The sequence below is a fragment of the Brachybacterium sp. AOP24-D1-21 genome (assembly GCF_052378665.1).
Lineage (GTDB): Bacteria > Actinomycetota > Actinomycetes > Actinomycetales > Dermabacteraceae > Brachybacterium.
Genome location: NZ_JBQSXX010000002.1, coordinates 573,702 through 798,699, shown reverse-complemented (window position 1 = coordinate 798,699; position 224,998 = coordinate 573,702). Strand labels below are relative to the sequence as shown.

At 69.5% G+C, this 224,998-nt stretch carries 200 protein-coding genes, 4 tRNA genes and 5 pseudogenes (2 of these 209 only partly in view); 76 read left to right on the top strand and 133 right to left on the bottom strand.

Annotated features, from left to right (window positions below):
• On the top strand, positions 1–7 hold the 3' portion of the coding sequence (locus ACT3UF_RS18305) for an LLM class flavin-dependent oxidoreductase (RefSeq protein ID WP_441442943.1). 1,097 nt of this gene lie to the left of the window's left edge; only the last 7 of its 1,104 coding nucleotides appear in the window; its start codon lies off the left edge, out of view; it ends in the stop codon at positions 5–7.
• Between the two features lie 83 nt (positions 8–90).
• Here the strand turns inward: ACT3UF_RS18305 and ACT3UF_RS18300 are convergent, their stop codons facing one another.
• Positions 91–1,482 carry a glycine--tRNA ligase gene (locus tag ACT3UF_RS18300; RefSeq protein WP_444501889.1) on the bottom strand — a complete coding sequence of 464 codons (1,392 nt, stop codon included), beginning with the start codon at positions 1,480–1,482 and terminating at the stop codon, positions 91–93.
• A 137-nt stretch (positions 1,483–1,619) separates the two neighbouring features.
• On the opposite strand from ACT3UF_RS18300, the gene ACT3UF_RS18295 reads away from it, so the two are divergent.
• Genes ACT3UF_RS18295 through ACT3UF_RS18275 form a run of 5 tightly spaced genes read left to right on the top strand, consistent with a single transcriptional unit; the run spans position 1,620 to position 5,494 of the window.
• Positions 1,620–2,624 (top strand): metal ABC transporter substrate-binding protein, encoded by a 1,005-nt coding sequence (locus tag ACT3UF_RS18295; protein WP_441442941.1) that lies wholly within the window; start codon positions 1,620–1,622, stop codon positions 2,622–2,624.
• Positions 2,621–3,463 (top strand): metal ABC transporter ATP-binding protein, encoded by an 843-nt coding sequence (locus tag ACT3UF_RS18290; RefSeq protein WP_441442940.1) that lies wholly within the window; start codon positions 2,621–2,623, stop codon positions 3,461–3,463. Before ACT3UF_RS18295 ends, ACT3UF_RS18290 begins: the two co-directional genes overlap by 4 nt.
• Positions 3,460–4,383 (top strand): metal ABC transporter permease, encoded by a 924-nt coding sequence (locus ACT3UF_RS18285; protein WP_441442939.1) that lies wholly within the window; start codon positions 3,460–3,462, stop codon positions 4,381–4,383. Before ACT3UF_RS18290 ends, ACT3UF_RS18285 begins: the two co-directional genes overlap by 4 nt.
• A gap of 35 nt (positions 4,384–4,418) precedes the next feature.
• Positions 4,419–4,889: a Fur family transcriptional regulator gene (locus ACT3UF_RS18280; protein ID WP_441442938.1), complete on the top strand. Its 471-nt coding sequence runs from the start codon at positions 4,419–4,421 to the stop codon at positions 4,887–4,889.
• Entirely contained in the window at positions 4,886–5,494 is a 609-nt protein-coding gene (locus tag ACT3UF_RS18275) for a DedA family protein (RefSeq protein ID WP_441442937.1), read from the top strand. The genes ACT3UF_RS18280 and ACT3UF_RS18275 overlap by 4 nt, the downstream gene beginning before the upstream one ends.
• Before the next feature lie 26 nt (positions 5,495–5,520).
• Here the strand turns inward: ACT3UF_RS18275 and ACT3UF_RS18270 are convergent, their stop codons facing one another.
• Both ACT3UF_RS18270 and recO read right to left on the bottom strand, forming a co-directional pair.
• Entirely contained in the window at positions 5,521–6,327 is an 807-nt protein-coding gene (locus ACT3UF_RS18270; protein WP_441442936.1) for an isoprenyl transferase, read from the bottom strand.
• 47 nt (positions 6,328–6,374) lie between these two features.
• Positions 6,375–7,109 carry a DNA repair protein RecO gene (recO, locus tag ACT3UF_RS18265; protein ID WP_444501890.1) on the bottom strand — a complete coding sequence of 245 codons (735 nt, stop codon included), beginning with the start codon at positions 7,107–7,109 and terminating at the stop codon, positions 6,375–6,377.
• 227 nt (positions 7,110–7,336) lie between these two features.
• On the opposite strand from recO, the gene ACT3UF_RS18260 reads away from it, so the two are divergent.
• Positions 7,337–8,053 carry an EcsC family protein gene (locus ACT3UF_RS18260; RefSeq protein WP_444501891.1) on the top strand — a complete coding sequence of 239 codons (717 nt, stop codon included), beginning with the start codon at positions 7,337–7,339 and terminating at the stop codon, positions 8,051–8,053.
• Entirely contained in the window at positions 8,053–8,640 is a 588-nt protein-coding gene (thpR, locus tag ACT3UF_RS18255; protein ID WP_444501892.1) for an RNA 2',3'-cyclic phosphodiesterase, read from the top strand. The genes ACT3UF_RS18260 and thpR overlap by 1 nt, the downstream gene beginning before the upstream one ends.
• Before the next feature lie 57 nt (positions 8,641–8,697).
• On the opposite strand, the gene ACT3UF_RS18250 is transcribed toward thpR, so the two are convergent.
• The 3 genes from ACT3UF_RS18250 to ACT3UF_RS18240 all read right to left on the bottom strand — a co-directional run bounded on the left by ACT3UF_RS18250 (position 8,698) and on the right by ACT3UF_RS18240 (position 12,884).
• On the bottom strand, positions 8,698–9,465 hold the full coding sequence (locus tag ACT3UF_RS18250) for a methyltransferase domain-containing protein (protein WP_444598978.1): 768 nt from the start codon (positions 9,463–9,465) through the stop codon (positions 8,698–8,700).
• A 118-nt stretch (positions 9,466–9,583) separates the two neighbouring features.
• Positions 9,584–11,857, bottom strand: a complete 2,274-nt coding sequence (locus ACT3UF_RS18245; protein ID WP_444501894.1) for a M28 family peptidase — start codon at positions 11,855–11,857, stop codon at positions 9,584–9,586.
• Positions 11,858–11,939: 82 nt separating this feature from the next.
• The gene (locus ACT3UF_RS18240; protein WP_444598979.1) at positions 11,940–12,884 is read right to left on the bottom strand and encodes a LysR family transcriptional regulator; all 945 of its coding nucleotides are present in this window, start codon (positions 12,882–12,884) and stop codon (positions 11,940–11,942) included.
• A gap of 73 nt (positions 12,885–12,957) precedes the next feature.
• On the opposite strand from ACT3UF_RS18240, the gene ACT3UF_RS18235 reads away from it, so the two are divergent.
• Positions 12,958–14,043: an EamA family transporter gene (locus tag ACT3UF_RS18235; protein WP_444598980.1), complete on the top strand. Its 1,086-nt coding sequence runs from the start codon at positions 12,958–12,960 to the stop codon at positions 14,041–14,043.
• 298 nt (positions 14,044–14,341) lie between these two features.
• Here the strand turns inward: ACT3UF_RS18235 and leuA are convergent, their stop codons facing one another.
• From leuA to ACT3UF_RS18205, 6 genes are all read right to left on the bottom strand, one after another.
• Positions 14,342–16,051, bottom strand: coding sequence for a 2-isopropylmalate synthase (gene leuA / locus ACT3UF_RS18230; protein ID WP_444501911.1), 1,710 nt, complete (start codon positions 16,049–16,051; stop codon positions 14,342–14,344).
• A gap of 330 nt (positions 16,052–16,381) precedes the next feature.
• Positions 16,382–17,392, bottom strand: a complete 1,011-nt coding sequence (gene era / locus ACT3UF_RS18225) for a GTPase Era (protein ID WP_444501897.1) — start codon at positions 17,390–17,392, stop codon at positions 16,382–16,384.
• A complete protein-coding gene (locus ACT3UF_RS18220) occupies positions 17,382–18,716 on the bottom strand; it encodes a hemolysin family protein (protein ID WP_444501898.1) in 1,335 nt (444 codons plus the stop codon). The genes era and ACT3UF_RS18220 overlap by 11 nt, the downstream gene beginning before the upstream one ends.
• 46 nt (positions 18,717–18,762) lie before the next feature.
• A complete protein-coding gene (gene ybeY, locus ACT3UF_RS18215; RefSeq protein ID WP_441442928.1) occupies positions 18,763–19,224 on the bottom strand; it encodes an rRNA maturation RNase YbeY in 462 nt (153 codons plus the stop codon).
• Between the two features lie 2 nt (positions 19,225–19,226).
• A complete protein-coding gene (locus ACT3UF_RS18210) occupies positions 19,227–20,273 on the bottom strand; it encodes a PhoH family protein (protein ID WP_444501899.1) in 1,047 nt (348 codons plus the stop codon).
• Complete coding sequence (locus tag ACT3UF_RS18205; protein WP_441442926.1) at positions 20,270–20,644, bottom strand: histidine triad nucleotide-binding protein; 375 nt, start codon at positions 20,642–20,644, stop codon at positions 20,270–20,272. The genes ACT3UF_RS18210 and ACT3UF_RS18205 overlap by 4 nt, the downstream gene beginning before the upstream one ends.
• 77 nt (positions 20,645–20,721) lie before the next feature.
• Between ACT3UF_RS18205 and ACT3UF_RS18200 the strand changes: the two genes are divergently transcribed.
• The gene (locus tag ACT3UF_RS18200; protein WP_441442925.1) at positions 20,722–21,264 is read left to right on the top strand and encodes an NADPH-dependent FMN reductase; all 543 of its coding nucleotides are present in this window, start codon (positions 20,722–20,724) and stop codon (positions 21,262–21,264) included.
• A 387-nt stretch (positions 21,265–21,651) separates the two neighbouring features.
• On the opposite strand, the gene ACT3UF_RS18195 is transcribed toward ACT3UF_RS18200, so the two are convergent.
• Positions 21,652–23,163: a GMC family oxidoreductase gene (locus ACT3UF_RS18195; protein WP_444501900.1), complete on the bottom strand. Its 1,512-nt coding sequence runs from the start codon at positions 23,161–23,163 to the stop codon at positions 21,652–21,654.
• 275 nt (positions 23,164–23,438) lie between these two features.
• Here ACT3UF_RS18195 and ACT3UF_RS18190 point away from each other — a divergent pair, with 275 nt between their 5' ends.
• Positions 23,439–24,167, top strand: coding sequence for a TetR/AcrR family transcriptional regulator (locus ACT3UF_RS18190; RefSeq protein WP_441442922.1), 729 nt, complete (start codon positions 23,439–23,441; stop codon positions 24,165–24,167).
• A gap of 4 nt (positions 24,168–24,171) precedes the next feature.
• Here the strand turns inward: ACT3UF_RS18190 and ACT3UF_RS18185 are convergent, their stop codons facing one another.
• The 3 genes from ACT3UF_RS18185 to hrcA form a co-directional block, all read right to left on the bottom strand.
• On the bottom strand, positions 24,172–24,960 hold the full coding sequence (locus tag ACT3UF_RS18185) for a 16S rRNA (uracil(1498)-N(3))-methyltransferase (protein WP_441442921.1): 789 nt from the start codon (positions 24,958–24,960) through the stop codon (positions 24,172–24,174).
• Positions 24,961–24,980: 20 nt separating this feature from the next.
• Positions 24,981–26,105 carry a molecular chaperone DnaJ gene (gene dnaJ, locus ACT3UF_RS18180; RefSeq protein ID WP_441442920.1) on the bottom strand — a complete coding sequence of 375 codons (1,125 nt, stop codon included), beginning with the start codon at positions 26,103–26,105 and terminating at the stop codon, positions 24,981–24,983.
• Positions 26,106–26,210: 105 nt separating this feature from the next.
• On the bottom strand, positions 26,211–27,221 hold the full coding sequence (gene hrcA, locus ACT3UF_RS18175) for a heat-inducible transcriptional repressor HrcA (RefSeq protein ID WP_441442919.1): 1,011 nt from the start codon (positions 27,219–27,221) through the stop codon (positions 26,211–26,213).
• 125 nt (positions 27,222–27,346) lie between these two features.
• Between hrcA and ACT3UF_RS18170 the strand changes: the two genes are divergently transcribed.
• Together ACT3UF_RS18170 and ACT3UF_RS18165 are read left to right on the top strand one after the other, a co-directional pair.
• A complete protein-coding gene (locus tag ACT3UF_RS18170; RefSeq protein ID WP_441442918.1) occupies positions 27,347–28,225 on the top strand; it encodes a DUF3097 domain-containing protein in 879 nt (292 codons plus the stop codon).
• A gap of 122 nt (positions 28,226–28,347) precedes the next feature.
• The gene (locus tag ACT3UF_RS18165) at positions 28,348–29,049 is read left to right on the top strand and encodes a DUF4870 domain-containing protein (protein WP_441442917.1); all 702 of its coding nucleotides are present in this window, start codon (positions 28,348–28,350) and stop codon (positions 29,047–29,049) included.
• A gap of 75 nt (positions 29,050–29,124) precedes the next feature.
• Here ACT3UF_RS18165 and ACT3UF_RS18160 read toward each other — a convergent pair whose 3' ends face one another.
• The 6 genes from ACT3UF_RS18160 to ACT3UF_RS18135 all read right to left on the bottom strand — a co-directional run bounded on the left by ACT3UF_RS18160 (position 29,125) and on the right by ACT3UF_RS18135 (position 35,967).
• Positions 29,125–29,505 (bottom strand): iron chaperone, encoded by a 381-nt coding sequence (locus ACT3UF_RS18160; RefSeq protein WP_441442916.1) that lies wholly within the window; start codon positions 29,503–29,505, stop codon positions 29,125–29,127.
• Positions 29,506–29,530: 25 nt separating this feature from the next.
• Entirely contained in the window at positions 29,531–30,679 is a 1,149-nt protein-coding gene (hemW, locus tag ACT3UF_RS18155; RefSeq protein ID WP_441442915.1) for a radical SAM family heme chaperone HemW, read from the bottom strand.
• Entirely contained in the window at positions 30,676–31,395 is a 720-nt protein-coding gene (locus ACT3UF_RS18150; RefSeq protein ID WP_442332756.1) for an MOSC domain-containing protein, read from the bottom strand. The genes hemW and ACT3UF_RS18150 overlap by 4 nt, the downstream gene beginning before the upstream one ends.
• Positions 31,392–33,317 carry a translation elongation factor 4 gene (lepA, locus tag ACT3UF_RS18145; RefSeq protein ID WP_442332755.1) on the bottom strand — a complete coding sequence of 642 codons (1,926 nt, stop codon included), beginning with the start codon at positions 33,315–33,317 and terminating at the stop codon, positions 31,392–31,394. Before lepA ends, ACT3UF_RS18150 begins: the two co-directional genes overlap by 4 nt.
• Before the next feature lie 87 nt (positions 33,318–33,404).
• Positions 33,405–34,322 carry an alpha-E domain-containing protein gene (locus ACT3UF_RS18140; RefSeq protein ID WP_442332754.1) on the bottom strand — a complete coding sequence of 306 codons (918 nt, stop codon included), beginning with the start codon at positions 34,320–34,322 and terminating at the stop codon, positions 33,405–33,407.
• Positions 34,309–35,967, bottom strand: coding sequence for a circularly permuted type 2 ATP-grasp protein (locus tag ACT3UF_RS18135; protein WP_442332753.1), 1,659 nt, complete (start codon positions 35,965–35,967; stop codon positions 34,309–34,311). Before ACT3UF_RS18135 ends, ACT3UF_RS18140 begins: the two co-directional genes overlap by 14 nt.
• Positions 35,968–36,031: 64 nt before the next feature.
• Here ACT3UF_RS18135 and ACT3UF_RS18130 point away from each other — a divergent pair, with 64 nt between their 5' ends.
• Positions 36,032–36,664, top strand: a complete 633-nt coding sequence (locus ACT3UF_RS18130) for a type II toxin-antitoxin system PemK/MazF family toxin (RefSeq protein WP_442332493.1) — start codon at positions 36,032–36,034, stop codon at positions 36,662–36,664.
• Between the two features lie 270 nt (positions 36,665–36,934).
• On the top strand, positions 36,935–37,201 hold the full coding sequence (gene rpsT / locus ACT3UF_RS18125; RefSeq protein WP_444501901.1) for a 30S ribosomal protein S20: 267 nt from the start codon (positions 36,935–36,937) through the stop codon (positions 37,199–37,201).
• A gap of 94 nt (positions 37,202–37,295) precedes the next feature.
• On the opposite strand, the gene holA is transcribed toward rpsT, so the two are convergent.
• The 3 genes from holA to ACT3UF_RS18110 are packed head-to-tail and all read right to left on the bottom strand — an operon-like array spanning position 37,296 to position 41,503.
• Complete coding sequence (holA, locus tag ACT3UF_RS18120; protein WP_442332491.1) at positions 37,296–38,282, bottom strand: DNA polymerase III subunit delta; 987 nt, start codon at positions 38,280–38,282, stop codon at positions 37,296–37,298.
• A 36-nt stretch (positions 38,283–38,318) separates the two neighbouring features.
• Positions 38,319–40,682, bottom strand: coding sequence for a ComEC/Rec2 family competence protein (locus ACT3UF_RS18115; protein WP_442332490.1), 2,364 nt, complete (start codon positions 40,680–40,682; stop codon positions 38,319–38,321).
• Positions 40,679–41,503 (bottom strand): helix-hairpin-helix domain-containing protein, encoded by an 825-nt coding sequence (locus tag ACT3UF_RS18110; protein WP_442332489.1) that lies wholly within the window; start codon positions 41,501–41,503, stop codon positions 40,679–40,681. The genes ACT3UF_RS18115 and ACT3UF_RS18110 overlap by 4 nt, the downstream gene beginning before the upstream one ends.
• Positions 41,504–41,846: 343 nt before the next feature.
• Here ACT3UF_RS18110 and ACT3UF_RS18105 point away from each other — a divergent pair, with 343 nt between their 5' ends.
• The 3 genes from ACT3UF_RS18105 (at position 41,847) to ACT3UF_RS18095 (ending at position 44,938) form a co-directional block, all read left to right on the top strand.
• Positions 41,847–42,902, top strand: a complete 1,056-nt coding sequence (locus tag ACT3UF_RS18105) for a TRAP transporter substrate-binding protein (RefSeq protein ID WP_442332488.1) — start codon at positions 41,847–41,849, stop codon at positions 42,900–42,902.
• A gap of 69 nt (positions 42,903–42,971) precedes the next feature.
• A complete protein-coding gene (locus tag ACT3UF_RS18100) occupies positions 42,972–43,616 on the top strand; it encodes a TRAP transporter small permease (RefSeq protein ID WP_442332487.1) in 645 nt (214 codons plus the stop codon).
• Positions 43,617–43,618: 2 nt separating this feature from the next.
• On the top strand, positions 43,619–44,938 hold the full coding sequence (locus ACT3UF_RS18095; RefSeq protein WP_442332486.1) for a TRAP transporter large permease: 1,320 nt from the start codon (positions 43,619–43,621) through the stop codon (positions 44,936–44,938).
• 85 nt (positions 44,939–45,023) lie between these two features.
• Here ACT3UF_RS18095 and ACT3UF_RS18090 read toward each other — a convergent pair whose 3' ends face one another.
• From ACT3UF_RS18090 to ACT3UF_RS18070, 5 genes are all read right to left on the bottom strand, one after another.
• Positions 45,024–45,710, bottom strand: a complete 687-nt coding sequence (locus ACT3UF_RS18090) for a vitamin K epoxide reductase family protein (RefSeq protein ID WP_442332485.1) — start codon at positions 45,708–45,710, stop codon at positions 45,024–45,026.
• Between the two features lie 53 nt (positions 45,711–45,763).
• Positions 45,764–46,756, bottom strand: coding sequence for an NAD-dependent epimerase/dehydratase family protein (locus ACT3UF_RS18085; RefSeq protein WP_444501902.1), 993 nt, complete (start codon positions 46,754–46,756; stop codon positions 45,764–45,766).
• Positions 46,753–49,386 (bottom strand): alpha/beta fold hydrolase, encoded by a 2,634-nt coding sequence (locus tag ACT3UF_RS18080; RefSeq protein WP_444501912.1) that lies wholly within the window; start codon positions 49,384–49,386, stop codon positions 46,753–46,755. Before ACT3UF_RS18080 ends, ACT3UF_RS18085 begins: the two co-directional genes overlap by 4 nt.
• A 53-nt stretch (positions 49,387–49,439) precedes the next feature.
• Positions 49,440–50,471, bottom strand: coding sequence for a 3-oxoacyl-ACP synthase III (locus ACT3UF_RS18075; protein WP_442332483.1), 1,032 nt, complete (start codon positions 50,469–50,471; stop codon positions 49,440–49,442).
• 77 nt (positions 50,472–50,548) lie between these two features.
• Positions 50,549–51,523: a sugar phosphate isomerase/epimerase family protein gene (locus ACT3UF_RS18070; RefSeq protein ID WP_441442903.1), complete on the bottom strand. Its 975-nt coding sequence runs from the start codon at positions 51,521–51,523 to the stop codon at positions 50,549–50,551.
• Positions 51,524–51,589: 66 nt separating this feature from the next.
• On the opposite strand from ACT3UF_RS18070, the gene ACT3UF_RS18065 reads away from it, so the two are divergent.
• On the top strand, positions 51,590–52,822 hold the full coding sequence (locus ACT3UF_RS18065) for a GNAT family N-acetyltransferase (protein WP_441442902.1): 1,233 nt from the start codon (positions 51,590–51,592) through the stop codon (positions 52,820–52,822).
• A 28-nt stretch (positions 52,823–52,850) separates the two neighbouring features.
• On the top strand, positions 52,851–53,459 hold the full coding sequence (locus ACT3UF_RS18060; RefSeq protein ID WP_441442901.1) for a thymidine kinase: 609 nt from the start codon (positions 52,851–52,853) through the stop codon (positions 53,457–53,459).
• Between the two features lie 43 nt (positions 53,460–53,502).
• Here ACT3UF_RS18060 and ACT3UF_RS18055 read toward each other — a convergent pair whose 3' ends face one another.
• Positions 53,503–53,871, bottom strand: a complete 369-nt coding sequence (locus ACT3UF_RS18055; protein ID WP_442332816.1) for a hypothetical protein — start codon at positions 53,869–53,871, stop codon at positions 53,503–53,505.
• A 264-nt stretch (positions 53,872–54,135) separates the two neighbouring features.
• Here ACT3UF_RS18055 and ACT3UF_RS18050 point away from each other — a divergent pair, with 264 nt between their 5' ends.
• A complete protein-coding gene (locus ACT3UF_RS18050; RefSeq protein WP_441442899.1) occupies positions 54,136–57,603 on the top strand; it encodes a bifunctional proline dehydrogenase/L-glutamate gamma-semialdehyde dehydrogenase in 3,468 nt (1,155 codons plus the stop codon).
• A 149-nt stretch (positions 57,604–57,752) separates the two neighbouring features.
• Here the strand turns inward: ACT3UF_RS18050 and ACT3UF_RS18045 are convergent, their stop codons facing one another.
• The 3 genes from ACT3UF_RS18045 to ACT3UF_RS18035 all read right to left on the bottom strand — a co-directional run bounded on the left by ACT3UF_RS18045 (position 57,753) and on the right by ACT3UF_RS18035 (position 61,965).
• Positions 57,753–58,670: a hypothetical protein gene (locus tag ACT3UF_RS18045; RefSeq protein WP_441442898.1), complete on the bottom strand. Its 918-nt coding sequence runs from the start codon at positions 58,668–58,670 to the stop codon at positions 57,753–57,755.
• A gap of 331 nt (positions 58,671–59,001) precedes the next feature.
• Complete coding sequence (locus tag ACT3UF_RS18040; protein WP_441442897.1) at positions 59,002–60,390, bottom strand: UTP--glucose-1-phosphate uridylyltransferase; 1,389 nt, start codon at positions 60,388–60,390, stop codon at positions 59,002–59,004.
• Positions 60,391–60,450: 60 nt separating this feature from the next.
• Complete coding sequence (locus ACT3UF_RS18035) at positions 60,451–61,965, bottom strand: ATP-binding cassette domain-containing protein (RefSeq protein ID WP_441442896.1); 1,515 nt, start codon at positions 61,963–61,965, stop codon at positions 60,451–60,453.
• Between the two features lie 542 nt (positions 61,966–62,507).
• Here ACT3UF_RS18035 and metG point away from each other — a divergent pair.
• From metG to ACT3UF_RS18015, 4 genes and pseudogenes are all read left to right on the top strand, one after another.
• Positions 62,508–64,307 (top strand): methionine--tRNA ligase, encoded by a 1,800-nt coding sequence (metG, locus tag ACT3UF_RS18030; protein WP_441442895.1) that lies wholly within the window; start codon positions 62,508–62,510, stop codon positions 64,305–64,307.
• Between the two features lie 77 nt (positions 64,308–64,384).
• Positions 64,385–64,510: pseudogene (locus tag ACT3UF_RS18025) on the top strand (hypothetical protein); the annotation flags it as partial.
• A gap of 103 nt (positions 64,511–64,613) precedes the next feature.
• The gene (locus ACT3UF_RS18020) at positions 64,614–64,760 is read left to right on the top strand and encodes a hypothetical protein (protein WP_441442894.1); all 147 of its coding nucleotides are present in this window, start codon (positions 64,614–64,616) and stop codon (positions 64,758–64,760) included.
• A 70-nt stretch (positions 64,761–64,830) separates the two neighbouring features.
• A complete protein-coding gene (locus ACT3UF_RS18015) occupies positions 64,831–66,294 on the top strand; it encodes a sugar porter family MFS transporter (RefSeq protein ID WP_441442893.1) in 1,464 nt (487 codons plus the stop codon).
• A 13-nt stretch (positions 66,295–66,307) separates the two neighbouring features.
• Here the strand turns inward: ACT3UF_RS18015 and ACT3UF_RS18010 are convergent, their stop codons facing one another.
• The 6 genes from ACT3UF_RS18010 to ACT3UF_RS17985 all read right to left on the bottom strand — a co-directional run bounded on the left by ACT3UF_RS18010 (position 66,308) and on the right by ACT3UF_RS17985 (position 73,102).
• The gene (locus ACT3UF_RS18010; RefSeq protein ID WP_441442892.1) at positions 66,308–68,176 is read right to left on the bottom strand and encodes a transketolase; all 1,869 of its coding nucleotides are present in this window, start codon (positions 68,174–68,176) and stop codon (positions 66,308–66,310) included.
• Positions 68,177–68,297: 121 nt separating this feature from the next.
• Complete coding sequence (locus ACT3UF_RS18005) at positions 68,298–69,029, bottom strand: PIG-L deacetylase family protein (RefSeq protein WP_441442891.1); 732 nt, start codon at positions 69,027–69,029, stop codon at positions 68,298–68,300.
• 10 nt (positions 69,030–69,039) lie between these two features.
• The gene (locus tag ACT3UF_RS18000; RefSeq protein ID WP_441442890.1) at positions 69,040–70,149 is read right to left on the bottom strand and encodes an FAD-dependent oxidoreductase; all 1,110 of its coding nucleotides are present in this window, start codon (positions 70,147–70,149) and stop codon (positions 69,040–69,042) included.
• A gap of 50 nt (positions 70,150–70,199) precedes the next feature.
• Positions 70,200–71,504 (bottom strand): O-acetylhomoserine aminocarboxypropyltransferase/cysteine synthase family protein, encoded by a 1,305-nt coding sequence (locus ACT3UF_RS17995; protein ID WP_441442889.1) that lies wholly within the window; start codon positions 71,502–71,504, stop codon positions 70,200–70,202.
• Positions 71,505–71,572: 68 nt separating this feature from the next.
• On the bottom strand, positions 71,573–72,226 hold the full coding sequence (locus ACT3UF_RS17990; RefSeq protein WP_441442888.1) for a DNA-3-methyladenine glycosylase I: 654 nt from the start codon (positions 72,224–72,226) through the stop codon (positions 71,573–71,575).
• 15 nt (positions 72,227–72,241) lie between these two features.
• Positions 72,242–73,102 (bottom strand): siderophore-interacting protein, encoded by an 861-nt coding sequence (locus tag ACT3UF_RS17985; protein WP_441442887.1) that lies wholly within the window; start codon positions 73,100–73,102, stop codon positions 72,242–72,244.
• Positions 73,103–73,177: 75 nt separating this feature from the next.
• Here ACT3UF_RS17985 and ACT3UF_RS17980 point away from each other — a divergent pair, with 75 nt between their 5' ends.
• Entirely contained in the window at positions 73,178–74,701 is a 1,524-nt protein-coding gene (locus ACT3UF_RS17980) for a phytoene desaturase family protein (RefSeq protein ID WP_444501906.1), read from the top strand.
• Between the two features lie 62 nt (positions 74,702–74,763).
• A complete protein-coding gene (locus ACT3UF_RS17975; RefSeq protein ID WP_442332437.1) occupies positions 74,764–76,254 on the top strand; it encodes a peptide MFS transporter in 1,491 nt (496 codons plus the stop codon).
• 10 nt (positions 76,255–76,264) lie between these two features.
• Here ACT3UF_RS17975 and ACT3UF_RS17970 read toward each other — a convergent pair whose 3' ends face one another.
• From ACT3UF_RS17970 to ACT3UF_RS17955, 4 genes are read right to left on the bottom strand one after another with little or no spacing between them, the layout of a single operon-like run.
• Complete coding sequence (locus ACT3UF_RS17970; RefSeq protein ID WP_442332436.1) at positions 76,265–76,444, bottom strand: hypothetical protein; 180 nt, start codon at positions 76,442–76,444, stop codon at positions 76,265–76,267.
• Complete coding sequence (locus ACT3UF_RS17965; RefSeq protein WP_442332435.1) at positions 76,441–76,656, bottom strand: hypothetical protein; 216 nt, start codon at positions 76,654–76,656, stop codon at positions 76,441–76,443. The genes ACT3UF_RS17970 and ACT3UF_RS17965 overlap by 4 nt, the downstream gene beginning before the upstream one ends.
• A 53-nt stretch (positions 76,657–76,709) precedes the next feature.
• Positions 76,710–78,005 (bottom strand): hypothetical protein, encoded by a 1,296-nt coding sequence (locus ACT3UF_RS17960; protein WP_441442882.1) that lies wholly within the window; start codon positions 78,003–78,005, stop codon positions 76,710–76,712.
• A 43-nt stretch (positions 78,006–78,048) separates the two neighbouring features.
• Positions 78,049–78,807: a hypothetical protein gene (locus ACT3UF_RS17955; RefSeq protein ID WP_441442881.1), complete on the bottom strand. Its 759-nt coding sequence runs from the start codon at positions 78,805–78,807 to the stop codon at positions 78,049–78,051.
• A 201-nt stretch (positions 78,808–79,008) separates the two neighbouring features.
• Here ACT3UF_RS17955 and ACT3UF_RS17950 point away from each other — a divergent pair, with 201 nt between their 5' ends.
• Both ACT3UF_RS17950 and ACT3UF_RS17945 read left to right on the top strand, forming a co-directional pair.
• Entirely contained in the window at positions 79,009–79,536 is a 528-nt protein-coding gene (locus tag ACT3UF_RS17950; RefSeq protein WP_441442880.1) for an HNH endonuclease, read from the top strand.
• A gap of 86 nt (positions 79,537–79,622) precedes the next feature.
• Positions 79,623–81,158 (top strand): UDP-N-acetylglucosamine 1-carboxyvinyltransferase, encoded by a 1,536-nt coding sequence (locus tag ACT3UF_RS17945; protein WP_441442879.1) that lies wholly within the window; start codon positions 79,623–79,625, stop codon positions 81,156–81,158.
• 54 nt (positions 81,159–81,212) lie between these two features.
• Here ACT3UF_RS17945 and ACT3UF_RS17940 read toward each other — a convergent pair whose 3' ends face one another.
• Positions 81,213–82,937, bottom strand: coding sequence for an HNH endonuclease signature motif containing protein (locus ACT3UF_RS17940; RefSeq protein ID WP_444608457.1), 1,725 nt, complete (start codon positions 82,935–82,937; stop codon positions 81,213–81,215).
• A gap of 449 nt (positions 82,938–83,386) precedes the next feature.
• Here ACT3UF_RS17940 and ACT3UF_RS17935 point away from each other — a divergent pair, with 449 nt between their 5' ends.
• On the top strand, positions 83,387–84,673 hold the full coding sequence (locus ACT3UF_RS17935) for an ISL3 family transposase (protein ID WP_444608456.1): 1,287 nt from the start codon (positions 83,387–83,389) through the stop codon (positions 84,671–84,673).
• 486 nt (positions 84,674–85,159) lie between these two features.
• Here the strand turns inward: ACT3UF_RS17935 and ACT3UF_RS17930 are convergent, their stop codons facing one another.
• From ACT3UF_RS17930 to ACT3UF_RS17910, 5 genes are read right to left on the bottom strand one after another with little or no spacing between them, the layout of a single operon-like run.
• Positions 85,160–87,073: an FAD/NAD(P)-binding protein gene (locus ACT3UF_RS17930; protein WP_442332343.1), complete on the bottom strand. Its 1,914-nt coding sequence runs from the start codon at positions 87,071–87,073 to the stop codon at positions 85,160–85,162.
• Positions 87,070–87,942 carry an ABC transporter ATP-binding protein gene (locus ACT3UF_RS17925; RefSeq protein ID WP_441444559.1) on the bottom strand — a complete coding sequence of 291 codons (873 nt, stop codon included), beginning with the start codon at positions 87,940–87,942 and terminating at the stop codon, positions 87,070–87,072. Before ACT3UF_RS17925 ends, ACT3UF_RS17930 begins: the two co-directional genes overlap by 4 nt.
• Positions 87,939–89,039, bottom strand: coding sequence for a FecCD family ABC transporter permease (locus tag ACT3UF_RS17920; protein WP_441444560.1), 1,101 nt, complete (start codon positions 89,037–89,039; stop codon positions 87,939–87,941). Before ACT3UF_RS17920 ends, ACT3UF_RS17925 begins: the two co-directional genes overlap by 4 nt.
• Positions 89,036–90,106, bottom strand: coding sequence for an ABC transporter substrate-binding protein (locus tag ACT3UF_RS17915; protein WP_441444561.1), 1,071 nt, complete (start codon positions 90,104–90,106; stop codon positions 89,036–89,038). The genes ACT3UF_RS17920 and ACT3UF_RS17915 overlap by 4 nt, the downstream gene beginning before the upstream one ends.
• Positions 90,107–90,124: 18 nt before the next feature.
• Complete coding sequence (locus ACT3UF_RS17910) at positions 90,125–91,321, bottom strand: peroxidase-related enzyme (protein ID WP_442332342.1); 1,197 nt, start codon at positions 91,319–91,321, stop codon at positions 90,125–90,127.
• A gap of 184 nt (positions 91,322–91,505) precedes the next feature.
• Between ACT3UF_RS17910 and ACT3UF_RS17905 the strand changes: the two genes are divergently transcribed.
• The 7 genes from ACT3UF_RS17905 (at position 91,506) to ACT3UF_RS17875 (ending at position 99,950) form a co-directional block, all read left to right on the top strand.
• Positions 91,506–92,540, top strand: a complete 1,035-nt coding sequence (locus ACT3UF_RS17905; protein ID WP_441444563.1) for a LacI family DNA-binding transcriptional regulator — start codon at positions 91,506–91,508, stop codon at positions 92,538–92,540.
• Positions 92,537–93,553, top strand: a complete 1,017-nt coding sequence (locus ACT3UF_RS17900; protein WP_444608455.1) for a LacI family DNA-binding transcriptional regulator — start codon at positions 92,537–92,539, stop codon at positions 93,551–93,553. Before ACT3UF_RS17905 ends, ACT3UF_RS17900 begins: the two co-directional genes overlap by 4 nt.
• 139 nt (positions 93,554–93,692) lie before the next feature.
• Positions 93,693–95,627: a glycoside hydrolase family 127 protein gene (locus ACT3UF_RS17895; protein ID WP_442332340.1), complete on the top strand. Its 1,935-nt coding sequence runs from the start codon at positions 93,693–93,695 to the stop codon at positions 95,625–95,627.
• A gap of 51 nt (positions 95,628–95,678) precedes the next feature.
• Positions 95,679–97,310: an ABC transporter substrate-binding protein gene (locus tag ACT3UF_RS17890; RefSeq protein ID WP_442332339.1), complete on the top strand. Its 1,632-nt coding sequence runs from the start codon at positions 95,679–95,681 to the stop codon at positions 97,308–97,310.
• Positions 97,307–98,314 (top strand): ABC transporter permease, encoded by a 1,008-nt coding sequence (locus ACT3UF_RS17885; protein ID WP_441444567.1) that lies wholly within the window; start codon positions 97,307–97,309, stop codon positions 98,312–98,314. The genes ACT3UF_RS17890 and ACT3UF_RS17885 overlap by 4 nt, the downstream gene beginning before the upstream one ends.
• 8 nt (positions 98,315–98,322) lie before the next feature.
• Entirely contained in the window at positions 98,323–99,276 is a 954-nt protein-coding gene (locus ACT3UF_RS17880) for a carbohydrate ABC transporter permease (RefSeq protein ID WP_441444568.1), read from the top strand.
• Positions 99,273–99,950 (top strand): YesL family protein, encoded by a 678-nt coding sequence (locus ACT3UF_RS17875; protein ID WP_444608454.1) that lies wholly within the window; start codon positions 99,273–99,275, stop codon positions 99,948–99,950. Before ACT3UF_RS17880 ends, ACT3UF_RS17875 begins: the two co-directional genes overlap by 4 nt.
• On the opposite strand, the gene ACT3UF_RS17870 is transcribed toward ACT3UF_RS17875, so the two are convergent.
• Genes ACT3UF_RS17870 through ACT3UF_RS17860 form a run of 3 tightly spaced genes read right to left on the bottom strand, consistent with a single transcriptional unit; the run spans position 99,951 to position 102,920 of the window.
• Positions 99,951–100,952, bottom strand: a complete 1,002-nt coding sequence (locus tag ACT3UF_RS17870; protein ID WP_444608453.1) for a LacI family DNA-binding transcriptional regulator — start codon at positions 100,950–100,952, stop codon at positions 99,951–99,953.
• A 25-nt stretch (positions 100,953–100,977) separates the two neighbouring features.
• Entirely contained in the window at positions 100,978–102,123 is a 1,146-nt protein-coding gene (locus tag ACT3UF_RS17865; protein ID WP_444599426.1) for a Gfo/Idh/MocA family protein, read from the bottom strand.
• Positions 102,120–102,920 (bottom strand): ThuA domain-containing protein, encoded by an 801-nt coding sequence (locus ACT3UF_RS17860; RefSeq protein WP_441444571.1) that lies wholly within the window; start codon positions 102,918–102,920, stop codon positions 102,120–102,122. The genes ACT3UF_RS17865 and ACT3UF_RS17860 overlap by 4 nt, the downstream gene beginning before the upstream one ends.
• A 333-nt stretch (positions 102,921–103,253) precedes the next feature.
• Between ACT3UF_RS17860 and ACT3UF_RS17855 the strand changes: the two genes are divergently transcribed.
• A complete protein-coding gene (locus tag ACT3UF_RS17855; protein WP_441444572.1) occupies positions 103,254–104,783 on the top strand; it encodes a DUF1846 domain-containing protein in 1,530 nt (509 codons plus the stop codon).
• 13 nt (positions 104,784–104,796) lie between these two features.
• On the opposite strand, the gene ACT3UF_RS17850 is transcribed toward ACT3UF_RS17855, so the two are convergent.
• Together ACT3UF_RS17850 and ACT3UF_RS17845 are read right to left on the bottom strand one after the other, a co-directional pair.
• Positions 104,797–105,549 (bottom strand): ZIP family metal transporter, encoded by a 753-nt coding sequence (locus ACT3UF_RS17850; protein WP_444599427.1) that lies wholly within the window; start codon positions 105,547–105,549, stop codon positions 104,797–104,799.
• 83 nt (positions 105,550–105,632) lie between these two features.
• Positions 105,633–106,202 (bottom strand): DapH/DapD/GlmU-related protein, encoded by a 570-nt coding sequence (locus ACT3UF_RS17845; RefSeq protein WP_441444574.1) that lies wholly within the window; start codon positions 106,200–106,202, stop codon positions 105,633–105,635.
• Between the two features lie 117 nt (positions 106,203–106,319).
• Here ACT3UF_RS17845 and ACT3UF_RS17840 point away from each other — a divergent pair, with 117 nt between their 5' ends.
• The 3 genes from ACT3UF_RS17840 to ACT3UF_RS17830 all read left to right on the top strand — a co-directional run bounded on the left by ACT3UF_RS17840 (position 106,320) and on the right by ACT3UF_RS17830 (position 109,345).
• A complete protein-coding gene (locus ACT3UF_RS17840) occupies positions 106,320–107,072 on the top strand; it encodes an alpha/beta hydrolase (protein WP_441444575.1) in 753 nt (250 codons plus the stop codon).
• 152 nt (positions 107,073–107,224) lie between these two features.
• Positions 107,225–107,611, top strand: a complete 387-nt coding sequence (locus tag ACT3UF_RS17835; protein WP_441444576.1) for a hypothetical protein — start codon at positions 107,225–107,227, stop codon at positions 107,609–107,611.
• 84 nt (positions 107,612–107,695) lie between these two features.
• Positions 107,696–109,345, top strand: coding sequence for an NERD domain-containing protein (locus tag ACT3UF_RS17830; RefSeq protein WP_441444577.1), 1,650 nt, complete (start codon positions 107,696–107,698; stop codon positions 109,343–109,345).
• On the opposite strand, the gene ACT3UF_RS17825 is transcribed toward ACT3UF_RS17830, so the two are convergent.
• Positions 109,285–110,046: a hypothetical protein gene (locus ACT3UF_RS17825; RefSeq protein WP_441444578.1), complete on the bottom strand. Its 762-nt coding sequence runs from the start codon at positions 110,044–110,046 to the stop codon at positions 109,285–109,287. The genes ACT3UF_RS17830 and ACT3UF_RS17825 overlap by 61 nt on opposite strands.
• A 256-nt stretch (positions 110,047–110,302) precedes the next feature.
• Here ACT3UF_RS17825 and ACT3UF_RS17820 point away from each other — a divergent pair, with 256 nt between their 5' ends.
• From ACT3UF_RS17820 to ACT3UF_RS17795, 6 genes are all read left to right on the top strand, one after another.
• Positions 110,303–111,322, top strand: a complete 1,020-nt coding sequence (locus ACT3UF_RS17820; RefSeq protein ID WP_441444579.1) for a LacI family DNA-binding transcriptional regulator — start codon at positions 110,303–110,305, stop codon at positions 111,320–111,322.
• 3 nt (positions 111,323–111,325) lie between these two features.
• Positions 111,326–112,321 carry an ABC transporter permease gene (locus ACT3UF_RS17815; RefSeq protein ID WP_441444580.1) on the top strand — a complete coding sequence of 332 codons (996 nt, stop codon included), beginning with the start codon at positions 111,326–111,328 and terminating at the stop codon, positions 112,319–112,321.
• A 5-nt stretch (positions 112,322–112,326) separates the two neighbouring features.
• Positions 112,327–113,277: a carbohydrate ABC transporter permease gene (locus ACT3UF_RS17810; protein ID WP_444502259.1), complete on the top strand. Its 951-nt coding sequence runs from the start codon at positions 112,327–112,329 to the stop codon at positions 113,275–113,277.
• A 92-nt stretch (positions 113,278–113,369) separates the two neighbouring features.
• Positions 113,370–114,980, top strand: a complete 1,611-nt coding sequence (locus ACT3UF_RS17805; protein WP_441444582.1) for an extracellular solute-binding protein — start codon at positions 113,370–113,372, stop codon at positions 114,978–114,980.
• Positions 114,981–115,041: 61 nt separating this feature from the next.
• Positions 115,042–116,472, top strand: coding sequence for a GH32 C-terminal domain-containing protein (locus ACT3UF_RS17800; RefSeq protein ID WP_441444583.1), 1,431 nt, complete (start codon positions 115,042–115,044; stop codon positions 116,470–116,472).
• Positions 116,469–117,461 carry a carbohydrate kinase family protein gene (locus ACT3UF_RS17795; RefSeq protein ID WP_441444584.1) on the top strand — a complete coding sequence of 331 codons (993 nt, stop codon included), beginning with the start codon at positions 116,469–116,471 and terminating at the stop codon, positions 117,459–117,461. Before ACT3UF_RS17800 ends, ACT3UF_RS17795 begins: the two co-directional genes overlap by 4 nt.
• On the opposite strand, the gene ACT3UF_RS17790 is transcribed toward ACT3UF_RS17795, so the two are convergent.
• The gene (locus tag ACT3UF_RS17790) at positions 117,392–118,774 is read right to left on the bottom strand and encodes a short-chain fatty acid transporter (RefSeq protein WP_444608452.1); all 1,383 of its coding nucleotides are present in this window, start codon (positions 118,772–118,774) and stop codon (positions 117,392–117,394) included. The two genes, ACT3UF_RS17795 and ACT3UF_RS17790, sit on opposite strands and share 70 nt — an antisense overlap.
• 139 nt (positions 118,775–118,913) lie before the next feature.
• Complete coding sequence (locus ACT3UF_RS17785) at positions 118,914–119,435, bottom strand: CorA family divalent cation transporter (protein WP_442332682.1); 522 nt, start codon at positions 119,433–119,435, stop codon at positions 118,914–118,916.
• 117 nt (positions 119,436–119,552) lie between these two features.
• On the opposite strand from ACT3UF_RS17785, the gene ACT3UF_RS17780 reads away from it, so the two are divergent.
• From ACT3UF_RS17780 to ACT3UF_RS17770, 3 genes are all read left to right on the top strand, one after another.
• Positions 119,553–119,954 (top strand): hypothetical protein, encoded by a 402-nt coding sequence (locus tag ACT3UF_RS17780; RefSeq protein WP_441444586.1) that lies wholly within the window; start codon positions 119,553–119,555, stop codon positions 119,952–119,954.
• 107 nt (positions 119,955–120,061) lie between these two features.
• Complete coding sequence (gene recQ, locus ACT3UF_RS17775; RefSeq protein WP_442332683.1) at positions 120,062–121,957, top strand: DNA helicase RecQ; 1,896 nt, start codon at positions 120,062–120,064, stop codon at positions 121,955–121,957.
• A gap of 84 nt (positions 121,958–122,041) precedes the next feature.
• On the top strand, positions 122,042–122,710 hold the full coding sequence (locus tag ACT3UF_RS17770) for a (deoxy)nucleoside triphosphate pyrophosphohydrolase (protein WP_444608451.1): 669 nt from the start codon (positions 122,042–122,044) through the stop codon (positions 122,708–122,710).
• A gap of 41 nt (positions 122,711–122,751) precedes the next feature.
• On the opposite strand, the gene ACT3UF_RS17765 is transcribed toward ACT3UF_RS17770, so the two are convergent.
• The 5 genes from ACT3UF_RS17765 to ACT3UF_RS17745 form a co-directional block, all read right to left on the bottom strand.
• Entirely contained in the window at positions 122,752–124,449 is a 1,698-nt protein-coding gene (locus ACT3UF_RS17765) for an ABC transporter ATP-binding protein (protein WP_444592338.1), read from the bottom strand.
• A complete protein-coding gene (locus ACT3UF_RS17760; protein WP_444592337.1) occupies positions 124,446–125,489 on the bottom strand; it encodes an ABC transporter permease in 1,044 nt (347 codons plus the stop codon). Before ACT3UF_RS17760 ends, ACT3UF_RS17765 begins: the two co-directional genes overlap by 4 nt.
• Positions 125,490–125,507: 18 nt before the next feature.
• Complete coding sequence (locus tag ACT3UF_RS17755) at positions 125,508–126,593, bottom strand: ABC transporter permease (RefSeq protein WP_444592336.1); 1,086 nt, start codon at positions 126,591–126,593, stop codon at positions 125,508–125,510.
• On the bottom strand, positions 126,590–128,239 hold the full coding sequence (locus ACT3UF_RS17750; RefSeq protein WP_444592335.1) for an ABC transporter substrate-binding protein: 1,650 nt from the start codon (positions 128,237–128,239) through the stop codon (positions 126,590–126,592). The genes ACT3UF_RS17755 and ACT3UF_RS17750 overlap by 4 nt, the downstream gene beginning before the upstream one ends.
• A gap of 182 nt (positions 128,240–128,421) precedes the next feature.
• Positions 128,422–129,384, bottom strand: a complete 963-nt coding sequence (locus tag ACT3UF_RS17745) for a squalene cyclase (protein ID WP_442332186.1) — start codon at positions 129,382–129,384, stop codon at positions 128,422–128,424.
• Between the two features lie 61 nt (positions 129,385–129,445).
• Here ACT3UF_RS17745 and ACT3UF_RS17740 point away from each other — a divergent pair, with 61 nt between their 5' ends.
• Complete coding sequence (locus ACT3UF_RS17740) at positions 129,446–130,612, top strand: benzoate/H(+) symporter BenE family transporter (protein WP_442332185.1); 1,167 nt, start codon at positions 129,446–129,448, stop codon at positions 130,610–130,612.
• 12 nt (positions 130,613–130,624) lie between these two features.
• Here the strand turns inward: ACT3UF_RS17740 and ACT3UF_RS17735 are convergent, their stop codons facing one another.
• From ACT3UF_RS17735 to ACT3UF_RS17720, 4 genes are all read right to left on the bottom strand, one after another.
• Complete coding sequence (locus tag ACT3UF_RS17735) at positions 130,625–130,999, bottom strand: DoxX family protein (protein WP_345079460.1); 375 nt, start codon at positions 130,997–130,999, stop codon at positions 130,625–130,627.
• Positions 131,000–131,079: 80 nt separating this feature from the next.
• Entirely contained in the window at positions 131,080–132,117 is a 1,038-nt protein-coding gene (locus ACT3UF_RS17730) for an NYN domain-containing protein (protein ID WP_442332184.1), read from the bottom strand.
• A gap of 38 nt (positions 132,118–132,155) precedes the next feature.
• Positions 132,156–132,506 carry a cupin domain-containing protein gene (locus ACT3UF_RS17725; RefSeq protein WP_442332183.1) on the bottom strand — a complete coding sequence of 117 codons (351 nt, stop codon included), beginning with the start codon at positions 132,504–132,506 and terminating at the stop codon, positions 132,156–132,158.
• A gap of 9 nt (positions 132,507–132,515) precedes the next feature.
• Positions 132,516–133,424, bottom strand: coding sequence for a LysR substrate-binding domain-containing protein (locus ACT3UF_RS17720; RefSeq protein ID WP_345079451.1), 909 nt, complete (start codon positions 133,422–133,424; stop codon positions 132,516–132,518).
• 71 nt (positions 133,425–133,495) lie between these two features.
• Between ACT3UF_RS17720 and ACT3UF_RS17715 the strand changes: the two genes are divergently transcribed.
• From ACT3UF_RS17715 to ACT3UF_RS17690, 6 genes are read left to right on the top strand one after another with little or no spacing between them, the layout of a single operon-like run.
• Positions 133,496–134,509 carry a YeiH family protein gene (locus ACT3UF_RS17715; RefSeq protein ID WP_442332182.1) on the top strand — a complete coding sequence of 338 codons (1,014 nt, stop codon included), beginning with the start codon at positions 133,496–133,498 and terminating at the stop codon, positions 134,507–134,509.
• 40 nt (positions 134,510–134,549) lie between these two features.
• A complete protein-coding gene (locus tag ACT3UF_RS17710; protein ID WP_442332181.1) occupies positions 134,550–134,942 on the top strand; it encodes a TOBE domain-containing protein in 393 nt (130 codons plus the stop codon).
• Complete coding sequence (gene modA / locus ACT3UF_RS17705) at positions 134,939–135,712, top strand: molybdate ABC transporter substrate-binding protein (RefSeq protein WP_444599430.1); 774 nt, start codon at positions 134,939–134,941, stop codon at positions 135,710–135,712. The genes ACT3UF_RS17710 and modA overlap by 4 nt, the downstream gene beginning before the upstream one ends.
• Positions 135,709–136,479, top strand: coding sequence for an ABC transporter permease (locus ACT3UF_RS17700; RefSeq protein ID WP_442332179.1), 771 nt, complete (start codon positions 135,709–135,711; stop codon positions 136,477–136,479). Before modA ends, ACT3UF_RS17700 begins: the two co-directional genes overlap by 4 nt.
• On the top strand, positions 136,476–137,486 hold the full coding sequence (locus ACT3UF_RS17695) for a sulfate/molybdate ABC transporter ATP-binding protein (RefSeq protein WP_442332178.1): 1,011 nt from the start codon (positions 136,476–136,478) through the stop codon (positions 137,484–137,486). The genes ACT3UF_RS17700 and ACT3UF_RS17695 overlap by 4 nt, the downstream gene beginning before the upstream one ends.
• Positions 137,483–138,130, top strand: coding sequence for an endonuclease III domain-containing protein (locus ACT3UF_RS17690; RefSeq protein ID WP_442332177.1), 648 nt, complete (start codon positions 137,483–137,485; stop codon positions 138,128–138,130). The genes ACT3UF_RS17695 and ACT3UF_RS17690 overlap by 4 nt, the downstream gene beginning before the upstream one ends.
• Here ACT3UF_RS17690 and ACT3UF_RS17685 read toward each other — a convergent pair.
• The 4 genes from ACT3UF_RS17685 to ACT3UF_RS17670 all read right to left on the bottom strand — a co-directional run bounded on the left by ACT3UF_RS17685 (position 138,082) and on the right by ACT3UF_RS17670 (position 142,431).
• Positions 138,082–139,116 (bottom strand): LacI family DNA-binding transcriptional regulator, encoded by a 1,035-nt coding sequence (locus tag ACT3UF_RS17685; RefSeq protein ID WP_444502262.1) that lies wholly within the window; start codon positions 139,114–139,116, stop codon positions 138,082–138,084. The genes ACT3UF_RS17690 and ACT3UF_RS17685 overlap by 49 nt on opposite strands.
• A gap of 14 nt (positions 139,117–139,130) precedes the next feature.
• Positions 139,131–140,039 carry a carbohydrate ABC transporter permease gene (locus ACT3UF_RS17680; protein WP_441444608.1) on the bottom strand — a complete coding sequence of 303 codons (909 nt, stop codon included), beginning with the start codon at positions 140,037–140,039 and terminating at the stop codon, positions 139,131–139,133.
• Positions 140,040–140,051: 12 nt separating this feature from the next.
• Complete coding sequence (locus ACT3UF_RS17675) at positions 140,052–141,074, bottom strand: carbohydrate ABC transporter permease (protein WP_441444609.1); 1,023 nt, start codon at positions 141,072–141,074, stop codon at positions 140,052–140,054.
• Between the two features lie 85 nt (positions 141,075–141,159).
• Positions 141,160–142,431, bottom strand: a complete 1,272-nt coding sequence (locus ACT3UF_RS17670) for an ABC transporter substrate-binding protein (protein WP_444599431.1) — start codon at positions 142,429–142,431, stop codon at positions 141,160–141,162.
• Between the two features lie 255 nt (positions 142,432–142,686).
• Between ACT3UF_RS17670 and ACT3UF_RS17665 the strand changes: the two genes are divergently transcribed.
• The gene (locus ACT3UF_RS17665) at positions 142,687–143,703 is read left to right on the top strand and encodes an NAD(P)H-dependent flavin oxidoreductase (RefSeq protein ID WP_444599432.1); all 1,017 of its coding nucleotides are present in this window, start codon (positions 142,687–142,689) and stop codon (positions 143,701–143,703) included.
• 118 nt (positions 143,704–143,821) lie between these two features.
• Here the strand turns inward: ACT3UF_RS17665 and ACT3UF_RS17660 are convergent.
• The 12 genes from ACT3UF_RS17660 to ACT3UF_RS17605 all read right to left on the bottom strand — a co-directional run bounded on the left by ACT3UF_RS17660 (position 143,822) and on the right by ACT3UF_RS17605 (position 154,397).
• Positions 143,822–143,894: transfer RNA gene (locus ACT3UF_RS17660), tRNA-Ala, on the bottom strand.
• Positions 143,895–143,945: 51 nt separating this feature from the next.
• Positions 143,946–144,578: a histidine phosphatase family protein gene (locus tag ACT3UF_RS17655; RefSeq protein ID WP_441444612.1), complete on the bottom strand. Its 633-nt coding sequence runs from the start codon at positions 144,576–144,578 to the stop codon at positions 143,946–143,948.
• Positions 144,575–144,952 (bottom strand): ribosome silencing factor, encoded by a 378-nt coding sequence (rsfS, locus tag ACT3UF_RS17650; RefSeq protein ID WP_441444613.1) that lies wholly within the window; start codon positions 144,950–144,952, stop codon positions 144,575–144,577. Before rsfS ends, ACT3UF_RS17655 begins: the two co-directional genes overlap by 4 nt.
• Positions 144,949–145,548, bottom strand: coding sequence for a hypothetical protein (locus tag ACT3UF_RS17645; protein ID WP_444592334.1), 600 nt, complete (start codon positions 145,546–145,548; stop codon positions 144,949–144,951). Before ACT3UF_RS17645 ends, rsfS begins: the two co-directional genes overlap by 4 nt.
• Entirely contained in the window at positions 145,545–146,120 is a 576-nt protein-coding gene (gene nadD / locus ACT3UF_RS17640) for a nicotinate-nucleotide adenylyltransferase (RefSeq protein ID WP_442332188.1), read from the bottom strand. Before nadD ends, ACT3UF_RS17645 begins: the two co-directional genes overlap by 4 nt.
• A 34-nt stretch (positions 146,121–146,154) precedes the next feature.
• A complete protein-coding gene (locus ACT3UF_RS17635) occupies positions 146,155–146,337 on the bottom strand; it encodes a hypothetical protein (protein ID WP_441445483.1) in 183 nt (60 codons plus the stop codon).
• Between the two features lie 88 nt (positions 146,338–146,425).
• Positions 146,426–147,706, bottom strand: a complete 1,281-nt coding sequence (locus ACT3UF_RS17630) for a glutamate-5-semialdehyde dehydrogenase (RefSeq protein ID WP_442332173.1) — start codon at positions 147,704–147,706, stop codon at positions 146,426–146,428.
• 77 nt (positions 147,707–147,783) lie between these two features.
• Positions 147,784–148,929: a glutamate 5-kinase gene (gene proB / locus ACT3UF_RS17625; protein ID WP_442332172.1), complete on the bottom strand. Its 1,146-nt coding sequence runs from the start codon at positions 148,927–148,929 to the stop codon at positions 147,784–147,786.
• Entirely contained in the window at positions 148,926–150,458 is a 1,533-nt protein-coding gene (obgE, locus tag ACT3UF_RS17620; protein WP_441445486.1) for a GTPase ObgE, read from the bottom strand. The genes proB and obgE overlap by 4 nt, the downstream gene beginning before the upstream one ends.
• Before the next feature lie 99 nt (positions 150,459–150,557).
• On the bottom strand, positions 150,558–150,812 hold the full coding sequence (rpmA, locus tag ACT3UF_RS17615) for a 50S ribosomal protein L27 (RefSeq protein WP_299303813.1): 255 nt from the start codon (positions 150,810–150,812) through the stop codon (positions 150,558–150,560).
• Positions 150,813–150,845: 33 nt separating this feature from the next.
• A complete protein-coding gene (rplU, locus tag ACT3UF_RS17610; protein WP_089063991.1) occupies positions 150,846–151,154 on the bottom strand; it encodes a 50S ribosomal protein L21 in 309 nt (102 codons plus the stop codon).
• Between the two features lie 252 nt (positions 151,155–151,406).
• On the bottom strand, positions 151,407–154,397 hold the full coding sequence (locus tag ACT3UF_RS17605; protein ID WP_441445487.1) for an Rne/Rng family ribonuclease: 2,991 nt from the start codon (positions 154,395–154,397) through the stop codon (positions 151,407–151,409).
• Positions 154,398–154,777: 380 nt separating this feature from the next.
• Here ACT3UF_RS17605 and ACT3UF_RS17600 point away from each other — a divergent pair, with 380 nt between their 5' ends.
• The 5 genes from ACT3UF_RS17600 to ACT3UF_RS17580 are packed head-to-tail and all read left to right on the top strand — an operon-like array spanning position 154,778 to position 162,054.
• Positions 154,778–156,334, top strand: a complete 1,557-nt coding sequence (locus ACT3UF_RS17600; protein ID WP_441445488.1) for a cytochrome ubiquinol oxidase subunit I — start codon at positions 154,778–154,780, stop codon at positions 156,332–156,334.
• Positions 156,335–156,353: 19 nt separating this feature from the next.
• A complete protein-coding gene (gene cydB, locus ACT3UF_RS17595; RefSeq protein ID WP_441445489.1) occupies positions 156,354–157,436 on the top strand; it encodes a cytochrome d ubiquinol oxidase subunit II in 1,083 nt (360 codons plus the stop codon).
• Positions 157,437–157,448: 12 nt separating this feature from the next.
• Entirely contained in the window at positions 157,449–159,161 is a 1,713-nt protein-coding gene (gene cydD / locus ACT3UF_RS17590; RefSeq protein ID WP_441445490.1) for a thiol reductant ABC exporter subunit CydD, read from the top strand.
• Positions 159,158–160,885, top strand: a complete 1,728-nt coding sequence (cydC, locus tag ACT3UF_RS17585; protein WP_441445491.1) for a thiol reductant ABC exporter subunit CydC — start codon at positions 159,158–159,160, stop codon at positions 160,883–160,885. Before cydD ends, cydC begins: the two co-directional genes overlap by 4 nt.
• A complete protein-coding gene (locus tag ACT3UF_RS17580; protein WP_442332643.1) occupies positions 160,882–162,054 on the top strand; it encodes a sensor histidine kinase in 1,173 nt (390 codons plus the stop codon). Before cydC ends, ACT3UF_RS17580 begins: the two co-directional genes overlap by 4 nt.
• A 20-nt stretch (positions 162,055–162,074) precedes the next feature.
• Here the strand turns inward: ACT3UF_RS17580 and ACT3UF_RS17575 are convergent, their stop codons facing one another.
• The 8 genes from ACT3UF_RS17575 to ACT3UF_RS17540 all read right to left on the bottom strand — a co-directional run bounded on the left by ACT3UF_RS17575 (position 162,075) and on the right by ACT3UF_RS17540 (position 167,938).
• On the bottom strand, positions 162,075–162,728 hold the full coding sequence (locus ACT3UF_RS17575) for a response regulator transcription factor (RefSeq protein ID WP_441445493.1): 654 nt from the start codon (positions 162,726–162,728) through the stop codon (positions 162,075–162,077).
• Positions 162,729–162,871: 143 nt separating this feature from the next.
• A complete protein-coding gene (locus tag ACT3UF_RS17570) occupies positions 162,872–163,750 on the bottom strand; it encodes an alpha/beta hydrolase (protein ID WP_441445494.1) in 879 nt (292 codons plus the stop codon).
• Positions 163,751–163,836: 86 nt separating this feature from the next.
• A complete protein-coding gene (gene mutM, locus ACT3UF_RS17565; protein ID WP_442332644.1) occupies positions 163,837–164,790 on the bottom strand; it encodes a bifunctional DNA-formamidopyrimidine glycosylase/DNA-(apurinic or apyrimidinic site) lyase in 954 nt (317 codons plus the stop codon).
• 15 nt (positions 164,791–164,805) lie between these two features.
• Complete coding sequence (rnc, locus tag ACT3UF_RS17560) at positions 164,806–165,558, bottom strand: ribonuclease III (protein WP_442332645.1); 753 nt, start codon at positions 165,556–165,558, stop codon at positions 164,806–164,808.
• Positions 165,558–166,130, bottom strand: coding sequence for a YceD family protein (locus ACT3UF_RS17555; RefSeq protein ID WP_441445497.1), 573 nt, complete (start codon positions 166,128–166,130; stop codon positions 165,558–165,560). The genes rnc and ACT3UF_RS17555 overlap by 1 nt, the downstream gene beginning before the upstream one ends.
• Before the next feature lie 33 nt (positions 166,131–166,163).
• Complete coding sequence (gene coaD, locus ACT3UF_RS17550) at positions 166,164–166,655, bottom strand: pantetheine-phosphate adenylyltransferase (RefSeq protein WP_442332646.1); 492 nt, start codon at positions 166,653–166,655, stop codon at positions 166,164–166,166.
• A gap of 50 nt (positions 166,656–166,705) precedes the next feature.
• Positions 166,706–167,086 (bottom strand): DUF3224 domain-containing protein, encoded by a 381-nt coding sequence (locus tag ACT3UF_RS17545; RefSeq protein ID WP_442332647.1) that lies wholly within the window; start codon positions 167,084–167,086, stop codon positions 166,706–166,708.
• A 3-nt stretch (positions 167,087–167,089) separates the two neighbouring features.
• Entirely contained in the window at positions 167,090–167,938 is an 849-nt protein-coding gene (locus tag ACT3UF_RS17540) for a DUF6597 domain-containing transcriptional factor (protein WP_444599433.1), read from the bottom strand.
• Positions 167,939–168,112: 174 nt separating this feature from the next.
• On the opposite strand from ACT3UF_RS17540, the gene ACT3UF_RS17535 reads away from it, so the two are divergent.
• Positions 168,113–168,487: a VOC family protein gene (locus tag ACT3UF_RS17535; RefSeq protein ID WP_444502269.1), complete on the top strand. Its 375-nt coding sequence runs from the start codon at positions 168,113–168,115 to the stop codon at positions 168,485–168,487.
• A 22-nt stretch (positions 168,488–168,509) separates the two neighbouring features.
• Here ACT3UF_RS17535 and ACT3UF_RS17530 read toward each other — a convergent pair whose 3' ends face one another.
• From ACT3UF_RS17530 to ACT3UF_RS17515, 4 genes are all read right to left on the bottom strand, one after another.
• Complete coding sequence (locus ACT3UF_RS17530) at positions 168,510–169,091, bottom strand: GNAT family N-acetyltransferase (protein WP_444502270.1); 582 nt, start codon at positions 169,089–169,091, stop codon at positions 168,510–168,512.
• A gap of 21 nt (positions 169,092–169,112) precedes the next feature.
• Complete coding sequence (locus tag ACT3UF_RS17525) at positions 169,113–170,696, bottom strand: HNH endonuclease signature motif containing protein (protein ID WP_444502271.1); 1,584 nt, start codon at positions 170,694–170,696, stop codon at positions 169,113–169,115.
• 445 nt (positions 170,697–171,141) lie between these two features.
• Positions 171,142–171,720 carry a 16S rRNA (guanine(966)-N(2))-methyltransferase RsmD gene (gene rsmD, locus ACT3UF_RS17520; RefSeq protein WP_441445504.1) on the bottom strand — a complete coding sequence of 193 codons (579 nt, stop codon included), beginning with the start codon at positions 171,718–171,720 and terminating at the stop codon, positions 171,142–171,144.
• Between the two features lies 1 nt (position 171,721).
• Complete coding sequence (locus ACT3UF_RS17515) at positions 171,722–173,935, bottom strand: ATP-dependent DNA helicase RecG (RefSeq protein ID WP_442332102.1); 2,214 nt, start codon at positions 173,933–173,935, stop codon at positions 171,722–171,724.
• 273 nt (positions 173,936–174,208) lie between these two features.
• Here ACT3UF_RS17515 and rpmB point away from each other — a divergent pair, with 273 nt between their 5' ends.
• Together rpmB and ACT3UF_RS17505 are read left to right on the top strand one after the other, a co-directional pair.
• On the top strand, positions 174,209–174,406 hold the full coding sequence (rpmB, locus tag ACT3UF_RS17510) for a 50S ribosomal protein L28 (RefSeq protein WP_441445506.1): 198 nt from the start codon (positions 174,209–174,211) through the stop codon (positions 174,404–174,406).
• 99 nt (positions 174,407–174,505) lie between these two features.
• Positions 174,506–175,249, top strand: coding sequence for a Type 1 glutamine amidotransferase-like domain-containing protein (locus ACT3UF_RS17505; protein WP_442332103.1), 744 nt, complete (start codon positions 174,506–174,508; stop codon positions 175,247–175,249).
• Between the two features lie 3 nt (positions 175,250–175,252).
• On the opposite strand, the gene ACT3UF_RS17500 is transcribed toward ACT3UF_RS17505, so the two are convergent.
• The 3 genes from ACT3UF_RS17500 to thiL form a co-directional block, all read right to left on the bottom strand.
• Entirely contained in the window at positions 175,253–176,245 is a 993-nt protein-coding gene (locus ACT3UF_RS17500; RefSeq protein WP_444608450.1) for a GNAT family N-acetyltransferase, read from the bottom strand.
• Positions 176,242–177,318 carry an NAD(P)-dependent alcohol dehydrogenase gene (locus tag ACT3UF_RS17495; protein ID WP_442332104.1) on the bottom strand — a complete coding sequence of 359 codons (1,077 nt, stop codon included), beginning with the start codon at positions 177,316–177,318 and terminating at the stop codon, positions 176,242–176,244. The genes ACT3UF_RS17500 and ACT3UF_RS17495 overlap by 4 nt, the downstream gene beginning before the upstream one ends.
• A gap of 63 nt (positions 177,319–177,381) precedes the next feature.
• On the bottom strand, positions 177,382–178,449 hold the full coding sequence (gene thiL, locus ACT3UF_RS17490; protein ID WP_442332105.1) for a thiamine-phosphate kinase: 1,068 nt from the start codon (positions 178,447–178,449) through the stop codon (positions 177,382–177,384).
• A 33-nt stretch (positions 178,450–178,482) separates the two neighbouring features.
• Between thiL and ACT3UF_RS17485 the strand changes: the two genes are divergently transcribed.
• Positions 178,483–178,980, top strand: a complete 498-nt coding sequence (locus ACT3UF_RS17485; protein WP_444592509.1) for a DUF3515 family protein — start codon at positions 178,483–178,485, stop codon at positions 178,978–178,980.
• 31 nt (positions 178,981–179,011) lie between these two features.
• Here the strand turns inward: ACT3UF_RS17485 and ACT3UF_RS17480 are convergent, their stop codons facing one another.
• The 7 genes from ACT3UF_RS17480 to leuC all read right to left on the bottom strand — a co-directional run bounded on the left by ACT3UF_RS17480 (position 179,012) and on the right by leuC (position 186,043).
• Positions 179,012–180,127 carry a D-alanine--D-alanine ligase family protein gene (locus tag ACT3UF_RS17480; RefSeq protein WP_441445512.1) on the bottom strand — a complete coding sequence of 372 codons (1,116 nt, stop codon included), beginning with the start codon at positions 180,125–180,127 and terminating at the stop codon, positions 179,012–179,014.
• A 23-nt stretch (positions 180,128–180,150) separates the two neighbouring features.
• A complete protein-coding gene (locus tag ACT3UF_RS17475) occupies positions 180,151–181,149 on the bottom strand; it encodes an NAD(P)H-dependent glycerol-3-phosphate dehydrogenase (protein ID WP_441445513.1) in 999 nt (332 codons plus the stop codon).
• On the bottom strand, positions 181,146–181,952 hold the full coding sequence (locus ACT3UF_RS17470) for a lysophospholipid acyltransferase family protein (RefSeq protein ID WP_442332107.1): 807 nt from the start codon (positions 181,950–181,952) through the stop codon (positions 181,146–181,148). Before ACT3UF_RS17470 ends, ACT3UF_RS17475 begins: the two co-directional genes overlap by 4 nt.
• Entirely contained in the window at positions 181,949–182,530 is a 582-nt protein-coding gene (locus ACT3UF_RS17465) for a hypothetical protein (protein WP_441445515.1), read from the bottom strand. Before ACT3UF_RS17465 ends, ACT3UF_RS17470 begins: the two co-directional genes overlap by 4 nt.
• Positions 182,530–183,849, bottom strand: a complete 1,320-nt coding sequence (gene murA, locus ACT3UF_RS17460; RefSeq protein WP_441445516.1) for a UDP-N-acetylglucosamine 1-carboxyvinyltransferase — start codon at positions 183,847–183,849, stop codon at positions 182,530–182,532. The genes ACT3UF_RS17465 and murA overlap by 1 nt, the downstream gene beginning before the upstream one ends.
• Before the next feature lie 125 nt (positions 183,850–183,974).
• A complete protein-coding gene (leuD, locus tag ACT3UF_RS17455; protein ID WP_441445517.1) occupies positions 183,975–184,589 on the bottom strand; it encodes a 3-isopropylmalate dehydratase small subunit in 615 nt (204 codons plus the stop codon).
• A 14-nt stretch (positions 184,590–184,603) separates the two neighbouring features.
• The gene (gene leuC, locus ACT3UF_RS17450) at positions 184,604–186,043 is read right to left on the bottom strand and encodes a 3-isopropylmalate dehydratase large subunit (protein ID WP_441445518.1); all 1,440 of its coding nucleotides are present in this window, start codon (positions 186,041–186,043) and stop codon (positions 184,604–184,606) included.
• Positions 186,044–186,184: 141 nt separating this feature from the next.
• On the opposite strand from leuC, the gene ACT3UF_RS17445 reads away from it, so the two are divergent.
• Positions 186,185–186,919 carry an IclR family transcriptional regulator gene (locus ACT3UF_RS17445; RefSeq protein WP_444592510.1) on the top strand — a complete coding sequence of 245 codons (735 nt, stop codon included), beginning with the start codon at positions 186,185–186,187 and terminating at the stop codon, positions 186,917–186,919.
• A 37-nt stretch (positions 186,920–186,956) separates the two neighbouring features.
• On the opposite strand, the gene ACT3UF_RS17440 is transcribed toward ACT3UF_RS17445, so the two are convergent.
• The 7 genes from ACT3UF_RS17440 to ACT3UF_RS17410 form a co-directional block, all read right to left on the bottom strand.
• The gene (locus ACT3UF_RS17440; RefSeq protein ID WP_444592511.1) at positions 186,957–187,775 is read right to left on the bottom strand and encodes a universal stress protein; all 819 of its coding nucleotides are present in this window, start codon (positions 187,773–187,775) and stop codon (positions 186,957–186,959) included.
• A gap of 81 nt (positions 187,776–187,856) precedes the next feature.
• Positions 187,857–187,929: transfer RNA gene (locus ACT3UF_RS17435), tRNA-Glu, on the bottom strand.
• Positions 187,930–187,956: 27 nt separating this feature from the next.
• Positions 187,957–188,029: transfer RNA gene (locus ACT3UF_RS17430), tRNA-Glu, on the bottom strand.
• Positions 188,030–188,062: 33 nt separating this feature from the next.
• A tRNA-Gln gene (locus ACT3UF_RS17425) sits at positions 188,063–188,134 on the bottom strand.
• A gap of 181 nt (positions 188,135–188,315) precedes the next feature.
• Positions 188,316–189,863, bottom strand: a complete 1,548-nt coding sequence (gltX, locus tag ACT3UF_RS17420) for a glutamate--tRNA ligase (RefSeq protein ID WP_444592512.1) — start codon at positions 189,861–189,863, stop codon at positions 188,316–188,318.
• Between the two features lie 50 nt (positions 189,864–189,913).
• Positions 189,914–190,699 (bottom strand): fumarylacetoacetate hydrolase family protein, encoded by a 786-nt coding sequence (locus tag ACT3UF_RS17415; protein ID WP_441445970.1) that lies wholly within the window; start codon positions 190,697–190,699, stop codon positions 189,914–189,916.
• Between the two features lie 34 nt (positions 190,700–190,733).
• Entirely contained in the window at positions 190,734–190,874 is a 141-nt protein-coding gene (locus ACT3UF_RS17410) for a hypothetical protein (protein ID WP_441445971.1), read from the bottom strand.
• 115 nt (positions 190,875–190,989) lie between these two features.
• On the opposite strand from ACT3UF_RS17410, the gene ACT3UF_RS17405 reads away from it, so the two are divergent.
• Together ACT3UF_RS17405 and ACT3UF_RS17400 are read left to right on the top strand one after the other, a co-directional pair.
• The gene (locus ACT3UF_RS17405) at positions 190,990–192,087 is read left to right on the top strand and encodes an Atu2307/SP_0267 family LLM class monooxygenase (RefSeq protein WP_444592513.1); all 1,098 of its coding nucleotides are present in this window, start codon (positions 190,990–190,992) and stop codon (positions 192,085–192,087) included.
• Between the two features lie 182 nt (positions 192,088–192,269).
• Positions 192,270–193,145 (top strand): hypothetical protein, encoded by an 876-nt coding sequence (locus ACT3UF_RS17400; protein ID WP_444592514.1) that lies wholly within the window; start codon positions 192,270–192,272, stop codon positions 193,143–193,145.
• 9 nt (positions 193,146–193,154) lie between these two features.
• Here the strand turns inward: ACT3UF_RS17400 and ACT3UF_RS17395 are convergent, their stop codons facing one another.
• A complete protein-coding gene (locus tag ACT3UF_RS17395; protein ID WP_441445974.1) occupies positions 193,155–194,096 on the bottom strand; it encodes a hypothetical protein in 942 nt (313 codons plus the stop codon).
• A gap of 123 nt (positions 194,097–194,219) precedes the next feature.
• Here ACT3UF_RS17395 and ACT3UF_RS17390 point away from each other — a divergent pair, with 123 nt between their 5' ends.
• Together ACT3UF_RS17390 and ACT3UF_RS17385 are read left to right on the top strand one after the other, a co-directional pair.
• A complete protein-coding gene (locus tag ACT3UF_RS17390) occupies positions 194,220–194,747 on the top strand; it encodes a PH domain-containing protein (RefSeq protein ID WP_441445975.1) in 528 nt (175 codons plus the stop codon).
• 105 nt (positions 194,748–194,852) lie between these two features.
• Positions 194,853–195,479: a hypothetical protein gene (locus ACT3UF_RS17385; RefSeq protein ID WP_442332109.1), complete on the top strand. Its 627-nt coding sequence runs from the start codon at positions 194,853–194,855 to the stop codon at positions 195,477–195,479.
• Here the strand turns inward: ACT3UF_RS17385 and ACT3UF_RS17380 are convergent.
• Positions 195,418–195,960, bottom strand: a complete 543-nt coding sequence (locus tag ACT3UF_RS17380; protein ID WP_441445977.1) for a DUF2199 domain-containing protein — start codon at positions 195,958–195,960, stop codon at positions 195,418–195,420. The two genes, ACT3UF_RS17385 and ACT3UF_RS17380, sit on opposite strands and share 62 nt — an antisense overlap.
• 174 nt (positions 195,961–196,134) lie before the next feature.
• Here ACT3UF_RS17380 and ACT3UF_RS17375 point away from each other — a divergent pair, with 174 nt between their 5' ends.
• Both ACT3UF_RS17375 and ACT3UF_RS17370 read left to right on the top strand, forming a co-directional pair.
• Positions 196,135–197,088 (top strand): 3-methyladenine DNA glycosylase, encoded by a 954-nt coding sequence (locus ACT3UF_RS17375; RefSeq protein ID WP_441445978.1) that lies wholly within the window; start codon positions 196,135–196,137, stop codon positions 197,086–197,088.
• A 73-nt stretch (positions 197,089–197,161) separates the two neighbouring features.
• Complete coding sequence (locus ACT3UF_RS17370) at positions 197,162–199,723, top strand: DEAD/DEAH box helicase (RefSeq protein ID WP_444592515.1); 2,562 nt, start codon at positions 197,162–197,164, stop codon at positions 199,721–199,723.
• A gap of 143 nt (positions 199,724–199,866) precedes the next feature.
• On the opposite strand, the gene ACT3UF_RS17365 is transcribed toward ACT3UF_RS17370, so the two are convergent.
• The 13 genes and pseudogenes from ACT3UF_RS17365 to ACT3UF_RS17305 form a co-directional block, all read right to left on the bottom strand.
• Positions 199,867–200,157, bottom strand: a complete 291-nt coding sequence (locus ACT3UF_RS17365) for a hypothetical protein (RefSeq protein WP_444592516.1) — start codon at positions 200,155–200,157, stop codon at positions 199,867–199,869.
• 141 nt (positions 200,158–200,298) lie between these two features.
• The gene (locus tag ACT3UF_RS17360; RefSeq protein WP_441445981.1) at positions 200,299–200,571 is read right to left on the bottom strand and encodes a DUF6457 domain-containing protein; all 273 of its coding nucleotides are present in this window, start codon (positions 200,569–200,571) and stop codon (positions 200,299–200,301) included.
• The gene (gene narI, locus ACT3UF_RS17355; RefSeq protein ID WP_441445982.1) at positions 200,571–201,302 is read right to left on the bottom strand and encodes a respiratory nitrate reductase subunit gamma; all 732 of its coding nucleotides are present in this window, start codon (positions 201,300–201,302) and stop codon (positions 200,571–200,573) included. Before narI ends, ACT3UF_RS17360 begins: the two co-directional genes overlap by 1 nt.
• On the bottom strand, positions 201,299–202,120 hold the full coding sequence (gene narJ, locus ACT3UF_RS17350; protein ID WP_441445983.1) for a nitrate reductase molybdenum cofactor assembly chaperone: 822 nt from the start codon (positions 202,118–202,120) through the stop codon (positions 201,299–201,301). Before narJ ends, narI begins: the two co-directional genes overlap by 4 nt.
• A complete protein-coding gene (narH, locus tag ACT3UF_RS17345; protein WP_441445984.1) occupies positions 202,120–203,754 on the bottom strand; it encodes a nitrate reductase subunit beta in 1,635 nt (544 codons plus the stop codon). Before narH ends, narJ begins: the two co-directional genes overlap by 1 nt.
• 34 nt (positions 203,755–203,788) lie before the next feature.
• On the bottom strand, positions 203,789–207,544 hold the full coding sequence (locus ACT3UF_RS17340) for a nitrate reductase subunit alpha (protein WP_441445985.1): 3,756 nt from the start codon (positions 207,542–207,544) through the stop codon (positions 203,789–203,791).
• 71 nt (positions 207,545–207,615) lie between these two features.
• Positions 207,616–208,848 carry a nitrate/nitrite transporter gene (locus ACT3UF_RS17335; protein ID WP_444601074.1) on the bottom strand — a complete coding sequence of 411 codons (1,233 nt, stop codon included), beginning with the start codon at positions 208,846–208,848 and terminating at the stop codon, positions 207,616–207,618.
• 248 nt (positions 208,849–209,096) lie between these two features.
• Positions 209,097–209,624, bottom strand: coding sequence for a glycine cleavage system protein R (locus ACT3UF_RS17330; protein WP_442332907.1), 528 nt, complete (start codon positions 209,622–209,624; stop codon positions 209,097–209,099).
• A gap of 47 nt (positions 209,625–209,671) precedes the next feature.
• Positions 209,672–211,297: a citramalate synthase gene (gene cimA, locus ACT3UF_RS17325; protein ID WP_444599861.1), complete on the bottom strand. Its 1,626-nt coding sequence runs from the start codon at positions 211,295–211,297 to the stop codon at positions 209,672–209,674.
• Positions 211,298–211,304: 7 nt separating this feature from the next.
• Positions 211,305–212,396, bottom strand: coding sequence for a branched-chain amino acid aminotransferase (locus ACT3UF_RS17320; protein ID WP_441446256.1), 1,092 nt, complete (start codon positions 212,394–212,396; stop codon positions 211,305–211,307).
• Between the two features lie 50 nt (positions 212,397–212,446).
• On the bottom strand, positions 212,447–213,526 hold the full coding sequence (locus ACT3UF_RS17315; protein WP_441446255.1) for a 3-isopropylmalate dehydrogenase: 1,080 nt from the start codon (positions 213,524–213,526) through the stop codon (positions 212,447–212,449).
• A gap of 28 nt (positions 213,527–213,554) precedes the next feature.
• Complete coding sequence (serA, locus tag ACT3UF_RS17310; protein ID WP_441446254.1) at positions 213,555–215,162, bottom strand: phosphoglycerate dehydrogenase; 1,608 nt, start codon at positions 215,160–215,162, stop codon at positions 213,555–213,557.
• Positions 215,163–215,279: 117 nt separating this feature from the next.
• Positions 215,280–215,561, bottom strand: a pseudogene (locus ACT3UF_RS17305) (transposase); the annotation flags it as partial.
• Between the two features lie 115 nt (positions 215,562–215,676).
• On the opposite strand from ACT3UF_RS17305, the gene ACT3UF_RS17300 reads away from it, so the two are divergent.
• The gene (locus ACT3UF_RS17300; RefSeq protein ID WP_073884858.1) at positions 215,677–216,963 is read left to right on the top strand and encodes an ISL3 family transposase; all 1,287 of its coding nucleotides are present in this window, start codon (positions 215,677–215,679) and stop codon (positions 216,961–216,963) included.
• Between the two features lie 45 nt (positions 216,964–217,008).
• Here ACT3UF_RS17300 and ACT3UF_RS17295 read toward each other — a convergent pair.
• The 4 genes and pseudogenes from ACT3UF_RS17295 to ACT3UF_RS17280 form a co-directional block, all read right to left on the bottom strand.
• Positions 217,009–218,019, bottom strand: a pseudogene (locus ACT3UF_RS17295) (ISL3 family transposase); the annotation flags it as partial.
• 246 nt (positions 218,020–218,265) lie between these two features.
• Entirely contained in the window at positions 218,266–220,227 is a 1,962-nt protein-coding gene (locus tag ACT3UF_RS17290) for a CDP-glycerol glycerophosphotransferase family protein (RefSeq protein ID WP_444608470.1), read from the bottom strand.
• 285 nt (positions 220,228–220,512) lie between these two features.
• Positions 220,513–220,995 (bottom strand): annotated as a pseudogene (locus tag ACT3UF_RS17285) (glycosyltransferase family 2 protein); the annotation flags it as partial.
• Positions 220,996–221,018: 23 nt separating this feature from the next.
• Positions 221,019–221,216: a hypothetical protein gene (locus ACT3UF_RS17280; protein WP_444608469.1), complete on the bottom strand. Its 198-nt coding sequence runs from the start codon at positions 221,214–221,216 to the stop codon at positions 221,019–221,021.
• A 236-nt stretch (positions 221,217–221,452) separates the two neighbouring features.
• Between ACT3UF_RS17280 and ACT3UF_RS17275 the strand changes: the two genes are divergently transcribed.
• Positions 221,453–222,739 (top strand): ISL3 family transposase, encoded by a 1,287-nt coding sequence (locus tag ACT3UF_RS17275; RefSeq protein ID WP_444607968.1) that lies wholly within the window; start codon positions 221,453–221,455, stop codon positions 222,737–222,739.
• On the opposite strand, the gene ACT3UF_RS17270 is transcribed toward ACT3UF_RS17275, so the two are convergent.
• Positions 222,691–224,022: a Stealth CR1 domain-containing protein gene (locus ACT3UF_RS17270; protein ID WP_444608449.1), complete on the bottom strand. Its 1,332-nt coding sequence runs from the start codon at positions 224,020–224,022 to the stop codon at positions 222,691–222,693. The genes ACT3UF_RS17275 and ACT3UF_RS17270 overlap by 49 nt on opposite strands.
• Before the next feature lie 402 nt (positions 224,023–224,424).
• Positions 224,425–224,998: pseudogene (gene ilvC / locus ACT3UF_RS17265) on the bottom strand (ketol-acid reductoisomerase) (its annotated part continues 131 nt past the right edge of the window); the annotation flags it as partial.

Genomic DNA, 224,998 nt, shown 5'->3' with positions numbered 1-224,998 from the left:
GCTCTGACCCCGGCCGGACTGCCTGACCTGCACGGGCCCGCGCCTGCGCCCCGGGATTCCGGAGCGCAGGCGACTCGTCGGCGGCTGTTCTCAGACGCCGAGCAGGCGCGTGGCGAGGTAGGCCTCGACCTGGTCCAGTGCCACCCGCTCCTGTGCCATCGTGTCGCGCTCGCGGATGGTGACGGACTGGTCCTCGGCGGTCTCGAAGTCCACCGTGATGCAGAACGGGGTGCCGATCTCGTCCTGACGGCGGTAGCGACGACCGATGGCCTGGGTGACGTCCATCTCGACATTCCAGTGCTTGCGCAGCTGGTCGGCGAGCTGCGTGGCCCGGGGGACGAGGTCCTCGCTCTTGGACAGCGGGAGCACCGCGACCTTGACCGGGGCCAGGCGCGGGTCGAGCTTGAGCACGGTGCGCTTGTCGACGCCGCCCTTGGCGTTGGGTGCCTCGTCCTCGCTGTAGGCGTCCACCAGGAAGGCCATCATGGCGCGGGTGAGGCCGAAGGAGGGCTCGATGACGTACGGCGTGTAGCGCTCGTTCGCCGCCTGATCGAAGTACTGCATCTTCGTGCCGGAGCCGTCGGTGTGGGCGCCGAGGTCGAAGTCGGTGCGGTTGGCGATGCCCATCAGCTCGCCCCACTCGCTGCCCTGGAAGCCGAAGCGGTATTCGAGATCGATGGTGCCGGCGCTGTAGTGGGCACGCTCATCCTCGGGCACGTCGAAGCGGCGCAGGTTCTCCGCGTCGATGCCCAGATCGATGAACCAGTCCCAGCAGGCCTCGACCCAGTCCTTGAACTGCTGATCGGCCTCCGCCGGCGGAGTGAAGTACTCGATCTCCATCTGCTCGAACTCGCGGGTGCGGAAGATGAAGTTGCCGGGGGTGATCTCGTTGCGGAACGCCTTGCCGACCTGACCGATGCCGAAGGGCGGCTTCTGTCGGGTGGCCGTGACCACGTTGAGGAAGTTCACGAAGATTCCCTGCGCAGTCTCGGGGCGCAGGTAGAACAGGCCCGCCTCGTTGTCGACGGCGCCGAGGAAGGTCTTCACCAGGCCTGAGAACTGCTGCGGCTCGGTGAACTCGCCGCGGGTGCCGCAGTTGGGGCAGGCGATCTCCGCCATGCCGCCCTCCGGGGCGCGGCCCTTCTTCTCCTCGAAGGCCTCCAGGAGGTGGTCCTCACGGAACCGGTTGTGGCAGCTCTTGCACTCCACCAGCGGGTCGGTGAAGGTCTCGACGTGGCCGGAGGCCTCCCAGACCTGCCTGGGCAGGATGATCGAGGAGTCCAGACCCACCATGTCGCCGCGGGACTGGACGAAGGTGCGCCACCACTGCCGCTTGATGTTCTCCTTGAGCTCCACGCCCAGGGGTCCGTAGTCCCAGGCGGAGCGGGTTCCGCCGTAGATCTCACCGGCCGGGAACACGAAGCCGCGCTTCTTGGCGAGTGCGATGACGTTGTCCAGCGTGCTGGCGGGGGCCTTGGCCACGGGGATACTCCTGGTGACGGTGTGGGTCGGAACCGCCCCAGCATAGTCACCTCCCGCACTGTGACGGTCCCCACGCGAGGGGACCTGAGCGGCCGATCCACTTGCACACCGCCGGAACGGTGGTGAGAATGATTGTCATGTCGCTTCCGTCCCGCCCCACCCGGCGCTCCCTGTTCACCGCTGCCGGCCTCACCGTCGGCACCGCCCTCCTCGCGGCGTGCGGGGGCGAGAGCGGTGCGGCCGACGGGAAGCTGTCGGTGGTGACCTCGGCGTATCCCCTGGCATACCTGGTCTCCAGGATCGGCGGGGAGCACGTCGCGCTGGAGGACCTCTCCTCGCCGGGAGCTGACGCGCACGGCCTGGAGCTCTCGGTCAAGCAGGTCATGGCCATCGAGAAGGCCGACCTGGTGCTCCAGATCCCCGGCTTCCAGAATGCGGTGGACGACGCCATCGCCTCCCATGGCGAGGGCAACGTGCTCGACGTCTCCACCGCCATCAGCCTGCTGCCCGTCGGCGCCGAAGGCTCCCATGAGGAGCACGCCGAGGCGGACCACGAGGGCGAGACCGAGGAGGAGCACGCCGAGCACGCCTCCGATGGCGGCGGCTCCCACGACGGTCATGACCATGGCCCGAACGATCCCCACTTCTGGCACGACCCGCTGCGCATGGCCGATCTCGCAGACGCCATCGCCGCTCGCCTGGGTGAGCACTCCCCGGAGAGCACGCAGTCCTTCACCGACGCGGCAAGCACCCTCCGGACCGAGCTCGAGGAGCTCGACGCCGAGCTCGTGGAGTCCTTCGGTGCAGTGAGCGGCGAGAGGCCCTTCATCACCAGCCATGCCGCGTATGCCTACCTTGCCGAGCGCTATGCGCTGCACCAGATCGGCATCTCTGGTGTCGATCCCGAGACCGAGCCGTCCCCGCAGCGCCTGCTCGCGCTCGAGGGAGTCGTCGAGGACGAAGGCGTGAGCACGATCTTCTTCGAATCCTCCGCCTCCCCCAAGGTCGCCCAGACCCTCGCGAAGAACTTGGGCATCGAGAGCGCCGAGCTCGACAATCTCGAGACCCAGCAGTCGGAGGACGCGGATTATCCTCAGGTCATGCGAGACAACTGCACTGCCCTGGTCGCGAGCTGGACGTGAGCGGCGACATCACCTCTGCCGCCGGTCCCGTCGCCCGCCCCGCCGCCGGCCGGGCCATCGACGCAGTCAGCGACGCTTCTATCGACACCGTGCCCGTCGTCGAGGTCACTGCGGCCTCCGTCAGCCGAGGTGGGCAGCGCGTGCTCCACGACGTAGACCTCCGCATCGTCCCCGGTGAGCTGGTGGCCCTGCTGGGCGCCAACGGCTCCGGCAAGTCGACTCTCCTGCGCGCGGCGGTGGGGATCCTGCCGCTCGATTCCGGCAGCGCGCGGCTGTTCGGAGAGCCGGTCCATCGCAGCCTCGCCCACGACCGTCTCGGCTACGTGCCGCAGGACTCCGCAGAGGCGGGGTCCATCCCCGCGACCGCTCAGGAGACTGTCGCCAGCGGCCTGCTGGGTGCTCGGTCGTGGTGGCCCAGCCGCCGTGACCCCCGGGTCCTGAAGGCCCTCGAGCAGGTCGGGATGTCGGATCTTGCCGCTCGTCCCATCACCCGGATGTCCGGCGGGCAGCGGCGTCGCGTGATGATCGCCCGCGCCCTGGTGCGCGACCCTGACCTGCTGGTGCTCGACGAGCCGTTCTCCGGGGTCGACCTGCCCACCCAGGACCTCATCTCCCAGCTCTTCCGCGAGCTGTCCGCCACCGGCACCTCGATCCTGGTGGTCCTTCACGAGACCGGTCCGCTGACCGGAGACATCCATCGCGCCGTCGTACTCGACCACGGCCATGTGGTGCACGACGGACCCGTCGAGGACCGCCCGCGCCTCCATCCCGGGCACGGCCATCCCGAGGATGCCGCCCCGATCGATCAGTGCCTCGGCCAGGAGATGAACCCCCTGTGATCTCGCCCCTCGACATCCTCACCTCCGACCTGCTGCGCTACCCGCTGATCATCGCGGTGCTCATTGGGCTCACCGCCCCCGTGGTCGGCACCTACCTGGTCCAGAAGCGGCTGTCCCTGCTCGGCGACGGGCTCGGTCACGTCGCCCTCACCGGCGTGGCCGTCGGCTGGCTGGTGGGTGCCTGGCTCACCGCCTCCCCCGCGGACCTGCTGGCGATCCCCGGCGCCCTGGCGGCCTCGGTGATCGGCGCCGTGCTGATCGAATACGTCCGGGAGGTCAGCCACACCAGCCGCGACGTGGCGCTGGCGATCCTGTTCTACGGCGGCATCGCCGGTGGCGTGGTGATCATCCAGCTCGCCGGAGGCACCTCCCAGAACCTGATGGGCTATCTCTTCGGCTCCCTGTCCACCGTCACCGCACCGGACACCGTGATCGCGCTGGTGCTCGCGGTGCTGGTGCTGGCGATCGGGGTGGGGCTCTCCGGGCTGCTCGCCGCGGTCACGGCGGATGAGGAATTCGCGCGTGCCTCCGGACTGCCGGTGCGCGTGGTGAACGTGCTGATCGCGGTGATGGCCGCGCTGACCGTCACCCTCTCGATGCGGATCGTCGGCGCTCTGATGGTCTCCGCGCTGATGATCGTCCCCGTCGCCGCCGCCCAGCATCTGGTGGTCGGCTTCGCCCGGACCATGCGCACCGCGATGGTGATCGCCGTGCTCTGCTCTTTGGGCGGACTGCTGATCACCGTGTACGTGGATCTGCCGCCGGGCGGCGTGATCGTGCTGCTGACCATCGCCGCCTACATCCTCGGCCTGCTGTTCCGGGCGCTGCGGCCCGTACGGCCGATCTCTGCGCTCGGCGGTCCCGGCCCGGGGCGGGCTGATGCCCTGCCCCTCGCCGCACGTGCAACGCCCCACGACTGATAGAAGTCCTGGTCGCCGTGGAGGAGAATGTCGGTATGCAACGGAACACCCGCCAGCGGACCGCGATCCTCGAGACGCTCTCGCGGCAGGACGACTTCCGCAGCGCCCAGCAGATCCATGAGCAGATGAGGGCCGACGGGGAGACCGTGGGCCTGGCCACCGTGTACCGGAATCTCCAGGTCCTCTCCCGCTCCGGTCGGCTCGACGTGCTGGTGGCCGGCGACGGCGAATCGCTGTACCGCCAGTGCGAGGACACCGGGCACCACCATCACCTGGTGTGCCGGGAGTGCGGCCGCACCGTCGAGTTCCTGGCCCCGAAGCTCGAGAATGCGATGACCGCGATCGCCCACGAGCACGGCTTCACCGATGTGGACCACACGCTCGAGGTGTTCGGCCTCTGCGGGGACCATGCAGAGCAGGCCGCCGAGCCTGACGAGGACCTCGACGAGGACACAGACGAGGACGACGTCGACGACGGAGACGAAGCAGAGGACGCCGCACGATGATGGAGTGGGTCGGGAACCTGCCGCTGCTGCCTGCAGTGGCATTCCTGTACGTCGTGATCTGGTGCCGCGCCGGCGCCACCTATCTGCTGGGGCGCGGCGCCCGCAGAGCCGCAGACCGGGGGCGCATCGCCGCGTTCCTCAACTCTCCGAGCGTGCGGCGCGCCACCGAGCTGATCAACCGGTGGGGAGCGCCGGTGGTGGCGCTCAGCTTCCTCACGATCGGGTTCCAGACCGCCGCCAACGCGGCCGCCGGACTCACCGGCATGCCGGCCAAGCGGTATCTGCCCGCTCTCGCGATCGGAGGGCTCGCCTGGGCCGTCATCTACGCGACCGTGGGCCTGGTGGCGTTCATGGCCTGGTTCGAACTGTTCCTGCTCTCCCCCTGGGCCGCCGTCGCGGCGCTGGGGATCCTCGTGCTGCTGGTCTGGGTCCTGCTGCGGCATCGGCGTCGCACCGGCGGCGTGATGGCACCGGCCCCGGGCACCGCGGAGAGCGCAGAGGATGCCGGATCGGCGCTCGGCGCCTCTCAGCACGGCGCCACAGAGCACGGCGCCTCGGCGCACGCTCGCAGCACCGAGCGCGAAGACCATCCCGTCGAGGGCTGATCGGTCCGTCGAGTCAGTCCGTCGAGTCAGTCCGTCGGGGGCTGATCCGGAGCGTCGATCGCGCCCCCGTAGCGGCGGTCCCGCCGCGCGTAGTCAGTGATCGCCCGCCAGAGCACCCGACGGTCGACATCCGGCCACAGCTCGGGCACGAAGACCAGCTCGGCGTAGGCAGCCTGCCAGAGCAGGAAGTTCGAGGTGCGCTGCTCTCCGCTGGTGCGCAGGAACAGGTCGACGTCCGGCATATCGGGATCGTCCAGGTGGCGTGCGAAGCTCTTGGCCGTGATGCCCCTGGCGCTGAGGCGGCCGGCGCGGGCCTCCTCCGCGATCTCCCGGACCGCGTCGATGATCTCGGCCCGCCCGCCGTAGTTCACACACATGTAGAGCGTCATGCGGGTGTTCTCGCGGGTGAGCTGCTCGGCCTCGCGCAGCTCCTTGATCACGCTCCCCCACAGTCGCTGCTCGCGACCGATCCATACGATCCGCACCCCCCAGGAGTTCAGGGTGTCGCGCTGGCGGCGCAGCACGGAGCGGGAGAAGCCCATCAGGAAGCGCACCTCCTCCGGGGAGCGCTTCCAGTTCTCCGTGGAGAAGGCGTAGGCGCTCAGATGGGTCACGCCGATCTGCAGGGCCCCGGCGACCACGTCCAGCAGTGCGGCCTCCCCCGCCTCGTGCCCTGCGGTGCGGGGCAGGCCCTGCTGGTTCGCCCAGCGCCCGTTGCCATCCATGACCACCGCGACATGGGCGGGGATGGTGGGGGCGGGCAGCTGCGGGGGCCGTGCACCGCTGGGGTGCTCGAACGGCTCCTGGTACCCGTGACGGGCGGCACCGGGCATGAGGTCCTCCTGGATCGGTCGCAGGGCTGCGGGGATCGAGCGCGTGCTCAGCGCTCTACGTAGTGCAGGGAGCGCACGGAGCGTTCGAGGTGCCAGGTCACCGTGTCGGTGATAAGACGGCCCGCCTCCTGCATGACGGACTCCTCGCTCTGGAGCACATTCTCCCAGTCTCCGGCGAGCAGGAAGATCAGCTGCTCGATCGTGGACTGGCGCACCGCGATCGCTCCCGGTTTCCGGCAGGGTGTGCAGACCAGACCGCCGGCGCGGATGTCATAGGCGTGATGGGGTCCCTCCGCACCGCATGAGGCACAGACCCTCAGCTCCGGCGCCCAGCCCGAGACGGCGAGGGTGCGCAGCAGGAAGGAGTCCAGCACCAGCGGCGGCGCGAGCCGGCCCTCGCCCATCGCCCGCAGGGCCCCGACCAGCATCAGGAAGCCCCGCTGGTGGGGATCGACCATCTCGTCGGTGAGCCGGTCCGTGGTCTCGAGCATCGCGCTGGCAGCGGTGAAGCGCCCGTAATCAGCGCTGATGCCCACGGCGAAGGCGTCGATCGTGACCACCTGGGTGACCGTGTGCAGGCTCTTGCCGACGTGCAGCTGCACGTCGACCAGGTTGAACGGCTCCAGCCGGGCACCGAAGCGGCTGCCCGTGCGGCGCACGCCCTTGGCGACCGCCCGCACCTTGCCGTGGCGCCGGGTGAGCAGCGTGATGATGCGATCGGCCTCACCCAGGGGGTGGGTGCGCAGGACGATCGCATCGTCACGGTAGAGCTTCTGCTGCATGGTCCTTGGAGCCTACGACCACGGGGACTCCCGGCACCGCAGGCGGGCACGGTGTCGAGCGGGAGGTCGCTCACCCCGCTGGTTTCCGCGTCGCAGGCTCCCGCGCTGCTGATTCGCGCCCCACCGAGCGGTCAGGCGCGTCGGTCCACGCCCCGGCGCACGGCATGATGGGAACCATCGACCGCCGCACTGCCGCTTGCGCGGTGCACGACGAGGAAGGAGGCGCCATGGGGATCTTCTCGATGCTGCGCCATGACAAGTCGGCCAGGAGCACCGCGCGTGAGGCGATGAAGGAGGCCCGGCGCGGCGACCAGTCACCGCAGGGTGGGGCTCTCGAACGCGTGGTGACGATGATCCGCGACATCGGCCTGGACGGGAAGCTCGCCTATCCCTCGGCCGCGGACACCGCCCGCCGCGCCCAGCGCGGGCGCGGGAAGCGCCGCCCGAAGGTGGCGGTGCGCCGCATCGTGCGCCGGCATCGCTGGGGCGTGACCGCAGGCGGTTTCGTCACCGGTCTCGGCGGGTTCCTCACCCTGCCCATCCTGCTGCCCACGAACGTGGTCGAGTTCTATGTCCAGGCCACCCACATGGTGGGGGCGATCGCGGCAGTGCGCGGCTATGACCTCGAGGATGAGGAGGTCCGGGTGCGAGTGCTCGCAGCTCTGCTCGGCGAGGAGTCCGGGGACGTGCTGAAGAACGTGGGCCTCGGCCCGATCGCCGGGGTCGCCACGCGCGGCCTCGCCAAGCGCCTGCCGACGACCCCGCAGTCGGAGCTCGCCGGCGCCATCGGCGGCCGCCTGCTGCGACGCTTCGGACTGCGTTCCGCACGCCTGTTCGGCAAGGCGATCCCAGGGCTCGGTGCTGTGCTCGGCGCGCTCGCCGACCGCTCCCAGCTGAACAAGATCGCGTCCGCCGCACAGAAGAGCTTCCCGCCGGTGGTCTGATGCGGGTCTTCGTCGCCCTCCGCCCCTCCTCGACCGCGCTCGAGCATCTGGACTCAGCGCTCGAGGAGATGCGTGCGCGCGCGGGCCGTGCGCTGCGCTGGGTGGACCCCGCCCAGCGCCACCTGACGCTCGCGTTCCGGGCAGACCTGCCGGGTGGCGCGCTCGAGCACACGGTCGACGAGCTCGCGCGGACCGCTGCCCGGCATCGGCCGATGCCGCTCCAGCTGAGCGGTGCAGGGGTGTTCAGCGCCCGCACGCTGTGGATCGGCGTGGGCGGTGCCACCGAAGCATTGGGCGCTCTGCTGGGCGAGGAGCTGCTCGAGGCTGAGGGCCGCGAGCGGCGGCGAGCTCACCTGACCGTCGCCCGAGTCTCGGCCCGCTCTCCTCGACCGCGCCGGCGTCGCCGTGGCGAGGAACCGCCGCTGGATCCGACGCAGCTGTTGCTCGCGGAGGTGGTCCGGGCACTGTCCGTCTATCGAGGGCCGACGTGGGAGGCGACGGAGCTGGAGCTGCTCGAGTCGCGGCTGGGACAGGGCCGCTCGGGCGGTCCCCACCACGCGGTGCTGGCCACGATTCCGCTGGGCTGAGGGCTTCGGTCAGTCCGAGCGCCAGTCAGTCCGGGCGCCGATCAGTCCGGACGCCGATCAGTCCGGGCGCCGGCCCACGGCGAAGATCCGACGGAACGGGAGCACGACTCCACGGCCCGTATCGGGATAGGCCTCGCGCAGCACCGCCTTGAACGCGGTGGCGAACTGCTCGCGGAGCGGGCCAGGCAGCGCCTGCAGCGTCGGCCGGGCCCCCGTGCCGCTGACCCATTCGAACACCGGGTCCTGCCCATGCAGCACATGCAGGTAAGTGGTCTCCCACGCATCGACCTCGAGCCCGAGCCGCTGCAGGGCGCCGAGATAGGTCGCGGCGTCGTGGGAGGCGGGCGAGGCGATGCCCTGCAGGTGACCTGCATAGGGCTCCTCCGCAGCGAGTTCCCGGCGCAGGGCATGGCTGGGCTCCTCGAAGTTCCCGGGGACCTGCATCGCGAACCAGCCGCCCGGGGCGAGCAGGTCCACCAGACGGGGCAGGAGCTCGAGATGGCCGGGGACCCATTGCAGCGCGGCGTTGGTGATCAGCACATCGAGGGGTGCGGCGGGCGACCAGTCGCGCAGATCCCCCAGCTTCGCGACCAGACCGGGGATTGTCCGGGCGCGGACGATCATCTCCGGGCTCGAGTCCACGGCGATCACCTCGGCCTTCGGCCAGCGCTCGGCCAGGAGCGCCGTCTGGGTGCCGGGTCCGGCGCCGAGATCCGCGACCCGCTGCGGGTCTTCGGCGCCGATCCGGGCGGTGAGCTCGAGGAAGGGGCGAGCGCGCTCGCCCCCGAACCGCAGGTACTGCTCCGGACTCCAGGTGTGCGCCATCTGCTGCCTCTCGTCCGGGGTCTCTCCTCCAGGAATTATCTTGACGTCAAGGTATATCGCCAGGGAGCCGAGAGCAAGGGCATCGCAGACCCCCGTTCAGTTCAGCGAGGGACGGCGATCAGCGCGGGACGGCGACGCTCACCTCCATCCGCGGCTGCACGAGGGAGACGTCATCGCCCGGCGCGACCCAGCCGGCGGCGAGTGTCGGATCGTAGCTCGTCTCGCGCAGCATCAGCTGCGATTCAGGGGGCACGGTCGCGGTGATGCGCACCGTCTGGCCGGCACGGACGCCGTGGATCATGACCCGCTCGAGCCCTTCGTCGGACTCCACCGCCACCCCGTCCACGGCGACGTCGGTGAGCAGACCATCGCTCGCCTCGAGGGTGAGCTCAGATGCATCTCTCTGGGCGTCGATCGAGATCTCCTGCGGTCCCTCCGCGGCGCCTTGCACGCTCACGACCGGCGCGGCGACGTCCGAGGTCGCCGCTGTCCCGTCGAGCTCCCGACCCCAGTTCGTGCTGCCGGAGACCTCCCAGGTGGTCGCGCCGCTGGCCCCGTCCACATGCGCGATGACCCGCTCCTGCGTCGGCTCCGGCGCGGCGAGGGTCCAGGCGGTCCCACCGATCACGAGCCCGATCGCGAGGACCGCGGGCAGCACCGGGATGAGGAGACGGTGAGGCCGACGGGCCGGGCGGGCACCGGGATCGACGCGCGCACGGCGCTGCCGGTCCCCGGCGCGACCGCGGGAGCTGGCGAGGGAGCTGGCACGGGAGCTGCCGAGCAGCAGCGGGCCTGCGGCGCCGAGCCCGATCAGCGCCGTGCCGGCCAAGCCTCCGGCGGCGGAAGCGATCCCGAACTCGGCCAGCGCGGAGAGCTGGGTGCCGAGCATCCATGCCGTCGGCAGCACGGCGAGCACCCGCACCACCAGAGCGGGCATCGGCGGCAGCAGCGCAGCGCCCAGCGCGCCGACCGCTGCGATCGCGGCGGGCAGGATCATCGAGCTGCCGAGCGTGGGCGAGTACACCCCGAGCACCGCGAGCAGGGCCGTGACGATGAACGCCGCGCCGAGCAGCGCGGCCGTGCGCGAGATCAGCAGCCGGACCACCACCCAGCCGGCCGCCACCACCGCAGCGGCGGCGAACATCTCCGCGAGCAGGAAGAGCTCGGCCCGCACGGGTTCGCCCATGGTCTGGGAGAGCATCTCGGGAGTCGCAGCAGCGGTGGCCTTCCACAGCGCGTACGCGGCGAGCACCCCGCCGACGAGGGCCAGCATCCCCACCACCGCACCCACTGCGGCACCGGGGAGGGTCACCTCCGCGCGATAACGCCGCACCAGCAGCGTGACGAGCACGGCCAACGGCGCCAGCAGCCCGAGCACGGTCATCACCAGGGGCGGCACCTGCACCACTCCCCACGGAGCAGTGGTCTGCACCGGATGCTCGTCCGCACGTGCCTGGAGCGCAGCGAGATCACGGCCACCGAGATCGCGGGTCAGGGCCAGGGTCAGCTCGCCGTAATGCTGGAGGGTGCCGGCGTCGAGATGCGCGGCATCGTCCTGCGCGGAGTGGTACGCCCAGGACTCATCGATGATCGCCATGTCCATCCCCCACCAGCCCGCATCCCGGTAGGAGCTGAAGTCGGTGTAGTTGGGGATGATGCCGAACAGGGCATCGGTGAAGGACTCGAACTCGGGGCTCGGCGCCGAGCCGATCACGGCGTGCATCGGCCCGCTCGCCCGGGTCACCAGCGGCCGGCCGGAGATGCCGCGCGCCTCATGGTTCAGCACCACCACCGGCGCGGTGAGCTCCTGGCCCGGACCTGCCAGGTACGCGTCCGAGCCCAGCAGGCCCCGCTCCTCACCGTCGACCAGCAGGATCACGAGGTCGTTACGCAGCGCCTCCGGGCCCAGTGCCCGGGCCGTCTCGAGGATCACCGCGAGGCCCACCCCGGCGTCGGCCGCGCCGGGCGCGCCGGGGACCGAGTCGAGGTGGGAGGCGAGTACGACCGTGCCGGTGGGATCGATGCCGGGCCGGGTGGCGACGAGATTGCGGACGTATCCTGCCGAGGCCTCGCCCTCTCCGGTGCGCGTCCCGATCCCCTCCTGGGTCTCTATCTCGAAGCCGAGTGCGCTCAACTGGTCAGCGAGCTCCTGATGGGCGCTGTCGTTCTCGGCCGAGCCGAGGGGCCGAGGCACGGCGACCACGGGCGCGACGGACGCCGCCGCGCGTTCGGCGCTGAAGGCGTCCTCGGGTGCCGCAGCATCGCGCGGCGCGGTCACGCCTCGAAAGGCGAAGCCCGCGACCACCGCGCCCAGCAGCACCAGCAGCAGCACGGCGGCGTGCCACCGAGGGCTCGGGGCTGGAACGGTGCCGTCATCCTGAGGAGTCGTCATGGGAACGTTCTACCCCGTCGGGGCCGACGCTTCGTCCCCCGCGCGGAGGAGTTGCACGATCGTGTCGCAGCAGAGCACATGGTCAGCGCTGGAAGCTCTCCAGCCCGTCGAGACCGGAGAGGGTCCCGGCCGCCTCGAGCAGCGCCGCGCGGAAGGCGAGCAGCGAGGGATGCCCGGCCGCGCCCGCCCGTGCCGCGGTGTACAGCGAACGGTGCGGGTCGCCCGGCAGACGCACCACCCGCGTGCCCCCGAGGTGCTCGGAGGCGATGATCCCGGGGACGAAGGCGACCGCGTGCCCGGTGCGCACCAGGTGCACCTGCAGCAGCGGGTCAGGGGTGGTGAAGCGGACCCGCGGCTCGAGCCCTGCCTGGCGCAGGTACGTCCGGGCCCAGATCCCGGTACGGCTGCCCGAAGGGTCCAGCGCCCAGGGCGCCTCGCTCAGCGCCGCGAGGGTGTGAGCCTCGGCCCAGGGTCCGGAGTCCGGCAGCACCAGCAGGAGCGGATCGCTCAGCACCGCCTCGCGGTCGGTGCCGCGGCGCACCAGCTGCTGCCCTCCGGGGTAGTCCTCGCCGAGGATCACGTCGAAGCGGTGCGCGAGCAGCCCGTCATAGGCCGCCTCGACCTCCTGCTGCGCCATCTCCAGATGGAGATCCGGGTGCTGCTGGGCGAGCACGCTCACGGCCGCGGGGGCGAGCGCGATCATCGGGGTCTGGAAGGACGCCACGCGCAGCAGTCCGCTGGCCTCTCCCTGCGCGAGCGCGAGCTCGGCCTCCGCTGTCTCCAGGAGGCTCAGCATCTCCGCTGCGCGACGAGCCAGCTGCACCCCGGCATCGGTGAGCACGACCCGGCGACCCACCTGCTGGAAGAGGGCGGTCTTCGTCTCCCGTTCCAGGTGGGAGAGCTGCTGGGAGACGGCCGACGGGGACATCGAGTGAGCTCCGGCGACCGCCGTCATCGTCTCCAGCCTGCGCAGTTCGTGCAACAGGAACAGTCGGTGCAGGTTCAGCACTGAGCCCCCTTCAATCATGAAGTTCTGCTTCACGATACAGGTCGGAAACATTCGCTGGACCTGGCGGGATAGGAGTGTGCACAGTGGAGGCGTGAGAACCTCGTCCACCCCCGCTCCGGCCTCCTCGTCCGCCGCCGCACCGACCCCGTCGGGTCCCTCCCGCGGGGTGCCGCTGACGCCGGTGCTGTTCATCCTCGGCTCCTGCTTCTCCCTGCAGTTCGGCGCGGCGCTCGCGACCCAGCTGTTCCCTGCGATCGGCTCCTGGGGCACCACCGCGCTGCGTCTCGGCATCGCGGCGATCATCCTGCTCGTGATCGTCCGACCGAAAGTGCACCGCTTCACCCGCCAGCAGTGGATCGCGGTGATCATCTTCGGCGTGGTGATCGGCGGGATGAACGGTGCCTTCTACGCCTCGATCGAACGGATCCCGCTCGGCACAGCCGTCGCGATCGAGTTCCTCGGTCCATTGACCGTGGCAGCGGTGCTCTCCACCCGCCGCACCGATCTGCTCTGGGTGCTGCTGGCCCTCGGCGGGGTGGGGCTGTTCGGCGTGGAATCCTTCACCGGCGCGGCCTCCCTGGACCTGATCGGCGTGCTCTTCGCCCTCGTCGCCGCCGTGTTCTGGGGCCTGTATGTGCTCTCCAGCGCGAAGGTGGGGCAGCTCGTGCCCGGGCAGGACGGCCTCGCCGTCGCGATGGCGGTCGGTGCACTCGCCATCCTGCCGCTCGGCGCAGAGGGCGCCGTCGCAGGAGTGATGGACCTGCGCCTGCTCACCCTCGCCGCGGGCACCGCGCTGCTCGCCTCGGTGCTGCCGTACACCCTCGAGCTCACGGCACTGAGGCGACTGCCCCGGCACGTCTTCGGGATCATGCTGAGCCTCGAACCGGTGGTCGCCCTGCTCGCCGGCGTGCTGCTGATCGGACAGGACGCGACGCCGCTGCGGATCACCGCGGCAGTGCTCGTGGTCGCCGCGAGCGCCGGAGTCACCCTCACCGCGCGAAGCACCCCGGCGGATCAGCCGCAGCCCGCCGACGAGGCGCCCGGCTGGGATCTGCCCACGCCCACCCACGCGACCGTCACCGGCGAGATGCCGATGCTCACCGAGGAGGAGCTGCGGGAGTACGAGGTCTCGGGAGATCCCGGGGCCGACGCCACCGGCACGCGGCAGCGCGGCTGAGCTCCGCCCGTCGCGGGCCCTGGCGAGCGGTCCCGAGCCCCGCCGGACTGGCCCTCAGCCGGACAACGAGCCCGCCACGCGGCGAAAGGTACCACTCAGCTGGAACCTTTTCTCGCCTGGCCGGGTGCGGCTAGCAGGCCTGAGCCCCCACCAGGGCGAAGAGCAGCCACGCCGCAAAAGGTGCCAGAAAGCTGACATCTTTCGCGACGTGGCGGGGAGCGCAACGCGAGGTCGCACCCGCAGCAGCACGCAGCGCGCGGGGCCGCGAGACCGCGCGGCCGCGGCGCGGACCGGAATCTCAAGCCCGTGCGCGGTACGCCCGGTTCAGAGCCGAGGTGATCGCCTCGAGGGAGGCGCGGGTGATCGAGCCGTCGATGCCGACGCCCCAGAAGATCCGGTCGCCGATCTCGCACTCGATGTAGGAGGCGGCCAGCGAGTCGTCACCTTCAGTGAGTGCGTGCTCGGCATAGTCGAGGATGCGCACGTCGATCTTCCGCTCGGCGAGGGCCTTGACGAAGCCGTCCAGCGGGCCGTTGCCGATGCCGGTGACCTGGTGCTCCTCGCCGTCGACCACGAGCGTGGCGGTGATGCGGTCCGAGCCCTCGCCGGTGGACTCCTGGTGCACGTCGCGGAAGCCGTAGTGGCCCCACTGGCGCGACTCGTCGCGGGAGGGCAGGTACTCGTCGGTGAAGGCATCCCAGAGCTGCTCGGGGCTGACCTCGCCGCCGTCGGAGTCGGTGCGCTCCTGGACGATGCCGGAGAATTCGATCTGCAGACGGCGCGGCAGGTCCAGGCCGTGCTCGGTGCGCAGCAGATAGGCCATCCCGCCCTTGCCGGACTGCGAGTTCACGCGGATCACCGCTTCATAGGAGCGGCCCACGTCCATCGGGTCGATCGGCAGGTACGGGACCCGCCACACCAGATCATCGACATCCTTGCCGGCCTTCTCGGCGTCGACCTCCATGCGCTCCAGGCCTTTCTTGATGGCGTCCTGGTGGGAGCCGGAGAAGGCGGTGAACACGAGGTCGCCGCCGTAGGGGCTGCGCTCGGGCACCGGCATCTGGTTGCAGTGCTCGACGGTGCGGCGCACCTCGCCGAGGTCGGAGAAGTCGATCTGCGGATCGATGCCCTGGCTGAACAGGTTCAGGCCCAGGGTCACCAGGTCCACGTTGCCGGTGCGCTCACCATTGCCGAAGAGGCAGCCCTCGATGCGGTCCGCGCCGGCCAGGTAGCCGAGCTCTGCGGCGGCGACACCGGTGCCGCGGTCGTTGTGGGGGTGCAGGGAGAGCACGAGCGAGTCGCGGCGGTCCAGGTTCCGGTGCATCCACTCGATCGAGTCTGCGTAGACGTTCGGGGTGGCCATCTCCACCGTCGCCGGCAGGTTGACGATCATCTTGTCCTGGGGCGTGGGCTGGAAGACCTCGATCACGGCGTTACATACGCGCAGCGCGTACTCGAGCTCGGTGCCGGTGTAGGACTCCGGGGAGTACTGGTAGGTGACCTGGGTGTCCGGGATGGTCTCCTCGTACTTCTTGCACAGCAGCGCACCCTGCACGGCGATGTCGAGGACAGCGTCCTCGTCGGCGCGGAAGACCACGTCGCGCTGGACCACGGAGGTGGAGTTGTAAAGGTGAACCACCGCGCGCTTCGCCCCGGCGATCGCCTGGTAGGTGCGCTCGATGAGGTGCTCGCGGGACTGGGTGAGGACCTGGATCGAGACGTCCTCGGGGATGCGGTCCTCCTCGATGAGGCTGCGCACGAAGTCGAAGTCGGTCTTCGAGGCAGAGGGGAAGCCGACCTCGATCTCCTTGTAGCCCATCTGGACCAGCAGCTCGAACATCCGCAGCTTGCGCTCGGCGTTCATCGGGTCGATGAGGGCCTGGTTGCCGTCGCGCAGGTCCACCGCGCACCAGCGAGGCGCGCGCGAGATGCGACGGGCGGGCCAGGTGCGGTCCGGCAGCTCGACCTGGATCTGCTCATGGAAGGGCAGGTACTTGTGGGTCGGCATGCCCGACGGCTGCTGGGGTGCGTCGCCGGTGGGGCCGACGACGGGGGCCGACGGGTCGCCCTCTGCCGCGACGGGAGCGACGGTGCCGCGTGCGGCGGGGGTGGAGGTGATCGTGGAGTCAGTCATCTGGAGGTCCTTCTCGCTGGGGTACCGGTCGCCGGACAGCACGTCAGCCGCGGCGGGTTCCCGGCGGTTCAGGACCCGTCGCGGCGGCGAAGCAGAAGCAGCGATCCACGCATGAGCCTCACGTTAGCACCGTCTGACCGGCGGTTCGGGACCTCTCACCATGCGAACACCGGGCAGCGATGACGGTCCCGGTTCCAGCTGGCGTCAGAACCCGAGGCGGCCCAGCTGCTTGGGGTCGCGCTGCCACTCCTTGGCGACCTTGACCCGGAGGTCCAGGTGCACCTTGCGGCCGATCAGGTGGTTGATCTCGGCGCGGGCCTGGGAGCCGACCTCCTTCAGGCGGGAGCCACCCTTGCCGATGATGATCCCCTTCTGGCTGTCACGCTCGACGAACAGGGACGCTCGGACCACGAGACGTCCGGTGCCGGGTTCGACCGGGGTGAAGGCATCGCCGTCGGGATCCACCTCGACGACCTCTTCGATGACCACCGCGATCGAGTGCGGGAGCTCGTCGCGGACACCCTCGAGGGCGGCCTCGCGGATCAGCTCGGAGATGCGATCATCGCGGGACTCCTCGGTGAGCTGGTCATCCGGGTAGAGCTGCGGCCCCTCGGGGAGCTGGCGGGTGATCACCTCGAGCAGCACGTCGATCTGGTCTCCCTTGACGGCGGAGATCGGCACGATCTCGTCGAAATCCATCATCTGGTCCACGGCCATGAGGTGCTCGGCCAGACGGTCCCGGGTCACCAGGTCCGTCTTGGTGACGACGGCGACGACCCGCGGGCCGCGCCGACCAGTGCGGAGCTCGACCAGATCCTCGCAGATGAAGCGGTCACCAGGGCCGATCTTCTGATCTGCGGGCAGGCAGAAGCCCACCACATCCACCTCGCTGAGGGTCTCACGGACCAGGTCGTTCAGCCGCTCGCCCAGCAGGGTGCGAGGGCGGTGCACACCGGGGGTGTCCACCAGGATGATCTGGGCGTCGTCGCGGGTGACGATGCCGCGGATCGCGCGGCGGGTCGTCTGCGGCTTGCTCGAGGTGATCGCGACCTTCTCGCCCACCAGCGCATTGGTCAGCGTGGACTTCCCGACGTTGGGCCGGCCCACCAGGGCGACGAAACCGGAGCGGTGCGTGGGCCCTGCGGTCGGTGCGGCTGCGGGATCCGCGGCGGAGCCCTCGGCGATATCGGGGCTCGGGTCCTGGTCAGCGGTCATGGTCGTCCTCCTGGTCGGTGTCATGGTGGTCCTCGTCCTGCGGGGCTCGGCGCACCAGCACGGTGGAGAGCCGCTTGCGTCGGCCCGCGGTCCTCTCCCCCTCGAGCTCGAGCCCGAGCGCGATGGCCTGGGAGCCGGGGATCGGCACCCGCCCGGTCGCCTTGGCCAGCAGGCCGCCCACGCTGTCGATGTCATCGTCGTCGAGCTCGAGGTCGAACAGATCCCCGACCTCCGAGAGGCCGGCCCGGGCGGGGACCCGGTAGCGGCCCTCGCCGAGGTCCTGGATCTCGGGCTCGGCACGGTCGTGCTCATCGGCGATCTCGCCCACGATCTCCTCGAGGATGTCCTCGATGGTCACGATGCCTGCCACGCCTCCGTACTCGTCGACCAGCACCGTGATGTGCACATGGCTGGTCTGCATCTGCGCGAGCACCTCGTCGGCCGCGACGAACTCCGGGGCGAAGCGCGCCGCGCGCATGATCTCGTGCACCGGCCGCTCGGGGCTCGCGTCCCAGGGTGAGTGGATCGCCCGCATCACGTCCTTGACGTACAGCATTCCGCGGAGATCATCGACGCTGTCGCCGATCACCGGGATGCGGGAGTAGCCGGAGCGCACGAACAGCCGCATCGCCGTCTCGGCGCTCGAGTCCGCGCTGAGCGTGACCATGTCGGGCCGCGGCACCATCAGCTCGCGCACCATGGTCTCGCGCAGGTCGAAGACGCCCTGGATCATGTCCCGCTCGCCGTCGCGCACGTGCTCGTCCTCGAGCGCACGATCGACGTTCTTGCGCGCCTTCTCGACGCCGTCCTCGGGCGTCTCCGCTCCGCCCGAACGGGCCGCGAGTGAGGCGCCGACGCTCGTCAGCGCCCCGGCGGGGACCCATAGCAGCCCCCGCACCAGGGTGACCAGCCAGCGGTTGGAGATCAGCACGGACTCAGGGCGGCTGCGACCGATGGTCCGCGGTGAGATCGCGAGCACGATCAGCACCAGCAGTCCGGCGACGACCACGGTCGCGATCCCGGGCAGCAACAGGCCCGGGTGGCCCAGGTGGTCGCGGACGGCCACGGTCACCCCGGCCACGGAGGCGACCATCACCGTCTCGGCGAGCATCCGGCCCAGCGACACCGAGGCCAGGGTACGAGCGGCGTCCTCCCGGTGGGCGAGCACCCGCGCACGCACGGACTCGGGACGGGAGGACAGCGCCTTCTCCAGCACGCCGCGGGAGACGGACAGCTGGGCCGCATCGACCGCCGTGAGCATGGCGGCCACCACCCCGGAGGCGACGATCAGCGGGATCAGGACGAACAGGGCGAGGGTCAGCATAGGACGGACCCGGGCCTAGGTTTCGGCAGAGTCATGGGCCGGGCGGTCAGCGCGCGGGCCGTGAGGCGAGGAAGGTGAGCAGGAGCTTGCGCTGGAGGTCGAACATCACGGTGCGCTCATCCTCCTCCATGTGGTCGTAGCCCAGCAGGTGCAGGATCGAGTGCACGGTCAGCAGCAGCATCTCCTCGACAGCGCTGTGGCCGGCCTCGGCAGCCTGCTTGGTGGCGACCGACGGGCATAGCACCACGTCTCCCAGCAGCCCCTCGGGCGCCGGGTGCTCGGGGCTGCCGGGGATGAGCTCGTCCATCGGGAAGCTCATCACGTCGGTGGGGCCGGGCAGATCCAGCCACTGCACGTGGAGCTTCTCCATCGCGTCCTCGTCGACGAACAGGATCGACATCTCGGTGGCCGGATGCAGGTGCATCGCCTCGAACACGAAGCGGGAGAGGTCGACGAACTCGCGCTCATCCACGACCGCCGTGGTCTCGTTGCGGATCTCGATGGTCATGCTCAGTTCCCCTTGTGGGTTCGGTGGCGGGGGTCTCGGGTGCCCCCGGGTTGGATCTCCCAGCGCCCGTAGGCTTCGACGATCTCGCTGACCAGGCTGTGGCGCACGACGTCCCGCGAGGACAGGCGGCAGAAGGAGATGTCCTCGATGCCCGAGAGCACCTGTTCGACGACCTTCAGCCCGCTCTTCTGGCCGCCCGGAAGGTCGACCTGGGTGACATCGCCGGTGATGACCATGGTGGAGTTGAAGCCGAGCCTGGTCAGGAACATCTTCATCTGCTCAGGCGTGGTGTTCTGGGCCTCGTCGAGGATGATGAAGGCATCGTTCAGAGTGCGGCCGCGCATATAGGCAAGCGGTGCGACCTCGATGGTGCCGGCGCTCATCAGGCGCGGGATCGATTCCGGGTCCAGCATGTCGTGCAGAGCGTCGTAGAGCGGGCGCAGGTATGGGTCGATCTTCTCGTTCAGGCTCCCGGGCAGGAAGCCCAGCCGCTCCCCCGCCTCGACGGCGGGCCGGGTGAGGATGATGCGGTCCACCTGCTTGCTGAGCAGCTTCTGCACCGCCATCGCGACGGCGAGGTAGGTCTTGCCGGTGCCGGCAGGGCCGATCCCGAAGGTGATGGTCGAGGATTCGATCGCCTCGATGTAGGTCTTCTGGCCCATCGTCTTGGGCCGGATGGTGCGGCCGCGTGAGGAGAGGATCGTGCGGGAGAGGACCTGCTCGAGCTTCTTCCCGCTGGCGCGCTCATCGCCGTAGAGGTTCGCGGCGCGCTGCACCGCCTCGGCGGTGACCGCCTGCCCGGTGCCGGCCAGGTCGATGATCGAGCGCATGATCTGCTCGCCCCGACGCAGCGCCTCTTCCGTGCCGCGCAGCGTCACCTGGTGCCCGCGCACGTGCACATCGGTGTCGGGGATCGCGTCCTCGAGGGCCGCCAATGCCTGATCGTTCTCCCCGAGCACCTGGAAGGGGCTCAGGTGATCGGGGATCGCCAGCTTCCGCTCACGCACCTCGGGAGGGCGTCCGGGGGCCGGGTCGAGGGCGTCTGTCACAGTTCTCCTTCTGCGAGCTTCCCGCCCGCCAGGACGTGCGCATGCACGTGGAAGACGGTCTGGCCGGCGCTCGCACCGGTGTTGAAGATGAGTCGGAAGTCGCCATCGCCCTGCTCCGCGGCCACCTGCGCAGCAACCTGCGCGGTGTGGGCGAGCAGCGCCGGATCCTCGACGAGCTCGGTCACATCGCGACGATGCTCCCGCGGCACCACCAGCACATGCACCGGGGCCTGCGGATGCAGATCCTTGAAGGCGATCACCTGATCGTCCTCATGGACCCGCTCGGAGGGGATCTCGCCGGCGACGATCCTGCAGAAGATGCAGTCCGGATCATGACGCTGCGTGACGTGCTCGGTGAGGCTGTTTCCCATGCCCCGGAGTCTACGGGAGCGAGGAAGGCCACCTCTGTTTGAGGAACGCCTCAGATCTATGAGAAGTTTTAATCACTATGACAAAACTTGGAATCATCGTCGCCAGTGCTCGCCCGAACCGTGTGGGGGACCACGTCGCCCGCTGGGTCCGCGACGCCGCTCCCGCCGGGGTCGTCGTGGACCTGATCGACCTGCGCGAGGTCGCGCTGCCTGCCTTCGACGGCACGAGCAGCCCCAAGGCCGGCCTGCCCAAGGAGACGGACCACTCCCGCTCCTGGGGCGAGCGGATCGACGCCCTCGACGCCCTGGTGATCCTCACCCCGCAGTACAACGGCTCCTACCCCGGGGCCCTGAAGAACGCGATCGACTTCCTCTATGAGGAGTGGAGCGACCTTCCCACCCTCCTGGTCGGCTACGGCTGGGCCTCGGCCAGCGAGGTGCTGCCGGTGCTGGAGACCCTGATGACCCGCCTGGGCGCGGACGTCGTCGGCTCGATCGGCCTGGGCTTCCGCGAGGACCTCTCCGTCGAGGGCGAGCTGTTCGTCGCCGAGGAGAAGACCGCCGCGCTCGGTGAGCATCTCAACGCGATCACTCAGCGCGCGCTCTCGAACGTCGGCTGACCCTTCCGCGAGCGTTCCGTGCGACCGGGAGACCGGGACACGTCGGACCACCGGAAACCCCCCGGGACACGCCGGGCCATCGGAAGCTCCCTGGGACACGCCGGGCCATCGGAAGCTCCCGGGCCCACGACGGACGCCCGGGACGCGCCGGACCGTCGGAAACGTCCCGGATCGCTCGGGACACGCCGGACCATGAACGCCGAGAACACTGATTCCACGCATTTCTGAACGGAATCAGTGTTCTCGGCGTTCCGCTATCGGCGCGGCGGGCGGCCGGGCGGGCCGGCTGAGCGGAACGAGCAGACCAGACCGGACCAGGCAGACCGGACCGGCCCCGGCGATGCTCTCGTCACCGCCGGGGCCGCACCTACATCGCTGACGTCTGCGTCAGCGGCTCTGCTTGATGAGGTCCGCGGCCTTCTCTGCGATCGCGATGACCGCCGGGTGGATGTTGGCGGTGACCTCACCGGGCATGACAGAGGCGTCGACCACGCGCAGCCCGTCGATGCCCCGCACCCGCATGGTGGTCGGATCCACGACGGCCTGCTCGTCGGTGCCCATGCGTGCGGTGCCGGCGAAGTGGAAGGCGGTGTCGGAGTTCGCCTTCAGCCACGTCACCAGCTCCTCGTCGCTCGGGTTCATGCCCGGGTCGATCTGCTCGACCTCGAATTCGGACGGCATCGCCGCGCCGACCTTCATCGCGGCGCGCAGTCCTGCGACCGCGACGGCGACGTCGCGCTCGTCGGAGAGATGGTTGAACACGAAGTCGGGCTGATCGTCCACGCTGGGCCCGGAGATGCGTGCGTGGCCGCGCGAGTGCGGGCGGCCCTGGTACATCCCGAGGCGGAAGCCCGAGAAGTCCGCGAGGTCCCAGCCCTTCTCGCCCGGCATGAAGGGCAGGAAGTGCAGCTGGAGGTCCGGGTCCTGCGCCTGCTCGCCGGTGCGGAGGAACGCGCCCGCGAGCGAGGCGCCGATGTTCAGCGGTCCGTTGCGGGGAAGCAGGTAGTGCTTCATCCCCTGCAGGCCCTGCTTCACGAGCGTCCCGGCGGCGTTGTTGAACGTGTACGGGCTGCTGGTGCGGAACTTGATGCCGTACTGGACGTGGTCCATGAGGTTCTCGCCGACGCCCGGCAGGTCGTGGACGACGTCGATCCCGTGCTGCTGCAGCAGGGCTCCGGGGCCCACGCCGCTGACCTGGAGCAGCTGCGGGGTGTGCAGAGCCCCGGCGCTGAGGATCACGTCCCGCCGTGCGGAGACCTGGAACTCGTGACCATCCTTGCGATAGCGCACACCGGTGGCGCGCTTGCCGTCGAAGTCGATCCCGGTGACGGTGGCCTCGGTGGTGATCTCGAGGTTCGGCTGCTTGCGCATCGGCTTGAGGTAGGCGAGGTCGGTGCTGGACCGCTTCCCGTTCCAGGTCTCCAGATCCCAGTAGCCCGCGCCCTCGATGCGGTCGCGGTTGAAGTCGTCGTTCTTCCCGATGTCCAGCACGGTCGCCGCCGTCTCGATGAAGGCGTCGGGCAGGGGGTTCTGCCAGCGGGCGCGCTCGACCCGGAACGGCCCGTCGCCGCCGTGGAACTCGGTGGCCCCGCGGTGGTCCGTCTCGGACTTCTTGAAGTAGGGCAGCAGGGAGCGGTAGTCCCAGCCGGTGGCGCCGCTGTCGGCCCACGCGTCGTAGTCGGAGGGGTTGCCGCGCACGTGCACCATGCCGTTGATCGCGCTGGAGCCTCCCAGCAGCTTCTCGTGGGGCAGGGCGTAGACGGTCCCTCCGAGCGATTCGTCCGGCTGCGTGGTCCAGTCCAGCCACATGAACTTCGGCTTGAAGAGGATCTTCGCGAAGCCCAGGGGCACGCGCGACCAATAGCTGGTGTTCTCGGGGCCGGCCTCGAGGACGAGCACGCGGCTGTCCGGGTCCTAGGCGAGCCGCGCCGCCACGATGGCTCCGGCGGACCCGCCGCCGACCACCACGTAGTCGTAGTCCTGGGGGATCGTCGTCATCTGGGATACCTCACTGTTCCGTCGAAAAATTGGGGGCTTGCCCCATCCAACGAGAATAGTCACCCGTCTATTCCCGGTGCGAGGGGTTGCCGTTCGTGGCCGGTGGCGGCGCCCAACGCACAGAACTGTTCGGCGCGGGGTGGAGGTCAAAGGGTTGAGGTGCCTAAGCTCGAGGGATGACCACTGCTTCCGCGGCCGACGCCTCCGAGCCCGCCGAGCCTGTGCACGTCTCCCGCGCACGTTCCGGGATGGCCGACGGCGACATCGCCGCAGGGACCATGCGCCGGCTGCGGGAGGGACGTCGCGCCTCGACCGTGGGACGTGCCACGACCACGCGCAGCGCTATCGCCTCCGCCGTGGTGTCGCTCAGCACCGCCGGCAAGCCTCTGACGGTCAGCGCCGTGGTGCGGGAGGCGGGCGTCAGCCGTCCGACGTTCTACACGCATTTCGCCGACCTCGACGATGTGATCGTGATGATCCACGAGCAGGCGCTCGCCGAGGTCGCGAGCTGGCAGCAGCGAGCTCTCGAGGGTCCTGAGCACTGGAGCGAGCCGGACGCGCAGCAGGAGTCCTTCCGCCGTTTCGCCGAGTACGTGGACCAGCATCGCGAGCTCTACGCCACGATCTTCGAGCTCCCCACCGGCGCCGAGGTGCGTCGGCGGGTCTCCCGCGTGATGGCCGATGCACTGCAGGCGCGGCTGGAGAAGGTCGCCACGCCGCCGGAGGGGATCAGCGCCGAGGCCATCAGCTCCGCCCTCGCTGCCGCATACACGCACCTGCTCGGCATGTGGGTGCGCGGGGAGCTCGAGGCGACGGTGGACGATGTGATGGCGCACCTGACCGTACTGATGCCGGCCTGGTTGATGGATCCTGCGACCCCGCCGACGGCGGCGGACCGCAGGTGAGGCCTCAGCCCCAGCGCCCCACCAGGGCGCTGAGCACAGCGATCGCGGCGGGGCCGGCGGTCGAGGAGCGCAGCACCTCGGGACCGAGCAGCACAGAGCGGGCGCCGGTCTCGCGCAGCTGAGCGAGCTCCTCAGGATCGATGCCGCCCTCGGGGCCGACGATCACGAGGATCTCCTCGAGACCGTCCTCGCTCGCGGAGCGCAGATCCTCGGCGAGGCTCATCAGGCCCACGGACTCCTGCTCGTGGAGCACCAGCACCAGCGTCCCCTCGACCTCTCGTCCTCGCAGGTCAGCGACCAGCTGCGGCGTGGTCACGGGCTCGCCGACCGCGGGGATGCCGGGCCGACGGCACTGCTTGACCGCAGCGCGCACGGTCGCCTCCCACTTGGTGCGTCCCTTACGCAGCTTCTCCCCGCGCCAGACGGACACCGAGCGCCGCGCGATCCACGGCACCACCCGGTCGACCCCGAGCTCGGTGGCCGATTCCACGGCCTGCTCGTCGCGCCCGCCGGTGGCCAGGGCCTGCACCAGGGTGAGGCGAGGCAGGCGCTGCACGGCCGGTGAGGGGTCCGCGAGAAGGCACAGGTCCAGCGCCTCCTTGCGGGCGGCGGTCACCTCGGCGAGGACCTGACGGCCGGGGGCGTCGGTGAGCAGCACCTGCTCCCCCACGCCGATCCGCGCCACCTTCGCGGCGTGTCGGCCCTCGTCGCCCGCCAGTACCAGGGCATCGCCCGCGACGACGGCGGCCAGGGTGTCGTCGAGGATCAGGAAGCTCGGCGGCGTGGTGGGCATCAGGTGCTCTCCCGTCGGTCTCAGAAGTCGCGCAGGCGCTCGCGGAGCTTCGCGAACGGGCCGTGGCCCTTGGTGCGGCGTGTGGTCTCGTCGCCGCGCAGCGCGGCGAGCTGCTGGAGCAGATCCCGCTCCTCCTCGGTGAGCGAGGTGGGGACATCCACATCGAGCACCACGCGGATGTCACCGCGGCGTTCGCGGCGCAGCGGGGTGACGCCGAGCCCCTTCAGGACGATCTCCTCACCGGGCTGCGAGCCGGGGCGCACATCGAGATCCTGAGGGCCGTCGAAGGTATCCAGCGGGATGGTGGCGCCGAGCGCGGCGGTGGTCATGGGGACCGCGATCGTGGTGACCAGGTCGTCGCCCGACCGCTCGAACATCTCGTGGTCGGTGACGGCCAGCTCGACGAAGAGGTCGCCGGAGGGCCCGCCCGCCTCGCCCGTCTCGCCCTCTCCGCGCAGCTGGATCCGAGTGCCGTTCTCGACACCGGAGGGGATCCGCACGGTCACCGTGCGCTCGGAGGCGGTGCGGCCATGACCGGAGCAGCCGGTGCAGGGGCTCTCGATCACATCGCCGTGGCCCTCGCAGGTGGGGCAGGGTGCCATGGTGACCATCTGGCCCAGCAGCGACTGGGCGACGCGCTGGACGTGGCCGGAGCCGTTGCAGGCGGTGCAGCGGGTGGGGCTGGTGCCGGGCTCGCAGCAGGAACCGGTGCAGCGCTCGCACAGCACTGCGGTGCGGAAGGTGACCTTCTCCTCGGTGCCGAAGACCACGTCACGCAGGTCGATCTTCACACGGCGCAGCACATCTCCGCCACGTCGCTGGCGGGGCACGGGGCCCTGGTTGCGGCCGCGCATGCCGGAGGCGCCGGCGAACATGTCGAAGATGTCGTTGAAGTCGAAGCCGCCACCGCCGCCACCGGGGAAGCCGCCCATGCCCGGGCCGCCACCCATGTCGTACTGCCGGCGCTTGTCCGCATGGGAGAGGGTCTCGTAGGCCTGGGAGACCCGCTTGAACTTCTCGGCCGCCTCGGGGTCCGGATTGACGTCCGGGTGGAGCGTGCGGGCGAGCTTGCGGTACGCCTTCTTGATCTCATCAGTCGTCGCTTCGCGGGAGACGCCGAGGAGGTCGTAGTAATCGTCGTTCACTGCAGTGGGGTCCTTACCGGGGAGTCGGTGCCGCGGGCGGCGGGCACGGGGCGTCGAGTGGCATGGGCGGCCGGGCGGGGGTGAGCCCGCGGAGCCCGCCCGAGGCTATTCGAGAAAGCGGGAGACGTAACGGGCGATGGCCTGGACGGTCGAGATGCCGGTGACGTAATCCATCCGGCTGGGTCCCAGGATCGCGACATGCGAGCCGACACCGTACCCGGCGCCGACGACCGCGGCCTGATGCAGCGCCCGGTCCTGGAGCTCGGTCCCGATGCGCACCTCGACGGCGCCCGGCGAGGCGTGCATCTCGGTGAACAGGCGCAGCAGCACCAGCTGCTCCTCGAGCACGTCCAGCAACGGCTCGACGTCACGGGCGAAGTCCTCAGCCGATCGCGCGATGTTCGCGGTGCCGGCCATCATGATCCGGCCCTCGGCACGAGTCGCTGCGAGCGCGGCGAGAGCCTCGGACACCTCGGCGGCGGCCGGTCGCTCCGGGGGCGTGAGCGCTTCGAGGAAGTCCTCCAGCGGCGTGGCGAGGTCGGTGACCTCGCGGCCTGCGACGACACGATTGAGCTGGTCGCGCAGCACCGCGTAGTACTCGGCAGGTTTGCCGGCGTTGATAGGCACGGTGCGCTGATCCACCCGGCCGGACTCGGTGATCAGCACCACCAGCAGCAGGGAGTCGGCGACCTTGACCAGTTCGACATGCCGGATCCGGGCCTGCCTGCGGGCCGGGTACTGCACCATCGCGACCTGCTGGGTGAGCTGCGCCAGCACCCGCACGGTCCGAGCCAGCAGCTCCTCGACATCGCCCGAGTCCTCGAGCAGCGTACGGATCGCCCGGCGTTCGGGGGCGGAGAGCGGCTTGATGGTGGCGACGTGGTCGACGAAGGTGCGGTAGCCCTTGTCGGTGGGGACACGCCCCGCCGAGGTATGCGGCTGATGGATCAGCCCCTCCTCCTCGAGCAGCGACATGTCGTTGCGCACTGTCGCAGCGGAGACCCCGAGCTCGTGGCGTTCCAGGAGCGACTTGGAGCCGACGGGCTCGCGGGTGGAGACGTAGTCCTCGACGATCGCGCCGAGGATCTGGAGCTTGCGGGCGTCCGTCTCGCTCACCTCCTGCGCTGCGTGCGTCCAAAGTCGTGGTCTCTCATTTGGCACTCTCTCATGCCAGGTGCCAATCCTACGCGCCCCGGCGCGCTGCGCGGGGAGGCGTTCGCCACGGGTGTACGGTGTCGCGCGTGCCTGCTGACTTCCCCGACCGGTACGGCCGCGACGTGCTGTCCTCCGGTCCGCCCGCCCATCATCGTCGCCGTCCCGTGGCCCGCGAGGTCCCCGCTCAGCGGGGCCTGGTCGCCGAGGAGGCCTCCACGGGGTTCACCGGCGCGGTGACCCGCGTGGAGAAGATCGCCGGAGAGCTCGTGGTCGAGCTGGAGGACGGCCGCGGCGTCCGCCGGACGTTCCCACTGGGCCCCGGCTTCATGATCGATGGACAGCCCGTGGTGCTCACCCGCGCCGTCGCGACTGCCTCCGCACCCGTGCGCCGGCGCTCCGCCTCCGGGTCCGTCTTCGTCGAAGGGGCGAAGGCACGCACCGCCCGCGCCTCCCGGATCTGGGTCGAGGGCACCCATGATGCGGAGCTGGTGCAGAAGGTGTGGGGCCACGACCTGCGCATCGAGGGCATCGTCGTCGAACAGCTCGAGGGCGCGGACAACCTCGCCGAGCGCGTGCGTGAGTTCGGACCTTCTCCCGGGCGCCGGCTCGGGATCCTCGTGGATCATCTTGTGAAGGGTTCGAAGGAGTCCCGCATCGCCGCCGAGGTCATGGCGCTGCCTGGCGCCCGAGGCAATGTCACGGTGGTCGGACACCCGTACGTCGATGTCTGGCAGGCGGTCAAACCCGCCCGGGTGGGGCTCACGGCATGGCCGCACATCCCCAAGGGCACCGACATCAAGGTCGGCTCCCTCGCCGCGCTCGGCTGGCCCCATGCGGACAAGTCCGATATCGGACTCGGCTGGAAGCGGATCCTGTCGACCGTCCGCTCCTACGCCGACGTCGAGCCGACGCTCTCGGGCCGCATCGAGGAGCTCATCGACTTCGTGACCGTGGACCACTCCTGACTGGGGGTTAACCCCCGGTCGATACGGCGGCACGCCACGCGGACGCCGCAGGCGATGCTCTATAGGCTGGCTGCATCAGCCCGTCGCCGGCGTGAGAGCCGGCCCGTCCCGAAGAAGGAACCATGAGCCAGACTCCGCATCCGCATGATCCGTTCGGCATCGAGCCCGGCACCCCCGCCGAGCAGGCCGCCCCCACCTCGGATCCCTCGCTGCATCCGCACGACCCCTTCGCCTACGGTCCCGACGCCTCTCGCGTCCCGTCGCCGCCGAGCGCCGGTGAGCCCGCGGCGCAGGCCCCCCATCTCGCCGCGCCGGCTCCCGCTCCTGCGGGCCACAGCGCATATCGCGCGCAGGGTGGCGCACCGGGTGGGGCGCCGGGCGGGGAGCAGACGGACCAGCCGGCTCCCGGCACCAAGGGTGTCTACGAGGGGCCCCTGAGCGGTCAGCCGCTGAATCGCTCCGACTCCCGCATGTGGGGGATGTTCTCGCAGCTCGCCGTGGTCCTCGGGCACGTGATCAGCTGGGGCTTCCTCGGCTGGGTCGGCCCGCTGATCATCTTCCTGATGTACAAGGACCGCGATCGCTTCGTGCGCTTCCACGCCACCGAAGCGCTCAACGGCGCGATCGCCGTGCTCATCGCTCAGGTTGCCCTCACCATCGTGATCACGATCCTGACCATCTTCACTCTCGGCGTCGGCTCGATCCTGTACCCGCTGGTCGGGCTCCCCGCACTTCTTCAGCTGGTGTTCTCGATCGTCGGCGCGGTCAAGGCCAACCAGGGCGAGTACTGGGCCTACCCGTTCAACCTCCGCCTGGTGAAGTGACCGGCCCGGCGTCCACTGCACCATGAGCACGAGAGCCCTCGGGATCCCACGATCCCGGGGGCTCTTCCGCTGCCCTCACATCCAGTTCACGCCGTCGTGCTCGAACTCGCGGACGCGGTGGGCGATCATCCGTCGCAGCAGGTCCGTGGGCACCGGCGTCGTATAGGGCAGCTTGACGCTCCCCTTGCCGGTCTCGTACGCGGTGAGCTCCGCCGCGAAGGCCTCCCGAGTGCTGGGGGTGACCGTGAAGTTCGCGTGATGACGGTGGGCGCTGCAGACGAACAGGATCGTGCCCCGTGGATGCAGGTACGCGGGAGAGCCCCACTTGAGGGCCTCGCTCGCCTCGGGCACGGCCTCCTGAGCCAGCGCCCGCAGCTCGTGCAGGCGGGCGCGAGCCGGGCCGTCGAACGCCGCGATGTACTCGTCGACCGTGGTGGGCTTCGCTGACGGAGTCATTCCCGCAGTCTGCCCCGAAAGCGTCTCAGGGCACCAGGTCCCGGATGACGGCATCGGCCAGCAGCCGCCCCTGCCGGGTCAGGACCGCTCGTCCGGCGGCAAGGGCATCGGCGTCGAGATGGCCACGATCACGGTGCACGGCGAGCATCTCCCGACGCTCTGCGGGGACCACCTCGACGGCGAGCCCGTCGGCGATCCGCAGCTCGAGCATGATCCTCTCGACCAGCCGGTCCTCGGCGGCGACCAGCTCGGAGTCCGCCACCGGCATCTCGCCCGCGGCGAGCATCCGGGCGTAGCGGCTGGGGTGCTTCACGTTCCAGGAGCGCAGCCCGTCTCGGTGGCGGTGCGCGCCGGGGCCGATCCCCCACCAGTCGGTGCCGCGCCAGTAGGCGAGGTTGTGGCGGGAGCGCTGCTGCTCAGTGCGGGCCCAATTGGAGACCTCGTACCAGGAGAGCCCATCGGCGCGTGCGAGGTCATCGACCAGCTCGTACTTGTCGGCCATGTCGTCGGGATCGGGGGCTTCGAGCTCACCGCGGCGCAGCTGCCGTGCCATCGCGGTGTTGCCCTCGATGATCAGCGAGTACGCCGACATATGGTCGACACCGCAGGCCAGCGCTGCCTTCACGGACGTCTCGACGTCGGCGAGGGTCTCCCCCGGGGTGCCGTAGATGAGGTCGAGGCTGACATCCAACCCGGCCTCGCGGGCCCAGGCCACTGCCTGCGGGACCTTCTCGGGGTCGTGGGTGCGATCCAGCGTGGCCAGCACCGAGGGCACCGCGGACTGCATACCGATCGAGACGCGGGTGATGCCCCCGTCGGCGAGGCGCGAGAGCGAGGCCCGGGTGACGGAGTCCGGGTTCGCCTCGGTGGTGATCTCGGCGCCCTCGGCCAACGGGATCAGCGTGCGCAGATGGTCGAGCATCGCGACGAGGTCATCAGCGGGCAGCAGGGTCGGGGTGCCGCCGCCGAAGAAGACGGTCGAGACCTGCTCGTAGTCGTAGCCGGCCTCGCGGTCCGCGGCGAGGGTCAGATCCATCTCACGCATGGAGTTCTGCGCGTATTCGGCCTGGGAGCCGCCCCCGCCGAGCTCGGTCGCGGTGTAGGTGTTGAAGTCGCAGTACCCGCAGCGCACGGCGCAGAAGGGGACGTGGATGTAGACGGACAGCGGGTTCACAGGCCCATCCCCAATCCCAGTCCTCGCCCGGTGGAGCGCAGGCGGTCGGGGAACTCGGAGTCCTGATCGGCGCGCCGCAGCGCATTCTGGGCGCTGTCCACGAGCGAGTCGTACAACACGGTGTCGGTCTCCCGGGCCCAGTCCAGCAGCGCACGGGCCCGCGCGGCGTCGAGACCGCGGAAGGCGTCGCCGACGGTGACCCCGTGCTCTGGACGATGGAGCACCTCGATCCCGTCACCGGCGGAGGTCTCGCCCTCCACCAGCACCCGGAAGTAGGCACCGCAGCGGCCTGCAGCGGTGAAGTGGCGGCCCCAGCGACGGTCCCCGATCCAGGCCGAGAAGGTGCCGCAGGGGTTGCGGGGGCAGGTGGCCTCGAGCTCGGCGGTGCCGATCCTCCAGCGCTCCCCGATCACCGTCTCGTCGGTGTCCTGGCCGGTGGTCACGAGGTTCTCCCCGAAAGACCCGTCGGGCAGGTCGAGCTCGCGCTCGGCGGCGTGGGCCGCGCGCGTCTCCCGCGAGAAGGCGTAGACCGCTTTGAAGATCCCGCCATGGTGCTCGCGGTCGCCCTGGACGTCGCCGAGCACGCCGTGGGTGAGCAGCCGCACCGGTCCGTCGACCGGCCGTTTGTCGATGCCGCTCATCAGGCCGCTCGCCGCGACCGGGAACAGCTGGGCGACGGTGCAGACCGCCGCGATGCGTCCGGTCTCCATGGTCATTTCTTCTTGCTGTCCTTGGGCATATCGCCCTCGTCGGAGGAGAGCGCGGCGATGAAGGCCTCCTGCGGGACCTCGACAGATCCGATGTTCTTCATGCGCTTCTTGCCCTCCTTCTGCTTCTCCAGCAGCTTGCGCTTACGGGAGATGTCGCCGCCGTAGCACTTGGACAGCACGTCCTTGCGCATCGCGCGGATGTTCTCGCGGGCGATGATGCGGGCGCCGATGGCGGCCTGGATCGGCACCTCGAACTGCTGGCGCGGGATGAGCTTCTGCAGCTTCCCGGCCATCTCGACGCCGTAGTTGTAGGACTTGTCCCGGTGCACGATGGCACTGAACGCATCCACCGGCTCACCCTGCAGCAGGATGTCGACCTTGACGAGATCTGCGACCTGGGAGCCGGAGATGTCGTAGTCAAGGGAGGCATAGCCGCGGGTCTTGGACTTCAGCTGATCGAAGAAGTCGAAGATGATCTCCGCGAGCGGCAGCGTATAGCGCAGCTCGACACGGTCCTCGCTGAGATAGTCCATGCCGCCGAGATTCCCGCGCTTCGACTGGCACAGCTCCATGACGGCGCCGATGAACTCGCTGGGGACCAGGATCGTGGCGTTGGTCATCGGCTCGCTGATCTCGCGGACCTTGCCGCTCGGGAAGTCCGACGGGTTGAGCACCTCGATCTCGGTGCCGTCCTCCATGACCACGTGGTAGACGACGCTCGGGGCAGTCGAGATCAGCTCGAGGTTGAACTCGCGCTCGAGGCGCTCGCGAATGATCTCCAGGTGCAGCAGGCCCAGGAAGCCGACCCGGAATCCGAAGCCGAGGGCCGTGGAGGTCTCCGGCTCGTAGTTCAGGGCGGCGTCGTTGAGCTTGAGCTTGTCCAGTGCGTCGCGCAGCACCGGGTAGTCGGAGCCGTCGATCGGGAACAAGCCCGAGTACACCATCGGCTTGGGATCAGCGTAGCCCTCGAGGGCCTCCGTCGCACCACGGATCGAGGTGGTGATGGTATCGCCGACCTTCGACTGGCGCACGTCCTTCACGCCCGTGATCAGGTAGCCGACCTCGCCGGGACCGATGCCCTGAGTGGGGTGGGGCTCCGGGGAGCTCACGCCGATCTCGAGCAGCTCGTGGTGTGCTCCGGTGGACATCATGTCGATGCGGTCGCGGGACTTCAGCGATCCGTCGATCATGCGTATGTAGGTGATCACGCCGCGGTAGGTGTCGTAGACGGAGTCGAAGATCATCGCGCGGCAGGGGGCCTCGGGGTCGCCCAGCGGGGCCGGGAGGGTCCGGACCACGTGGTCCAGGAGGTCCTCGACGCCGACCCCGGTCTTGCCGGAGACGCGCAGCACGTCATCGGGCTCCACCCCGACGAGCTGCCCGATCTCGGCGGCGTACTTCTCGGGGTCCGCTCCGGGCAGATCGATCTTGTTCAGCACCGGGATGATGGTGAGGTCGTTCTCCATCGCCAAGTAGAGGTTCGCGAGCGTCTGCGCCTCGATGCCCTGCGCGGCGTCGACCAGCAGGATCGCGCCTTCACACGCTGCCAGCGAGCGGGAGACCTCGTAGGTGAAGTCCACATGCCCGGGGGTGTCGATCATGTTCAGTGCGTAGTTCACGCCGTCGACCTGCCACGGCATGCGCACAGCCTGGCTCTTCACGGTGATGCCGCGCTCGCGCTCGATGTCCATCCGGTCGAGGTACTGGGCGCGCATGTCACGGGAGTTGACGATCCCGGTGATCTGCAGCATGCGGTCGGCCAGCGTGGACTTGCCGTGGTCGATGTGCGCGATGATGCAGAAGTTGCGGAGCCGCTCCTGGGGGGTCGAGGCGGGAAGGATGTCCCGCGCCTCGTCGGCCGCGATCTTCGGGGTCACCGGCTTACGTCCTCTCGTCGATAACGGGCCGGACGCTCTCGCGCCGGGCATCGGCCCATCGTCTCATGGGGAACGCTCCCGTCCCTGATCCCGCGGTGCTCCCGGACAGAGGTCACAGGGGACGTGCTGCCCGCCGCCTCAGTGCGCGGGATGGAAGTAGGTCGCGCCGAGCGCCCGCGTGACGGCGCCGGTGACCATCTGCAGCTGCTCCATCTCCTCGTCGAAGTTCTCGACGATGTCATCCAGGGAGCGGAAGCGCAGGCTCGCCAGCGCCCGGCCGACGATCCGCCTGCCGGGCTCGGCGGTGCCGAGCCGGTCGAAGCTGTTGCCGTGCAGCTTCGCGAGGGTCTCGAGCGCCTCCTCGATCTCCCCGAGGCAGTGCACCGCAGAGCGCGGGAAGATCGAGTCCAGCAGCAGGAATTCGATCGCCCGTGCGGCGCGGACCCGCCCGCGGTAGGAGCGGATATAGGCTTCGTGCGCGCTGCAGGAGCGCAGTAACATCACCGTCGCGGCAGGCGAGGAATCCTCGAGGTCGTGATCCTGCAGGTTGCGGGCCAGCATGTCTACCCGCTCGAGCAGCTGCCCGATCCGCAGGAACAGCCATGCCTCGTCACGGGTCATCGAGGAGTCCACCAGTCCGTTCACCACCGCACAGCGGTCCTTGGCGAACTGGAAGGCGCCGTGCATGCGTGAGGGACGCACCCCGCGCGGCAGGCCCAGGGTGGTGGTGTTCAGCGACTCCCACACCTCGGTCGAGAGCACCTCGCGCACGCCCCGGGCGTTCTCCCGGGCGGCCAGCAGCGCGCCGGCCACCGAGGACGGATTCCCTCGATCGGTGAGCAGGCGGTCCAGCACCCGCTGCACGCTGTGGTCGGACTCGTCGGTCTGCTCGAGCCCGAAGATCTGGTAGACGTCGCGGCAGGCCTCGGCGAAGTCCTCCGGGGTGTCCTCGGTGATCGACTGCAGCTTCACATCGAGTATCCGGGCCGTCTGGTCCGCACGTTCGACATACCTGCCGATCCAGAACATCGCGTCGGCGATCCTACTCAGCATCATGGGGTGCCTCCTCGACGTCGATGATCGGGATCGCGGAGGTCACCGGGTCGGGCTCGGGTGCCCGTTCCTCGATCTGCTCTTCACGCGGGTCCTCGAACTCGTCGTAGCTGTCATCCGTCGGATCTTCGATCCCTTCCACCTCGAACTCCTGGGACTGCGCCTGCGACTGCGCCTGGGACTGATGCGCAGACCCTTCGGTCGTCCGCTCGGGGGCGAGCACCCAGGTGTCCTTCGACCCGCCGCCGCGGGAGGAGTTCACGATCATCTCACCGCGCGGCAGGGCCACCCGGGTGAGCCCTCCGGGCAGCACCCAGACGTCATCGCCGCTGTTCAGAGCGAAGGGACGCAGGTCCACGTGACGCGGCTCGGGTCCCTCCTCGACGAGGGTGGGGATGGTGGAGAGCTGGACCACGGGCTGGGCGATCCAGCCGCGCGGATCCGCGAGCAGCCGCTCCCGCAGCGCATCGAGCTCCTCGCGGGAGGCGGCGGGACCGATCACGATGCCCTTGCCTCCGGAGCCGTCGACCGGCTTGACCACCAGCTCGTCGAGCCGGTCGAGCACCTCGGCCAGGGAGTCGGGCTCCTCCAGCCGCCAGGTGTCGACATTGGGCAGGATCGGCTCCTCGGAGAGGTAGTAGCGGATCAGGTCGGGAACATAGGTGTAGGTGAGCTTGTCGTCGCCGATCCCGTTGCCGATGGCGTTGGCGACCACCACGTTGCCGGCGAGGATCGCGCGCACCAGGCCCGGCACTCCGAGCGCGGAGTCGGGCCGGAACACCTCGGGGTCCAGGAAGTCGTCGTCGGTGCGCTTGTAGATCACGTCCACGCGGCGCAGTCCGGCGGTGGTGCGCATGTAGATGCGCTCACCCCGTTCGACCAGGTCCGACGCCTCGACCAGATCCACGCCCATGGTGCGGGCCAGCAGGGAGTGCTCGAAGTAGGCGCTGTTGTAGCGGCCAGGGGTCAGGACCACGACGGTGGTCTCCTCCCCCGCGGTGTTCGGCGCGGCGGCCTGCAGCGCCGAGAGCAGCCTGCCCGGGTACTCGCCCACCCGCCGCACCGGCCGGTGCGCGAACAGCTCCGGGAAGCCCTGCGCCATCGCGCGCCGGTTCGAGAGCACGTAGCTGACACCGCTGGGGGTGCGCACGTTGTCCTCGAGCACCCGGAAGTCGCCGGCTCCGTCCCGCACCAGGTCGATCCCGGAGATGTGGATCCGCACGCCGTTGGGCGGTGTGTAGCCACGCATCGCCTCGACCACGTAGGTGGAGGAGGTGACCAGCTCCGCGGGGATCACCCCATCGGCGATCGCGGCCTGGTCGTTGTAGAGGTCATCGAGGAAGCGCTCGAGGGCACGCACCCGCTGGGCGACCCCGGCCGAGACCCGGGTCCACTCCTCGGCGGCGACCACTCGCGGGATCGCGTCGATCGGGAAGGGACGCTCCTCGCCCGCATAGTCGAAGGTGATGCCCTGGTCGAGATAGCTGCGGGCCAGGGAGTCGGACCGGGAGCGGAACTCTTCCGTGCCGAGCCCGGACAGAGCGTCATGCAGCGCCTGATAGGTGGGGCGGACCGTCCCGTCGGGGGCGAACATCTCATCGCCGCCGGAACCGGTCCGCGCACTGTGGAACAGCGGGGAGGCAGACATGCCTACCATTCTCACACCGACCCACCCCGTCTGTGGCGCACTCCGCCCAGGAAGCGAGAGCCTGATGTCCCTGGTCTCCCGACTGACCTCCCTCCTCCGCTCCGCAGCACGCAGCCCCGCGGTCCGTCGAGGAGCCCGCTCGCTGAGCCACCAGGCGATCCGGGCGGTGCAGGAGCACCGACCCGGCACGAGCGCGCACGATCCTGGAAGTGCGGCTGGAAGTGCTGCCGCCGGCGCGGCCAGCGCCCTCGCGCTCGCCGACCGCCGCGGAGCCACACCCCTCACCCTCGAGTACGCCCCGCGCCAGGATGGCAATCCGGATCCGGGCGAGGTGGTGTGGGCGTGGGTGCCCTACGAGGAGGACCTCGCTCAGGGCAAGGACCGTCCGGTGCTGGTCGTCGCCGAGGAGGCGGCGGCCGCGGGTGGGTCCGACGGCTCCGGCGACGTGCTGGTGGCACTCATGCTCACCTCCCGCGACCGCGCCGACGATGGCGAGGTCACCACCGATCAGCACGGCTCGACCTGGGTCGACATCGGTGCCGGGGAGTGGGACCGGGAGGGGCGGGCCTCCGAGGTGCGGGCTGACCGACTGCTGCGCCTGGCACCAGGGGCTGCACGCCGTGAGGGCGGACGGCTGGACCGTGCGCGCTACGATCGCGTCGCCGCCGTGGTGCGGGAGGTCCATGGCTGGCGCTGAGCCAGCCGGAATCTGGAGAGACACGCCGCACACCGGGTACGTCCGGGGGCACTGCTCTGGTAAAGTCTTGCCCCGTATGTGTGACATACCGTTCGGTGTGCGCAGGATAGTCCCGCCGTGTCAGGGGCGATGATTCATGCGACCCGGGCGAGTACCCGTGGCAGCGACCCGGTACCGACGTCTCAGGCGAATCCCCACCGCCGTCCCTGTCGGCACCGATCCTCGGCCGTCGCGGAAGATCCATCACAGCAGCACAAGAGAAGAGTCTTCGTGGCAAACATCAAGTCCCAGATCAAGCGGAACAAGACGAACGAGAAGGCGCGCCTTCGCAATCGCGCCGTCAAGTCCGAGCTCCGCACCTACACCCGCAAGGTGAAGGCTGCCGTCTCCACCGGTGACGCCGAGGTTGCCGGCGAGGCGCTCAAGAGCGCCTCGCGCAAGCTCGACAAGGCCGTCGCCAAGGGCGTCATCCACCAGAACCAGGCCGCGAACCGCAAGTCCGGTCTCGCGAAGCTGGTCGCCGCGGTGAGCGCCTGAGCTTCACCCGCTCGTAGTCCACGAGGCCCCGCGCACCATGATGGTGTGCGGGGCCTCGTCGTCGTCGGGGTGCGCTGTCTCCGGGATGCGCCGATCAGCCGGCGCGCCGGGCGCGGCAGATCCCCATCACCATCCGCTGCACGGACCAGCGAGGGTCGCGTCCCGCACCCTTGACCTCATGATCCGCACGGGCGATGGCTTCCAGGGCCCGGGCCAGGGAGCGGTCGTTCCAGTTCCTCGCCTCGCGGGAGAGGTTGCGGAGCATCCAATCCGGCATGCCCAGGGTGCGGGCGCTGGCGCCGGGCGTGCTGACCTTGGCCAGGGAGCGCATCTTGGACCCGATCGCGGCGACGATCGGTACCGGGTCGGCGCCGGCCAGCTGGGCCTGCTGAAGCAGCTGGAGTGCTTCCTGCTCACGGCCGGCGATCGCAGCATCGGCGACGGCGAAGGCGGTGGATTCCACTCGTCCGGCGGTCAGTGCGTGCACCTCCGCGAGGGTCACCTGGATGGCCTGTTCGCCGGGGTCGGCGGTGGTGTCCTCGATGAGCTGGTGGCTGATGGCGGCGAGCTCGGCGAGGTCGGTGCCGAAGGCGTCCACGAGGGCGACCAGCGCCTCGGGCTGGATCCGGCGCTGGGCGCGGGCGAACTCGGCGGCGACGAAGGTCTGCTTGTCTCCCGCCCGTTTGACGGGGCTCGCATCCACTCGCGGCAACCCGGCCTTCTTGAGCGTGTCCAGCAGCTTCTTGCCGCGGTTGCCGCCGCGGTGGACGAGCACCAGGGTGACGTCCTGTTCCGGGGTCGTGACATAGGTGAGCAGCTCGGCGACCAGAGCATCCGGTGCGGCCTGCAGCTCGGGGACGACCACGAAGCGGGGCTCGCCGAACAGCGATGGGCTGGTCACCTGGGTGAGGGCACCCGGACCGAGCGCGTCACCGGAGAGATCATGGACCGCGACCGAGGGATCCGCCTCGCGGGCCAGGCCGCGCAGCCGCTGGACGGCACGATCGGCGATCAGGGTCTCGGTGCCATGGATCAGCACGATCGGTGCGAGGGCGACGCTGTGCCACTCGACATCGCTCACGGGGGCTCCTGACTGCTGGGAAGGGACTGGACGATCCTATCGGGCCGGGCCGACGCTGCGCGGCGGCGACTGCCGATCGGCCGGCAGCACCACGGTGCCATGGACGTCGGTGCGCAGGACCTGCGCATCGAGCTGGTCCAGCATTGTCAGGAGCTCCTCGGTGGGGTGCCCGAAGCTGTTCTCCTGTCCTACCGGCACGAGCGCGAGACCAGGGTCGAGCTGCTCGTACAGCGGGGCGTGCTGGAAGCGAGATCCATGATGCGCGACCTTGACGATCTCCGCCGGACCGGGGGTGAGCGCGGCGAGCTCCGCCTGCGCCGCAGGTTCCAGATCGCCGAGTGCGACCAGCCGGGTGCCGTCCGCCCAGATCACCTCGATCGCGAGCGAGCAGTCGTTGGCCGCGTCCCCCTCTCCTGATCCCTGCTCGGCGGCGTTCGCCCGCAGCGCATCCTCGGCGGAACCCGGCCACAGCACCCGCAGGAACAGGCCGGGTCGGTGCCAGGTCTCCCCGGTGGAAGGCGCGACCACGGGGGCGCCGGGAACCACGTCGCGGACGGCGTCCGGCAGCGGGCATACCCATTGCTGGGCGGGTGTCCGCTGCCCGGTGAGCGCCTCCCGGCCGCCGGTGTGGTCGCGGTGGGGATGGGTGAGCACCAGCAGGTCGATCCGCTCCACGCGCAGCCGGTCCAGGCACTGGCGCAGCGCGGCCGGGTCGGGACCGGTGTCGATGAGCACCGTGGGTGCGTCCCTGGCTGTGGCCTGGGGACGCAGCAGCAGCGCATCCCCCTGCCCCACCGCGCACATCGCAAGGCTCCAGTCGGGGGCGGTCCCGAACGGCAGCAGCCGGCCGATCCCCGGGGCGAGGACCACGACCAGCAGTGCGGCCATCACCCAACGCACCCGGGGGATGCGGCGGGCGGCCAGGGCGATCGCGGCCACGAGGATCACGGCGATCGTCAGCAGCACCCCGGTGGCACCGTCGGGGACGGCGATGCGCGAGCCGGGCAGCGCATCGGCGGTACTGGCGATCAGGAGCACGAGGTGCGCCCCACCCGCTGCAGCGGTATACAGGACCGCGGCCGCCGGCGGCCAGAGCACCCCGACCACCAGGGCGAGCAGCCCCATAACGGTCGCCGGACCCACCAGTGGGCCGACGATCATGTTCACCGGCACCGCCCAGAGCGAGATCTCCGGGGTGAGCAGGATCAGCAGCGGGGTGCAGGCGAGCTGTGCGACCAGCGGCACCGCGAGCACCAGCGCGGCGGTGCGACCCAGCCGATCCCCGCTGAGCTCTGACAGGGCCGTGGCCAGCGGCGGGGCGGCCACCAGGATCGCGGCGGTCGCGAGGGCGGAGAGCAGGAAGCCGACGGAGGCGGCGGTGACGGGGTCGAGGACCGACCACAGGACCACGGTGAGAGCGAGCGCCGCGACCGGCGAGGCACGGACTCCGGCGAAGCGAGCGGCGAGCAGCGGGGCGGCCATGGTCGCGGCCCGCTGGACGCTGGGCTCGTCCCCCACCAGCCACACATAGCCGACCATCACGATGGCGCCGGCGAGCAGGCGGGGCCGGCGGCGCACCCCGGCCAGCAGCAGCGGGATCAGCACTGCGGCGAGCACGAGGGCGATATTCGCCCCGGAGACCGCGACCAGGTGGGAGATACCGGCCCGGCGCATGATCTCCTCGGTGCGCTCGCTCATGCCGCTGGTGTCACCGGTGGTCATACCGCGCACCAGCGCGGCCTCGTCGGCCGGGAGATGCGAAGTGGCCTCCCGCGCCAGCTCCCGCAAGGAGTGACGGGCGGACTGCGCCCGGCCGGTCATTCCCGGGACCGGCACCGCCGTCACGTCGGTGGCACGCAGGATCACCAGGGACCCGCTGATCGTGACGGTGCCACGCAGCTGTGCAGCATCGCCGTCCCGTACCCGCGCCATGCCCTTCTCCCCCTCGCCGGCGGCGCGCACCAGCAGCGGCAGGGACGCGGGCAGAGCTGCCTCCTCACGCCCGATGCGGGCGGGGCCGCGGACGGTCCGTGATCGCATCTGCAATCCGTCTCGGGACCATTCCGGGCCGCTGGCGGGGGTGGCGGGGTCCGCAGCGGCGACCACGGTCAGCTCCACGATCAATCCCTGGGCGGCGGCCTCCTCGAACAGCTCGTCCGTGGTGCCATGGCGCTGGAGGGCCGGGAACAGTAGCACCCCGGCCAGCACCACGATGCCCAGATGGGCGAAGATCCCACTCGCGGTGCGGGTGCCGCCGCTCACCGTGATCACGGTCAGCCCCAGTGCCACCAGTACGGCGCACCCGGCGACGGCGGCCGCGGTGCCGACGGTCACGCCGAGCACCGCGAGGGCCCAGACGCAGGTGGCGGCGGGGAGCAGCCGCAGATCGGCCCGGGTCATATGGTGGCCCGGTCGCGGACCTTCTCCAGGGTGGACGGGCCGATCCCGGAGACCTCGAGCAGACCGTCGACGCTGGTGAAGGTCCCGTTCTTCTCCCGATGCTCGACGATTCGCTGGGCGATCGCGGGCCCCACCCCCGGCAGCTCCTCGAGCTCCCCAGCGCTCGCCGTGTTCAGATTGATCACCCCCGTGGAGCCCGCAGCGGGTGCCTCCCCTGCCTCGGAGGATCCGGGACCCGCCCCTCCCGGTTCTGCTGCGCGAGGTTCCTCCCCCGGCACCGGCAGATGGATCTGCTCGCCATCACCCACCGGCCGGGCGAGATTCACGGCGGACAGATCGGCATCGTCGGTGGGCCCGCCGGCGGCCTGCAGCGCATCGTCGACCCTCGCCCCCGCGGACAGATGCACCACCCCGGGCGCGGCCACCGCCCCGGAGACATGCACCACGAGCTCGGACCCCGCGGCAGGGGGTTCCCCGGCGACGGCGGCGGGAGCGTCACCCGGGGTGTGCTCCGCCTGCGCTGAGGACGGACCGTCACCGCCGGTCGTTCCTCCCTCGGCCTCCTCCGGCTGCACCAGCGCAGTCGGCTCCGCCTCGAGCGGCACCGCAGAACCCGATCCGGAGAGGTGGATGACGCCGACCCCGATCAGCACCAGGACCGCGATCCCCACCAGCGCCGAGGGGGACGGTGCGGGCATCGAGAGCCGGCGACGCGACGTCTCGGCGATGTGGTCGCGGCGCTCGATCAGCGCCTGACCGGTGCGGCGGTGCGTCCCGGCGCGGCGCTGCGTCGGCCCGTCGGATCCGGTGTGTGCTCCCATGCCCGCGAACCTAGGCGGGACGCTCCCTGCAGGGGCACGACAGGTCCCGCACTGGGGACGACCGGGCACTGGGGAGGAACGGTCACCGCCGCAGCGCCCGGCGCTTCGCGGTGGACGAAGATCACCCTCCTGAGCCTCTGGACAGTTCGCCACAGATGTGAGCACGTGGTGCGAAAAGGTGAAACAGTGAGGTCACGGATTGGAAACAGGGGAGCAACCCGAGGCAACAGCGAGCGCCAGAAAGACATCGAGCACAGGATCAGGAGTATCCGATAACGACGTCGGCACCCCGGACGATGCGTCCTCCGGTGCTCTGCCCGACTCGATGATGAGAGGTAGTCCCATGACATTTCGATCCTTCACCCCTCGCTCCCTGAACCGCCGCACCCTGCTCGGAGCCACCGGGCTCGCCGGTATCGCCGCGACGCTCGCCGCCTGCGGCGGTGGCAGCGGGTCAGGTGCCTCCGATGCCGGCGGCGGCTCCGGCACGGTGATGCGCCTGGCCCTGAACCAGACCGAGACCCACCCCTCGTTCATCGCGCTCGAGAACTTCGGCGCAGCCCTCGAGGAGTCCACCGGCGGCGCCTGGGGCATCGACGTCTTCCCCAACGAGACCCTGGGCGCGCAGCAGGAGACGCTGCAGATGGCCTCCAACGGCTCGGTGGAGATGTCGATCGTCTCCGGCACGCAGCTGGAGAACCTCAACCCCGACTTCCTCACCCTGAACATGCCCGGCGCGTTCGACAGCATCGAGAAGCAGATGCAGATCCTGCAGGACCCCGCGATCGTCGGCGACCTGTTCGCCTCCCTCGAGGAGTCCCAGAACATCACCGTCATCGGCGGGTTCACCCAGGGCGAGCGCAGCGCCTACAGCACCGTCGGCCCGATCAACACCCCGGCCGATCTGAGCGGTCAGAAGATGCGCGTCCAGGAGTCGGACCTGCACCTGGCGATGGCCGCCGCGCTCGGCGCGACGGGCACCCCGCTCGCCTACGGCGAGGTGTACACCGGCCTGAACTCCGGCGTCATCGACGCGGCGGAGAACAACGAGATCTCGTACTTCACGCAGGCCCACTTCGAGGTCGCGCCGTACTTCTCCTTCACCCGTCACCTGGTCGGCACCGACTACCTGATCATCAACACCGACACCCTCAACTCGATGTCCGAGGAGGACCGCACCGCCTTCGACGAGGGCTGGGCCGCGGCCGTCGAGGAGCACACCGGGCTCTGGATCGAGCAGACCGAGCAGGCGATCGCCGATGCGGAAGAGGGCGGCGCCACCTTCAACGAGGTCGACACCGCCGCCTTCGCGGAGGCGCTCTCCGCCCTGCCCGAGGAGTTCCTCACCTCCGAGTCCCAGACCGCCCTGTGGGACGCGGTCCGCGGAGCCCAGGGCTGACCAGCCACACCTCCACGCAGCAGGCCGGGCCGCCAGGCCCGGCCTCCTGCCGTGCAGAAGGGAAAACAGATGCAACTGCTCAACAGGGGATTGAACCGGTCCCTGAGGGTCGCCACGGCGCTCCTCTTCACCATCATGGTCCTCGCGGTCGTGTGGCAGGTGTTCACCCGTGAGGTGATCCAGAGCCCCGCCGCCTGGACCGAGGAGCTCGCGAAGTACGTCTTCGTCTGGACCTCGCTCGTCGGCGCCGCATTGGTGTTCTCCGAGCGCGGCCACATCGCGGTCACCTTCGTCGTCGAGCGCCTGCCTCGCCCCGTCCGCATGGGCGTGGCAGTCCTGATCCAGCTGGTGATCCTCTTCTTCGCCCTCGCCATCCTGGTGTACGGCGGCGTCCTCGCCGCGCAGAACACCTGGTCCCAGCAGCTCACGGCGCTGCCGGGCACCATCGGCCAGGCCTACCTCGTCCTCCCGATCACCGGCGTGATCATCTCGCTCATCGCAGTGCTCCACATCGTCGAGGACCTGCGCGGCACCGGCCCGCTGACCAGCGCCGTCGCGCGCACCGAGGAGGAGGTCCCGGTGATCGCCGGCCTCGAGGATGCCGTCGAGGACTCGCCGCTCGCCGAGCGCGAGCGCACCTCGGACCCCGAGGACAGCGCCGGCACCGATGACAGTGCCGGCACCCCGCGCGACAACGACTCGAAGGAGCGCTGATCATGGACGTCACCGCAGTCGCAGGACTCATCCTGCTGATCGGCATCATCATCGGCATCGCCCTCGGTGTCCCGATCGCCGTCGTGATCGGTGTGACCTCGTTCCTCGCGATCTTCGTGCTGCTGGGCAACGATCCCACCACCACGACGATGAACACGGCCTCCGAGGTGTTCACCGGCATCAACAGCTTCACGCTGCTGGCGATACCGTTCTTCATCCTCGCCGGCGGCCTCATGAACCAGGGCGGCATCGCCGGACGCCTGGTCGACGCCGCCCGCGTGGTGGTCGGCAAGCTGCCCGGCGGGCTGGTGCACACCAACGTGGTCTCCAACGCGATGTTCGGCGCCGTCTCCGGTGCCGCGGTCGCCTCGGCCGCCGCCGTCGGTTCCGTGATGGGGCCCCGGTTGGAGAAGGAGGGCTACTCCAAGCCCTGGAGCGCAGCGGTCAACGTCGCCTCCGCCCCGGCCGGCATGCTGATTCCGCCCTCGAACACCTTCATCGTGTACTCGCTGGTGTCCTCCACCTCGATCGCGGCGCTGTTCATGGCCGGCATCGGGCCGGGCATCATCTGGGCCATCGCGGTGATGCTGGTGGTGGCAGCGACCCACAAGCGCTTCCGCACCGGGCAGAACACCGCCGCGGCCATCACGCTGACCCCGGCGCTCGCGCTGAAGACCCTGTGGCGGGCGGTCCCCTCGCTGCTGATGATCGTGATCGTCATCGGCGGCATCCTCTCGGGCTTCTTCACCGCGACCGAGTCCGCGGCCATCGCCGTCGTCTACTGCCTGGTCCTGGGCCTGATCTACCGCACCCTGAAGGTGAAGGACCTGCCGAAGATCCTGGTCGAGGCGGGCCGCACCACCTCGATCGTGATGCTGCTGGTGGGCGTGTCCTCCGCGCTGTCCTTCGTGATGGCGTTCGCGCGGATCCCGGACCTGATCGCCGATCTGATCCTGGGCGTCACCTCGGACCCGACGCTCATCCTGATCATCGTCATGGTGATCCTGCTGGCGGTCGGCACCTTCATGGATCCCACCCCGGCGATCCTGATCTTCGTGCCGATCTTCCTGCCGATGGTCTCCGATCTGGGCATCAGCCCGATCCACTTCGGCACCATGGTGGTCTACGCCTTCAGCGTCGGCGTGATCACGCCCCCGGTGGGCAATGTCCTGTTCGTCGGGGCAAGGATCGCCGGTCTGAAGATCGAACCGGTCATCGCCCGTCTGATCCCGTTCCTGCTCGCGGTGATCGCCGGCCTGTTCCTGGTGGTGTTCGTGCCCCAGCTCTCGCTGGCCATCCCGGGAGTGCTCGGGATGCTGTGACCCGCTCTGCCCCGGGACGACGATCCCCGCAGACCCTGTCACCAGGGGCTGCGGGGATCGTTGCGTTTCCGGCGGGAGCTGTCCCTCAGATGCCCAGCATCGTCAGCCATTGCTGGCGGAACACGAGCGCGATCACGATGATCACCAGCAGGTACCACAGCAGGGTCGCCACCACCCAGTGGCGCAGCGCGTTCGCGAGCGGCGTCGGCAGTCGCAGGTCACCGCTCTCGATGGTGCGGGCGAGGGTTGCGAAGAACATCGGTGCCGTGACCGTCCAGATCACCATGCACCAGGGGCACAGCGCCTTGATCAGGAAGATCGCGGAGATCGCCAGGAAGTGCACGTACCCGAAGGCGAAGGTCATCCCGCCCAGGCGGGCCCAGCGGAACCAGGTGGGCAGCACGGTTCCGGAGGCCATCAGCGCACCGATCGCGCCCATGATCGTGAAGCCGCCCAGCCCGATCGCCATGTTGGGGATCCCCAGCGCCGAGGACTGCCAGGTCATCATCACGTTGCCGCAGGAGATGAAGGGGTTCACGTCGCAGGACAGGCTGCCGCCGGGGTTCGCGAGCAGGAACTCCTTGCCGACCTGCAGCTCGAGCGAGGCGATCCATCCCACCAGCGCACCGATCAGCAGCACCAGGCCGGTGAGCCGCTGTCCGGCTCGGCTCTTCGAGGAGCGCTCCGCGGCCAGCTCCGCATCGATCTCGGCCAGCAGCGCCGCGTCGTCGTCTGCAGCGGCTGCGGGGTCTTCAGTGGCGTTCTCGTTCATGGCAGGACCGTGCTCTTCCGTGCGAGGGATCAGGTCTTCAGGTCTGCGGGCGGTCAGGTGACCGGGTGCTCACGGAACCAGGCGGCGAGATGCTCGTTGCCCTCGTCCATGCTCACCCGTGGCGTCCACTGCAGACGCTCGCGGGTGCGGCGCTGGTCGAACCAGTGCGCGGTGGACATCTGCTCGGCGAGGAACTCGGTCATCGGCGGTTCGTCATATCCGGGTCGCTTCTCCCAGATCCGTTCGATCACCCGACCGGCGAAGCGGGCGGCGGAGCCGGGGACCTTGAGGGTCGGGGCCGGGACGCCGGCGGCCTCGCACCAGCCGGCGAACACATCGCGCACGGTGCGGGGCTCGCCGTTGGAGACCACGAAGCTCTCCCCGTGCACGTCCTGGATCCGGTCGTGCGCGGCGACGATCGCCTCGGCGGCGTTGGTGACATAGGTGGTGTCGATCAGGGCCATGCCCTGGTCCAGCAGCGGCAGCCGGCCTCTGCGGGCCCGGTCCACGATGCGGCCCACCAGCTGCGTGTCCCCCGGTCCCCACACGATGTGGGGGCGGATCGAGGTGACCAGCAGCCCGTCGGCCCCGTCGGCCTCCATCGCCAGTAGCTCGGCGGCGGCCTTGGTGCGGGCGTAGCTGCCGCGGGCGCGGGTCGGGTCTGCGAGGGTCGCATCGAGGCCCACGATCGCGCGGCCCAGATGCGCGACCGACGGCGAGGACACGTTCACCAGTGCTCCCCCACCGTTCGCGCGCAGGGCGTCGACCACATGGCGGGTGCCCTCGATGTTGATCGCGCGGTACTCGCTCTCCGGGCCGGAGATGGACACCTTCGCGGCGAGGTGGATCACCGCGTCGGCGCCGCTGACCGCACGGCGCACGTCCTCCGCCTCGGTGAGGGAGCCGCGCACGTCCTCGACGCCGTCGATCCCGGCAGGGCGGCGCTGGAAGGCGCGCACGGTGGCGCCGCGATCCCGCAGCGCGGTCGCGACCGCGCCGCCCAGCATCCCGGAGGCGCCGGTGACCAGGATCGTGGGGGCGCTCACAGAGCGTCCGCCTTCTCGCCCTGCAGGGTCTGCTCGGACCAGCGGGACAGGGCCGCACGGTCGATCTTCGAGTTGTGGCGGATGTCCGTCGGCAGCGCGCGGGTGGTGAACACCGCCACCACCTCGACGCCGGAGCGCTCCCGCACCGCGCGGCGCACAGCCTCCTGCAAGGACGGCTCCGCGGGGTGGGGGCGGCCGGCCTTGCCGGGACGGTAGCCGTCCTCGGTCTCGAGGATCACCACCACCTGCTGGGTGCCGCGGGGGCCCACGACGGCGGCGCCCGCGCGGCGCACCGTCGGCACCGTCTCCGCGGCATCCTCGACCTGGACCGGGGTGAACAGGCCGTCGGCCGTGGCCAGCACATGATCCGCGCGGCCCTCGACCCACAGCCGCCCTTCGGCGTCGAGGTGGCCGACATCGCCGGTGGCGTGCCAGCCGGTGAAACGCATCGAGGTGTGGGTGGTGCGCCAGAGCATCAGGTAGCGGTCCCGCACATGCGGGCCACGGACCAGAATCTCACCGGTCGCGCCGGGCTCCGTGGTGACCTCCCCGGTGGTGCGTCCCAGCTCGTCCATCACAGCGATCGCGATCTCGACCCGTGGCACGGGGCGGCCGACGCAGACTCCTGCGCCTTCACCTGCCGCCTCGATGCCCTCGAGGTCGATCGCGGCCACCGCGAGGATCTCCGTCATGCCGTAGGGCGTCAGCGCGCGCGCATTCGGCATCAGGTCGCGCAGCTCGCGCAGCAGGTGCGCAGGGATAGGGGCGCCGGCGGAGAAGAAGCTCGCGGCGCGGGCCATCGCAGCACGGCCGTTCTCGTCGAGCTGGTCGGCGGTGCCCAGGATGTTCCGCAGCGCGGCCGGGGCCGTGAACACAGCCGGCTCGCCGAGGGCGTCGATCGCCGCGGCCAGCGCCGGTGCGGTCAGCTCGCCGGGACGGGTGATGTCCATGTCCGGCACCACCGTCGGCGCACCGAGCGCCGGGCCCAGCAGCGCGAAGGTCGCGAAACCGGCGACCAGGCCGCGCTCGGGGGCCAGGTCCAGGGTGTCCCCCACTGCGGCGAACATCGCTCCGAGCTGACGGTGGGTGAGCACCGCGCCCTTGGCGGGGCCGGTGGAGCCGGAGGTGAACAGGATCGCGGCGTCCGCGTCCGGTGACGGCCAGGCGGCGTCCAGCGGGGCACCGAGCTCACGCTGCAGCGAGCCGGAGCGGGCGAGCTCGGCGATCGAGGTCTCCACGCCGAGAGCTACCCGGTCCACGGTGGGCAGCTGCTCGACGGAGAGCCGGCGACCGGGCCAGCCCAGGGCGCGGGCGCCGACGAGCGCCTTCTTGATGCCGATGAACCAGTCGGGATGGGAGCCGATCGTGGCTCGGGTGAGACCGGGCAGGCCCAGCCCGGCGTCGGCCACCACGGCGACGGCGCCGATGCGGAAGCAGGCGTAGAGCACGCCCGTCAGATCTGCGCCGGGGGTGATCAGCAGGCTCACCCGGTCGCCGGGGCGCACCCCGTGGCCGAGCAGGCCGGCGGCGATGTCGTCGACCCGGCGGTTCAGCAGCGACCAGGAGATCTCCCGGGTCTCGCCGTCCTCGCCGCCCAGCTCCACTACGGCGGGGCGATGGGCATGTCGGGGGTCACCGGCGAGCTCCGCGATGGGCGCGCCGATATGGCGCTCGGGTGCGGGCTCAGCGTAGGAGGAGACCGCGCGCCAGGCGGGAGCCTCGGTACGGGGCTCCTCAGCGGTGCCGAAGTTCGTCTCGAGCCAGTCCGCGACCAGCCCGGCGACGTCTGCGTCCTCCCACACCAGGTGGGAGGCCTTCTCGAAGCGGTGCACGTCCGCATGCGGGACGCGCTGGATGAGGTCGCGCAGGAAGCGGTCGTTGAAGGTGATGTCCCGCGGGCCCCAGGCGAACAGGGTCGGGACGTTCAGCTCCTGGATCCCGGCGGCGACCCGCTCGAGGGTGGGCCGGGAGGGGTGACCCTCGGCGGCGGGGATGTCGGCGACGAACTGGTCGATCCCGAGACGTCGCGCGCGGCCGCGATACGGGGCGAGGTAGGCGTCCTGCACCTCGCGCGGCAGCGCCGGCTTGGACAGCGCCAGGGTGGTGCGCAGGAAGGTGTCGGTCACCGAGGTCGACGGGGTGCGGAACCACGGCGCGGTCGCGAGCTGCAGCGCCTTGGGGAGCGCCTCCTCGAGCTTCTGGTGGACACCGGTGTTGGTGAGGATCATCCCGATCACGTCGTGGCGGTTGTCCAGCGCCCACCCGGCGGAGATCAGGCCGCCCCAGTCATGGCCGACGGTCACCACCGGGCCGCGCAGCGACAGCGCGTCGGTGAGCAGGGACAGGTCCGTGATGCGGTCCTGATAGCGACGCTTCAGGCCGGTCCGCTCGGACCATCCCATCTCCAGCTGGTCGACCGCGATCAGGCGCCAGGGGATGTCCGCGCGCACCAGCGAACGGAACAGGAAGGAGTAGGTGGGGTTGCCATGGACGGCCAGCAGCGTGCCGCGCGGCGTGATCCCGCGCTCGGCCAGCAGCGGGCCGGAGTCCAGCAGGTGCCAGCGACGCTGCTCGCCCGAGTGGTCGCGCACCTGGAGGGTGCGGCTGAGCCGGGGATCGACCCCGGGCATCGCCGGAATCTCCTCAGTGGACGCGCGTCGGCGCCCCGTGCTGCGGGCGGTGTTCACCACTCGACCTCCATCATCGCCGTGTTCAGACCTGAGCCGACCCCCATCAGCAGCACCCGCTGCCCGCGCTGGATGTCGTTCTGGACGTGCGCGAGAGTCATCGGCACCGCTTCGGCGGCGACGTTGCCCCAATCCCCGAGAGTCATCGGGATGCGGTCCATTCCCACTCCGGTGATCTTCGAGAAGTTCCGGATGTACACCGTGGAGACCTGATGGGGGATCACGAGATCGAGGTTCTTGAAATCGTGCCCCGCCTCATTGGCGCCCTTCCAGGTGTCCAGGATGAGCTGGATGCCGTTCTCGAGCAGGCCGGCGGAGTCCGTGCGCATGTCGTGCATGTCCGCCACGCACAGCTCGTGATGCTCGGTCCCGGCGCGGGCCTGGGTGTGCTTCAGGCGGTGGCCCTCCGGGTGTTCGTCGGACGGTCCGAGGACAGCGGCGGCGGCGCCCGATCCCAGGGTCAGCGAGGCGAACTGGTTGTTGAAGTCCGCGCGGGTGGAGGTCTTCGAGTTCAGTCGCTCCACGGTCCCGCGCTGCACCTCCTCGACGTCCTCCGCGCCCACGACCAGGGCGTACTTGATCTGCCCGGAATCGATCATGGCCGAGGCCATCGTCATCGCGTTGACGAAGCCCAGGCAGGCGTTGGTGATGTCGAAGTTCATGCAGCCGGGAGGCATGCCCAGCGAGTGGTGGATCCCGGTGGAGACTGCGGGTTCGAGGTGCTGGCGGGAGACGGACGCATTGATCAGCAGGCCGACCTGGTCGCGCATGATCCCGGCCTTGGCCATGGCGCGCTCGGCGGCGAGCACCACGCCCTGCTTCCAGCCGTTCTCGGTGTCGCGCCACCAGCGGCGCTCATAGACCCCCGCGACCCGCTGCAGCACGCCCTTGGGCAGGCGCAGCCGCTTGCGTGCCGGCGAGAGCATCTCGTCGATCTCGTCCGAGGTGACCGTGACCTGCGGAAGGCTCATCTCGATCGCGAGCAGGCTGGTGTTCCTGTGGACGATCCCTGTGTTCCCGTTCCCCATCAGCGTGCGCTACCTCGTCCGTCTGTGTGTGTCGTTGCCAGATCGTGTCATTCTCCCACCCATGCCTGGGGAGACGCTCAAGGGGTGGCCGATCCCACGTCGCCCTCGTTCCCGTCCTCCAGCAGATGCCCGAGGTGGTGGCGGGCGAAGGCGAGGCTCTGTCGCAGGGTGCGCTCGCGGATCTCCGGCTTGTTGCTGGTGGTCACCTCGAGCAGCACTGATCCTTCCCAGCCACGGTTGGCCAGGCGTCGCAGCACCTCGGCGCAGGGCTGGTTGCCCTCGCCGGGCGGGAGGTGCTCGTCCTTCGTCGAATTCCCGGAACCGTCGGCGAGATGCAGATGGGTGAGCCGGTCACCGAGCCGCTCGATCATCTCGAGCGCATCGTCGCCGGCGGTCGCAGCATGCGAGAGGTCGACGGTGACGTGGGCGTAGTCCTCGTCGGTGGGGTCGTGATCGGGCAGATAGTTCAGCAGCTCCCGCACCCCGAGCCGCCACGGGTACATGTTCTCCACCGCGATGGCGATCCCGTGCTCCTCCTCGAGCGCGGCGACCCCCTCGACGAAGCCTTTCGCGTACTTCCCCTGCCAGCGGAAGGGCGGGTGCGCCACGATCGTGGGCACCTCGAGCTCCTTCGCGATCTCGATCGTGCGTTCGATCTTGACCCAGGCGTCCCGGCCCCACAGGCCCTGGAGCAGGAACAGGGTGGGAGCGTGGAGGGAGAGGATCGGCTGCTCGTACCGCTCGGAGTATTCGCGCAGGAGCGTCGGGTCCTGGCTGTCCTTGGGATAGGAGACCATCACCTCCATCCCGTCGTACCCGATCTCGTGCGCGAGCCGGAATCCCTCCTCGACCCCGGCAGGGAACACCGAGGAGGTCGACAGACCCACCGGGATCCGGCGCTGCGGATCCTGGTCGCTGCGAGGGTCACCCGCCGTGAGCCGCTTGGACAGCTTCTCGCGGGCGGTGCGCTGGGCGGTGCTGGGCCGGGTGTAGGGCTTACGGGCCTTGCCCGGCGAAGCGTCCGTCGACGGACGGTCCTGGCGTGGGCTCACGGCATCTCCTCGGGGCTGAGCGGGCCTCGTCAGTATGCAACAGCGAGCGCGCCTAGACTCCTCAGCATGCCTGTTCGAGATCTCACCGCCCAGGACTTCGTCACCTACAAGACGATGAGCTCCGGTGCCTTCGGAGGGTCCTACGATCCCTCCTCCGCGGCCGCTCCGCAGGACTTCTCCCCTGGTGAGACCGCGCTCGGCATCGATGCGTCCGGGCTGCCGGGCGGTCTGGACGGGGTCCTCGCCGCAGGCGCCCGGATCCGCCATGACCAGATCACTCTCGGCGGTGGCCTGGTGCGCTGCGGCGGCGTGGCCGGTCTCGTCGTCCACCCCGCCCACCGCGGCGACGGGCTGTTCAAGACGCTGCTCACCGCGGTGATCGCGCGCTGCGATGCGGAGAGCCTCCCGGTCTCGATGCTCTATCCCTCCCATCCCGCGCTCTACCGCCGGTACGGCTACCAGGTGGTCGCGCGGGGCCAGTCGCTGATCGTGCCGCTGGTGGAGCTGCAGCGGATCCCCGCCGTGCCGGACCGGCGCCTGGTCCCGGTCACGGCGGCCACGATGCCCCGCCTGCGGGAGCTCTACCACCGCCTGAGCGCGGGCGACAACGCGATGCTCCGCCGAGAGCCTCCCCTGTTCGCCGAGGGCCTGCCCGGTGCGGGCTGGTCCGCGCTGCTGCTCCAGGACGAGTTCGGCACCGATCACGGCTACCTGTCCTGGACCCGGCACGGCCAGGACCCCCGCGGCGTCGGCCTCGACGTGCACGAGCTGATGGGCCGCACCCGTTCCGATCGGCTGGCCCTGCTGCGATCCCTGGGCTCCTGGTCCACGGTCACGGAGCTGGTCCGGCTGCGGGTGCGCACCGAGGACCCCGTGCTCGATGTGCTCCCCGGCGCCGGGACCCGCCCCAGCCCGGAACCGGTGCCGCTGGTGATGATGCGGGTGATCGACACCGCCGCGACCCTCCGCGCCCGCCGCGCACCGGAGCAGCTGAGCGGCCGCATCCGCCTGGTCGTCGAGGACGGGACTGTCCCTGCAGGCACCTGCCGCGCCGCCGGCACCTTCCTGGTCTCCGCGGACAGCGGCACGATCGCGGCGGAGCCGGAGAGTGCCAGGGTGCCGGAGGTCCTCGGCACCGTCCGCCTCGACATCCATGCCGCCTCCTTGCTGCTGATGGGCGGGCGTTCCCTCGCCGATGCCCGTCGCCTCGACCTCACCGCAGCGGCCGACCCGGCCGCCGAGACCTTCCTGGATGCTCTGCTGGCCGGTCCGCGGCCGAGCGTCATGGACGCCTTCTGATCCCGACCTCGAACTCCGGAGCACCCGCATGGCCAAGCTGCATTTCAAGTACGGAGCGATGAACTCCGGCAAGTCCGACACACTGATCAAGACCGCGTACAACTACGACGAGCGCGGGCTGGCCACGCTCACCGTGAAGCCCGCGCTGGACACCAAGGGCGAGGACTGGGTGGTGGCCCGCGGCGGTGCCAGGCGCCTGGTCGATGTGCTCGCCGCCGCCGGTGACGATGTGCGCGCCCGGGTCAATGCGACGGCCGACGAGCGCGGGCTGCGCCCGCTGCACTGCGTGCTGGTGGACGAGGCGCAGTTCCTCGAGCCCTCGCAGATCGGCGACCTGTTCAAGATCGCCAAGCAGGATGGGATCTCGGTGATCTGCTACGGGCTGCGCGCTGACTTCCGCACCGCGATGTTCCCCGGTGCGAGCCGGCTCTTCGAGCTCGCCGACAACATCGAGAAGCTGCCCACGATGTGCCGCTGCGGTTCGCAGGCCGAGTTCAACTGCCGCATGGTCGACGGCCGCTTCGTCTTCGAAGGGGAGCAGGTGGCGATCGACGGTGCGGAGGTGACCTATATATCGCTGTGCGGGCCCTGCTTCATGCAGGAGCAGGAACGCGCCGGCGTCACCGTCCTGGGGTGACACCGGCGCGTTCGGGAGCTGCGCTGCTCGGGAGCTGAACTGTTCAGGAGCTGAGCGGCTTGTCCTCGCCCACCTCGGCGTCGCCACCGGCATGGGGGCTGGTGGAGCTCTCGTCGCCGCTCTTGTGATCCTCACGAGCGCTGCCGATCCGCTCCTTGGCGCTGCCGGCCGCGTCGGCCACCGCACCCTGGACGTTCGAGGCGACCTCGGGGGGCTTCTCCTTGACTGCGTCGGCGGTGTCATGGGCGACCCTGTTCGCGGTGTCCTTCGCCTGCGCGGCTCGCCGCTGCACCTCAGGATCGTCGGCCACCTGCCGTGCGGTGCGCTCGAGCGACTCATAGGGTCCGCGACCTGCACGGGATCCGACCACGAAGCCGATCGCGAGTCCGGCCAGGAAAATGAACTTCTTCATCACTGCCTCCAGCATCGTCCGGTGTCTGTGCCCCGCATCGTGCCACAGGAGGCGCGTCGGGAAAGGACTTCACCGACCGAGCGGTCCATTGCAGCTCCGTGAGCGGGCCTGTCCTCAGTCCTGACGCGCTCGTCCCACTTCGGTTCCCTTTCGGTCACAGAACCTCCACCTCCGAGTCTCCGCGGCCCCTCCCGTAGGCTCGGCGAGGACTTACGATCAGAGGATCGCAATGCCGCGTTGATCAGTAACGAGAAGGAGACTTCGTTGTCCCCCGTACCCACCTCGCAGTCCCCGCTCGACGACTCCCCCACCACCTCGTTGACCGTGGAGGAGGTCGCCGCGCAGGTCCACAGCTGGGTGCATGCGGCAGCGCTCCGCCAGGTGCCGGGGCCCGCGAGGATGCTCTCCGATCTGCTGAGAGACCCGAAAGGGCTGGATTTCACCCTCGCCTTCGTCGATCGCGTGATCCGGCCCGAGGATCCGCGCGCCGCAGCCGTGGAGCTCCGCCGCCTCGCCCAGGACCCGCCGGCCTTCCTGCCGGCGCCGCTGCGCCGGGTGCTGGGGCTCGGCGGCGTCGCCTCCTCCCTCGCTCCGAGCGTGGTGGTGCCCACCGCTCAGGCCGCGATGCGTCGCATGGTCGGCCACCTCATCCTCGATGCCCGCCCCCGCCAGCTGGGAGCCTCGATCGCACGCCTCACCGCCGACGGCACCGAGCTCAACATCAATCTGCTCGGCGAAGCGGTGCTCGGCGCGCAGGAGGCCTCCCGCCGGATGCAGGGGCTCCGTGAGCTGGTGGCCCGCCCGGACATCGACTACGTCTCGATCAAGGTCTCCTCGCTCGTGGACCATCTGCCGCTCTGGGCCACCGCCGAGACGGTCGACCACACGGTCGAGACACTGCTTCCCCTCTACCTCGATGCCGCCCGCCGGGAGCAGCCCACCTTCCTGAACATGGACATGGAGGAGTACCGGGATCTCGAGCTGACCCTGCAGGTCTTCGAGAAGCTCCTGGACCGTCCCGAGCTCGAGCACCTCCACGCGGGCATCGTGCTGCAGGCCTACCTGCCCGATGCGCCCTCCGCGATGGCCCGGGTGCGGCGCTTCGCCGAGCGGCGGGTGGCGGCCGGGGGTGCTCCGATCAAGGTGCGCCTGGTCAAGGGCGCGAACCTGGCGATGGAGCAGGTCGAGGCTTCGGTGCACGGCTGGAGGCAGGCGCCGCTGCTGTCGAAGGAGGAGACCGACGCGCAGTACAAGCGGATGCTGCTCGAGGCGCTGCACCCCAGCCGCCTGGACGCGGTCCACCTGGGCATCGCCGGCCACAACCTCTTCGACGTCGCCTTCGCGCACCTGCTGATGCGCGAGCGAGACATCGGTGCCGGTCCCGGCCACGGCGTGGAGTTCGAGATGCTCGCCGGGATGGCCCCCGGGCAGCAGGCCGTGGTGCGCGAGGCCACCGGCACGATGCGCCTGTACGTGCCGATCGTGCACCCGCGCCACTTCGACGTCGCCGTCTCCTACCTGGTGCGCCGTCTCGAGGAGAACGCCTCCTCGCAGAACTTCCTCTCCGCCGCGTTCGAGCTGGACACCTCCGCCGAGCTCTTCGAGCGCGAGCAGACGCGGTTCGCCGGCGCCCTGGAGCGGGCGCTGCGGGAGACCTCCCTGCCCACCCATCGGGACCAGGACCGCATCGCCGAGGTCGTGGGGAGTCGCGGTGTGCTGCAGCTGGGCTCCCCCGGCCTGCCGGCGGTGCCCGGCGCCTTCCGCAACACGCCCGACACCGACCTCTCGACCCCCGCGAACCAGCAGTGGGCCGCGCAGCTCACCCATCGCATCCGCGGCTCTGAGATCGGCGACGAGGAAGCCCGCGCCGCGCGACTCACCACCGTGGAGGCCGTCGCGTCGACCATCTCCCGCGCCCTGACCGCGCAGCCTTCCTGGGCGGGTCTGGGAGTGGAGAAGCGCGCCGGGATCCTGCGCCGAGTGGCGGGCACCCTCGCCGCGCATCGGGCCGAGCTGCTCGAGGTGATGGCGGCGGAGACCGGCAAGACCCTCGAGCAGGGCGATCCTGAGGTCAGCGAAGCGATCGACTTCGCGCTCTATTACGCCGAACAGGCCGAGCAGCTCGCCCGGCAGGGCGATCTGCAGGCCACGGCCCGGCCGCTGACACTGATCACCCCGCCCTGGAACTTCCCGGTCGCGATCCCCACCGGCGGCGCTCTCGCCGCACTCGTGACCGGCAGCAGCGTGATCATGAAGCCCGCTCCGCAGGCTCGTCGCTGCGGCGCACTGATAGGCAGGCTTCTCCACGAGGCCGGTGTCCCCCAGGACGTCTTCACCCTGGTCGATGTGCCGGAGGACGAGGTGGGCCGAGCGCTGATCTCGGACCCGCGGATCGATCAGCTGATCCTCACCGGTGCCTCAGACACCGCCACACTGTTCGCCTCCTGGCGGCCCGAGCTGCGGATCCTCGCCGAGACCAGCGGCAAGAACTCGATCATCGTCAGCCCGCAGGCGGATCTCGACCTGGCAGCCCGCGATGTCGCAGCCAGCGCCTTCGGCCACGCCGGCCAGAAGTGCTCCGCCGCTTCCCTGGTGATCACCGTAGGATCCGTGACCACCTCGCGGCGCTTCACCGCACAGCTCGCCGACGCGGTGCTGAGCCTGCACGTGGGCCGGCCCACCGACCCGACCGCACAGATGGGCCCCGTGGTCGAGGCCCCCGGTGAGAAGCTCCGCTCGGGGCTGACCGAGCTCGCGGACGGTGAGGCCTGGCTCTCCCGACCCCGCCAGCTGGATGACTCCGGCACCCTGTTCTCCCCGGGCGTGCGCACCGGTGTCGAGGAGGGCTCCGCCTTCCACCTCACCGAATACTTCGGACCGGTGCTCGGGGTCATCCACGCCGAGTCCCTCGAGGAGGCGGTGCGGATCCAGAACGGCACCGCCTTCGGGCTCACCGCCGGGCTCCATTCGCTCGAGCCCGCCGAGGTCGCCTGGTGGACGGAGCACGTCGAGGCCGGGAACCTCTACGTGAACCGGGGTATCACCGGGGCGATCGTGGAACGGCAGCCCTTCGGCGGCTGGAAGCGCTCGGCCATCGGCCAGACCGCGAAGGCGGGCGGGCCGAACTATCTGGTCCACCTGATGGACTGGGCCGACGCCCCCGCCACCTCCGACGCGCTGTCCGACCCAGAGACCTGGCTGGCCTCGGCACGACACAGCGACCGCGAGCACTTCTCGAGCACTTTCGCTCCCCGCGACGTGCAGGAGCTGCACGGGGAGATCAACGTGCTGCGCTACCTGCCGCTCCCGGTGCTGATCCGCGCCGCCTCCGGCGCAGCCCCGCAGGAGCTCGAGCGGGTGCTGCATGCCGCAGCGACCGTCGGCGCCGAGGTGGAGGTCTCCGTCGCGGACCATGAGCTGGTCTCCGTCGCCGAAGCGGCGGGTACCGCGGTCACGCTCGAGGACAGCGTCGCCTTCGCAGGTCGCATCCCCGCCCTCACCCAGTCCCGCATCCGTCTGATCGGCGAGCCCGACGCGGCGCTGCGCCGGGCGATCGCGGAGCACATCGAGGTGGCACTGTTCACCGGAGTGGTGGTCTCCAGCGGACGGATCGAGCTGCTCCCGTTCCTGCACGAGCAGGCGATCAGCGCCACGGATCACCGCTACGGCAACCCGCTGCCCCACCCGCTGGATCTCACCGGCGGCCAGGGCTGGGCCCGCGGCCGGGACTGAGCCCCGCCTCAGCACGCAGCTCGCACCCGGCTCGCGTCGTCTCGCGCCGATTCGGCCCCCTCCGGCCCCGGCTCGCGTCGAGATCGACGTTCGGTACAGATTGCAACAAGCATCCTGGTCCGTACGTCGATCTCGGTGCTTCGCCGAGGTCACGCCGACGCCGTCCAGCCCTGCCGAAGCAAGGCGTCGCGGACACGGTCCACGGCCTTGCGACAGCCGTACTGAAGATCCTCAGCCGTGGTGCGCACCTCGACCCATCCTGCCCGGGCCCGCCGCTCGCCCCTGGCGATGTCCTTCGCCTGCTGCTCCGGAGTGAGATGAGTGGGCCCGTCGTGCTCGAGCGCGACCCGCCACGTCGGCCAGTGCAGATCGGGCTGGCCGAGATCGATCCCGGCCCCGAGCCTGTCGACTCCACCGACCGGGCGCACATTCGCCAGCGGTTCCGGGAGCCCGGCCCTGACCAGGGCGAGCCGCAGCGTGGTCTCGGCGGGCGAATCGCTGTCGCGACGCACCTGCGCTACCGCCGCCTGGAGCCTGCGGGCACCCCTTCCGTGGAAGGAGCTGGCCGCCTCGAGCAGCTCCTCGAGGGCCGCATAGGGGACCGACCGCCCCTCGTACTCTGGCCGCGGCTGGCGGACCAGGTGATCTCCGATCGCGACGAGCGCCTCGTGGCGAAGCACCCCGGAGAGGTCGACAAGGGTGCGGATCCGACTCGTGACCTGCACTGCCGGCTGATGATCCAGCGACATCGGGGTGATCTCGAGACGACTCCACCGCACCAGCGCGGAACCTCGCCGTGGCGGTGCCGAGGATGCCAGATGGATCCGGATGTCCACCGTGCGGCCCCGGGGCCGGGGCACCGATCGGCCATTCACGCGTCGCGAGGTGAGCGGGACGCAGACCACCTCATCCGCCAGGACTCCAGGCAGCGGGATGCCCCAGAGTCGCGCGGCGGTGAGGCCCGCTGCGAAGGTGTCTCGATCCCGCCGACAGAACGCGGCGACGATGTCCGCCTCGGTGATTGGCCGCTCCGCCAGTGCCCAGAGTCCTCGGTCCAGTGATCTCACATCCGCTGCCCGGAGGCGAGACGCGGACACGCCCGCGTCCCGTGCTTCGGCGGTCGTGAAAACAGGGAAGGGAAGAGCAGGTGGGAGCGGACGTGGTCTGCCGGTCATCTCCACAGCATCGGCCCCCGACGCCGTAGACCCTATGACGCTCCACAACCCGCAGGTGAGCGGCAGGACGTGGCGGATCCTCCACAAGGAGAGAGCGCTGGTGCCGCTGATCATCAGGCACAACGCTCACCGAGGTCCCAGTGCTCGGCGAGATCGACGTTCGGTACAACTTCGCTGACCGAATATGGTCCGAACGTCGATCTCGCGGCAGGGCCCGGAGGGGTCAGCCAGCAGTGGCGGTGCCGACGCGGGCCCCTTCGGGGACCTCGCCGCCCTCTTCGCCGAGCACGGCGTCCCCGATCACAGAGACATCGGCTCCGAAGGTCCAGTCGCCCTGCACATCCAGGCTGCTGGCCTCCTTGAGCGAGGGCACCCCGTGCGGGAAGCGCGGCTCGAAGTCCTGGATCAGCTTGTAGGCACCGCTGTGCAGCGAGACCGCGGGCACCGTGTCCACCTGCTGCACGAGCGCGGCCCGCTCGTCGAGAGTGTAGGCGTCCGAGCGCACCAGCAGCAGATCGCTGGTCGCCTTGACCGGCAGGAAGCGGTCGCGGCCGACAACGATCGCGGTCGCGCCGTCGAACACCTCGATCGCCGCTCCCATCGCGGATTCGATCTGGTAGACGGGGGTGCTGGCTTTGTCGGCCGGATCCACCGTCTTCTCGTTGCGGATCAGGGGCAGGCCCATGATGCCGTCGCGTTCTGCGAGCACCGCGGCCATCTGCTCGAGGTCGAACCAGAGGTTGTTGGTGTGGAAGAACGGGTGGCGATGCTCATCGGTGAAGAAGTCCATCTCCTCCTCGGGTGTCTGCGCGGTATCGCGCAGGATGAGTCGGCCGTCGGACTTCCGCACCGCGAGGTGACCGCCCTTGCGATCGGCGGGGGTGCGACGGCACAGCTCTGCGGCATAGGGCGCGCCGGTGGAGGCGAACCAGGAGGCGATCACGGGGCTCGGCACGGTGCCGAGGTTGTCCGAGTTCGAGACGGAGGCGTACTTGAAGCCGGCGTCCAGCAGCTGCTGGAGCAGGCCGGAGGTCTGCAGCGCGGTGTAGATGTCGCCGTGGCCGGGCGGGCACCACTCGAGCGAGGGGTCCGCCTCCCAGTCCACGGGGGTGAGATCGTCCTTCCGCAGCTTCGGCTCCTTGTTCTGCAGGAAGTCCAGGGGCAGGTCGCCGACGGGCAGGTCGGGATACTTCGCGAGCACCTCGAGGGTGTCCTCGCGGGTGCGGAAGGAGTTCATGAAGATCAGCGGCAGGCGGGAGCCGGTGCCGCGACGCGCGGCGAGGACCTGTTCGACGATGATGTCGAGGAAGCTCTTGCCATCGCGCACGGGCAGCAGCGACTTCGCCTGGTCCAGGCCCATCGAGGTGCCGAGCCCGCCGTTGAGGTTGATGATCGCCAGCTGGTCGAAGACCTGCTTGGCGTGACCGACGTCGATCTTCACGTCCTCGAGCAGCGGGGGATCGAGATAGGGGTCGATCGTGTCCTCAGGGATGGTGCCCGTGACGCCCTGCGCGAGCTGTTCGTAATAGTGGGAGAAGACGTCGATCGCAGTCTGTGCGACCCCTTCATCGGCCATCTTCTGCTGCGCGGCGGCGAGTCCTTCGTTGCTCATGGCACCAGCGTATCGGGGCGGACACCCTCTCTGCTGCGTCCACCCCGATCACCGGCAGCCTCAGCTCCCGAGCTCGAGCCGCGGCCAGTGCGCCAGCGCCCGCAGCACGGAGCGGTCGTGGGTCGCGACCACGACGGCCGACGGGGAGGCCTCGAGACCCTCGAGCAGGTCGTCGACCCCGCTGATGCCGAGGTGGTTGGTGGGCTCGTCCAGCAGCAGCACATCGGGACGCTCACGGAACAGCCCGGCCAGCGCTCGACGACGCCGCTCCCCCGGACTGCCGCGATGGACCCCGAGGGGTGCATCCTCCTGGGCGAGCAGCCCGAGTCGCGTCCGGCCGAGCACCCGCACGGATCCCGAGGTCGGCGCGAGCTCTCCCGCGAGCACCCGCAGCAGCGTCGTCTTGCCGGCGCCATTGGGGCCGACGACCAGCAGACGGTCCCCGCCCTCGAGCCGCAGCGTGGTCTCCCCCAGCCGGTCATCGACACGCACCGCGTCGGCCCGCAGCAGCGGCGTGCCGGCAGCGGTCCCCGCTGCCGAGAGGTGCAGTCGCGGCGGGGGCGGCGGCACGTCGAGGCGGTGCTCCTCGAGCCGGTCGATGCGTTCGTTCATCGCGCGCACGATGCCCGGGGCGCGGGACTGCCGCTGGTGTCTCCCGGTGCCCTTGTCCGGCCGCCACCGCGTGGAGAGGCGCGAGCGGGCGGCGTCAGCCTGCGAGCGCAGCCGGTCCTGTTGCTCCTGCTGGGCACGGTAGGCGTCCTCCCAGGCGGTGCGGTGGCGTCTCCTCGCCTCCTGCCATGCCTCGAGACCGCCGCTGACCAGCAGGGGCCGGGCATCGCGGGTGGGATCCAGGTCGAGGAACGCGGTGGCCACGTCTTCCAGCAGCGTCCGGTCGTGGGAGACGAGCGCGGCGGCGCCGGGATGCTCGCGCACGGCGCGGGCGAGGTGCTCGAGTCCTCGCGAGTCGAGGTGGTTGGTGGGCTCGTCCAGCAGCAGGAGGTCGTCGCGGGCGGCGATGACCCCGGCCAGGCGCACGCGGTAGCGCTGCCCGACCGACAGCGCTGCGAGCGGGCGGGCACGGTCGGTGACGGCCCCGACCTCCTCGAGCGCGACCTCCAATCGACGCAGTGCGTCCCAGGCATCCAGCGCGGTGACCAGGGCGAGCGCCTCGTCGTAGCGTTGCGCCGCCGCCACGGTGTCCTCGGTGAGCGCCGCGGCGGCGTCATCGAGCTCGCCCAGGGCTTCCAACGGGCGGGCGAGCAGCTCGTCAAACAGGTCACCGACGGTACGCAGGGCCTCGCCGTCGTCCGCGCCGGTGGCGAGCTCCTGCCGGACGATCCCGAGCGTGCCGTGGCGCTCGACGGTCCCGGCGTCGGGCTCGAGTATCCCGGCGAGGGCCTCGAGCAGGGTGGTCTTGCCGCGCCCGTTCTCGCCGACCACGGCGAGCCGTTCGCCGGGGGCCAGGGTGAGATCGACGTGGTCCAGGAGCACGCGGCCGCCGCGGGCCAGGCGCAGATCGCGGGCGCGCAGGTGCGCGGTGCCGGTGCTCGGCAGCGGGTGGGTGTGCTGAGTCATGTGGTGCCTTCCGGTGGTGGGGTGCACCGGGCATGGCGAAGTACCGCCCGGTGGAGGTCCGGACGACGGCGTGAGGGTGTGGTGGGGCGCCGCCGTCAGCGGCGGGCGCGGGGACGCGCGATCAGCATCGCGCTGGAGATTCGGCAGCACATGATTCCATCCTAGGCACACCCGACCGAAAGCGTCACGGGAATATCTCCTCCCTGTGTCACCCCTACGTTGACGGTCATGACTCCCTCCCTGCAGCAGTTGCGCGAGTTGGTCGACCAGCGCAGATCGAGCGCCGGGTGCTCGCCGAGCTGCGGAGATTCCGCGACCGGGGGAACGGCAGTATTCGTGTTGGCCAACGGCACTGACCGGGTCCCTGCGGAACTGCGCGAGCTCGGGCTCGACGGGTCCTCGGCACGGAGATGCTTCCCTCGCAGATCGTGCTGCTCGACGACTCCGAGGGACACGTGCGCGGTGCCGAGTCAGTCGGCTGGCAGGCAATCCTGCATCGCGCGGGCTAAGGGGCGCCCGCCCCTCCTCTAGAATCGACTGCTATGAGCACAGTCCTGTCCGCAGTCGCCTGGCCGTATGCCAATGGTCCCCGCCACATCGGCCACGTCGCCGGCTTCGGCGTCCCCTCCGATGTCTTTTCCCGCTACATGCGGATGGCCGGCCACGACGTGCTCATGGTCTCCGGCACCGATGAGCACGGCACCCCGATCCTGGTCGCCGCCGACTCCGAGGGCATCAGCGCTCGCGAGCTCGCCGATCGCAACAACCGCCTGATCGTCGAGGATCTGGTGGCACTGGGCCTGTCCTATGACCTGTTCACGCGCACCACCACCCGCAACCACTACCAGGTGGTGCAGGACATGTTCGTCACGGTGCGGGACAACGGCTACATGGTCGAGCAGGTCACCTCCGGCGCGATCTCCCCCTCGACAGGACGCACCCTGCCGGACCGCTACATCGAGGGCACCTGCCCGATCTGCGGTGCCGGCGGAGCGCGCGGCGACCAGTGCGACACCTGTGGCAACCAGCTGGACCCCACGGATCTCATCGACCCGGTCTCGCGCATCAACGGCGAGACCCCGAAGTTCATCGAGACCTCCCACTGGTTCCTCGACCTCCCGGCCCTGGCCGGGGAGCTGGGCCACTGGCTGGACGAGCGTGAGGCCACCGGGCTGTGGCGCCCGAACGTGATCCGCTTCAGCCAGAACATCCTCGAGGACATCCGGCCGCGGGCGATGACCCGAGACATCGACTGGGGCATCCCTGTGCCCGGCTGGGAGGACCAGCCGAACAAGCGTCTGTACGTCTGGTTCGACGCGGTGATCGGCTATCTCTCCGCCTCGATCGAGTGGGCGCGCCGGTCCGGTGACCCGGAGGCGTGGCGGACGTGGTGGAACGACCCCGAGACCCTCGCCTACTACTTCATGGGCAAGGACAACATCGTCTTCCATTCCCAGATCTGGCCGGCGGAGATGCTCGCCCAGAACGGGAAGGGCGACAAGGGCGGCGCGCCGGGGAAGTTCGGCGAGCTGAAGCTGCCCACCGAGGTGGTCTCCAGCGAGTTCCTCACCATGGAGGGGAAGAAGTTCTCCTCCTCCAAGGGGATCGTCATCTACGTCCGCGATGTGCTCGAGCGCTACCAGCCCGATGCCCTGCGCTACTTCATCTCCGCAGCAGGGCCGGAGACCCATGACGCGGACTTCACCTGGGTCGACTTCGTCTCCCGCACCAACAACGAGCTGGTCGCCGGCTGGGGCAACCTCGTCAACCGCACCGCCGCGATGATCGCGAAGAACGTCGGCGAGATCCCGGCCGCCGGGGAGTTCGAGGAGATCGACACCGCGCTGCTGGACCAGATCCGCGAGGGCTTCACGACCGTCGGCGGTCTCATCGAGGCGCACCGTCAGCGGGCGGCGATCGCCGAGATCATGCGCCTGGTGGGCGAGGCGAATGCGTACGTCTCCCGCACCGAGCCGTTCAAGATGAAGGCGGAGGAGCAGCGTCCCCGCCTGCTCACCGTGCTGCATGTGCTCGCCCAGGCCGTCACCGACCTGAACACCATGCTGGCCCCCTTCCTGCCGCAGTCCGCGAATGCGGTCGAGAAGGCGCTCGGTGGGACGCGCCAGATCGCACCGATGCCGCGCATCGACGAGGTCGAGGATCTCGACGGCGGGCCCGGCTACCCGATCATCACCGGGGATTACACGGACGTGCCCGCCTGGGGGCACCATCCCGTCGGCGTCGGCCAGCAGGTCGTCAAGCCCACCCCGATCTTCACCAAGCTCGACCCGGAGACGGCCGCGGCGGAGCTCGAGCGCCTCGAGGCCGCGGCAGAGGCCTGAGCCCGACATGTGACTCCCAGCCTTCTGTAGTCACACTTTCTCACCAAAGTGCTACTGCAGTGCGTGTGTGAGCACATATCCGGCGACCCCGGTGTCCGTGCCTCCCGTCGGCCGCCGCCCTGCAGGACCTCCTGGCCTTCATCGCACGGGATGACCTGCCGATCCTGCTCCACTCCGCGATCGCCCATGCACAGTTCGAGACCCTCCACCCCTTCACCGACGGCAATGGCCGCGCCGGACGCGCCCTGGTCCACGCGATGCTCAGCGGCAAAGGGCTGCTGACCACCACCGCCCCGGTCTCCGCCGATGACCGCGCAGCGCGCGCTGGCTCAGCTCACGGAGTCCGGGGCGCTCCGGGAGGCGACCGGCCGCTCGCGGAACCGCGTCTGGCAGCATCGCGGGATCCTCCGAATCCTGGACGCCCATGCCGCCGAGGTGCGCCGCTCCCGCTGACTGATGAAGGGACGCCCTACGAGGGGATACTGTGGAGCACCTCACATCCTCGGCAGGGAGGCGACGCATCATGTCCACACCCGCAGCACGGTCCGGAGGCGGCCAGGCACCGTCCCAGAGCCTGAACCCCAAGGTCGTCGTCATCAGCGTGGCGGCCGCCGTCGGCGGCTTCCTGTTCGGCTTCGACACCTCGGTCATCAACGGCGCCGTCAACGCCCTCTCCGACGAGTTCTCGCTCGGCGCGGGCCTGACCGGCTTCGCCGTCTCCTCCGCCCTGCTCGGCTGTGCCGTCGGCGCCTGGTTCGCGGGCACCCTCTCGAACCGCTACGGGCGGATCCCGGTGATGGTGATCGCGGCGACCCTGTTCTTCATCTCCGCGATCGGCTCCGGGTTGGCCTTCGGGGTCTGGGACCTGATCATCTGGCGCGTGGTCGGCGGTCTCGGCGTCGGTGCCGCGAGCGTCATCGCCCCCGCTTACATCGCGGAGGTCGCCCCGGCGAAGTTCCGCGGCCGGCTGGGCTCGCTGCAGCAGCTGGCGATCGTGCTCGGCATCTTCGTCGCCCTGCTGTCCAACGCCGTGATCGCGAACACCGCCGGAGGCGCGGCGGAGTCGTTCTGGTTCGGGGTCGCCGCCTGGCGCTGGATGTTCATGATCGAGTCGGTCCCGGCGGCGATCTACGGGATCATGGCGCTGTTCCTGCCGGAATCACCGCGTTACCTGATTGGCAAGGGAGAACTGGATCGCGCCTCGAAGGTGCTCTACGACTACACCGGTGAGCTCGACGTCAACCTGAAGATCGAGCAGATCCGCAAGACGCTCGAGCGGGAGGACAAGGAGAGCCTTCGTGACCTGCTCGGTGGGCGGTTCGGCCTCAAGCCGATCGTCTGGCTGGGCATCCTGCTGTCGCTGTTCCAGCAGCTGGTGGGCATCAACGTCATCTTCTACTACTCCACCACGCTGTGGCAGTCCGTCGGCTTCGACGAATCCCAGGCCCTGCTGACCAGCACCATCACCTCGGTGATGAACATCGTGGCGACGATCATCGCGATCCTGCTGGTGGACCGGGTGGGCAGGCGCCTGATGCTGCTGGTGGGCTCCGCCGGGATGACCGTGTCGCTGGGGCTGATGGCGCTCGCCTTCTCGTTCGGGGAGGTCGCCCCGGGCACCGAGACGATCGCGCTGCCCGATCCGTGGTCCACGGTGGCCCTGATCTCCGCGAACGCCTTCGTGATGTTCTTCGGCACCACCTGGGGCCCGCTGGTCTGGGTGCTGCTGGGCGAGATCTTCCCCAACAAGATCCGTGCCTCCGCCCTCGCCGTCGCGGCGGCGGCGCAGTGGGGTGCGAACTGGGCCGTCTCGGCCTCCTTCCCGACCCTGTCGAACATCGGGCTGACCTTCGCCTACGGCATCTACGCGGCCTTCGCACTGCTGAGCCTGGTCTTCGTGTTCCTCTGGGTGCCGGAGACGAAGGACCGCGAGCTGGAGGACATGGACTCCCTCGAGCTCGGGCGGCGCCGCCGGAACGGCGGCTGAGCGGCCCGGGCGCTCACCCCTCCAGGGTGGCCCGCGCCGCCGCGGCGATGTGCGCGGCGTCGATCCCGGCCCAGTCCAGCAGCTCCGCGGGCGTGCCGGAACCGGGCACGCCGTCGACGGCGAGGTGCTTGAGGTGCAGGTCGGTGAGCGGTTCGGCGGCCAGCGCCGCGAGCACTGCCGCGCCCAGACCGCCCTCGGCGTGGTGGTCCTCGGCCACCACGATCCGCCCACCGGTCGCGGCGACGGCCTCGCGCAGGCCCTCGGCGTCGATCGGCTTGATCGAGTAGGCGTCGATCACCCGGGCCCTGATCCCCTGCGAGGCGAGGGCCTCCGCGGCGGCCAGCGCCTCGTGGAGCGTCACCCCGGCGCCGACCAGCGTGACGGCATCCTCCGGGGAGCTGCGCAGGGTCTTCGACCCGCCGACGGGGAACGACTCCTCGGGCCCGTAGAGCACGGGATATCCACCGCGTGTGGTGCGCAGGTAGCTCACCCCTGGGATGTCGGCCATCTCCACCACCAGTGCTGCCGTGGACGTCGCGTCGCTGGGGTAGAGCACGGTCGAGCCCTGGGTCGCGGCGATCATCGCGAGGTCCTCGAGGCCCATCTGCGAGGGGCCGTCGGCGCCGATCTCGACCCCCGCGTGGGAGCCGACCAGTCGCAGGTCGACCCGGGAGACCGGGGCCATGCGGAGGAAGTCGGCGGCACGGGTGAGGAAGGCGGCGAAGGTCGAGGCGAAGGCGAGGTATCCGCGGGTGGAGAGCCCGGTGGCCGCCGCGACCATCTGCTGCTCCGCGATGAACATCTCGAAGAAGCGCTCGGGATAGGCCTCGACGAAGTCGGCGACACCGGTGGAGTTCGAGACCTCCCCATCCAGGGCGACCACCCGGGGATCGACCTTCGCGAGGGCGACCAGCGCCGGACCGTAGGCCTTCCGCGTCGCGACCTCCTCGCCCCTCTCGAAGGTGGGCAGCTCCACCGTGCCGCGCAGGGTGCGGTCGGCCGGCTCGATCTCGGGCGGCTTCTGGCCGCGCACCAGCAGGGACCTCTCGCCGCCGAGCGTCGCGATCGCCTCCTCGGACTTCTCCTCGGGCATCGGCTTGCCGTGCCAGCCGCTCTCGTCCTCGACGCCGGGGATGCCCTTGCCCTTGATCGTGCGGGCGAGGATCACCAGCGGCTTCTCGAGCTCGCCATCGGCCAGCGCCAGCGCCTCGTCGATCTTCGTGACGTCGTGCCCGTCGATGATCACGGCCTTCGCGCCGAAGGCCTCGACCCGGGCGGCGTAGGTGCCGAGGTCCCAGCCGAGCGCGGTCTCGCCGCGCTGGCCGAGCCGGTTCACGTCCACGATCGTGACCAGGTTGGTCAGCTGATAGTGCGATGCGGTGGCGAAGGCCTCCCACATGGAGCCCTCGGCCAGTTCGCTGTCCCCGGTGAGGACCCACACCCGGTAGGGGGCCTGCTCCAGGTGCTTGCCGGCGAGTGCGATGCCGACCCCGTCGGGCAGTCCCTGCCCGAGCGAGCCGGTGGCGACGTCCACCCAGGGCAGCACCGGGGTGGGGTGGCCCTCGAGTCGCTGGTCGAAGCGGCGGTAGCCCTCCATCAGTTCCTCATCGCTGATGACTCCGGCGGCTCGGTATACCGAGTACAGCAGCGGTGAGGCGTGGCCCTTGGAGAAGATCAGATGGTCGTTGCCGGGAGCCTCGGGGGCGTCCCAGTCGTAGCGCAGATGCCGCGCCATGAGGGTGGCCAGCAGATCCGCGGCGGAGAGGCTGGAGGTGGGGTGGCCGGACCCAGCGCTCGTCGAGGCGCGGATCGAGTCGACGCGCAGCTGGGCGGCGAGTTCTGGGACCTGGTCGAGTGCGAGGCCGTCGTGCAGGGTGCTCATCGTGACTCCTTTCGAGGCAGATCGTGCCTGGTGCCTCCACCGTAGGAGCCCGCCGCCGAGACCGGCAACCAACGACGACCGAGCGGTCGGTGGCGCGTCAGTGGCGCTCAGCGGTCGGAGGTCAGAGCTCGAACACCCGCAGCACCACCGCGTGCTCGCTCCCTGCGGCCTCTCCCCCACCGGTGAGGATCCCGGGGATGAACTCCTCGGGCAGCGGGTGCCCCGCAACGTGGGCGAGATACGCCTCGTGGGCGCGCAGCGAGTCCACCGCCGCCTGCACCTGCCCGGCGTCGACGCTCTTGGCATGGGTCGGCGCAGGATGTCCGGCCACGAGCAGGGCGCGGGCGCTCCACGCCTCGAGCCCCTCGACCTCACCCAGCTCCCGGAACACCCACGGGTTCGCGGCGTCGCGGGTGCCGTCCACCGCGGCGAGACCGGCCGCACGGTGGTCGGCCTGGTTGAGGCCGCCGTACGCCTCGACCTCGAAGTTCGTCGTCAGCACCAGGTCCGGCCGCACTGTCCGCACCACCCGGGCGATGTCCCGGCGCAGGGCGAGAGAGCCCTCGAGCATCCCGTCCGGGTGATCGAGATACCGCAGATCGGAGACCCCGACGATCTCGCAGGCCCGGCGCTGCTCCCGCTCCCGCAGAGGGCCGACGACATCCGGTTCCTCGGCCATCCCGGCTTCACCACGGGTGAGCAGCAGGTAGCTCACCTCGACCCCGGCTGCAGTCCAGGCGGCGACGGCGGCCGAGGCCCCGTACTCCATGTCGTCGGGATGGGCGACGATGCACAGCACGCGCCGCACCCCATCCTCGGGCAGTGGGGGCAGGGTCTGCGGCGTCTCGTCCATGGCCTCCACCCTAGGCGGGCTGGCGCTCGGCGGCGAGGTCTTTGACCAGGCGCTTCACGGCGGCCCGGCCAGCACGGTTGGCACCGATGGTCGAGGCGCCGGGGCCGTAGCCGATCAGATGGATCCGGGGATCACGGGCCACGGCGGTGCCGTCCATCATGATGCCTCCGCGACGATTGTGCAGGGACAGCGGCCGCAGATGGCGCAGCTCGTGTCGGAACCCGGTCGCCCACAGCAGCACGTCCAGCGACCTCGCTGAACCATCTGCCTCCTGCACCCCGTCCGGCGTGATGGCCGTGAACATCGGCCGACGCTCGAGGATCCCGCGGCGCTGAGCCTCTCGCAGTTCCGGGGTCCAGGCCAGTCCGGTCGCGGAGACGACGCTGCGCACCGGCAGTCCCTGCTGCACCCTCTCGGTCACTCCGGCGATGACCTCGCGTCCCACCTCTTCGGTGAAGGGTCGGTCCGCGAGGACAGGCTCCCGGCGGGTGTACCAGAAAGTCGCGCCCACCTCGGCGATCTCGAGCAGATGTCCCAGCGCGCTGATGCCACCGCCGATGATCCCCACCCGCTTCCCGGTGAAGTCCTCGGCGCTGCGGTAGTCGGCGGTGTGCAGCTGGCGGCCGCGGAAGTCCTTCGCCCCCGGGTAGGCGGGCCGGAACGGCCGGGTCCAGGTACCGGTCGCGTTGAACACGGCGCGCGTCCGCACCGGGGCCCGCCGCATGCCATCGGCTCCGACGGAGTGCACCAGCAGCGGGAGCTGCCCGCCGACATCAGGATCCGCCGACGGATCGTCCTCCACCAGCGTCACTCGCACCGGACGCTCGATCGGCACCTCGAAGCGCCGCTCGAAGTCCTCGAAATACGCCGGCACAGCGAGGTTCGAGGGCAGGTGTCCTGCCGCCTCGACAACGGGCATGCCCGGCAGCTCACGGATTCCGTTCACCGTCGCCATGGTGAGGCTGTCCCAGCGGTGGCGCCAGGCCCCGCCCGGGCCCTCCTCCGCATCGAGGATCACGACCTCCAGCCCGCCTCGCCGCAGCAGGTGATATGCGGCGGAGAGCCCCGCCTGTCCGGCGCCGATCACCACCACATCCGCGGTGCGCGCTGAGCTCTCCATACCGGGCACAACGGCACCCGCTCACGAGTTCTTCCCCGAGGCGACGGGAGTCACGCCTCCGTCGGCACCGCCGTGCTCACCGCCTGGGCCGCCTCGAGCCCCCGCACGAGATCCGCCCACAGATCCTCGAGGTCCTCGAGCCCGACGCTGAGCCGCACGGTCCCCGGCCCGACTCCGCAGGCAGAGCGCTGACCCTCGCTCAGGTGCGAATGGGTGGTGGTCCCGGGATGACAGACCAGGGAGCGGGCATCGCCGAGATTCACCGCGATGGTCCACAGCGAGAGCGCATCGCAGAAGGCCGCGGCCGCCGCCTCTCCCCCTGCGAGCTCGAGGGAGAACACCCCGGAGGTGCCCCGCGGGAAGTCTCGCCGCGCGAGGTGCGCATCCGGGCGACCCGGGATGCTGGGGTGCTCGACTGCGCTCACCCCCGGCAGCCCGTGCAACCTGCCCGCCAGCGAGGCGGCGTCCGCGCTGACCTTGCCCATCCGCAGGTCGAGGGTCTCGATGCCCACCAGGATCTGCTGGGCGCTCGCGGCGGGCAGGGCGGTGCCGAAGTCGGTGACGTACTTGGCGCGGGCGTAGGCCAGCAGGCCGGAACCTCCGCGCCGGTACTCGTCGGAGAAGGTCACGCCGAAGCGCCGGTTCGGGGTGGTGAGCCGCTGCCAGCGCTCGGGTCGTCGGCGCGGATCGAAGCGGCCGGTGTCCACGATCAGCCCGGCGATGGTGGTGCCGTGCCCGCACAGGTACTTGGTGGCGGAGTGCACCACCAGATCGGCGCCGTGTTCCCCGGGCCGGTAGAGGGCGGGACTGGCGAGCGTGGAGTCGACGACCACGGGGACGCCATGCGCATGGGCGATGGCGGTCAGCGCGGCGAGGTCCACCAGCTGGGCGCCCGGATTCGCGATGGACTCCACGATCGCCGCCCGGGTGCGCTCGGTGAAGGCGGCCTCCCAGGCGACGAGATCCCACGGATCCGCGACCGTGCAGGTGACACCGAAGTCGGCGAGGGTGTCGTCGAGGAGCTCGGTGGTGCCTCCGTAGAGCCGTGAGGAGGCGACCACGTGCCCCCCGGGGGCGGCCAGCGCACACAGCGCGATCGTGGTCGCGGATTGGCCCGAGGCGACGGCGATCGCGCCGATCCCGTGCTCCAGTGCGCTGATCCGCTGCTCGAGCACCGCCGTGGTCGGATTCCCGGAGCGGGAGTACGCGTAGCCCTCGGCGCGCCGCTCGAACAGCGCCTTGAGCGCGGAGTGGGAGGTCTGAGCGTAGGCGCTCGAGGTGTAGACGGGCGGCGTCAGCGCGTGATGGCCGTCGACGGCGGGAGCCCATCCCGCGTGTATCCCTGCCGTGCTCATGACGCCTCCTCGAGGTCTCCGGTGCTCACCGGATCATCGTCGGACGGCGCGGGGACGGCGCGCGAGATCTATGACGGACTATGGCCCTCCGCGACCACTGTGCCGTCGACTGCTGTGCCGTCGGCGGCCCAGATCCCCGAGCTGCCCCGGCGATGGGAGCCCAGCAGGTGGGTGTCGACCACCCCCAGCGCCTCCATCAGCGCGAACATGGTGGTGGGGCCGACGAACCGGAAGCCGCGGCGCTTGAGCTCCTTCGCCAGCGCCACCGATTCGACGCTCGTGGTGGGCACCTCCGCCGGGGTGCGGGGCAGCGGAGTCCGCGCCGGCCGGTAGGACCACACCAGATCCGCGAGCGTGGTCCCCGGGCCTCGCTCGTCCCGCAGCGCGATCGTCGCGCGAGCATTGGAGATGGTCGCCTCGATCTTCCCGCGGTGCCGGATGATGCCCGCGTCCCCCAGCAGACGCTCGACGTCCTCGGAGCCGAAGCCCGCGACGGCCTCGATGTCGAAGCCCACGAAGGCCCGCCGAAAGCCCTCCCGACGGCGCAGGATCGTGGCCCAGCTCAGCCCGGACTGGAAGCCCTCGAGCGCGAGCCGTTCGAAGACGCCGCGCTCGTCCCGCACCGGCATCCCCCACTCGGTGTCGTAATAGAGGCGCAGGTCATCGTGCGTGGACGCCCAGGCAGGGCGGGCCAGCTCGTCGGGTCCGATGATCAGGTCCATGACGGGTGCTCCGTCTCAGTCGTCGATCCTGCCGACCGGCTCGCGCTTCTCCGCCTGGAACTGGTCCTCGATGCGTCCCAGAGCCCAGTAGGCGGAGATCGAGATCTGCGCGCGAGGGATGCCGGACTCCTTCACCAGCACCCGGCGCAGCTGCTTGGTGATGCCCCGTTCGACGTGGCAGAACACCTGCAGGCCGTCGTGGTCGGTGAGGTCGAGCGCGGCGACCGCATCGACCAGCAGCTCGCGCTCGCCGATCAGCCAGTTCAGCTCCACCCCGGCGGGATGCTCGAGCGTGAGGCGGTCCTCCTCGCTCTCGAGCTGGATGAGCACCGTGCCGACCGCACCGGGGGCCATCGTCTCAAGGGCGGCGGCGATCGCGGGGACGGCGGCGTGGTCGCCGATCATCAGGTGACGGCGAGTCTCCGGCTGCGGGGTGTAGCCACCGCCGGCACCGGACATGGCGATGCGCTCCCCCGGCTGTGCCTCGTCGGCCCAGCGGGCGGCGACGCCGTTGTCCTGCCCGTCGCCGTGGAGGACGACGTCGAGCTCGAGACGCTGGTTCTCGTCATCCCAGCGGCGCACGGTGTAGGTGCGGCGCGCAGGCAGCAGCTCCGGGCTGTGCTCGCGAAGCGCCTCCATGTCATACGGGGGCTGCAGGCCGGACGCCGGGTCCGCGATGAGCAGCTTGACGTAGGCGTCGGTGTGCTCGTTGCGGTTCAGCGCGGCGTAGCCCTCGCCGCCGAGGGTGAGGCGCAGCAGGCGTGGCGAGATGCGGGTCTTGCTCAGCACCTCCAGCACGGCCTGGGACTGGGGACGGCGCGCGGAGCGCTCCGCGGCAGTCTCGGCGGGGGCAGGCGATTCAGTGGTGGTCTGCATGTGGTCCAGTTTACGCTACGTGCCGCTTACGTAAATGAATGGGGAGGGAGATCGCACCTCCTCTAGGCTGGGCCGATGAGCACACAGTCCCTGCCAGAGGTCGACGCGGTCGTGGTGGGTTCAGGACCCAACGGCCTCGCCGCCGCCGTCACCCTCGCCCGGGCCGGGCTCTCGGTGCAGGTGCTCGAGTCCCAGCCGACGATCGGTGGCGGTGCCCGCACCCTCGATCTCGGCCTGGCGACCGGGATCGTGCACGACATCTGCTCCGCCGCGCACCCCCTGGCCCTGGCGAGCCCCTTCTTCGAGGCCTTCGACGTGCAGGCCCGCGGAGTCCGGGCGATCGCCCCGACCGCCTCCTACGCCCAGCCCCTGGACGATCAGCCCGCGGCGATCGCCTGGCACGACCTCGAGCGCACCGTGGACGGTCTCGGCGCCGACGGCCCCGCCTGGCGCGCCACCGTCGGCACTCTCGCCCGCCATCAGGACCTGGTCGTCGAGATCGCCCTCGGGGACAAGCGCTCGATCCCATCGGCGCTGCTGACCCCACGGACGCTGCTGGCCGCGCCGGTCTTCGGCGCCCTGATCGGCCTCCAGGGCACCGCGGCGTGGAATCTGCCCTTCCGCACCGAGCGGGCCCGCGCCCTGCTGGGCGGCGTGGCCGCCCATGCCATCGGCACGCTGCCCTCGCTCGCGCTGTCGGCGACCGCGGGGCTGCTCAGCGCGATCGGCCACGGGGTCGGCTGGCCGATCCCCGTCGGCGGCTCGCAGTCGATCATCGATGTCCTGGTGGAGGACCTGCAGGCCCATGGAGGGCAGATCCTCACCGGCCATCACGTGCGCACCTGGCGTGATGTGCCGCCCGCTCGGGCGGTGCTGCTGGACACCCCGGCGGGTGCCGCGGCGGACATCCTCGCGAACCGGCTGCCGGCCTCGCTCGAACGGGCGCTGCGCCGTTTCCCCCATGGCGATGCCGCGGCGAAGGTCGACTTCGTGCTGTCCGGCCCCGTGCCCTGGCGGGATCCCGAGGTGGGTGAGGCCGGGACCCAGCACCTCGGCGGCACTCGCGCGCAGATGGCGCACGCCGAGGCGCAGGTCGCCGCGGGGCGCGTGCCCGAGCATCCGATGGCGCTGGTCAGTGATCCATCGATCGCGGACCCCTCCCGGATCCAGGGCGGACTGCGCCCGCTCTGGGCCTACGCCCATATGCCCGCCGGGGACACCACCGACCCCACGGAGCTGGTGACCCGCCAGATCGAGCGCTTCGCTCCCGGCTTCCGCGACCTGATCGTCGCTTCCCAGGGGATCCCCGCCTCGCAGATGTCCCTCCACAACCCTGCCCTCGTCGGCGGCGACATCTCCATGGGCCGGGTCACGATGACCGGGATGATCGCCCGTCCCACCGCGCGCCTGGATCCCTATCGCCTGGCGGAGACCGGCTGGTACCTGTGCTCCCAGGCGACCCCGCCGGGACCGGGGGTGCACGGCATGTCCGGCTGGCACGCCGCGCGCCGGGTCCTCGCGCACGAGTTCGGCATCCGGGAGCTGCCGGACCTCTCCCCGTCACCGGCGCAGCGAGGTTCTGCCGTTCTCGGCGACTGACGTATCACACAGCCCGCCCCCTGTGTTGAATTGCGATACCACATGTCGCAAGATGGCTCACCGTGAATTCTTCAGACGGCCCTGCACTGGATCCCACCCCTCCCGGCGTGGATCCGCACAACCCCTCCGGCCGCAGCTTCCTGGGTCAGCCGGGACCGCTGGCGAACCTGTTCAGCGTCGAGCTGTGGGAGCGCTTCAGCTTCTACGGGATGCAGGGCATCCTCGCGATCTACATGTATTTCGCCGCCACCGAGGGCGGGCTCGGGATCGACGAGACCGTCGCGCTCGGCATCGTCGGCGCCTACGGCGGTTCGGTGTATCTCTTCTCGATCCTGGGCGCACTGGTCTCGGACCGGTTGCTGGGCCCGGAGAAGACCCTCTTCGGCAGCGCCGTGATGATCATGCTGGGGCACATCGCCCTGGCCGCACTGCCCGGGATCCCCGGATTGATCACCGGTCTGCTGCTGGTGGGCGTCGGCTCGGGCGGACTGAAGTCCACTGCCGCGACCCTGGTGGGTTCGCTCTACTCGCGTGATGATCCGCGACGCGACGCAGGCTTCTCGATCTACTACATGGGCATCAACATCGGCGGCCTGCTGGGCCCGCTGATCACCGGCTTCGCACAGCAGCTGTGGGGCTTCCACCTGGGCTTCGCCCTCGCGGCCGTGGGCATGGCCGTGGGCCTGCTCCAGTACGCGCTGACCCGCAAGGGCCTGCCCGAGAGCGTCCATGCCGTGCCCGATCCCCTGCCGCGCTCGCAGTACCCGCTGTGGGCCGGGATCGCCGCGGGCACCGTGGCGCTGGTGCTGGTGCTGGTACTCACCGGGACGCTGAACGCCGGGAACCTCGCCACCGTCGTCGCGGGCCTCGCGGTGGTCGGCGCGATCGTCATCTTCGCTCTGCTGCTCGCCTCGAAGAAGCTCGACGCCGACGAGCACTCCCGGGTGCTCGCGTTCATCCCGCTGTTCATCGGCACCGCCGCATTCTTCGCACTGTTCCAGCAGCAGTTCACCGTGATCACCCTGTACTCGGACACTCGCCTGGATCGCGAGATCTTCGGCTGGACGATGCCGATCTCGTGGGTGCAGTCCTTCAACCCGTTCTTCATCATCGCGCTGGCCCCGGTGCTGGCGGCGGTCTGGACGAAGCTCGGCCCGCGCCAGCCCTCCACGCCGCGGAAGTTCGGCGTGGGCATCATCCTGATGGGCACCGCGTTCCTGCTGTTCCTGCCGATGGCGTCCGTGGTCAAGGTGCCGGTGATGTGGATCGCGCTGATCATGCTGGTCGCCACCGTCGGCGAGCTGTGGCTCTCCCCCGTCGGGCTCTCGCTCGCCACCAAGCTGGCGCCGCGGGCCTACCCGGTGATGATGATGGCGCTGTACAACCTCTCGGTCGCGCTGGGCACCTCGCTGTCCGGATCGCTGGCGACCTTCTACTCGGCGGAGAACGAGGTGGGGTACTTCGGCGCGCTGGGCGCGGTCACGATCGCGATCGGCCTGCTCATGCTGCTGATCGCCAAGCCCGTGGGCACCGCGATGCGCGGCGTGCGCTGAGCGTCCGGACTCAGCTCCCCAGCACGGGGAGCAGGACGCCGATCACGGCGCACACGATGCCCAATCCCCCGGCTGCCCGCAGCAGCAGCCGGGCGCTGGGGTCGCCCCAGCCCTTGAGCAGCCCGAGGGCCAGGAAGAGGACGAAGCAGAGCACCGCGATCGCGCCGACGACGCTGAGCAGGACGATCATCGCCGATTCCCCACGACGGCGAAGCTGACGCCGATCACCGCGCAGAGGATCCCGAGCCCGCCGGCGACCGTGTTCAGCGTCGCTCCCGCCTCTCCGCCGATCGCGATCGAGAGCAGGAAGGTCAGCACGGCGAGCAGCCCGACCAGGGTGATGGCGATGAGCTGGAGGCGGCGGATCGGAGGGACGGCGACGGGCTCTGCGGTGGATGCCATCTCCCCACCCTAGGAGGACTTGGACAAGTGTCCAATGAGTCACCTGTCTGCGCTCAGTCGCGCAGCAGCGCCACCACCGCCACGAGCAGCGCCTCCGAGCCGGTGAAGAGGTCCTGATCCTGCTCGAGCGCCCCGAGCGCCACCAGGCCCTCCAGGTCGTGCCTCACCCGCATCCACCGCGCGACCTCCTCACGATCCTCGAGTACCGACGGGTCCGCGCTGCGGAGGTCCTGCATCCGCAGTCCACCCTCGCGGCAGGCGATCATCAGGGCGGCCAGCGTGTCCGGCATCCCCCGGAAGCCGCCGTCCTCGACGTCCCGGGCATCCCTTCCCAGCAGCAGCGCCGTCAGCACCGCATGGCCGAACTCGACGAACCCGGCAGAATCCTCCGCAGCAGCGACGAAGGGGATCGGGCCCCGTTCCCGATGCACCCGGCCGGCGCTGACCTCGAGCCAGCCGCCGTCTCGCAGAGTCACCCAGGGGCCGACGATCTCCGGGTGGTCCCACATGCTGCGGACGTTCCGCTCGAGCCCGCACCGCGCCAACAGCGCAGCGGCGTCCGCCCGCCCGAGCGCACCGGTGGCGGTCACCCGCCTCCCCTGGCCCACGAACTCCAGCAGTGCGACGGTGCAGCGCACGAAGCTGTTGGTCGCATAGTCCTCGGCGTCCTGCTCGAGGTCGAGCGACATCAGCGCCTCGCGCGAGGCGGAAGGCTCCGGCAGGAACCAGGGCCAGCCCGCCGGTATCTCCGCCTCCTCCTGCACAGCTCTCAGCGCGGCAAGGCGGTCGTAGGGCCGTGCGGGAGCATCGAGCCGGCCGGTCTCGCTCAAGGCGACACGCTCCTCGTCGGCCAGTGAGTTGTACCAGTGCATATAGGCGGCGAGCTCCTGCTCGTCCTCGAGATCGATGCCGAGGCTCATCCCATAGCCCAGGATGTTGGTGGAGAAGGAGCGGCGGGTGGGGTCATCGGCCGCCTCGAGGGCCGCGAACTCGAGCTCGGCGAGCTTCGCGGGCACCGCGTCGACGCTCATCGAATCGGGATCCCAGCGCCCGGTCTCACGCAGATAGGTGAAGAACCGCTTCAGCGTGGGCACCATGTCCATCACCTGCTCACGTGGCTGGATCACGGTGCGCGGGACCACCTCGGTGAGCAGTTCGACGACGAGGTCCTCGGTCCAATGCCCGGGATCGGCGCTGTTCAGCTGATCTGCCTTGAGCCGCAGCAGCGTCTCGAGCGTACGGACCTCTTCGACGGCCGGGGCATCGTCATCAGCCGTGACCCTCCAGGTCCCGTACTCCGACAGCACCAGCTCCCGCTCGCGCTGCTGTGCCTGCTGCTCGTCCATCATCCCTCCAGCATGACGCCACGAGCCCCCTCATGCCAGCGACCGCTCACAGCCCGCCCCGCCGCGCGGCGCCCGCATCGAGCATCCGCTGAGCACGGGCGATGGTGCCGGAGTCGTAAGCCCCGATCGAGCGCGCCTCATTGAGGGCGTCCTGCTGGACTTCCAGCAGCAGCTGGGTGAGCTCCGGCAGCTGCGCCTCCGGAGATTCCGGGGCACCGGATCGACCAGGCTCTGCGGAGCGGTTGTGGAGCTGCCGCACCTTCTCCAGCACTGCACTGTCGAAGGGCTCCCCGCCGCGCCGCTTCAGATCCGGGTTGTCGAGGACTTGGACAGCGGAGGCTTCCCGCAGCTCCCCCAGCAGCAGCGAGAGCTCGCGCTGGGCCTGCTCCTCATCGGTGCCGCGGATGCCGAGCACCCGGATCAGCAGCGGCAGGGTCCCGCCCTGGCCCACCAGGGTCACCAGTGCCACGACGAAGGCGAGCAGGACCAGCTGCGAACGGTAGGGGAAGTCCAGGGGCAGCGACTGGGCGGCGGCGAGGGTGACCACACCGCGCATCCCGGCCCATGCGATCACGGCCCCGCCGCGCAGGCCCAGCCCATTGCCGGCGTAGAACCGGGAGTCGGCATGATGCCGCTGCAACCAGCGCTCGATGCGGACCCGCATCCCGGGCAGGAAGCTCAGCCCCAGCCCGAGCAGCACCAGCACGATCGGAGTGGCAACTCCGAACTTCCCGGCGAAGTAGGAGGACGCGACGATCAGCAGCACGCCGACGACGGCGACGAGCTCGAGCTGTTCGACTCCCACCCCTGATCCTAGGACCGCGGCGCGCAGGGCGACACGCAGTGTTCGGTTGCCGTGCAGGCCGCGGCCACCCGACCGTCCGCAAGAATTCGATGGCCCTGGAGGCTGTGATCGACAACACTGGAGATGCCCGGGGCCTCGAGCATCACGAGCTGCACACCGGTTCCGGGCTGCACGCAGCAGCCGAACATCGGAGGTGACTCGATGGCACAGGTGCGGGTCTACAACCTCGGATTCGACCCCGAGACCGGGATCGGCGAGCTCCTGCACACCACCAGCGTGCGCCACGCCTTCGGCATGATCCGGCGGGAGGTCGCGAACCCGGTCGAGCTCACGATCGTCCAGGACAGGATCCTCCCCACTGCTCTCGAGCTCACCCGTGAGCTGAGCGGGGCCTGGGTGGAGGGCGCTGGGCAGCGCTCGATCGGCTTCTCCTATCGGGCGATCCATGAGCGGGATCGCTGGACCTGCGCGTACTGCGGGCGGCCCGTCTCCAAGAGCCCACCGTGCGAGGGCCTGCTCGCCACTGTGGACCACATCCTCCCGGTCTCTCGCGGAGGCCCGTCGTCCTGGACGAATCTGGTCTCCGCCTGCAAAGAGTGCAACAACCGCAAGGCGGACCGCACTCCGGCGGAGGCGGGCATGCCACTGCGGGTGCGCCCCTATGACCCGGCTCTCGCCCAGCGGGTGCTCCTGGCCGGGGGCCGGTTCCCGCTGCTGATCAGCGGGTGACCGCCACCAGGCGCAATGTGGCAACGTGAGCATCGCCGCACCCCCACTCAACAGCAGATATCTCATCTGTGAGTTACGGTCGCTGGATGACTGAGAACGAGGACTACCTGGCACGGATCGGCACTCTGATCCGTGACGCCCGTCAGCACTCCGGCCTCACCCAGGCCCAGCTCGCCACCGAGCTCGGCACGAGCCAGAGCGCCGTGAACCGCATCGAGAAGGGTCAGCAGAACCTCACGCTGGAGACCATTTCGAGGATCGGGTCGGCGCTCGACTCGGAGCTCGTGGGCCTCGGGACCTCCGGGCCGAGCCACCTTCGCGTGCAGGGCGAGACCACCCTCTCCGGTGTGATCGATGTGAAGTCGTCGAAGAACGCGGGCGTTGCTCTGCTGTGCGCGTCGCTGCTGAACACGGGAACCACGGTGCTGCGCAAGGTCGCGCGCATCGAGGAGGTCAACCGGCTGCTCGAGGTGCTCACGTCGATCGGCGTGAAGGCCACCTGGCTCAATGCGGACAACGACCTCGAACTGCGCGTTCCGGCAACCCTGGACCTCTCCTCGATCGACGCGGACGCCGCCCGCCGCACCCGCTCGATCATCATGTTCCTGGGTCCGCTGCTGCATCGCGCCGGGAAGTTCCAGCTCCCCTACGCGGGGGGCTGCGATCTGGGCACCCGCACGGTCGAGCCGCACATGTCGGCGCTGCGCCACTTCGGTCTCGAGGTGGTGGCCACCGACCACCACTACCAGGCCAGCACCTCCCCGATCTCCGGGCCGCGGCGCCCGATCGTGCTCACCGAGCGCGGCGACACCGTCACCGAGAACGCACTGCTGGCCGCGGCGCTCTACGACGGCGAGACCGTCATCCGCAACGCAAGCCCGAACTACATGGTCCAGGACCTGTGCTTCTTCCTCGAGAAGCTCGGTGTGACGATCGAGGGCATCGGCACCACCACGCTGCGCGTGCAGGGGAAGTCCGCGATCTCCACCGACGTCGACTACGCCCCCAGCGAGGACCCGATCGAGGCGATGAGCCTCATCTCCGCCGCGATCGTGACCCGGTCGAGCATCACGGTGCGCCGGGTCCCGATCGAGTTCATGGAGATCGAGCTCGCGCTGCTCGAGGAGATGGGCCTGCAGTACGACCGCTCCGAGGAGTACCTGGCGGAGAACGGGAAGACCCGCCTGGTGGACATCACCACCCATGCCTCGGATCTGAAGGCACCGATCGACAAGATTCATCCCATGCCGTTCCCCGGCTTGAACATCGACAACCTTCCGTTCTTCGCGGTGATCGCCGCGACCGCGGAGGGGCAGACGATGCTCCACGACTGGGTGTACGAGAACCGCGCCATCTACCTCACCGAACTCACCAAGCTCGGTGCGAACGTGAAGCTGATGGATCCGCACCGAGTGCTCATTGAAGGGCCGACGCGGTGGAGCGGCGCGGAGCTGGTCTGCCCGCCGGCGCTGCGCCCGGCCGTGGTGATCCTGCTGGCGATGCTCTCCGCGAAGGGCACCTCGGTGCTGCGCAACGTCTACGTCATCAACCGTGGCTACGAGGATCTGGCGGCCCGGCTCAACAAGCTCGGAGCTCGGATCGAGACGTTCCGGGACATCTGAGCCCGCGACTGCTGCTGCGCATGGGCCTGGGCCTGACCTGGGCCTGGGCCTGGGCTAGAACGGTGGTTCGGTCTCGTCGTGGGTGGGGTTGGGTGGGATGATCCGGCGTCCTCCGCGGTGGGAGTAGGCCTTTGCCCATGCGGCACGGCGCTGCTCGGCGGCTCGTTCCTGACGGGGTCTGGTGTTCTCTTCGGCGTGGAGACGTAGCGCGTCTTCGTGGGCGCGTTCGTAGGCACGCCAGTCCCGTTGGAGGATTTTCGCCAGTCGTGGGGTGAGCAGGTCGGTGTTCTCCCTGGCTCGTATCCGAATGTCCCGGCCGATATCCCAGGTCGTCTCCAATGGCCCGGCGGTGGTGGTCCCGTCACCGCGGGCGGGATCCTCGACCGGGTCACGGGCGGGGTCGATCAGTCCCGCGGTTTTTTGTTTGTGGTGGAGCCAGCAGAGGCGGTGGAGGTTCCACAGCGAGGTTTGCCCGCCCTGGTCGGGGTGGTCATGGTCGTATTCGATGATGTGGTCATCCTCTGCCGCGAGGACCGTGGCCCGGGTACAGCCCGGCACCGCACAGACCGGGTGACGCAGCCTCAGCTGGAGCCGCATCTGAGCGGTGGGCTGATAGGTCTGCGCGGTCACGGGCAGGTACGCGCCGGTGATCGGGTCGGTGAGGATCCGCTGCCAGGTGCTCTCCCCGGCTGCGAGTTCCCGGGCGAGCTCTGCGGGCAGCGGCGTCATCCCCTCCAGCATCGCGGGCGCGTCACTCTGGCCCAGCAGGGTCAGTGCCGGGACGGTGACGAGGATCTTGTAGGGCCTGGCAGTTTCTTCGACGGGGTCGATGTCCAGGACCGAGTGGGTCAAGATCGCGTACCGCAGCGTCCGCAGCGACAACGCGGTGCCCCGCTCGGCGAGGTCCCGATCAATATCGAACGGCAACGGCCCTTCGGCACCTGCTTCTAACGCGGTGCGCTGGGCTTTCTGGACGGTGCGGGCCGCGACATCGAGCCGGTGGGCGAGGGCCTGGATCTCCGGGATCGGGCCCGTCACCAACAACGATGCGGTTCCCGTCTCGGTATCGATCCCCACGATCTCCACGTCCCGTGACCGGGACGGCGGCGCTGGGAGAGTCCCGGCGGTGGCGAGGGCGACCGCGAGCCGTACATGCTTCTCGAACGTGTCCTGCGAGATCGAGGGAATCTCGATCGTGGCCATATGCGCATCCACGTCCCGGGCCTGCTCCTCGCTCAGGCGCCGGGTGTGGCGGATCAGGTAGTGATGCCACTGCTCGGGCAGATCCCCGCGACGCAGGTACGTGAACGTCACCGGCATCCACTGCACCGCCAGATACGCGTCACGGACTTTCGCGTGGGCTTGGGGGTAGGTGCAGCGCAGCCCCGCGGCGATCTTCAACGCGGTCACATCCGCGTCATCGAGCAGGCCCCGCACCTCGGGGTCCTCACAGAAGAACGTGGAGAGCTGACGCAGCAGATGCGCGTGCAGACTCGCCCGGGTCCGCATCGTGCGATGCAGCCCCAGCATCCGCCCCGCGTCGAGACTCCCGGGGGCCGCTTCCTCCAGGATGTACTCCTCATCCAGCACCCGCCGCGCCCGCACCTCCCACTGCGGCAGCCCCTCCGGCGCCACACCACGACTGGCCGAAGACGACTGCCCGACACCGGGCCCGGCAGGCGGGTCACCGGCAGGGGCATCCTCGCGCGGAGGGATCCCGGCCGGCGGCTCGCCCGCCGCGTCCGCGTCAGCGAACCGGTCCTCCTCGAACTCACCCACCGAAACCCCTCCACCCACACACCAGAAACCCCATGAACCACGTCTGCGATATTCCCCAATACTAATTCCCAAGCCCTGCCTACTGAAGGGTCAGAACGAAATGGGGATGAACCTGTGGATAACCCATAGGTGTGGAGGAACGGTCGTCGGGAAAGATGTCGTGGCACAGTGACGACCCAGGTCAGATCCATGACCGTCGCCCGCCGTGAGGACCGATGAGCTGACCAGCACAGATACGACACTGCGGACCACGCGAATATTTAATGACGCAGCGGAAGGCGCATTTTAGAATGGATGCCGATTTGTCAAGAAGCGCCAACGAAATGTGGATAACTGGCTCTTCCCGGTTCGTGGTGATGGGGAGCGTCGCGTCGTTGACGTAGAACGGCTCGTGGTCCTGCTGTGATGGGTGTTGTCAAGACATCCGAATCTCAGAGGACCACGAGCCTGTGCACGAGAGTACTGGTTCGCAGCGTGATGCTGCGAGCACGATCTTCAACTTGCCCAATTACCGCGTCATCGATGCCGTCGACCTGCCCGACGGGGGCCGGCGGGTGGTGATCGCCTCGACCGTCCCGCCGGGCTGTCCGTCCTGCGGCGTGCTGGCGACGAAGGTCCATTCCCGCCGGTCACAGCAGGTCCGGGACGTTCCCGTCGCTGGCGCGGCGGTGGTGGTGTGGGCCAAGCGGCGCTGGTTCTGCCTGGAGCCGGCTTGTGCCCGGGGCACGTTCGCCGAGGCCACCGAGCAGATCCCTCGTTACGCACGCTCGACGACCCGACTGCGGGAAGAGGTCGTCTCGGCCGTGATCACCTCGGGCCGAGCAGCCTCCGAGGTGGCCCGGGCCCACGGCGTCTCGTGGTGGCTGGTCCAGTCCGCCCTCAGCGCCGCCGCTGTGGTCCTGCCTGACGTCGACGACGTGCGGGTAAGGCGTCTGGGGGTCGATGAGCACCGCTACCGGTCAGTGCGCTGGTTCCGCACCGACGAGGGCGCTTGGAGACGGTTCGAGCCGTGGATGACGACACTGGTCGACCTGGCCACCGGGCAGGTCCTCGGCATCGTCGACGGCCGGGACTCCAGGGCCGTCGGGGACTGGCTGGCCCAGCGTTCCGAGCTGTGGCGGGAGCGGATCGAGATCGTCGCGATCGATCCCTCGGCCGCGTTCCGCAAGGCGCTGCGGACCTACCTGCCTCGCGCCGCGGTCTCGGTCGACAAGTTCCACCTGGTCAAGCTCGGAAACGACATGGTCACCACCGTCAGGCAGCGCCTGGCCCGCACCCATCGCGGTCGTCGGGGCCGCAAGGACGACCCGGCCTGGGCCCACCGGATGCTGCTGCTGCGCGGCGGCGACACCCTGACCCCGAGGGCGTGGGAGCGGTTGGAGACGGTGTTCCGCACCGACGACCCCACCGACGAGCTCTCGGCCTCCTGGGGCATCAAGGAGCAGCTCCGACGCCTGCTGGCCACCGACACTCTCGCCCAGGCCTGGGACGAACGGATGCGGATGGGCTACTTCGCCCAGATCGCGAACATGCCCGAGACGACGAAGCTCTACGACACCGTCGTGGCCTGGTGGGACGCGATCGAGGTCCTCATCGTCACCGGCGCAACCACCGCGAAGGTCGAAGCGGGCAACACCGGCATCAAGAACATCAAACGCACCGGCCGCGGATTCCGCAACCCGGAGAACTACCGGACCCGTATCCTGCTGACCAGCGCCGCGAGAACCGTAGCGTGAATACCCGCCACAGCAGGGTCATTCACCACGAACCGCGAAGAGCCGGATAACTCGCTCTGGGGAGGGCCCGTGCGCTGCCGCCAGGCCCATCGGCACTGCGAGATATGTCCGGCACCTGAACATTTCAGGCATCTGGACATTCCAGGTCTCTCGACATACCAAGCGTCGGGATGTGCCAAACATCGGGATTAGTCAGGCATACGACCAGTTGTCCGGGCAGATTGGCGGCGGGATGGCAGGGCGTCGAGCCCCAGACGTGGCAAGAGACGTCCGCCGCAGCCCGACAGGGCCCGGCGAGACATGCCGGACCCCCGTCCCGCCAGCTCAGCATGCGCCCCACCAACTCGGCAGGCAGCCCCGGCCCAGCAGGCACTCCCGGCCCAGCGGGCGCCCCGCCGTCTCGGCAGGCACACCTTCCGTTCCTCCCGCGTACGCACGCACGCCTGCCACTCCAGCTGACCGATCCCGGTCAGCGGCAGCGGCAGCTCACGTCGCCTGCGCGACGCTCCCCACCCGCGCCCTTGCGAGGATCTGCCTGGCCGCGACGTCCGCGCCGGCCAGCAGCGGTGACGCCACGCCGGGGGTCGCGCCGATCGCGGATCCCGGCTGGGTGGACGCAGCGGGGATCCCGAGCACGACCACGGACTCATCCACCGTGCCGTCGGCCGCGACGAGGTTGTGGCCGCCGAGCGCGTCTTCGGAGATCTCGGCGCGGGTGGCCTCCATGCTGTGGGTCTGCACCCCGTCCACGGCATGGACGCGGGCACGGCCCGAATCGAGCAGGGAGCGCAGCAGCGGATCGCTGGTCTGCGGGATCCTCCCCTTGGACATCCTGGTCTCCAGCAGCACCGAAGAGGTGACCACGCGGCCGGTGATCGGTGAGGCGGCGCGGAAGAGCCCGGCGGTCTCGTCGGCCTCGATCACCAGCTCGGGACCGATCAGCTCCACCACCCCGGCTTCGATCAGCGCGAGCACGAGGCGAACCCGCTCGGCGGGCGGTCCGGAGGCCAGGGCGAGGGAGTCCCCGTCGAACCAGCCCAGCACATCACGGGCGAGAGATTCGCCGGTGAAGACGCCGTGCCTGGTGAGGCGGCCGATGCTGCGACGCAGCGACCCCATGGCGCCGTTGACCGCGGCACGCGGGTGCCGCCAGGGATCGGACATCGAGCCCAGCTCGTCGGCGATCAGCCGACGCACCAGCTGCGACCAGCCCTTCTCCCCGACCGGTTCACCGTGGGTGGGGCGGTGCAGCTCGTCGAGGGTCCAGGCCCACCGCGGATCTGGGACCGCCCCCGAGAGCACGGCATCGACCTCGTCCTGGGTGTCGGCGACGTCCAGGCCCGGGAGCCACTCCCCGGCCACTGCGTCGGGAGCGACCTCGGTGAGGGCGTCGAGGTAGACACGGGCGAACTCCCGGGCGAGCACCGGCCAGACCTCGCTGCGGAAGTCCACGTCGGATCGCGTCGTCAGTGCATCGAACCACTCCGCGCTCGCCCATCGCGGCACGAAGGGACGCACCGAGCGGCCGCCGTCGGGCTTGGATCGGTAGGGGACGCCGCGCCGCGACCCGACCACCAGCTGCGGTTCGAGCCCGCTGGGATGGTAGCGAAGGCGTCCGCGGGCATCGCCGTCCACCAGGGTGAACTCGCCGCCCCATTCGGCGGCGAGCTGCCCGATCACGTCGAAGAAGTTCGCTCCCAGGCCCCGCACCAGCACGGGCTCGCCCGCCGGCAGACCGGTGTACGTGCGTTCGGCGGGCATGCCGGGCTCGACGTAGCGCAGCGCGAAGCGATCGGCGAAGTCGACCAGAGCGGTGACATCGTGGCTGCGCTGCGACTGGACCATGCCCTGGGCGAGCACCACGGTGGGCGCGGCCAGTCGGCGTCCGTCACGGAGGACCACGACGGTCTCCTCCCCCAGCTGCTCGAGGTCGACCGCGAGGCCCACCACCTCGGTCACCTCGACCGCGCCGGTGGCGATCGCGGCGTCGAGCTGGTCGCGGAAGTACACGCCCTGCAGGCGCCGGGTCGGGAAGGTCGCCCCGGTGAGCTCTGAGGCCTCGGTGAGAACCCACTCCCCCGCCGGATGGCCGCCTTCGGCGCGGACGCGGCGGGCCCAGTCCACCAGGTCAGGCCCGGGTGCGGCGGGCCCGCTCATCCGGGTGGAGTCGTCGGGATGGACCGTCGTGGCGTCGGCCTGGGTGTTGTTCAGGTACTGGGCGGGCTGGTCGATCAGCCAGGTCGCTCCGGGGCCGACGGCCATCGCGTCGACGACTGCGAGGCGCGCGGGCCCGGCGCCGGAGGTGGCGACGCGGGCTGCCGTGCGCAGCACGGTGGCCACTCCGCGTGGCCCGCCGCCGACGATCACCGCATCGAAGCGGTCCGGCAGGGCGGTGCTCATCGGAGGGCGGCGGGGACCAGGTCCGGGCGCACCGCGTCCTCAGGGTCCTCGGCGTTCTCGACGTCCGGTTCGTCGAGTCGGCTGCCGGTGCGGGTGAATCCGGCCGCGTCGACCCGGGGGCGCACCTCGACGGCGTCATCCCGCTCGGACACCTCGACGTCGACCTCGTAGACGGAACGCAGGATCGGGCCCTGCAGTGCCTGCGCCGGTGCACCGTCGGCGACCAGATGGCCGCCGTGCAGAACGATCACCTGATCGCAGTAGCGCGCGGCGTGGTTGAGGTCGTGGATCGCGATCAGGGCGCTGATGCCCTCCTCGCGGGTGATCCGACGCACCAGCTGCAGAGTCTCGATCTGATAGCGCAGGTCCAGGGCAGAGGTCGGCTCATCGAGCAGCAGCACGCGGGGATCCTGGGCAAGGGCACGAGCGATCATCGCGCGCTGAGCCTGCCCGCCGGAGAGCTCGGACATCGACTGCTCGGCGATGTCGCTCAGGCCCATCCGCACGATCGCGTCCTCGACCTTCGCCCGGTCCGCGACGCCGGGGGCGATCCCGAAGTGCGGGGTGCGGCCCAGCATCACAGCCTCGCGCACGGTGAGATCGAAGGGGGCATCGCCCGCCTGCGGCACATAGGCCACGAGCCGGGCGAGCTCGCGGCGACCGAGGCTCGCGATGTCGCAACCTTCCACGGCGATGCGGCCGGTCTTCGCGCGGTGCACCCCGGCGAGAGCCTTGACCATCGTGGACTTGCCGGAGCCGTTGGGGCCCAGCAGGGCGCAGAACGTCCCGGCGGAGACGTCGAAGGAGATGTCCTCGAGGATCCTGCGGGTGCCGTAGGAGAAGGACAGGTCGGTGACGGAGAGACTCACTTCAGGGTGTTCCTTCGCGTGAGGATGAGATAGATGAACACGGGGCCGCCGATGAAGGCCACCACGATACCGACGGGCACGACCGCCGGGGCGATGACTGTGCGGCCCACCGCGTCGGCGACCAGCAGCAGCAGCCCGCCGGAGAGAGCGGCGAAGGGCAGCAGGTGGCGGTGGTCGGCACCGATCGCGAGACGCGCGATATGCGGGCCGACGAGGCCCACGAAGCCGATGATCCCGCAGAAGGAGACCACCACCGCAGCGAGCACGACCGACAGCGCGATCAGTCCGATCCGCACCGGGCCGACGTTGACGCCGAAGCTGCGAGCGGCATCGTCCCCCGCGAAGGCGATCGCGTTGAGATCCCGGGAGAAGAACAGCGTCACCGGAATCGCGATCACGGTGAACGTGCCGACGATCAGCACGTCGTTCCAGGTGGCGTCGTTCACCGAGCCGAAGGTCCAGCGGATGATGGCCTGCAGGGTGTTCTCGTTCGCGGTGAACTGCAGGGCCGAGGTGAGCGCTTCGAAGATCTGGGTCATCGCGATGCCGAGCAGCAGCAGGGTGGCCACGGCCATCCGGCGGGCGGTGGCGATGCCGAGCACGACGGCGGAGACCGTCAGCGCCATGATCATCGCACCGGCGATCGTCGCCCACACCGGCAACTGGTTGGTGCCGGCCAGGGTGATGACCAGCGCCGCGCCGAAGGCCGCGGCCGGGGAGACGCCGAGGGTGAACGGGCTGACCAGCGGGTTCCGCAGCAGTCCCTGCATGAGCACGCCGGAGACCGACAGCGCGGCCCCCGCGGCGAAGGCGAGCAGCACCCGCGGCAGCCGCAGCTGGGTGATGACGGCATAGGTGGAGGCGAAGTCGGCGCTGATGGTGCCGCCGACGATGCTCACCTGGAGCGAGCGGAGCACATCGCCGAAGCCCACCCCGGCGGTGCCGATGGTGACCGCGGCGATCAGGGCGAGAACGGAGACCACCACGCCGACGGCGAGGACGAGCGACTTGCGCAGCTCCCTGCCTCGCGCGGGATCCGTCGGCGCCGGGGCGGGTGCGGGCACCTGCGGGGGCTGCTTCTGCAGCGTCGCGGTCATGCCTGCGGTCCCTGCACATAGGCGGCCGGGTCGGTCAGTTCGGTGTCCTGGAACTCGGTCACCCAGCGGGTGAGGTAGTCATCGGGCACGACGCCGTCCATCTCCTCGGGATGCAGCCAGGCGCCGAGGTAGAGCGCGCCGATCGACTTCCCCAGCGCGCTGGTCGCCCAGCCGTTGGCGATCGCGACGCGTCCCTCGGCGATCGCGCTCAGTCCCGCCCAGCCGGGACGGCCGGCGAGGTCCTCGCGCAGCGCGTCGAAGCGGTCGACGGGTTCGGCAGAGGGCTCGAACTCGTGCATCACGAACTGCGGGTCCCGCAGCACCACCTCGGTGGGATCGACCGTCAGCTCCTCCTGGGCGTCGCCCCCGGAGGCGTCATCGAAGATGTTGGAGCCGCCGGCCGCTTCGATCATGGCGTGGAAGCCGGAGCCGGGCAGGGTGGTCAGGTACGGCTCGACCGTCTCGAAGTACACCGGGACCGGCTCCACGTCCGTCAGACGCTCCTCCAGGATGCCCGCGATCTCGGCACGGAAGTCGAGGACCGCCTGGGCGCCCTCCTCGAGCCCGAAGACCTGACCGAGCAGGGCGAGGGTCTCGTCGACCACCTCGGTGTCCCAGGCGGTGGCGATGAGGACGGGGATGTCGAAGGCGGAGAGCTGCTCGAGCGCCTCCTGCCAGACGGCGTTGCGCGGGAGGATCACGACGTCGGGCCGGAGCTCGGCGATGGCCTCGTAGTTGAGCTGGTCCAGCCCCTCGGCGATCACCTGGTCCTCGGCGAGCTCGAGATAGGGCAGGCGGTCCAGGGAGGCGCGGTCCACGCCGACGACGCGATCGCCGGCACCGATGGCCCGGACGAACTCGTTGGAATAGCTGTTGACGACGACGGCGGTCTGCGCGGGGCCGGGCAGGACCACCTCGCGGTCCTGGTCGTCGACGACGGTGAGCTGCTCGGAGGCGTCGGACTGTCCCTCGACGGTGACCTCGCCGCAGGCGGCGAGGCCGAGGACGGGCAGGGAGACGAGAGCGGTGCCGAGGAGGGTGCGGCGACGGAGGGAGGCGGTGGTCATGGGTCCTTCTTCAGTGTGTCAGGCGGAGACGGGGAGTGCGGAGTCGACCAGCGAGGGATCGCCGAGGCTGAGCATGAGGCGGTTCGCCCAGGCGAAGAAGCCGGCGGCGGTGACCAGGTCGGTGATCTCCGCATCGCTCAGGCCCAGCTCGCGCAGATCGCTGATCCGCGGGGCGCCCAGGGTGGGGCGGGGGCGGGACAGCTCGGCGGCCGCGTCGATGATCGCGCTCCAGCGGTCGTCCTGGCCGTCGGCCAGCGGGGAAAGCTGCGCAGCGATCCAGTCGCCGTCGCGCTCGAGGGCGACAGCGAGCAGGGCGTCGACATCCTCCTCGCGCTTGGAGAAGCCGGCGGCCTTCCGCGCATGCACGGAGGCGCAGTAGATGCAGTCGTTGACCTTGCTGGTCACGGCGGCGGCGAGTTCGCGCTCGGCCTTGGGCAGTCCGTCGCGGGGAAGGAAGATCGCGTTGTCGAGCTCGCTGCGAGCTCGCGTGATGCCGGGGGTCAGGGAGAGCATCCGGAAGTAGACGCTGTTCACGCTCGCCTTGGAGGCGAAGGAGCCGCGCTGCTCGTCCGTCAGCTCGTCCTCGGCGGGCACCTCGATCCACGGCTCCCACTGGAGCTGGTCGCGGGTGAACGCCGCAGGGCGGGTGCGTCCGGTGGGGGTGGTGCCGCCGTGCGCGGCGACACGGCCGCGAGAGCGCGGGGTGCGGGTCGGGGCGTCGGCGGATGGCAGGTCGAGTCCGTGCAGGGCGGCGAGGCCGGCGACCAGCCGCTGGAGGTAGCTCTCGAAGGCGACCAGCTGGCTGATCAGCACCACGGTGCGGGAATCGTGGCCGACGGCCGTGAGCTGCTGCTGGTCGGCGAGGGTGGCGAGCGCCGGGGAGATCGAGAGCAGATCCACCTGGTCGCGCAGCGCGGCGAGCGCGGGATCGCTGGAGAGCGGGTCGGCGGCGGTCAGCTCCGGGGAGGCGCCCTGGGTCCGGTGCCAGTCCGCGAGCACGCCGCTGCCCTGCCAGTCCGCGGTGACTGCGGCCAGCGCGTGCAGCACGGAAGCGGGGAGCGCCTGCGGTGCGCGGTAGAGCGCGTCATACGCGCTGCGGGTCTGGGCGAGGACCTCCGGGCGCACGGTCACGAGCGCCCCGCTCGCCTCGGGGGCTCCGGTGAGGACCGCGTCGAGGATCTGGTGGGCGTCGAAGGACTGCTGCGCATCGGACATGCGCTCATCTTATGCGCTACCCAAGCACCCCTAAGGATTGGAGTCGTGTGGAAGCAGTCACGCCTCCTCGAATGCTGAGGACAGCCGACCCTCGCACCTCACCCGTGCCGCCCGTCCCGTCCGAGGTCGCGCGGTATCCTCGCCGTGAGCTCGTGCGCCATGTGCACGGCGATCAAGGAGGACCATGGCGCCCACGATGAAGGAGGTCGCGGCTCGAGCAGGCGTGTCGACGAAGACCGTCTCCCGCGTCGTGAATCACCATCCGAGCATCAGCGATGCGGTCCGCGAACGGGTCCGTCGGGCGATCGAGGAGCTCGACTGGACGCCCAATGCGCATGCGCGCTCCCTGCGCACCGGTCGTACGGGGCTGATCGGCCTGTCCCTGGTGGATCTCAAGGCACCGATCACGGCGCGTCTGGCCCAGGCATTGGTCATCGAGGCCGAGCGGCAGGGGCTGCGCGTCTCCATCGAGCCCTCCCGCGGGCGGAGCGAACGCATCGCGCAGACGTTCGCCTCCCGGGGCGCCCTCTTCGACGCGGTGGTCCATATCGGTCCGCTCCCCCGGGGCTGCGAGCCCCCAGCATTCACCCCGGAGCGTCCGGTCGTCGGCCTGTGCACGGCGTCGGATCCTGAGGATCCCGCCGTGCTGGACTCGATCGACAGCGATGATGCGGGCGCAGCATCAGCCCTCACCCGGCACCTGCAGCGGATCCATCATCATGACGTGGTGCTGCTGGGCCGCGAGGCGGAGCTGCCCGACACCTTCCTCGACGAGCTCGCCCGTTCCTTTCCCGACGCGCCCGTGCTCCGCCCCGAGGCCCGTCCCGGATCTCGCTCCACCCACGTCGCCGATCGCGCGGCCGGTCGGGCGCTGGCAGCACTCGCCCTGGAGCGGCATCCCTGGGCCCGGGCACTGGTCTGCGCCGATGACGAGCTCGCGATCGGCGCTCTGTCGCTGCTGCATGACAGGGCGCTCGAGGTCCCAGCCCAGGTCGCTCTGACCGGTTACGGCAACATCGACGACGGACGGTTCTCCACCCCCTCCCTGACCACTGTCGACCTCGACCTGCCCGAGATCGCCCGACGCGCCATCGAGCTGATCTCCCGGCGCACCGCCGGGGATCGCAGCGCGCCGCAGCGTGCCGTGGTGCCGACCACCCTGCTCCGTGCGGAGTCGACCCTCGGGGCCAGCCATGTCGAGCACTGGGGGTCGAGATGACGCAGGTGACCCTCGCCGATGTCGCCGCGGCCGCGGGGGTCTCCACGGCGACCGTCTCCCATGTGCTGCGTGCACCGGAGCGCACCGACGGGACGATCCGGGTCTCCGCGAGGACTCGGGAGACGGTGCATCGCGTTGCGCGCGAGCTGGGTTATGTGCCCTCGGCCGCAGGGCGCGGACTGGCACTGGGCACGGCCGAGCGCATCGCGATCATGGTGCCCAATCTGGTCCAGCCGTACTTCGCGAGGATGGCCGAGGCGCTGATCCTCGCACTCGAGGAGCGCGGCCTGAGCACCACCCTGCGGCTCGCCCTCGATGCCGCGGCGGAACGGGATGCAGTGCTGGGCCGCACCACCCAGGATGTCGCCGGCGTGATCATCTGCCCGCATTTCCTCTCCGGGGAGCTTCTCGCCGGCGCAGCCCCCGCGCTGCCGACGGTCCAGGTGGGAGGCGCGCCCACCCCGGGGATCGATGCCGTGGTGATGGCAGAGCAGGAAGGGTTCCTCACGGCGACCAGGCATCTGATCGATCGCGGCCGGCGACGGATCGCCTATGTGGCCGACCCCTGGCTGCCCTCCCACGAAGGGCTCCGCCATCTCGGATATCTCGAGGCCCACACGGAGCGTGGCCTCGAGGTCGACGATGCCCTGGCCATCCAGGGCACGGACTGGGACCGCCGCGAGACCGGGCTGGAGGCGATGGTCGGCCTGCTGCGCTCCGGCGCCCCGTTCGATGCGGTCATGTGCATCAATGACGCGGCCGCCGTCGGCGCGATGCGCGCCGCCTCGCTCGCCGGCCTCCGGATCCCGCAGGACGTCGCCTTCACCGGCTTCGACAACACGGAGGAAGCCGCCTTCACCACCCCTCCTCTGACCTCGGTGGACCCGGGGGTGCCGGAGATGGCGCAGCGGGCGGTCGCGATGCTGCTCGCACGGTTGGAGGGCGAGAGCGGTCCGGCCCGGCGCGAAAGCGCACCGCTCGAGCTGATCGTCCGCGCATCCACCGGCGACTGACCCCGCCCTCCGGGGCCCGCGACCCCGAGGAGCGGATACCGACCGGACAGGATCTCTTTTCAACGTTGTGTCTCCTATTGACATCGCTTAATCTCGCGTTCAGGATGGCCTGCATCACATCTCGATGAGGAGTCCTCCGTTGCCTGTCCTTCCCCCGCGCTCCACCCGTCGTCCGGCGCCCGCCCTCCCTCGTGCCGAACGCCATGAGGGGCTCCGCCCGCTGGATCTCTCCGAGGTGGTGCTGCACCCGCGAGGCAGCCTCGGCGCCTGGCAGGAGCTGAACGCCTCCGCCACCATCCCCCACTGCATCGAGCAGCTCGAGAGCTCCGGGGTGATCGACAACTTCCGGCGGCTGGTCGGGGAATCCGGCGCGAAGCATCGCGGCTTCGTCTTCGCCGACTCGGACCTCTACAAGGTCATCGAAGCCGTCGCCTGGGAGATCGGCCGCTCCGGCACCACCGCGCACAACGCCTGGCTCGACGAGATGATCGCGCTGATCGCCCGGACCCAGGAGCCCAGCGGCTACCTGCACACCTGGATCCAGGGCGTGCAGCCGGAGAAGAAGTTCTCGGAGCTGCACTGGACGCACGAGCTGTATGTGCTCGGCCATTGGCTGCAGGCGGGGATCGCGCTGGCCCGCACCACCGAGCGCACCGAGCTGCTCGACCTCGCGGTGCGCTTCGTGGACCTGGTGGACCGTCGCTTCGGGCCCGGCCGCGAGGACGGCATCCCGGGTCACCCCGAGATCGAGACCGCCCTGGTGGAGCTGTACCGCCACACCGGTGAGGAGCGCCATCTGGAACTCGCCCAGCACCTGGTGGATCAGCGCGGACGCGACATCCTCCCCGGCGGGGGCTTCGGCTCCCACTACTTCCAGGACCATCTGCCGGTACGGGAGGCCGTGGATCCCACCGGTCACGCAGTGCGTCAGCTGTACCTGAACGCGGGCGTGAGCGACCTCTTCCTCGAGACCGGCGAAGCCGCACTGGGTGAGGTCATGGACGAGCAGTGGGATCGGGTCCACACCCGCAAGATGTACCTCTCGGGGGCCTTCGGGTCGCGTCACCGCGATGAGTCCTTCGGCAACGACCACGAGCTGCCCTCGGACCGTGCCTACGCGGAGACCTGCGCGACCATCGCGGATCTCCACTGGACCTGGCGCATGATGCTCTCCGGCGACGATCCCCGCCACGGAGACGTCATCGAGCGGGAGATCCACAACGCGCTGGCCGCCTCCCTGGACGCGACCGGCACCCGCTTCTTCTACTCGAATCCGCTGCAGCGCAGGCCGGACCGGTTCGACGAGGAGAACGCACCGGCCGAACGACGCCCGTGGTACTCCTGCGCCTGCTGCCCGCCGAACATCGCCCGCACCATCGCCCAGCTCGGAGCCTATGTCGCCGCCTGGCGCTCAGGGGACGCGGGGCCGAGCCTCGAGTTGCTCCAGCTCACTGACATGTCCATCACCCTCCCTGCCGAGCTGGGTACCGGCACCCTCCACGTGGAGACCGACTATCCCGCCTCCGGCGTCCTCGGCCTGCGCCTGTCGCCGCTGACCGCCGCCGCTGGCGCGCGCCTCGGGGTGCGGATCCCGGGCTGGGTGCGCAGCGGCTCGGTCTCCTCGGCCGACGGGGTTCAGCGCCCTCTGCGCGACGAGGAGCTCTCGGCCCAGCGACTCGAGCTCGCCCTCGAGGACGTCGACGGCATGACGCTCACCCTGGATATGCCCCCGCGCTGGACGACCTCGCACCCCCGCGTGGATGCCACCCGTGGATGCGTGGCTCTCGAGCGAGGACCGATCGTCCACTGCCTCGAGCAGGTCGATCTGCCGAACGGGATCGGGGTCGATGACCTCGTCGTCCCCGCCGAGGCGACGGCGAGCGCGAGGGATGACGGGAGCCTCGAGATCTCGCTGCTGCACCGGCCCGACGGCGGGGAGCTCTACCGCTCCGCCGACGGCGCGCACCTGCCCCGCCCCGGCGAGAAGCAGATCACCGTCGCCACGACGCCCTTCTCCCGCTGGGGCAATCGCGGGTCCGGCGCCATGCGCATCTGGCTCCCGCGCGAGCACTGAACCCCTCCGTCCCATCCATCCCACCCCACCCCACCCCTTCAGGAGACAAAGATGTCGATCCACCGCCCCACCCCTGCCCGTCGCGGCCCCCGTCGGCGCACCGTCCTCGGCGGGCTCGCCGCCACCGCTGCCGTCGGCAGCACGCTCGGTCTGAGCGCCTGCGGCGGGAATGCCAGCAGCAAGGAGGGTGAGCTGCGGATCCTCGTCGTCAAGCACGCCCTGACCAAGCCCATGGCCGAGATGGGCTGGACCGCCGCCCTCGAGGAAGCCGCCGGGATGCCGATCGTGTGGGAGGAGGTCTCCGCGGACTGGGACCAGAAGAAGTCCACGATGCTCGCCGCCGGCGACATCCCGGATCTGGTCGTCGGCACCCAGGCCATCAACGACACAGATCTCGCCACCTACGGCTCACTCTTCGCGAATCTCGCCGAGTCTCTCGACGCCCTCCCCAATGTGACCGCCATGCTGGAGGAGAAGCCGGAGCTGAAGGCACTGGCCACCCAGCCCACCGGCGAGATCTGGTCGGTACCGGGATACAAGCGGTTCTGGCCGCCCACCGTGCAGCACCAGTACATCAACGCGCAGTGGTTGGACACGCTCGGCCTCGAGATGCCCACCAGCTGGGATGAGCTGTTCGACGTGCTCGTCGCCTTCAAGGAGGGCGATCCGACCGGCACCGGCGCCGAGGTGCTGCCGATGGACTGGAGCCCGGTGGGCACCGGCGGCTTCGGCTACTTCCAGTCGATCCTGCTGCTGGGCAGCATGGGCCTTCCCCTCGCCGGCGGCGGTGGCCAGGGCTACTACCTGCAGGACGGTGTGGTCGGCAACTTCCTCACGGATGATCGCTACCGCGAGGTGGTCACCTTCCTCGCCCGCTGCCAGGAAGCCGGACTGCTCTCCAGCGAGGTGATGACCCAGGACTACTCCGCGTATCAGTCGGTGGCCCGTGGCCCCGGTGATGGCGTGGCGAGCGTCGGCTTCACCTGGGGCTGGACCCGCTCGGACAGGTTCGGACCCGAGATCTACGAGCAGTACGAGGCGATCGGGGTGCTCGAGCACGCGGCAGGCCAGTCCGAACCGGTCACCTGGAGCTTCGACCAGTACGGCGAGAATTTCCCGGGCAACCAGGTGGCGCTCTCCGCGAACTCCAAGAACAAGGATGCCGCGCTCAAGGTCATCGACACCTTCTACGACCAGGAGATCTCGATCCAGGTCCTGTTCGGGGACATCGGCCCGAACATCGAGAAGACCGGTGAGAACTCCTACAAGGTGCTGCCTGCGGCTGATGGCACGGACCCGTCGACCTGGAAGTGGACCTCGACCCTCGCCGACAACGGGCCCCTGTGGATCCGGGACACGATCGAGGTCGAGCTGCCCACCGACCTCCAGGAAGCGGTGGACGAGTCCGTGCCGCTGCAGCCTGCGATCGACAACATGGATCTCGAGGCCGACGTCTACCCGGGCCTGTTCATCAAGATGAGCAAGGAGGACCTCAATGCCATGAGCTTGGTGGACACCACGCTGATGAACACCGCGATGACCCGATTCGCCGAGTGGGTCACCTCAGGCGGCATCGACGAGGGCTGGGACGAGTACGTGGCCACGATCGAGGAGACCGGCGTGGCCGAGAACATCGCGACGCGGCAGAAGTACTACGACGACTACATGAAGTCCACGTCGTGAGCGCCCGGACCACCATGGATGCGGTGTCGGAGTCGGCCGGCCCGCGCAGGCAGCGGCCCGACGGCGCCCCGTCCTCCGCGGAGAGAAAGTCCCGAGCGCGCTCGAAGGTGCGTCGCCACCTGGGCCGGTACTGGCAGTTGTGGGTGATGCTGGCGCCCGCGCTGGGGTTCCTCATCGTGTTCGCCTATGTGCCGATGTACGGGATCCAGCTGGCATTCCGTGAATTCGACTTCGCCAAGGGGCTCACCGGTGGAGAGTGGGTGGGGCTGAAGTACTTCATCCAGTTCTTCGAGAGCCCGCTGTTCGGTGACCTCATGCGCAACACGGTCATGATCAGCTTGGCCACGCTGGTGCTGGGCTTCCTCACGCCGATCGCGCTGGCGCTGGTGATCAACCAGATCCTCCACTCGCGGCTGAGAAGGATCGTGCAGACGGTGACCTACCTGCCGCACTTCATCTCGATCGTGGTGATCGTGGGGATGCTGCAGGTGTTCCTCTCCCCCAGCACCGGCCTGATCACCCGCTTCCTCGCCTTCTTCGGCCTGGAGGACGTCAACTTCCTCGGGAGCACCAGCGCCTTCGTCCCCGTGTACGTGCTCTCGGACATCTGGCAGCACACCGGCTGGAACAGCATCATCTATCTCGCGGCGCTGGCCGGGGTGAACACCCAGCTGTACGAGGCGGCACGCATCGACGGCGCCTCACGGCTGCAGATCATCCGCAATGTCGACATCCCGGCCCTGGTGCCCACGATGATCATCCTGCTGATCCTGAACATGGGCGGTGTGCTGAACACCGGCTTCGAGAAGGTGTTCCTGATGCAGAACACGCTGAACCTCCCGGTCTCGGAGGTCATCGCGACCTACACCTACAAGATCGGCATCCTCTCCAGCCAGTTCAGCTACTCCACGGCGATCGGGCTGTTCAACACCATCATCAACTTCGCGTTCCTGGTGATCGCCAACCAGATCTCCAAGCGCGCCTCCGACACGAGCCTGTGGTGAGGGGCCCCATGACCACCGAGACGACTGAGACGACTGAACGCGCTGCCGCCCGCAGCTCCCCGCGCCGTCTGGGCCGGCGCCTGACGGGCAATGACATGGTCTTCACCGTCGTGATCGCCCTGATCTGCGCGACGGTCCTGTTCGCGACGCTCTACCCGCTGTACTTCGTCATGATCGCCTCCATCAGCGATCCGACGGCAGTGGCAACCGGGAGGGTCTCCTTCCTGCCCAAGAACATCAGCTTCTTCGGGTACCAGCAGATCTTCGAGGACACACGGATCTGGGTCGGCTACCGCAACACACTGGTCTACAGCGTGGTCGGCACAGCGCTGAACCTGGTGGTGACCCTCCCTGCGGCCTATGCGCTCTCGCGGCGTGAGTTCCGGCCCCGGCGCCCGCTCATGCTGATCTTCGCCTTCACCATGTTCTTCAACGGCGGCCTGATCCCCACCTACCTGCTGTACCGGGACCTGGGCCTGCTGGACAACTGGCTGGTGTTCATCCTCCCCTCGGCCCTGAACGTGTTCAACCTGATCATCGCGCGGGCCTTCTTCGAGAATTCCCTGCCCGAGGAGCTCTTCGAGGCCGCCATGATCGACGGCGTGGACTACTTCCGCTTCTTCACCACCATTGCGCTGCCGCTGTCCAAAGCACTGATCTCCCTGATCGGCCTGTACTACCTGGTGCAGCACTGGAACGACTTCTTCACCGGGCTGATCTTCGTGCGGGACTACGACAAACAGCCGCTCCAGATCGTGCTGCGAGACATCCTGCTGTCCAACCAGGCCTTCTCCGGGGGCGCCGGGGGCGCTGGCGGCTCCGGCGGCGCCTACGGGCAGCGCTACGCGGATCAGATCAAGTACGGGGTCATCATCGTCTCTACGCTGCCCGTCATCATCCTGTACCCCTTCCTGCAGAAGTACTTCGAGAAGGGCGTGCTGATCGGGTCGGTGAAGGGATGAGCATCGCGACACCGGCGCGACCGGGGAGGCTGATGCCTCAGCTGGTGCGCTGGCACCTGGTGCTCGGGGAGCTGGCGCTGCGGCTGTTCCTGCTGCAGCTGCTGTGGGTGCTCGGCGCTCTGGCAGGCGCCGTGGTGTTCGGCGCGCTGCCCGCGACGGCAGCGCTGTGCACCGTGCTGCGGGAGGACCGGCTCGAGCAGATCGCCGAGGAGACCGGTGAGCGCCCTCGCGCCCGGCCCGGGCTCTGGACCGAGTTCTGGGGTGCCTGGCGCACGGAGTTCTGGCGGGCCCACCGCCTGGGCGGGGCGCTGCTGCTGGGATGGCTGCTGCTCGCCCTGGACCGCGCGGTGCTGACCGGCGTCGCACTGGGGTCCATCGCTCCGCTGGTGAGCGGGCTGGTGGTGGTGCTGACGGTGGTGCTGGTGCTGCTGAGCTCCGTGGTGTGGCCGCTGGCCGCCCACTTCGCCGACCCCATCGGCCGGGTGCTGCGGATGGGTCTGGTGCTGCTGCTGCGCCGGCCATCGATCGCACTGTTCACCGCAGTCCTGCTCGCCGCCACGATCTGGGTGGCCCAGACCGTTCCCGGGCTGGTGCCGGTGTTCGGCATCGTCCTGCCGGCGTGGGCGGTGACGACGTTGATGTGGCGGTCCGGTGCGATGCCGCTCAGCGCTTGATCAGCCGTCGAGCCAGCGCGGCTCCACCAGTGTGATCCGTGGCCCGGCGCCGTCGATCTGGAGCAGGCGCACCAGCTCTCCGACGGCGAGCTCGCTGATCTCCACGCGGCGAGGATCGATCTGCGGCACCGCGGCCAGCAGCGGACTGATATCTGCCAGATACTCGCCGCTGAGCCCGATGAGCAGTCGCGTCTCGTCCACCAGTGCGCCGGTGGCGGCCATCGCGAACAGCACCTGCCGCACCCCGGTGATGCCGAACAGGGCGGTGCGCTGGTTGGGGAGGGTGATCCGCAGCGCCCTGTCCGGTACGTTGGCGAGCTCTCCGGCGTCGAGCACCACGTCCAGCTGCGCCTCCTCTGCGGCGGCTTCGATCCCGGTGAGGAAGCGGGAGACGTCATTGCGGGAGCGCCTGCGGTCCGGCGCGCCGAACAGCAGCAGCCGATCACAGCTCTCCTCGAGGGTCCGCTCCACGACCATGTGACCGAGCATCTCGAAGTCGAGGTCCACGACGGATCCCTGGGGGAATTCCTCGGGCTTGCCGATCGTCACGAAGGGCAGCCCGGAGTCGATCACCGGGGCGACGCGCTCGTCGAACCGGTCCAGCTCCATCAGGATCAGGCCCTCGCACACCCCGGTGCGGACCACCCGCCGAATCCCTGCCGCTCCCTCCTGCGCAGTGACCAGCAGGATGTCGTAGCCGTGTCGGCGGGCCTCGCGGGCGATCGCCGCGATGAAGACCATCAGCACTCCATCGTCAGCCCCGGTCTCGGGGACCATCAGGCCGATCACGCCGCTGCGCCGGGAGCGCAGGGTGCGAGCGCCGGAGTTGGGGTGATATCCGAGCTTGGCGATCGCGTCCTCGACCCGGACACGGGTCTCCTCGGAGATCGGGCGGGAGCCGGTGAGCACATAGCTCACGGTGGATTGGGAGACGCCGGCGAGCCGAGCGACGTCCTGGCTCGTCGGGGCTTTCGCCCTCGCCGCTGTCTTCCTCACCGCCACGCCCGGTCTCCCTCCCCGGATGTGCTCACCCGATGCTCAGCCCTGAGGTTCCAGTGTTCCACGAGAGCAGTGCTGAGCTGCGCCCGTCGGCGGAGTCCAGGGCACGCGCTGCGGCGAGCGCCTCCTCGAGGAGGTCCGCGAGCTGCACCCGCGTCCCGGTGTCTGCGGCGTGCACGGCCGCCTCGACGATCGCCTGGGTCCACACGTTCGCATGGACCTCGGAGTCCGGCACCGGGCCGCCCCGCAGCGCCGCGCAGAATCGATCGAGTGAGTCTGCCAGCTCCCAGCGCGCGTCCGGGTCCGGCGCGCGGCCGAGGACAGCCTCTGCCGCCTCTGCCCCGGCCGCGTGGGAGGCCGGCGGCGTCTCGCCGTCCCAGAGCACGCTCCCCTGCTCGCAGCTGATCCGCCAGTCGCCGTTCCAGCTGGTCTCGGCGCCCGGTGCGGCCCAGGAGCCGGCGAAGGTGTGCACGGTCCCGCTGTCGTAGGTGATGGTCACCGTGGCGGCGGTGTCTCCGGCGTACCAGCTCCAGGAAGGGTTGTAGGAGGCGGCGGTGACGGCGAGCGGATTGCCGTCGACCAGCACCCGACCGGCGTCGAAGGCGTGGATCGCCATGTCCACGATCAGCGGGTGATCCATCTCGTCGCGGAAGCCGCCGAAGCGGGGCGCCTTGTAGAAGCGGGTGTCCACGATGCCGGCACCGCCGAGCTCGTCGGCCAGGCGCCGCGCCTCGTGCAGGTGGGGGTTGTTGCGCCGGGACTGGGAGACCATGAACAGCTGCCCGGTGGCCTCCGCATGGCCGGCGAGCGAGACCGCCTCGGCGAGGGTCGCAGCGCACGGCTTCTCCCCCAGCACCGGGAATCCGGCGTGCAGGGCGTCCGCGGTGACGGCGTGGTGGGCGGCCGGGATCGTCACGTCGATGACCGCCTCCGCGCCGGAGCGCCGGGCGACCTCGAGGGCGTCGGTCCCGGTGACGATCCCGGCCTGCTGCTCCTCGGGCACCACCTCGGAGACCGCGCGTTCCGCGGCTCCCTCGAGCAGGTCAGCCACCCCGACCAGCCGGGCCGCGTCGCTGCGCAACACCGTGCTGATCCACGCTCGGCCCATGCCGCCGGCGCCGATCACGACGACCGGGACGGGGGTTGGTGCTGTTGCGGCGGTGTGCGTGCTCATGCGCTCTTCCCTGCTGCTGCGGCGTCGCCCACGCCCTGGCCGACGGCGCCGGTGGTGAACCATTCGGTCTCATACCGGTCCAGGAAGGGCACTTGGCGGTCGGCGACCGCCGGCCGGGCCCACTGCACGCTGTTGGCGATCACGCGCCGGACCGCCTGGTGCTGATAGACGGGATAGTCCTGGTCACCGGGGCTGAAGTAGAAGATCTTGCCCTTGCCTCGCCGGAAGGTGCAGCCGGAGCGGAACACCTCTCCCCCGCTGAAGGAGGAGACGAAGACCAGCTCATCGGGCACCGGGATGTCGAAGTGCTCCCCGTACATCTCCTGCTCGGGGATGACGATCGGGTGCGGTACGCCCTCGGCGATCGGATGTGAGGGGTTCACGGTCCAGACCAGCTCACGGTCGGCCTCGTTGCGCCAGCGCAGCGTGCAGGTGGTGCCCATCAGCCGGATGAACGGCTTGGACCAGTGGCCGGAGTGCAGGACCACGAGGCCCATGCCGGCCAGCACATGCTTCTGGACCCGCTCGGCGACCTCGTCGGAGACCTCGTGGTGGGCCATGTGGCCCCACCAGGTGAGGACGTCGGTCGCCGCGAGGACCTCTTCGCTGAGCCCATGCTCAGGATCGTCCAGGAGGGCGAAGCGGGTGGTCACCTCGTCGCCGAGGTTCTCGACGATGCCGTCGCGGATCGCGGCGTGCATCCCTTCGGGATAGTGCTCTCGAACGCGCGGGTCGCGCTGCTCGTGGCGGTTCTCGCCCCAGACGGTGACGCGCAGGGGGCTGGTATTCATGGGCATGGGTGTCCTTGGGTGGGGTGAGGGGAGTCGTGGGTCATCCCGTGACAGCTCCGACGGTGAGGTCTGACTTCGTCGTCTCATATCTGAGAAGACTCATCGATTCGAATCAACTATGAGCGGAACGTCGGGTGCCCGAAATCATGTCCGACGTTCGCAGGCCATGCAAGCCCCATGGCGCATCACCGCCGGCAGCTCTCCTGAACGACTGTCGATTCGTATCCCGTCCGAATCGCGCCCGAAGTGCGACTCTGCTCCGATCGACTCCCGCGCGCTCCCGGAGCCACATCGAGGCGCCCCCGCATCTTCGCAGCGGGACGGTGCTAGCGTGCCGGGGTGACCGTTCCGGATGTTCGTCCCAGCTCCCCGTCCGCCGCTGCCGCGATCGGCTTCGATCGCGAGAAGTACATCGAGCTGCAGTCGCGGCACATCCAGCAGCGCCGCGAGGAGATCGGCGGAAAGCTGTACCTGGAGATGGGCGGCAAGCTCTTCGATGACCACCACGCCGCGAGAGTGCTGCCAGGCTTCACGCCGGACAACAAGATCGCGATGCTGCATCGGCTGAAGGATGAGCTGGAGATCCTGGTGTGCCTGAACGCCAAGGACCTCGAGCGGCAGAAGGTCCGCGCAGATCTGGGCATCTCCTACGAGGACGACATGCTGCGCCTCATCGATGTGTTCCGCGAGCATGGCTTCCTGGTGGAGAACGTGGTGCTCACCCAGCTGGAGGACTCCAACCACGTCGCGCATGCCTTCATCGAGCGGCTGCAGCGGCTGGGCCTGAACGTCGCCCGGCACACCGTGATCCCCGGCTACCCGCAGGACACCGAGCGGATCGTCTCCGCGCAGGGCCTCGGGGCGAACGAGTACTCGCACACCACCCGGGACCTGATCGTGGTGACGGCGCCGGGGCCGGGCTCCGGCAAGCTCGCCACCTGCCTCTCGCAGATCTACCACGACCATCAGAGCGGGATCAGCTCGGGATATGCGAAGTTCGAGACCTTCCCGATCTGGAACCTGCCGCTCGAGCATCCGGTGAACCTCGCCTATGAGTCAGCGACGGCAGATCTTGATGATCTGAACCTCATCGACCCCTTCCATCTCGCGACCTATGGCAAGCAGGTCACCAGCTACAACCGGGACGTCGAGGTGTTCCCGCTGCTGCGCACACTGCTGGAGCGGCTGACGGGCGACTCTCCCTACGCCTCCCCCACCGATATGGGGGTGAACCTCGCCGGCGACTGCATCGTGGATGACGCGGTGTGCCGCGAGGCGTCGCGCCAGGAGATCATCCGCCGCTATTACAAGGCGCTCATGCATGAGCGGATCAACGACGAGGAAGACGTCGTCTCCCAGCGGATCGGGATGATCATGTCCAAGGCGGGCTGCTCGCTCAGCGACCGCGCCGTGGTGGAGCCCGCCCTCGCGGTCGAGGCCCGCACCGGAGAGCCGGGCGCCGCGATCCAGCTGGCCGACGGCACAATCGTCGCCGGCAAGACCTCCCCCCTGCTGGGTTGCTCGGCGGCGATGCTGCTGAACGCGCTCAAGCACCTGGCCGGGCTCGAGGACTCCGTGCAGCTGCTCTCCCCCTCCTCGATCGAGCCGATCCAGACTCTGAAGACGGAGCATCTGGGCTCCCGGAACCCCCGCCTGCACACCGACGAGGTGCTGATCGCGCTGTCGGTCTCCGCCTCGAGCGACGAGAACGCCCGCCGTGCGATCGACCAGCTGCGCAGCCTGGCCGGCTGTGATGTGCACACCACCACGATCCTGGGCACGGTGGACGAGGACATCTTCCGCAACCTCGGGATCTCGGTGACCTCCGAGCCGCGGTTCCTGCACAAGGCGCTCTACCACAAGCGCTGAGCAGACCGGCCGCTCACCCCATCGCGTGCAGCATCAGCGCCGCGAGGAAGCCGAGGGTCCCGAGCAGCCCGGTGTACAGCGAGTCCTTCGCGAAGGCCTCGGGGATCATGGTGTCGGTGATCATGGCGAGGATCGCTCCGGCGGCGAGCGCGTTCACCACCGCGAGGGTCGCGGGAGGTGCCCCGTCCAGCAGCAGGAAGCCGGCGAGCGAGGCGAGCCCGGAGGCCAGCGCGATCGCACCCCAGATCCCGAACACGTACCTGCGGCTGCGCCCGGCACGCTTCCAGCCGGCGCTGCTGGAGAGCCCCTCCGGCACGTTGGAGATGAACACCGCGGCGAACATCGGGATGCTCAGTCCCGGGCCGGCGAGCACGCTGAGCCCGAGCACCATGGACTCGGGGATCCCATCCAGAAGGGCGCCGATCGCGATTGCTCCCCCGCTGCCGGACTGCTCGTCCTCGGAGGTCTGCTGCTCACCGCTGCGCTTGCGGTGCCGGGCGCCATAGCGGGCCAGCACGATGTTCAGTCCCACGTAGATCAGAGCGCCGGCGAGGAAGCCGCCGGCTGTGGCGAGCAGCCCGCCCTGGTCCATCGCGTCTGAGACCAGCTCGAAGGTGAGCGCGGAGATCAGCACCCCGGCGCCGAAGGCCATGATCCCTGCGACGATCGCCGGCGGGACCTTCACGAACCAGGCGATCGCGCTGCCGAGCAGCAGCGCACCGCCGACGATCAGCCCTGCCAGCAGGGCGAGCAGCCAGGGAGCCATGTCGTCTCCTCACGATCGATCGGGCGCGGTGGGTGCCGACGATAGCCCTCTCCTCAGCCGTGGACGGTGTCACCGTCGAGGACTCAGCCCACGACGGTCCTCAGCACCCGCGCCGGGGAGCCGACCACGAGGGCTCGTGCCGGCACGTCCTTGGTGACGACCGACGCCGCCGCGATCACCGCGTCATCCCCGATGGTGACGCCGGGCAGGATCGTGACGTTCGCGCCGACCCAGACGTTCTTACCGATCACCACCGGGGAGGGGTGCAGGTCCCCGCGGCGGCTGGGGGCGAGGTCATGGTTCAACGTGGCGATCACGGTGTTGTGACCGATGAGGCAGTCGTCACCGATCTCGAGCCCGCCCTGATCCTGAAAGCGGCAGCCGGCGTTGAGGAACACGCGCTTGCCCAGGCGGATGTTCTTGCCGAAGTCGGAGGTGAAGGGTGGGAAGAGGGTGACGCTCTCGTCGACCTGGCGACCGGTGAGCTCGGTGAGCAGCTCCCGCACGCGCGCCGGTGCGTGGTAGCTGCCGTTGAGCTCGCCGGTGACCCGCAGCGCTTCCTGGCTGGTCTCGTGCATCACGGCGTGCAAGGGGGAGTTCGCAGGCACCGTCTCGCCGGAGTCGAGGGCGCTGAGCAGGTCGGCGAGTGTCATGGAGCTGCCTTCTACGAGTGGCCGCGCCTCGATCAGGCGGCGAGTCGATCCAGCGTACCCAGCGGGTTCGCACCAGGTGGGCCGAGAGGCGGGCGCTGCACGGACTACCGTGCTCCCATGATGTCCGCCCGCTCTGCTCGCCGCTGGTTGCTGCGATCCCTGGTCGCCGTGCTCGTGCTGGTGCTGCTCGCGGTGGTGGGCATCGTGGCATGGAGCCGAATCGGCGTCATGTCCGCAGAGTCAGCACCGCTGCGCAGCGTCGTCGAGGACCCTCGCCTCTCGCTCGCCGAGACCGACACCTCGCTGCTCCTGCAGCCAGCGGAGTCCGGCCCCGCCCGCACCGGGCTCGTCTTCTACCCCGGGGCGAAGGTCGAGCCTGAGGCATATGTCGCGCGCCTGGCGGATCTGGTCACTGCGCAGGGCATGACCGTGGTGATCGTGAAGCCCACGCTGAACTTGGCCCTGCTGGATCGCCGCGACCTGGATCTCTTCACCGGTGCCGCGCCCGAGGTCGAGACCTGGCTCGTGGGCGGTCACTCGCTCGGCGGGGTGCGCGCCTGCCAGCTCGCCCTCGAGGCCGACGCTCTGGTGCTGTTCGCGGCGTACTGCGCCGACGACCTCTCCACTGCTCAGCTGCCCGTGCTGAGCCTCGCGGGCGGCGAGGATGGGCTCTCGACTCCGGCGGACATCCTCGCGCACCGTGACCGCCTGCCGAGCACTGCGACCATGGTCGAGGTCGACGGCGCGAGCCATGCGAGCTTCGGCGACTACGGTGCGCAGTCCGGAGACGGGACGGCGACCCTCTCCGACCAGGAGATGAATGTCGCGGTCAGCGCTGCGGTGGCCGAGTTCCTCGCGGCCCGCGGCTGAGAGATATTCCTCGGCGCCCCTGATGGAGCGGCGAAGAGGGGTGACCTGGCGTGAGAGAGTTTCTCGGTCTGCGCGCCGGATCGGGGATATCCGGCGCGCGGCCATGACCTGCCCCGTCGACCGCCCCTGGGACTCCGTGCTCTACTGGGCAGATGACTACGGATATCTCCCACCGCCGCCGGATGACCCGCACTGAAGCATTGGGCTGGAATCCAGACTGGTCCGTCGGAGACATCCGCCTGATCGGCGAGAACTTCGACCGGGTGGAAGCGGTGACCTTCTACCGCACCTCATCCAATGGCAGCGTCACCGCACAGGATGCCGAGGGACGCTCGGTGATGTACCTCTACCCGGGATATGTCGAGTTCCGCAAGGGGCTCGCACCCGAGGAGCGCCCCGAGCCGGACTGGCATGGACTGGCGCTGTCCTCCTTCCGCCCCCGCTCGGCCACGTCGTCCAAGGGCGAGGAGCGGCTCACCTTCTGCCCGAGCTGCTTCTACGCGCTTCCCTCGACCGGAGTGTGCGACACCTGTGACTGAGCAGGACCTGGCGCTGAGGAATCCCTCCTGTCTCGGTAGCCTGGCCCCGCCAGCGACGACGCCGGCCAGACTCTGAGGAGCGCCATGCCGATCACCCACCCCGCGCAGCCCGACTTCGCCTCCGCAGCCGAGCAGACGGTGTGGGATCACCTGAGCGTTCAGCTGCCGGACGACGCCGTGCTGATCGCCGGGCAGCGCCTCACCGCGGGAGGCGAGGAGATCGAGGCGGATCTTCTGGTGCTGTGGCCGGGCTTCGGCCTGGCGGTGATCGAGGTCAAGGGCGGGCGGGTCTCTCTGCGGGACGGGCGCTGGTATCAGGGTGACCGCAGCGGGCAGCGGGAGCTGAAGAAGTCCCCGATCGATCAGGCGCAGAAGGCGAAGCATCACCTCATCGAGTACCTCAACGCGGGAGCATCCCGGAACATCGGCCGCGCCGTGCACCTGGCTGTCCTGCCCTACACCGAGCTGCCGAGCGACTGGGACGTCCCCGAGGCACCGCGCGGCATCACCCTGGACAGCACCGACCTGCCCCGCCTCGCGGACCGGATCGTGCATGCCCTGAACGCCCAGACCCGTGGGGTGTACCCGCCGCTGGATGCGCAGCAGTGCGCCTACGCGGTGAAGCGGCTGCGTCGGACCCATCGCGCGATCGAGAACCATCAGCTGCTGGCCCGCGAGATCGCGGACGCAGGCAATGCGCGAACCAGTGAGCAGGAGAGGGCGATCGCGCTGCTGCGCTTCCAGCACCGGGCGCAGATCATCGGCGGGGCCGGTTCGGGCAAGACCCACCTGGCGATGATCAAGGCCCGCACCCTGGCCCGCGACGGCTTCCGCACAGCCCTGCTGTGCTACTCCCGCGGCCTGGCTCGGCACTTCCAGCTGCTCGCCGCCACGTGGCCTGAGGAGGAGCGACCCGCCTACGTCGGGCTCTTCCACGACCTCCCGGTGCGCTGGGGAGCGGAGACCGAGGAGCAGTTCGACGGCGATCCCGTCACCTACTACGAGGAGCATCTCCCCCGCCGTCTCGCCGAGCTCGCCGCCGTCCAGGATCCGGAGGAGCTGTTCGACGCGATCGTGGTCGATGAGGCGCAGGACTTCGCAGATGTCTGGTGGGACGGGCTGCAGCCATGCCTGCGGGATCCCGGGGAGGGGGTGCTATTCGTGTTCACCGACGAGCACCAGAGCGTGTTCGATCGGGAGGGCCGCGCCCCGATCACCCTGAATCCCTTCCCGCTGGACGATAACCTGCGCAACACCAAGTCGATCGCCCGCACCTTCGCGCCGCTCACCCCGCTCACGCAGAACCCGCGGATGGACGACGGAGCCCCGGTCCGCTACGTGGAGTCCCTCTCCGCGGAGGCGGTCGCCGCCGCCGACGATGTCGTCGAGCAGCTCATGGACGAGGGCTGGAAGCCCGGCCAGATCGCCCTGCTCACCACCCGCAGTCGTCACCCGGTCCAGAAGGAACAGGTGGAGCAGTACGGCTATGACGGCTACTGGGACGAGTTCTTCGCTGCGACGGATGTCTTCTACGGGCACGTGCTGAACTTCAAGGGCCTTGAGCGGCCCGTGGTGGTGCTCGCCATCAATGGCTTCGGCTCGGCCGAGCGTGCCCCGCAACTGCTGTACGTGGGGCTCTCACGGCCGCGGTCACTGCTGGTGGTGGTCGGGGATCAGGGCGAGATCTGGGATGCCGGCGGCGGCGATGTGCTGCAGAGGATCCGCGGCAGGTAGACGGAGGAAGGTCGCCGGGCCCCGGCGTCACTCCTCGACCGGCGCGTAGACCGCGGGGAGGACTGCCTGGGGAGAACCGGCGTGAGCTTCACCGAGGCGGCCTCGGTCCCCTTCGGAACGTCGAAGATCAGCTGGTACACCGCGTTCTCGCCGGGGGCGAGCTCTCTCATGGTGGGCTCCTTCGCCGGGTCCGTGGAGAGCAGACCGGACGGCTTCTGGCGAGAGTGGATCACTGTGTCGGCGTCGATGAGCTCGTAGGTGCTCAGAGGCGACAGCACCTCGGTGCTGTTGTTCGTCAGCGCGATCTCGACGACCACGAACTCTCCCTCGGCCGTGATCTCGTAGTCCGTCCCGGCGTAGAGCACGCCCGCCCGCTCGACTCCGGTGACCTCCATCGGGAAGGCCGCCGCGGCCTTCGCCGTCTCGGCGGCCTGGGCGGACGCTGTTGCCTCGACGGCCTCCTCGCTCTCCCTCTCCGCGGCCGCTGACCGGCTCTCGTCGGCCGCGGCCTCCGAGTGGGAGGCCTCCACCCTCGCCACGGCGTCGCGGCGCATCCCACCGATCACCACGAACACCTCCACGAGCACCAGCGCCAGACACACGACGCCGAACCCCACCACCGGACCCCAGAACCGCGCTCCCGTGGCCTTGGGCGGCATCTTGGCCTCATCAGGCCGCTCCTGCTCGTCCTGCTCGTCCATCTCGTCCCCCTCGTGCTCGCGCAGCCACCCCGGCGGCGTCCCCGGGGTCAGAATAACCAGGGAGCAGGAGGTGCGGAGCACCTCTGCGCGCGGCTCCCGGCCGCTGCGCATGCCGCGCGCGCCGAGCGAAAAACCCGGCTCGATTGATTGCCGCGAACCTCTTGACAAGACCGAGCCGCACCCCGCACTCTCTACGTCATACGAATAACGCGTCGTCGGGCGGACCGCCCAGCGACCGGACGACGAGGAGCACGGCATGGCGCAGCGCCCCACCATGCACGACGTGGCCGCGAAGGCCGGAGTGTCCCAGGCCGTCGTCTCCCTCGTGCTCAGCGGACGCTATGCGGGGCGCGCTTCCGAGACCACGGCCGAGCGCATCCGCGAGGCCTCCGCCGCGCTCGGCTACCGCACGAACCTCCAGGCGAAGACGCTGAAGACCGGCGTCTCCGAGATCGTCGGCCTGGTCGGCGACGACGTGGCCACCTCCCCCTTCTCGGGCCAGATGATCAAGGGCGCCCAGGATCGTGTCTGGGAGGAGGGCAGCACCCTGATGACCGTCGACACCGGAGGGGACGCCGCGCTCGAAGCCGCCGCGATCGACACGATGCTGTCCCACCAGGTGCGCGGTCTCCTGTACACGGCGATGTACCACCGCGAGCTCGACGTCCCCGACGCGGCGCTCGAGACCCGCGCCGTCGCCCTCAACGCCCGCGACCTCGCGGGCCGCATCCCCAGCGTCATCCCCGATGACGAGCAGGGCGGCTACGACGCGACGCAGGTCCTGATCGATGCGGGCCACACCCGCATCGGCATGATCAACATCTTCCCCCGGGAGGGGATCCCCGCGGCCCGCGATCGACGCCGCGGCTACGAGCGCGCCCTGACCGAGGCCGGCATCGTCCCGGATCCGGACCTCCTCTTCGCCGGCGAAGGCAACCACAGCAGCGGCCACGATGGCGCGCACGCCCTGCTCGGCCTGGACGATCCCGCCACCGCGATCTTCTGCGGCAACGACCGTACGGCCCTGGGCGCCTATCAGGCGATCTATGACCTCGGCCTGAGCATCCCCGAGAACGTCTCGATCGTCGGCTTCGACGACCAGGACATCCTGCGGGACTACTTCCACCCGGGGCTCACCACCGTGGCGCTCCCCTTCATCGCGATGGGCGAGCGTGCCGCCGCGCTCGTCCTGGATCCGACCGCCCCGGCCGCGACCCACGCCATCCCCTGCCCCGTGATCCATCGCGGATCCGTCGCTCCACCGAAAGGACGCTGACGCATGACCACCGACACCGCCGTCGGGCCTCCGACCTCTCAGGCACCCGTGCCGCCGGAGCTCTCGCACCCGCCGTCCCGCAGATCCACCTCGCGCCAGACCCGCCTGCGAAGGATCCTCCACAGCTGGCAGTTATACGTACTACTCGCGCCGGCCGTCCTCTACCTGATCGTGTTCAAGTACTGGCCGATGTACGGCGCGCAGATCGCATTCCGCGAGTACAACCCGGTCGACGGCTTCTTCTGGAGCCCCTGGGTCGGTCTGGAGCACTTCGAGGCCTTCGTCACGAGCTTCCAGTTCGAGCGCATCGTCGCGAACACGCTGACGATCAACACCGTGGGCCTGCTTGTCGCGTTCCCGGTGCCGATCATCCTGGCCCTGATCGTGAACCAGCTGCCCAGCGAACGCTTCAAGCGGCTCACGCAGACCGTCCTGTACTCGCCCTCATTCATCTCGGTGGTGGTGGTCGTGGGCATGATCCACCTCCTCTTCTCGCCGAGCTCGGGCCTGGTCAACCATCTGATCACGACCTTCGGCGGCCAGCCGATCTTCTTCATGGGCGCCCCGGAGTGGTTCCGCCCGCTCTACATCGGCTCCGACGTGTGGCAGAACGCCGGCTTCTCGATGATCATCTACCTCGCCGCTCTCACCGCGATCGATCCCTCGCTCCATGAGGCCGCGCGCATGGACGGGGCGAACCGCTTCCAGCGGATCCGGCACATCGACATCCCCGGGATCCTCCCGGTGATCACGATCCTGTTCATCCTCGCCGTCGGCAACATCTTCAACCTCGGCTTCGAGAAGGTCTACCTGATGCAGACCGACCTGAACCTGCCCACCTCCGAAGTCATCAACACCTATGTGTACAAGGTCGGCCTGCAGGGCGCCCAGTTCAGCTACTCGGCGGCCATCGGGCTGTTCAACTCCGTCCTGAACCTCCTCCTTCTGGTGACCTTCAACTGGGTCGCGAAGAAGGCCAACCAGTCGAGCCTGTGGTGATACCGATGACAACACCGACCAATACTCTTCGGGGCACGCTCCCCGACCTCGCACCCCGTCGCCAGAGCCTTGCGCAGCGCCTCGCCGACCCGCTCTTCGCGGTCGTCACCTACGGGCTCATCGCGATCACGATGCTCGTGATCGTCTATCCGCTGTACTTCATCGTCATCGCCTCGATCTCGGACCCGAACCTGGTCCAGCAGGGCAAGGTCGTCCTGCTCCCCAAGGGCATCACCTTCGACGGGTACCTCACGATCTTCGGCACCTCGACCATCGTGCGCGGCTTCCTGAACTCGGTGGTCTACACCGTGGTCGGCACCGTGATCAGCGTGACGATGATCCTCTTCGGGGCCTACGCCCTGGCCCGCAAGGACATGCCCGGCCGGAACCTGTTCATGATCCTGTTCGTGATCACGATGTTCTTCGACGGCGGCATGATCGCGCGCTATCTCGTGGTCAAGGAGCTCGGGATGCTCGACACCATGTGGGCCGTGGTGCTGCCCGGCGCGGTGGGCGTCTGGAACCTCATCATCGCCCGCACCTTCTTCGAGCAGAACCTCTCCCCCGAGCTGAGGGAGGCCTCCCAGCTGGACGGCGCCTCCGACTTCCGCTTCTTCTTCGGCATCGCACTGCCCCTGTCGAAGCCGCTCGTCGTGCTCATGGCGATGATCCACATCGTGGCGAACTGGAACGCCTTCTTCGACGCGATGATCTACCTCAGCGACGAGTCGAAGTACCCCCTCCAGCTGATCCTGCGCAACGTGCTCATCCAGTCGCAGGCCTCCGCCTCCGGCATGGACATGGCATCGATGGACTCCACCGCCGCGGCCCAGAAGATGGGCGAGCTGCTGAAGTACTCGATGATCGTCGTCTCCACGATCCCGCTGCTCATCGCCTTCCCCTTCCTCCAGCGCTACTTCGTCAAGGGCGCCACCCTCGGCGCCCTGAAGAGCTGACCGATCCCCCGCCGGCCACCCTTGCCCCTCCTCTGCAGTCCCCCCGGTTATACGAACAACTGCACGGCAATCCGTGACGAAGGAGTCTCACCATGCTGACCCAACCCCTGCTGACCCGTTCCCTGCTCTCCCGCCGCCGGTTCACGCTTGGCGCCACCGCTCTCTCCCTGACCGCCGGCCTCGCCGCCTGCGGGCGGCCCTCCGCGAAGGAGACCGAGGACCTGTCCGCCGAGGTCGGGCTCACCGACTCCGGCCTGCCGATCGTCGAGGAGGAGCTCACGCTCCGGTTCGGCGGAGCGAAGTCCGCGCTCGCCCCCGATTACGAGTCCATGGAGCTCGTGAAGACCTGGGCTTCTGACTCCGGCATCACCATCTCCTGGGACAACGAGCCGGACGAGGTCTGGGCCGAGAAGAAGAACCTCCTCCTGGCCAGCGGTGAGCTGCCCGATGCGCTGTTCAACTCGGGCCTGTCCGATGCCGAGGTCGCGAAGTACGGCGCCAACGGCACGCTGCTCGCTCTCAACGATCTCATCGAGGAGCACGCCCCGATCCTCCGGGCCCGGCTCGAGGAGCGGCCCGACATCCGGGCCGCCATGACCGCCTCCGACGGCAACATCTACACGCTCCCGAAGGTCGAGGAGATGGGCCTGGTGGCCTTCCCCTCGATGCTCTTCATCGACACCGGATGGCTGGATGAGCTCGGTCTGTCGATGCCCACCACCGTCGACGAGTACCACGAGGCGCTGCTCGCCTTCAAGGAGTCCGGGCCCGGGGCGCTCCCCCTGTCCTTCATGGGAAGCAGCTCGCTCGGCGATCTCATCGCCGCCATCGGCGGTCAGGTCGTCACCCCCGATCACCGCATCGTGGAGGACGGCGAGGTCCAGTTCACCGCGAACAAGGACGGCTACCGCGACGCGATCGCCGTGCTTCACACGTGGTTCACCGAGGGGCTGATCGACCAGGAGGCCTTCTCCCAGGACTACGTGAAGATGGTCGCCAAGGGCAAGCTGGAGCCGAAGGCGCTGGGCTCGTTCTACTTCTGGGAGGCACCCGAGGTGGTCGGCCCGGAGCGTGCCGACAGCTATGAGCTGGTCCCGCTGTTCCCCGGTCCCGACGGCGTCATCCGGGCCTGCGTCGCGAACAACCAGGAGATCAATCGCGGAGCCTTCGCGATCACGCGCACCAATGAGTACGCCGCGGCGACCATGCGCTGGGTCGACATGCTCTTCGACCCGGTCATGAGCGCCCAGACGAACTGGGGGCCGATCGGCGCCTCGCAGGAGATGAACGGCGAGGGCATGCTCGAGCAGATCCCCGTGGAGGGCGGCCAGACCGAGCAGGAGCGACGCGTCAAGGTCGCCCCGGGCGGACCGCTCATGGTCACCGCCGACGACTTCGCGAACGTCGTGCTCGCCGAACCCCGGGCCGCGGTCCGCCAGGAGCAGATCGCCGAGCACTTCGAGCCGCACCGTGCGAACGAGCAGTACCCGCCGGTGATGCTCTCGGTCGAGGAGCTGAACCGGATCAGCACGCTCGAGGCCGACGTCACCACGCTCGTGAACGAGAAGATCGCCACCTGGATCGTCAAGGGCGGCATCGAGGACGAGTGGGACGGCTACGTGACCCAGCTCGAGACGATGGGACTGCCCGAGATCGTCGAGGTCTACCAGACCGCCCACGACCGCTTCACCGAGAACTCCTGACCCCGTGCCCCGCGCCGCCGGCGCCAGCACTCCCCCATCCACTCCTGACGACTGAGAGATCATGACTCCCACCGCCCTGTCCGCATCTCGTACCGAGCTGTTCCGTCCTCGTTTCCATCTGACCCCAGAAGCCACCTGGATGAACGACCCCAACGGTCTGATCCGGTACGACGGCCGCTGGCACGCGTTCTATCAGAACAACCCCCACGGCAGCCTCTGGGGGAATCTCTCCTGGGGCCACGCGGTCTCCGACGACCTCGCGACGTGGACGCATCTGCCGGTCGCGCTGCCCTGCTCGGAGAACGAGATGATCTTCTCCGGCAGCGTCGTCCACGACGCCGCCAACAGCTCCGGGCTGGCCGCACCGGGCGAGCCGGGGCCTCTGGTCGCCTTCTACACCAGTGCGTACTCGGAGTCCCATCCCACCCGCGCCGGGATCCAGGCCCAGTCCATCGCCTACTCGACCGACGGCGGCACGGTGTGGACGTATTACGAGGGCAACCCCATCCTGGACCGCGACTCCAAGAACTTCCGCGATCCCAAGGTGTTCTTCCACCCCGAGACCGAACGCTGGGTGATGGTCACGGTCGAGGCCGTCGACTACCGCGTCCACCTGTTCACCTCCTCGGATCTGCTCACCTGGGAGCCCTCCTCGACGTTCGCGCATCCCGAGGTGGACGGCGGGATCTGGGAGTGCCCCGATCTGCTGCGGGTGCCCGTCTCGGGCCCCGGGGCACGGCCCGGGCAGGAGGCCTGGGTGCTCGTGCTCAGCACCAACCCCGGGGGGCCTGCCGGCGGATCGGGCACCTATCTGCTGATCGGCGACTTCGACGGTCGCCGCTTCTCCTCCGAGGGATCGCCGCGCCCTCTGGATCTGGGACCCGACTGCTATGCGGCGGTCTCCTTCTCCGGCGTGGAGGGGGACCCTGTGCTGCTGGGCTGGATGAACAATTGGGCGTACGCGACGCAGACCCCCACCGATCCCTGGCGCTCGGCGATGACCCTGCCGCGGACGCTGCACCTCGCGGCGACGGTCGACGGCTCGCTCGAGGTGATCCAGCACCTCGTGGTGCCGTCGGAGATCCGCACGCTCGAGCTCGGCGACGGTGCCGCCGACGGCTCCAGCGAGTCGACGATGCTGGACGCCGAGGAGCCGTTCCGTGTCCGCGGGACTCTGTCGGCCCTCGATCCGCAGCAGCTGGTGCTGCGGTTCGCCGACGGCTCCTCGCAGGCCCAGACCCTCGTCCTCTCGATGGATGCGCAGGGCCGCGTCGTCCTGGACCGCAGCGCTGCTCATGCGGCACCGTTCGCCCCGGACCACTCGCTCTCGCATCCGTATGCTCCCCGGGTCCCGAGCGACCGCGTGTCCTACGACCTGATCGTGGACCGGTCCTGCATCGACCTCGAGCTGGACGGGGGCCGCGCCGTGGTCTCCCAGCAGATCTTCCCCGGGGGCTCGGAGGTCACCGTCAGCCTGGAACCCGCCGAATGAGCCAGCCGGGAGGAGATCGGGCCGGGCAGGTGCTGGTGGTCGGCGAGGCGCTGGTGGACCTCGTCCGCACCGCAGATGGCGAGGCCCGTGCCCATCCCGGAGGAAGTCCGGCCAATATCGCCGTCGGCCTGTCCCGGCTCGGAGTCCCGACCGAGCTGCTGACCGCTCTCGGCGCGGACGCGCACGGCGATCTGCTGCGGTCGCATCTCGCGACCGCCGGGGTCCGTGTGCGTCCGACGCCGCTGGCGCGGGCGACCTCGACCGCCGAGGCGCAGCTCGCCGCCGACGGGTCTGCCGGCTACCTCTTCGAGGTCGACTGGGAGCCCGGCCCGTTCACGGCTGGGCCCGTCCGGGTCCTGCACACCGGTTCGCTCGCGATGGTCCTCGAACCGGGGGCGAGCCAGGTCCTCGCAGCACTCGCGGCGGCGGGGCCGGGGATCGTGATCAGCATCGACCCGAACGTGCGCCCCGGCCTCGGCCTGCCTCGGGAGCAGGTGCACGCGCAGCTCGAGGGCTTCGCGGCCCGCGCGCATCTGGTGAAGCTGAGCGACGAGGACCTCGCCTGGGTGTATCCCGGAGCCACCGTCGAGGAGGCCTCCGCCCACCTGCACCGCCTCGGGGTGCACCTGGTCGTGGTGACCCGCGGGGCGGACGGCTGCGCCCTCTCGGGCCCGGACTGGCGCAGCGAGCTGCCAGCGCCGACGGCGGCGGTGATCGACACGATCGGTGCCGGAGACTCGTTCATGTCGGGTCTGCTCTTCGCGCTGCTGGCCGCCGGCGGCCAGCGCGAGCTGCTCGCGGGGACGGTGTCCCGGCAGCAGGCCGAGGCCTGGGCGCGCACGGCGATGCGCTGTGCGGCGATCACCGTCGGCCGGGCCGGGGCGCAGCCGCCGTTCGTCGACGAGCTGCCCCCGGAGGCTCAGAGCGAGACGATCAGCAGCGTCCCGCCGAACACGATGCCGGAGGCGATGAGCACGATCGTGGTGTAGCCGAGGATGTCGCGCATCTTCAGCCCGGCGATCGCCAGCAGCGGGATCGCCCAGAACGGCTGGATCATATTCGTCCACTGGTCGCCGTAGGAGACGGCCATGATGGTGATCGCCGGGTCCACGCCGAGCTCGGCGCCAGCATTGAGCATGATCGGCCCCTGCACCGCGAACTGCCCACCGCCGGAGGGGACGAAGAAGTTCACCAGGCCCGCCGCGAGGAAGGCGAACAGGCCGAAGGTGGTGGTGTTGGAGACCGACACGAAGGCATCGGAGAAGACCTGCACCAGCCCGGAGCCGACCATCATCCCCAGGATCCCGGCATAGAGCGGGAACTGCAGCAGGATCTCACCCACGTTGGAGGCGGCGTTCTTGGTGAGGTGGACCAGCTCGAAGGGGTTCTTCACCAGCAGCAGGATCAGGGCCAGGAAGGACCAGTTCACGGTGTCCAGGGTCAGGGTGCCGCCGCGGGTGAAGTGCAGCACCAGGTACGCCACCAGCGCGAGACCGGTCAGCCCGGTCACCAGGCGGCTCGCGTCGAGCCGGTCGGCCGGGGTCACGATCTTCTCCTGCCCGTCGTCCATCACGTCACGGGCGTCGATGGTCAGCTCCGTGATGGAGTCGCCCTTGCGCGGAGCGACCAGGAACAGCGCGACGGCGACGAAGAGGATCGTGACCACCGCGGCGATCATGTTCCAGCCGGAGAAGACCGTCTCGGACATGGGGACGGTCTGGCCGCCGAGTGACTCCGCGAGGAACGATCCCTCGGTCGCGGCGGTGAGCGGGCCCGAGGCCGAGTAGCCCATGTGCCAGACGACGAAGCCGCCGAAGCCCGCGGCCACCAGCATCGGGAAGTGGAGCTTGAGCCCGCGCTCGCGTCCCTGGTAGGCCACCTCGCGGGCCAGCAGACCGCCGACCACCAGGCCCAACCCCCAGGTGATGAGGGACGCCGCAGCCGCCACCACGAAGACGAAGACGTAGGCCGTCAGCTCGGTCTTCGGGATCGAGGCGAGAAAGGCCAGCAGCTTCCGCACCGGTCCGGTGTTGGCCAAGATGTGGCCCAGCAGCAGGATCAGCGCCATCTGGGTCATGAAGGCCAGCAGTCCGGCAAGTCCGTCTCCCCAGTGCACGACGAGATCGGCCGGCCCGGTATCGGTGAGGATCAGGCCCAGGATCGCCACGATGAAGGTCAGGACGATCGAGAACACCAGGGCGGAGGGGATGAAACGCTCCACCACATGGTTCAGAGGGCGCATGGCGCGTGAGATCGCCGTGCCCTCCTTCCTGGTGCTGCGGGTTTCGGGCGCGCTGGACATCGGGGGTGCTCCTCAGGGGGAAGTGGGGCCGGTCTGCACTGCTCTGTGCAGGTGACGGGGCCCTCAGCGGTTGTGGCGTGAACCACCATAGAACGAATCGGGTCATGGCGTGGCGCGATTCCCACGCCCGTGCGTGCGCTCAGGTGGAGCGGGTCAGGTGACGGACAACTGCGAGCGTGAGCAGCGCAGACAGCACCGGGAGCACGGTCCCGAGGGCGAGGAATGCTCCGAAGCTTTCGGTGTAGTCCTGCATCCAGGCGAAATTCATGCCGAAGAAGCCGGTCATGAGCGTGAGCGGGAGGAAGATCATCGCGACCAGGGTCAGCCGCTCGGAGACGAGCACTCCCTGCTCGGCGAGGAGGTCTCCGAGCATCGCGTAGAGACGGGAGGACGCTGAACGATTCGCGTCGAACACCGCTGCCGCTCGTCCCAGCCCTCGCTGCTCCGCCTCGGGCACCGGTTGTGCGAGCTCCTCGTCCGGAGAGGTCAGACGATGAAGCACCGCCTGGATCTCCTGGATCCGGAACAGGTCCGAGCGGAGACGCCCCAACACCCGGCACTGCGGTGAGGAGGTGAAGCCGGTCGTGCGGTCTTCGAGTTCCTCGCCCTGCAGACCCTCTCGATGCTCATGCACATCATTCGTGGTCTCAGCGATATCCATCGATCCCACACCTCCTCGACGCTCAGACAGGTGGCGGTGGTGACGCCATACGCTCCATATTCGTCGATCCGAGCGAGCTGCATGCAGTCTGGCCGAGATCAGCCGTGCCAGCACCCCATGCCCTTCCTGCTGGTGGGTCTCGGCAACGCGCTGATCTGGGGGCCGTTGTCGCTGACGGCGACCCGCAACTTACCTCCGTCGCAGGCCGGAGCGGGATCCGGGGTGTACAACGAGACCCGCCAGGTCGGTTCGGTGCTGGGAGCGGCGGGGATCGCGACCGTCATGAGCGACCGCATCACCGTGCGCTTCAGCGAAGTTGTCGGGGGTGATCCTGGGGCGGCGATGTCCTCCGGAGGTGGCTCCTCGAGCGCAGACCTGCCACCGCTCCTGCTGGAGCCCTTCGCCTCTGCCATGGCGGACGCGATGCTGCTTCCGGTGATGCTGTCGCTGGTGGGCGTGCTCGTGTCCTTCGCGATCGGCAAGCCGGTGGATTCAGGGGCGTGGGAAGAAGACGCCTGAGCAAGCCGTTGCGCGGACGTACCTGGTCAGCGTTCAGGAGGTGCGGCTGTCCACAGGCGCTGCGCCTGGGTCACCGCCCCGCGGCCCACCCGAATACAGTGGCGGTCATGACCTCTTCGCGCGCCGCCGATCCGCTCTCCGCACTCCGTGAGGGTGAAGCCGGGCAGGGGGACGCAGCGCTGGAGATCCTCTCGACCGTCTTCGGCTATGACTCCTTCCGCGGCGATCAGGCCGCGATCATCGAGCAGGTCGCCCGCGGTGGGGACGCGGTGGTGCTGATGCCCACCGGTGGCGGCAAGTCGCTGTGCTACCAGATCCCCTCACTGCTGCGCGAGGGAACCGGCATCGTGGTCTCGCCGCTGATCGCGCTGATGAGCGACCAGGTCGCGGCGCTCGAGGCCGTCGGACTCCGCGCCGCCTACCTGAACTCGACCCTGGACTTCCATGAGGCGCAGGCGGTCGAGCAGCAGCTGCTGGCCGGTGAGCTGGACCTGCTGTACATGGCGCCCGAGCGACTGGTCCTCCCCCGCACCCAGGAGCTGCTGCACCGAGCCCGGCTGGCTTTGTTCGCGATCGACGAAGCGCACTGCGTCTCGCAGTGGGGGCACGATTTCCGTCCCGACTACCTGGGACTGTCGGTGCTCGCCCAGACCTTCCCCGCCGTGCCGCGGATCGCGCTGACCGCGACCGCCACCGAGGCCACCCATCGCGAGCTCACCGAGCGGCTGCAGATGCAGGAGGCGGAGCACTTCGTCTCCAGCTTCGACCGTCCCAACATCCAGTACCGCATCGAGCCCAAGGCCTCGCCCCGCGAGCAGCTGCTGCGGCTGATCACCACCGAGCACGAAGGCGAATCCGGCATCGTGTACTGCCTGTCCCGCAAGAGCGTGGAGCAGACCGCCGAGGCGCTGGTCGCGCGGGGCATCCCGGCGCTGCCGTATCACGCGGGTCTCGATGCGGCGGTGCGCCAGGACCACCAGGAGCGGTTCCTGCGCGCCGATGGCCTGATCATCGTGGCGACCATCGCCTTCGGGATGGGCATCGACAAGCCCGACGTCCGCTTCGTCGCCCATCTCGACCTGCCCAAGTCGATCGAGGGCTACTACCAGGAGACCGGCCGTGCGGGCCGCGACGGGCAGCCCTCCACCGCCTGGATGGCCTACGGCCTGGGCGATGTCGTCAGCCAGCGCAAGTTCATCGACACCGGAGAGAGCAGCGAGCTCTTCAAGCGCAATGCCCGTTCCCACCTGGACGCGATGCTCGCCCTGTGCGAGACGGTCTCCTGTCGCCGCGTGCAGTTGTTGAGCTACTTCGGCCAGGAGGCGGATTTCGAGGCCTGCGGGAACTGCGACACCTGCCTGAACCCGCCGCAGACCTGGGACGCCACCGTCGCCGCGCAGAAGCTGCTCTCGGCACTGATCCGGCTGGACCGTGAGCGGGGCCAGAAGTTCGGCTCCGGGCAGGTCGTCGAAGTGCTGCTGGGACGGGAGAACGAGCGCTCCGGCCAGTCCCGCCACCAGGAGCTGAGTGTCTGGGGCATCGGCGGCGAGCTCAGCGAGAAGGAATGGCGCACAGTCATCCGCCAGCTCCTGGCCCGCGGCATCGTGGAGGCCGAGGGCGAGTACGGGGTGCTGGTCCCCGGGCCCCAGGCCGGCCCGGTGCTGCGCAGCGAGGTCTCCGTCGAGCTCGCGGTGGACCGCACCCCGAAGCGCCCCGCACGCGGAGGCGGCCGACGCACTGCCGGCGCCTCCCGTGCGGCCGACAGCCTCGAGCCGGCGCAGCGGGAACGCTTCGAGGCGCTGCGCACCTGGCGCACCGCCGTGGCCACGGCGAAGCAGATCCCGCCCTACATGGTGTTCTCCGACGCCACCCTGGTGGGGATCATCGACGCCCGCCCGGAGTCGGTCTCTCAGCTCGGAGCGGTCAGCGGCGTCGGCGCGAAGAAGCTCGCCGAGTACGGGGAGGACGTGCTGGGCGCGCTGACGGGGCCTGCGGCGGACTGAACGAGCGGGTTGAACGGGCTGGTTGAACGGGCTGGTTGAACGGGCTGGGCTCCGAACGTCGCACCTCCGCGGGAGACTGTCCCCATGAGCTACGAATGGGTGCGCGGCACCTGCCCGCGCTGCGGCACCGACCAGGTGCTCCACCACGAGATCGGCATGCCGATGCTCGAGGCCTACGAGTCCTCCCCGTCATGGGTGATCTGGGAAGGATGCACGGGCCTGGGCCCGGACCGGGAGTGCCAGGACTGCGGGCACGCCTGGCAGTCCGGCGACGTCGGCTTCGCCGAGGAGCCCGAGCCCTGGTATGACTCGCGCACGGACGAGGAGCATCCCGGCGCTCCCGCGCCGCTGCGCGTGGTCGGTGCGGTGATCGTGCGTGGCGACCAGATCCTCGCCGCCCGTCGCGCACCGGGCAGGAGCGCGGCAGGCCTCTGGGAGTTCCCCGGCGGGAAGGTCGAGCCGGGCGAATCCCCGCAGCAGGCCCTGCGCCGGGAGGTGCGGGAGGAGATGGGCGTCGAGGTGGAGATCGGGTGGCTGATCGGCCGTGGTGAGGCTGACGCCGGTGACCGCGACCTCCACCTGGACTGCTATTGGGCGCGTCTGGAGGCGATGGAGCCCGTCAGCAGCACCGATCATGACCGGTGGGAGTGGGTGGACCGTACCCGTCTGCAGGGCCGCGACTGGGCGGGCCCCGACGTGCCGATCGTGGAAGTCATCGTCGGCGGGGCCGTGCCGCGGTTCCAGACCGGCTGAACCCGCAGCCCGACCGCGAGCTCACCCGAGCGTGCCCGGAATCATCCGAGCGTGCCCCGCCCCCACTGCGCCTGGAACGCCGCGCGCCGCTTCTCCTGTTCGATCGGATCCGGCACCGGCAGCGAGGCGATGAGCTTGCGCGTGTACTCGTGGGAAGGTCGCTGCAGCACGTCCGGGCCGTGGCCGTCCTCGACCAGGTCCCCGCGGAAGAGCACCCCGATGCGATGGGCGAGGGAGTCCACCACCGCGAGGTCGTGGCTGATGAACAGCGCGGCGAAGCCCAGCCTCGCCTGCAGCTCGCGGAACAGGTCCAGCACCGTCGCCTGCACCGAGACATCCAGCGCGCTGGTCGGCTCGTCGGCGATCAGCAGCTCGGGCTCGAGCACCAGGGCGCGGGCCAGGGAGATGCGCTGGCGCTGGCCGCCGGAGAGCTCATGGGGATAGCGCTCGGCGTAGGCGCCCGGCAGCTCGACCGCCTCCAGCAGCGAGCGCACCCGGGTGCCGCGCTCGGTGGGGCTCAGCTGCTGCTCGTGCACGATCAGCGGTTCGGCGATGCACTGCTCGATGGTCAGGTGCGGGTTGAAGGAGGTCGCCGGGTCCTGGAAGACGAACCCGATCCGTCGGCGCAGGGGTTTGAAGGACTTCTCCCGCATCCCGTTCATCTCGTGCCCCAGCACGGAAAGGCTGCCGCCGGTGGTGCGCTCGAGACCCGCGATCGCGCGGCCGATGGTGGTCTTGCCGGAGCCGGACTCCCCCACCAGGCCGTACACCTCACCGGCGCGGATCTGGAAATCCACGCCCTTGACCGCGCGGAAGGCGGGCTTGCCCATCCGTCCCGGATACTCGATGACGAGGTCCTTCGCGACCACCACCGGCTCCGCGGCCTCGATCGTCTGCTGCTGCTCGGTGCTCAGCGCGGTCCAGGCCGAGTTCCGGCCCAGGTGCGGCACCGCGGCGAGCAGCTTCTGCGTGTACTCCTCGCGGGGGTTCGCGAACAGCTCCTTGACCCCGGCCCGTTCGATGATCCGCCCGTGGTGCATCACGGCGACGGAGTCGGCGAGATCCGCGACCACGCCCATGTTGTGGGTGATCACGATGATCGAGGTGCCGTGGCTCTCGCGGATGTCTCGCAGCAGGCCGAGGATCTCGGCCTGCACGGTGACGTCCAGGGCGGTGGTGGGCTCATCCGCGACGATCAGCTCGGCGCCCAGTGCGAGCGCCATCGCGATCATGATGCGCTGCTTCTGCCCGCCGGAGAACTCGTGAGGGTAGCGGTCGATCCGCTCGGCTGCGTCCGGGATCCCCACTGATTCGAGCGCGCGGACCGCTTCGGCGCGGATCTCCTTCCTGGTGATCTTCGGGCGGTGCGCGCGCAGCCCCTCGCCGAGCTGCCACCAGATGGGGAAGACCGGGTTCAGGGCGCTGCTGGGCTCCTGGAAGATCATTGAGACGTCCTCGCCGCGCAGGGCGCGCATGCGCGCGGCGGACAGTCCCACCAGATCGGTGCCCGAGACGATCACGGCGCCGGAGGACTCCGCCGTCTCGGGGAGCAGCCCCAGCACGGCGCGCGCCGTCACGGACTTCCCCGACCCGGACTCGCCGACGATCGCGAGGATCTCCCCGGGGGCGACCTCGAGGCTCACCCCGTCGACCGCGTGGACGTCCCCGGCGTCGGTCGCGAAGCGGACATCGAGATCCTGGATCGCCAGGCGCGGATCCTGGTTCTGCGTGGCGGTCATGCCGTCACCTGCTTCTGCACATTCCTGCGCTGCTTGCGGCGGCGGCGGCGGGTGCGCAGGCGCGGGTCGTTGAGGTCGTTGATGGACTCGCCCACGAGGGTCACACCGAGCACAGCCAGGGCGATCGCGATGCCCGGGAACATCCCGGTCCACCAGATCCCGCTGGTCGCATCGGCCATCGCACGGTTGAGGTCATAGCCCCACTCGGAGGCACTGGTGGGCTCGATCCCGAAGCCCAGGAACCCCAGCGCCGCCAGGGTGAGGATCGACTCCGAGGCGTTCAGCGTGAAGATCAGCGGCAGGGTACGGGTGGCGTTGCGCAGCAGGTGCGTGCCCATGATGCGGCGGTGCCCGGTGCCCACCACCTTCGCGGCCTCGACGAACGGCTCGGCCTTCAGCCGCACCACCTCGGCGCGGATCACCCGGAAGTACTGCGGGATGAACACCACGGTGATGGAGATCGCGGCGGCCGCGATCCCGCCCCAGGCGTTGGACTGCCCGCCGGAGATCACGATGGACATGACGATCGCGAGCAGCAGGGAGGGGAAGGCGTAGACCGCGTCGGCCACCATCACCAGCAGCCGGTCCAGCCAGCCTCCGACATATCCGGAGAGCAGCCCCAGGGCGACTCCGATGAACAGGGAGGCGGCGACCGCACAGGCCATCACCGCGACCGCGGTGCGGGTCCCCCAGATCACCCTCGAGAGCACATCGAAACCGGTGACGGTGGTGCCCAGCGGATGCGCGGCCGACGGCGGCTGCTGGGTGCCGAAGCGGGTCCCGTCGACTCCGGTCTCGGCGAAGCCGTAGGGCGCGAGCAGCGGGGCGAACAGGGCGGTGAGCAGCAGGATGCCGACCAGCACGGTGCCGGTGAGCAGCATGCCGCGCTGCAGGCCGACGCTGCTGCGCAGGTGGCTGATGATCGGCAGTCGCAGGTACCAGGGGGTCCCCCGTCGGGCGGCGACGGCGCCTGCCTCAGCGGCCAGGGCGGTCGCGGCCGGATCACCCTCGCCGACGGGTTCGGGGTTCGAGAGCGTCATCGCAGTTCCTCACTCATCTCAGTACCTCACTCGCGGGTCGATGAGCGCGGCGATCACGTCGACCACGAAGTTCGAGACCGCGACGATCACGGCGAGCAGCATGACGATCCCCTGCACGGCGACGTAGTCGCGGGCCTTCATGTACTCGGCGAGCATGTAGCCCAGGCCGTTCCACTCGAAGGTGGTCTCGGTGAGCACCGCACCGCCGAGCATCAGCGCGACCTGCATGCCCATCACGGTGATGATCGGGATCAGCGCCGGTCGCAGCGCATGCCGGGTGGTCAGCCGGCTCTCGGCCACACCGCGGGAGCGCGCCGATTCGATGTACTGCATCTCCTGGGTGCCGATCATGTTCGTGCGCACCAGGCGCAGGAAGATGCCGCCGGTGAGGATGCCGAGCGCCACGGCCGGCAGGATCGCGTGCCGGACCACATCGCCCAGCAGCTCCATGTCACCCAGTCGCAGCGCGTCCAGCAGGTAGAGCGGAGTGGGGTTCAGGATCTTGCTCATGGTGATCTGCCCGCCGGTGGACAGCCTCCCGGCCACCGGCAGCCAGCCCAGTCCCACGGAGAACACGAGCTTCAGCAGCAGACCCACGAAGAACACGGGAGTGGCATAGCCGAGGATCGCGATGATCCGCAGCACCGCGTCGGGCCAGCGGTCCCGGGTGCGGGCCGCGACCATCCCCAGCGGCACGCCCAGCAGCAGCGCCACCACGAGGGCGTACATGACCAGCTCAAGGGTGGCCGCCCCATAGGTGGTCAGCACCTCGGAGACCGGGGTGTTGTCGGAATAGGTGGTGCCGAAGTCTCCGCGCAGCACCCCGCCGAGATAGTCGAAGTACTGCACGATCAGCGGCCGGTCATATCCGGCCGCTGCACGGCGCTCGGCGAGCTGTGCGGGGGTGAGGCGTCCGCCCAGGGCCGCCGTGAGCGGGTCCCCGGTGATCCTCATCAGGAAGAACACCATCGTCATCAGGATGAAGATGGTGGGGATGATGAGGAGGAAGCGGACCAGGATGTAGCGGCCGAGACCGCCCCCCGACCCTCGCCTGCGCGGGTGCCGGGGGGCCTCGTCGACCTCGGTCTCGAGGGCGGTGCTCACTTCGAGATCGGCGAGATGCGGAACTTGAAGGAGGAGTCCAGTGTGACGCCCTGGACCGTTGCGGTCGAGACCGCGATCTGGGCGCCCTGCAGCAGCGGCAGGGTCGAGATCTCCTCGGCCACGAGGTCCTGGATCTCCACGAACAGCGCCTCGCGCTCCGCCGGGTCCTGGGTGCCGCGCTGGGTCGAGATGAGCTCGTCGACCTTCGGGTTCGTGTAGTGGTTGACCAGGAAGTTCTCCGTGGCGAAGAAGGGCGAGAGATAGTTGTCGGCATCCGAGTAGTCCGGGAACCAGCCCAGCTGGTACGCCGGATAGACGTCGGTGGTGCGGTCCTTGGAGTACTGGACCCATTCCGTGGACTGGAGGTCGACGGCGAACAGGCCGTCGGCCTCGAGCTGGTTCTTCACCGCGGCGTATTCGTCGCCCGACGACGCACCGTAGTGGTCCGGGTTGTACTGGAGGCTGAGCTGCACCGGGATCTCGACGCCCGCGTCCTCGAGCCGCTTCCGGGCGCGATCGGCGTCGGGGCCGCCCGCGCCGTCGCCGTAGAGGTCCTGGAACTGGGTGCCGGAGCCCGGCAGCCCCTCGGGGATGTACGAGTACAGCGGGGTGTAGGTGCCGTTGTAGACGGTCTCCGAGATCGCGGTGCGGTCCAGCAGATCCGCGACGGCTTGGCGGACGGCCTTAGCCTTGACCGGGTCAGGATCCTCGGTCGCCTCCCCGTAGGGGTTGGTCTTGAAATTGAACACGATGTAGCGGATCTCGCCGCCGGGGCCCTCATGGACGGTGACGGCATCGTCAGACTGGAGGTCGGCGATGTCGGTGGCGGACAGCGAGCGCCACACGCAGTCGATGTTGCCCTCCTGGATGTCCAGCTTCATGTTGTTCTGGTCCGCGTAGTACGACATCACCACGCTCGAGGTGGCGGGGGCGCCGAACAGGCCCTTGTAGTCCGCGAAGGCCTCGAAGGTGACCAGCTCGTTGATCTTCCAGCTGGTGATCTTGTACGGGCCGGAGAAGGCTTCGGCGGCGACGATCTCGTTGTCCGGCAGCGCGGCGTCGGCGGGGAACACCTCGGCATCGACGATCGGCCCCACGGGGCTGGTCAGCACATACGGGAAGGTCTGGTCATTGGGTTCCTTGAGATGGAACTCGACGGTGAGATCGTCGATGATCTCGACCTTCTCAAGGTTTCCCAGCAGGCTCGAGGGGCCGTTGGGGTCTGCGATCGCGAGCTGACGGTCGAAGCTGTGCTTGACGTCCTCGGTGGTCAGCTCGTTGCCGTTGGCGAAGGTGAGGCCTTCCTGGAGCTTCACGGTGAAGACCGTGTCGCTGGTGAACTCCGCGGTCTCCGCGAGGTCGGGCTCGGGCCTGCCGTCCTCCGAGCCGATCGAGGTGTTCAGCAGGTAGGAGTAGCACTGGGTCCACACCGTCGAGGAGCCGTTGTCATATGCGGCCGCCGGATCCAGGGCGGTGACCTTGTCGGTGGTGCCGACGGTCAGCTCCCCGCCGCCGCCACCTGCGTCGGAGCCGCCGGAGCCGCCGCCGTCCTCGGTGGTCTTGGCGCAGGCGGTCAGCAGCACGGGAACACCGGCCATCGACAGCAGCACGGCGCGGCGCCTGGGGGTGAATGCGGCATCGAACATCGGATCCTCCTGGGGGTGAGGGAGGCGCCGCGCGGGTCACGGCGTCGTGGACGGGGGCCATCACATGTGACGTGGGGCACCACCGGATCTCTGCAACCTAACAGCGTCCCGCCGCGGCACCTACCTCCCCGCCCGGCATGGCGTCCCCCGTGACTGAACCGTGACAACCGTGACCGGGGCGCTCAGGCGTCGTTCCACCACCGCAGCACCCGCAGCCCCTGCAGGGTCAGCCAGGGCGAGGGATCGCCGACGGGCACGTCGACCTCGAACCACACCGCCCCGGGCAGCGCGTGCTGCTGCAGCCAGGTGCCGTCGGGCTGCTGAGCATCCTGGACCAGCTCTGCCGCCTCCAGCATCCGCGGATCGCGGCGCCCGGCGAGCCGGAAGTGCTCCAGGGCGCGCAGGGCGGAGTAGATGTGCCGCGGCGGGTAGAGGAAGTGGTCCACCCAGGGGCCGACGAGCTCACCCGTCGTGCGCCGCCGGGTGAGGTTCCGCTCGAGCAGGTACTCCTCCCCGGCCGCCCGCGCTGCGCGGGTCGCCTCGGTGCCGCCGGTGGCCTGCTCGTGGAGCAGCAGGGCCCGCAGGGCGTTGAGCGTGGAGTGGAAGCTCGCGCGTCGCGAGCCGTTCTCCGCTTCGCAGTTCCATCCGCCCTCCTCCATCTGATGGGAGACGAACCAGCTCACGAGCGGCTCGACGTCGGCGCCGAGCCACAGGCCGTTGGCGAGGGTCATCGCGTTGATGCAGACATCCGACTCGCCTCCCCAGTACGGCAGGGTCGGGTCGTGCTCCCAGCGGGCGTGCTCGGCGAGCCTCGTCGCGGTGCCCCGTGCACGCAGCGGCGCGGCGTCCATGCCCCATTCGCGCAGGGTGGTGAGCGACCAGGTGGTCGCGGTCCACGGCTGGCCGGGCAGGTCCTGATTCGCGGGATCGTCGAAGAAGCCGGCGGGGAAGAATGCGCCGCCGGCCCACATCCCGGTGGCCGGGTCCTGGTGGGCGAGCAGCGCGGCGCCGAACCCCTCCTGGGAGATGCGGGCACGGGTGGCCTGCCAGGTCTCCTCCGGGGCATCGAGCAGATCGCGCTGGACCTGCCAGCGCAGAGCGGGATCGGTGTCCAGGAGCCAGGGGATGACGTCATCGGGGGTCATCACCCGATCCTCCTCGCGAACAGCCGCGCGGACAACCCCGCGCCCGGCCTAGGGTGCGCCCATGCTCCGTCCTCTCACCGCCGGGATCGTGTCCGGCCTGGTCGCCTTCACCAGCTCCTTCGTGGTGGTGCTGACCGGGCTGCACGGGGTGGGCGCCTCGGCGGGGCAGGCGGCCAGCGGGCTGCTCGCGGTGAGCGTCGGGATGGGGCTGGCCTCGATCCTGCTCGCCTCGTGGACCCGGCTTCCGATCACGATCGCCTGGTCGACACCGGGTGCGGCGCTGTTGGCGACCACCGGCGCGGTCGAGGGCGGCTGGCCTGCCGCAGTGGGCGCGTTCCTGCTGGTGGGCGTGCTGGTCGTGCTCACCGGGCTGGTGCGTCCGCTGGGGCGGCTGATGGCTCGCATCCCCACCTCGATCGCACAGGCGATGCTCGCCGGGGTGCTGCTGCAGCTGTGCCTCGGCCCGGTGCTCGGGGTGGCGGCGAATCCGCTCGCGGTGTTGCCGGTGGTCCTGGTCTGGGTGATCGCCCAGCGGGTCGCTCCGCGCTGGGCCTCCCCGCTCGCCTTCGTCGCCGCCGCGGTGGTGATCGGGGTGGAGATGGCTTCCTCCGGGGCGAGCCTCGCCTCGATCCCGCTGCGGCCGGTGGTCGAGCTCACCGCGCCGGTGCTGACTCTCGGCGCAGTGCTGGGGATCGCCCTGCCTCTGTATCTGGTCACGATGGCCTCGCAGAACGTGCCCGGGGTCGCGGTGATGAAGGGTCTGGGCTATGAGGTGCCGTGGCGGCGCACGATGGTGGTGACTGGGCTCGGGAGCCTCGCGACGGCTCCGGCCGGCGGGCACGGGATCAACCTGGCCGCGATCACCGCCGCGCTGGCCGCTGGTCCGGAGGCCGGCGAGGACCGGGATCGGCGCTGGATCGCGAGCGTCACCTCGGGGGTGCTGCTGGTCCTGCTCGGGCTCGGCGCCGCCGCCTGTGCGCAGCTGATCGCGCTGGCACCCGTGGGCGTGATCCCGGCGGTGGCGGGCCTGGCGCTGATCGCGACCTTCGTGGTCTCCCTGCGCGCCGCCCTCGAGGAGCGCTCCGAGCAGCTGCCGGCCGGAGTGACAGTGCTGATCGCGGCGTCGGGCATCTCCGCGGGAGGGGTCAGCGCGGCGTTCTGGGCACTGCTGGTCGGTCTCGCGCTGCGGGCCCTGCTGCGTCCGCGCAGTCGTCGACAGCACGGCTGAACGGTGCAGAGGTCATAGCGGGTAGGGGCCGAACCTCGACCAGGCCACGAACACCGAGCAGAGGGCGAGCACGATCGAGGGCAGTGCGGCGCGAGGACCGTCCCCACGCCGGATGTGCACGAGCGCGGCGAAGACCATCGTGATCGCCAGGCCCGCTGCCGCCAGCGGGACCAGAACCGTGGCGAACCCGGTCAGCGCCGGAATGATCAGACCCAGGGCTCCGAGGATCTCGAGCACGCCGATCCCACGGATCACGATCTGCGGGAAGTCCTCGACATAGGGCGTGCGGTTGATCTGCTGGTCACGCGTACCGATCAGCTTCGCGATGCCCGCCCCGAGGAACACCACGGCGAGCACGAAGGCGAGGATCCAGAGCAGCAGGTTCATGGGAGGTGCCTCCTTCGACGGGGACCTTCAGTATCCCCCTGCGACGTGGCGCGTGTCACGGTTTCGCTGCAGCAGACGGATCAGTCCTTCGCCCGGACCAGCCGCTCATGTCCGCTCTCCTCGAGCTCAGCGATGTCCGCATTGGCCTTGAGGAAGTCGTTGAAGGACTTGAAACCGATCGCCTTCTCGCTGAAGGAGGAGTCCATCCGGCGCATGTGGGACTTCACCGCGGAGGCGTGCAGCCAGTCGCTGTCCCCGCGGTCACCGAGCTGCAGAGCACGCTGCAGCAGCTGGGTCGCCGCCTCGCGAGGATCCTCGCCGGGATCCTCATCCTCCGCCTCCTCCGCGGCGTCGGCGGCCTCCTCCGCGGCGGCCTCGGCGGCGCGGGCCTTGGCATCGGCGTCGGCCGAGCGCCGGGAGCGGGTGCGCTGGCTGCCGCCCTCACCGCTGGCGGTGCCGGTGCCAGCGGCGGTGCTGGTGGTGTCACCAGAGCTCTGCGAGGCGGCGAGACTGCCTCCGCGTCGCGAGCGCGATCGCTGCGAGGCGACGGGTCGTTCCACACCCGGCAGGTTCTCGTAGGACTCGAACTCGTCGCAGGCCGCAGCCAGGGACTTCGCGGTGGAGCCCGCCACGCCCATCGCGATCACATAGCGGCCCAGGCGGCGGCAGCGCTGCGCGAGCGGGACGTAGTCGGAATCGCCGGCGACGATCACCACATGGGTGAGGTCGGGCATCAGGTAGAGGTCCTCGACCGTGTCCACGGCCAGGCGGATATCTGCGCCGTTCTTGGCATAGGCCGCGGCGGGGAAGAGCTGCACGAGGTCCACGGCGCGGGCCACCAGCTGGCTGCGGTAGATCGCATTGACCGGAGAGGACCAGTCCGCGTAGGCGCGGGTGAGCATGAGGGAGCCGAACGAAGCCGCATAGTCGATCACGGCGCCGACATCGACCGTCGCCTTCGCGAGCCGCTCGGCGATCTCGGGCTCGGTGGGGTCCTCGGCGATGCGCTGGCGGTCACGGCTGTACGCCTGCCGCCCATGCACTCGGTCGTACCAGGACATGACGATGTTGTCGAAGTCCAGATAGACGGCAACGCGGGAATCCTGTGAATCTGCCATGGGACCAGTCTGCCTGCTCTTTCAGGGTGCCTGCGACCTCAGGCGCCGCTCGGTCCACTCTGAATGCGCAGCGACTGCCGCCGGCGATGGACGGTCAGGTACTCCAGACCGTCCTCACCGGCCTGGAAGCCGCGCAGGGTGCGGCGGGGCAGCAGCGCGACATCACCCGTGCGCAGCGGCTCCTCGCCAGCCTCGGTGAGGAGGATGCCGTGACCGCGCACCACGTGGATGAGCGTGTCCACCTCCGCGCCGACATGGGCGGCGATGCTGTCGCCGGCGGGCAGACGGATCAGATTCGAGTCCAGCTCCCGCTCGGGTTCGGCGATGGACCAGACGGCGCCGCGGCGGGGCTGGTCGGACTGCTCTGCGGTGTTGGTGAGGATCGGCATGGTCCGAACCTACCCGCTGCGCCGCGAGGCGACCTCGACCAGCTCCGCGGCCGGTCCGCTGAGACGGCGCGGGCCGCTCCACACCGCAGTCAGGAGCCGGTTCAGCCGCGTGCCCGCGACCGGCACCCGGTGCAGCAGGCCGGCCTCGAGGGAGGACCGGACCGCGAGCATGCTCAGCACTGCCGGCCCCGCCCCCGAGGCCACCGCGACCCGCACCGCCGCATTGCTGCCGAGCTCCAGGACCGGAGGGGTCAGCGCCGCGTTCGGCAGCAGCTCCTCGAAGGCGTCCCGGGTACCGGAGCCGCCCTCTCGCACCACCAAAGGAGTCCGGGCGAGTTCGGCCGGGTCCAGCGGCTCCATGCCCCGCGACCGCTCGGCCCAGGGGTGCTCGGGGGCGACGACCACCACCAGTTCGTCCTCCCGCAGCGTCTTCGCGTTCACCCCGCGCGGCAGATGAGGGGTCTCCACGAAGCCCAGCTGCAGGTGCCCGTCGTGGACGCCTGCAAGCACCTGGGTGGAGTTCAGCACCTCCAGATCCACGCGCACGCGCGGGCTCAGGCGACGCAGTTCGGTGAGCCAGGCCGGCATCAGGTGCTCGGCGATCGTCATGCTCACGCCCACCCGGAGCTCTCGGGCGTCCCCATCTCGGCTGTGGCGCAGCCAGGCGGAGAATTCCTCCGCTGCCTCGAGCAGCTCCCGGGCATGGGCCGCATAGAGCAGCCCGGCCGAGGTCGGCCGGGAGCCGCGAGCGCCGCGCTCCAGCAGCGCCGTCCCGGCCTGCGCCTCGAGCTGGGCGATCATGCGGCTGGCATTGGGCTGGTGCATCTTCAGACGACGCGCACCCGCTCCGAGCCCGCCCTCGTCGACGACGGCGAGGAACAGCGCGAGGGCCTGCAGGTTCGGAAGGGCATCAGGCATATCAGAATCATATGCCGGGATCGCGAACTGCTGTCTACCGGGCGTTCACCGGAGGTGGGAAGGTGCATCTCATGTCCCTCAGCACCACATCCGCTCCCCCGCTCCAGCGTCACTCCCTCTGGCCCGGGATCGTGGTCTCCCTCGCGGTAGCGGCGGTGTCGATCCTGACGTCACAGGCGCTGCCGGGTGTGAGTGCGCTGATCATCGCGATCGTCGTCGGGATCCTGGTCGCAAATTTCACCACCCTGCCAGCCGCTCTCGCCCCGGGGATGTCCTTCGCCGCGAAGAGGCTGCTGCGGGTGGGGATCGTGCTGCTGGGTCTGCAGGTGGCGCTCGGCGATCTGCTCGCCCTCGGCGCCCCGATGCTGGCCGTGGTGGTGGTCGTGGTCACCGGCGGGACCCTCGGAACCGTGCTGATCGGCCGGGCGCTCGGGGTCGAGAAAGGGCTGACGATCCTGGTGGCCTGCGGCTTCTCGATCTGTGGGGCCGCAGCGGTGGCGGCCGCCGCGGGCGTCACGGACCCCGAGGAGAAGCACGAGCAGCGCACGATCACGGCGATCGCCCTGGTGGTGCTGTGCGGCACGCTGATGATCGCCGCGGTCCCCGCCGCCGCGGCGCTGCTGCAGCTGGAGCCCGAAACCGCCGGGCTCTGGGCAGGCGCGTCGATCCACGAGGTCGCACAGGTGGTCGCCGCCGGCGGCGCGCTCGGCGGCGCGGCGCTCACGGTCGCGGTGATCGTCAAGCTCGCCCGGGTGCTGATGCTCGCCCCCGTGATGGCCGTGCTCAGCCTGCAGCAGCGGCGCGAAGGGGCGGCCGACGGGAAGCGCCCGCCGCTGGTGCCCCTGTTCGTGCTCGGATTCCTGGCGATGGTGCTCCTGCGCTCCTTCGCCCCTCTGCCCGGCGGGTTCCTCGAGGTGGGCGCCCTGCTGCAGACCGCCCTGCTCGCCGCGGCGATGTTCGCTCTCGGCACCGGGGTGAAAGTGCGAAATCTGCTCCAGGTGGGGCCTCGCCCGCTCGCTCTCGCCGCATTGTCCACCCTGCTGGTCGCGACGCTCGCACTCGGAGGGGTGCTGCTGGCCGCTTGAGGCTCGAAAGGCCCGCATCTGCGCATGTATCATCGACTTCATGACGCAGATGCGAGTTCGTGACGCCGCGACCTTCCTCGGGGTCAGCGAGGACACGGTCCGGCGCTGGATCGAGAAGGGGACACTCGCGGCAGGCTCCGATGACGCGGGCCGGAAGGTTCTCGAGGGCACCGAGGTGGCGCGCCTGGCACGGGAGCTGGCGGTGTCCCCGGAGCTGCATGGCGCGACGACCTCCTCCGCCCGCAACCGCTTCGTGGGCCTGGTCACGAGCGTCGTGATGGACACCGTGATGGCGCAGGTCGAGCTGCAATGCGGTCCCTTCCGCGTGGTCTCCCTGATGAGCAGCGAAGCCGCCCGGGAGCTGGGCCTCGAACCCGGCACGGTGGCCACGGCCGTCGTGAAAGCGACCCAGGTCGTGGTCGAGACGCCGTGAGGATCCGCGCCCGGCTGATCGCCACAGCGGCAGGGATCGCCCTCCTCGTCGCAGGCTGCGGGAGTGCCCTCGTCTCGACCGGCGGGGCCGATCAGCCCACCACCCTGCAGGTCTTCGCCGCCGCCTCCCTCCAGGAGCCCTTCGAAGAGCTCGGCGACCAGTTCGAGTCCGAGCACGAGGAGGTCGCGGTGGAGTTCAACTTCGCCGGCTCCTCCACCCTGGTCCAGCAGATCCAGGAGGGCGCCCCGGCGGACGTCTTCGCCTCCGCGAACTCCTCGAACATGGACAAGCTCGTGGCCTCCGGACTCTCGGGCACCAACCCGGTGGACTTCACGACCAACACGCTGGTGATCGCGGTCCCGGCGGGCAACCCGGCCGGCGTGGCCGGCCTGGATTCCCTCACCGGGGACGCTCTGAACCTCGTCGTCTGTGCGCCCGAAGTCCCCTGCGGTGCGGCGACCGAAGCCATCGAGGAGGCAGCCGGGCTGGAATTCGCGCCGGTCAGCGAGGAGCAGTCCGTCACCGATGTCCTGAACAAGGTCACCAGCGGTGAGGCGGATGCGGGCCTGGTCTATGTCACCGACGCGAAGAAGGCCGGAGCAGCTGTGGCGAGCATCGAGTTCCCCGAGGCTGCGAGCGCTGTGAACATCTACCCGATCACCACGGTCAAGGACGCCGGCAGCGCGGAGCTCGGCCGGGAGTTCCTGGACCTCGTCCGGAGTGAGACCGGCCAGGAGATCCTGGCCCGATACGGGTTCGCCGCGCCATGAGATCCCTCCCCCGCTGGATGCTGATCCCGGCCCTGCTCGGCGGGCTGTTCGTGCTGCTGCCGCTGGTGTCGATGGCGCTGCGTGTGCAGTGGGGCAGCTTCGGTGAGCTGATCAGCAGCGAGTCCTCGCTCGCAGCGCTGCGGCTGAGCCTGCAGACCTCGACGATCAGCGCCGCGCTCTGCGTGCTGCTGGGCGTGCCGATGTCACTGCTGCTGGCTCGCGCTGAGTTTCGAGGGCTCTCGCTGCTGCGCTCGGTGGTGCTGATCCCGTTGGTGCTGCCGCCGGTGGTGGGCGGTATCGCGCTGCTCTACACCTTCGGCAGACAGGGCCTGCTGGGCCAGCAGCTCGAGGTGCTGGGGCTCCAGATCGCCTTCTCCACCACAGCGGTGGTGCTCGCACAGACCTTCGTGGCGCTGCCCTTCCTGGTGATCAGCCTCGAAGGTGCACTGCGCACCTCCGGCACCCGCTATGAGGTCGCGGCAGCCTCCCTCGGTGCCAGGCCCTCCCGGGTCCTGCTGCGGGTGACGCTGCCGCTCGTGGCACCGGCCCTGCTCTCCGGCACTGTGCTCTCCTTCGCGCGCGCGCTCGGCGAGTTCGGCGCCACGATCACCTTCGCAGGCTCCCTGCAGGGCACCACCCGCACGCTGCCGCTGGAGATCTACCTGCAGCGCGAGAGCGACCCCGAGGCCGCAGTGGCATTGTCCTTCGTGCTGATGATCATCGCGGTGCTGGTGATCGCGGCAGCCCGTCGGAGGGTGCCCGCATGAGCCTGTCCCTCCACGCCGTCGTCCCCGAGCGCGGGCTCGACCTCGAACTCACGGTCGCCGACGGCGAAACTCTCGCGGTGATCGGCCCGAACGGCGCCGGGAAGTCCACGGTGCTGTCCCTGATCTCCGGTGGCCTCCACCCCGCGAAGGGGCAGATCGTGCTGGACGGACGGGTGCTGACCGGCGAGGGCAGCTGGGTCCCACCCCACGCCCGCAAGGTCACCACCCTCTCCCAGGATCCGGTGCTGTTCCCCCACCTCACCGCGCTGGGGAATATCATCTTCGCGCTGCGCTCGCAGGGGGTGCCCCGGACCCGCGCCCGCCAGGGGGCCGAGCGCTGGCTCGCAGAGCTCGGCATCCCGGAGCTCGCGGACCGTCGGCCCTCACAGCTCTCCGGCGGACAGGCGCAGCGGGTCGCGATCGCTCGCGCTCTGGCCGCAGATCCCCGGCTGCTGCTGCTGGACGAGCCGATGGCCGCACTCGACATCGACGTGGCCCCGGCGCTGCGGGAGCAGCTGGGTCGCTTCCTGGCCAGGCGCACGGCGATCATCGTCACCCATGATGTGCTCGATGCGCTGACCCTCGCGGATCGGATCGCGGTGCTCGAGGATGGTCGCCTGGTCGAGCAGGGACCGACGCAGGAGCTGCTGAGCCGTCCCCGCTCCGCCTTCACCGCCCGATTCGCGGGACTGAACCTCGTCAGCGGACGCTGGGACGGCCGCGCCGTGGTCCTCGCTGACGGCGCCCGACTGCCGGCAGCTGCTGCGCACCACCCAGGCGACCAGGTCCATGCCGCCTTCCGTCCCGCCCAGGTGACGCTGGTGGAGACGGGCGGCCTCCCGCGCACTGTGCGCTCCCTCGCCCCCAGCGGAAACTTGGTGCGGGTGCGCACCGATGACCTCTCCGCAGATCTGCCCCCGCAGGAGATCGCCGCACAGCGGCTCGAGCCCGGGGTGTCCGTGCGCCTCGAGGTGCCGTCTGCGGCTGTGACAACCTATCGGGCATGATCGATCTGCGAGCCCTGCACCGCGAGCTCCGGGACCGGCACGGCCCACAGGGCTGGTGGTGGCCCGGCGAGGAGCCCTTCGAGATCGCCCTCGGCGCGGTGCTGGTCCAGCGCAGCCGCTGGGAGCAGGCCGCCTCCGCGATCGCGGCACTGCGCGGGGCGGGGCTGCTGGACGCCCCGACGCTTGCAGCGGCCGATGAGGAGACGGTGCGGGAGCTGGTCCGGCCCGCTGGCTTCCCGCGCACGAAGCCACGCCGCGTCCAGTCGCTCGCCCGCTGGTGGGCGGAGCACGCCGCGACGGCCCGGACGCTGAGCGACGAGCAGTTGCGCAGCGAGTTGCTCGGCATCGAGGGTGTCGGGGAGGAGACCGCCGATGCGCTCTCGATGTACTGCTTCGGGCGGCCCGCATTCCTCTGCGATGAATACGCCAGGCGCGTGCTGGGCGACCGCGGCGCGGAGGTGCCCGGCAGCTATCCTGCGTTCCGACGGGCCCTCGCCCCGGCGCTCTCCACCGCAGGGTTCGAGGTCTCCGAGCTCGCCGAGCTGCACGGACTGATCGTCGAGGAGGGCAAGGCCAGAGGACGGAATGCCTCCGCTCAGGTGGTCGAGCGGACCGCGAGTTCGGGACGGAGCACCACGGACTGATCGGTCTCCCGCCCGGCGATGAGGTCCAGCAGCAGCGTGGCCCCGAGCTCGGCGAGGCGCCGGCCCGGGTTCACGACGGTGGTCAGCGAGATGGTGTCGTCCGCTGCGGAGGCGATGTCGTCGAAGCCGATCACGGCAACGTCCTCCGGGACCCTCACGCCCTGCCCCTCGAGCTTCTTCAAGGCACCGAGAGCCATCAGGTCGCTGCTGGCGAAGAGCGCGTCGAAAGGCGTCTCCGATGCCAGCAGCGCGGCTGTCTCCCGTTCCCCCGAGGCGAGGGTGAAGTCTCCGAAGGAGAGCCATGCGGGCTCGATGCCGGCGTCGGCCAGCTCCTTCTCGAAGCCCTCGCGTCGATCCACCGCCGCGGGCATGTCCTGCGGACCGCAGATCATCGCGATCCGGCGGCGTCCCCGCTCGATCAGGTGCCGCGCGGCCAGGCGGCCGCCCTCGACGTTGTCGAGATCCACGAACGAGGCGGTGAGCCCCTCGGGAGGGCGGCCGATGAACACCACCGGCACCGCGGCCTCCCGGAGCACCTCGACAGAGAGGTCTCCCTCATGGTGCGAGACCACCAGCAGACCGTCGGCATGCCCGCCCCGCAGGAAGCGACGCGTGCGGGCATGATCCTCCGGGCTGGAGAGCACCAGCAGCAGCTGCTTGTCGCTCGCGTCCAGCCCGGCCGTGACGCCGGAGATGGCGCTGACGAAGAAGGGATCGGTGAACACCCGGGACTCGTGCTCGGGCACGATCAGCGCGACAGCGCCCGTCTGCCGGCTGGCGAGGCTGCGCGCGGCGTTGTTGGGCACATAGCCCAGAGCGCGCACGGCCTCCTCGACCTTCGAGACCTTGTCCCGACGCACCTGCACGTCCCCGCGCACCACTCGGGACACGGTGGCCCGCGAGACTCCCGCGACCCGTGCCACATCCTCCAGAGTTGCGCCGCGGCCGTTCGCCGAGGTCTCCTCGAGCCCGTCGAGAATCGCCATGGTGGGCTCCCCTCTCAGCCCTTGACCGCGCCCTGCATGATGCCCTGGACCAGCTGTCGGCCAGCCAGGAGGAACAGCAGCAGCAGCGGGATCACGGAGATCACCACACCGGACATTATCAGGGAGTAGTCCTTGAAGTAGGAGGCCTGCAGCTGCTGCAGCGCCACCGGGAGGGTGAGGCTGTCGTCGCGCAGGATGATGAAGGGCCAGAAGAAGTTGGTCCACGAGCCCACGAAGGTGAACAGGAACAGCATCGCACCGGCGCCGCGGGCGGCGGGCAGTGCGACATGCCAGTAGGTGCGCATCAGGTTGCAGCCGTCCACGCGGGCTGCCTCGATGAGCTCGAAGGGCAGGGCGTCCTCGAGGTACTGGGTCATCCAGAACACGCCGAAGGCGGTGACCAGGGCCGGGATGATCACGGCCTTGAGGTCGCCCACCCAGCCGATCTTCGCCATGATGATGAACAGCGGGATCACGCCGAGCTGGACCGGCACAGCCATGGTGGCGATGACGAAGACCAGCAGGCCGCGTCGGCCCCGGAAGCGCAGCTTGGAGAACGCGAAGCCGGCCAGGGTCGCGAAGAACACCACCGACAGCGAGGTCACCGTCGCCACGAAGATCGAGTTGAGCATCGCCGACCAGAAGTTGATGTCGGAGGCGATCACCTTGCCCATGTTCGACAGCAGGTTCCCCTGGGGCAGCAGGGAGGGCAGCGGATTGCGGGCGATGGCGCCGGCGTCCGAGGAGGCCAGCAGCAGCGCGTAGTAGAGCGGGAAGAACGAGATCACCAGGACGATGCCGAGGAGGACGTAGTTCCACCAATGGGGGCGGGCGTCGGCCCCTCCTCCGCCCTTGAGGCGACGGCGCGCGGCCCGGGCCGCACCCTTGCCGGCGAACTGTTCGATGGCAGCGGTCGATTGCATGGTCATTGCTCCTTACCGCGAGCTCTTGGCGGGGCCGCCGGCATTCGCGATGCGGCGAGTGATGAGGAAGTTGAGGACACCGAAGACGAGGATGATGAGGAACAGCAGCCAGGCGACCGCCGAGGCACGTCCGAAAGCCAGCTGCGGCCCCCAGCCGAGTTCGTAGAGGTACATCGTCAACGTCATCCATTGGCGGGAGGCACCGCCCTGCCCGCCGGTGTCGAACATGCGGGGTTCGTCGAAGATCTGCAGGCCGCCGATCGTGGAGGTGATCACGACGAAGACGATGGTGGGGCGGAGCATCGGCACGGTCACGTACCAGAAGCGCTTCATCCGTCCGGTGCCGTCGATGATCGCGGCCTCGTAGATCTCGCGCGGGACCGCCTGCATGGCGGCCAGGAAGATCAGGGCGTTGTATCCGGTCCAGCGGAAATTGACCATGGTCGCGATCGCGACGTGGGAGGCGAGCGCGTCCGAGTGCCAGCCGACGGCGGGCAGGTTGATCGCGGTCAGTGCACCGTTCACGATCCCGGAGCCGTCGGCGAAGATCTTCGCGAAGATCAGGGAGACGGCGACGGGGGCGACCACGAACGGCACCAGCACACCCATGCGCCAGAAGGTCTTCGCGCGCAGGTTCGCATCGAGCACGTAGGCGATGAGGATCGCGGCGATGACCTGCGGCACCGAGGACAGGATGAAGATCGAGAAGGTGTTGCGCAGCGCCTTGTAGAAGCTGTCGGTGCCGAGCACGAACTGGAAGTTCGCCAGGCCCACGAACTCACCCTGGCCACGGATGAGGTCCCAGTCATGCAGGGACACCCATGCGGTGTACAGGATGGGGAACAGCCCTGTGATGATGAACAGCACGAAGAACGGGCTGATGAACAGGAACGGCGTGAATCGCACGTCCAGCCGCGTCAGGGCGGAGCGCCAGGCGGGCCGCGGGCGGCGAGAGGCAGGGCCTGCGCCCGAAGGCGGGGCGGCCGAGCCGGAGCTCGCCTCAGGCCGAGGGGTCGGGCGTGTCGATGTGGTCACCGGGTTCCTTTCGGCAGGACCGCAAGCGGCGGCGGCTCCCTCAGGAGCGAGCCGCCGCCGCCTGCGGTCAGCGGGATGGCCTGAGTCAGAGACCCAGCTCGTCGTAGGCGGTCAACGCCTGCTCCCAGGACTCCGCGGGGTCCATGCCGTCGACGTCCCACCGGGTGATCGCATCGGCGAGCACCGTGTTGATGACGAAGAAGTTCGGGCCCATGAACGGCTGCACGTCGATCGCGGTCGCACGCTCGGAGTAGATCTCACCGACGGGCGCGCTGTTGAAGAACTCGTTGACCGCGCTGGTCACGCCCTCGTCGGCGAGCGCGTCGACCTGGCTGGGGAAGGCACCGACGGCCTGGAAGGCCACCACCTGCTGCTCGGGTGCGGTGAGCCACATGGCGAGCTTCTTCGCCGCCTCGATGTTCTTGCCCTGGCCGGGGACGGCCAGGTAGGAGCCGCCCCAGTTGCCGCCACCGCCGGGGAAGACATCGGCGATGTCCCAGCCCTCGACGCCGTCGGCATTGCCGGCCAGCGGGCCCATCATCCACGGCGGGCAGAGCATGGTGGCGAAGCCGTCGGACTGGAACGCGGCGGTCCAGTCCTCCTCCCACTGCTTGAATCCGGCGGAGATGTCCTTGAACTCCACGAGGAGGTCGTAGATCGCCTTGACGTCGGCGTTGTCCTTGAGCGGGACCGGGGTGCCGTCGGCCGTCTCGTAGGGATGGGTCAGCTGCTGGACCATGCCGTTGAAGGTGCCGCCGGCACCGTCGAACCACGGGATGCCGGTGTCCTCGACGAACTGCCGACCGGCCTCGAAGTAGGTGCGCCAGTCGCCGGTGAGCTTCTCGGCGAGCTCGGCGCGGTCGCTGGGCAGCTCGCTCTTGTCGATGAGGTCGCCGCGGTAGGCGAGGGCCTCGGGGCCGATATCGGTGCCATAGCCGATGAGCTTGCCGTCGATCGTGGCCGCTTCGGTCTTCCAGTCCAGCCAGCGGCCCTCGACCCCCGGGTCGGCGAGGTCCTCGAAGATGTCCGAGTACTCGGCGAGCTCGGCCCACCAGCCGACCTCGACACCCTCGACGTCCGCCAGGCCCGAACCGGCGGCGAGTCCGGTCATGAGGTTCGCGCGGGCGTCATCGCTGGTCGCAGCTTTCTTATGCGTGATCTTGACGCCGGGGTTCTCTTCCTCGTACTTCGTGAAGAGCTCCTCGTAGCCGAACTCGTTGAACGTGGCGACGGTCAGAGTGACCTCGTCGCCCTCGCCACCCTCACCTCCGCCGGAGCTGCTCCCGCAACCCGCGATCGCGGCGGTGGCGGCGGTCGCGGCCGAGGCGGCCAGGGCTGACCTGCGCGTGATCTTCATGGTGAACTCCTTCGTTCGTTGCTGCGATGTCGTTCTGAGAGCGCTCTCTTGGCGGATCCCATTTCTGAGAGCGCTCTCAAAGGGGATGTTCGCCACAGTACACGAGAGCGGAGGATCCAAAGGTCTCAATACGGTATCGCCCTGTTGCCCCCACCTCTCCCGCCCTGCCGCGCCCGACCCTCTCGTCCTGCCGCGCCTGCGTCGCTCGCCCTGCCAGCCTCCCCACAGCGCTCGCACGTCTGGAAGGATCGGGCCATGACGCTCCTGGACTCCCGCCTCCCCCTGGTCGCCGCGCCGATGGCGGGCGGACTCTCCACCCTCGCGCTCGCTCGGGCCGTCTCCTCGGCGGGCGCGTTCCCGTTCCTGGCCGCCGGGAACCTGACCCCGCAGGCGCTCGCAGCGGATATCACCGCCGTGCGGGGGCTCGGCATCGCCTTCGGCGTGAACCTCTTCGTGCTGCCGCCGCGGGAGATCGACGAGGAGTCCTTCGCCGCCTACGTCGAGGAGCTCGGCGCGGACGCCGCCCGCGCAGGGGTGGAGCTGGATCCCGTGCCACGGCGCGACGACGACTTCTTCCACGAGAAGCTCGCCCTGCTATTCGACGACCCGGTGCCGGTGGTCTCCTTCACCTTCGGCCTGCCCGCCGCGGAGCAGATCGCCGCCCTGCAGGCGGTGGGAACGACCGTGCTCGCGAGCGTCACCGATCCCGAGGAGGCGCGGGCCGCAGCGCAGCTCGGCGTCGACGGCCTGGTGGTGCAGGGGCCGAGCGCCGGTGGGCACAGCGCCACCCACGATCCCTCCCGCACCCTCGCGCCACTCCGCACAGAGGACCTGGTGCGGCTGGTGCGCGACGCCGTGGACCTGCCGCTGCTGGGCGCGGGCGGGGTGGATGGCCCCGCCGCCGTACGACGGATCCTCAGCGCAGGCGCCGAGGGCGTGGTCAGCGGCACGATGCTGCTGCGTACGGAGGAAGCGGGCACCTCTGCCACGCATCGGGCGGCGCTCGCGGAGCGTTCCTTCCGCGAGACGGTGCTGACCCGCGCCTTCACCGGGCGGCCCGCCCGCTCGCTGCGCAACGACTTCGTGGACCGTCATCACGCCACCGCGCCGACCGGCTATCCGCAGGTTCACCACCTCACGCGCGAGCTGCGCCGCGCCGCGGGGGCGGCTGGCGATATGCAGAGCCTCCACCTGTGGGCCGGGACCGGGTGGCGCAGCGCGCCCGAGGGATCCGCGGCGGAGGTCATCACCTGGCTCGCGGAGGGGGTCTGACGGCCAGGCCGCCACCCCCACCCGGGCAGTTCCGAGCCGCGCCGTGCCCGGGACAGCAGAAGGGCCCCACCTCACGGTGGAGCCCTTCTGACGAGTCACTGTCTCACGGTTTCTCGAGTGGAGCTAAGGGGATTCGAACCCCTGACCTCTTCCATGCCATGGAAGCGCGCTACCAACTGCGCCATAGCCCCGTATCGGGTGCCGCCCGCAGGCGACTCGTCGATATTACCCCGCTCCGCAGCTCATATGAAATCGGGAGGCAGGTTGTGTGACACCAACCTCATCAGCCCGTTCGCCGGCTCCCCGACAACTGGTTCGAGCACGGAACGGTGACAGTTCTCGAGCCCCGAGAGGCCCCGGAAACCATTCGTGTCCAGGCCCAGCAGCGCTGTGATGCCCAAGGTGATCGCCGCGCCGTGGGCGACCACCATCACGGTGCCGCCGACGTGCTGCGCGACCAGCTCGCGGCAGGCAGCGGCCACCCGCTCCCCCACCACGGGACGGTCCTCGACCTCGAGCCCGAGGACCGGGCGGTGGGCACGCCAGTCGGCGTGCTCATCAGGCCATCGCCGCCTGATCTCCTCCCCGCGCAGCCCTTCCCAGAGTCCGAAGCCGCGCTCGAGGAAGGCCTCGTCGGTGGCGACGTCGAGACCGCTGTCGCGGGAGATGATGCGAGCGGTCTCCAGCGCACGTTCGAGCGGCGAGGCGACGATGACGTCCGGCGGATTCTTCGCCACCGATTCCGCGAGCGACTCCGCCTGGCGCAGGCCGGTCGGGTTCAAGGGGATGTCGACCTGGCCCTGCAGACGGCCCTCACGGTTGTAGTCGGTCTGTCCGTGGCGCACCAGGATCAGACGAGCACGGGGCTGCCTCACTCCGGGCGGCCCTCGACGATCTGCAGATCCAGGACGGGCGCGTCGCGCCACAGTCGTTCGAGCGCGTAGAAGGCGCGGTCCTCGGCGTGCTGGACGTGCACCACGATGTCTCCGTAGTCCAGCAGCACCCAGCGGGCATCACGCTCCCCCTCGCGGCGCAGCGGCTTGCGGCGGCGCTCCTTCAGCAGCGCCTCCTCGATACCGTTGACGATGGCGGAGACCTGCCGCTCGGAGTCCCCGCTGCACACGAGGAAGACGTCGGTGATCACCACCAGCTCGGAGACATCGAGGCCGATGACCTCCTCGGCGAGCTTGTCGGCGGCGGCCTGGCCGGCCACCCGGGCGAGGTCGAGAGATTCTTCAGGGGCGCTCACGCGGACATGTCCTCCGGGACGGAATGGGTGACGAACAGATGATCGAGCAGGGCGGTCTCCGAGGCGGAGGCCGCGCCGGGGCCGATGACCCCGGTCAGCATCAGGGCGAGCAGCACGATGAAGGCGACGGCGATGAGGGCCCACACCAGCCACACCAGCGCACGCCCTCCGGAGCGCTCCGGACGATGGAGCACCTTGCCGTCGAAGCGGGGCGCGGGGCGCGGCTCCGGCGCCTCGGCGACGGAGAGCTCGCCGAGCTCCACCCCGTCGTGGTCATGGGTGAGCGTGCTCACCGGGTGGTCTTCGACGGCCGCAGGCACAGCAGGATCTGCGTCCGGGCTCTCGGTCGTCTCCCCCTCGGCGAGAGCCGGCGCAGGGGCCTCGCTGAGCTCGATGATGCGGGCACGCCGGCCGAACTTGCGCAGAGCGGGCACAGCCGCCCCAGCGGTCGGCGGTGCGACGGCGCCACGCACTCCGGGTGCCGCCTGCTGCTGTGCGGGTTCCATCGCGGCACGGGCCTCCAGGGCGGCGCTCTCCTCGGGGCTCAGCTCCCGGGCGCGGCGTCCGCGCCGCGGAGTGGTCTCCGGCTCGGTCATCGACCGTCACCTCCTGTGTAGAGGGCGTACTTGTTGATGTATTGGACGACGCCGTCGGGCACCAGGTACCAGACAGGTGCTCCGGCCGCGACCCGGGTGCGGCAGTCGGTGGAGCTGATCGCCATCGCGGGGACCTCGATCAGGGTGACGCCGTCCTCCGGCAGCCCGGAGGTGTCGAGCTCGTGGCCGGGCCTGGTGACTCCGACGAAGTGGGCGAGGTCGAAGATCTCCTCGGTGTCCTTCCAGGTCAGGATGTTCTGGAGGGCATCTGCACCGGTGATGAAGAAGAGATCGGCCTCAGGCTGCTCACGATGCAGATCCCTCAGGGTGTCGATCGTGTAGGTCGCTCCCGGCCGATCGATGTCGACCCGAGAGACGGTGAACACCGGGTTCGCCGCGGTCGCCACCACCGTCATCAGGTAGCGGTCCTCGGGATCCGAGATCTCTCGATCCGCCTTCTGCCAGGGCCGACCGGTCGGCACGAAGATCACCTCGTCGAGCGCGAAGACGCTCTGGACCTCGCTGGCGGCGACGAGGTGGCCGTGATGGATGGGATCGAAGGTCCCGCCCATCACGCCGATCCGGCGTCGCTGCAGCTCCACCGGGTCAGTCGTCAGAGCCGGTGGTGTTCTTCTTGTCCAGGCTGCGGTGATGCGCGCCGCCGACGAGCCAGGTGAGGCCCAGCAGCGACATCAGGATGATGAACATCCCGATACCGACCGCGGGGGCGGGGAGCCCCTCGCTGGCAAGGGTGCCGGACTCGGCAAGGATCATGAGCTGATCAGTCATGTTCTTGATGACCTTTCCACGGGTGACCGAGCCATCATCCCACAGCAAAGTGCGCGCTCATGCTCCGGCGCGCATGATGGGAGTGGGGTCACGGCCGCACCTGCCCCTGGCCCACCACCAGCCATTTGCTCGCGGTGATCTCCCGCAACCCCATCGGCCCGCGGGCGTGGAGCTTCTGAGTCGAGATGCCGATCTCTGCACCGAAGCCGAACTCGCTGCCGTCGGAGAAGCGGGTGGAGGCGTTCGCCATCACCACCGCGGAGTCGACCTCGTTCAGGAACCGCTGCTGGCTGCGGGCGTCGCGGGTGAGGATCGATTCCGTATGGCCGGTGGAGTGCTCCCGGATGTGGGCGAGCGCCTGGTCGAGATCCTCGACCACCTTCACCGCGAGCTCGAGCGCCAGGTACTCGGTGTCCCAGTCCTCCGCGACGGCCGGGATCACCTCGGCCTCGGTGCCGGCCGCGGCGAGGATCTCGGAGGCTCTCTCATCGGCGTGCAGGCGCACGCCGGCCGCGGCCAGAGGTGCCGCAAGGCGTGGCAGCGCCTGCTCGGCGATGTCCTGGTGGACCAGCAGCGTCTCGAGCGCATTGCACACCCCGATCCGCTGCAGCTTGGCATTGGCCACGATGTCGACCGCCTGGGCGAGGTCGGCGCTCGCGTCGACCAGCACATGGGTCTTCCCGGTGCCCGTCTCGATCACCGGGACCAGGGAGTTCTCCACCACTCTGCGGATCAGACCGGCGCCGCCGCGCGGGATCAGCACGTCCACCAGCCCGCGGGCGCGCATGAGCACGTCCACGCCCTCGCGGCCGTGCTCGTCGATCCCGGTGACCAGAGCCTCGGGGAGATCATGATCGACCAGCACCGAGCGCAGCACCGCGATCAGGGCGGTGTTGGAGTGGAGGGCGGCCGAGCCGCCGCGCAGCACCACCGCGCTGCCGGCCTTGAGCGCCAGGCCTGCGGCATCGACGGTGACATTCGGCCGTGCCTCATAGACCATGCCGATCACGCCCATCGGCACCCGCACCTCACGCAGCTCGAGGCCGTTCTCGAGGACTGAGCCGCGCACCACCTCGCCGATCGGATCAGGCAGAGCCGCCGCGTCCCGCAGCTGCTCGGCGATCGCCGCGACCCGCTCGGGGTCCAGGGCGAGCCGGTCCCGGAGCCCGGGGGCGATGCCGGAGGCGTCGGCCGCTGCGAGATCCCGCGCGTTCGCGTCCACAACCTCTGCGGCCCGCTCCACCAGCGCGTCGGCCATGGCCAGCAGCACCCGGTCCTTGGTGCCGCGGTGCAAACGCGCCAGCGCCGGCTGTGCGTCCTTCGCGGCGCGGGCTGCGGCGAGGACTGCGGTGGTCACAGGAGATTCCATGCCTGGAGTCTACGAGCGCCGCACCCCTTCGGTCAGGTGCCGTCCGACCAGCAGACGCCGTCTCCAACCCCCATCGTTCAGAGCATCACCAGCTGGTCACGGTGGATGGCGGGGCGGCGGAACCTCTCCCCCAGCTGCTCACGGGCCTCGTCGGTGCCACGGCCGGCCATCACCCGCAGCTCGTCGCTGCTGAAGGAGGCGATCCCGCGGGCGATCACCGCACCGTCCGGGGCGATCACGTCGACCGGGACTCCGGCCGGGAAGGTGCCCTCGACGCGCGAGATGCCGACGGCCAGCAGCGAGCGGCGGCGGCTGCGCACGGCTTCTGCCGCGCCCTCGTCCAGGTGCAGGGTGCCCGCACCTCGGGTCGCGAAGCGCAGCCAGACCAGACGGGAGCGGCGACGGCCATGGTGGGCGGGGAAGAAGGTGCCCACGTCCTGCCCCTCGATCGCGGCGGAGAACTGCTCGGCGGAGGTCATCAGGGCTGCGGTTCCGGTGGTCGCGGCGAGCTGCGCCGCTGAGAGCTTCGTGACCATCCCTCCCGTGCCCACCTTCGAGCCCACCGGACCGATGTTCACCCCGGCCAGCCGTGCCACGTCGTCCACCTGGGCGATGCGCTCGGCGCCGGGCTCTCGCGGCGGCGCGGTGTACAGGGCGTCTACGTCGGTGAGCAGGATCAGTGCGTCGGCGCCCAGCAGCTGTGCGACCAGCGCCGCGAGGCGATCGTTGTCGCCGAAGCGGATCTCGTGGGTGGCGGTGGTGTCGTTCTCGTTGACGATCGGCACCGCCCCCAGGTCCAGCAGCGACTCGAGGGCGCTGCGCACATTGCGGTAGGTCTGGGGGCGGATCACATCGGACTCGGTGAGCAGCACCTGACCGGTGATCAGATGGTGCGCGGCGAAGGCGCTCGACCAGGCGCTCGCCAGCAGTGCCTGGCCCACGCTCGCGGCCGCCTGCTGGAGCTCGACCGCGGCGGGCCGCTCGGGCATTCCGAGCGGTCCCAGCGCGGCGGCGATCGCACCGGAGGAGACGATCACCAGCTCGGCGCCCCGGCCGGCCAGGGCCGCGGCGGTGTCGGCGATCTGTCGGATCCGGAGCTGGTCGAGGCGTCCACGCTCATCGGTCAGGCTCGAGGAACCGATCTTGACCACGATCCGACGGGCCGTCGCGAGCGTCTCCCGAGAGGTGAGCCGCTCCGGTTGGCGCAGCTCGGCGGTGCTCACCGGGCCTCGTCCTGCGAGGCGGGGTCGGCCCAGTGACCGGCCCGTCGCTCCTCCTCCATCGCGGAGATCCGCTGCATCCTCGCCTCGGTGCGGGCGCGCTGCAGCTCCCGCTTCGTCTCGCGGGTGGGACGGGAATGATCCTCGAACCGGTCATCGGTGCCGCGGCGGCCCAGCATCTCGGCGCCGCCGACCATCGTCGGCTCCCAGTCGAAGACGACCGCGTCCTCCCCGGGACCGATCAGCACCGTCGAGCCCGCGACCGCGCCCGCGGCGTACAGCTGATCCTCGACGCCGAGCTTCGCCAGGCGGTCGGCGAGGTAGCCGACGGCCTCGTCGTTGGTGAAGTCGGTCTGACGCACCCAGCGCTCGGGCTTGTCCCCCTTGACGCGGAAGGCGGTGTGCCCGTCGTACTGCTCGGTGACCACCTCGAAGCCCTTCTCGTCGACTGCCTTGGGGGTCAGCACGATCGGGGCGGCCTCCGGCTCGGGGAGCTGTGCTCGCGCCTGCTCGACCAGCTCGCCGAGCACGAAGGACAGCTCGCGCAGGCCCTTGCGGGAGACGGCCGAGATATCCAGGATCGGGATCTCGCGCTCGGCGAGCTGCGCGCGGACCATGTCGGCCATATCCGCCCCATCGGGCAGATCCGTCTTGTTCAGCACCACCACGGTGGGCCGCTCCATGAGCGGCACCCGGCTGCCGGCCTCCTCGTCGAGGCTTGCTGCGTAGGTGGCCAGCTCGTTCTCGATGGTCGCGAGGTCCCCGACGGGGTCGCGATCCGATTCGAGGGCAGCGGCATCCAGCACGTGCACGATGACGTGGCAGCGCTCGATATGGCGCAGGAAGTCCAGGCCCAGGCCCTTGCCCTGGCTGGCTCCGGGGATGAGGCCCGGGACGTCGGCGATCGTGTAGCGGTGCTCCCCTGCCTCGACCACGCCGAGGTTCGGCACCAGGGTGGTGAAGGGGTAGTCGGCGATCTTGGGGCGGGCGGCGCTCATCGCGGCGATCAGGGAGGACTTGCCGGCGCTGGGAAAGCCCACCAGCGCGACGTCGGCGACCGTCTTCAGCTCGAGCACCAGGGAGCGCTCCTGGCCGGGCTCGCCGAGCAGGGCGAAGCCCGGGGCCTTGCGCTGGGCGGTGGCCAGTGCCGCATTGCCCAGTCCCCCGCTGCCGCCGCGGGCGGCGACGAAGCGGGTGCCGATGCCGATCATGTCGATCAGGACCGTGCCGTCCTCGGCCGTGACCACGGTGCCGTCGGGGACCGCGAGGATGAGGTCCTCGCCGCCGGCGCCGTGCCGCAGATCGCCCTTGCCGAAACCGCCGCTGGTCGCCTTCTGATGCGGCTTGTGGTGGTACTCCAGCAGCGTGGTGGTCGAGCCGTCGACCTCGAGGATCACATCGCCGCCGCGACCGCCGTTGGCACCATCGGGACCGGCCAGGGGCTTGAACTTCTCGCGACGGATCGAGGCGGCGCCGTTTCCGCCCGATCCCCCGGCGACCTGAAGCTGGACGCGGTCGACGAATGTGGCCATGGGTTCACTCCGATGATGGTGAGAAAAAGCATCGAGGGGCGGAGCGTTCGGCTCCGCCCCTCGAAGGACGCTATGTGCCCCGGGATCCGGGGCGAGCGATCAGACCGTCTCGACGATGCTGACCACGCGACGGTCGCGCTTGCGACCGAATTCGACAGTGCCCGCGGTGAGCGCGAACAGGGTGTCGTCGTTGCCGCGACCCACACCGTCACCGGGGTGGATCTTGGTGCCACGCTGGCGCACGATGATCTCGCCTGCGCCGACGTTCTGGCCGCCGAAGCGCTTGACGCCGAGGCGCTGGGAGTTGGAATCGCGCCCGTTCTTGGAGGAGCTGACGCCCTTCTTAGATGCCATCTGGGATCAATCCTTGTCTGTTCGGGGGATCGCTCAGGCGATTCCGGTGATCTTCAGCCGGGTGAGCTCCTGGCGGTGGCCCTGGCGCTTCTTGTAACCGGTCTTGTTCTTGTAGCGGAGGATCCGGATCTTCTCGCCGCGGAGGTCTTCGACCTTCTCGGCGGTGACCTTCACCTTGGCAAGCTCGTTCTGTGCGGAAGTGACCTTGTCACCGTCGACCAGCAGCACGGGAGCGAGATCGACGCTGTCGCCAGCCTCGCCTGCCACGCGGTTGATCACGATGGTGTCACCGACCGACACCTTCTCCTGACGACCGCCTGCGCGGACGATTGCGTACACCACGTCAATGCTCCATCTTGTGAATCGAATTCGAGACATGCTCCCTGCCGGGTGTCATCGCGGACCTGCGACCGTCAACCGGACCTGAGCCCCGTACGAACGGGGTCAAGCGGGAGATGCGGTCGCGCGATGCCCACCGGAAGCACGACTGCGGCACGTTTTGCGCCAGGGAACAGCTTACGATCCCGACACCCGCCGGTCAACCACCGGACACGTTCCGACCTGCGAGAACGCGGTCACACCCTGTGGAACACGTCACCCCTGGCCGGGGGCGTCCTGCTCCCAGGTCGAGCTCGAGGGCTCGCTCGCGGAATCCGTCGCCGTTTCAGCGGGGTCGTCGGACCCCGAAGACTCGCTGCGCTCTGCCGGAGCTGCCGCGTCCACGACCTCACCGTCGACGGTCACCTCGGGCTGCGTATGCGCCCCGGAGGCCGCCGCGATGGAGGCGATGGTGGCGCGAGCCAGGGCACGGCTGTCGGCGTCGTCCTCGAGACGATGCACATCGGCCTGCGACTCCTCGGTGCCGCTGTCGCCGCTCTCGGCCTCTTCCTTGGCACCGCCGCGCGTGCGTCGCCCGCGCCGTCGCGAGGACTTCGAGGAGTCGTCCCCGCCGTTCTCGCCGTGACCGGCGCTGCCGCCTCCGTTCCCGCCGTTGCCCCCACCGTTCGCAGTGCTGCCGCCGCCGTGGCTGTGGGTGCCGTCGACGTCGACGACCAGGCCGCGTCCGTTGCAGTGCTCACAGGTGTTCGAGAAGGTCTCGACCAGGCCCTGCCCGACCCGCTTGCGGGTCATCTGCACCAGGCCCAGCGAGGTGACCTCGGCGACCTGGTGCTTGGTCCGGTCTCGGCCCAGGCACTCGACCAGGCGCCGCAGCACCAGGTCCCGGTTGGACTCGAGCACCATGTCGATGAAGTCGATGACGATGATGCCGCCGATGTCGCGCAGCCGCAGCTGACGCACGATCTCCTCGGCGGATTCGAGGTTGTTCTTGGTGACCGTCTCCTCGAGCGAGCCGCCGGTGCCGGTGAATTTGCCTGTGTTCACATCGACCACGGTCATCGCCTCGGTGCGATCGATCACCAGGGAACCGCCGGAGGGCAGGTAGACCTTGCGATCCATGGCCTTGAGGAGCTGCTCGTCGATGCGGTGCTTCGCGAAGACGTCCTTGTCGCCGACATGGCGGGTCAGGCGCTCCAGCAGATCCGGGGCCACGTCGCTGATGTAGGCGTGGACGGCATCGTGGACCTTGTCCCCCTCGACGATCAGGGAGGTGAAGTCCTCGTTGAAGACGTCACGCACCACCTTGATGGCGATGTCCGGCTCCTGGGAGAGGGCCACCGGGGCGGACTTGCTCTTCTGCGACTTCTCGATCTTCTCCCACTGGGCGCGCAGGCGCTCGACGTCGTGCGTCAGCTCCTCCTCGCTCGCGCCCTCGGCGGCGGTGCGCACGATGACGCCCGCGTCCTCGGGGATGATCTCGCGCATGATCTTCTTCAGCCGCGCACGCTCGGTGTCGGGCAGCTTGCGGGAGATGCCGGTCATGGAGCCGCCGGGCACGAACACCACATAGCGGCCGGGCAGGGAGATCTGGCTGGTCAGCCGGGCACCCTTGTGACCGATCGGATCCTTGGTGACCTGCACCAGCACCGGATCGCCGCTCTTGAGCGCGAGCTCGATACGACGCGGCTGACCCTCGAGGCCCACAGCGTCCCAGTTGACCTCACCGGCGTAGAGCACCGCGTTGCGGCCCTTGCCGATATCCACGAACGCAGCTTCCATGGAGGGCAGCACGTTCTGGACCTTGCCCATGTAGACGTTGCCGACCATCGAGGTCTGCGTCTTCTGGGCGACGTAGTGCTCGACCAGCACATCGTCCTCGAGCACCGCGATCTGGGTGCGGCCGGCGCGCTCGCGCACCACCATCGAGCGCTTGACGGACTCGCGGCGGGCCAGGAACTCGGACTCTGTGATGACGTTGCGGCGACGACCGGCGTCACGGCCCTCACGGCGGCGCTGGCGCTTGGCCTCGAGGCGGGTCGAGCCCTTGACGGCCTTGACCTCGTCGCGCGCTTCTCGGGCGTCGCGCACCTTGACCACAGTGTTCGGCGGATCATCCGGGGAGGTCGATTCGTCCCCGCTGCTCCCGGAGCGGCGCCGACGCCGGCGACGGCGTGAGCTGGAGGAGCTGCCGGAACCGGACTCGGATCCCTCTCCGCTGCGGTCCTCGTCCTCGGCATCGTCCTGCGCGGAGCTCTCCGCGCCGTTGTCCTCGCTGTCGGTCTCGCCGTAGCCCGTGCCGTCCTCGGATCCCGAGCCGTCGTCGTCGCCGCGACCGCGACCGCGTCGGCCACGACCGCCTCGTCGACGCCGCCGGCGGGAGTTCGAGCTCGAGCTGTCGGAGGAGGAGTCCTCGCTGCTATCGCTGTCGTCGCTGTCGCCATCGCTGCCGTTGTCCTCAGACTCGGAGCCCGCGGCGGCGGAGTCGGAGCTGGCCGCGCCGGAGGTGCGCTGGGAGGAGCGTCGCGAGCGGCTGCGCCGGGAGCGCGAGGGCTGCTCCTCATCAGTCTCGGAATCAGTCTCGGACGACACCTCGTCGTCGTCGTCGGAACCAGCGGCGAAGGAGAGGCCGGCGCTGCCGACCGGGGCGTCGTGGGCACCGACGGTGGTGCGGGGCTGCGCGGTGGGCGCCTGGAACAGGAGCGAGGCGAAGTCCATCTGGACCTGCTCACGGCGACGGGCGCGGTCGTCATCCGCCGCCGCGGCGGAGTCGTCCTCACCGGCGCCACGGGCCGAGGCGAGGGCACGCAGATCGCCGAGGACAGGGCTGTCGTCCGTCGCCGCTGCGGGTGCTTCCGGTGCGGTTGCTTCCGGTGCAACGGCTTCTGGAACGACCGCTTCCGAAGCCTCCTCCTCGACCTGGGGCTCCACGGTCTGGGACGGCGCGGTCTGAGTCGGCGCGGCCTGGGGCTCCTCGACCGCATCCGCGGCCGGGATCACCGGGGCTCCGGCCGGGGCGCCAGCGCGCCGACGGGGGCGCTTCGTCCGCACCGGAGCGGGCTCAGCCGCGGCCGCCTCCTGCGCGGCCACCACGGTGCGCGGGGCGGAGGTCTCCGGCTGCGGGACCGCAGGCGGGGTGAAAGCAGGGGCTCCGACGGGGGCGCCGGCGCGCCGGCGACGACGAGCGGGAGCAGCGGGCTGCGTCTCGTCCGACGAATCGTTCTCGGGAATGTGGGTGCTGTCAGCCATGAGGCCGTCTCCTTCTGGAGGACCAGCGCACCCTGGTCCCTTCTGGTCATCGTCGCTGGGACGGAAGTCTCAAGCCCTCGCCGTCGCGCAGCTCCCCGATGGAAGCGCTGCGATGCCGACCGAGGGAACACAGCGGTCGCGGTCGTCCGCGTAGCCGGTGCTCCGACGTCACGACGCCGGGAGGTTCCCCCACCCGGTACGGAGCAGGAGAGTGCCTCGATCAGTATGGCACAGGGGTCGCTTCCGCCGGAGGCGACATGCTCGGACTGCCTCTGACCGTTCCCGCGGGTCTACGCTCGAGAGCGGGACCATCGTCCTTCGCCGCGCCGGTGACCGCCCCGTAGGTTTTATGACGGCGTGTCGTCCACTCGGGAGGAATCATGGAAGCCTTCGACCTGGCACGGTGGCAGTTCGGCATCACCACCGTGTACCACTTCATCTTCGTCCCGCTCACCATCGGACTGTCCCTGCTGGTCGCGATCATGCAGACCCGGGCGGTCTTCTCGAAGGATCCTGCGCGCAAGGATGCCTGGACGCGGATGACGAAGTTCTTCGGCTCGATGCTGATCGTGAACTTCGGCATCGGTATCGCCACCGGCATCGTCCAGGAGTTCCAGTTCGGCATGAACTGGTCCGAGTACGCACGCTATGTGGGCGACGTCTTCGGCGCACCGCTGGCGCTCGAGGGCCTGGCGGCCTTCTTCCTCGAATCCGTGTTCCTGGGACTGTGGATCTTCGGCTGGGGCAAGATGCCCGAGAAGATCCACCTGCTGACGATCTGGGCCGTGGCACTGGGCACCACCCTCTCGGCGTATTTCATCATCGCCGCGAACTCCTTCATGCAGCATCCTGTCGGCGCGATGCTGAACCCTGAGACCGGGCGTGCGGAGCTCGACCCCTCGCAGGGCTCGATCCTCGCGGTGCTCACGAACGTCACCGCGATGGCGGCCTTCCCGCATGTGGTCTCCGGGGCCTGGCTGGTGGCTGGAGCGTTCCTCACCGGGGTCGCCGTCTGGCACATGGTGCGCCACCACAACCGGGCGCGAGCATTCGGCCTGGACACCGAGGAGGGGCAGGAGCACCATCTCGCCGCCCGCGATCTGTTCCGGCCCACCGTGCGCTTCGGGGTGATCGCCATGGTGGTGTCCGCCGTGGTGCTCGTCATCTCCGGGGACTTCCAGGCCAAGCTCATGTTCGAGCAGCAGCCGATGAAGATGGCCTCGGCCGAGGCACTGTGCGAGACGCAGTCGGACGTACCGTTCTCGATCCTCACCGTCGGAGGGCCGGATGCCTTCAGCGAGGACTGCTCGGGGGTCACCCACATCATCGAGATCCCTTATGTGACGGGGATCCTCGCCACCAACGACCCGCACGCCACCCTGCAGGGCGTGGACGATCTCAACGCCCAGTACAAGGAGCAGTTCGGCGAGACCGCCCTGGACATCCGCGGCAACGAGGTCGCCGTCGACTACCGGCCGAACCTCTTCGTCACCTACTGGTCCTTCCGGCTGATGATGGGGCTCGCCGCCTTCAGCGGAATTCTCGCCCTCTGGGCCCTGTGGGTCACCCGCGGCAAGGGGGAGAACGCCCGCACCTCCGGATCGAAGCTCCTCCAGTGGTTCGCCGTGCTCGCGATCCCGATGCCCTTCTTCGCGAACTCCGCGGGCTGGGTCTTCACCGAGATCGGACGGCAGCCCTGGGTGGTCCACCCCAACCCCCTGGATCCGACGGTCCGGCTGATGACCATGCAGGGCGTCTCCGCGAACCCCGGCTGGATGGTGCTCACCTCGCTGGTCGCCTTCACCCTCGTCTACGGAGTCCTCGCCGTGCTCTGGTTCCAGATGATGCGCAAGGCAGCGCTCAAGGGCGTGCCGCTGGCCCGGCGCGACCCCGAGACCGACGAGCTCGACACCCCCACCCTGTCTTTCGACTACTGAGAAGGGACCAGATCAGATCATGGATGCCATGCTCGACCCCACGGTCCTCCAGACCCTGTGGTTCGCCCTCATCGCCTTCTTCTTCCTGGGCTACTTCGTGCTCGAGGGCTTCGACTTCGGGGTGCAGATGAACGTCGCCACCTTCTGGCGACGAGGCGTGCAGACTCGCGGCACGGTGCTGAAGACCATCGGGCCCGTCTGGGACGGCAACGAGGTCTGGCTGATCACCGGCGGCGCGCTGCTGTTCGCGGCCTTCCCGGAGTGGTATGCCACGCTGTTCTCCGGCTTCTATCTCGCCCTGCTGCTCCTGCTGCTGGTGCTGATCGTGCGGGTGTGCGCCTTCAAATGGCGTGACAAGGTGGACAGCGACCGCTGGAAGAACTCCTGGGACGTGGTCCATGTGATCGGCGGCTTCGCGCCCGCCCTCCTGTGGGGTGTGGCCTTCGGGAATATCGTCTCCGGAGTCTCCATTGATGAGAACCACTGGGTGACCACCTCCCTGCTGGGACTGCTGAACCCCTTCGCGCTGCTGGCCGGGGTGGTGTTCGTGCTGCTGTTCTGGCTGCACGGCACCCACTACCTCGCGCTCAAGGTCCAGGGCAGGCTGCGGGAGGACGCGAACCGGCTGGCCGGGATCCTGGTGTGGCCGACGTTCGTGTCCGGTGCCGCCTTCCTGCTCTGGTTCCAGTTCTCCCACTCGAACACCTGGCTCACCCTGATCCCGGTGGCCGTGGCCGCGGTGGCCCTGCTCGCGGCGGTCCCGCTGAACCGGAAGCGCCGGGAGGGCCTCGCCTTCGGTGCGACCTCGACCGCCATCGCCGCGGCTGCGATCACCCTGTTCGGGGGCCTGTTCCCCTATGTCATGCCGGCCAGCAACGATCCGGCGAACTCGCTGACGGTCGCGAACGCCTCCTCGACCGAGCACACGCTCACGGTGATGCTGGTGGCACTCGGCGTGCTGATGCCCATCGTGATCGCCTACACCGTCTGGACCTATCGGGTGTTCCGCCACCGGGTGGCCGATGAGGACTCCCCCGCCCCCGGCGCCGAGCTGCTCGAGAAGGCGAAGAAGGGCTACCGGGAAGCCTTCGAGCAGGGCTGACAGACTGATCCGATGACCACCGCGACCGCAGAGCCCACCAAGGCCGACCCCGCCGCCGAGCCGGCGCCGAGGCGGAGCCGGGCCCCGCTGGACCCCCGCCTGGTGCGGGAGGTCAGGGCCGCCCGGCACCACCTCGTCAGGAGCGTGGTGCTGGGGCTCGTGCAGTCCGCCTGCATCATCGTCACCGCCCTGGTCATCGCACGCCTCGGCGCGCATCTCCTGGTCCAGCGTGAGATCCCCCAGGAGGCGCCGACCCTGCTGCTGGTGCTTGTCACGGCGCTCGCGGTGCGTGCCGGCGCCGTGCTCGTCGAGGAGGCCACCGCCCACCGTGCGGCGACCGCCGCGATCAGCGAGCTGCGCGGCCGGATCGTCGGCCATGCGGCGGCGCTCGGCCCGCGTGCCGGTGCCGGTCGCGGCGCGGACCTGACTGCGCTGGCCACCACCGGCATCGAGAACCTGCGCCCCTATCTGGTGGGATACGTCCCGCAGCTGCTGCTCTCGCTCACGGTGACCCCGCTGTGCCTGCTGACCATCGGTGTGCTGGATCCGCTCAGCGCGATGATCGCCCTCATCACTCTGCCGCTGATTCCAATCTTCATGGTGCTGGTCGGCAAGCTGACCGTGGGACGGTCCGAGAAGCTGATCGCGGACATGCGCTCCTTGTGGGCCCAGCTGCTGGACCTGGTGGACGGGCTGCCCACGCTGCGGGCGCTGGGCCGCGAGCGCGGGCCCGAGAGGACGGTGCGGGAGCTCGGCGACCGTCACCGCGCCTCGGCGATGGGCTCGCTGAGATTCGCCTTCCTCTCCTCGATGGTGCTCGAGCTGCTGGCCACGCTGTGCGTCGCACTGATCGCCGTGAGCATCGGGATGCGACTGGTCTACGGGGAGATGGAGCTGGCTCCCGCGCTCGCGGTGCTGGTGCTCGCCCCGGAGATCTACCAGCCGCTGCGCAACGTCGGTTCGCAGTACCACGCCTCCACCGACGGTCTGGCGGCGGTGGGCGCGGCCTTCGAGGTGCTCGATGAGCAGCCGTCGGCCGACGGCGCTCTGCCCGCCCCGGATCTGCGCACCTCCTCCCTCGCCCTGCACGGGGTCTCGGTGCGCTCCCGCGACGGCTGGGCACCGCGCAGCGCTGAGCTCACGGTGAGGCCCGGCCGGGTGCTCGCACTGACCGGGCCCTCGGGCGCCGGAAAGACGACCGCGGTCCAGGTGCTGCTGGGGCTGGTGGATAACGACCGGGGCCATGCGGAGGTGATCGCCGCCGACGGCACCGCGACCGACGTCCGCGAGATCACGCGGCGCAGCCTGTGGGACCAGGTCGCCTGGCTGCCGCAGCGTCCTGTGCTGCCCCCGGGGACGATCCGTTCCGTGCTCGTCAGCTCCCAGCCCGGCGCCGACCAGGCCGAGCTGGAGGCGGCGGCCGCCGCGACCGGTCTCGACGCGGTCATCGCCGAGCGGGGCTGGGAGGCGGATCTCGGCCGCGCGGGGCACGGGATCTCGCTCGGTGAGCGGCAGCGTCTCGCTCTGGCCAGGGCGGTCCTCTCCCCCGCACCGCTGGTGGTCCTGGACGAGCCCACCGCGCATCTCGACGGCGCTGCCGAGCAGGTGGTGCTGGACCTGATCGCGGATCTCCGTGAGCGGGGACGGACCGTCGTGGTGATCGCCCACCGCTCACGGCTGGTGGACGTCGCCGATGACGTCGCACGCGTGGAGGCAGGCCGATGACACCCGCCCCGACAGCCCTCAACGATCCCGCCCGCTCCGACCTGCGCCGGGCGGTGCGGGCGCTCGAGATCCCCCGCGCGCGGCTGCTCGCCGCGGTGCTCGCCGCCTGCGCGACCCTCGGCTCCGCCTTCGCCCTCGCCGCGGTGTCCGCATATCTGGTCACCCGTGCCTGGACGATGCCGCCGGTGCTGGATCTCACCGTCGCCGTGGTGATGGTCCGGGCGCTCGGAGTCTCGCGAGGGGTGTTCCGGTGGCTCGAGCGGATGCTCACCCACGATGTGGCGCTGCGCGGCGTGGTCTCCCTGCGCACGAACCTGTTCTCAGCGCTCGCAGCGCGCACCGACGACACCCTCACCCGGCTGCGGCGCGGGGACCTTCTGAGCCGACTGGGCGACGATGCGCAGGAGCTCGGCGACCATGTCATCACCGCGCTCGTGCCCGGGCTGGTCGCCGCTGTGATGGGGGTGGTCGTGCTCGCGACCTTCGCGCCGCTGTCCCCGGCGGCGACCGCAGCGATGCTCGCGGCACTGCTGCTGGCGAGCGTGCTCGCACCGCTGGCCTCCCACCGCGCCGCCCGCCTCTCCGAGCAGGCCGTGCTCACCACCCGGGCCGAGGTCAGCGCCCAGTCGCTCGAGATCCTCGATGACGCGACCTCGCTCCGGGTCGACGGTCGGCTCGAGGCGGCGCTGACGCAGCTGCATGCCCGGCAGGCCGCCCATGACGCCGCGATCGACCGCGCCGCCCTGCCTGCGGCGGTCGCTGCGGCAGCGGTGCCGTTGACGCTCATCCTCGCCGTGACCGGCTCGCTGCTCGCAGCCGGTGCGGTCTGGCTGGACGGCAGCGCGTCGGCCGGACAGGTCGGCATCCTGCTGCTGCTGCCGCTGTCCTCCTTCGAGGCCGCGACCGCGCTGCCTGCCGCCGCCGCCCAGCACGCGCGCTCCCAGGCCGCTGCGCAGCGCCTGGGACAGCTGGTGGGCCGGGCGCCCACCAGTCCGGCGCCCACCGACCCGGCACCCGTCGGCCCCACCCGCACCGACCCGGTACCGCAGCGCCCGCTGACCGCCGCCCTCCGCGTGGTGGGGCTCACGGCCGGGTGGACCGCTGAGGCGCCGCGGGTGCGGTCGCTGGACCTCGAGCTGCCTCCCGGTGCTCGGCTCGCGGTGGTCGGCCCCTCAGGCAGCGGGAAGTCCACGCTGCTGGCGACGCTCGCCGGGCTGCTCGACCCGCTCGCCGGCACGGTCGAGCTAGATGCCCAGGACGTCGCCGCCCTCGCCCCGCAGGACGTGCGCTCCCGGGTGACGATGTTCGCGGAGGACGGTCATGTCTTCGCCACCACGCTGCGGGAGAACCTGCGGGTGGTGCGGGGGGATCTCGAGGACTCCGAGGCGGAGGATGCGCTGCGGGCCGTCGGCCTCGACGACTGGATCGCGACCCTCCCCCACGGGCTCGACACGATGCTCGGTCCGGATGGGACCACCATCTCCGGCGGTGAACGGCGGCGGCTGCTGCTGGCGCGCGCGGTGGTGCGCCGCGGACCGGTGCTGCTGCTGGACGAGCCCACCGAGCATCTCGACACCGGACGGGGCGATGCGCTGCTGCGCGCGCTGCTCGATCCTCGCGAGAGCACCCTCGTCCCTGCGACCACCACCGTCGTGGTGGTCACCCACCGTGTCGAGGCGATTCCCTCCGGCACCCCGATCCTCCGTCTCGAGGAGCACCGATGAGCTCACACACCCCATCACCCACGCGCCCGCCATCGACCGCTCCCGCCCGTCCGGATCGTCCGCGCATCCAGGATCTCGCCGGCGCCATCCTCGCCGGGGGCGAGACCGAGGACCTGCTGGACCTGCTGCTCCACTCCGCCCGCACCGACCTCGCCGCCCGCAGCGCCGCCCTCGTGATGCCGCTGGGCCCCTCCCGCTGGGGGATAGAGATGGTGGACGGCCCGGATGCCGCCTCGCTGCATGGTGCGGAGATCCCCGCGGACTCAGCCATCGGCGAGGCCCTGCTGTGCGCGGATCCCGATGTGCTCGAGGCCATCGGCAGCCTCAACGTGGACACCGCCGGCACCGGGCAGGAGGACTGCCGGGCGCTGCTGGGCGTGATCGACGCGGCAGAGCACGGAACGGGGCTGCTCGCGGTGCTGCGCGCCGCGGATGCCGAGCCGTTCACGGCCGCGGATCGCGAGCGGCTGGACTCGCTCGCGGGTCTGATCGCCCTGACCCTGCGCTCCCCGTTCCTGCACTCGGACAGCGGGATCGACGACGAGCGCGGTCGCATCGCCCGCGACCTCCACGATCTCGCGATCCAGGAGCTCTTCGCCGTCGGGATGGAGCTCGAGAGCCTGGTGCAGTCCCTCGAGGCGCCGGGCATGACCCCGTCGAACGCCCGGATCCGCAGCTCCGTGGCCACCTCCGTGCAGGGAGTCGAGAACGCCGTCGCCCAGATCCGGCAGATCGTGCAGTCGCTGCGACGCGAGCGCGCCGTGGCCAGCCTCTCCGAGCAGCTTCGGCACGAGGTGGGGCTGGCCACCGCCGGGCTGGGCTTCGTCCCCTCGATGCGGCTGCCCCCGCACCCCGCGGAGATGGATGCCGAGCTGCCACCGGAGATCGCCGAGGACGTGGTGGCGGTGGTGCGGGAGTGCCTGGCCAATGCGGCCCGGCACGCGCACGCGAGCGCGGTCGCGGTCTCGGTGAGCGTGTTCTCCGAGGGCGTCGACAGAGTGGTCCAGGTGAACGTCTCGGACAATGGCCGAGGGATCGATCCCTCGGTGCGCCGTCGCAGCGGGTTGGCGAACATGTCGGCCCGGGCACGGCGTCATTCCGGCTGGGTGGACGCGATCAACCTCGAGCCGGGGACGATGATCTCCTGGCGGGTGACGCTGCCGAGCTGAGGCCTGCTCTGCCGGCGCTGCTACTGCTGCTTCCACCCGGCGCGACGGCGGGCGGCGACCAGCGCCGCCACCTGGGTGCGACGCTGCATCCCGAGCGCCTGCAGGATCACCGTGACCCGGTTCTTGACTGTCTTCTCGGCGATGCCGAGCGCTTCGGCGATCTCACGGTTGGAGTGTCCATCGCCGATCAGCTCGACGATCCGCTGATCGGACTGCGAGAGGTCCGGTCCTTCATCCCCGTGGTCGGCGGGCCAGATCGACTTCCCTGCATGCACCGCGATGATCGCCTCGACGATCTCCTGCGAGCGCGCGGACTTCAGCATCAGGCCGGCCGCCCCCACGGCTTTCGATTCACGCAGCGCGGCGTCGTCGTCGAAGCTGGTGAGCACCAGCATCAGCTGCTCGGGGTTCAGCTCCCGGGCCTTCTTCATGACGTCGATGCCGGTGCCGTCCGGGAGCTGGAGGTCCACGACCAGCACCTCGGGCCGGATCGCGGGCAGGCGTCGGTTCGCCTCGAGGACGGAGGAGGCCTCACCGATCACGCTCAGCTGCTCGCTCGCATCGATCACGGTGACGATGCCGCGACGGACCACCTCATGGTCATCGACCAGCATCACGCGGATCGGTGTGGGGGAAGAGCTCGACGTCACAGGAATTCTCACCTCGCGGATCATCTGCTCGCTGTGCTGTCCTCGAAAGTCGGCACAGTCACCCGGAGCAGGCTTCGGTTCCTCCGCCCTTCGTGACGGAGCCGGGCTCAATCTATCGCATCGGGCAGTCCCTGCCCTGGTCGGAAACGACGTCACCGAATGCGGGATCACTCTCGCGCAGCGCTCCGAGCCAGCAGGCCATGCATGGTCATCCAGCTGATGAAAGCCTCGAACCAGCCGGTGCTCGTCGTCTCCTTCGGATACATGCCGAAGCCGTGGCCGCCGCGTTCGTAGTAGTGGAACTCGACGGGGCGTCCGGCAGCGTGCCAGCTCTCGACGAGTCCGAATCCGCTGGAGGCGAACAGGGGGTCATCGGCGGCGAGCGCGATGAACAGCGGCGGCGCGTCCGCCGGGACGTCGAACGAGCTCATCGGGCCATAGACGCTACCGATGAAGGCGGGCTCGGCGTCCTCGCCCGCGAGGGCGGTGGCGAGTGTGAGCATAGCGCCGGCGGAGAAGCCGACCATGCCGACCCGGGCCGGATCCAGGCCCCACTGGGTCGCGTGGCTGCGCACCCATGCAAAGGCGGCGCGGGCGTCGGTGATCTGCGCATCAAGACCCGCGAACGATCCGACCGGGTCCTTCCGGTGGGCCGGGGGCGGTCCGGAGAGCATCTCGCGGATCTCCGTCGCGAAATCCTCGAGTTCAGGGGCGGTCTGTCGGAGGCGATACTTCACCACGAATGCGGCGACGCCGCGGTCGGCGAGCGCCCGCGCGACGTCCCAGCCCTCGTTCTGCATGGACAGTGACCGGAAGCCACCGCCGGGAGCCACGATCACGGCGGTGCCCGTGGCATCGGCCGGATCGGGCAGCACGGGCGTGAGTGTGGCGACGGTGACGTTCCGGGCGAACACGCTCCCGTATTCGCGGTGCCAGGATTCCGGGGTCGTCGCCCCGGGCAGCACGCCGGTGCCCAGCTCCACGGTGCCCGGCTGCTCGGGCGTCACGATCGGCGTCATCCCCTCATCCACTGTGCTCGGGGCCATGTGTGTCTCCATTCGGGAGGTCAGCGGGAGAGCATGGCCTCAGTGCCACGCCCCGCACAGAGTCTATGCCCGGCCATACCTCCTGCCTATGACGTGATGTGTGCCCTCGGCCGCTGGCAGCGCGGGCAGAAGTGCGAGGAACGGTTCTGGAACATCTCGCGACGGATCGTCGCGCCGCAGCGGGGGCATGCCTGCCCGGTGCGCCCATAGGCGTTCAGCGAGCGGGCGAAATAGCCGCTGCGACCATCGACGTTCACGTACAGCGCGTCGAAGCTGGTGCCGCCCACTTCCAGTGCCCGCTCCATCACGTCCTGGGCGGCACGGAGGATCGCGAGCGCCCGGCGCTGGCTGAGCGCGATGCCGGGGGTGTCGAAGCGGGTCCGTGCCATCCACAGCGCCTCGTCGGCGTAGATGTTCCCGATCCCCGAGACCAGCTGCTGGTTGAGCAGCAGCGACTTCACACCGCTGCGTCGGGCGCGCAGGGCACGGGCGATCCCGGGGAGGTCGACTGCCGGGTCGAGCAGATCGCGGGCCACGTGGGCAGCGTCGGTCGGAAGCAGTCCATCCGGACTGCCCATCGCGGCGAGCGCGCCGTCGGCCGCCTCCACCAGCGGGCTGGTCCACAGGCCGCCGAAGAGACGCTGATCGATGAGGTCCACGCGGGTTCCGCCGTCGAGGTGCAGCGACAGGCGTCGGTGGCGCAGCGGATCCGAGGCGGGACCCTCCGAGGGTGCACGGGGCGCCAGTGCGGTCCCGTCGGCGGTCGCGATCCGCAGCTGCCCGCTCATTCCCAGGTGTCCCATCAGCGCCTCGCCGGTGTCGGCGCCGTCGGCGTCGGCGAGCCGCCACCACAGGAACTTGCCGCGCCGCACCACCGCCGTGAGGGTGGTGCCGAGGAGGGCGGCGCGCAGCCGGTCCACTCCCCCGGCCTGGCGGCGGATGATCCGGGCGTCGAGCAGCTCGACGGCCTCCACGGTGCGGCCGACGGTGCGGGGCTCGAGGCCGCGCCGGACGACCTCGACCTCGGGCAGCTCGGGCATGAGCTCAGCCTCCGTTCAGCCTCGCGGGATCAGGGTCTCGCCGCGCTCGGCGAGGATCCCTCGCACCGCGTTCTGGGCCGCGGCGAGCTCGGAGTCCTTCTTCGAGGCGCCGTCGCCGCGGGCGGTGACGATCCCTTCGACGGTGACCGTGGCGGTGAAGGTCTTCTGGTGCTCGAGACCGGATTCGATGATCTCGTAGGAGACGCTCTGCCCTTCGGCCGCGGCGATCTCCTGGAGACGGGACTTGAAGTCGTATCCGGTCTCGAGGAACTCGTCGGAGTCCAGCAGGGGGCGCAGCAGCTCGAGCACGAAGTGGCGGGAGACGTCCTGGCCGAGCGCCAGGTGGGCGGCCCCGATCACGGCCTCGGTGGTGTCCGCGAGGATCGATGCCTTGGCACGGCCGCCGGTGAGGTCCTCACCGCGCCCCAGCCGCACATACGCGCCGAGGTCGAGCTTCGAGGCGATCACGGCGAGCGCGCGCGTGCTCACGGTCGCCGCGCGGCGACGTGCCAGATCACCTTCGGGAAGCGTCGGGTGGGTGGCGTAGAGGTGCTCGGTCACGGCGAGCTGCAGCACCGCATCGCCGAGGAACTCGAGCCGTTCGTTGTGCGGCAGGCCGTCATTCTCGTACGAATAGGAGCGGTGGGTCAGCGCGAGCTCGAGGAGCCCGGACTCGCTGAGGTCGGCCGCCTGCCCGGCGTCCAACGGCAGTCGGTCCAGCAGGCCCTTCGGAGCGGCGGCCTCGGTGGCGCGGCGCCTGCGCGCCATCAGGCCTCCTCGTTCTTCGACTCGTCCTCGAATAGGCCCTGCAGAGCGGCGAAGCGATCGTCGATGACGTCGTGGTGGTGGTCCGGATCGTCCTCCATGCGGAAGCCGCACTGGCCGCACAGGCCGGGGCAGTCCTCACGGCACAGGGGGCGCTCATCGGCCGCCATCGCGAGCGCGTCACGCACCAGCGGGCCGAGGTTGACGGCCTCGTCCTCGAGGAGGGTCGAGTCCTCCTTCTCGTCCGCCTTCACCTTCTCGGGGAACATGAACAGCTCGTCGAGTCGGGCGGTGACGTCCTGCTCGACCGGGTCGAGGCAGCGGGAGCACTCCCCATCGAGGTGGGCGACCACGGTGCCGTGGACGTAGATCCCCTCGACCACGGACTCGAGCTCCGCCTCGACGGCGATGTCCTGCCCTTCGGGGACCTGCATCGCGATGCCGCCGGCCTCACGTGCCGGGGCGGGGACGGTGCGCTCCACGTGACGGTGCGATCCGGTGCGGCTGATGAGGTCGACCGCATCGAAGATCAGGGCGGTGTCCAGCGATGTGGTGGAGGCGTGGTCGGAAGACATCGGTGATGGTCCTGTTCGTGTCGTGGGGATCAATCAGGATACGGCGGCGGCGTCGCGCAGTGCGTCCATGGAGGGGGCGGGGAGCATGTCGGAGACATCACCTCCGAGCGCGTGGACCTCCCGCACGAGGGACGAGGAGATGTGGGAGAGAGTCGCATCGGTGAGCAGGAAGAGCGTGTCGACGCCCGCGAGGTGGTGGTTCATCCGCGCCATCGGCTCCTCATAGGCGAGGTCGAGCTGGGAGCGCAGTCCGCGCACCACGGCGCCGGCGCCGAGCTCCCGGCAGAAGTCGACCAGCAGTCCCATGGGGAGCGTGCGGACCTCGACGTCCCGGGAGAGGTCCGACTCCTCGAGCGTCTGCGTGATCGCGCTCTTGCGGGCCTCGAGGTCGAGCGTCCCCTGCTTCGAGGGGTTGTGGGAGACGGCGATGATCACGTGATGGCCGAGGGCGGCGGTCCGACGGGTGAGGTCCAGGTGTCCCAGGGTGAAGGGATCGAACGAGCCGGGCAGGACGACAGTGCTCATGTCGCCACTCTAATGCGGAACGTCGCTGGCGCTGATCATGCTGGCGCTGCTCAGTCGAGCTCGATGTTGACCTGGTGCACGCCCGCCTCATCGATCGCGCCGATCGTGAGCACGCCGGTGAGACCCGCGAGGTCACCGGTGCCGGAGCCGGGGGCGATGAGATATCGGAGGTCCGGGTCGCCTCCCGCCATGGTGCCGAGCTGCTGGAAGGTGAGGGTGCCCCGGCGGCCGTCGAGGGTGCCCTCGAAGAGCTCCGTGGCGATGTACGAGGCGCTGCCGCTCGCGGGGTCCCCAGCGGTGAGCATGACCCCGCGAGAGGTGCCTTCGAGGTCGCCGACCCAGGTCTTGGCCAGGTCGAAGCGGTCAGCGGCGCCGGGGAGGATCTCGGCGGGGGTCAGGTCGACGGTGAAGGTGGCGCTGAGGATGGTCATGGCTCAAGTATCTCCGTTGCGGGCGTAGGCCGACGGAGTCATCCCGGTGATGCTCCGGAAGTCCCGGACGAAGTGGGACTGGTCGTACCAGCCGAGGTCCTGGGCGAGGTCCGCGATCGCTCGGTGGTCTCCGCGGTCGATCGCGGAGACGGCGTCCATCACGCGTGAGCGCAGGATCATGCGTTTGGGGCCGACGCCGACGAAGCGGCGGAAGGTCCGCTGCAGGTTCCGGATGCCGTGGCCCGAGCGTCGCTCGAGCTCTGCAGTGCCGGTCACCGAGGGATCGGCGAGCAGCTCGAGGATGGAGCAGAAATCCGCATATCCGGGGGCATCCTGCGGGCGTTGCGCGAGCAGCCAGGCGTCGAGAGCGGGCGCGGCGCCGGTCGCAGCGGTCGCCGTGCTCGACGTGCTCGACGTGCTCGACGTATCGGGATGTGCTGCGGGTGGGACGTCGGTGTCGAACCACTCTGCGGCGGGGACCGTGCGGTCCCGCACCGAGGCCGGCGGGGCTGTGGTGAAGGCGGTGGTGCCGCCGAGACGGAAGCGCACCCCGATGACGCCCCCGGTGCCGGACTGGGTCACCTCGAAGCGTCCGCGGGTGATCGGGCCCGTGATCCAGGCGCCGGCGCGGGTGCCACCGGCGCGGGTGCCACCGGTGCCTGCGCGCCGTACCCCGCCCCATTCGCGGGTCAGATGGATGGCGGGATCATCGAGGGTGGTCACCACATGCTGCTGTCCGGGTGGGAGCTGCCAGGTCACCGACCAATACCGATCCACCCAGCGGCGCAGAGGCGCAGCCGGCTGTGCGTGGTCGTAGTGGGTGTGAAGGAGGAACTCCGCAGGATTCAGCACATGCCCGAGCATGTGGCCAGGCGGCCCCTGGACGGGTGCCGGCTGTCCCGGTGCGGTCTGGCCCGGTGCGGCCTGGCCCGGTGGCAGGTGACCGGCGGGCGTCCCACGGGAGGACCGCGACCCTGTCGCGTTCGTCCAATCCTCCGCGCTGCGCATGGAGGCAGTCTGGCAGGCATGACAGATATCCCCGTTGCCCGCCTTGCCATGATCACGCTCGATGCCACCGATCCGGAGCCGCTCGCCCAGTTCTGGTCGGCTGTGCTGGGCTGGCCGGTCACCGTCCTCACCGAGCAGTACGCGATGCTCTCCGGTCCCAGCCACGCGCTGGGCATCGGCGCGATCCCCGATCATCAGGCCCCGTCCTGGCCGGATGACGGGCGCAAACAGTTCCACTTCGATCTGGCCGTCGAGGATCTCGAGGCGGCGGCGGCTCGCTGTGTGGAGCTCGGTGCCGAGCGGGTGGAGCCCCAGCCCGGCGAGACCTGGGTGGTGCTGCGCGATCCTGCTGGCCACCCCTTCTGCCTGACCGACGCTGCGGCGTGGGGATGACAGGACGGGAGACCCGTCCCCGTCAGCCGTTTCGCTCGCTCGCCAGCAGCGCGTAGGACATCCCGTCCAGCCAGCGCCCGCTGCGGTGGAGGGACTCCTCACGGAAGATGCCCTCGAGCCGCAGTCCGATCTTCTCCATCACCCGCCGCGAGCCGAGGTTCTCCGCGAAGCACGACGCTTCGACGCGACGCACACCGAGGCCGTCGATCGCGAGGTCGAGCAGGGCCCCGGCGAACTCGGTACCGAACCCGCGGCCGTGGATCGCCGGGTCCAGGACCCAGCCGATCTCAGCCTGCTGCCCAGCGGCCTGGTCCTTCATGTCCGCCTGGGACCACGCGTCCTGCCGCTCGAGCTTGCCGGAGGCGATGATCCTGCCGTCGAGCAGGCCCACCACGCAGCTGCCGAGAGTCTTGTCCCACCACTCCTGATGGTCCTCGAGAGACGTGTTCAGCGTGGTGGTCCATTCCTGCACCTCGGGCAGGCGGAACCATGGCCACACCTTCTCGGCGTCCTCGGAGAGGCCAGGACGCAGGATGAGGCGGCGCGTGTGCAGCGGCCAGTCGAGGTCGGCAAGGCCAGTGAGGGCGGTGGGCGAGCGCGTCATCGGGACAGGGTAGCGGTGCGCTCAGAAGGGTGGCGGACGGTGCTCCGGCAGCGACGCCAGCGGCGGCGGCCCGGGATCGGTGAGCTCGTCGTACTCGGGCCGGGAGTAGTACTCGGTGAGATGGAGCCCCCACCGATAGGCCTCCTCGCGGTCCGCGCTCTCGGCGGGACTCTCGTCGAGGATTCCGAGGCGGGTCACGGCTTCGAACTCGAGATCGCTGCGGTACTGCTCCCATGCACGGTGCAGCTTCTCGGAGAGTTCCCTGGTGACGAGGTCGGTGTTCTTGGCGACGTCGCTGACCGCAGCGCCGCCGATCCTCCAGCGAGTGACGCCGGTGACTTCGTTCCGATCGGGATCGAGAAGTCCGGCGGTCTTCATCCGGTGGTGGGTCCTGCACAGCCGGTGGAGGTTCTCGATCGTGGTGGGGCCGCCTCGGGAAGGTTCCTCGAGGTCGAACTCCTCGATGTGGTCCATCTCGCCGATGGTCATCACAGAGCGGGCGCAGCCGGGCACCGCGCAGACGGGGTCGATCAGGCGGAGGTTCTCGGCCATCGCCGCGGAAGGGCGGTAAGTCTGGGACGCGCTGGGCAGGTAGTCCCCCGAGATCGGGTCGGTGAGCACCCGTTCGACGGCAGGCGCCTTGGCGACCATCTGGCGTGCCATGCGCGGTGGGATCGGGTTCGTGCCGTCGAGCATCGCAGGTGCATTCGAGAGGCCGAGCAGCGTGAGCACGGGCACGACGAGCGAGATCCGGAAGGCTGGCGCGGGGACCTCTACCGTCCCGGTCTCGAGCATCGAACGGACCGCCACCGCATACTGCAGCGCCGCGAGGGACAGGTGCCGGCCCTCGCGCGCGGCGTCCCCATCGAGGTCGAAGGGGATCGGCGCACCGGTCTCGAGAGCGTGTCGTTGGGCGTCCTGGACGGCGCGTGCGGAGGCATCGAGCCGTTGACCGAAGGCGGTGATCTCTGGGATCGGACCGCGGATCATGATGCAGGCAGTGCCGTCGCCGTCGGGTGAGGGCTGGATGAACACGCTGCGCTGCTCCTGCGGAGTCTCCTGCACCGCCGCGCGGCCGAACCATTCGATGAGCGTGCGCAGCTCGCGGTAGAAGCGCTCGACGTCGATCGCCTCGAGCTGCCAGACCGCAACCCGCTCGTCGACCTGACGACGCTGGACGTGCGTCAGCCGCAATACGCTGCGGATCAGCCACTCGAACCAGTCCACGGGCAGCGCGCCCTCCTCCACCCGTGCGAAGCATGCGGGCAGGTCGGTGACCGCGACGTGCGCATCCCGGAGGCGGTCTTCGCCACGGGACAGCTTCATGCGCAGACCTGCAGAGGCCGCCAACGCGTGGAGGGCCTTCTCGTCTCCCTCATCGCTCTCGGACCAGAGGGAAGCGAGGTCACGTATCTCGGCGACATAGAGGGAGGCGTGCTCATGCCGTCGGCGGCGGAAGATCCGCAGCACGGTCTCAGCCTCCGGGGAGCTGGGAAGGACATCGGCGCGCTCCACGAGGGCTTTCGAGGTGAGGAGCTTGCGCGCCCGCACCGGGGCGCGGGGAGGCTCCGCAGCGCGGGAAGGCTCCGCATTGGTCTGCTTCATGGCAATCCCCTCCTCTGCACCCTTGCTCGTGCCCTGTCGTGATCTGCGGCGCCGACGACCGATCCCCACACCGGATGTTCGATCGAATGTTCGACCGAGCGTGCGACCAGGTGCCGACATCTCTCATTTTAAAACACATGCTCGACAAGCGCCAGAGAAACATCCGCTCCTCGCGAATTTGTGGATAACCCACGGCGGTGGAGGAACGGTCGCGATATCCACAAATCGTGCACCAATTGGGGATACTCGCAGGTCACCAGTGCGCGCGCTCGGCATGACAACCGCCTCCGCGCCAGCCGCGCGAATTGCGTCCACGCCATATCTGCAGGCCACAAAGCTACAGCGTGTTAATGCATATTCGCCGCCGCGCTGCAAGCACTTCTTGAAAATGTGGATAGAGCGGCATCACGACGAGCCACCGAACGTCACGCCGAGCCACCGAACGTCAGGCCGGGCCACCGAACTGCAGCGCGGTCTCCCCGTATTCCTTGCTGCCGTCGTCCGCCCAGCCCTCGGGCCAGTCGACGGGACGAGTGCGTGAGGAGCGCTCGATGACGACCAGCGCATCCTCCGCCAGGGCGGGGCGGAGGGTGAGCAGAAGCTGCTCGAGCGCCTCGGTGGTCACGTCATACGGCGGGTCGAGGAAGACCAGGGTGGCGGCGTGGCCGGAGGGCTGCGATGCCGGCTGCGCGGCGAGCTGGGCCGCCACGGCAGCGGCCCTGCCGACTCGGATGTCCGTGCGCTCGGTGAGGCCGAGGTCGGCGGCGGTGCGGCGCAGCTGCTTGGCGGTCGGGCCGTGCAGCTCGACCAGCAGGGCATGCTCTGCGCCCCGGGACAGCGCCTCGAAGGCGAGTCCGCCGGTGCCCGCGTAGAGATCGAGCACGCGGGCGCCGACCAGGGCGTCCCAGCCCTCGAGCCGGTTGAACAGGGCCTCGCGCACCTTGTCGGTGGTCGGGCGGGTTCCCTTGCCAGGAGGGCCGGGGATGGTGCGGCCGCCGAGGGTGCCGGAGACGATGCGCGGCATATCAGCTCCTCTCCACGTCGGGGTCGGCATCCCGCAGCCGGTCCGCGACGGCACCGGCGAGAGCGGGGTGGGTGGTGAGCTCGGGGTCGGCGGCGACCACGGCGAAGGCGTCCTCGCGGGCCTGCTCGATGGCGTGGGCGTCACGGATGACATCGAGGTGCTTGAGGGTGCGCTGCAGGCCGGACTGCTCCTCCCCCACCAGATCGCCGGCGCCTCGGCGACGCAGGTCGAGCTCGGCGAGCTCGAAGCCGTCGGTCGTCTCCGCGATGGCGTGCAGGTGCGTGGAGTGCTGCTGCCCGGGCTCGCCGGAGGTGTCGAAGAAGGCGATTCCGGCGTGCTCCCCGCGACCCACGCGGCCGCGCAGCTGGTGGAGCTGGGAGACGCCGAAGCGTTCGGCGTCCAGGATGATCATCACCGAGGCGTTGGGGACGTCGACCCCCACCTCGATGACGGTGGTGGAGACCAGCACGTCGATCTCGCCGCGCAGCATCTGTCCCATCACCTCCTGCTTCTCCTCCACGGACAGGCGGCCGTGGAGGATGCCGAGGCGGGCCCCGGCGAGCTCGGGACGCTCGGCGAGCCGCTGTGCGGTCTGGGTGACGCCGCGGGCGGGCTCGAGCATCGGCGGCTCCTCCTTGCCGTTCTCGTCGAGGATCAGCGGGGCGGGTGCGTCGGCCTCGTCCTCATCGATGCGGGCGCAGACCACGAAGACCTGACGGCCCGCGGCGATCTCCTCCGCGGCGCGCTGCCACATCCGCCGCTCCCACTTCGGGAGCTTCTCGTGGACCACGAAGCTGGTGACGCCGGCGCGCTGCCCCGGGCTCTCGCTGAGGGTGAGCACGTCGAGGTCGCCGACGGTCGCGAGCGCAGCGGTGCGCGGGATCGGGGTCGCGGTCATCACGATCACATGAGGGCTCTTCCCGGCGGCACCCTTGGCGCGCAGCCGGCGGCGATGGTCGACCCCGAAACGGTGCTGCTCGTCGATCACCACGAGGCCGAGCGAGGCGAACTCGACCTTCTCGGCCAGCAGCGCATGGGTGCCCACGACGATCCCGGCCTGCCCGGAGGTGACGTCGAGCAACGTCTCTCGACGGCCAGCGGTGCGCTGGGAGCCGGTGAGCAGGCGCACGCGGGTCGCGGCGGCATGCCCATCGAGCTGACCGGCGCGGGCGAGGTCCCCCAGCAGGGTGATCAGGGTGCGGTGATGCTGCTCGGCGAGCACCTCGGTGGGGGCGAGCAGCGCGGCCTGGTGGCCAGAGTCCACGGCGCGCAGCATGGCCCGCAGCGCGACGACGGTCTTGCCCGAGCCGACGTCCCCCTGCAGCAGCACGCTGGTGGGATGCCCCTTGCCGATGCGCTCCTGGATCATCGTGCCGATCTCTCGCTGCCCCTGCGTGAGGGTGAACGGCAGGCGCTCATCGAGCAGAGGCTGCAGCGGCCCTTCAGCGGAGAGGACGGGGGCGGGGGTGCGTTCGTCCTGGGCGCGGCGCTGAGCGAAGATCGCCTGCAGGATGAAGGCCTCCTCGTAGCGGAGGTGGGCCATACCGCGGCGGGTGTCCTCGACAGTCAGCGGGATATGGACCAGGCGGGACGCCTCGGCAAGCGGGGGCAGGCCGCGGCGGGCGATCACCTCGTCCGGCACCGGGCGGGTGAGGGAGTCGGCGAACTCGAGACCCTTCTCAGTCGCCGAGCGCATGGTGGCCTGGGAGATGTTCTGGCGCAGCGGGTAGATGGGGCGGGGCCGCTGGGCCCAGGCGCGGCCCTCGTCGGTGTCCTCGATCGTCTCGTAGTCCGGGTGGGTGATCTGGAGCGAGTCGCGGTAGTCGTCGAAGCCGACGGTGCCGTGCACGATGATCAGCGCGCCGACGGGCAGCCGGCCACGGTGCCACTGGACCTGGTGGGGCTTGGTGAGGAAGAAGGTGAGCGGCATGTCCTCGATACCGTCGGAGACGGTCACCTCGAGGATGAAGCCGCGACGGCTGCGCATCGCGCGATCGCGCACCGAGACCACCGAGACCACGGCGCTGACGGCCTCACCCTCGTTGACCTCGTGGAGGGAGCGCAGCGGAGCGGGTACGACATAGCGGCGCGGCGCGAAGCGCATCATCGTGTCCAGGTCCCGCACCCCGAAGGACGCCATAGCCTTGGACTCCTTGGAGATCAGCAGCTCCGTGAGCGGCATCGAGCCCCGTGCGGACTCGTGCCTCCTGGCCATGCGGACGTCTCCTCGTGCTCGATGTGCGCCGCCCGGTGGAGTGCGGCGCGCCAGGCCCTATCGTGCCACCATCCGGCAGTGCCGTGATGGAATCCACATGGGGAGGAAGCGTCCCCCGCTTCTGACCCGCGAGCATCTGGGCTATGATTCCGTGGTTGCCCTGACCTCCGGGGGGTCGCACCTCCGTGCTCACCCAGGTCACCGACCCCGCCGTTCCGGCGCGGGGGTGGAGCGGGCACCGCGATCAGAACATCGACGTACCAGGAGACGACAGTGGCTGCTTCCACGTGTGACATCTGCGCCAAGGCCCCGAGCTTCGGCAAGACCGTGTCTCACTCGCACCGCCGCACCTCGCGTCGCTGGAACCCGAACATCCAGTCCGTCCGCACTGTGATCAACGGCACCAGCAAGCGCGTGAACGTGTGCACCTCCTGCCTCAAGGCAGGCAAGGTCAGCACGCTCGGTGCCTGAGCGAGACCGCACAGCATTCATCCACGAGAGCCCTCACCCGATCGGGTGAGGGCTCTCGTGCATTCCGGGCGCGCTGCACCAGCCCACCGAGGAGACTCCATGCCCGCGTCAGCACCCACCATCCTGGCCACCAGCGCCGGCTACCGGCCACATCCCCGGCTGCGCTTCGGCTTCGGCCCGATGATGGCCTTCGCGATCGAGCTCGGGCAGGAACGCGGGCCTCGCACCGACGGGCCCCCGCGGATCTGCAACATCGGCACCGCGAGCGGTGATGACAAGGGCTTCCAGCGAGATATGGAAGAAGCGGCAAGGGACGCGGGATACGTCCTGCACCATCTGAGCCTGTTCACCCAGCCGAACGTCGAGGACATCGAGTCCTATCTGCGCGGGTTCGACGTCATCTGGGTGAACGGCGGCTCGGTCGTGAACCTGCTCGCGGTATGGCGCGCGCACGGCCTGCCCGAGATCCTCCACCGGCTCTGGCAGGACGGCGTGGTGCTGGCCGGGATCTCCGCGGGGTCGATCTGCTGGTTCGAGGGCGGGGCCACCGACTCCTTCGGCCCGGATCTGCAGCCGGTGACGAACGGCCTGGGCTTCCTGCCCGGCGCCAACGGCGTGCACATGGACTCCGAGGCCGGTCGCCGGCCGCTGCTGCGAGAGCTGGTGGCCGACGGGACACTGGGTGCCGCCCTCTGCACCGACGACGGCACGGGCCTGCTGTTCCGCGGCACCGAGCTGGTCGAGGCGGTCGCGGAAGTCGACGGGGTGCGGGTCACGCGGATCGAGCGCGGGGCCGACGGTGACGCCGTGGAGGCCGATCTGCCGGTACGACGCCTGCACTGAGGATCAGGGCACGTCGCGCAGCAGCGCGGTGAGGCCGTTCGGGATCTCGACAAGGTGCACCGGATCCACCTCGGTGCGCCGCAGGGTGGCCAGCAGCGGGGCGGCGTGCGGGTCGGTGGGATGGTTGTCGAAGTCGACGGTCTCCGTGCCCAGCTCCCGCAGGCCCTCGAGCAGAGCGGCGAGGCAGAGGGCGACATCGGCACGGGCCGTCGGGGCCGACGCATCGATCGCCTCGAGGGCTCCTTCTCGGTGCCGGCCGACTCTCGCGCCCTCGTCCTCGTCCCTGCCCTCGTCTTCGTCCTCGCCCTCGTCCGCGCGGTAGAGGTCGGCCAGCGCCGTGATCTCGCCGCCGCGGATCACAGCCCAGGAGTGCTCGTGCACGGACTCCTCATAGAACTCCTCCCCCACCTCGGGACGGAGCACCTCACGGGAGGCGGTGGGCGACCAGCTGGCGTGCTGCCAGGTGTAGCGGTCGGTGAGGGCGTCGACGAGCTGCTCGCGCGGGAGCTCGGTCCAGGGGACGGCGCGAGCGGTGCCGTCGTGGGACGCGCTGACCGCGGCGCACCAGCGGGCGGTGCGATCCGCTGAGACATCGACTCTCAGCAACGGGACCTCGAGGTAGGCCACCGCCCCCTGCGCGCGCAGGAAGCCGTCACGCTCCGAGCCGGGCACCACCTTGCTGGACAATGGATTATCACTGTAACTGCCGAGTTCGTGGAGAAGCGCTGTTCCGTGGCCAAGGCGGCGGTACCCCTCCTCGATCTCGAGCTCGACCAGATCGCGGTCGGGATGGACGACGTTGCGGCCGATACGGCCCACCCCGATCACGCGCGACTCCCCGGAGATGGGGTCGTCGACGTCGAGCACGAGCGCACGGAAGCCCTCGCGCCAGCCATCCGGCTTCAGCCACTCGAAACGGTTCCCGTCGCGGTCGACGTCGGCCGGCGTGGCGGGACGGAATCGTCGCGCCACGCCGGCCTCGCCCCCGTCGTTCACTCCGCTGCGGCGTCCGCGAAGGTGGAGGTGTCGATCACGGCACGGAAGTGCACATCGCCGGCGACCACGCGGTCGTAGGCGGCGTCCGCCTCCCCGACCCCGATGACCTCGATCTTCGCGGCGAGGCCGTGCTCGGCGCAGAAGTCGAGCATCTCCTGGGTCTCGGCGATGCCGCCGATGTTGGAGCCGGCGAGCACCTTGTTGCCGCCGATCAGTGAGCCGAAGCCGACGGGCTGCTTCGCCGGCGGGAGGCCCACGACCGCCATCACGCCGCGCGGCGTGAGCAGGCGCAGGTACTTGTCCACGGGGATGTCGGCGCTGATGGTGTTCAGGATCAGGTCGAACTCGCCGCGGTGGTCGCTGAAGAAGTTCTCGTCGGTGGTGGCGAGGACCCGCTGCGCGCCGAGCTCGAGGGCATCCTGCTCCTTCTTCAGGGAGCGGGAGAGCACGGTGACCTCGGCGCCCATCGCTGCCGCGAGCTGCACGCCCATGTGTCCGAGCCCGCCGAGGCCCAGCACCGCGACGCGCTTGGCGCGGCCGTCGACCTGCTCCCCGGCGCCCCAGCGGCGCAGCGGGGCGTAGGTGGTGATGCCGGCGCAGAGCAGCGGAGCGGCGGCGGCGAAGGAGAGCTCGTCAGGGATCCGGCACACGAAGCGCTCGTTGACCACGACCTTCTCGGCATAGCCGCCCTGGGTGACGGTGCCGTCGACGTCCTTCGCGTTGTAGGTGCCGACGTTGCCCTCCAGGCAGTTCTGCTCCTGGCCGGCGCGGCACTCCTCGCAGTTCCCGCAGGAGTTCACCATGCAGCCCACACCCACGCGGTCCCCGACCTTCCAGTCGGTGACAGACTCGCCGACCGCGGAGACGACGCCCGCGATCTCGTGACCGACGGTGAGCGGGAAGCTCGCCTCGCCCCATTCGTTGCGGATCGTGTGGATGTCGCTGTGGCAGATCCCGGCAGCCTCGATGGCGATGACCACGTCATCAGCGCGCGGGTCCCGGCGCTCGATGGTGGTGACGCGGAACGGCTGGTCGGGGCCGGTCTTCTGCAGGGCCTTGACGGTGATCGGCATGGAAATTCCTCCGGCGGGTCGTGTTCTTGGCGCGGAGAGCGCCGCCGACCAGCCTAACCGCGCTCAGGCGAAGTGATCGAAGCCCTCGCCCTGGATGGGCACGCCGTCCAGCAGCACTGTGGGACCTTGCGGCCCGGCGGGCAGGATCCTGCCGATCGGGCGGAACCCCTCCGGCACCTCCCCCGGGGCGAAAGCGGCGAGCATCGCATGCTCCTCCCCGCCGTGGAGCACCCAGCTCCAGGGGTCGGCACCGAGCTCCGCGGCGAGGCTTGCGAGCTGCGCGACGTCAGGGGCCAGCGCGTTGCGGTCGAGGTCGAGCGTGACGTCGGCGGCCCGGGCCAGCCTGCCTCCGTCGCGGACCAGCCCGTCGGACAGATCCATCATGGCGTGGGCCGTGCGGCCGCCGGTCCAGCCCAGCGAGAGATCCGGGTCCGGGGCGTCATGCCAGCGCACCAGCTCTGCCGCCGACGGGTCGGCGATGTCCCTGAGCATGATCGTGGGGTGGGTGCCGTCCGGGGCATGGACCAGCGCCCGCCGCCCCAGCACCAGGGCGAGGCCGGCGGCCGAGCGGCCCAGACGGGGAGACCCGATCGCGAGGACATCCCCCGCGCGGGAACCGGTGCGGCAGATGGCCGGCTGCGTCTCGGGCAGCGAGCCCATCGCGGTGACCGTGAGGACCAGCTGATCGGCGCGTCCCAGGTCGCCGCCGACGATGCTCGCCCCCTCTGCCTCCGCGCGTGCCGCCAGGCCGATCGTGAGGTCCTCGAAGACCGCCCCCGGAGTGTCGGCAGGGGCGGAGATCGCGACCACGAGGGCCAGTGGCCGAGCACCCATGGCGGCGACATCGGCAAGGTTCTGGACTGCCGCCTTGTGCCCGATCCATCGGGCGGTGGTGGCGTGCGTCAGGAAATCATGCCCCTCGACCAGGGAGTCGGTGGTGACCACCAGGCGCGGGGAGGGCAGGTGCACCACTGCGGCATCATCTCCGGGCCCCACCTGCACCTCGGCGCCGTGGCTCAGGTGCGGGAGCATGCGGGCCAGGAGCGCGGCCTCGCCGCGGGGGGTGCTGTGGGGAGTGCTGCGGGGGGCTCCGTCATGTGGAGTGTCCTCGTGGGGGGTGTCGCCTGCCATGCTCCCAGTGTGCCCGACCGGTAGGCTCTCCGAGTGCTCCGATCCCGCCTGCTCGCCCTTCCCGCCGCCGGCCTGATGGCCCTGGGCCTGGTCTCCTGCGGCACCGTCACAGTGCCCGCGGGGGCCGATGCCGCGAACCCGGTCTGCGCCGACATCGTGCTCGGCGCCCCGCCCGAGGTGCTGGGCATGGAGCGCGCGGAGACCTCGAGCCAGGGCACCGTCGCCTGGGGCAGCGGCGAGGACACGATCGTGATGCGCTGCGGCGTGACTCCGCCCGGTCCCACCACCGACCTCTGCACCACCCTCGCCGATGGCGACGGGGTGGAGGTGGACTGGATCGTCCGCGAGCTCGAGGACGAGGTGTTCCTGTACACGACCTACGGCCGGGAGCCTGCGGTCGACGTCTCGGTGCCGAGGTCGGCCGCGCCGGATCAGCCGTCGGGCGCCGCTCTGGCCCTCTCCCAGGTGATCAGCCGGAACATCGAGGCGACGGACTTCTGCATCGGCCCGGGCGACCAGCCCGCGCAGTAGCGCCCAGCGGTCAGGGCTCAGAGCTCAGTGCTCAGCGGGGTCCCAGGCGGCGCTTCCGCGCCTGCTCGATCAGCTCGGCGATGAGGTCCGCATAGCTCAGCCCCATGTGCTCCCAGAGCACCGGGAACATCGAGTACGGGGTGAAGCCCGGCATCGTGTTGACCTCGTTGATCAGCACCCGACGGTCGCGGGTGACGAACATGTCCACGCGCGCCAGCCCCTCCAGGCCCAGCGCCGTGAAGGCGCGGGAGGCGATCTCGCGAGCCTCCTCGAGCATGTCATCGGGCAGGCCGGCGGGCACGTCGATGCTCACGGTGCCCTTGCCGAAGTACTTCGCCTCGTAGTCGTAGAACTCGAGGTCGTCGCCGACCTTCACCTCCCCGGGCAGCGTGGTGCTGGGCTCTCCGCCGTCGCGGCCCTGCAGCACACCGCACTCGACCTCGCGGGCGTCGAGCCCCTCCTCCACCAGCACCTTGGGGTCCTCGGCGAAGGCGGTCTTGATCGCGATCTCGAGCTCGGCGGGATCGGTCACCTTGGTGACGCCCAGGCTCGAGCCGGCACGGGCGGGCTTGACGAACCAGGGCAGCGGGTGGTTCTTGCGCAGATAGGTGAGGACGCGGTGCGATTCGCTGGCCCAGCGGTCCTCGTGGACGACGATCCCAGGGGCGCATTCGAGGCCGACGGCACGCAGCACGAGCTTCGTCGCGGCCTTGTCCATCGCGGCGGCGGAGGCGAGCACCCCGCTGCCCACGTAGGGGATGTCCAGCATCTCGAGCATGCCCTGGACGGTGCCGTCCTCGCCGTAGGCCCCGTGCAGGAGCGGCCACACGACATCGATGTCCGCAAGCTCGTGGACCGTGCCGTCGCGGAGGGTGCGCAGGGTGATCGGCTCCCCCGGGCGGTGGCGGGTGCTGGGAAGCAGCACCTCGTGCCCGGAGGCGTCGACCTCGGGGGCGCGTCCGTCGACCAGGGTCCAGTCGCTCGGGTCGTCGGAGACATGGATCCAGCGGCCTTCGCGCGTGATGCCGATGGCGATCACGGCGAAGCGCTCGCGATCGATCGCGGCCAGGATGCCGCCGGCGGTCACGCACGAGATGCCGTGCTCCCCGCTGCGGCCGCCGAACAGGAGGGCGACGGTGGTTCTCATGGGCCAAGGATATTCACTGTTGGTCACTCCGGGCGCACCGAGCGTGCCAGCAGTGCCGTGGTGACCTCTTCCATACGGGCGCCGTGATCCACGACCGCGACCACGGCGCGGGTGATGGGCATGTCCACGTCGAGGCGGGCGGCGAGCTCGGCGACGGCGCGAGCGGTGGCGACCCCCTCGGCGGTCTGCCCGACCTCGGCGGCGGCCGCAGCGACGTCGAGGCCGCGGCCGAGAGCGAGGCCCAGGCGGTGGTTGCGGCTCAGCGGCGACGAGCAGGTGGCCACCAGGTCCCCCATCCCGGCGAGGCCGGAGAAGGTCTCTCGCCGACCGCCGAGGGCGACGCCGAGCCGGGTGATCTCTGCGAGCCCGCGGGTGATCAGGGAGGCGGTGGTGTTGTGACCGTGGCCGAGCCCGACCGCCGCACCGACCGCGATCGCGATCACGTTCTTCACCGCTCCGGCGATCTCCACGCCGATGACGTCGGTGGAAGTGTAGGCGCGGAGGTACGGCGCCTCGCTCCAGGCGGCCAGGACGTCCGCGAGCGCCTGGGAGGGGGCGGCGACGACCGACGCGCAGGGGCGGCGCTCGGCGATCTCCGCCGAGAGGTTCGGACCCGAGAGCACCCCGATGCGCTCCGGGTCGACTCCCCCGGCCTCGGCGATGATCTGGCTGATGCGAGCATCAGTACCGCGCTCGATGCCCTTGGTCAGCGACAGCACCGGCACCTCTGGCAGCTCTGGCCACGGGGCGAGGGTGGCCCGCATCGACTGGGCGGGGATCGCGACCACCAGCCCGTGGACTCCCTCGAGCGCCTCCTCGAGGCGAGAGGTGCTGTGGATCGACTCGGGAAGTCGATGCTCGCGGAGGTAGGTGCTGTTGCGATGCTGTTCGCGGATCTCGCGGGCGACCTCCTCACGGCGGGCCCACAGCGTGACCTCGGCGCCGCCGTCGGCGAGCACCTGGGCGAAGGTGGTGCCCCAGCTTCCGGCGCCGAGCACGGCGAGACGGGTGGTCGATGTCATGTGATCTGCTTCCAGGCTCGAAATCCGTGCTGGGGCCTGCCTACCTCAGGACGATGGGCATCCGTGCGGCCGTCGTGCAGCTCCTGTGGGGGCTGCTGACCACGCAGCTGTCCCAGCAGCTCCGCGATCTTCATCATCAGCTCCTCGGTGACGCGCAGGGCGGCCTGCTGGGTGGTCTCGCCATCCAGCTGCGACACCGTGAAGGGCTCTCCGACCAGCATCTGCACATGACGGCCGGGTCTCGGTCGCGGCAGCGGGGAGCCGACGGGCCACAAGGCCCGCCCGCCCCAGGTCGCGATCGGCAGCAGCGGGGCCCCGGTGTCCAGGGCCAGCCGCGCGGCACCGACCCGGCCCCGCATCGGCCACAGCTCGCGGTCGCGGGTGTACGTGCCCTCGGGGAAGAGCATGATCAGCTCGCCGCGCGCGAGGGCGGCGCGGGCATCGGCCAGGGCATCGCTGCTGCGAGAGGTGCCGCGCCGCACCGGGATCTGGCGCGCGGCGCGCAGCAGGGCGCCGAGCACCGGGACCCGGAACAGGGTCTCCTTGGCTAGGAAGCGCGGAGCGATCCCGTGGGCCTGGAGAAGATGCCCGTAGCCGAAGGCGTCGAAGGCGCTCAGATGGTTCCCGCAGGCGATCACCGCTCCCGCTTCCTGGGGCAGGCGCTCGACTCCCTGCCAGCGTGGGCGGGACAGCAGGGCGATCAGGGGGCGCAGCGGGAGCTGCGCGAGGCCGATCACGAGTCCTGCCTGTCGCTCGGGCCTCCGGGCGGTGCCGATGTCCCAGCTGCGCAGCAGGGACGTCATCGTGCTGCCGAGGGGCCTCGGCCCAGAGCCTTCCGCGAGACCTGTCCGGTCAGCGAGGCGGCTGCGGGGTTGCCCGCCAGCGCGCGTCGGCGCAGGGTGGTGGGAGCCCGCCGCGCCAGGGTGTTGACCGCAGCGGCGTGCATCAGCCGACGGGGCGCGAAGGCCAGGCGGCCACGCACTGATCGGAACTTCACCGCGGTGGTGACCTGCAGCAGCTCGCCGCCGGGGAGCAGTGCGACCCCGATCCGCACGGTCAGCTTCTCGTCGTCGTCGATGATCAGCGCCTCGGAGCCGAGCACCTCGTCCGCGACGAACTCCTTCTGCGGCGGCGGGACCATGTCGAACAGCCGGATGGCCTCGTCGCGCAGTGCCCGCAGGCCTCGGGAGGTCAGCGGGGTGTTCTCGTGGGAGAAGATCGCGTCCGCCCAGACCCGGGGGTCCGGCTCATCGACCCCGGCGGTGGGCACGATCACGACATCGCAGTAGTCGGGGATCGGGATGTCCCGCAGTGCGAGGGAGCCTGCCGCTCCGGCCACCGGGCCGGTGATCTGGCTGGCAGGCAGCTCCTCCGCCGCCATCAGCCCTCCTCCCAGAATTCGCCGCCGAGGGCTCCGAGCTTGTCGCGGAAGGATTCGTACCCGCGGTCGATGAGGTCGATGCCGCGGATGGTCGAGACCCCTTCGGCACCCAGCGCCGCGATCAGGTACGAGAAGCCGCCGCGCAGATCGGGGACGGTGATGTCCGCGCCGTGCAGCGAGTTGGGGCCGGAGACCACTGCGGAGTGGTTGTAGTTGGAGCGGCCGAAGCGGCAGCTCGACCCGCCCAGGCATTCGCGGTAGACCTGGATGCGGGCTCCCATGTCGTTCAGCGCGGAGGTGAACCCCAGACGGTTCTCGTACACCGTCTCGTGGAGGATCGAGATGCCGTCGGCCTGGGTGAGGGCGACCACCAGCGGCTGCTGCCAGTCGGTCATGAAGCCGGGATGGACATCGGTCTCCAGGGCGATCGCCTTGAGCGGGGTGCCGGGATGGAAGAAGCGGATCCCGTCCTCGCGGATCTCCATCCCGCCGCCGATCTTGCGGAAGATGTTCAGGAAGGTCGCCATCGGCTTCTGCTGGGCGCCGCGCACGAAGACGGACCCCTTGGTGACCAGTGCCGCGCAGGCCCACGAGCCCGCCTCGATGCGGTCGGTCAGTGCCGTGTGCTGGTATCCGCCCAGACGGTCGACGCCCTCGATCGTGATGGTGCGGTCGGTCTGCAGGGAGATCAGGGCACCCATCTTCTGCAGCACCGCGATCAGGTCCTCGATCTCGGGCTCGACCGCGGCGTTCGTGAGCTCCGTGATGCCCCTGGCGCGGACCGCTGTCAGCAGGACCTGCTCGGTCGCGCCGACGCTCGGATACTCGAGATGGATCTTCGTGCCGGTGAGCCCGTTCGGCGCGGTGATGTAGATGCCCATCTCGCGCTTGTCCACGACCGCGCCGAAGCTGCGCAGCACATCGAGGTGGTAGTTGATGGGGCGGTCACCGATCCGGCAGCCGCCGAGATCGGGGATGATCGCCTCGCCGAGCCGATGCAGCAGCGGGCCGCAGAACAGGATCGGGATCCGCGAGCTGCCCGCATGGGCGTCGATATCGGCGACGTGCGCTTGCTCGACGTTCGAGGGATCCAGCCGCAGCGTGCCCTCGGCGACGTCGTGCTCGATCTTGACGCCGTGGATCGAGAGCAGGTTCGAGACGATCCGCACGTCGGAGATGTCGGGAACCGAGCGCAGGATGCTCGGCTCCTCCCCCAGCAGCGCCGCGACCATCGCCTTCGAGACCAGGTTCTTCGCCCCGCGCACAGTGATCTCACCGTCGAGGGGCCGTCCTCCGCGCACATGGAATGTCGAACTCATGGTGTCCTTGCCTTGACGGTCGGACGCCCGTGGACGCCGCTCTCTGACCGGGTCACCATACCGGAGGGACCTCGGCGGGAGCCGGAACCCGGCTCCCGGCCCGAGAGGTGGTCAGACAGAGGCTCTCAGTCCGAGTCGGCGGTGCGGGCCGGCAGGGTCTTCGGCATCCAGGACGGGCGCGTCGCCTCGAAGTCGGTGATGTCCTGCTCGTGGCGCATGGTCAGGCCGATGTCGTCCAGGCCCTCCATGAGGCGCCAGCGGGTGTAGTCGTCGACCTCGAAGCGGAAGGTGCTGTCCCCGGCGTGGGCCTGACGGTTCTCCAGGTCCACGGTCACCTCGGTGCCGGGGTTCTCCTCGAGGATCTTCCACAACTGCTCGAGATCGTCCTGCGACAGGATCCCGGCGACCAGGCCCTGCTTGCCGGCGTTGCCGCGGAAGATCTCCGCGAAGCGGGTGGACAGCACGGCTTTGAAACCGTAGTCGCGCAGCGCCCAGACCGCATGCTCGCGGGAGGAGCCGGTGCCGAAGTCGGGGCCGGCCACCAGCACCGAGCCCTTCGCGTAGGCGGGCTGGTTCAGCACGAACTCGGGGTCGTTGGTGCGCCAGGCGTTGAACAGTCCGTCGTCGAAGCCGGTCTTGGTGACGCGCTTGAGGTAGACGGCGGGGATGATCTGGTCGGTGTCGACGTTGCTGCGACGCAGCGGGACACCGATGCCGGTGTGGGTCGTGAAGGCTTCCATGGAGATGCTCCTGGTCAGGCGACGGGCTGGAGGTCGGAGGGCGCGGAGTCCGCACCGAGGTCCGACGGCGAGGACAGGGTGCCGCGCACGGCGGTGGCGGCAGCCACCACCGGGGAGACCAGGTGGGTGCGGCCACCCTTGCCCTGGCGGCCCTCGAAGTTGCGGTTCGAGGTGGAGGCGGCGCGCTCGCCCGGTGCCAGCTGGTCCGGATTCATGCCCAGGCACATCGAGCAGCCGGCCTGGCGCCATTCAGCACCGAAGTCCAGGAAGATGCGGTCCAGCCCCTCCTTCTCGGCCTGCAGGCGCACCCGGGCCGAGCCGGGGACGACCAGCACCCGCACATCGGGGTGCTTGCTCCGGCCCTCGAGCACCGAGGCGAACGCCCGCAGGTCCTCGATGCGGCCGTTGGTGCACGAGCCCATGAAGACGGTGTCGACCTTGATGTCCTTCAGCGGGGTGCCGGGGACCAGGTCCATGTACTCCAACGCGCGCTCGGCGGCGTTGCGGGCACTGTCGTCGGTGAAGTCCTCGGGCGCGGGGACCGAGGCGGACAGGGGCAGGCCCTGGCCCGGGTTCGTGCCCCAGGTGACGAAGGGCTCGAGCGTGTCCGCGTCGATGAACACCTCGGTGTCGAAGGTGGCGTCATCGTCGCTCCGCAGCGTCTTCCAATAGGCGACGGCCTCGTCCCAGTCCTTCCCCCGCGGCGCGTGGGGACGACCCTGGACGTACTCGAAGGTGGTCTCGTCGGGGGCGATCATGCCCGCACGCGCTCCCGCCTCGATGGACATGTTGCAGACGGTCATGCGGCCCTCCATGGAGAGCTGACGGATCGCCTCGCCGCGGTACTCGAGCACGTAGCCCGCGCCGCCGCCGGTGCCGATCTTCGCGATGACCGCGAGGATGATGTCCTTCGCGGTCACGCCCGGCTTCAGTGCGCCGTTCACGGTGATCGCCATGGTCTTGAAGGGGGTCAGCGGCAGCGTCTGGGTGGCGAGCACGTGCTCGACCTCGCTGGTGCCGATCCCGAAGGCCAGAGCCCCGAAGGCGCCGTGCGTCGAGGTGTGGGAGTCGCCGCACACCACGGTGATGCCGGGCATGGTCAGGCCCAGCTGCGGGCCGACCACGTGGACGATCCCCTGGTCGACGTCCCCGAGCGAGTGGATGCGCACGCCGAACTCCTCGGCGTTGCGGCGCAGCGTATCGATCTGGGTGCGCGAGGTGAGGTCCGCGATCGGCTTGTCGATGTCGATCGTGGGGGTGTTGTGATCCTCGGTCGCGATCGTCTGGTCGATCCGGCGCGGGCCACGGCCCTCCTGGCGGAGGCCGTCGAAGGCCTGCGGGCTGGTCACCTCGTGCAGGAGCTGGAGGTCGATGTACAGCAGGTCCGGTTCGCCGTTCTCTCCGCGACGGACCACGTGATCCGCCCAGACCTTCTCCGCGAGGGTCCCCGCCATATCGATCCTTCCCTGCGCCCCGGATGAGGGCGCGCTGCTGAATGCTGAGATGCACTCGGGGTGCGAGCGCTCGTCCCATGGTGGGCGGGTCCACGATGCGATGCACTTGCGTCTCACCAAATAAGACGGCAGTATCGGAGCATGGACAAGACCTCAGAGGAGAACGGCAGCGGCGTCGGCGTGCTGGACAAGGCGGCGATCGTCCTCGGCGCCCTCGAAGCCGGCCCCGCGACCCTCGCCCAGCTCGTGCAGTCGACGGGCCTCGCCCGGCCCACCGCGCACCGCCTCGCCGTCGCGCTCGAGTTCCACCATCTCGTCGCCCGCGACATGCAGGGACGCTTCGTCCTGGGCCCGCGCCTGGGCGAGCTCGCCGCCGCCGCCGGGGAGGACCGCCTGCTGGCCTCGGCCGGTCCCGTGCTGGCCGCGCTGCGTGACCACACCGGCGAATCCGCGCAGCTCTACCGTCGCCAGGGCGATCACCGCATCTGCGTGGCAGCGGCGGAGCGACCGATCGGGCTGCGGGACTCGGTGCCGCTGGGCGCCGCGCTCACCATGCGGGCAGGTTCCGCCGCCCAGATCCTGCTGGCCTGGGAGGAGCCCGACCGCCTGCATCGTGGGCTGCTCGGCGCCCGGTTCACCGCGACCCAGCTCTCCGCTGTGCGGCGGCGCGGATGGGCGCAGTCTATCGGCGAGCGCGAGCCCGGCGTGGGATCCGTCTCCTCCCCCGTGCGCGGTCCGAACGGGCGCGTGGTCGCGGCCCTGAGCATCTCCGGACCGATCGAGCGCATCACCCGTCAGCCGGGCCGCCTCCATGCGGCATCGGTCATGAGCTCGGCGAACCATCTCACCGAGCTGCTGCGCCGCGCAGGCTCCTGAGCACGCACGCCCGCAGCGTCAGTCCCGTCCCGCAGCGTCAGTCCCGCTCGATCCAGACCGGGGTGTTGGCGAAGCGCAGCACGTTGACCAGCTGACGAGGTGCGCCGACCTTGCCTCCCGCACCCGATGAACGCTCCCCTGCGACCACCATCAGGCAGGCGTCCTCGCTGGCCTGGACCAGCTGCTTCGGGCTGTCGGACGCGGCGATCGTCACGTCCCGCCCGAATACTCCCGGATGCGTCAACGAGATCCGCTGGGCGACGCCGGCGAGGATCTCCTGCGCCTGTTCCGGGGTGGTCTCCGGGCGCACGACCAGGTGGATGTCCCGCCCGTAGGCCTCTGCGAGGTCCGCGGCCCGGGTGACCACCTCCGTCGCGATCTCGTGATGCACCAGGCCGATCGGCCCCGTGCCGTCGACCCGTCCGCGGACCACCACCACGGGGCAGTAGGAGCGCGCCGCCAGCGCAAGGCTCTTGGACCCGACGATGAGGGTCATCAGACGCCCCATGCCGCGACCTCCGAGCACCAGCAGATCTGATTCCCTGCTGACCCCGACCAGTACCGGCACCGCATTGCCGTCGACGATCTCCGAGGTCACGGGAAGATCCGGATGCTCTTCGCGGATGATCCGGGTGGCATCGAGGATCAGGCTGTGCGCGGCATTGCGGAAGCCGGAGCCTGCCATCCCCGAGATCGGGTCGATGTTGACGTCGAGTTCGGTCCAGACGAAGGCGTGGACGAGATGGACGGTGCCGCCGACTGCGGCGGCATGGAGGGCGGCCCAGCGGACCGCCTGATCGGACTCGTCGGCATCGAAGACGCCGACCGTGATTCGGGGACCAGTGCTGTGCGTCATGTCACGACGATACTCTGCCCGCCCGGTGCAGGTCCGGAAATGACGAAGGAGCCGACACTGTGAAGTGTCGACTCCTGCTCGTACCCCGTACCGGATTTGAACCGGTGTTACCGCCGTGAGAGGGCGGCGTCCTAGGCCTCTAGACGAACGGGGCTGAAACGAGATCCGAAAATCTCGGTCGTACCCCGTACCGGATTTGAACCGGTGTTACCGCCGTGAGAGGGCGGCGTCCTAGGCCGCTAGACGAACGGGGCGCGGGCCATGCGGCAATGAAATGCCGCGTAGCGCTGGGGTACCAGGACTCGAACCTAGAACGACGGTACCAGAAACCGCTGTGTTGCCAATTACACCATACCCCATGGTGAGAAGTACTTTCTGCAGTCATTTCCGTCCTGTTCCCCGGCGGTTTCCGTGGAATTTCCGAACTGTTCTGCATGCCGTACCGAGGTAAGACTCTACCGGGTTCTCGGGCGGAGCACAAAGCGAGAAGGCCCCTGGACGCTGTGAGGCTCGGCACCCTGCCCCACAGCGTCCCCGGACTCAGCCCTCTGCAGCCAATCGGCCCTCTGCAGTCAATCGGCTGTGCAGCGAGCGCAGCCGGGCGAGGCTCGAGGGCTTGCCCAGCAGCTCCATCGACTCGAACAGGGGCGGAGAGATCCTGCGCCCGGAGATCGCGCTGCGCAGCGGCCCGAAGGCCAGGCGGGGCTTGACCCCCATGTCGTCGACGATCGCCCCGCGCAGTGCGGGCTCGAGTGCCTCAGCGGTGAAGGCGCCCTCGTCGATCGCCTCGACCTCACGGATCGCGCGCTCGAGCACTGCTGCGGGGTCATCGCCGAGCTTCTTCAGCGCATCGTCCTGGACCACGAGGTCCTCGTCGGCGGTGAACAGGAAGCCCATCAGCTCCGGCGCCTCGCCGAGAAGGTTCATCCGGGTCTGGACCAGCGGGACGGCCGCGGCGACCAGGGCGCGCTGCTGCTCGGTCACGTCCTCGCCCAGCACCCCGCCGGCCTGGAGGTACGGCAGCAGGCGCTCGGCGAGATCCGCCTCGGGCAGCAGACGGATGTGGTCCGCATTGATGGCGGTGGCCTTCTTGAGGTCGACGCGAGCCGGGTTGGGGTTCACGGCGGAGGCGTCGAAGCGCTCGACCAGCTGCGCACGGCTGAAGATGTCCTCGTCGGCGCTGTAGCCCCAGCCCAGCAGGGACAGGTAGTTCACCATGCCCTCCGGGATGAAGCCCTGCTTCCGATAGAGGAAGAGATCCGCCTGCGGATCGCGCTTGGAGAGCTTCTTGTTGCCCTCCCCCATCACGTAGGGCAGGTGCCCGAACTCGGGGATCCGCTCCGCGACGCCGATCTCGATCAGTGCCCGGTACAGCGCGATCTGGCGGGGAGTGGAGGAGAGGATGTCCTCGCCGCGCAGCACATGGGTGATCCGCATCAGCGCATCATCGATCGGGTTGACCAGCGTGTAGAGCGGCTTCCCGTTGGCGCGCACGACCACGAAGTCGGGAGTGGTGCCGGCCTTGAAGGTGATCTCGCCGCGCACCATGTCGGTGAAGGTGATGTCCTCCGCGGGCATCCGCAGGCGCCAGGTGGGCTCGCGACCCTCCGCGCGGAAGCCAGCTTTCTGCTCGTCGGTGAGGTCGCGGTCGTAGCCGTCGTACCCCAGCTGCGGATCCCGGCCCGCCGCCTTGTGGCGCTCCACGATCTCCTCCGCGGTGGAGAAGGACTCATAGATGCGTCCGGACGCCTTCAGCTTCTCGATGACGTCCTGGTAGATCTCTCCTCGCTGCGACTGACGATAGGGGCCGTCCGGCCCGCCCACCTCGACGCCCTCGTCCCAGTCGATGCCGAGCCAGCGCATCGCGTCGAGCAGCTGGTGGTAGGACTCCTCGCTGTCACGCGCGGCGTCGGTGTCCTCGATGCGGAAGATCAGCTTCCCGCCGTGATGGCGGGCATGGGCCCAGTTGAACAGGGCGGTGCGCACCATCCCCACATGAGGGGTGCCCGTGGGGCTGGGGCAGAAACGGACGCGGACCTCGTCGGCAGCGCCGGTCGGGGTCGAGGTCGGGGCGGGGGCGGTGGTCACGCGGGGTGCTCCTGAGGAGTTGTCGAGGATGAGGGGCGAGGCCGTGCTGCTCAACGGCGCACGATCGGATTGGTCAAGGTGCCGATGCCCTCGATGGTGATGTCGACCGAGACGCCGGCGGGGACGCTCCGCACACCGGCGGGTGTACCGGTCAGGACGAGATCGCCGGGCAGCAGGGTGACCACGGAGGAGATCTCCGCGATCAGCTCAGCGACGGAGCGGACCATGTCCGCAGTACTGCCCTGCTGTGCGATCTCGCCGTCGACGGCGCTGGAGATGGCGAGCCCCGCACCGGCTGCGGGATCCAGGTCGGTCTCGATCCACGGCCCGATGGGGCACGAGGTGTCGAAGGCCTTGGCCCGGAACCACTGATCCTCCTCCCGCTGCGCATCGCGTGCGGTGAGGTCATTGGCGCAGGTGTATCCGAGCACATGGTCGGCGACCTGCTCGGGGGTGAGGTTCTTGGCCATCCGCTTGATGACCACGGCGAGCTCGGCCTCGAGGCTCACCTCCTGGCTGTAGGAGGGCAGCACCACGGGATCGCCGGGGCCGACGACTGCGGTGTTGGGCTTGAGGAAGTAGAGCGCCTGCTCCGGCACCTCGTTGCCCATCTCTGCGGCGTGCGCCGCGTAGTTGCGGCCGACGCACACCACCTTCGAGCGAGGGATGACGGGGGCCAGCAGGCGCACGTCCTCGAGCGGCACGACGGTGCCGGTGGGTCGGATCTCTGTATACAGGGGGTCACCGGTGATCCCATAGACCATGTCCCGGCCATCCTTCTCCTGGACGATGCCGTACATGGGGTCTTCACCGGTGGTGAATCGGGCGATACGCATGCCCGCCAGTCTAGAGCGTCACTCGTCGGCCCCTTCAGCGACCTCGGCGCCGGCGATCTCGGCACCAGATCTCGGCATCAGATATCTCGGCATCAGATCTCGCCGCGTCCTCCTCGACGGAGGTGATGGCGATCATGGCCCGGGTGGTCTCGCCGGCGCCGAGCGTGCAGGTCATCCCCACGCTGTCCGGCGGTCCAGGTCTCGACGCCCTTTCCAGCATGTACTACGCTATACTTGAATCATCAACGACTCTTGGCGCAGGTGCCTGCGTCGCAGAATGGAGCTCCTCCGTGACTGACCCGACCACGACCGCATCCGACCTCTCACGGCTGACCTTCGGCCTGGACACCTTCGGCGACGTCACCGTCGACGCACACGGGGCCCCGGTGCCGGCCTCGCAGGTGATCCGTGACGTGATCGCGCAGGGCGAGCTCGCGGAAAGCGTGGGCATCGATCACTTCTCGGTCGGCGAGCATCACCGTCCCGACTTCGCCATCAGCGCGCCCGACATGGTGCTCGCCGCCCTCGCCACCCGGACCGAGCGGATCACCCTCGGCACCGCCGTGATCGTGCTCAGCTCCGACGACCCTCTGCGCGTGGTCGAGCGGTTCTCGACTCTGGATGCGCTGTCGCAGGGCCGCGCGGAGCTGACGGTGGGGCGTGGTTCGTTCACGGAGTCGTTCCCGCTGTTCGGGTTCGCGCTGCAGGACTACGAGACGCTCTTCGAGGAGAAGCTGGATCTGCTCTCCGCCGCGATCACCGGGGAGCCGATCACCTGGTCCGGCACCACCCGTGCCCCGCTGAAGGCGCAGTCTCTCTATCCGCCGCTCGAGCGCGCGCTGCCCACCTGGGTCGCCGTGGGCGGCAGCCCGAACTCGGTGGTGCGGGCGGCCCGCCACCGCCTGCCCCTGATGCTCGCGATCATCGGCGGCGCCGCCGACCGCTTCGCCCCGTACGTCCGGCTGTTCCACGAGGCGAACGAGAAGCTGGGCAACGGCCGACTCCCCGTCGGGGTCCACTCCCCCGGCCACATCGCCGCCGACGACGCGACCGCGCGGGAGCAGCTGGCCCCGCACTGGATCCACAACCGCAACGAGATCGGGCGGGAGCGTGGCTGGGGTCCCTCGGGCATCGCCGAGTTCGATGCCGAGATGCAGCATGGGGCGCTGTACGTCGGTTCTCCGGAGACGGTGGCGCACAGGATCGCGACGACGATCCGCACCCTCGGCGTGGACCGCTTCGATCTGAAGTACGCGAGCGGGCCGATGCCGCACGAGCAGCTGATGGAGTCGATCCGGCTGTACGGCACCGAGGTCATCCCGCGCGTGCGCGAGCTGCTCGCGGCGCGGCCCGACACCGAAATGGACTCGCCCTTCGACGAGGCGTGATGAGGGCTCACGTCACCGCGGTGCCTCCCGCAGCAGGAACGAGCGGATCCTCAGCTCCGTCTCCTCGCTGCTGATCCCGTCCAGGACGTCACGGCACCAGCGGATGAGCGAAGCGCTGGCTCCAGGGCGGGTTCTCTGGTCCGTGAGGAAGCGTGCCGGAGCGGCCACCGTAGGCTGACCCCATGAACGATCGGGAGATCACCACGAACGAGAGCACCGGCACCTCGCGCGAGCGCCGCATCGCGACCGCGGCCGCCGCTCTGGCCCGGCACGCGGACCCCGGGCCCACCGCTCTGGGCAGCCTGACCGACGAGCAGCTCGTGGTGCTCCACGGGACGAGCAAAGCCCCCGCACTGCTCACGCCGTGGCTCGACCGCTCGACGGCTACGGACGCGCAGCGCGAACTGCTGCTGTCCTCGGCGGCGCGCGGACAGCTCGCCGCGGGTGCCATCGCGCCTGAGGGCACTCTGGCGAAGGTTGAGGGGCGCGAACCCGTCGGCGACCCGGAAGACCTCCTCCCGACCGCGCTGCCGGCCGGGATCGTGGGGCGCCGCGTGTATTCCAGTCGGCGTGTCACGGCGACTGACCTCGACGATCCTGCGCGCGGCGCGATCCAGGCCTTCGCCGATCTCGACGGCACCGTGATGCAGGAGCAGATCTCCGCCAACGGGATCCACCACTTCACCATGAGCAGCGTCGACAGCGCGGCGCGGGTCCAGGTCCTCTGGCTGCTGGGCGCCCCCGATCCCGAGAGCGCCCCGACCGAGGAGCAGGCCGCGGAGGTCCGCTCCGGGACGCTCGAGGAGCTCACGGCTGATCCGGAGATCGGTGTCCTCCTCTCCTCCGCCACCCGACGGGTACGGATCCTCGCCGAGGATCGCGCCGAGGGCGTCGAGCAGGTGCTCTGGGTGCTCCACGACGGAGAATCCACCGTCGCGCTCCAGCCCTCGGAACATGGCACCGGAGCGCCCTCCCTCGAGGCCTCCGTGCTCGAGGTCGTGCGCGTGGGTCCGGACGGACTGCGCGCTCAGCTCGCGGAGTTCATGACCTCCGGCTGAGGGCCGGGTTCAGCCGAAGACCAGGTCGCCGACGCCCTCGACGATGCGCTGGGGACCGTCGATGATCGGGTCGAGGATCGGGACAGCGTCCCGGATCCCCTCGCTGCTGTCCTGGAAGAGGTCCTGGGCACCGTCGAGCACGGTGTCCGTCCCCTCGCGCAGCCCGCTCCATCCCGTGAGCATCTCGACCACGTCCCCGGGCGCCTCCAGCAGCGCACGCGAGGGCGACCCCCCGCCGACCGAATCCGGGTTGTGCGCGGTCGCGACCGTCAGGCCGTTCCACGCGATGTCCAGGGCACCGGTCGCGATGCCTCCGATGCCACCGATGAGCTTCGTCACGGGGTGGGGGATCATGCCGACCGTCGTGAACGCCAGGTCCAGGCCGTTGATGTTGTAGGTGATGGCCGCATCGAGCACACCGAACAGGTCCCCGTCCTGGAAGGCCTGCAACCCGTCATAGACCGCGATGCCCATCGTGGATGCATCGCCGACGATGTTTAGGACGTCCCCCCAGGTGCCGACGTCGAACATTCCGACGACGTCGATGGCCGAGGTGACCCCGGCGAAGATGTCGAGCCCCAGCAGACCGTCCTCGCCGAGGAGATCGCCCCAGAAGCCATCGCTCTGGAGCGGCTCGTAGTCCTCGAGCCACTGGGTGATGGTGTCCCAGAGCGAGCCGCCGCCGTCCCCGTCGCTCGCCGCGTCCTGCTCCTCCGCCTCGCGCCGGAGCCCCTCGAGGCGGCGCCGCAGATCCTCGAGCGCCTCCTCGATGCGTTCGAGCACCCGGGACTCGAAGTCCTCGCGGAAGCGCTCGGCGTCCGGCCCGATCCAGGTCGCCGTGCGCACCGCGATGCCGAGTCGCAGGGAGAGCCCATCGAGCTGGCGCGCGCGGGTGTCGGTCAGCTCGGCCTGTGCGCGCAGCGCCTCGGTGTCAGCCCCCAGGAATGTCATCGGTCCCCACCTCGTCCTCGCGTCGTCGTCTCTGCTCGAAGAGTAGACAGCGGCCTGCGTCCGCGCGATGGGGAGCACTCCCCATCACCGCGCTCTCCCGGAGCGGTGCGGCATCATGGGGACGTGCCATCGACTCATTCCGGCAGCCCGGTCATCCTCTTCCGCGCCCCCACCCGTCCCTGGGCACTCGTCGTCGCCACCGCACTCTCCGTGGTGGTGCTGCTGCCCCTGGCCATCCTGCTCGCCGTGCTGGGCGTGGTCGCCGACTCCGCCTCCGGCATCGTGCTCGGACTGGTCGCGGGCGTCCTCGTCCTGCTTCTCGGCTGCCTGCTGGTGGTCTCCGCACGCCAGCGCTTCACCGTGACGACGGCGGGGATCGATGTCGCCTCGTATCTCCGTACCCGCCACCTCCCCTGGTCGAGCATCCGACTGGTGCGCGTGGGACCGCCGACGGTCTTCTCGCCGCGGGCCACCGAGCTCGTCCTCGCCGACGGCTCGACGGTGCGGCCCTTCGCCACCTCGATGAACTTCGCCCTGTGGCGCGGAGAGACCCCGCTCTCCCACGGCGCCGACGGAACCGCACCCACCCGCTGCACCCTCGCCGCGATCGACGCGCACCGCCGCTACCTGGCCGGGGAGTTCGGGCGGTGAGAGTGCTCTCCGTCGTCGAGGCGCGGCAGCAGCCGCAGCCTGCGGCGCGGCCGGTATCCTGCGGATTGGTGCCGAGCGGCACCGCCCGAGCCGGAGGCCACCAGGATGATCAGTCCACCCCGCCCAGCAGATGACGGCACGCCGCTGTATGTCGCGCCGACCCGGGGATACCGCTGGCTGATGCTCGTGCTCCTGGGCGTGCTGGCGGTGCTCGCACTGGTGGTCCTCGCCCTCGCAATCTTCATCGCCTGGCAGATTGCTGCGAAGCTCTCGACCGCCGCAGCGGTGGTGATCCTGGTGGTGTTCGGGTTCCTGATCGTGCTGCTGCTGGCGCTGATTGTGGTCAACGCGGTGCTGCAGTCCTCGATGGTGTTCGCCGTGACCACGCAGGGCCTCACCTTCGCCCCTCCCTACCGCAGGGCACGGTTCGTGCCCTGGGCGCAGGTGGCGGCGATCGAGCCTTCTCGCGGGATGTTGATGCGAGGCGCGGTCGCGGTGGTGCTCGAGGACGGCGCTCGCCTGACCGCTTCCCTCACGAACGCCTCCGCCGGCTACGCGCATCCTCCGGCCCCGTCCCATCTGAGCCCCGACAACGGTGCCCCGGCGCCGTTGCGCGCGGCGCTCGACGGGCTCGCCCGGTATCGGCGTGGCGAGTTCGCCGAGCCGCGGCTCAGGCCTCCGGGTCCTCCAGCAGCATCGAACGGATTCGCAGCTCGGCCTCCTGCCGGCTGATGCCCTCCTGTTCCTCCCGCACCAGAGAGTGCCCGGAGAACTCCTCCGGCACGATCAGGGGCGGCATCCGGCCGGGGACGATCACCCGGACAGGAACGGACAGCGATTCCTCGCACCCCGGCAGCTCGCTGGCGAGCGTGCCCAGGTAGCTCCCGCGGAATTGCGGTTGCTCCCAGTGCTCGACGACGTCGAGATAGTCGTTCTCGCTCACCTGGATCCACGGCATGAAGACCAGCATCGCCGCCTCCCCGCGGACCGGGAGGGACAGATATCCCGTGAGGTAGCAGTCGATCGAGCCGCCGTTCTCGATCAGGCACAGCTCATCGGTGGACCGGGCGCGCATCAGCTGCTCCCGGGGGCTCAGGCGCAGGTATGCCTCCGGGCGCGTGAACTCAATCAGCGGCCAGGGGTTCGCCACAGTGCCGTCGGCCCCCTCGTGGCGGTGACCGCAGCCGGCGCAGTCATAGTCGATACCTGGCATCTCGGACGCTCCTTCTCCTGCGACGCCCTGCCGCGGGATGGGCACCACCGTAGGAATCCTCGATGCCTCGAGGCCATGGCGATCGCCTCGCTGTGGACGGGGGTCCGCTGGGGAGGAACCGTGGGGTGCTCGTAGGATGGATCGGTCATCGACCCACCCGCTCCCGGAGGCCCCGTGAACTTCCCGCCCCTCGCCGCCCCGGCGCACACGCTGTCGGCCGAGGACGCCGCGGCGGCCCGCCGCGCGCACGAGGACCGGGCCGACGCGCTGACCGCAGCCCATCGCGCACGGCGCCTCCGCGGCGAGAAGCACGCGGTCGAGGACTTCCTGTTCACCTACTACCCGTTCTCCCCCGCCAGGCTGAGGCGCTGGCACCCGGGATGGGAGGTCGCCTACGACGCGGCAGCGGACCTCGGGGCCGACGGCGAGCCCGCGATCGCAGACGTGGACGAGGCAGGACGCCGCTCCTGGTACGTCGACGGCCCCGGGCAGGTTCCAATGCGCCGCGCCGATGCCACGCGATACCTCGCCGAGCGCGGTGACGCACTCGGCTTCATGACGCGGCTGCTCTCGGCGTCCTCGCTCACGCGGCGGCGGCCGGAGTTCGGCTGCTTCGGCCTGCACGAGTGGGCGATGGTGCACCGCGTGCCCGAGGGCGAGCAGCGTCATGAGAATCTTCCGCTGCGGCTCTCTCCGGCGGAGACCGACGCGGTCGTCGAGCGGGAGAACCTGGTGTGCTCCCATATCGATGCCTTCCGCTTCTTCACCCCGTCGGCAGCGCCGCGCAACTCCCTGGAGCCCACTCGCGCCTCCCAGGTCCAGAACGACAACCCGGCCTGTCTCCATGTCGGGATGGACCTCTACAAGTGGGCGATGAAGCTCACCCCGCTGGTGCCGTCGGCTCTCGTGCTGGACTGCTTCGAGCACGCGCGCGAGACCCGGGTGCTGGACATGGAGGCGAGCCCGTACGACGTGCGTCCGCTGGGCTATGGGGTGGTCGCGATCGAGACGCCCGCAGGGAAGGGCGAGTACGTGCGGCGACAGCGTGCGCTGGCCGCACGGGCCGATTCCCTGCGAGAGCGGCTGCTGGCCGTGGTCTTCCCGCTGGCCGAGGCCATTGCGGTCTGAGAGGCACCGCGCGACGGACCGCTATCTCCGCGGAGAGTTCGGCGGTGTCCGAGCGCCCTGGCAGACTGGGACCATGCCCCTCCTGATGCCGTTCCTGCCCGACAGCTCCGCCGACGCCGGACAGGACGCGATCGTCGACGGGTTCATCGCGGCCCAGGAGTCCGTGGGCCGCACCCTGTACCCGCATCAGGAGGAGTCGCTGCTGGCGATCGCCGCCGGTGATCATGTCATCGCCGCGACGCCGACCGGCTCCGGCAAGACCACGATCGCGTACGCCGCGATCTTCGCCGCCATGGCCCGCGGGGAGAAGTCGTACTACACCGCCCCGATCAAGGCACTGGTGAGCGAGAAGTTCTTCGACCTGGTCGCACAGTTCGGTGCGGAGAACGTGGGCATGATGACCGGCGACTCGGCCGTCAACCACGACGCACCGATCATCGTGTGCACCGCGGAGATCTTCGCCAACCACGCACTGCGTGACGGGCCCGGCAGCGACGTGGGCCTGGCGGTGATGGACGAGTTCCACTACTACGGCGACTCCCAGCGCGGATGGGCCTGGCAGGTGCCCCTTGTCGAGCTGCCCGACTGCCAGTTCGTGCTCATGAGCGCGACCCTCGGGGACGTGACGCGCTTCGTCGAGGACCTCAGCGAGCGGACCGAGCGGGACGTGACCGTCATCGATGATGCCCCGCGCCCGGTGCCACTGGACTTCCGGTGGTCGCTCGAGCCGCTGCCGGAGACGATCACCACGATCCTCACCGACCGTGATGCCCCCGTCTACATCGTCCACTTCACCCAGAAGGATGCCCTCGAACAGGCGCAGGCGCTCCAGGGCCAGAAGATCCTCTCCGCGGAGGAGAAGGTCCAGATCCGCGAGATCATCGGGGACTTCCGCTTCTCGAAGGGCTTCGGGCAGATCCTGTCCAGGCTCGTGCGCGAGGGCATCGGCGTGCACCACGCAGGGATGCTGCCGAAGTACCGGCGACTGGTGGAGAAGCTCGCCCAGTCCGGGCTGCTGAAGATCATCTGCGGCACCGACACCCTCGGGGTCGGCATCAACGTGCCGATCCGCACCGTGCTGCTGACGGGCCTGGCGAAGTTCGACGGCAAGCGCATGCGGCTGCTGAACGCGCGTGAGTTCCACCAGATCGCGGGCCGTGCCGGCCGCGCCGGCTACGACACGATCGGCCACGTGGTGGTGCAGGCACCGGTCTGGACGATCGAGTTCGAGAAGGAGCGGGCCAAGCATCGTGCCCGCGAGGAGGCGGGCAAGGTCTCCAACAATGCCAAGAAGCGCAAGAAGGAGCCCAAGCCGCGGATCCCCGAGGGTGCGATCTCCTGGTCCGAGGTGACCATGACCAAGCTGGTCGAGAACGCCCCGGAGCCGCTGCGGCCGCATCTGAAGATCACCGCGGGCATGGTGCTCGCGCTGATCTCCCGGCCGGGCGATGCGATCTCCGCGGGCCGGCACCTGATCATGACCAGCCATCAGACCACCGGGCAGAAGCTGAAACTGGTCAAAGACGGTGTGGAGATCTTCCGCGGGCTCAAGGACGCCGAGATCATCGAGGTGCTCGACGCACCCGACCATCTCGGCCGACGCTTCGCCCTGGTGGAGGACCTGCAGCTGGACTTCACCATGAACCAGCCGCTGGCGCCCTTCGCCATCGCGATGATCGACTCTCTCGACGAGGAGTCCGAGTCCCTCACCCTGGACACCGTCTCGATCATCGAGGCCGTCCTCGAGGACCCGCGTCAGATCCTGCTCGCGCAGCAGAACTCCGCGAAGGGCGAGCTGCTCGGAGAGCTCAAGGCCGATGGCGTCGAGTACACCGAGCGGATGGCCCGGCTCGATCAGGTCACCTGGCCGAAGCCGCTCGAGGAGGACCTCGAGGCGGCGCTCGAGATCTATGCGCGCTCCCGCCCATGGGTGCGCTCCGACGAGCTGTCCCCCAAATCCGTGGTCCGCGAGATCTACGAGACCGGGCAGACCTTCAGCGAGTTCGTGCAGCGCTATGGGCTGCAGCGCTCCGAGGGCATCGTGCTGCGCTATCTCTCCGACGCCTACCAGGCGATGCGCCGCACCATTCCGCAGGACCTGCGCACCGAGGATCTCGAGGACCTGATCGAATGGCTCGGCGTGCTGGTGCGCGGCATCGATTCGTCGCTGCTGGATGAATGGGAGGCGCTCACCCACCCGGAGGATGCCGACCCCGACGGCGCCTCGGAGATCCGACCCACCACCCCGCGTGGGCTCTCCGCGCAGACTAAAGTGCTGCGCACGATGGTGCGCGCCGCCATGTGGCAGCGCGTCGAGCATTTCGCCTTCGAGCGCGAGGCGCGCCTGGCGGAGCTCGACGGCGGATCCGGCTGGGACCGGTCGCGCTGGGCGGCGGTGATGGACGAGTATTACGACACCTACGACGACGTCGGCATCGACGGTCCCGCGCGCTCGCCGCAGCTGCTGCAGATCACGGAGGAGTCGAAGCTCTGGCGGATCCGGCAGGTACTCGCGGATCCCGATCGGAACCACGACTGGGCGATCGAGGCGGAGCTCGACCTCGAAGCGACCGACGAGGCGGGCGAGCCGGTGCTCGCGATCACGCACGTCGGAGATGCCTCGACCCGTCCCTGATCATCGAGGCCCCGCGCGGAGCCGGGGCCCGGAGGCGCGGGCCGGAATCGGGGTCCGGAATCGGGGTCCGGGTGCAGAGAAGGCCGCCGTCCACCGGACGACGGCCTTGCTCCCTTCGATCGCGCCACTGGCGCGATCCGTTGCTACTGAGGGGTCGCCTGCCCCCACGGGTTGACCTCAACCCAGGGGTTCACCTCGACCCAGGGATTCACCTCGACGGCAGGCGTCTTGGCCTTCCAAGGATTCACCTCGACCCACGGGTTCACTTCGACCGCAGGCTTGGTCACCTTCCACGGGTTCACCTCGACCGCAGATGCGGCTCCGGCCCCCGCGACGCCGAGCGCGAGCCCGAGAGCGACGCCTCCGGCCAGCGTGGCGGCACGCGCCCATCGGCGGCGCGGCCGCAGCATTCCGTCCTTCTGTGCACTCACCATGTTCATCCTCTCGAGGTAAGCATCAGCGGCCCAGGAGGAAGCCCGCTCGCCCCAGGATACCTGTTGTGAGAGCGATCACAAGCGCTTCGCCTCGGCACGAGACGGGGAGAGACGGGACGGGGTCGATCACCTTCGGTGAGGTCAGACGGGGGCCCGCTCGAGGGTCACGGCCTCGACCGCGGCGCACGCCTCCTCGAGGCTCGCCCCGCGCGCCACTGCCGCGCCGACGAGGAAAGCGGAGATCGGGGCCATCGAGCGCTGGACGCCCTCGGCGACCACGCCCGTCATGAGATGGACACGATCCACATCGAGATCCACGCCGGAGACCTCGAGCCGCTCCGCCACTCGGTCCAGCCAGGGCAGCAGGGTGCTCTCCCAGTCATCCTGCCGTGTCACCGGAGGCTTCGCCGCCATCAGAACTTCACCTTCTCCCAGCCGCGCCGCTCGGCTTCTTTACGGGGGTCCTTGCTGCGGTAGACGATGTACGGCCGGGTCAGGTAGCCCAACGGAGCGGCGAAGACGTGCACCAGGCGGGTGAAGGGCCAGATAGCGAACAGCGAGAGAGCGCTGAGCACGTGCAGCTGGAAGAAGATCGGCGCCTGGCTCATCAGCTCCGTAGAAGGCTGCAGGGTCCAGAACTGGCGGAACCAGATCGAGACGCCCTCCCGGTAGTCGTAGGTGCCCACCGCAGTGTGCACCACGGTCGCCAGCACCCCGCAGAGGATGGTCATCGCCAGCAGCAGGTACATGAGCTTGTCCCCGGCGGTGGTCGCGCCGAAGACGCGACGGTTCGTGCGCCGGCGGTAGAGCAGGATCAGCAGCCCGCCCACGCATGCCACTGCCGCGGCCAGACCGATGATGATGGCCATCAGGTGGTACATGTGATCGGAGATCCCGACGAACTGGGTCCAGGACTTCGGGATGCCCAGACCCACGACATGCCCGAAGAAGATCCCGATGATCCCGTAGTGGAACATCGGCGAGCCGATCGAGAGCAGCTTGGACTCGTAGATCTGGCTGGACCGGGTGGTCCAGCCGAAACGGTCCTGGCGGAACCGCCAGACGTGCCCGAGCACGAACACGGCGAGCACCATGTAGGGGAACACCACCCACAGCAGCAGCTGGAGCGTCGTCGGGTCGTTCATGAGGGTCGTCCTCTCAACAGGTCCACGGGGACAGGTCCAGGGGCCTTGGCATCGGAGCTGCAGGAGCTGGCGGCGAAGGTCCTCCCGGCGAGATCTCCGGCATCGCCGTCGAGACCGTAGCCGTCCAGCCCCACGGTCTCTTCCTCAGGACCCTCCTGCGCGAGCTGCATGACCGCGGAGCGGTCATCGGCGTCCAGCGGAGGCAGGGTCGAGCACAGCGCCACCAGCGCACCGTGCCAGGGAGAGGAGATATCGGCCAGGTGCAGGCGCAGCAGCTCCACGCCGGGCCGGTTGGAGCGCAGGATCTTCGCACCCCGTTCGGCGTCATGAGCTGCACCGAACTCGAGCACCACCGGCAGGTGGTCCGGCAGCTCCTCGCTGCCGATCTCGAGGCCCGCGGTGCGGAAATCCTGCTTGATGCGCAGCAGCGCCATGCCGCGGCGGCGGGTGTCGCCGTGGCTGAAATAGGTCAGGTGCAGGCAGCCGCGTCGGCGCGTGTCGAAGGTGTCGACGTACTCCTCCTGCACCGAGATCTCGTCACGCTCGTCGAGGATGTCCACGGTGCGCAGCAGCGCCGAGCGGGTCGGCTCCGGGAGCCCGGACGCCAGCTCGCGCACCGCGGGATAGCGCGCGATGGTGTCCCGGTCCGGGTAGGTCAGCAACCACGAGACCGCGATCCAGGTGATGCGCAGCTGCTCGGTGGTCATCCCGGAGGCATGCAGCAGGTCCTTCGGCGTCCGCCCCCGTGGGGGCAGGGTCGCGACGGCTCCTGCGCCAGGATCGCTGCGTCGGCTCAGCAGCCGTGCCAGGGCGCCCATCAGGCGCTCCCGGTGGCAGGGGCCGGGAACAGGCCGTCGGGCCGTCCGTTGCCGTCCCAGTTCAACAGGTTGATCCGCACACCCTCGGGGCGATCGACGGCGTTCTCCCGACGCTTGCTCGAGAACCCGGGGCCGGACATCCCCATCGACTCCTCGGGCAGGGACATGCCCATGCCGGGACCGCCGGGCACGTTCAGCGAGCAGTCCGTGCCGGTGCCTTCGAGGTCGTGGGCCGATTCGGCGTGGCCGACGGGGATCACGTACCGGTCCTCGTACTTCGCGATCGCGAGCAGACGGTACATGTCCTGCATCGTCTCGCCGTCCATGCCGACGGCATTCGCGATCCCCTCCCGTGGCTCCTTGCCGAGGTTGATGTCGCGCATGTACGAGCGCATCGCGGCCATGCGGTACAGCACCCGCTCCACCGTGGGGACGTCCCCCGCGGTGAACAGGTTCGCGAGGTACTCCACCGGGATCCGCAGCGCATCGATCGCGGCGAACAGGTTCTCCGCGTCCTCGGCGTCGTAACCGGTGTCCCTGACCACGTCCACGACCGGCGACAGCGGCGGGATGTACCAGACCATCGGCATCGTGCGGTACTCGGGGTGCAGCGGGAGCGCGACCTCGTAGTCCTTGATCAGCTTGTAGGTCGGCGACTTCTGGGCGGCGAGGATCCAGTCGTGATGGATCCCGGCGGCCTCAGCCCCCCGGATGACCTCGGGGTCGTGCGGGTCCAGGATGATGTCCATCTGGGCCCGGTAGAGCTCCTGCTCGTCCGTGATCGACGCGGCCTGGGTGACCCGGTCCGCGTCGTAGAGCACCAGCCCGATGTACCGCAGCCGGCCCACGCAGGTCTCGGCGCAGACCGTGGGCTCCCCCTGCTCGATGCGGGGGTAGCAGAAGGTGCACTTCTCGGCCTTGCCGGTCTGGTGGTTGAAGTAGATCTTCTTGTACGGGCAACCGGTGATGCACATGCGCCAGCCTCGGCAGTCATCCTGATCGACCAGGACGATGCCGTCCTCCTCGCGCTTGTAGATGGCGCCGGAAGGGCAGGAGGCCACGCAGGTGGGGTTCAGGCAGTGCTCGCAGATGCGCGGCAGGTAGAACATGAAGGTCTGGTCGAACTCGAACTGGACCTTGTCCTCGATGCCCTTGAGCATCGGGTCCTTGTCCTTGTGCAGGTAGGTCCCGCCCAGGTCATCGTCCCAGTTGCCGGACCACTGGATATCCAGCCGTTCACCGGTGATCAGCGATTTCGGGGGCGCGGTGGGGATGTTCGGCGAGTTCGCGGGGGCGTTGAGCAGGTTGTCGTACTCGTAGGTCCACGGCTCGTAGTAGTCCTCGATGCTCGGCAGCTTCGGATTCGAGAACAGCTGCATCAGCTTGGTGATGCGGCCGCCGGCCTTGAGCTTCAGGCGCCCGTTCTTCCCCAGCTCCCAGCCGCCCTTCCACTTCTCCTGGTCCTCGTAGCCACGGGGGTACCCCTGGCCGGGACGAGTCTCGACGTTGTTGAACCACATGTACTCCGTGCCGGAACGGTTGGTCCATGCCTGCTTGCAGGTCACCGAGCAGGTGTGGCAGCCGATGCACTTGTCGAGGTTCATCACCATCGACATCTGGGCCATGACTCTCATCGCGGCTCTCCTTCGCTCTGCGTTGTAGGGGGGCTCAGTACTCGACCGGGGTGGTGCGCTTGCGGATCATCGTGACCTCATCGCGCTGGTTCCCCGTCGGCCCGTAGTAGTTGAAGGCATAGGACAGCTGGCCGTACCCACCGATCAGGTGCGAGGGCTTGAGCATGATGCGGGTCAGAGAGTTCGTGACACCACCGCGCTTGCCGTCCCGCTCGGTCAGCGGCACGTTGACAGTGCGCTCCTGGCCATGATGCATGAACGCGGTGCCCTTGGGCATGCGGTGGCTGACCACGGCGCGGGCGGCGACCACGCCGTTGCGGTTGACGGCCTCGACCCAGTCGTTGTCCGTGATCCCGACGGCCTCGGCGTCCTCGACGCTCATCCAGATGTTCTGACCACCACGGGAGAGGTTCATCATGTAGAAGTTCTCCTGGTACATGGAGTGGATCGCCCACTTGTTGTGCGGGGTCAGATACCGCACGGAGATCGAGGTCCCCGCCTCGTCCTTGTCGCCCAGCGGCCGCTCTCCGAACAGGGCGGTCATATCCAGCGGGGGCCGGAACACCGGCAGCGCCTCCCCCATCTCCAGCATCCAGTCGTGGTCGAGGTAGTAGTGCTGCCGACCGGTGAGGGTGTGCCAGGGCTTCTTGCGCTCGACGTTGATCGTGAAGGGGCTGTAGCGGCGTCCCCCGGTCTCCGAACCAGACCACTCCGGGCTCGTGATCACCGGGACCGGCGCGGCCTTGGTGTCCGCGAAGTGGATCCGCTTGCCCTCATGCTCCGCGGCGAGGTCGTGGAGCTTCGTGCCGGTGCGCTTCTCGAGAGTCTTGAATCCCGCAGTGGCCATGTGCCCGTTGGTGGTTCCGGACAGCCCCAGGATGAACTCGCAGGCCTGCAGGTCCGTCTCGAGCTTGGGACGGCCCGCGGCAGGGCCGGTGCGGTGACGGCCGTTGAGCTCCCCGAGCTCGTTCACGTACTGCTTCACGTCGAAGGTCACGCCCTTGGCGGTCATCCCGAGCGTCTCCAGCAGCGGCCCGATCGAGGTGTACTTCGCGTGGATCTGGGTGTAGTCCCGCTCCACCTCCACCAGGGTGGGCATCGTGCGCCCCGGGATCGGTTCGCACTCACCGAACTTCCAGTCCTTGACCCGACCGTGCGGGGTGGCCAGCTCCCCGGGGGTGTCGTGCTGCAGCGGGAAGGCGACGACGTCCTGGCGGGTTCCCAGATGAGTCTCGGCCAGCTCGCTGAACTTCTCCGCGATCGTCGCCCAGGTCTCCCAGTCGGTGCGGGATTCCCAGGGGTTGGAGATCGCGGGGTTGAAGGAGTGGATGAAGGGGTGCATGTCCGTGGTGGAGAGGTCGTGCTTCTCGTACCAGGTCGCAGCTGGCAGCACCACATCGGAGTGCAGGGTCTGACTCGTCATCCGGAAGTCGAGGGTGAGCATCAGGTCGATCTTGCCGATGGGCGCCTCGTCCCTCCACTTCACATCGCGCGGGCGCAGGTGCTCCGGGGTCTCCTCCTCGGTGGCGGCGCTGTCCACCCCCAGCAGGTGCCGGAAGAAGTACTGGTCGCCCTTGGCGGAGGAACCCAGGGTGTTCGCCCGCCAGACGGACCAGATCTTGGGGTGGTTCTGCGGAGCGTCGGGGTCCTCGGCAGCGAAGTTGATCCCGCCGCTCTTGAGCTGGTCCACCAGATACGGGATCGTCTCCTCGCCCGCTTCCGCAGCACGAACGGCGACGTCCAGGGAACTGATGTCGAACTGCGGGTAGAACGGTTGCCAGCCCAGCCGCTGGGACAGCGCCACGGCATCGGCCGTGGTGGTGTTCGCGAACTTCCCTGCTCCGGTGGTCGCGGCGAGGGTGTCCGCTCCGAAGCGGTCGTAGCGCCACTGGTCGGTGTGCATGTACCAGTAGGTGGTCTGAGTCATCTGCCGCGGCGGGCGGGACCAGTCCAGGGCGTTGGCGAGGTGCAGCCACCCGGTGAGGGGACGCACCTTCTCCTGGCCGACGTAATGGGCCCAGCCGCCGCCGTTGACGCCCTGGGTGCCGCAGAGGTTGGTCAGGGTGAGGAAGGAGCGGTAGATGGTGTCGGAGTGGAACCAGTGGTTGGTGCCGGCGCCCATGATGATCATCGAGCGGCCGCCGGAGTCGATCGCGTTCTGGGCGAACTCCCGAGCGATCCGGGCCGCCGCCTGCCCGGGCACACCGGTGATGGTCTCCTGCCAGGCCGGGGTGTACAGCGACTCGGCGTCATCGAGGCCGGCCGCCCACTGCCCGGGCAGTCCTTCCCTGCCCACGCCGTACTCGGCCAGCAGCAGATCGAAGACGGTGGTGACGGTGCGGCCGTCGACGGTGCGCACCGGGACGCCGCGGGGGACGTCGCCGCGGCCGCCCTGACCGACGGTGTCGAAGCGGGGCAGCAGCACCTCGGCCATTCCCTCGTGATGGCCCAGCAGGGACAGGGCGGGATCGAGGTCGCCCAGCTCGAGGTTCCACCGGCCTTCGCCGTCAGCCGAGTAGCGGTGGCCGAGGGTGCCGTTGGGCACCACCACCTCGCCGGTGACCGTATCGAACATCATCGGCTTGAAGTCCGCATGCTCGGTGGTCGCCTCGGCGGTGCGGTGCTCCCCCGCCTCGCTCGCGACCAGGAACTTGCCCGGCACCACCGAACCGTCCTCGCGGGTCTCGAGCTGCACCAGGAACGGCAGGTCGGTGTACTGCTTCGAGTACGACTCGAAGTAGGGGACCTGCTTGTCCACATAGAACTCGCGCAGGATGGTGTGCCCCATCGACATCGCGAGCGCCGCATCGGTGCCGGGATGCGGGGCGAGCCATTCGTCGGCGAACTTCACGGACTCGGCGTAGTCGGGGGCCACCGAGATGACCTTCTGGCCGCGGTACCGGGCCTCGACCATCCAGTGGGCGTCCGGGGTACGGGTCAGCGGAACGTTCGAGCCCCACATGATGAGGTAGGCGGCGTCCCACCAGTCACCGGACTCCGGCACGTCGGTCTGGTCGCCGAACACCTGCGGGGAGGCCGGCGGCAGATCGGCGTACCAGTCGTAGAAGGACAGCATCGAGGCGCCGATGAGCTGGTGGAAGCGGGCACCGGAGGAGAAGGACACCTGGCTCATCGCCGGGATCGGCGAGAAGCCGGTCGCACGGTCGGGCCCAAACTCCTTGATGGTGTGCACGTAGGCGGCGGAGACCATCTCCACGGCCTCGTCCCAGGAGGCGCGCACCAGCCCGCCCTTGCCACGGGCGCGCTTGTAGCGCATCGCCTTCTCCGGGTCCGAGACGATCGCCTTCCAGGCCAGGACCGGGTCGTGGCCCGGTGCCTTCGCCTTCTCCTCCCGATACATGCGCAGCAGCTCGGAACGCACGTAGGGGTAGCGCACACGGGTGGGTGAATAGGTGTACCAGGAGAAGGAGGCGCCGCGGGGGCAGCCGCGCGGCTCGTACTCGGGCTTGTCGGGGCCGGCCGAGGGGTAGTCCGTCTCCTGGGACTCCCAGGTGATCACGCCGTCCTTGACGTAGACCTTCCATGAGCAGGAGCCGGTGCAGTTCACGCCGTGGGTGGAGCGCACCACCTTGTCGTGACTCCAGCGTTCGCGGTAGAAGGAGTCGCCGCTGCGCCCGCCCACCTTGTGCGTCTCACGGTTGTCCTCGCTGATCTTCTCCGAGCGGCTGAACATCTTGCGCGCGCCGATGAGGGCGTCGAACAGCGGGGAGTCGACCGAAGCGGCCTTGGCCGGACGGTTCTTCGGTGCCTGACGGTCCTGGATGGTCATGGGTGCTCCTCCTGGGAACGAGGGGTGCGGCGACGAGGGGTGCGGCGACGTGGGGTGAAGGGCGACGAGGGTCAGGACACGGAGATCTTCTCCCGGGCGGTCGCGCGCGCGCCACGGGCGACGAACAGCGTCACCACGATGGCGCCGACGGTCGCCAGCAGCAGCAGGACGATGCCCAGTGAGTAGCTGCCGCTGTCGGTATGGATGGCTGCCATCACCAGCGGGGGCACGAAGCCGCCCAGACCGCCGGCGGCGCCGACGAAGCCCGTGACGGAGCCGACCACCGAGGGATCGCTGGTCTGCGCGACCAGCGCGAACACCGCACCGGAGCCGACGCCGAGGCCGGCGGCCATCACGATGAAGGCGACGGTGCCGATCGGCATCAGATCGGGCTGGAAGGCAAGGGTGAGAGCGGCCAGCGCGACCGCGATATAGGAGACCAGCAGCGTGTTCGCCGCTCCCAGACGGTCCGAGAGGGTGCCGCCGAGCGGGCGCATGATCACGGCGACGATCACGAAGCCCGCCATCCGGAAGGAGGCGTCGGTCGCCTCGAGGCCGTACCAGTTCTGCAGCATGGTGGGCAGGAAGACGGAGAAGGCGACGTAGCCGCCGAAGGACAGGGCGTACAGGTAGCACGCCTGCCAGGTCACCTTGAGCTTCATGACCGCGACCGACTGGGCGACGATGTTCTTGCGCGAGGGTTCCCAGGTGGGTGCGTTGTGCATGAACAGCCAGGCGATCACCGCGTAGAGCACCAGGGCGACCGCGGTCAGCACGAACGGGGCGGCGTTGCCGACCGAGTTCACCAGCGGCACGGTGGTGAAGGCGCTGATCGCGGTGCCGCCCATGCCCACGCCGTACAGGCCCGTGGCCATGCCGCGCTTGGCGGGCGGGAACCAGGAGTTCACATAGGGCACGCCGATCGCGAACGTGGTCCCGGCGATGCCGAGGAAGAATCCGCCGAGCAGCAACGTCGAGAAGGTGTACTGCCCGATGAGCCCGACGAAGAGCACCGGAATGACGGTGATCAGCGAGACCACCGGGAACATCAGATGGCCGCCGTGCCTGTCGGTCAGCCCGCCCATCACGATGCGGCCGAGGGAACCGACCAGCACCGGCAGCGCGACGATCAGGGACGCGTCGGTGGCGAGGCCCCGCTCGACGTAGACGGGGCCGAGGGGGCTCAGCAGCGCCCAGGCCCAGAAGTTCACGCCGAAACCGAGCGTGACCAGGGCAAGTGCGCGCCAGGCGCCGGGGGGCACCGTGGTGCTGGGGTCTGTGGGGGTACTGGGGGACGCGGTCATCGTCGATTCTCCACGCTCGAGGGCGAATACATGGGTCGAGGAGTTTCCGAGGACTCGCTGCTGGGGTTTCTCTGCACCGGTTCAGGGTCCTCGACCCTGAAGATCACATTAGGGGACTTCGGTCCCGGAAAGCAGTGATTCGGAGGATCATCTGCATTTTCCCGATGTTATGGGCGTGCGTCCTTCGTCGAACTCTTGAGAATAGAATTCAGCAATGCTGGCATCACGTAATTGCGGGCAGAGCCCGATCATTCCGCGGCGTCGAGCTCCAGATCCACCATGAGCTCAGCAGCGATCGTCTCGAGCGCCTCACGGACATCGCCCTCATCGGCCGCGGCGGGCAGTCGCAGCTCGGCCTCCGCCTCGAAGAGCATGCCCCCGCCCTCCGGGGCTTCCCGGGTCCAGCTCCGCAGCCCGTCGATGGTGGCGCCCTGCGAGCGCAGTGCGGCGGTCACCTCACGGACCATCCCGGTGCGGTCCTGGCCCAGCAGATGCAGGCGCAGCGCCCGGTGAGGGCTCCCGGCGGGGCCGTCCGTCGTTCCCGCGGTCGCCTCCACCGCGAGACCGACCTCGTCGGCGAGTGCGGGGAGGGACTCCAGGAAGGCGCCGACGCGCTCATCAGGGAGGTCCACCTGCACGATCCCGGCGAACTTCCCCGCGAGCAGGGCGAGCTGGCTGTCGACCCAGTTGCCTCCCTGCTCGTCGACAGCAGCGGCGAGGGCTGCGACGAGGCCCGGGCGGTCGTCTCCGATGGCGGTCAGCAAGTAGGTCGTCATGCGCCCAGAGTAGCGCTCGAACCGGAGGCGGACCATGGAGTCCGTGATCAGACCCCTGATTTGTAGAGCCCATAGGTGTAGGCGTCGTAGATCGCCTCCCACGAGGCTTCGATGACGTTGGGGCCCACGCCCACGGTCTGGAACTCGAGCCCCCGCCCGGAGGTGCGCACCAGCACCCTGGTGGTGGCGTCCGTGCCGTGCTGGGCATCGAGGATGCGGACCTTGAAGTCGCGCAGCTCGAAGTCGTCGATCTCCGGGTGGTGCTCGCGCAGCGCCGCCCGCAGGGCGAGGTCCAGAGCGTTGACGGGTCCGTTGCCCTCGGCGATCGCGACCTCGCGGCGGCGGGGGCCCTCGCCTCCACCGACCAGCTTCACGGTCGCCTCGGATTCGAGGGTGCCATCGCGTCCGAGCTGCGAGGTGGCCCGCCAGGACTCCACGGTCGAATAGCTGGGTGCCCGCCCGAGCTCGTCGAGCAGGAGCAGCTCGAAGGAGGCGTCCGCGGCCTCATAGGAGTAACCGACCGACTCCCGCTGCTTGACGGTCGTGGCCAGGCGGGAGAGCAGCTCCGGGCGGTCGGCCAGGTCGAAGCCGAGCTCACGACCCTTGAGCTCGATGGAGGCGCGTCCGGCCATGTCGGAGATGATCATGCGCATGTCATTGCCGATCGTCCGGGGATCGGTGTGCTGATAGAGATCCGGATCGACCTTGATCGCGCTCGCATGCAGGCCCGCCTTGTGGGCGAAGGCGCTCGTGCCGACGTACGGGGCCCGCGCGTTCACCAGCATGTTGACGATCTCGCCGATCGCGTGGGCGATGCGGGTGGTCTCGGCGAAGTTCTTCGCCGGGACCAGGTCCATCCCCATCTTCAGCTGGAGGTCGGCCATGAGGGTGACCAGGTCGGCGTTGCCGGTGCGTTCACCGTAACCGTTGATGCAGCCCTGGACGTGGGTGATCCCGGCGCGCACCGCGGAGATCGCGTTCGCGACCGCGCAGCCGGTGTCGTTGTGGGTGTGGACGCCGAGTCGGGCGTCGTGCGCGCCGGCGGCCGCCAGCCGCTCCCGGAGCTCCTCGATGATCTCGGTGACCTGGTGCGGGAGCATCCCGCCATTGGTGTCGCACAGGACCATCACTGCGGCCCCGGCCTCGTGGGCGGCGAGCAGCACGGAGGTCGTGTACTCGGGGTCGTGCAGGAAGCCGTCGAAGAAGTGCTCGGCGTCGACGAACACCTCGCGGCCGAGCCCCACCAGGTGCTCCACCGTGTCCCGCACCATCGCGAGGTTCTCCTCGGCGGTGGTGCGCAGGGCGCCGGTGACGTGCCGGAGGTCCGACTTCGCGACCAGGGTGATGGTCGGGGCGCCCGAGTCCACGAGTGCCGCCACCTGGCGGTCCTCCCCCACTGCGACCCCGGCCTTGCGGGTCGCGCCGAAGGCGGCGAGCCGGGCGGTGCGCAGCTCGAGCTCGACTGCGGCACGGGCGAAGAACTCGGTGTCACGCGGCACAGCACCGGGCCATCCGCCCTCGATGTAGGTCACCCCGAGCTCGTCGAGATGGCGGGCCACGGCCAGCTTGTCCGTGACCGAGAGGGTGAGCCCCTCCTGCTGGGAGCCGTCACGCAGCGTCGTGTCGTAGAGGTGGAAGGCCTGGATCGGCGTCGTGGCGGGGCTGATCGTCATCGTGCGCTCAGACCAGCCGGGTCAGCCAGCTGTGACGGTCCGGGATCCGGCCGTACTGGATGTCGGTGAGCTCCTTGCGCAGGGCCAGCGTGACCTCGCCGGAGCCACCGTCCCCCACCGTCCAGGAACCGCCGTTGGCACGGAACTCCCCGATCGGGTTGATGACAGCGGCGGTGCCGCAGGCGAACATCTCGGTGATCTCGCCGCTGCCGAGCTGCTCGAGCACCTCGCTCATCACCAGGCGCTGCTCGATCACCGTAAGGCCGCGATCCTCCGCGAGGCGCAGGATCGAGGAGCGGGTGACGCCCTCGAGGATCGAGCCGGTCAGCGCCGGGGTCAGCAGGCGGCCGTCCCGGGTGATCGCGAAGACGTTCATCCCGGAGAGCTCGTCGATGCTGGTGTGGGTCTCGGAATCGAGGAAGAGCACCTCGTCGGCCCCCTGCTCGGCGGCCTCGTTCTTGCCCAGCAGCGAGGAGGCGTAGTTGCCGCCGCACTTCGCCGCGCCGGTGCCGCCGGCTCCGGCGCGCGCGTACTCATCGGTGATCCACACGACCAGCGGCTGCACGCCACGCGGGAAGTACGGGCCGGCCGGGGAGGCTATCACGTAGTAGTCGACCGTGCGGGAGGCCCGCACGCCGAGAAACTCCTCGCTCGCGAACATGAAGGGCCGCAGATACAGCGACTCCTCGCTGGTGGCCTCGGGCACCCAGGGCTCATCGGCCGCAGTGGCGGCTTTCAGCGAGGCCAGGAAGTCCTCCACCGGCAGCTCGGGCAGCGCGAGCCGACGTGCTGAGCGCTGCATGCGTTCGGCGTTGGCCTCGGGACGGAAGGTCCACACCGAGCCGTCGGCATGGCGGAAGGCCTTGAGGCCCTCGAAGATCTCCTGGCCGTAGTGGAGCACCGCCGCGGCCGGCGAGAGCTGCAGCGGGCCGAAGGGCACCACCTCGGCGTCGCCCCAGCCACCGTCCGCGGTCCAGCGGGCGTGCACCATGAAGTCGGTGTAGTGCTGGCCGAAGCCCGGATCGGCGAGGATCTGCGCGCGCTCGTCGTCGCCGACGCGGCGAGTGGTGCTGGTCTGGGTGAAGTCGAGCGCGCTCACGGGATTCTCCTCGTTGCAGGGGGCAGTGTCAGTGTGTCAGGGTCCGGCGCTCAGCGCCCGGAGATCGCGGCGACCAGGTCGTCGCCGATCTGCGCAGTCCCACGGGCGGAGAGCTCCTCGGAACCGGCACGGGCGGCGAGGTCGTTCTCGACCGCGGCACGCACGGCGGCGGCCGGCTCGACATGCCCCAGGTGGTCCAAGAGCAGCGCGATCGAGAGCACCGTGGCGGTGGGGTCGGCGAGATCCTTGCCGGCGATGTCGGGGGCCGAGCCGTGGACCGGCTCGAACATCGAGGGGAAGGCACCGGTGGGGTTGATGTTGCCGCTCGCCGCGATGCCGATCCCGCCGCCGACGGCAGCCGCGAGGTCGGTGACGATATCTCCGAAGAGGTTGTCGGTGACGATGACGTCGAAGCGGGACGGATCGGTGACCAGGTAGATCATCATCGCATCGACGTGGGCGTAGTCCACCTCGACCTCCGGATGCTCGGCGCCGACCTGCTCGACGATGCGGCGGTAGAGGTGACCGGCGTGGACCAGCACGTTGTGCTTGTGGACCAGCGTGAGCTTCTTCCGGCGTGCCTCAGCCTGCGCGAAGGCGTAGCGCACCACGCGCTCGACACCGACGGCGGTGTTGAGGGAGACCTCGGTGGCGACCTCGAGCTCCGTGCCGGTGCGCAGCGAACCGCCGTTGCCGACGTAGGGGCCCTCGGTGCCCTCGCGGACCACTACGAAGTCCATCTCCCCGGGATCCGCCAGGGGCGAGACGACGCCGGGGTAGAGCTTGGTGGGGCGGAGGTTGACGTAGTGGTCGAAGGCGAAGCGGAGCTTGAGCAGCAGGCCGCGCTCGAGCACGCCCGAGGGCACGCCGGGATCGCCGACGGCACCCAGCAGGATCGCGTCGTGCTCCGCCAGCCGCGCCATGTCCTCGTCGGTGAGGGTCTCACCGGTGCGATGCCAGCGGCCCGCGCCGAGGTCGAAGTCGGTGGTCTCGACGCTGACGCCGGCGGGCTCGAGGGCGGCGCGCAGGGCGCGCAGTCCCTGGGGGACGACCTCCTGGCCGATGCCGTCACCCTCGATGACGGCGAGCTTCAGGACGGATGACAGGGCAGGGGCGCTGGGGGTGCTCATGGCAGGACTCCGGTTCTTCGGGAAGCGATCAGTAGACGAGGTCGACGGCGTGGATGGACCGTGCGTCGATCGTGGCGCCGAGCTCCTCGGCGAACTCGCGGTCCACGGACTCGTCGAGGTTCAGGACCACCAGCGCCTCGGCGCCGCGGGTGCTGCCGGCGCGGGAGACCTGCATGCCGGCGATGTTGATCCCGGCCTCGCCGAGACGGAGCCCGTACTTGCCGATCAGGCCCGGGCCGTCCTCATAGCGGATGATCAGCAGGTGGTCGCTCATCGCGACATCCAGCGCATGGCCGAACACCTCGGTGAGCTTGTGCTCCTGCTCGACGCCGCTGAGGGTGCCGGAGACCGTGACGACGGAGCTGTCGCGCAGGGTGCCGCGCAGGGTGACCACGTTGCGGAAGCGCTCGGAGTTCTCGTCGGTGACCAGCTTCACGGTGATGCCGCGCTCCTCGGCGAGGACGGGTGCGTTGACGTAGCTGACCTGCTCGGTGACCACGGAGCGGAACACTCCGCGCAGGGCGGAGAGCTTCAGAGCGGTGACGTCGTGGGTGGCGATCTCGCCGTGCACTTCGATATCGAGCAGCTCGGGAGCCTCCCCGGCGAGGGCTGTGAACAGCTGGCCGAGCCGGTCGGCGAGGGCGACGCCCGGACGCACCAGGTCGTCGATCGCGCCACCGGCGACGTTGACCGCGTCGGGGACCAGCTCGCCGGCCAGGGCCAGGCGCACGGACTTCGCGACGGCGACGCCGGCCTTCTCCTGGGCCTCGACGGTCGAGGCGCCCAGGTGCGGGGTGAGGGTGACGGTGTCGAGCTCGAGCAGACGCTTCGCGGTCTCGGAGGCCGACGGGGGCTCGGAGGTGTACACGTCCAGTGCTGCACCGGCGATGCGGCCGCTGCTGAGCGCGTCGAACAGCGCCTCCTCGTCGATCAGACCACCACGGGCGGCGTTGACCACGTGCAGGGAGGGCTTGGCGAGCGCGAACTGCTCGGCGCCGATCAGGCCGGTGGTCTCGGGCGTCTTCGGCATGTGGACGGTGACGACGTCCGCCTCGCCCATCAGCTCGTCGAGCTCGACCACGCGAGCCCCGAGCTCGGCGGCCCGGGCATGGTTGACGTAGGGGTCGTAGGCCAGCAGGTTCACACCGAAGGGGCGCAGCCGTTCAGCGACTAGCTGGCCGATGCGGCCGAAGCCCACCACACCCACCGTCTTGCCCAGCAGCTCGACGCCGGTGAGCTGCTTGCGCTCCCACTTCCCGGCCTTCACCGAGGCGTCGGCGCGACCCAGATTGCGCATCGAGGCCAGGATCAGCGCGACGGCGAGCTCGGCGGCGGAGGTGATGTTCGAGGTCGGAGCGTTGATGACCATGACGCCCGCGCTGGTGGCGGCGGGCACGTCAACATTGTCCAGGCCCACACCGGCTCGCGCGACGACCTTCAGCTGCTTCGCCGCGGCGTAGACCTCGGCATCGACCTGGGTCGCGGAGCGGACCATCAGGGCGTCGGCCTCCTGGACCGCCGCCAGCAGGGCGGGGCGGTCGGTGCCGTCCACATTCCTGACCTCGATGTCGGGCCCCAGGACCTCGACGGTCGCGGGCGACAGCTCTTCTGCGATGAGCACGACGGGACGCGTCACGGGAACTCCTCCGGTAAGGATGGTTGTCGTCGCACGCATCCTCGGGGGCGACGGGTACCGGGACAGCTTAAACGGCTCTTCGCGGTTCATGGTGAATGACCCTGCTGTAGCGGGTATTCACGCTACGGTTCTCGCGGCGCTGGTCAGCAGGATACGCATCCGGTAGTTCTCGGCGTTGCGGAAGCCGCGGCCAGTGCGTTTGATGTTCTTGATGCCGGTATTCGCGGCCTCGACTCGAGCGGTGGTCGCGCCGGTGACGATGAGGACCTCGATCGCGTCCCACCAGGTCACGACGGTGTCGTAGAGCTTGGTCGCCTCGGGCATATTCGCGATCTGCACGAAGTAGCCCATCCGCATCCGTTCCTCCCAGGCCTGAGCCAGGGTGTCGGTCGCCAATAGGGGCTCTTCCCGGTTCGTGGTGATGGGGAGCGTCGCGTCGTTGACGTAGAACGGCTCGTGGTCCTGCTGTGATGGGTGTTGTCAAGACATCCGAATCTCAGAGGACCACGAGCCTGTGCACGAGAGTACTGGTTCGCAGCGTGATGCTGCGAGCACGATCTTCAACTTGCCCAATTACCGCGTCATCGATGCCGTCGACCTGCCCGACGGGGGCCGGCGGGTGGTGATCGCCTCGACCGTCCCGCCGGGCTGTCCGTCCTGCGGCGTGCTGGCGACGAAGGTCCATTCCCGCCGGTCACAGCAGGTCCGGGACGTTCCCGTCGCTGGCGCAGCGGTGGTGGTGTGGGCCAAGCGGCGCTGGTTCTGTCTGGAGCCGGCCTGTGCCCGGGGCACGTTCGCCGAGGCCACCGAGCAGATCCCGCGATACGCACGCTCGACGACCCGACTGCGGGACCAGGTCGTCTCTGCCGTGATCCGTTCCGGCCGTGCAGCCTCCGAGGTGGCCCGGGCCCACGGCGTCTCGTGGTGGCTGGTCCAGGCCGCCCTCAGCGCCGCCGCAGTGGTCCTGCCTGACGTCGACGACGTGCGGGTCAGGCGTCTGGGGGTCGATGAGCACCGCTACCGGTCAGTGCGCTGGTTCCGCACCGACGAGGGCGCTTGGAGACGGTTCGAGCCGTGGATGACGACGCTGGTCGACCTGGCCACCGGGCAGGTCCTCGGCATCGTCGACGGCAGGGACTCCAGGGCCGTCGGGGATTGGCTCGCGCAGCGCTCTGAGCAGTGGCGGGAGCGGATCGAGATCGTCGCGATCGATCCCTCGGCCGCGTTCCGCAAGGCGCTGCGGACCTGGCTGCCTCGCGCCGCGGTCTCGGTCGACAAGTTCCACCTGGTCAAGCTCGGGAACGACATGGTCACCACCGTCAGGCAGCGCCTGGCCCGCACCCATCGCGGTCGTCGGGGCCGCAAGGACGACCCGGCCTGGGCCCACCGGATGCTGCTGCTGCGCGGCGGCGACACCCTGACCCCGAGGGCGTGGGAGCGGTTGGAGAGGGTGTTCCGCACCGACGACCCCACCGACGAGCTCTCGGCCTCCTGGGGCATCAAGGAGCAGCTCCGACGCCTGCTGGCCACCGACACTCTCGCCCAGGCCTGGCAGGAGCGGATGCGGATGGGCTACTTCGTCCAGATCGCGAACATGCCCGAGGCCACGAAGCTCTACGACACCGTCGTGACCTGGTGGGACGCCATCGAGGTCCTCATCGTCACCGGCGCAACCACCGCGAAGGTCGAAGCGGGCAACACCGGCATCAAGAACATCAAACGCACCGGCCGCGGATTCCGCAACGCGGAGAACTACCGGACGCGTATCCTGCTCACCAGCGCCGCGAGAACCGTAGCGTGAATACCCGCCACAGCAGGGTCATTCACCACGAACCGCGAAGAGCCCCAATAGGCGGCGGAGCTGCTCCTTGATGCCCCAGGCGGCGGAGAGCTCGTCGGTGGGGTCATCGGTGCGGAACACCGTCTCCAACCGCTCCCAGGCCCGTGGAGTGAGGGTGTCAGCGCCGCGTAGCAAAAGCATCCGGTGGGCCCAGGCCGGGTCGTCCTTGCGGCCGCGACGACCGCGATGGGTACGGGCTAGGCGTTGACGGACGGTGGTGACCATGTCGTTTCCGAGCTTGACGAGGTGGAACTTGTCGACCGAGACTGCAGCGCGGGGCAGGTAGGTCCGCAGTGCTTTGCGGAACGCGGCCGAGGGATCGATGGCGACGATCTCGATCCGCTCCCGCCAGAGCTTGGAGCGCTGGGCGAGCCAGTCGCCGACGGCGGTGGAGTCCCGGCCGTCGACGATACCGAGGACCTGCCCGGTGGAGAGGTCGACCAGGGTCGTCATCCAGGGCTCGAACCGTCTCCAGGCACCGTCGTCGGTGCGGAACCAGCGCACCGACCGGTAGCGGTGCTCATCGATGCCCAGGCACGTCACTGACACGTCCTCGGCGGTGGGCAGGACCACGGCGGCAGCCGCCAGCGCGGCCTGGACCAGCCACCACGAGACGCCATGGGTCCGGGCGACTTCCGAGGCTGCCCGGCCAGAGGTGATCACCGCGGAGACGATCTGGTTTCGCAGCCGGGTCGTTGAGCGCGCGCGGTGCGGGACCTGGTCGGTGGCTTCCCAGAACGTGCGCCGGGCGCAGGCCGGCTCGAGGCAGAACCAGCGTCGCTTGGCCCACACCACCGCCATCGCCCCGGCCACGGGGACGTCCCGGAGGTGCTGGGACCGGCGGGAGTGGACCTTGGTCGCGAGCACTCCGCACGACGGACATCCGGGCGGGACGGTCGAGGCGATCACCACTCGACGGCCTCCGTCGGGCAGGTCGATCGCGTCGATGACGTGGTAGTCGGGCAGGTTGAAGATCGTGCTCGCAGCATCTCGCTGTGAACCAGTATTCTCGTGCACAGGCTCGTGGTCCTCTGGAATGTGGATGTCTAGACAACACCCATCACAGCAGGACCACGGGCCGTTCTACGCCAGCGACGCGACGCTCTCCTTCACCACCAACCGCGAAGAGCCGCTTAAACCGCTGTCCGCCATGCGGTCATGCCTGTCAGGATGCGAGACGACCTCCATCTTCGGTGCTCGACGCATTCACACTCGGCAGCGGCGCAGTACCGGACCGGCGCGCGCCGGCTCCGGCAGCTCGGCTCATATCGCCTTGATCGCCTCCACGACACTCTTCGTGCTCGAGCCGAGCGGGACCCCTTCGAAGAAGACCTCCACGCGCTCGTGATACTCCGGCTCCATCTCGAATCCGTTCTCAGCGATCCGAGCCAACGCGTTCACAAGACCGTCCTCGCCCTCCACGATCGGACCGAACCCGTCGGTCTCCGCGTCGAAGAAGCTGCCCGAACGTTCCAGGTCCGCGTCAGGATCGTTCGGGTCATCGAGGTACACGATGGGAGTACGCATGAACGCCACGTCGAAGAACGACGAGGAGAAGTCCGTGACGTACGCGTCGCACAGACGCAGCCATTCCTGGAACGAATGCTCACGCAGATCGGCCATCTTCACCCGGTCCGTGAAGCTGATGTTCTGCGTGAAGAACTCGGCCGCTTCGTAATGAGGCAAGAAGCGCAACTCCGCGCCCGCGTCCTCCAGGAACTCGGCGACGCGGGGCGATTCGAGGATGGAACGGACCGTTCTGAAGTACTGCGACGCCATGAATTCCCCGCGGTCCTCTGCCGCCCCCATTGATCGGTAGGACGGCACGACGAGCCCTTGCCGCCAGGTCGGCGCGAAGAGGATCATGCGCCGTCGGTCACTGCGCATCCGCGTGAGCGTGTCGAAACGAGGCAGTCCCGTGCTCACCGCACGACGCCCGTAGGACAGCTCCTTCGCGAAGAAGTCGCGCTCACCGACCGAGGAGGCGACGACGAGGTCGTAGCCCAACATCAGCCTGTGCAGCGAGCCGATTCGCGATGTCCGATACGAGACGCCATGCCCCAGGAAAACCCTGCGCCCACCGAGCGGATAGTGGAAGTGCTCGAGGAACTCGACCTTCCCCCAGTCCCGAGGAAGGATATAGGTGTCCACGTCGAATGCCGAGATGAGGAGACTCGCTCGACACAGCTCCAGCTTGTGCCGCCAAGAGCCGTGCGCGACGACTTTGCCCGCCCGCGACATGGACGCGAATTCCGGCGAGTTCCTCTCGATCACGTAGACCGGCCGCACTCCAGCACGTTCATCTGCCGCAAGATGCTTGAACAGCGCGGCGCCATTGTCCTGGGCTGTGTCCCAGCGTTCACCGATGAGCCAGGTGGGCTTGTTCTCCAGCTTCCGCAGCACACGAGCGAGCAGCCGCAATCTGCCGAATCCCGAACGATCTCGGAGATCACCGAGTGCGGTGGCGAACGAGCGACGGGCGGCAGAGCGGCTGGCTGGCGACTTTCGAACGCAGACCTGATTCTTGTCGTTCGTCCCGACCCTGTACGCGCTCCCCTCGTGCTCGATCGGTCGCACATTGCGGAAGAGCGCCACGGTCTTCATCATCCTGGGATCAGCTGATCCCTCAGGGGTCTCGAGGTGGAGCCGTGGGAAGTACTCGCCCCGGGGCCAACGGGCCAGAGGCACCACGGCCCTGAACGCAGACCAGCTGCCATCCGACGCAGGCCGATCGGGTCGCTGCAGCCACTCGGCGGGGAACCTCCTCCTGCCGAGCCCGAGCGACATCTCGATATCCGGCTTCCGGTCGATCGGGATGCCGCGCGCCGTGATCCGCCCCTCGAGGACGAGTGAGCCCGGTCGTCGTGAGACTCCCTCCAGGGAGACCGAGAAGCCCTTGGAGCAGAGGATCTCGTCAGCCTGCCCGAGATCCACCGAGCCGAGATGCGGCACCGAACCAGCGATACCGAGTCGCGGTCCATCACCCTCGGCGGGCGAGAACTCACCGCTCGCCCCCCTCAGGAGGAGACGGCCGAATGTCACCTTATGAGGGACGTCAACGACGTTTCGGACGATCGAGCGCGGGGACATCCCGCTCACAGCACGATAAGCGCGCTCGTAGAACTCTGCGAGATCCGCAGCGTCCATATGGGAATCAGCCCTGGACAGGAAGCCCTGGAATCCCCGCACGATGAACGCGTGAACGAGCGCACGCTCTGCGGCCATATAGCCATCTGCTTTGCCGCGGAGGTGCTCGACCAGCAGGAGATAATCCCAGTAGTTCTGCGGCCGCGTGAAGAGGGAATCCATGATCGACCCCTTCACCTCACGCTTGCGATAGAGGTAGACGACGCCGTCGACGATCGCGATCGACTTCGCCTCCAGGAGATACGGGACGATCACCCAGGCGTCTTCGAAATGGACGCCTTCGGGGAATCTGTCCCCGCGTCGCCGAAGCGTGTCGACCCGGAAGAGCTTGTTGCAGGCGGAGGCGGAGTGGATCAGCTCCGGAACCTCGGCGACCGAGTCGAGCTGTCGAGCGCCCTTGGCGAAAGCTCGCCCCCAGAAGAACTGCGTCACCTTGGGGAAGGAGCGCATGTCGCCGATCGAGACGTCCAGCTCCGGGTCAGCCTCGAGAGGGGCGAGGAGCTTCTCATATGCGTCCGGGGGGAGGACATCGTCGGAATCCAGGAAGCCGACGAACGGCGCAGTCACCTCACGCATCCCATTGTTGCGCGCCGCGCCCAGCCCACCGTGCGGCGGCACGATGAGCTGCATATTGGGGTGACGCGAGACGTACTCTTCGGCGATCTCCTGGCTCCTGTCCGAGCTGCCGTCCTCGACGAGCACGACCTGGAGCTCATCGAAGACGCTCTGCTCCACCACACTGTCCAGACATTCAGCGAGATAGTCTTCGACGTTGAAAATCGGGATCACGATCGCGGCACGGGGCGCTGAGACGCAGAAGTCTCCCACAGATGTGTTCCTTTTCATCTAGATCAGCGAAGCGCTCCGAGTCAGAGAGACCCGTCCTCCGGTACTCGCTCGAATTGGGAAGGCGCGGGATAGAAGTCGTCCAGGAAGGACCTGACGAACTCCTCGGGGAGCGGTGTCGCTCCGGGGACGGGAGCATCATTCACGCACATCGCGTCTCGGTCACGCTTCTTCGCGAACCCGTTGAAGACCGGGCGGAAGGAATCGTCGAGGACGTTCAGATAGGTGTACCCAAGACTGCCCGGAACAGCACGCGCGGTCGCCTGTGCGTAATAGTGGTGCAGCTGATCGGCGACGATGTCGTCGTGATGCCGGAACCTAGACTTCGTCGTGGAGTCATAGGGGCTCTTCGCGGTTGGTGGTGAAGGAGAGCGTCGCGTCGCTGGCGTAGAACGGCCCGTGGTCCTGCTGTGATGGGTGTTGTCTAGACATCCACATTCCAGAGGACCACGAGCCTGTGCACGAGAATACTGGTTCGCAGCGAGATGCTGCGAGCACGATCTTCAACCTGCCCGACTACCACGTCATCGACGCGATCGACCTGCCCGACGGAGGCCGTCGAGTGGTGATCGCCTCGACCGTCCCGCCCGGATGTCCGTCGTGCGGAGTGCTCGCGACCAAGGTCCACTCCCGCCGGTCCCAGCACGTCCGGGACGTCCCCGTGGCCGGGGCGATGGCGGTGGTGTGGGCCAAGCGACGCTGGTTCTGCCTCGAGCCGGCCTGCGCCCGGCGCACGTTCTGGGAAGCCACCGACCAGGTCCCGCACCGCGCGCGCTCAACGACCCGGCTGCGAAACCAGATCGTCTCCGCGGTGATCACCTCTGGCCGGGCAGCCTCGGAAGTCGCCCGGACCCATGGCGTCTCGTGGTGGCTGGTCCAGGCCGCGCTGGCGGCTGCCGCCGTGGTCCTGCCCACCGCCGAGGACGTGTCAGTGACGTGCCTGGGCATCGATGAGCACCGCTACCGGTCGGTGCGCTGGTTCCGCACCGACGACGGTGCCTGGAGACGGTTCGAGCCCTGGATGACGACCCTGGTCGACCTCTCCACCGGGCAGGTCCTCGGTATCGTCGACGGCCGGGACTCCACCGCCGTCGGCGACTGGCTCGCCCAGCGCTCCGAGCTCTGGCGGGAGCGGATCGAGATCGTCGCCATCGATCCCTCGGCCGCGTTCCGCAAAGCACTGCGGACCTACCTGCCCCGCGCTGCGGTCTCGGTCGACAAGTTCCACCTCGTCAAGCTCGGAAACGACATGGTCACCACCGTCCGTCAACGCCTAGCCCGCACCCATCGCGGTCGTCGCGGCCGCAAGGACGACCCGGCCTGGGCCCACCGGATGCTTTTGCTACGCGGCGCTGACACCCTCACTCCACGGGCCTGGGAGCGGTTGGAGACGGTGTTCCGCACCGATGACCCCACCGACGAGCTCTCCGCCGCCTGGGGCATCAAGGAGCAGCTCCGCCGCCTATTGGCGACCGACACCCTGGCTCAGGCCTGGGAGGAACGGATGCGGATGGGCTACTTCGTGCAGATCGCGAATATGCCCGAGGCGACCAAGCTCTACGACACCGTCGTGACCTGGTGGGACGCGATCGAGGTCCTCATCGTCACCGGCGCGACCACCGCTCGAGTCGAGGCCGCGAATACCGGCATCAAGAACATCAAACGCACTGGCCGCGGCTTCCGCAACGCCGAGAACTACCGGATGCGTATCCTGCTGACCAGCGCCGCGAAAACCGTAGCGTGAATACCCGCCCCAGCAGGATCATTCACCACGAACCGCGAAGAGCCGTCATAGGCCTCTGCGAAGAGCTCCTCCAGCTCGAAGAGAACGCTGCGGAGCATGGGGTGCGGCGTGTGCTTGATGGCGCGGGAGATCGTCCGTCCCGTGGCGTCCTGCATCAGGCGCCTCATGTTCGCTGTGAGGTTGAGATGCGGTTCGTGGTCCGCGGCCGGCTCGATGAATGGCCGACGGTTGCTGGACGGAGAGACGAGCGCGATCCCGGAACCGGTGAAGAACTGCTGAGGTGAGACGGGCCGCGTCAGCATGACGTCGTCGTTCATATAGAGGAAATGCTCGCTCAGGCCCTCGATGTGGTGAAGCCTGCTGATGATCGCATTCGAGTTGAACACCGGCAGACGTCCGTCGCCCGGGAAGATCTCCCGGTGATCCACGATCGTCATCAGCGGATTGTCGACGTCGAGCCACCGCGGCACCTGGAGATCAGTGACCAGATAGATGTGTCGTACCCACGGCGCGAAGTCATCGATCGATCGCAGCGAGTACATCAGCTCATCACGTGAGCGGAAGCGTGCGGGATCGGTGGCCTCAGCGTGGAGCACCGGGCCGGTGCCGTCCGCCGTCACCCGCGCCTTCCGTGCAAGCCACTCCGGGTCCCCTCCATCGACCCAGGTGTAGATCACGTCGATCGGGAACTCGACGTCCTCCAGCATCGACTGGTCGAAGATCTGAGGAAGCTGCACTTCGCGGCCATCCCGTTCGGAAGTGACTATTTTCGCTGGCTCCGGGCCGAGCGTCCGCGCCGCTCGGTTCTCACGAGGTGCCACGACAGAACCATCAGCCGGGTCGAGGTGCCAGAACTCGATGTCACACCCGTAGGAGAGGCCCAGCTCTCTGTCATGCCCGTCGAAGGTCAGGCATTCCGCAACTCGCCAGACACCGGACTCCTCGAGCCCGTCACTCCACGCCACGTGCCCTGCAAGAGCGAAGTGGGGGCCCTTGGCCTGTACGTTGGTGATGCGCCACGCAGCACCGTGCTCAGCGTGTGTTGCGGCATCCACTAATGCCGAACGGACGCGGGAAGCGTCTTCGTCGCGAACGGCCACGACCCGACGCCCGCGATGGCCGACGGTGTCCACCCACCACCACGTGATGCCAGCACCGTCGAGCACCGAGACGACCAGATCGAAATTCCGCGTATAGACCTCGCGGTCCAACATCGCCCGGACCTGGCGCCAGTGCACGTTCCGGAAAGTGATGATCTCCGGTCCCAGCGTGCTCGCCGGCACTGCACGACTTGAACGGGTGACAGCGGCGATCCTCTTCGCACTTCGGGCCGACCCGGCCAGGGAATTGCGCGTCGCACGAGCCGCATCCCAGGCCGCTGTCCCCCTTACAGGGTCGACCAGACGGCTGGCGCGCACTCGCTCGAACAAGCTCTTCGCCACTGAGACGTCTTCCTACGCGACTGCAAGTCCAGGGGCGCCGCCACTGGTGCACCCGAACGTTGAATGATCGATGCAGTCTATCGGCCGGCCGAACTGATCCCGGTCAGGCGCGTCGGAGAGAGGTGAGATTCTGCCATCTCGCCCCGTGCTTGATCAATGACTCGTCCCTGAACTGCGGCCCACTACGGCCCGGGCCCCGCCTCGATGGATCGAGGCGGGGCCCGGGCGCAGGGAGACTTCAGATCAGCGCGCGGCGCTGCCCTCGGTGTAGTCCGAGTCGACAGCCTGGGCGCTCCAGGAGAACATCTTGCGCAGGTCCTTGCCGACAACCTCGATCTGGTGCTTCGCCTCGGTCTCGCGGAGCTCCTTGAACTCCGGCGCGCCGGCGTCCTGATCCTCGATGAAGCGCTTGGCGAAGGCACCGCTCTGGATGTCCGCGAGGACGTCCTTCATGGCCTTCTTGGTGTCGGCCGTGACGACGCGCGGGCCGGAGACGTAGTCGCCGTACTCGGCGGTGTCGGAGATCGACCAGCGCTGCTTGGCGATGCCGCCCTCGAACATGAGGTCGACGATCAGCTTGAGCTCGTGGAGCACCTCGAAGTAGGCGATCTCCGGCTGGTAGCCCGCCTCGGCGAGGGTCTCGAAGCCGGCCTGGACCAGGTGGCTCATGCCGCCGCAGAGCACAGCCTGCTCACCGAAGAGGTCGGTCTCGGTCTCCTCGGTGAAGGTGGTCTTGATGACGCCGGCGCGGGTGCCGCCGATGCCCTTGGCGTAGGAGAGCGCGAGGTCCCAGGCACCGCCGGTGGCGTCCTGCTCG

Excerpts from the sequence above, each read along its gene's own strand:
- ACT3UF_RS18295 (WP_441442941.1), top strand. The coding sequence starts at position 1,620 with ATGTCGCTTCCGTCCCGCCCCACCCGGCGCTCCCTGTTCACCGCTGCC.
- ACT3UF_RS18280 (WP_441442938.1), top strand. The coding sequence starts at position 4,419 with ATGCAACGGAACACCCGCCAGCGGACCGCGATCCTCGAGACGCTCTCG.
- ACT3UF_RS18275 (WP_441442937.1), top strand. The coding sequence starts at position 4,886 with ATGATGGAGTGGGTCGGGAACCTGCCGCTGCTGCCTGCAGTGGCATTC.
- ACT3UF_RS18270 (WP_441442936.1), bottom strand. The coding sequence starts at position 6,327 with ATGCCCGGTGCCGCCCGTCACGGGTACCAGGAGCCGTTCGAGCACCCC.
- recO (WP_444501890.1), bottom strand. The coding sequence starts at position 7,109 with ATGCAGCAGAAGCTCTACCGTGACGATGCGATCGTCCTGCGCACCCAC.
- ACT3UF_RS18260 (WP_444501891.1), top strand. The coding sequence starts at position 7,337 with ATGGGGATCTTCTCGATGCTGCGCCATGACAAGTCGGCCAGGAGCACC.
- thpR (WP_444501892.1), top strand. The coding sequence starts at position 8,053 with ATGCGGGTCTTCGTCGCCCTCCGCCCCTCCTCGACCGCGCTCGAGCAT.
- ACT3UF_RS18250 (WP_444598978.1), bottom strand. The coding sequence starts at position 9,465 with ATGGCGCACACCTGGAGTCCGGAGCAGTACCTGCGGTTCGGGGGCGAG.
- ACT3UF_RS18245 (WP_444501894.1), bottom strand. The coding sequence starts at position 11,857 with ATGACGACTCCTCAGGATGACGGCACCGTTCCAGCCCCGAGCCCTCGG.
- ACT3UF_RS18240 (WP_444598979.1), bottom strand. The coding sequence starts at position 12,884 with ATGATTGAAGGGGGCTCAGTGCTGAACCTGCACCGACTGTTCCTGTTG.
- leuA (WP_444501911.1), bottom strand. The coding sequence starts at position 16,051 with ATGCCGACCCACAAGTACCTGCCCTTCCATGAGCAGATCCAGGTCGAG.
- era (WP_444501897.1), bottom strand. The coding sequence starts at position 17,392 with ATGACCGCTGACCAGGACCCGAGCCCCGATATCGCCGAGGGCTCCGCC.
- ACT3UF_RS18220 (WP_444501898.1), bottom strand. The coding sequence starts at position 18,716 with ATGCTGACCCTCGCCCTGTTCGTCCTGATCCCGCTGATCGTCGCCTCC.
- ybeY (WP_441442928.1), bottom strand. The coding sequence starts at position 19,224 with ATGACCATCGAGATCCGCAACGAGACCACGGCGGTCGTGGATGAGCGC.
- ACT3UF_RS18205 (WP_441442926.1), bottom strand. The coding sequence starts at position 20,644 with ATGGGAAACAGCCTCACCGAGCACGTCACGCAGCGTCATGATCCGGAC.
- ACT3UF_RS18200 (WP_441442925.1), top strand. The coding sequence starts at position 20,722 with ATGACAAAACTTGGAATCATCGTCGCCAGTGCTCGCCCGAACCGTGTG.
- ACT3UF_RS18190 (WP_441442922.1), top strand. The coding sequence starts at position 23,439 with ATGACCACTGCTTCCGCGGCCGACGCCTCCGAGCCCGCCGAGCCTGTG.
- ACT3UF_RS18185 (WP_441442921.1), bottom strand. The coding sequence starts at position 24,960 with ATGCCCACCACGCCGCCGAGCTTCCTGATCCTCGACGACACCCTGGCC.
- ACT3UF_RS18165 (WP_441442917.1), top strand. The coding sequence starts at position 28,348 with ATGAGCCAGACTCCGCATCCGCATGATCCGTTCGGCATCGAGCCCGGC.
- ACT3UF_RS18160 (WP_441442916.1), bottom strand. The coding sequence starts at position 29,505 with ATGACTCCGTCAGCGAAGCCCACCACGGTCGACGAGTACATCGCGGCG.
- ACT3UF_RS18150 (WP_442332756.1), bottom strand. The coding sequence starts at position 31,395 with ATGACCATGGAGACCGGACGCATCGCGGCGGTCTGCACCGTCGCCCAG.
- lepA (WP_442332755.1), bottom strand. The coding sequence starts at position 33,317 with ATGCCCGGCGCGAGAGCGTCCGGCCCGTTATCGACGAGAGGACGTAAG.
- ACT3UF_RS18140 (WP_442332754.1), bottom strand. The coding sequence starts at position 34,322 with ATGATGCTGAGTAGGATCGCCGACGCGATGTTCTGGATCGGCAGGTAT.
- ACT3UF_RS18135 (WP_442332753.1), bottom strand. The coding sequence starts at position 35,967 with ATGTCTGCCTCCCCGCTGTTCCACAGTGCGCGGACCGGTTCCGGCGGC.
- ACT3UF_RS18130 (WP_442332493.1), top strand. The coding sequence starts at position 36,032 with ATGTCCCTGGTCTCCCGACTGACCTCCCTCCTCCGCTCCGCAGCACGC.
- ACT3UF_RS18115 (WP_442332490.1), bottom strand. The coding sequence starts at position 40,682 with ATGACCCGGGCCGATCTGCGGCTGCTCCCCGCCGCCACCTGCGTCTGG.
- ACT3UF_RS18110 (WP_442332489.1), bottom strand. The coding sequence starts at position 41,503 with ATGGGAGCACACACCGGATCCGACGGGCCGACGCAGCGCCGCGCCGGG.
- ACT3UF_RS18105 (WP_442332488.1), top strand. The coding sequence starts at position 41,847 with ATGACATTTCGATCCTTCACCCCTCGCTCCCTGAACCGCCGCACCCTG.
- ACT3UF_RS18100 (WP_442332487.1), top strand. The coding sequence starts at position 42,972 with ATGCAACTGCTCAACAGGGGATTGAACCGGTCCCTGAGGGTCGCCACG.
- ACT3UF_RS18095 (WP_442332486.1), top strand. The coding sequence starts at position 43,619 with ATGGACGTCACCGCAGTCGCAGGACTCATCCTGCTGATCGGCATCATC.
- ACT3UF_RS18090 (WP_442332485.1), bottom strand. The coding sequence starts at position 45,710 with ATGAACGAGAACGCCACTGAAGACCCCGCAGCCGCTGCAGACGACGAC.
- ACT3UF_RS18080 (WP_444501912.1), bottom strand. The coding sequence starts at position 49,386 with ATGCCCGGGGTCGATCCCCGGCTCAGCCGCACCCTCCAGGTGCGCGAC.
- ACT3UF_RS18075 (WP_442332483.1), bottom strand. The coding sequence starts at position 50,471 with ATGGGGAACGGGAACACAGGGATCGTCCACAGGAACACCAGCCTGCTC.
- ACT3UF_RS18065 (WP_441442902.1), top strand. The coding sequence starts at position 51,590 with ATGCCTGTTCGAGATCTCACCGCCCAGGACTTCGTCACCTACAAGACG.
- ACT3UF_RS18060 (WP_441442901.1), top strand. The coding sequence starts at position 52,851 with ATGGCCAAGCTGCATTTCAAGTACGGAGCGATGAACTCCGGCAAGTCC.
- ACT3UF_RS18055 (WP_442332816.1), bottom strand. The coding sequence starts at position 53,871 with ATGAAGAAGTTCATTTTCCTGGCCGGACTCGCGATCGGCTTCGTGGTC.
- ACT3UF_RS18040 (WP_441442897.1), bottom strand. The coding sequence starts at position 60,390 with ATGAGCAACGAAGGACTCGCCGCCGCGCAGCAGAAGATGGCCGATGAA.
- ACT3UF_RS18035 (WP_441442896.1), bottom strand. The coding sequence starts at position 61,965 with ATGACTCAGCACACCCACCCGCTGCCGAGCACCGGCACCGCGCACCTG.
- metG (WP_441442895.1), top strand. The coding sequence starts at position 62,508 with ATGAGCACAGTCCTGTCCGCAGTCGCCTGGCCGTATGCCAATGGTCCC.
- ACT3UF_RS18020 (WP_441442894.1), top strand. The coding sequence starts at position 64,614 with ATGACCGCGCAGCGCGCGCTGGCTCAGCTCACGGAGTCCGGGGCGCTC.
- ACT3UF_RS18015 (WP_441442893.1), top strand. The coding sequence starts at position 64,831 with ATGTCCACACCCGCAGCACGGTCCGGAGGCGGCCAGGCACCGTCCCAG.
- ACT3UF_RS18010 (WP_441442892.1), bottom strand. The coding sequence starts at position 68,176 with ATGAGCACCCTGCACGACGGCCTCGCACTCGACCAGGTCCCAGAACTC.
- ACT3UF_RS18005 (WP_441442891.1), bottom strand. The coding sequence starts at position 69,029 with ATGGACGAGACGCCGCAGACCCTGCCCCCACTGCCCGAGGATGGGGTG.
- ACT3UF_RS18000 (WP_441442890.1), bottom strand. The coding sequence starts at position 70,149 with ATGGAGAGCTCAGCGCGCACCGCGGATGTGGTGGTGATCGGCGCCGGA.
- ACT3UF_RS17995 (WP_441442889.1), bottom strand. The coding sequence starts at position 71,504 with ATGAGCACGGCAGGGATACACGCGGGATGGGCTCCCGCCGTCGACGGC.
- ACT3UF_RS17990 (WP_441442888.1), bottom strand. The coding sequence starts at position 72,226 with ATGGACCTGATCATCGGACCCGACGAGCTGGCCCGCCCTGCCTGGGCG.
- ACT3UF_RS17985 (WP_441442887.1), bottom strand. The coding sequence starts at position 73,102 with ATGCAGACCACCACTGAATCGCCTGCCCCCGCCGAGACTGCCGCGGAG.
- ACT3UF_RS17980 (WP_444501906.1), top strand. The coding sequence starts at position 73,178 with ATGAGCACACAGTCCCTGCCAGAGGTCGACGCGGTCGTGGTGGGTTCA.
- ACT3UF_RS17970 (WP_442332436.1), bottom strand. The coding sequence starts at position 76,444 with ATGATCGTCCTGCTCAGCGTCGTCGGCGCGATCGCGGTGCTCTGCTTC.
- ACT3UF_RS17965 (WP_442332435.1), bottom strand. The coding sequence starts at position 76,656 with ATGGCATCCACCGCAGAGCCCGTCGCCGTCCCTCCGATCCGCCGCCTC.
- ACT3UF_RS17960 (WP_441442882.1), bottom strand. The coding sequence starts at position 78,005 with ATGATGGACGAGCAGCAGGCACAGCAGCGCGAGCGGGAGCTGGTGCTG.
- ACT3UF_RS17950 (WP_441442880.1), top strand. The coding sequence starts at position 79,009 with ATGGCACAGGTGCGGGTCTACAACCTCGGATTCGACCCCGAGACCGGG.
- ACT3UF_RS17945 (WP_441442879.1), top strand. The coding sequence starts at position 79,623 with ATGACTGAGAACGAGGACTACCTGGCACGGATCGGCACTCTGATCCGT.
- ACT3UF_RS17930 (WP_442332343.1), bottom strand. The coding sequence starts at position 87,073 with ATGAGCACCGCCCTGCCGGACCGCTTCGATGCGGTGATCGTCGGCGGC.
- ACT3UF_RS17920 (WP_441444560.1), bottom strand. The coding sequence starts at position 89,039 with ATGACCGCGACGCTGCAGAAGCAGCCCCCGCAGGTGCCCGCACCCGCC.
- ACT3UF_RS17915 (WP_441444561.1), bottom strand. The coding sequence starts at position 90,106 with ATGACCACCGCCTCCCTCCGTCGCCGCACCCTCCTCGGCACCGCTCTC.
- ACT3UF_RS17910 (WP_442332342.1), bottom strand. The coding sequence starts at position 91,321 with ATGTCCGATGCGCAGCAGTCCTTCGACGCCCACCAGATCCTCGACGCG.
- ACT3UF_RS17905 (WP_441444563.1), top strand. The coding sequence starts at position 91,506 with ATGGCGCCCACGATGAAGGAGGTCGCGGCTCGAGCAGGCGTGTCGACG.
- ACT3UF_RS17900 (WP_444608455.1), top strand. The coding sequence starts at position 92,537 with ATGACGCAGGTGACCCTCGCCGATGTCGCCGCGGCCGCGGGGGTCTCC.
- ACT3UF_RS17890 (WP_442332339.1), top strand. The coding sequence starts at position 95,679 with ATGTCGATCCACCGCCCCACCCCTGCCCGTCGCGGCCCCCGTCGGCGC.
- ACT3UF_RS17880 (WP_441444568.1), top strand. The coding sequence starts at position 98,323 with ATGACCACCGAGACGACTGAGACGACTGAACGCGCTGCCGCCCGCAGC.
- ACT3UF_RS17875 (WP_444608454.1), top strand. The coding sequence starts at position 99,273 with ATGAGCATCGCGACACCGGCGCGACCGGGGAGGCTGATGCCTCAGCTG.
- ACT3UF_RS17865 (WP_444599426.1), bottom strand. The coding sequence starts at position 102,123 with ATGAGCACGCACACCGCCGCAACAGCACCAACCCCCGTCCCGGTCGTC.
- ACT3UF_RS17860 (WP_441444571.1), bottom strand. The coding sequence starts at position 102,920 with ATGCCCATGAATACCAGCCCCCTGCGCGTCACCGTCTGGGGCGAGAAC.
- ACT3UF_RS17850 (WP_444599427.1), bottom strand. The coding sequence starts at position 105,549 with ATGGCTCCCTGGCTGCTCGCCCTGCTGGCAGGGCTGATCGTCGGCGGT.
- ACT3UF_RS17845 (WP_441444574.1), bottom strand. The coding sequence starts at position 106,202 with ATGACACTCGCCGACCTGCTCAGCGCCCTCGACTCCGGCGAGACGGTG.
- ACT3UF_RS17840 (WP_441444575.1), top strand. The coding sequence starts at position 106,320 with ATGATGTCCGCCCGCTCTGCTCGCCGCTGGTTGCTGCGATCCCTGGTC.
- ACT3UF_RS17835 (WP_441444576.1), top strand. The coding sequence starts at position 107,225 with ATGACTACGGATATCTCCCACCGCCGCCGGATGACCCGCACTGAAGCA.
- ACT3UF_RS17830 (WP_441444577.1), top strand. The coding sequence starts at position 107,696 with ATGCCGATCACCCACCCCGCGCAGCCCGACTTCGCCTCCGCAGCCGAG.
- ACT3UF_RS17825 (WP_441444578.1), bottom strand. The coding sequence starts at position 110,046 with ATGGACGAGCAGGACGAGCAGGAGCGGCCTGATGAGGCCAAGATGCCG.
- ACT3UF_RS17820 (WP_441444579.1), top strand. The coding sequence starts at position 110,303 with ATGGCGCAGCGCCCCACCATGCACGACGTGGCCGCGAAGGCCGGAGTG.
- ACT3UF_RS17815 (WP_441444580.1), top strand. The coding sequence starts at position 111,326 with ATGACCACCGACACCGCCGTCGGGCCTCCGACCTCTCAGGCACCCGTG.
- ACT3UF_RS17810 (WP_444502259.1), top strand. The coding sequence starts at position 112,327 with ATGACAACACCGACCAATACTCTTCGGGGCACGCTCCCCGACCTCGCA.
- ACT3UF_RS17805 (WP_441444582.1), top strand. The coding sequence starts at position 113,370 with ATGCTGACCCAACCCCTGCTGACCCGTTCCCTGCTCTCCCGCCGCCGG.
- ACT3UF_RS17800 (WP_441444583.1), top strand. The coding sequence starts at position 115,042 with ATGACTCCCACCGCCCTGTCCGCATCTCGTACCGAGCTGTTCCGTCCT.
- ACT3UF_RS17795 (WP_441444584.1), top strand. The coding sequence starts at position 116,469 with ATGAGCCAGCCGGGAGGAGATCGGGCCGGGCAGGTGCTGGTGGTCGGC.
- ACT3UF_RS17790 (WP_444608452.1), bottom strand. The coding sequence starts at position 118,774 with ATGTCCAGCGCGCCCGAAACCCGCAGCACCAGGAAGGAGGGCACGGCG.
- ACT3UF_RS17785 (WP_442332682.1), bottom strand. The coding sequence starts at position 119,435 with ATGGATATCGCTGAGACCACGAATGATGTGCATGAGCATCGAGAGGGT.
- ACT3UF_RS17780 (WP_441444586.1), top strand. The coding sequence starts at position 119,553 with ATGCCCTTCCTGCTGGTGGGTCTCGGCAACGCGCTGATCTGGGGGCCG.
- recQ (WP_442332683.1), top strand. The coding sequence starts at position 120,062 with ATGACCTCTTCGCGCGCCGCCGATCCGCTCTCCGCACTCCGTGAGGGT.
- ACT3UF_RS17770 (WP_444608451.1), top strand. The coding sequence starts at position 122,042 with ATGAGCTACGAATGGGTGCGCGGCACCTGCCCGCGCTGCGGCACCGAC.
- ACT3UF_RS17765 (WP_444592338.1), bottom strand. The coding sequence starts at position 124,449 with ATGACCGCCACGCAGAACCAGGATCCGCGCCTGGCGATCCAGGATCTC.
- ACT3UF_RS17760 (WP_444592337.1), bottom strand. The coding sequence starts at position 125,489 with ATGACGCTCTCGAACCCCGAACCCGTCGGCGAGGGTGATCCGGCCGCG.
- ACT3UF_RS17750 (WP_444592335.1), bottom strand. The coding sequence starts at position 128,239 with ATGTTCGATGCCGCATTCACCCCCAGGCGCCGCGCCGTGCTGCTGTCG.
- ACT3UF_RS17745 (WP_442332186.1), bottom strand. The coding sequence starts at position 129,384 with ATGACCCCCGATGACGTCATCCCCTGGCTCCTGGACACCGATCCCGCT.
- ACT3UF_RS17740 (WP_442332185.1), top strand. The coding sequence starts at position 129,446 with ATGCTCCGTCCTCTCACCGCCGGGATCGTGTCCGGCCTGGTCGCCTTC.
- ACT3UF_RS17735 (WP_345079460.1), bottom strand. The coding sequence starts at position 130,999 with ATGAACCTGCTGCTCTGGATCCTCGCCTTCGTGCTCGCCGTGGTGTTC.
- ACT3UF_RS17730 (WP_442332184.1), bottom strand. The coding sequence starts at position 132,117 with ATGGCAGATTCACAGGATTCCCGCGTTGCCGTCTATCTGGACTTCGAC.
- ACT3UF_RS17725 (WP_442332183.1), bottom strand. The coding sequence starts at position 132,506 with ATGCCGATCCTCACCAACACCGCAGAGCAGTCCGACCAGCCCCGCCGC.
- ACT3UF_RS17720 (WP_345079451.1), bottom strand. The coding sequence starts at position 133,424 with ATGCCTGATGCCCTTCCGAACCTGCAGGCCCTCGCGCTGTTCCTCGCC.
- ACT3UF_RS17715 (WP_442332182.1), top strand. The coding sequence starts at position 133,496 with ATGTCCCTCAGCACCACATCCGCTCCCCCGCTCCAGCGTCACTCCCTC.
- ACT3UF_RS17710 (WP_442332181.1), top strand. The coding sequence starts at position 134,550 with ATGACGCAGATGCGAGTTCGTGACGCCGCGACCTTCCTCGGGGTCAGC.
- ACT3UF_RS17700 (WP_442332179.1), top strand. The coding sequence starts at position 135,709 with ATGAGATCCCTCCCCCGCTGGATGCTGATCCCGGCCCTGCTCGGCGGG.
- ACT3UF_RS17695 (WP_442332178.1), top strand. The coding sequence starts at position 136,476 with ATGAGCCTGTCCCTCCACGCCGTCGTCCCCGAGCGCGGGCTCGACCTC.
- ACT3UF_RS17690 (WP_442332177.1), top strand. The coding sequence starts at position 137,483 with ATGATCGATCTGCGAGCCCTGCACCGCGAGCTCCGGGACCGGCACGGC.
- ACT3UF_RS17685 (WP_444502262.1), bottom strand. The coding sequence starts at position 139,116 with ATGGCGATTCTCGACGGGCTCGAGGAGACCTCGGCGAACGGCCGCGGC.
- ACT3UF_RS17680 (WP_441444608.1), bottom strand. The coding sequence starts at position 140,039 with ATGCAATCGACCGCTGCCATCGAACAGTTCGCCGGCAAGGGTGCGGCC.
- ACT3UF_RS17670 (WP_444599431.1), bottom strand. The coding sequence starts at position 142,431 with ATGAAGATCACGCGCAGGTCAGCCCTGGCCGCCTCGGCCGCGACCGCC.
- ACT3UF_RS17665 (WP_444599432.1), top strand. The coding sequence starts at position 142,687 with ATGACGCTCCTGGACTCCCGCCTCCCCCTGGTCGCCGCGCCGATGGCG.
- ACT3UF_RS17645 (WP_444592334.1), bottom strand. The coding sequence starts at position 145,548 with ATGACCGAGCCGGAGACCACTCCGCGGCGCGGACGCCGCGCCCGGGAG.
- nadD (WP_442332188.1), bottom strand. The coding sequence starts at position 146,120 with ATGGGCGGGACCTTCGATCCCATCCATCACGGCCACCTCGTCGCCGCC.
- ACT3UF_RS17635 (WP_441445483.1), bottom strand. The coding sequence starts at position 146,337 with ATGACTGATCAGCTCATGATCCTTGCCGAGTCCGGCACCCTTGCCAGC.
- ACT3UF_RS17630 (WP_442332173.1), bottom strand. The coding sequence starts at position 147,706 with ATGGAATCTCCTGTGACCACCGCAGTCCTCGCCGCAGCCCGCGCCGCG.
- obgE (WP_441445486.1), bottom strand. The coding sequence starts at position 150,458 with ATGGCCACATTCGTCGACCGCGTCCAGCTTCAGGTCGCCGGGGGATCG.
- rpmA (WP_299303813.1), bottom strand. The coding sequence starts at position 150,812 with ATGGCATCTAAGAAGGGCGTCAGCTCCTCCAAGAACGGGCGCGATTCC.
- ACT3UF_RS17605 (WP_441445487.1), bottom strand. The coding sequence starts at position 154,397 with ATGGCTGACAGCACCCACATTCCCGAGAACGATTCGTCGGACGAGACG.
- ACT3UF_RS17600 (WP_441445488.1), top strand. The coding sequence starts at position 154,778 with ATGGAAGCCTTCGACCTGGCACGGTGGCAGTTCGGCATCACCACCGTG.
- cydB (WP_441445489.1), top strand. The coding sequence starts at position 156,354 with ATGGATGCCATGCTCGACCCCACGGTCCTCCAGACCCTGTGGTTCGCC.
- cydD (WP_441445490.1), top strand. The coding sequence starts at position 157,449 with ATGACCACCGCGACCGCAGAGCCCACCAAGGCCGACCCCGCCGCCGAG.
- cydC (WP_441445491.1), top strand. The coding sequence starts at position 159,158 with ATGACACCCGCCCCGACAGCCCTCAACGATCCCGCCCGCTCCGACCTG.
- ACT3UF_RS17580 (WP_442332643.1), top strand. The coding sequence starts at position 160,882 with ATGAGCTCACACACCCCATCACCCACGCGCCCGCCATCGACCGCTCCC.
- ACT3UF_RS17575 (WP_441445493.1), bottom strand. The coding sequence starts at position 162,728 with ATGATCCGCGAGGTGAGAATTCCTGTGACGTCGAGCTCTTCCCCCACA.
- ACT3UF_RS17570 (WP_441445494.1), bottom strand. The coding sequence starts at position 163,750 with ATGGCCCCGAGCACAGTGGATGAGGGGATGACGCCGATCGTGACGCCC.
- mutM (WP_442332644.1), bottom strand. The coding sequence starts at position 164,790 with ATGCCCGAGCTGCCCGAGGTCGAGGTCGTCCGGCGCGGCCTCGAGCCC.
- rnc (WP_442332645.1), bottom strand. The coding sequence starts at position 165,558 with ATGGCGCGCAGGCGCCGCGCCACCGAGGCCGCCGCTCCGAAGGGCCTG.
- ACT3UF_RS17555 (WP_441445497.1), bottom strand. The coding sequence starts at position 166,130 with ATGTCTTCCGACCACGCCTCCACCACATCGCTGGACACCGCCCTGATC.
- coaD (WP_442332646.1), bottom strand. The coding sequence starts at position 166,655 with ATGAGCACTGTCGTCCTGCCCGGCTCGTTCGATCCCTTCACCCTGGGA.
- ACT3UF_RS17545 (WP_442332647.1), bottom strand. The coding sequence starts at position 167,086 with ATGACCATCCTCAGCGCCACCTTCACCGTCGACCTGACCCCCGCCGAG.
- ACT3UF_RS17535 (WP_444502269.1), top strand. The coding sequence starts at position 168,113 with ATGACAGATATCCCCGTTGCCCGCCTTGCCATGATCACGCTCGATGCC.
- ACT3UF_RS17530 (WP_444502270.1), bottom strand. The coding sequence starts at position 169,091 with ATGACGCGCTCGCCCACCGCCCTCACTGGCCTTGCCGACCTCGACTGG.
- ACT3UF_RS17525 (WP_444502271.1), bottom strand. The coding sequence starts at position 170,696 with ATGAAGCAGACCAATGCGGAGCCTTCCCGCGCTGCGGAGCCTCCCCGC.
- rsmD (WP_441445504.1), bottom strand. The coding sequence starts at position 171,720 with ATGCCGCGCATCGTCTCCGGCACCCTCGGCGGCCGCACCATCCCCGGC.
- ACT3UF_RS17515 (WP_442332102.1), bottom strand. The coding sequence starts at position 173,935 with ATGGCCAGGAGGCACGAGTCCGCACGGGGCTCGATGCCGCTCACGGAG.
- ACT3UF_RS17505 (WP_442332103.1), top strand. The coding sequence starts at position 174,506 with ATGCCCGCGTCAGCACCCACCATCCTGGCCACCAGCGCCGGCTACCGG.
- ACT3UF_RS17495 (WP_442332104.1), bottom strand. The coding sequence starts at position 177,318 with ATGCCGATCACCGTCAAGGCCCTGCAGAAGACCGGCCCCGACCAGCCG.
- thiL (WP_442332105.1), bottom strand. The coding sequence starts at position 178,449 with ATGGCAGGCGACACCCCCCACGAGGACACTCCACATGACGGAGCCCCC.
- ACT3UF_RS17480 (WP_441445512.1), bottom strand. The coding sequence starts at position 180,127 with ATGAGAACCACCGTCGCCCTCCTGTTCGGCGGCCGCAGCGGGGAGCAC.
- ACT3UF_RS17475 (WP_441445513.1), bottom strand. The coding sequence starts at position 181,149 with ATGACATCGACCACCCGTCTCGCCGTGCTCGGCGCCGGAAGCTGGGGC.
- ACT3UF_RS17470 (WP_442332107.1), bottom strand. The coding sequence starts at position 181,952 with ATGACGTCCCTGCTGCGCAGCTGGGACATCGGCACCGCCCGGAGGCCC.
- ACT3UF_RS17465 (WP_441445515.1), bottom strand. The coding sequence starts at position 182,530 with ATGGCGGCGGAGGAGCTGCCTGCCAGCCAGATCACCGGCCCGGTGGCC.
- murA (WP_441445516.1), bottom strand. The coding sequence starts at position 183,849 with ATGAGTTCGACATTCCATGTGCGCGGAGGACGGCCCCTCGACGGTGAG.
- leuD (WP_441445517.1), bottom strand. The coding sequence starts at position 184,589 with ATGGAAGCCTTCACGACCCACACCGGCATCGGTGTCCCGCTGCGTCGC.
- leuC (WP_441445518.1), bottom strand. The coding sequence starts at position 186,043 with ATGGCGGGGACCCTCGCGGAGAAGGTCTGGGCGGATCACGTGGTCCGT.
- ACT3UF_RS17445 (WP_444592510.1), top strand. The coding sequence starts at position 186,185 with ATGGACAAGACCTCAGAGGAGAACGGCAGCGGCGTCGGCGTGCTGGAC.
- ACT3UF_RS17440 (WP_444592511.1), bottom strand. The coding sequence starts at position 187,775 with ATGACGCACAGCACTGGTCCCCGAATCACGGTCGGCGTCTTCGATGCC.
- ACT3UF_RS17415 (WP_441445970.1), bottom strand. The coding sequence starts at position 190,699 with ATGCGTATCGCCCGATTCACCACCGGTGAAGACCCCATGTACGGCATC.
- ACT3UF_RS17410 (WP_441445971.1), bottom strand. The coding sequence starts at position 190,874 with ATGACCTGCACGCTCGGCGCCGGCGAGACCACCCGGGCCATGATCGCC.
- ACT3UF_RS17400 (WP_444592514.1), top strand. The coding sequence starts at position 192,270 with ATGAACGATCGGGAGATCACCACGAACGAGAGCACCGGCACCTCGCGC.
- ACT3UF_RS17395 (WP_441445974.1), bottom strand. The coding sequence starts at position 194,096 with ATGACATTCCTGGGGGCTGACACCGAGGCGCTGCGCGCACAGGCCGAG.
- ACT3UF_RS17385 (WP_442332109.1), top strand. The coding sequence starts at position 194,853 with ATGATCAGTCCACCCCGCCCAGCAGATGACGGCACGCCGCTGTATGTC.
- ACT3UF_RS17380 (WP_441445977.1), bottom strand. The coding sequence starts at position 195,960 with ATGCCAGGTATCGACTATGACTGCGCCGGCTGCGGTCACCGCCACGAG.
- ACT3UF_RS17370 (WP_444592515.1), top strand. The coding sequence starts at position 197,162 with ATGCCCCTCCTGATGCCGTTCCTGCCCGACAGCTCCGCCGACGCCGGA.
- ACT3UF_RS17365 (WP_444592516.1), bottom strand. The coding sequence starts at position 200,157 with ATGGTGAGTGCACAGAAGGACGGAATGCTGCGGCCGCGCCGCCGATGG.
- ACT3UF_RS17360 (WP_441445981.1), bottom strand. The coding sequence starts at position 200,571 with ATGGCGGCGAAGCCTCCGGTGACACGGCAGGATGACTGGGAGAGCACC.
- narI (WP_441445982.1), bottom strand. The coding sequence starts at position 201,302 with ATGAACGACCCGACGACGCTCCAGCTGCTGCTGTGGGTGGTGTTCCCC.
- narJ (WP_441445983.1), bottom strand. The coding sequence starts at position 202,120 with ATGGGCGCCCTGGCACGGCTGCTGAGCCGACGCAGCGATCCTGGCGCA.
- narH (WP_441445984.1), bottom strand. The coding sequence starts at position 203,754 with ATGAGAGTCATGGCCCAGATGTCGATGGTGATGAACCTCGACAAGTGC.
- ACT3UF_RS17340 (WP_441445985.1), bottom strand. The coding sequence starts at position 207,544 with ATGACCATCCAGGACCGTCAGGCACCGAAGAACCGTCCGGCCAAGGCC.
- ACT3UF_RS17335 (WP_444601074.1), bottom strand. The coding sequence starts at position 208,848 with ATGACCGCGTCCCCCAGTACCCCCACAGACCCCAGCACCACGGTGCCC.
- ACT3UF_RS17330 (WP_442332907.1), bottom strand. The coding sequence starts at position 209,624 with ATGACGACCTACTTGCTGACCGCCATCGGAGACGACCGCCCGGGCCTC.
- cimA (WP_444599861.1), bottom strand. The coding sequence starts at position 211,297 with ATGACGATCAGCCCCGCCACGACGCCGATCCAGGCCTTCCACCTCTAC.
- ACT3UF_RS17315 (WP_441446255.1), bottom strand. The coding sequence starts at position 213,526 with ATGAGCACCCCCAGCGCCCCTGCCCTGTCATCCGTCCTGAAGCTCGCC.
- ACT3UF_RS17290 (WP_444608470.1), bottom strand. The coding sequence starts at position 220,227 with ATGGCCGCAGAGCGTGCGCTCGTTCACGCGTTCATCGTGCGGGGATTC.